This is a genomic window from Allobosea sp. GW821-FHT10B12, from assembly GCF_059415545.1.
This window is the reverse complement of the sequence record NZ_JBWKNL010000004.1, coordinates 1-223,145: the sequence shown is the minus strand read 5'-3', so window position 1 is coordinate 223,145 and position 223,145 is coordinate 1. Positions and strand designations below refer to the sequence as shown.

The 223,145-nt window shown below is 66.8% G+C and carries 223 protein-coding genes (1 of these 223 running past the window's edge); 106 read left to right on the top strand and 117 right to left on the bottom strand.

The genetic code is table 11. The features are described 5' to 3' along the window. From phoB to AC07O0_RS15650, 7 genes are all read right to left on the bottom strand, one after another. On the bottom strand, positions 1-348 hold the start of the coding sequence (gene phoB / locus AC07O0_RS15680; RefSeq protein WP_137883968.1) for a phosphate regulon transcriptional regulator PhoB. 351 nt of this gene lie to the left of the window's left edge; 348 of the gene's 699 nt are visible here — the first part of the coding sequence; it begins with the start codon at positions 346-348; its stop codon lies off the left edge, out of view. 140 nt (positions 349-488) lie between these two features. Further along, the gene (gene phoU / locus AC07O0_RS15675; protein WP_326876601.1) at positions 489-1,211 is read right to left on the bottom strand and encodes a phosphate signaling complex protein PhoU; all 723 of its coding nucleotides are present in this window, start codon (positions 1,209-1,211) and stop codon (positions 489-491) included. A gap of 38 nt (positions 1,212-1,249) precedes the next feature. Further along, positions 1,250-2,056 (bottom strand): phosphate ABC transporter ATP-binding protein PstB, encoded by an 807-nt coding sequence (gene pstB, locus AC07O0_RS15670; RefSeq protein WP_442859385.1) that lies wholly within the window; start codon positions 2,054-2,056, stop codon positions 1,250-1,252. Between the two features lie 22 nt (positions 2,057-2,078). Further along, positions 2,079-2,969: a phosphate ABC transporter permease PstA gene (pstA, locus tag AC07O0_RS15665; protein ID WP_494624618.1), complete on the bottom strand. Its 891-nt coding sequence runs from the start codon at positions 2,967-2,969 to the stop codon at positions 2,079-2,081. Positions 2,970-2,982: 13 nt separating this feature from the next. After that, positions 2,983-3,951: a phosphate ABC transporter permease subunit PstC gene (gene pstC / locus AC07O0_RS15660; protein WP_494624617.1), complete on the bottom strand. Its 969-nt coding sequence runs from the start codon at positions 3,949-3,951 to the stop codon at positions 2,983-2,985. A gap of 112 nt (positions 3,952-4,063) precedes the next feature. After that, the gene (gene pstS / locus AC07O0_RS15655) at positions 4,064-5,089 is read right to left on the bottom strand and encodes a phosphate ABC transporter substrate-binding protein PstS (protein WP_494624616.1); all 1,026 of its coding nucleotides are present in this window, start codon (positions 5,087-5,089) and stop codon (positions 4,064-4,066) included. Between the two features lie 108 nt (positions 5,090-5,197). Further along, positions 5,198-6,250 (bottom strand): ATP-binding protein, encoded by a 1,053-nt coding sequence (locus tag AC07O0_RS15650; RefSeq protein ID WP_494624615.1) that lies wholly within the window; start codon positions 6,248-6,250, stop codon positions 5,198-5,200. Between the two features lie 114 nt (positions 6,251-6,364). On the opposite strand from AC07O0_RS15650, the gene ppk2 reads away from it, so the two are divergent. Continuing rightward, positions 6,365-7,279, top strand: coding sequence for a polyphosphate kinase 2 (gene ppk2, locus AC07O0_RS15645; protein ID WP_494624614.1), 915 nt, complete (start codon positions 6,365-6,367; stop codon positions 7,277-7,279). Positions 7,280-7,287: 8 nt separating this feature from the next. On the opposite strand, the gene AC07O0_RS15640 is transcribed toward ppk2, so the two are convergent. From AC07O0_RS15640 to AC07O0_RS15630, 3 genes are all read right to left on the bottom strand, one after another. Beyond that, positions 7,288-8,235, bottom strand: coding sequence for a lysylphosphatidylglycerol synthase domain-containing protein (locus AC07O0_RS15640; protein ID WP_494624613.1), 948 nt, complete (start codon positions 8,233-8,235; stop codon positions 7,288-7,290). Positions 8,236-8,453: 218 nt separating this feature from the next. Then, positions 8,454-9,977: an ABC-F family ATP-binding cassette domain-containing protein gene (locus AC07O0_RS15635; protein ID WP_494624612.1), complete on the bottom strand. Its 1,524-nt coding sequence runs from the start codon at positions 9,975-9,977 to the stop codon at positions 8,454-8,456. 331 nt (positions 9,978-10,308) lie between these two features. Beyond that, positions 10,309-11,499 carry an MFS transporter gene (locus tag AC07O0_RS15630; RefSeq protein ID WP_494624992.1) on the bottom strand — a complete coding sequence of 397 codons (1,191 nt, stop codon included), beginning with the start codon at positions 11,497-11,499 and terminating at the stop codon, positions 10,309-10,311. 138 nt (positions 11,500-11,637) lie between these two features. Here AC07O0_RS15630 and AC07O0_RS15625 point away from each other — a divergent pair, with 138 nt between their 5' ends. Further along, entirely contained in the window at positions 11,638-12,546 is a 909-nt protein-coding gene (locus AC07O0_RS15625) for a LysR family transcriptional regulator (RefSeq protein WP_494624611.1), read from the top strand. Here AC07O0_RS15625 and AC07O0_RS15620 read toward each other — a convergent pair whose 3' ends face one another. The 6 genes from AC07O0_RS15620 to AC07O0_RS15595 all read right to left on the bottom strand — a co-directional run bounded on the left by AC07O0_RS15620 (position 12,547) and on the right by AC07O0_RS15595 (position 17,194). Continuing rightward, complete coding sequence (locus tag AC07O0_RS15620; protein WP_494624610.1) at positions 12,547-13,110, bottom strand: hypothetical protein; 564 nt, start codon at positions 13,108-13,110, stop codon at positions 12,547-12,549. 78 nt (positions 13,111-13,188) lie between these two features. Continuing rightward, entirely contained in the window at positions 13,189-14,982 is a 1,794-nt protein-coding gene (locus AC07O0_RS15615; protein ID WP_494624609.1) for an ABC transporter ATP-binding protein/permease, read from the bottom strand. Positions 14,983-15,125: 143 nt separating this feature from the next. After that, positions 15,126-15,602: an SRPBCC family protein gene (locus tag AC07O0_RS15610; protein WP_494624608.1), complete on the bottom strand. Its 477-nt coding sequence runs from the start codon at positions 15,600-15,602 to the stop codon at positions 15,126-15,128. 41 nt (positions 15,603-15,643) lie between these two features. Then, entirely contained in the window at positions 15,644-16,312 is a 669-nt protein-coding gene (locus tag AC07O0_RS15605) for a glutathione S-transferase family protein (protein WP_494624607.1), read from the bottom strand. Between the two features lie 61 nt (positions 16,313-16,373). Further along, on the bottom strand, positions 16,374-16,847 hold the full coding sequence (locus AC07O0_RS15600; protein ID WP_494624606.1) for an SRPBCC family protein: 474 nt from the start codon (positions 16,845-16,847) through the stop codon (positions 16,374-16,376). Further along, positions 16,844-17,194 carry an ArsR/SmtB family transcription factor gene (locus AC07O0_RS15595; RefSeq protein ID WP_494624605.1) on the bottom strand — a complete coding sequence of 117 codons (351 nt, stop codon included), beginning with the start codon at positions 17,192-17,194 and terminating at the stop codon, positions 16,844-16,846. Before AC07O0_RS15595 ends, AC07O0_RS15600 begins: the two co-directional genes overlap by 4 nt. 191 nt (positions 17,195-17,385) lie before the next feature. Between AC07O0_RS15595 and AC07O0_RS15590 the strand changes: the two genes are divergently transcribed. Beyond that, entirely contained in the window at positions 17,386-18,429 is a 1,044-nt protein-coding gene (locus tag AC07O0_RS15590; protein ID WP_494624604.1) for a GMP reductase, read from the top strand. Further along, positions 18,426-19,655, top strand: coding sequence for a BaiN/RdsA family NAD(P)/FAD-dependent oxidoreductase (locus AC07O0_RS15585; RefSeq protein WP_494624603.1), 1,230 nt, complete (start codon positions 18,426-18,428; stop codon positions 19,653-19,655). Before AC07O0_RS15590 ends, AC07O0_RS15585 begins: the two co-directional genes overlap by 4 nt. A 95-nt stretch (positions 19,656-19,750) precedes the next feature. Here the strand turns inward: AC07O0_RS15585 and mutS are convergent, their stop codons facing one another. Beyond that, on the bottom strand, positions 19,751-22,477 hold the full coding sequence (gene mutS / locus AC07O0_RS15580; RefSeq protein ID WP_494624602.1) for a DNA mismatch repair protein MutS: 2,727 nt from the start codon (positions 22,475-22,477) through the stop codon (positions 19,751-19,753). A gap of 103 nt (positions 22,478-22,580) precedes the next feature. Here mutS and AC07O0_RS15575 point away from each other — a divergent pair, with 103 nt between their 5' ends. Together AC07O0_RS15575 and AC07O0_RS15570 are read left to right on the top strand one after the other, a co-directional pair. Then, positions 22,581-24,413 (top strand): methyl-accepting chemotaxis protein, encoded by a 1,833-nt coding sequence (locus tag AC07O0_RS15575; protein ID WP_494624601.1) that lies wholly within the window; start codon positions 22,581-22,583, stop codon positions 24,411-24,413. 153 nt (positions 24,414-24,566) lie between these two features. Next, the gene (locus AC07O0_RS15570) at positions 24,567-26,855 is read left to right on the top strand and encodes an NADP-dependent malic enzyme (RefSeq protein ID WP_494624600.1); all 2,289 of its coding nucleotides are present in this window, start codon (positions 24,567-24,569) and stop codon (positions 26,853-26,855) included. 131 nt (positions 26,856-26,986) lie between these two features. Here the strand turns inward: AC07O0_RS15570 and AC07O0_RS15565 are convergent, their stop codons facing one another. After that, positions 26,987-28,195: a penicillin-binding protein activator gene (locus tag AC07O0_RS15565; protein WP_494624599.1), complete on the bottom strand. Its 1,209-nt coding sequence runs from the start codon at positions 28,193-28,195 to the stop codon at positions 26,987-26,989. Between the two features lie 172 nt (positions 28,196-28,367). Here AC07O0_RS15565 and rsmI point away from each other — a divergent pair, with 172 nt between their 5' ends. From rsmI to gshB, 3 genes are all read left to right on the top strand, one after another. Next, positions 28,368-29,288 (top strand): 16S rRNA (cytidine(1402)-2'-O)-methyltransferase, encoded by a 921-nt coding sequence (gene rsmI / locus AC07O0_RS15560; RefSeq protein ID WP_494624598.1) that lies wholly within the window; start codon positions 28,368-28,370, stop codon positions 29,286-29,288. Then, positions 29,285-29,665: a YraN family protein gene (locus AC07O0_RS15555; protein WP_494624597.1), complete on the top strand. Its 381-nt coding sequence runs from the start codon at positions 29,285-29,287 to the stop codon at positions 29,663-29,665. The genes rsmI and AC07O0_RS15555 overlap by 4 nt, the downstream gene beginning before the upstream one ends. A gap of 71 nt (positions 29,666-29,736) precedes the next feature. Further along, positions 29,737-30,687, top strand: a complete 951-nt coding sequence (gshB, locus tag AC07O0_RS15550) for a glutathione synthase (protein ID WP_494624596.1) — start codon at positions 29,737-29,739, stop codon at positions 30,685-30,687. Here the strand turns inward: gshB and AC07O0_RS15545 are convergent. Beyond that, positions 30,684-31,454, bottom strand: a complete 771-nt coding sequence (locus AC07O0_RS15545; RefSeq protein WP_494624595.1) for a hypothetical protein — start codon at positions 31,452-31,454, stop codon at positions 30,684-30,686. The genes gshB and AC07O0_RS15545 overlap by 4 nt on opposite strands. 67 nt (positions 31,455-31,521) lie before the next feature. Next, a complete protein-coding gene (locus AC07O0_RS15540) occupies positions 31,522-32,322 on the bottom strand; it encodes a HesA/MoeB/ThiF family protein (RefSeq protein ID WP_494624991.1) in 801 nt (266 codons plus the stop codon). Between the two features lie 126 nt (positions 32,323-32,448). Between AC07O0_RS15540 and AC07O0_RS15535 the strand changes: the two genes are divergently transcribed. The 10 genes from AC07O0_RS15535 to AC07O0_RS15490 all read left to right on the top strand — a co-directional run bounded on the left by AC07O0_RS15535 (position 32,449) and on the right by AC07O0_RS15490 (position 42,387). Continuing rightward, positions 32,449-33,219 carry an SDR family oxidoreductase gene (locus AC07O0_RS15535; protein ID WP_494624594.1) on the top strand — a complete coding sequence of 257 codons (771 nt, stop codon included), beginning with the start codon at positions 32,449-32,451 and terminating at the stop codon, positions 33,217-33,219. A gap of 131 nt (positions 33,220-33,350) precedes the next feature. Continuing rightward, complete coding sequence (locus tag AC07O0_RS15530) at positions 33,351-34,352, top strand: BMP family lipoprotein (protein ID WP_494624592.1); 1,002 nt, start codon at positions 33,351-33,353, stop codon at positions 34,350-34,352. A gap of 13 nt (positions 34,353-34,365) precedes the next feature. Then, positions 34,366-35,898 carry an ABC transporter ATP-binding protein gene (locus AC07O0_RS15525; protein WP_494624591.1) on the top strand — a complete coding sequence of 511 codons (1,533 nt, stop codon included), beginning with the start codon at positions 34,366-34,368 and terminating at the stop codon, positions 35,896-35,898. Continuing rightward, positions 35,895-36,995: an ABC transporter permease gene (locus AC07O0_RS15520; protein WP_494624590.1), complete on the top strand. Its 1,101-nt coding sequence runs from the start codon at positions 35,895-35,897 to the stop codon at positions 36,993-36,995. Before AC07O0_RS15525 ends, AC07O0_RS15520 begins: the two co-directional genes overlap by 4 nt. A 3-nt stretch (positions 36,996-36,998) precedes the next feature. Next, positions 36,999-37,970 (top strand): ABC transporter permease, encoded by a 972-nt coding sequence (locus tag AC07O0_RS15515; RefSeq protein ID WP_494624589.1) that lies wholly within the window; start codon positions 36,999-37,001, stop codon positions 37,968-37,970. Further along, on the top strand, positions 37,971-38,381 hold the full coding sequence (locus tag AC07O0_RS15510) for a cytidine deaminase (RefSeq protein WP_494624588.1): 411 nt from the start codon (positions 37,971-37,973) through the stop codon (positions 38,379-38,381). It abuts the gene before it with no gap. A gap of 61 nt (positions 38,382-38,442) precedes the next feature. After that, on the top strand, positions 38,443-39,255 hold the full coding sequence (locus AC07O0_RS15505; protein WP_494624586.1) for a purine-nucleoside phosphorylase: 813 nt from the start codon (positions 38,443-38,445) through the stop codon (positions 39,253-39,255). A gap of 2 nt (positions 39,256-39,257) precedes the next feature. Then, entirely contained in the window at positions 39,258-40,019 is a 762-nt protein-coding gene (gene deoC, locus AC07O0_RS15500; RefSeq protein ID WP_494624584.1) for a deoxyribose-phosphate aldolase, read from the top strand. Beyond that, a complete protein-coding gene (gene deoA, locus AC07O0_RS15495; protein WP_494624582.1) occupies positions 40,019-41,326 on the top strand; it encodes a thymidine phosphorylase in 1,308 nt (435 codons plus the stop codon). Before deoC ends, deoA begins: the two co-directional genes overlap by 1 nt. A 116-nt stretch (positions 41,327-41,442) precedes the next feature. After that, complete coding sequence (locus AC07O0_RS15490) at positions 41,443-42,387, top strand: 2-hydroxyacid dehydrogenase (protein WP_494624580.1); 945 nt, start codon at positions 41,443-41,445, stop codon at positions 42,385-42,387. Between the two features lie 2 nt (positions 42,388-42,389). Here AC07O0_RS15490 and AC07O0_RS15485 read toward each other — a convergent pair whose 3' ends face one another. From AC07O0_RS15485 to AC07O0_RS15475, 3 genes are all read right to left on the bottom strand, one after another. Next, positions 42,390-43,244 (bottom strand): C40 family peptidase, encoded by an 855-nt coding sequence (locus AC07O0_RS15485; protein ID WP_494624578.1) that lies wholly within the window; start codon positions 43,242-43,244, stop codon positions 42,390-42,392. Between the two features lie 174 nt (positions 43,245-43,418). Beyond that, positions 43,419-43,772, bottom strand: a complete 354-nt coding sequence (locus AC07O0_RS15480; protein WP_126114561.1) for a MarR family winged helix-turn-helix transcriptional regulator — start codon at positions 43,770-43,772, stop codon at positions 43,419-43,421. A 74-nt stretch (positions 43,773-43,846) separates the two neighbouring features. Then, on the bottom strand, positions 43,847-45,232 hold the full coding sequence (locus AC07O0_RS15475) for a leucyl aminopeptidase family protein (RefSeq protein WP_494624575.1): 1,386 nt from the start codon (positions 45,230-45,232) through the stop codon (positions 43,847-43,849). A 138-nt stretch (positions 45,233-45,370) separates the two neighbouring features. Between AC07O0_RS15475 and AC07O0_RS15470 the strand changes: the two genes are divergently transcribed. Then, positions 45,371-46,228: a tetratricopeptide repeat protein gene (locus AC07O0_RS15470; RefSeq protein WP_494624573.1), complete on the top strand. Its 858-nt coding sequence runs from the start codon at positions 45,371-45,373 to the stop codon at positions 46,226-46,228. A 136-nt stretch (positions 46,229-46,364) separates the two neighbouring features. Here AC07O0_RS15470 and AC07O0_RS15465 read toward each other — a convergent pair whose 3' ends face one another. The 3 genes from AC07O0_RS15465 to AC07O0_RS15455 are packed head-to-tail and all read right to left on the bottom strand — an operon-like array spanning position 46,365 to position 51,383. Next, a complete protein-coding gene (locus tag AC07O0_RS15465; RefSeq protein ID WP_494624571.1) occupies positions 46,365-48,566 on the bottom strand; it encodes a S8/S53 family peptidase in 2,202 nt (733 codons plus the stop codon). A 53-nt stretch (positions 48,567-48,619) separates the two neighbouring features. Continuing rightward, positions 48,620-49,729, bottom strand: coding sequence for a phosphatase PAP2 family protein (locus AC07O0_RS15460; RefSeq protein WP_494624569.1), 1,110 nt, complete (start codon positions 49,727-49,729; stop codon positions 48,620-48,622). Further along, positions 49,716-51,383: a hypothetical protein gene (locus tag AC07O0_RS15455; protein ID WP_494624567.1), complete on the bottom strand. Its 1,668-nt coding sequence runs from the start codon at positions 51,381-51,383 to the stop codon at positions 49,716-49,718. Before AC07O0_RS15455 ends, AC07O0_RS15460 begins: the two co-directional genes overlap by 14 nt. A gap of 144 nt (positions 51,384-51,527) precedes the next feature. On the opposite strand from AC07O0_RS15455, the gene AC07O0_RS15450 reads away from it, so the two are divergent. The 5 genes from AC07O0_RS15450 to AC07O0_RS15430 all read left to right on the top strand — a co-directional run bounded on the left by AC07O0_RS15450 (position 51,528) and on the right by AC07O0_RS15430 (position 55,392). Then, positions 51,528-51,770 (top strand): hypothetical protein, encoded by a 243-nt coding sequence (locus tag AC07O0_RS15450; protein ID WP_494624565.1) that lies wholly within the window; start codon positions 51,528-51,530, stop codon positions 51,768-51,770. Positions 51,771-51,869: 99 nt separating this feature from the next. After that, a complete protein-coding gene (locus AC07O0_RS15445) occupies positions 51,870-52,442 on the top strand; it encodes a DUF2272 domain-containing protein (protein ID WP_494624563.1) in 573 nt (190 codons plus the stop codon). A gap of 77 nt (positions 52,443-52,519) precedes the next feature. After that, a complete protein-coding gene (locus AC07O0_RS15440) occupies positions 52,520-53,467 on the top strand; it encodes a hypothetical protein (protein ID WP_494624561.1) in 948 nt (315 codons plus the stop codon). 29 nt (positions 53,468-53,496) lie between these two features. Further along, positions 53,497-54,393, top strand: a complete 897-nt coding sequence (locus AC07O0_RS15435; protein WP_494624559.1) for a hypothetical protein — start codon at positions 53,497-53,499, stop codon at positions 54,391-54,393. Between the two features lie 99 nt (positions 54,394-54,492). Next, positions 54,493-55,392 carry a hypothetical protein gene (locus tag AC07O0_RS15430; protein ID WP_494624557.1) on the top strand — a complete coding sequence of 300 codons (900 nt, stop codon included), beginning with the start codon at positions 54,493-54,495 and terminating at the stop codon, positions 55,390-55,392. A 186-nt stretch (positions 55,393-55,578) separates the two neighbouring features. Here AC07O0_RS15430 and AC07O0_RS15425 read toward each other — a convergent pair whose 3' ends face one another. From AC07O0_RS15425 to AC07O0_RS15410, 4 genes are all read right to left on the bottom strand, one after another. Next, positions 55,579-57,288, bottom strand: coding sequence for an MFS transporter (locus AC07O0_RS15425; RefSeq protein WP_494624555.1), 1,710 nt, complete (start codon positions 57,286-57,288; stop codon positions 55,579-55,581). A 328-nt stretch (positions 57,289-57,616) separates the two neighbouring features. Continuing rightward, on the bottom strand, positions 57,617-58,462 hold the full coding sequence (locus tag AC07O0_RS15420) for an amidohydrolase family protein (protein WP_494624553.1): 846 nt from the start codon (positions 58,460-58,462) through the stop codon (positions 57,617-57,619). Next, the gene (locus AC07O0_RS15415) at positions 58,459-59,907 is read right to left on the bottom strand and encodes an amidase (protein ID WP_494624551.1); all 1,449 of its coding nucleotides are present in this window, start codon (positions 59,905-59,907) and stop codon (positions 58,459-58,461) included. Before AC07O0_RS15415 ends, AC07O0_RS15420 begins: the two co-directional genes overlap by 4 nt. Further along, positions 59,904-61,610, bottom strand: a complete 1,707-nt coding sequence (locus tag AC07O0_RS15410) for a class I adenylate-forming enzyme family protein (protein ID WP_494624549.1) — start codon at positions 61,608-61,610, stop codon at positions 59,904-59,906. The genes AC07O0_RS15415 and AC07O0_RS15410 overlap by 4 nt, the downstream gene beginning before the upstream one ends. A 243-nt stretch (positions 61,611-61,853) precedes the next feature. On the opposite strand from AC07O0_RS15410, the gene AC07O0_RS15405 reads away from it, so the two are divergent. Further along, the gene (locus AC07O0_RS15405) at positions 61,854-62,909 is read left to right on the top strand and encodes a LysR substrate-binding domain-containing protein (protein WP_494624547.1); all 1,056 of its coding nucleotides are present in this window, start codon (positions 61,854-61,856) and stop codon (positions 62,907-62,909) included. Here AC07O0_RS15405 and AC07O0_RS15400 read toward each other — a convergent pair. The 14 genes from AC07O0_RS15400 to AC07O0_RS15335 all read right to left on the bottom strand — a co-directional run bounded on the left by AC07O0_RS15400 (position 62,817) and on the right by AC07O0_RS15335 (position 76,042). Next, positions 62,817-63,614, bottom strand: coding sequence for an ABC transporter permease (locus AC07O0_RS15400; protein WP_494624545.1), 798 nt, complete (start codon positions 63,612-63,614; stop codon positions 62,817-62,819). The genes AC07O0_RS15405 and AC07O0_RS15400 overlap by 93 nt on opposite strands. Positions 63,615-63,619: 5 nt before the next feature. After that, positions 63,620-64,456: an ABC transporter permease gene (locus tag AC07O0_RS15395; RefSeq protein WP_494624543.1), complete on the bottom strand. Its 837-nt coding sequence runs from the start codon at positions 64,454-64,456 to the stop codon at positions 63,620-63,622. After that, positions 64,453-65,631: an ABC transporter ATP-binding protein gene (locus AC07O0_RS15390; RefSeq protein WP_494624541.1), complete on the bottom strand. Its 1,179-nt coding sequence runs from the start codon at positions 65,629-65,631 to the stop codon at positions 64,453-64,455. Before AC07O0_RS15390 ends, AC07O0_RS15395 begins: the two co-directional genes overlap by 4 nt. 64 nt (positions 65,632-65,695) lie before the next feature. Beyond that, on the bottom strand, positions 65,696-66,730 hold the full coding sequence (locus AC07O0_RS15385; protein ID WP_494624539.1) for an ABC transporter substrate-binding protein: 1,035 nt from the start codon (positions 66,728-66,730) through the stop codon (positions 65,696-65,698). Between the two features lie 332 nt (positions 66,731-67,062). Then, positions 67,063-68,040: a type II secretion system F family protein gene (locus AC07O0_RS15380; RefSeq protein ID WP_494624537.1), complete on the bottom strand. Its 978-nt coding sequence runs from the start codon at positions 68,038-68,040 to the stop codon at positions 67,063-67,065. A gap of 9 nt (positions 68,041-68,049) precedes the next feature. After that, positions 68,050-69,030 (bottom strand): type II secretion system F family protein, encoded by a 981-nt coding sequence (locus AC07O0_RS15375; protein ID WP_494624535.1) that lies wholly within the window; start codon positions 69,028-69,030, stop codon positions 68,050-68,052. A gap of 20 nt (positions 69,031-69,050) precedes the next feature. Further along, on the bottom strand, positions 69,051-70,493 hold the full coding sequence (locus tag AC07O0_RS15370; protein WP_494624533.1) for a TadA family conjugal transfer-associated ATPase: 1,443 nt from the start codon (positions 70,491-70,493) through the stop codon (positions 69,051-69,053). Positions 70,494-70,495: 2 nt separating this feature from the next. Further along, entirely contained in the window at positions 70,496-71,752 is a 1,257-nt protein-coding gene (locus AC07O0_RS15365) for a CpaE/TadZ family protein (RefSeq protein ID WP_494624531.1), read from the bottom strand. Next, the gene (locus tag AC07O0_RS15360; RefSeq protein ID WP_494624529.1) at positions 71,752-72,492 is read right to left on the bottom strand and encodes a CpaD family pilus assembly protein; all 741 of its coding nucleotides are present in this window, start codon (positions 72,490-72,492) and stop codon (positions 71,752-71,754) included. The genes AC07O0_RS15365 and AC07O0_RS15360 overlap by 1 nt, the downstream gene beginning before the upstream one ends. Positions 72,493-72,520: 28 nt before the next feature. Further along, on the bottom strand, positions 72,521-73,975 hold the full coding sequence (locus tag AC07O0_RS15355) for a type II and III secretion system protein family protein (RefSeq protein ID WP_494624527.1): 1,455 nt from the start codon (positions 73,973-73,975) through the stop codon (positions 72,521-72,523). Between the two features lie 35 nt (positions 73,976-74,010). Further along, the gene (cpaB, locus tag AC07O0_RS15350) at positions 74,011-74,787 is read right to left on the bottom strand and encodes a Flp pilus assembly protein CpaB (protein ID WP_494624525.1); all 777 of its coding nucleotides are present in this window, start codon (positions 74,785-74,787) and stop codon (positions 74,011-74,013) included. A 126-nt stretch (positions 74,788-74,913) separates the two neighbouring features. Beyond that, complete coding sequence (locus tag AC07O0_RS15345; protein ID WP_494624523.1) at positions 74,914-75,426, bottom strand: A24 family peptidase; 513 nt, start codon at positions 75,424-75,426, stop codon at positions 74,914-74,916. Positions 75,427-75,587: 161 nt separating this feature from the next. Further along, complete coding sequence (locus tag AC07O0_RS15340) at positions 75,588-75,752, bottom strand: Flp family type IVb pilin (protein WP_494624521.1); 165 nt, start codon at positions 75,750-75,752, stop codon at positions 75,588-75,590. Positions 75,753-75,877: 125 nt separating this feature from the next. Beyond that, positions 75,878-76,042, bottom strand: a complete 165-nt coding sequence (locus AC07O0_RS15335; RefSeq protein ID WP_454028967.1) for a Flp family type IVb pilin — start codon at positions 76,040-76,042, stop codon at positions 75,878-75,880. A 413-nt stretch (positions 76,043-76,455) separates the two neighbouring features. Here AC07O0_RS15335 and AC07O0_RS15330 point away from each other — a divergent pair, with 413 nt between their 5' ends. Beyond that, a complete protein-coding gene (locus AC07O0_RS15330; RefSeq protein WP_494624519.1) occupies positions 76,456-77,013 on the top strand; it encodes a pilus assembly protein N-terminal domain-containing protein in 558 nt (185 codons plus the stop codon). A 172-nt stretch (positions 77,014-77,185) separates the two neighbouring features. On the opposite strand, the gene AC07O0_RS15325 is transcribed toward AC07O0_RS15330, so the two are convergent. The 6 genes from AC07O0_RS15325 to pcaH form a co-directional block, all read right to left on the bottom strand. Next, on the bottom strand, positions 77,186-78,685 hold the full coding sequence (locus tag AC07O0_RS15325; protein ID WP_494624517.1) for a phosphomannomutase/phosphoglucomutase: 1,500 nt from the start codon (positions 78,683-78,685) through the stop codon (positions 77,186-77,188). Positions 78,686-78,860: 175 nt separating this feature from the next. Then, positions 78,861-79,391 (bottom strand): retropepsin-like aspartic protease family protein, encoded by a 531-nt coding sequence (locus AC07O0_RS15320; RefSeq protein ID WP_494624515.1) that lies wholly within the window; start codon positions 79,389-79,391, stop codon positions 78,861-78,863. Between the two features lie 152 nt (positions 79,392-79,543). After that, complete coding sequence (locus AC07O0_RS15315; RefSeq protein ID WP_494624513.1) at positions 79,544-80,452, bottom strand: ribokinase; 909 nt, start codon at positions 80,450-80,452, stop codon at positions 79,544-79,546. Then, positions 80,449-81,345: a 2-dehydro-3-deoxygalactonokinase gene (locus tag AC07O0_RS15310; protein WP_494624511.1), complete on the bottom strand. Its 897-nt coding sequence runs from the start codon at positions 81,343-81,345 to the stop codon at positions 80,449-80,451. The genes AC07O0_RS15315 and AC07O0_RS15310 overlap by 4 nt, the downstream gene beginning before the upstream one ends. Positions 81,346-81,454: 109 nt before the next feature. Beyond that, complete coding sequence (gene pcaG / locus AC07O0_RS15305; RefSeq protein ID WP_494624509.1) at positions 81,455-82,030, bottom strand: protocatechuate 3,4-dioxygenase subunit alpha; 576 nt, start codon at positions 82,028-82,030, stop codon at positions 81,455-81,457. Continuing rightward, the gene (pcaH, locus tag AC07O0_RS15300; protein ID WP_494624507.1) at positions 82,020-82,730 is read right to left on the bottom strand and encodes a protocatechuate 3,4-dioxygenase subunit beta; all 711 of its coding nucleotides are present in this window, start codon (positions 82,728-82,730) and stop codon (positions 82,020-82,022) included. Before pcaH ends, pcaG begins: the two co-directional genes overlap by 11 nt. Before the next feature lie 291 nt (positions 82,731-83,021). Between pcaH and AC07O0_RS15295 the strand changes: the two genes are divergently transcribed. Both AC07O0_RS15295 and AC07O0_RS15290 read left to right on the top strand, forming a co-directional pair. Continuing rightward, positions 83,022-83,759 carry an IclR family transcriptional regulator domain-containing protein gene (locus AC07O0_RS15295; RefSeq protein ID WP_494624990.1) on the top strand — a complete coding sequence of 246 codons (738 nt, stop codon included), beginning with the start codon at positions 83,022-83,024 and terminating at the stop codon, positions 83,757-83,759. An 11-nt stretch (positions 83,760-83,770) separates the two neighbouring features. Then, positions 83,771-84,655 carry an aldose epimerase family protein gene (locus tag AC07O0_RS15290; RefSeq protein WP_494624505.1) on the top strand — a complete coding sequence of 295 codons (885 nt, stop codon included), beginning with the start codon at positions 83,771-83,773 and terminating at the stop codon, positions 84,653-84,655. Here AC07O0_RS15290 and AC07O0_RS15285 read toward each other — a convergent pair whose 3' ends face one another. From AC07O0_RS15285 to ubiE, 3 genes are all read right to left on the bottom strand, one after another. Then, positions 84,656-85,297: a L,D-transpeptidase gene (locus AC07O0_RS15285; RefSeq protein ID WP_494624503.1), complete on the bottom strand. Its 642-nt coding sequence runs from the start codon at positions 85,295-85,297 to the stop codon at positions 84,656-84,658. A 187-nt stretch (positions 85,298-85,484) separates the two neighbouring features. After that, positions 85,485-87,044, bottom strand: coding sequence for a 2-polyprenylphenol 6-hydroxylase (ubiB, locus tag AC07O0_RS15280; RefSeq protein WP_494624501.1), 1,560 nt, complete (start codon positions 87,042-87,044; stop codon positions 85,485-85,487). A gap of 112 nt (positions 87,045-87,156) precedes the next feature. After that, complete coding sequence (gene ubiE, locus AC07O0_RS15275; protein ID WP_494624499.1) at positions 87,157-87,918, bottom strand: bifunctional demethylmenaquinone methyltransferase/2-methoxy-6-polyprenyl-1,4-benzoquinol methylase UbiE; 762 nt, start codon at positions 87,916-87,918, stop codon at positions 87,157-87,159. 95 nt (positions 87,919-88,013) lie between these two features. Here ubiE and mutM point away from each other — a divergent pair, with 95 nt between their 5' ends. Both mutM and AC07O0_RS15265 read left to right on the top strand, forming a co-directional pair. Next, positions 88,014-88,904 (top strand): bifunctional DNA-formamidopyrimidine glycosylase/DNA-(apurinic or apyrimidinic site) lyase, encoded by an 891-nt coding sequence (mutM, locus tag AC07O0_RS15270; RefSeq protein WP_494624497.1) that lies wholly within the window; start codon positions 88,014-88,016, stop codon positions 88,902-88,904. Between the two features lie 8 nt (positions 88,905-88,912). Further along, positions 88,913-89,494: a chloramphenicol phosphotransferase CPT family protein gene (locus AC07O0_RS15265; RefSeq protein WP_494624495.1), complete on the top strand. Its 582-nt coding sequence runs from the start codon at positions 88,913-88,915 to the stop codon at positions 89,492-89,494. Here the strand turns inward: AC07O0_RS15265 and AC07O0_RS15260 are convergent, their stop codons facing one another. Beyond that, on the bottom strand, positions 89,495-89,968 hold the full coding sequence (locus AC07O0_RS15260) for an SRPBCC family protein (protein WP_494624493.1): 474 nt from the start codon (positions 89,966-89,968) through the stop codon (positions 89,495-89,497). 69 nt (positions 89,969-90,037) lie between these two features. Continuing rightward, entirely contained in the window at positions 90,038-90,895 is an 858-nt protein-coding gene (locus AC07O0_RS15255) for a LysR family transcriptional regulator (protein ID WP_494624491.1), read from the bottom strand. A gap of 94 nt (positions 90,896-90,989) precedes the next feature. Here AC07O0_RS15255 and AC07O0_RS15250 point away from each other — a divergent pair, with 94 nt between their 5' ends. The 11 genes from AC07O0_RS15250 (at position 90,990) to AC07O0_RS15200 (ending at position 101,333) form a co-directional block, all read left to right on the top strand. After that, on the top strand, positions 90,990-91,367 hold the full coding sequence (locus AC07O0_RS15250) for a tautomerase family protein (RefSeq protein WP_494624489.1): 378 nt from the start codon (positions 90,990-90,992) through the stop codon (positions 91,365-91,367). 110 nt (positions 91,368-91,477) lie between these two features. Next, positions 91,478-92,251, top strand: a complete 774-nt coding sequence (locus AC07O0_RS15245) for an enoyl-CoA hydratase (RefSeq protein WP_494624487.1) — start codon at positions 91,478-91,480, stop codon at positions 92,249-92,251. A gap of 119 nt (positions 92,252-92,370) precedes the next feature. After that, complete coding sequence (locus tag AC07O0_RS15240; protein ID WP_494624485.1) at positions 92,371-93,369, top strand: threo-3-hydroxy-L-aspartate ammonia-lyase; 999 nt, start codon at positions 92,371-92,373, stop codon at positions 93,367-93,369. Next, on the top strand, positions 93,366-93,761 hold the full coding sequence (locus AC07O0_RS15235) for a RidA family protein (RefSeq protein WP_494624483.1): 396 nt from the start codon (positions 93,366-93,368) through the stop codon (positions 93,759-93,761). Before AC07O0_RS15240 ends, AC07O0_RS15235 begins: the two co-directional genes overlap by 4 nt. Positions 93,762-93,931: 170 nt before the next feature. Further along, positions 93,932-94,198, top strand: a complete 267-nt coding sequence (gene rpsT, locus AC07O0_RS15230; protein WP_454028945.1) for a 30S ribosomal protein S20 — start codon at positions 93,932-93,934, stop codon at positions 94,196-94,198. Between the two features lie 787 nt (positions 94,199-94,985). Beyond that, complete coding sequence (gene dnaA / locus AC07O0_RS15225; protein WP_494624481.1) at positions 94,986-96,497, top strand: chromosomal replication initiator protein DnaA; 1,512 nt, start codon at positions 94,986-94,988, stop codon at positions 96,495-96,497. 137 nt (positions 96,498-96,634) lie between these two features. Next, complete coding sequence (dnaN, locus tag AC07O0_RS15220; RefSeq protein ID WP_137883112.1) at positions 96,635-97,753, top strand: DNA polymerase III subunit beta; 1,119 nt, start codon at positions 96,635-96,637, stop codon at positions 97,751-97,753. Positions 97,754-97,766: 13 nt separating this feature from the next. Further along, the gene (recF, locus tag AC07O0_RS15215) at positions 97,767-98,894 is read left to right on the top strand and encodes a DNA replication/repair protein RecF (protein WP_494624478.1); all 1,128 of its coding nucleotides are present in this window, start codon (positions 97,767-97,769) and stop codon (positions 98,892-98,894) included. A gap of 64 nt (positions 98,895-98,958) precedes the next feature. Further along, positions 98,959-100,275, top strand: coding sequence for a methyl-accepting chemotaxis protein (locus AC07O0_RS15210; protein ID WP_494624476.1), 1,317 nt, complete (start codon positions 98,959-98,961; stop codon positions 100,273-100,275). 88 nt (positions 100,276-100,363) lie between these two features. After that, entirely contained in the window at positions 100,364-100,978 is a 615-nt protein-coding gene (locus AC07O0_RS15205; RefSeq protein WP_494624474.1) for a LysE family translocator, read from the top strand. A gap of 1 nt (position 100,979) precedes the next feature. Then, a complete protein-coding gene (locus tag AC07O0_RS15200; RefSeq protein ID WP_494624989.1) occupies positions 100,980-101,333 on the top strand; it encodes a cupin domain-containing protein in 354 nt (117 codons plus the stop codon). Positions 101,334-101,336: 3 nt separating this feature from the next. On the opposite strand, the gene AC07O0_RS15195 is transcribed toward AC07O0_RS15200, so the two are convergent. Further along, entirely contained in the window at positions 101,337-101,993 is a 657-nt protein-coding gene (locus tag AC07O0_RS15195; protein WP_494624472.1) for an ankyrin repeat domain-containing protein, read from the bottom strand. Next, entirely contained in the window at positions 101,990-103,072 is a 1,083-nt protein-coding gene (gene hrcA / locus AC07O0_RS15190) for a heat-inducible transcriptional repressor HrcA (protein WP_494624470.1), read from the bottom strand. The genes AC07O0_RS15195 and hrcA overlap by 4 nt, the downstream gene beginning before the upstream one ends. Positions 103,073-103,209: 137 nt before the next feature. On the opposite strand from hrcA, the gene rph reads away from it, so the two are divergent. The 4 genes from rph (at position 103,210) to AC07O0_RS15170 (ending at position 107,170) form a co-directional block, all read left to right on the top strand. Beyond that, positions 103,210-103,926 (top strand): ribonuclease PH, encoded by a 717-nt coding sequence (rph, locus tag AC07O0_RS15185; RefSeq protein WP_494624468.1) that lies wholly within the window; start codon positions 103,210-103,212, stop codon positions 103,924-103,926. Between the two features lie 4 nt (positions 103,927-103,930). Further along, positions 103,931-104,566: an RdgB/HAM1 family non-canonical purine NTP pyrophosphatase gene (rdgB, locus tag AC07O0_RS15180; RefSeq protein WP_494624466.1), complete on the top strand. Its 636-nt coding sequence runs from the start codon at positions 103,931-103,933 to the stop codon at positions 104,564-104,566. 32 nt (positions 104,567-104,598) lie between these two features. Continuing rightward, complete coding sequence (hemW, locus tag AC07O0_RS15175) at positions 104,599-105,765, top strand: radical SAM family heme chaperone HemW (protein ID WP_494624988.1); 1,167 nt, start codon at positions 104,599-104,601, stop codon at positions 105,763-105,765. Positions 105,766-105,946: 181 nt separating this feature from the next. Further along, the gene (locus tag AC07O0_RS15170) at positions 105,947-107,170 is read left to right on the top strand and encodes an SMP-30/gluconolactonase/LRE family protein (RefSeq protein ID WP_494624464.1); all 1,224 of its coding nucleotides are present in this window, start codon (positions 105,947-105,949) and stop codon (positions 107,168-107,170) included. Positions 107,171-107,182: 12 nt separating this feature from the next. Here the strand turns inward: AC07O0_RS15170 and tsaE are convergent, their stop codons facing one another. From tsaE to AC07O0_RS15125, 9 genes are all read right to left on the bottom strand, one after another. After that, the gene (gene tsaE / locus AC07O0_RS15165) at positions 107,183-108,799 is read right to left on the bottom strand and encodes a tRNA (adenosine(37)-N6)-threonylcarbamoyltransferase complex ATPase subunit type 1 TsaE (RefSeq protein WP_494624462.1); all 1,617 of its coding nucleotides are present in this window, start codon (positions 108,797-108,799) and stop codon (positions 107,183-107,185) included. After that, positions 108,796-111,240, bottom strand: a complete 2,445-nt coding sequence (locus AC07O0_RS15160; RefSeq protein ID WP_494624460.1) for a sensor histidine kinase — start codon at positions 111,238-111,240, stop codon at positions 108,796-108,798. The genes tsaE and AC07O0_RS15160 overlap by 4 nt, the downstream gene beginning before the upstream one ends. Before the next feature lie 478 nt (positions 111,241-111,718). After that, complete coding sequence (gene ahcY / locus AC07O0_RS15155) at positions 111,719-113,119, bottom strand: adenosylhomocysteinase (RefSeq protein WP_494624458.1); 1,401 nt, start codon at positions 113,117-113,119, stop codon at positions 111,719-111,721. Between the two features lie 110 nt (positions 113,120-113,229). Next, positions 113,230-113,367: a hypothetical protein gene (locus AC07O0_RS15150; protein ID WP_494624456.1), complete on the bottom strand. Its 138-nt coding sequence runs from the start codon at positions 113,365-113,367 to the stop codon at positions 113,230-113,232. Positions 113,368-113,376: 9 nt separating this feature from the next. Beyond that, the gene (locus AC07O0_RS15145) at positions 113,377-113,709 is read right to left on the bottom strand and encodes an HPr family phosphocarrier protein (RefSeq protein ID WP_494624454.1); all 333 of its coding nucleotides are present in this window, start codon (positions 113,707-113,709) and stop codon (positions 113,377-113,379) included. Positions 113,710-113,726: 17 nt separating this feature from the next. Continuing rightward, on the bottom strand, positions 113,727-114,128 hold the full coding sequence (locus AC07O0_RS15140; RefSeq protein WP_454028929.1) for a PTS sugar transporter subunit IIA: 402 nt from the start codon (positions 114,126-114,128) through the stop codon (positions 113,727-113,729). Between the two features lie 103 nt (positions 114,129-114,231). Beyond that, on the bottom strand, positions 114,232-114,684 hold the full coding sequence (locus tag AC07O0_RS15135; RefSeq protein WP_494624452.1) for an HPr kinase/phosphorylase: 453 nt from the start codon (positions 114,682-114,684) through the stop codon (positions 114,232-114,234). Further along, positions 114,681-116,474, bottom strand: a complete 1,794-nt coding sequence (locus AC07O0_RS15130) for a sensor histidine kinase (protein ID WP_494624450.1) — start codon at positions 116,472-116,474, stop codon at positions 114,681-114,683. Before AC07O0_RS15130 ends, AC07O0_RS15135 begins: the two co-directional genes overlap by 4 nt. A 65-nt stretch (positions 116,475-116,539) precedes the next feature. Then, positions 116,540-117,241 (bottom strand): response regulator transcription factor, encoded by a 702-nt coding sequence (locus tag AC07O0_RS15125; RefSeq protein ID WP_454028926.1) that lies wholly within the window; start codon positions 117,239-117,241, stop codon positions 116,540-116,542. A 149-nt stretch (positions 117,242-117,390) separates the two neighbouring features. Between AC07O0_RS15125 and AC07O0_RS15120 the strand changes: the two genes are divergently transcribed. From AC07O0_RS15120 to AC07O0_RS15110, 3 genes are all read left to right on the top strand, one after another. Continuing rightward, the gene (locus tag AC07O0_RS15120) at positions 117,391-118,140 is read left to right on the top strand and encodes a HugZ family pyridoxamine 5'-phosphate oxidase (protein WP_494624448.1); all 750 of its coding nucleotides are present in this window, start codon (positions 117,391-117,393) and stop codon (positions 118,138-118,140) included. A 208-nt stretch (positions 118,141-118,348) separates the two neighbouring features. Next, positions 118,349-119,959 (top strand): phosphoenolpyruvate carboxykinase, encoded by a 1,611-nt coding sequence (locus AC07O0_RS15115; RefSeq protein ID WP_494624446.1) that lies wholly within the window; start codon positions 118,349-118,351, stop codon positions 119,957-119,959. Between the two features lie 35 nt (positions 119,960-119,994). Then, positions 119,995-121,005 (top strand): Lnb N-terminal periplasmic domain-containing protein, encoded by a 1,011-nt coding sequence (locus tag AC07O0_RS15110; RefSeq protein WP_494624444.1) that lies wholly within the window; start codon positions 119,995-119,997, stop codon positions 121,003-121,005. 4 nt (positions 121,006-121,009) lie between these two features. Here the strand turns inward: AC07O0_RS15110 and AC07O0_RS15105 are convergent, their stop codons facing one another. Further along, a complete protein-coding gene (locus AC07O0_RS15105) occupies positions 121,010-121,870 on the bottom strand; it encodes a LysR family transcriptional regulator (protein WP_494624442.1) in 861 nt (286 codons plus the stop codon). 134 nt (positions 121,871-122,004) lie between these two features. Here AC07O0_RS15105 and AC07O0_RS15100 point away from each other — a divergent pair, with 134 nt between their 5' ends. Further along, a complete protein-coding gene (locus tag AC07O0_RS15100) occupies positions 122,005-123,546 on the top strand; it encodes an MFS transporter (RefSeq protein ID WP_494624440.1) in 1,542 nt (513 codons plus the stop codon). A gap of 10 nt (positions 123,547-123,556) precedes the next feature. Here the strand turns inward: AC07O0_RS15100 and AC07O0_RS15095 are convergent, their stop codons facing one another. Next, positions 123,557-124,297: a M48 family metallopeptidase gene (locus tag AC07O0_RS15095; protein WP_494624438.1), complete on the bottom strand. Its 741-nt coding sequence runs from the start codon at positions 124,295-124,297 to the stop codon at positions 123,557-123,559. Between the two features lie 50 nt (positions 124,298-124,347). Then, positions 124,348-125,649, bottom strand: coding sequence for a polyhydroxyalkanoate depolymerase (locus AC07O0_RS15090; RefSeq protein WP_494624436.1), 1,302 nt, complete (start codon positions 125,647-125,649; stop codon positions 124,348-124,350). Positions 125,650-125,866: 217 nt separating this feature from the next. On the opposite strand from AC07O0_RS15090, the gene AC07O0_RS15085 reads away from it, so the two are divergent. The 3 genes from AC07O0_RS15085 (at position 125,867) to AC07O0_RS15075 (ending at position 128,241) form a co-directional block, all read left to right on the top strand. Next, on the top strand, positions 125,867-127,183 hold the full coding sequence (locus AC07O0_RS15085) for an ActS/PrrB/RegB family redox-sensitive histidine kinase (RefSeq protein ID WP_494624434.1): 1,317 nt from the start codon (positions 125,867-125,869) through the stop codon (positions 127,181-127,183). 81 nt (positions 127,184-127,264) lie between these two features. Further along, positions 127,265-127,834 carry an ActR/PrrA/RegA family redox response regulator transcription factor gene (locus tag AC07O0_RS15080; RefSeq protein WP_494624987.1) on the top strand — a complete coding sequence of 190 codons (570 nt, stop codon included), beginning with the start codon at positions 127,265-127,267 and terminating at the stop codon, positions 127,832-127,834. Next, positions 127,831-128,241, top strand: a complete 411-nt coding sequence (locus AC07O0_RS15075; RefSeq protein WP_494624432.1) for a group III truncated hemoglobin — start codon at positions 127,831-127,833, stop codon at positions 128,239-128,241. Before AC07O0_RS15080 ends, AC07O0_RS15075 begins: the two co-directional genes overlap by 4 nt. Here AC07O0_RS15075 and mmcB read toward each other — a convergent pair. Further along, positions 128,238-128,708 (bottom strand): DNA repair putative endonuclease MmcB, encoded by a 471-nt coding sequence (mmcB, locus tag AC07O0_RS15070; RefSeq protein WP_494624430.1) that lies wholly within the window; start codon positions 128,706-128,708, stop codon positions 128,238-128,240. The genes AC07O0_RS15075 and mmcB overlap by 4 nt on opposite strands. 71 nt (positions 128,709-128,779) lie before the next feature. Between mmcB and AC07O0_RS15065 the strand changes: the two genes are divergently transcribed. Continuing rightward, positions 128,780-129,799, top strand: a complete 1,020-nt coding sequence (locus AC07O0_RS15065) for an MraY family glycosyltransferase (protein ID WP_494624428.1) — start codon at positions 128,780-128,782, stop codon at positions 129,797-129,799. After that, the gene (locus AC07O0_RS15060) at positions 129,796-130,728 is read left to right on the top strand and encodes an NAD-dependent epimerase/dehydratase family protein (protein ID WP_494624426.1); all 933 of its coding nucleotides are present in this window, start codon (positions 129,796-129,798) and stop codon (positions 130,726-130,728) included. The genes AC07O0_RS15065 and AC07O0_RS15060 overlap by 4 nt, the downstream gene beginning before the upstream one ends. On the opposite strand, the gene AC07O0_RS15055 is transcribed toward AC07O0_RS15060, so the two are convergent. From AC07O0_RS15055 to AC07O0_RS15045, 3 genes are all read right to left on the bottom strand, one after another. Further along, positions 130,649-132,616, bottom strand: a complete 1,968-nt coding sequence (locus AC07O0_RS15055) for an SDR family NAD(P)-dependent oxidoreductase (RefSeq protein WP_494624424.1) — start codon at positions 132,614-132,616, stop codon at positions 130,649-130,651. The two genes, AC07O0_RS15060 and AC07O0_RS15055, sit on opposite strands and share 80 nt — an antisense overlap. Before the next feature lie 57 nt (positions 132,617-132,673). Next, a complete protein-coding gene (locus AC07O0_RS15050; protein ID WP_494624422.1) occupies positions 132,674-133,270 on the bottom strand; it encodes a TetR/AcrR family transcriptional regulator in 597 nt (198 codons plus the stop codon). A 154-nt stretch (positions 133,271-133,424) separates the two neighbouring features. Continuing rightward, positions 133,425-134,903 carry a cobyric acid synthase gene (locus AC07O0_RS15045; protein ID WP_494624420.1) on the bottom strand — a complete coding sequence of 493 codons (1,479 nt, stop codon included), beginning with the start codon at positions 134,901-134,903 and terminating at the stop codon, positions 133,425-133,427. Positions 134,904-135,163: 260 nt separating this feature from the next. On the opposite strand from AC07O0_RS15045, the gene AC07O0_RS15040 reads away from it, so the two are divergent. Next, on the top strand, positions 135,164-136,315 hold the full coding sequence (locus tag AC07O0_RS15040) for an aminotransferase (RefSeq protein ID WP_494624418.1): 1,152 nt from the start codon (positions 135,164-135,166) through the stop codon (positions 136,313-136,315). Here AC07O0_RS15040 and AC07O0_RS15035 read toward each other — a convergent pair whose 3' ends face one another. The 7 genes from AC07O0_RS15035 to hisF all read right to left on the bottom strand — a co-directional run bounded on the left by AC07O0_RS15035 (position 136,316) and on the right by hisF (position 141,381). Then, the gene (locus tag AC07O0_RS15035; RefSeq protein ID WP_494624416.1) at positions 136,316-137,704 is read right to left on the bottom strand and encodes a hypothetical protein; all 1,389 of its coding nucleotides are present in this window, start codon (positions 137,702-137,704) and stop codon (positions 136,316-136,318) included. A 143-nt stretch (positions 137,705-137,847) separates the two neighbouring features. Then, entirely contained in the window at positions 137,848-138,198 is a 351-nt protein-coding gene (locus AC07O0_RS15030) for a RidA family protein (RefSeq protein WP_494624414.1), read from the bottom strand. A gap of 61 nt (positions 138,199-138,259) precedes the next feature. After that, positions 138,260-138,709, bottom strand: a complete 450-nt coding sequence (locus AC07O0_RS15025; protein ID WP_494624412.1) for a YqaA family protein — start codon at positions 138,707-138,709, stop codon at positions 138,260-138,262. Further along, complete coding sequence (locus AC07O0_RS15020; RefSeq protein ID WP_494624410.1) at positions 138,709-139,236, bottom strand: DUF1697 domain-containing protein; 528 nt, start codon at positions 139,234-139,236, stop codon at positions 138,709-138,711. Before AC07O0_RS15020 ends, AC07O0_RS15025 begins: the two co-directional genes overlap by 1 nt. 31 nt (positions 139,237-139,267) lie before the next feature. Further along, a complete protein-coding gene (gene coaA / locus AC07O0_RS15015) occupies positions 139,268-140,242 on the bottom strand; it encodes a type I pantothenate kinase (protein WP_494624408.1) in 975 nt (324 codons plus the stop codon). Positions 140,243-140,292: 50 nt separating this feature from the next. After that, positions 140,293-140,613, bottom strand: coding sequence for a phosphoribosyl-ATP diphosphatase (locus AC07O0_RS15010; protein WP_494624406.1), 321 nt, complete (start codon positions 140,611-140,613; stop codon positions 140,293-140,295). Positions 140,614-140,616: 3 nt separating this feature from the next. Further along, positions 140,617-141,381: an imidazole glycerol phosphate synthase subunit HisF gene (hisF, locus tag AC07O0_RS15005; protein WP_057189329.1), complete on the bottom strand. Its 765-nt coding sequence runs from the start codon at positions 141,379-141,381 to the stop codon at positions 140,617-140,619. A 153-nt stretch (positions 141,382-141,534) separates the two neighbouring features. Here hisF and AC07O0_RS15000 point away from each other — a divergent pair, with 153 nt between their 5' ends. After that, on the top strand, positions 141,535-142,332 hold the full coding sequence (locus AC07O0_RS15000) for a transporter substrate-binding domain-containing protein (protein WP_494624403.1): 798 nt from the start codon (positions 141,535-141,537) through the stop codon (positions 142,330-142,332). Positions 142,333-142,336: 4 nt separating this feature from the next. On the opposite strand, the gene hisA is transcribed toward AC07O0_RS15000, so the two are convergent. Genes hisA through hisB form a run of 4 tightly spaced genes read right to left on the bottom strand, consistent with a single transcriptional unit; the run spans position 142,337 to position 144,809 of the window. Further along, positions 142,337-143,083 (bottom strand): 1-(5-phosphoribosyl)-5-[(5-phosphoribosylamino)methylideneamino]imidazole-4-carboxamide isomerase, encoded by a 747-nt coding sequence (gene hisA / locus AC07O0_RS14995; RefSeq protein WP_494624401.1) that lies wholly within the window; start codon positions 143,081-143,083, stop codon positions 142,337-142,339. After that, positions 143,071-143,727 (bottom strand): imidazole glycerol phosphate synthase subunit HisH, encoded by a 657-nt coding sequence (gene hisH / locus AC07O0_RS14990; protein WP_494624399.1) that lies wholly within the window; start codon positions 143,725-143,727, stop codon positions 143,071-143,073. The genes hisA and hisH overlap by 13 nt, the downstream gene beginning before the upstream one ends. Next, positions 143,724-144,209 (bottom strand): DUF2628 domain-containing protein, encoded by a 486-nt coding sequence (locus AC07O0_RS14985; protein ID WP_494624397.1) that lies wholly within the window; start codon positions 144,207-144,209, stop codon positions 143,724-143,726. Before AC07O0_RS14985 ends, hisH begins: the two co-directional genes overlap by 4 nt. 12 nt (positions 144,210-144,221) lie before the next feature. Further along, complete coding sequence (gene hisB, locus AC07O0_RS14980) at positions 144,222-144,809, bottom strand: imidazoleglycerol-phosphate dehydratase HisB (protein WP_494624395.1); 588 nt, start codon at positions 144,807-144,809, stop codon at positions 144,222-144,224. Between the two features lie 183 nt (positions 144,810-144,992). Between hisB and AC07O0_RS14975 the strand changes: the two genes are divergently transcribed. After that, entirely contained in the window at positions 144,993-145,763 is a 771-nt protein-coding gene (locus AC07O0_RS14975; RefSeq protein ID WP_494624393.1) for an isocitrate lyase/PEP mutase family protein, read from the top strand. On the opposite strand, the gene AC07O0_RS14970 is transcribed toward AC07O0_RS14975, so the two are convergent. After that, complete coding sequence (locus AC07O0_RS14970; protein WP_494624391.1) at positions 145,677-146,204, bottom strand: hypothetical protein; 528 nt, start codon at positions 146,202-146,204, stop codon at positions 145,677-145,679. The genes AC07O0_RS14975 and AC07O0_RS14970 overlap by 87 nt on opposite strands. 42 nt (positions 146,205-146,246) lie before the next feature. Here AC07O0_RS14970 and hslV point away from each other — a divergent pair, with 42 nt between their 5' ends. From hslV to AC07O0_RS14880, 18 genes are all read left to right on the top strand, one after another. Further along, complete coding sequence (hslV, locus tag AC07O0_RS14965; protein WP_494624389.1) at positions 146,247-146,816, top strand: ATP-dependent protease subunit HslV; 570 nt, start codon at positions 146,247-146,249, stop codon at positions 146,814-146,816. Beyond that, positions 146,813-147,313 carry a GNAT family N-acetyltransferase gene (locus AC07O0_RS14960; protein ID WP_494624387.1) on the top strand — a complete coding sequence of 167 codons (501 nt, stop codon included), beginning with the start codon at positions 146,813-146,815 and terminating at the stop codon, positions 147,311-147,313. Before hslV ends, AC07O0_RS14960 begins: the two co-directional genes overlap by 4 nt. Next, entirely contained in the window at positions 147,313-148,620 is a 1,308-nt protein-coding gene (hslU, locus tag AC07O0_RS14955) for an ATP-dependent protease ATPase subunit HslU (RefSeq protein WP_494624385.1), read from the top strand. Before AC07O0_RS14960 ends, hslU begins: the two co-directional genes overlap by 1 nt. Positions 148,621-148,686: 66 nt before the next feature. Further along, positions 148,687-148,941 (top strand): ribbon-helix-helix domain-containing protein, encoded by a 255-nt coding sequence (locus AC07O0_RS14950; RefSeq protein ID WP_494624383.1) that lies wholly within the window; start codon positions 148,687-148,689, stop codon positions 148,939-148,941. A gap of 6 nt (positions 148,942-148,947) precedes the next feature. Continuing rightward, positions 148,948-149,262, top strand: a complete 315-nt coding sequence (locus AC07O0_RS14945; protein WP_494624381.1) for a type II toxin-antitoxin system RelE/ParE family toxin — start codon at positions 148,948-148,950, stop codon at positions 149,260-149,262. Next, on the top strand, positions 149,259-150,875 hold the full coding sequence (gene murJ, locus AC07O0_RS14940; protein ID WP_494624379.1) for a murein biosynthesis integral membrane protein MurJ: 1,617 nt from the start codon (positions 149,259-149,261) through the stop codon (positions 150,873-150,875). Before AC07O0_RS14945 ends, murJ begins: the two co-directional genes overlap by 4 nt. Before the next feature lie 52 nt (positions 150,876-150,927). Then, positions 150,928-151,989, top strand: coding sequence for a tryptophan--tRNA ligase (trpS, locus tag AC07O0_RS14935; protein ID WP_494624377.1), 1,062 nt, complete (start codon positions 150,928-150,930; stop codon positions 151,987-151,989). An 84-nt stretch (positions 151,990-152,073) separates the two neighbouring features. Further along, positions 152,074-152,568, top strand: a complete 495-nt coding sequence (locus tag AC07O0_RS14930; protein WP_454028890.1) for a universal stress protein — start codon at positions 152,074-152,076, stop codon at positions 152,566-152,568. A gap of 92 nt (positions 152,569-152,660) precedes the next feature. Continuing rightward, positions 152,661-153,227 (top strand): NifU family protein, encoded by a 567-nt coding sequence (locus tag AC07O0_RS14925; RefSeq protein WP_494624375.1) that lies wholly within the window; start codon positions 152,661-152,663, stop codon positions 153,225-153,227. 35 nt (positions 153,228-153,262) lie between these two features. After that, the gene (gene tsaB / locus AC07O0_RS14920) at positions 153,263-153,946 is read left to right on the top strand and encodes a tRNA (adenosine(37)-N6)-threonylcarbamoyltransferase complex dimerization subunit type 1 TsaB (protein ID WP_494624373.1); all 684 of its coding nucleotides are present in this window, start codon (positions 153,263-153,265) and stop codon (positions 153,944-153,946) included. Positions 153,947-153,952: 6 nt separating this feature from the next. After that, positions 153,953-154,450 (top strand): GNAT family N-acetyltransferase, encoded by a 498-nt coding sequence (locus AC07O0_RS14915; protein ID WP_494624371.1) that lies wholly within the window; start codon positions 153,953-153,955, stop codon positions 154,448-154,450. Positions 154,451-154,537: 87 nt separating this feature from the next. Then, positions 154,538-155,335, top strand: a complete 798-nt coding sequence (locus AC07O0_RS14910; RefSeq protein WP_494624369.1) for a lysophospholipid acyltransferase family protein — start codon at positions 154,538-154,540, stop codon at positions 155,333-155,335. A 126-nt stretch (positions 155,336-155,461) separates the two neighbouring features. Next, positions 155,462-156,817, top strand: coding sequence for a tRNA (N6-isopentenyl adenosine(37)-C2)-methylthiotransferase MiaB (gene miaB, locus AC07O0_RS14905; RefSeq protein WP_494624367.1), 1,356 nt, complete (start codon positions 155,462-155,464; stop codon positions 156,815-156,817). Between the two features lie 88 nt (positions 156,818-156,905). Continuing rightward, complete coding sequence (locus AC07O0_RS14900; RefSeq protein ID WP_454028884.1) at positions 156,906-158,063, top strand: PhoH family protein; 1,158 nt, start codon at positions 156,906-156,908, stop codon at positions 158,061-158,063. Positions 158,064-158,140: 77 nt separating this feature from the next. Then, the gene (gene ybeY, locus AC07O0_RS14895; RefSeq protein WP_494624986.1) at positions 158,141-158,659 is read left to right on the top strand and encodes an rRNA maturation RNase YbeY; all 519 of its coding nucleotides are present in this window, start codon (positions 158,141-158,143) and stop codon (positions 158,657-158,659) included. Then, positions 158,656-159,648 carry a hemolysin family protein gene (locus tag AC07O0_RS14890; protein WP_494624364.1) on the top strand — a complete coding sequence of 331 codons (993 nt, stop codon included), beginning with the start codon at positions 158,656-158,658 and terminating at the stop codon, positions 159,646-159,648. Before ybeY ends, AC07O0_RS14890 begins: the two co-directional genes overlap by 4 nt. Further along, the gene (lnt, locus tag AC07O0_RS14885; protein WP_494624362.1) at positions 159,645-161,243 is read left to right on the top strand and encodes an apolipoprotein N-acyltransferase; all 1,599 of its coding nucleotides are present in this window, start codon (positions 159,645-159,647) and stop codon (positions 161,241-161,243) included. The genes AC07O0_RS14890 and lnt overlap by 4 nt, the downstream gene beginning before the upstream one ends. Positions 161,244-161,352: 109 nt before the next feature. Then, positions 161,353-161,772, top strand: coding sequence for a helix-turn-helix domain-containing protein (locus AC07O0_RS14880; protein WP_494624360.1), 420 nt, complete (start codon positions 161,353-161,355; stop codon positions 161,770-161,772). Between the two features lie 110 nt (positions 161,773-161,882). Here the strand turns inward: AC07O0_RS14880 and AC07O0_RS14875 are convergent, their stop codons facing one another. The 3 genes from AC07O0_RS14875 to AC07O0_RS14865 all read right to left on the bottom strand — a co-directional run bounded on the left by AC07O0_RS14875 (position 161,883) and on the right by AC07O0_RS14865 (position 163,689). Further along, positions 161,883-162,173 carry a hypothetical protein gene (locus AC07O0_RS14875; protein WP_494624358.1) on the bottom strand — a complete coding sequence of 97 codons (291 nt, stop codon included), beginning with the start codon at positions 162,171-162,173 and terminating at the stop codon, positions 161,883-161,885. After that, positions 162,166-162,810, bottom strand: a complete 645-nt coding sequence (locus tag AC07O0_RS14870; RefSeq protein ID WP_494624356.1) for an acyl-homoserine-lactone synthase — start codon at positions 162,808-162,810, stop codon at positions 162,166-162,168. Before AC07O0_RS14870 ends, AC07O0_RS14875 begins: the two co-directional genes overlap by 8 nt. 147 nt (positions 162,811-162,957) lie before the next feature. After that, the gene (locus AC07O0_RS14865) at positions 162,958-163,689 is read right to left on the bottom strand and encodes an autoinducer binding domain-containing protein (RefSeq protein WP_494624354.1); all 732 of its coding nucleotides are present in this window, start codon (positions 163,687-163,689) and stop codon (positions 162,958-162,960) included. 136 nt (positions 163,690-163,825) lie between these two features. On the opposite strand from AC07O0_RS14865, the gene AC07O0_RS14860 reads away from it, so the two are divergent. The 3 genes from AC07O0_RS14860 (at position 163,826) to trmB (ending at position 166,380) form a co-directional block, all read left to right on the top strand. Then, positions 163,826-164,239 carry a helix-turn-helix domain-containing protein gene (locus AC07O0_RS14860; protein WP_494624352.1) on the top strand — a complete coding sequence of 138 codons (414 nt, stop codon included), beginning with the start codon at positions 163,826-163,828 and terminating at the stop codon, positions 164,237-164,239. A 161-nt stretch (positions 164,240-164,400) separates the two neighbouring features. Beyond that, complete coding sequence (gene metK / locus AC07O0_RS14855) at positions 164,401-165,606, top strand: methionine adenosyltransferase (RefSeq protein ID WP_494624350.1); 1,206 nt, start codon at positions 164,401-164,403, stop codon at positions 165,604-165,606. Positions 165,607-165,687: 81 nt separating this feature from the next. Then, the gene (gene trmB / locus AC07O0_RS14850) at positions 165,688-166,380 is read left to right on the top strand and encodes a tRNA (guanine(46)-N(7))-methyltransferase TrmB (RefSeq protein WP_494624348.1); all 693 of its coding nucleotides are present in this window, start codon (positions 165,688-165,690) and stop codon (positions 166,378-166,380) included. Here trmB and AC07O0_RS14845 read toward each other — a convergent pair. Then, complete coding sequence (locus tag AC07O0_RS14845) at positions 166,328-167,443, bottom strand: DUF2336 domain-containing protein (protein WP_494624346.1); 1,116 nt, start codon at positions 167,441-167,443, stop codon at positions 166,328-166,330. The two genes, trmB and AC07O0_RS14845, sit on opposite strands and share 53 nt — an antisense overlap. 244 nt (positions 167,444-167,687) lie before the next feature. On the opposite strand from AC07O0_RS14845, the gene rimP reads away from it, so the two are divergent. The 7 genes from rimP (at position 167,688) to AC07O0_RS14810 (ending at position 177,218) form a co-directional block, all read left to right on the top strand. Further along, the gene (rimP, locus tag AC07O0_RS14840) at positions 167,688-168,386 is read left to right on the top strand and encodes a ribosome maturation factor RimP (RefSeq protein ID WP_494624344.1); all 699 of its coding nucleotides are present in this window, start codon (positions 167,688-167,690) and stop codon (positions 168,384-168,386) included. Positions 168,387-168,391: 5 nt separating this feature from the next. Then, the gene (gene nusA, locus AC07O0_RS14835; RefSeq protein ID WP_454028871.1) at positions 168,392-169,987 is read left to right on the top strand and encodes a transcription termination factor NusA; all 1,596 of its coding nucleotides are present in this window, start codon (positions 168,392-168,394) and stop codon (positions 169,985-169,987) included. Further along, complete coding sequence (locus AC07O0_RS14830) at positions 169,984-170,673, top strand: RNA-binding protein (RefSeq protein WP_494624985.1); 690 nt, start codon at positions 169,984-169,986, stop codon at positions 170,671-170,673. Before nusA ends, AC07O0_RS14830 begins: the two co-directional genes overlap by 4 nt. Continuing rightward, entirely contained in the window at positions 170,670-173,507 is a 2,838-nt protein-coding gene (gene infB / locus AC07O0_RS14825; RefSeq protein WP_494624341.1) for a translation initiation factor IF-2, read from the top strand. Before AC07O0_RS14830 ends, infB begins: the two co-directional genes overlap by 4 nt. A gap of 101 nt (positions 173,508-173,608) precedes the next feature. Continuing rightward, positions 173,609-174,061, top strand: a complete 453-nt coding sequence (rbfA, locus tag AC07O0_RS14820) for a 30S ribosome-binding factor RbfA (protein ID WP_494624339.1) — start codon at positions 173,609-173,611, stop codon at positions 174,059-174,061. Continuing rightward, positions 174,048-174,989: a tRNA pseudouridine(55) synthase TruB gene (gene truB, locus AC07O0_RS14815; RefSeq protein WP_494624337.1), complete on the top strand. Its 942-nt coding sequence runs from the start codon at positions 174,048-174,050 to the stop codon at positions 174,987-174,989. Before rbfA ends, truB begins: the two co-directional genes overlap by 14 nt. A 162-nt stretch (positions 174,990-175,151) precedes the next feature. Beyond that, a complete protein-coding gene (locus AC07O0_RS14810; RefSeq protein WP_494624335.1) occupies positions 175,152-177,218 on the top strand; it encodes a methyl-accepting chemotaxis protein in 2,067 nt (688 codons plus the stop codon). A 6-nt stretch (positions 177,219-177,224) separates the two neighbouring features. Here the strand turns inward: AC07O0_RS14810 and AC07O0_RS14805 are convergent, their stop codons facing one another. Then, entirely contained in the window at positions 177,225-178,124 is a 900-nt protein-coding gene (locus tag AC07O0_RS14805) for an AraC family transcriptional regulator (RefSeq protein ID WP_494624333.1), read from the bottom strand. Positions 178,125-178,423: 299 nt separating this feature from the next. Between AC07O0_RS14805 and AC07O0_RS14800 the strand changes: the two genes are divergently transcribed. Further along, the gene (locus AC07O0_RS14800) at positions 178,424-178,810 is read left to right on the top strand and encodes an Atu4866 domain-containing protein (protein ID WP_494624331.1); all 387 of its coding nucleotides are present in this window, start codon (positions 178,424-178,426) and stop codon (positions 178,808-178,810) included. Between the two features lie 37 nt (positions 178,811-178,847). Here the strand turns inward: AC07O0_RS14800 and AC07O0_RS14795 are convergent, their stop codons facing one another. Further along, positions 178,848-179,459: an NAD(P)-dependent oxidoreductase gene (locus tag AC07O0_RS14795; RefSeq protein WP_494624329.1), complete on the bottom strand. Its 612-nt coding sequence runs from the start codon at positions 179,457-179,459 to the stop codon at positions 178,848-178,850. Positions 179,460-179,577: 118 nt separating this feature from the next. Between AC07O0_RS14795 and AC07O0_RS14790 the strand changes: the two genes are divergently transcribed. After that, positions 179,578-179,949 (top strand): winged helix-turn-helix transcriptional regulator, encoded by a 372-nt coding sequence (locus AC07O0_RS14790; protein ID WP_454028863.1) that lies wholly within the window; start codon positions 179,578-179,580, stop codon positions 179,947-179,949. On the opposite strand, the gene ligD is transcribed toward AC07O0_RS14790, so the two are convergent. The 4 genes from ligD to AC07O0_RS14770 form a co-directional block, all read right to left on the bottom strand. Beyond that, on the bottom strand, positions 179,950-182,466 hold the full coding sequence (gene ligD / locus AC07O0_RS14785) for a DNA ligase D (protein ID WP_494624327.1): 2,517 nt from the start codon (positions 182,464-182,466) through the stop codon (positions 179,950-179,952). 18 nt (positions 182,467-182,484) lie between these two features. Beyond that, positions 182,485-183,363, bottom strand: a complete 879-nt coding sequence (ku, locus tag AC07O0_RS14780) for a non-homologous end joining protein Ku (RefSeq protein WP_494624325.1) — start codon at positions 183,361-183,363, stop codon at positions 182,485-182,487. Next, positions 183,363-183,596: a hypothetical protein gene (locus AC07O0_RS14775; protein ID WP_494624323.1), complete on the bottom strand. Its 234-nt coding sequence runs from the start codon at positions 183,594-183,596 to the stop codon at positions 183,363-183,365. The genes ku and AC07O0_RS14775 overlap by 1 nt, the downstream gene beginning before the upstream one ends. Positions 183,597-183,672: 76 nt before the next feature. Further along, the gene (locus tag AC07O0_RS14770; protein ID WP_494624321.1) at positions 183,673-184,170 is read right to left on the bottom strand and encodes an NUDIX hydrolase; all 498 of its coding nucleotides are present in this window, start codon (positions 184,168-184,170) and stop codon (positions 183,673-183,675) included. Positions 184,171-184,355: 185 nt separating this feature from the next. Between AC07O0_RS14770 and rpsO the strand changes: the two genes are divergently transcribed. Together rpsO and pnp are read left to right on the top strand one after the other, a co-directional pair. Then, positions 184,356-184,625 carry a 30S ribosomal protein S15 gene (gene rpsO / locus AC07O0_RS14765; protein WP_454028858.1) on the top strand — a complete coding sequence of 90 codons (270 nt, stop codon included), beginning with the start codon at positions 184,356-184,358 and terminating at the stop codon, positions 184,623-184,625. Positions 184,626-184,908: 283 nt separating this feature from the next. Continuing rightward, positions 184,909-187,080, top strand: a complete 2,172-nt coding sequence (gene pnp, locus AC07O0_RS14760; protein ID WP_494624318.1) for a polyribonucleotide nucleotidyltransferase — start codon at positions 184,909-184,911, stop codon at positions 187,078-187,080. A gap of 220 nt (positions 187,081-187,300) precedes the next feature. Here pnp and AC07O0_RS14755 read toward each other — a convergent pair whose 3' ends face one another. Next, the gene (locus AC07O0_RS14755) at positions 187,301-187,708 is read right to left on the bottom strand and encodes a DUF3800 domain-containing protein (RefSeq protein WP_494624316.1); all 408 of its coding nucleotides are present in this window, start codon (positions 187,706-187,708) and stop codon (positions 187,301-187,303) included. A gap of 89 nt (positions 187,709-187,797) precedes the next feature. Then, complete coding sequence (locus AC07O0_RS14750; RefSeq protein ID WP_494624314.1) at positions 187,798-188,070, bottom strand: DUF3800 domain-containing protein; 273 nt, start codon at positions 188,068-188,070, stop codon at positions 187,798-187,800. Between the two features lie 166 nt (positions 188,071-188,236). Here AC07O0_RS14750 and AC07O0_RS14745 point away from each other — a divergent pair, with 166 nt between their 5' ends. Continuing rightward, positions 188,237-188,869 carry a pyridoxamine 5'-phosphate oxidase family protein gene (locus AC07O0_RS14745; RefSeq protein ID WP_494624312.1) on the top strand — a complete coding sequence of 211 codons (633 nt, stop codon included), beginning with the start codon at positions 188,237-188,239 and terminating at the stop codon, positions 188,867-188,869. Positions 188,870-188,988: 119 nt separating this feature from the next. Here the strand turns inward: AC07O0_RS14745 and AC07O0_RS14740 are convergent, their stop codons facing one another. Then, the gene (locus tag AC07O0_RS14740) at positions 188,989-190,620 is read right to left on the bottom strand and encodes an HAL/PAL/TAL family ammonia-lyase (protein WP_494624310.1); all 1,632 of its coding nucleotides are present in this window, start codon (positions 190,618-190,620) and stop codon (positions 188,989-188,991) included. A 208-nt stretch (positions 190,621-190,828) separates the two neighbouring features. Between AC07O0_RS14740 and hemA the strand changes: the two genes are divergently transcribed. After that, complete coding sequence (gene hemA, locus AC07O0_RS14735; protein WP_494624308.1) at positions 190,829-192,040, top strand: 5-aminolevulinate synthase; 1,212 nt, start codon at positions 190,829-190,831, stop codon at positions 192,038-192,040. Between the two features lie 171 nt (positions 192,041-192,211). Here the strand turns inward: hemA and AC07O0_RS14730 are convergent, their stop codons facing one another. The 5 genes from AC07O0_RS14730 to AC07O0_RS14710 form a co-directional block, all read right to left on the bottom strand. Continuing rightward, entirely contained in the window at positions 192,212-193,210 is a 999-nt protein-coding gene (locus AC07O0_RS14730; protein WP_494624306.1) for an adenosine kinase, read from the bottom strand. 56 nt (positions 193,211-193,266) lie between these two features. Then, positions 193,267-193,641 carry a helix-turn-helix domain-containing protein gene (locus tag AC07O0_RS14725; protein ID WP_427365164.1) on the bottom strand — a complete coding sequence of 125 codons (375 nt, stop codon included), beginning with the start codon at positions 193,639-193,641 and terminating at the stop codon, positions 193,267-193,269. After that, positions 193,638-194,201, bottom strand: coding sequence for a Smr/MutS family protein (locus AC07O0_RS14720; RefSeq protein WP_494624303.1), 564 nt, complete (start codon positions 194,199-194,201; stop codon positions 193,638-193,640). The genes AC07O0_RS14725 and AC07O0_RS14720 overlap by 4 nt, the downstream gene beginning before the upstream one ends. Before the next feature lie 3 nt (positions 194,202-194,204). Next, a complete protein-coding gene (gene mltA / locus AC07O0_RS14715) occupies positions 194,205-195,092 on the bottom strand; it encodes a murein transglycosylase A (protein ID WP_494624301.1) in 888 nt (295 codons plus the stop codon). Positions 195,093-195,364: 272 nt separating this feature from the next. Further along, the gene (locus AC07O0_RS14710) at positions 195,365-196,090 is read right to left on the bottom strand and encodes a Tim44/TimA family putative adaptor protein (RefSeq protein ID WP_494624299.1); all 726 of its coding nucleotides are present in this window, start codon (positions 196,088-196,090) and stop codon (positions 195,365-195,367) included. Between the two features lie 243 nt (positions 196,091-196,333). Between AC07O0_RS14710 and secB the strand changes: the two genes are divergently transcribed. Together secB and AC07O0_RS14700 are read left to right on the top strand one after the other, a co-directional pair. Continuing rightward, a complete protein-coding gene (gene secB / locus AC07O0_RS14705; RefSeq protein ID WP_454028848.1) occupies positions 196,334-196,840 on the top strand; it encodes a protein-export chaperone SecB in 507 nt (168 codons plus the stop codon). A 153-nt stretch (positions 196,841-196,993) separates the two neighbouring features. After that, positions 196,994-197,737, top strand: coding sequence for a TerC family protein (locus tag AC07O0_RS14700; protein WP_494624297.1), 744 nt, complete (start codon positions 196,994-196,996; stop codon positions 197,735-197,737). Between the two features lie 49 nt (positions 197,738-197,786). Here the strand turns inward: AC07O0_RS14700 and dnaQ are convergent, their stop codons facing one another. Genes dnaQ through AC07O0_RS14675 form a run of 5 tightly spaced genes read right to left on the bottom strand, consistent with a single transcriptional unit; the run spans position 197,787 to position 201,433 of the window. Continuing rightward, positions 197,787-198,494, bottom strand: a complete 708-nt coding sequence (dnaQ, locus tag AC07O0_RS14695) for a DNA polymerase III subunit epsilon (protein WP_494624295.1) — start codon at positions 198,492-198,494, stop codon at positions 197,787-197,789. 1 nt (position 198,495) lies between these two features. Further along, positions 198,496-199,107, bottom strand: coding sequence for a dephospho-CoA kinase (coaE, locus tag AC07O0_RS14690; protein WP_494624293.1), 612 nt, complete (start codon positions 199,105-199,107; stop codon positions 198,496-198,498). Between the two features lie 22 nt (positions 199,108-199,129). Further along, a complete protein-coding gene (locus tag AC07O0_RS14685) occupies positions 199,130-199,963 on the bottom strand; it encodes a shikimate dehydrogenase (protein ID WP_494624291.1) in 834 nt (277 codons plus the stop codon). Between the two features lie 19 nt (positions 199,964-199,982). After that, positions 199,983-200,606, bottom strand: coding sequence for a Maf family protein (locus AC07O0_RS14680; protein ID WP_494624289.1), 624 nt, complete (start codon positions 200,604-200,606; stop codon positions 199,983-199,985). Further along, on the bottom strand, positions 200,603-201,433 hold the full coding sequence (locus tag AC07O0_RS14675; protein WP_454028842.1) for a pyruvate, water dikinase regulatory protein: 831 nt from the start codon (positions 201,431-201,433) through the stop codon (positions 200,603-200,605). The genes AC07O0_RS14680 and AC07O0_RS14675 overlap by 4 nt, the downstream gene beginning before the upstream one ends. Before the next feature lie 461 nt (positions 201,434-201,894). On the opposite strand from AC07O0_RS14675, the gene hemE reads away from it, so the two are divergent. The 3 genes from hemE (at position 201,895) to rho (ending at position 204,848) form a co-directional block, all read left to right on the top strand. Further along, on the top strand, positions 201,895-202,920 hold the full coding sequence (gene hemE / locus AC07O0_RS14670) for a uroporphyrinogen decarboxylase (RefSeq protein WP_494624286.1): 1,026 nt from the start codon (positions 201,895-201,897) through the stop codon (positions 202,918-202,920). Between the two features lie 19 nt (positions 202,921-202,939). Further along, positions 202,940-203,365 (top strand): protoporphyrinogen oxidase HemJ, encoded by a 426-nt coding sequence (gene hemJ, locus AC07O0_RS14665; RefSeq protein WP_494624284.1) that lies wholly within the window; start codon positions 202,940-202,942, stop codon positions 203,363-203,365. A 217-nt stretch (positions 203,366-203,582) separates the two neighbouring features. After that, complete coding sequence (gene rho / locus AC07O0_RS14660) at positions 203,583-204,848, top strand: transcription termination factor Rho (RefSeq protein WP_494624282.1); 1,266 nt, start codon at positions 203,583-203,585, stop codon at positions 204,846-204,848. Between the two features lie 82 nt (positions 204,849-204,930). On the opposite strand, the gene AC07O0_RS14655 is transcribed toward rho, so the two are convergent. After that, positions 204,931-206,928 carry a thioredoxin domain-containing protein gene (locus AC07O0_RS14655; RefSeq protein WP_494624280.1) on the bottom strand — a complete coding sequence of 666 codons (1,998 nt, stop codon included), beginning with the start codon at positions 206,926-206,928 and terminating at the stop codon, positions 204,931-204,933. 32 nt (positions 206,929-206,960) lie between these two features. On the opposite strand from AC07O0_RS14655, the gene mnmE reads away from it, so the two are divergent. Genes mnmE through AC07O0_RS14630 form a run of 5 tightly spaced genes read left to right on the top strand, consistent with a single transcriptional unit; the run spans position 206,961 to position 212,604 of the window. Beyond that, a complete protein-coding gene (gene mnmE, locus AC07O0_RS14650) occupies positions 206,961-208,265 on the top strand; it encodes a tRNA uridine-5-carboxymethylaminomethyl(34) synthesis GTPase MnmE (protein ID WP_494624278.1) in 1,305 nt (434 codons plus the stop codon). Positions 208,266-208,311: 46 nt separating this feature from the next. After that, positions 208,312-210,204, top strand: a complete 1,893-nt coding sequence (gene mnmG / locus AC07O0_RS14645; protein WP_494624276.1) for a tRNA uridine-5-carboxymethylaminomethyl(34) synthesis enzyme MnmG — start codon at positions 208,312-208,314, stop codon at positions 210,202-210,204. 55 nt (positions 210,205-210,259) lie between these two features. After that, on the top strand, positions 210,260-210,862 hold the full coding sequence (rsmG, locus tag AC07O0_RS14640; protein ID WP_494624274.1) for a 16S rRNA (guanine(527)-N(7))-methyltransferase RsmG: 603 nt from the start codon (positions 210,260-210,262) through the stop codon (positions 210,860-210,862). After that, positions 210,862-211,692, top strand: a complete 831-nt coding sequence (locus tag AC07O0_RS14635) for a ParA family protein (protein ID WP_494624272.1) — start codon at positions 210,862-210,864, stop codon at positions 211,690-211,692. The genes rsmG and AC07O0_RS14635 overlap by 1 nt, the downstream gene beginning before the upstream one ends. A 30-nt stretch (positions 211,693-211,722) precedes the next feature. Next, positions 211,723-212,604, top strand: a complete 882-nt coding sequence (locus AC07O0_RS14630; protein WP_494624270.1) for a ParB/RepB/Spo0J family partition protein — start codon at positions 211,723-211,725, stop codon at positions 212,602-212,604. On the opposite strand, the gene holA is transcribed toward AC07O0_RS14630, so the two are convergent. The 3 genes from holA to leuS are packed head-to-tail and all read right to left on the bottom strand — an operon-like array spanning position 212,605 to position 216,788. Beyond that, positions 212,605-213,627 carry a DNA polymerase III subunit delta gene (holA, locus tag AC07O0_RS14625; RefSeq protein WP_494624268.1) on the bottom strand — a complete coding sequence of 341 codons (1,023 nt, stop codon included), beginning with the start codon at positions 213,625-213,627 and terminating at the stop codon, positions 212,605-212,607. A gap of 4 nt (positions 213,628-213,631) precedes the next feature. Beyond that, positions 213,632-214,153: an LPS assembly lipoprotein LptE gene (lptE, locus tag AC07O0_RS14620; RefSeq protein ID WP_494624266.1), complete on the bottom strand. Its 522-nt coding sequence runs from the start codon at positions 214,151-214,153 to the stop codon at positions 213,632-213,634. 10 nt (positions 214,154-214,163) lie between these two features. Beyond that, entirely contained in the window at positions 214,164-216,788 is a 2,625-nt protein-coding gene (leuS, locus tag AC07O0_RS14615) for a leucine--tRNA ligase (RefSeq protein ID WP_494624264.1), read from the bottom strand. 114 nt (positions 216,789-216,902) lie between these two features. Between leuS and AC07O0_RS14610 the strand changes: the two genes are divergently transcribed. Next, positions 216,903-217,568 (top strand): YggS family pyridoxal phosphate-dependent enzyme, encoded by a 666-nt coding sequence (locus AC07O0_RS14610; RefSeq protein WP_494624262.1) that lies wholly within the window; start codon positions 216,903-216,905, stop codon positions 217,566-217,568. A gap of 21 nt (positions 217,569-217,589) precedes the next feature. Here the strand turns inward: AC07O0_RS14610 and AC07O0_RS14605 are convergent, their stop codons facing one another. Together AC07O0_RS14605 and AC07O0_RS14600 are read right to left on the bottom strand one after the other, a co-directional pair. Continuing rightward, positions 217,590-217,967, bottom strand: a complete 378-nt coding sequence (locus AC07O0_RS14605) for a VOC family protein (RefSeq protein ID WP_494624260.1) — start codon at positions 217,965-217,967, stop codon at positions 217,590-217,592. 131 nt (positions 217,968-218,098) lie between these two features. Further along, the gene (locus AC07O0_RS14600) at positions 218,099-218,653 is read right to left on the bottom strand and encodes a L,D-transpeptidase family protein (protein WP_494624258.1); all 555 of its coding nucleotides are present in this window, start codon (positions 218,651-218,653) and stop codon (positions 218,099-218,101) included. A 195-nt stretch (positions 218,654-218,848) separates the two neighbouring features. On the opposite strand from AC07O0_RS14600, the gene AC07O0_RS14595 reads away from it, so the two are divergent. Then, positions 218,849-219,535, top strand: a complete 687-nt coding sequence (locus AC07O0_RS14595) for a response regulator transcription factor (protein WP_110493338.1) — start codon at positions 218,849-218,851, stop codon at positions 219,533-219,535. Positions 219,536-219,541: 6 nt separating this feature from the next. Next, positions 219,542-220,006, top strand: a complete 465-nt coding sequence (locus tag AC07O0_RS14590) for a cyclic nucleotide-binding domain-containing protein (protein ID WP_494624255.1) — start codon at positions 219,542-219,544, stop codon at positions 220,004-220,006. A 2-nt stretch (positions 220,007-220,008) separates the two neighbouring features. Here the strand turns inward: AC07O0_RS14590 and xth are convergent, their stop codons facing one another. Next, positions 220,009-220,824 carry an exodeoxyribonuclease III gene (gene xth / locus AC07O0_RS14585; protein ID WP_494624253.1) on the bottom strand — a complete coding sequence of 272 codons (816 nt, stop codon included), beginning with the start codon at positions 220,822-220,824 and terminating at the stop codon, positions 220,009-220,011. A gap of 481 nt (positions 220,825-221,305) precedes the next feature. Between xth and AC07O0_RS14580 the strand changes: the two genes are divergently transcribed. After that, positions 221,306-221,941, top strand: coding sequence for a DUF1062 domain-containing protein (locus AC07O0_RS14580; protein ID WP_494624251.1), 636 nt, complete (start codon positions 221,306-221,308; stop codon positions 221,939-221,941). Positions 221,942-222,002: 61 nt separating this feature from the next. Here AC07O0_RS14580 and AC07O0_RS14575 read toward each other — a convergent pair whose 3' ends face one another. Continuing rightward, positions 222,003-222,845, bottom strand: a complete 843-nt coding sequence (locus AC07O0_RS14575; RefSeq protein WP_494624249.1) for an outer-membrane lipoprotein carrier protein LolA — start codon at positions 222,843-222,845, stop codon at positions 222,003-222,005. A 153-nt stretch (positions 222,846-222,998) separates the two neighbouring features. Continuing rightward, the coding region (locus tag AC07O0_RS14570; RefSeq protein ID WP_485848457.1) for a DNA translocase FtsK at positions 222,999-223,145 on the bottom strand (147 nt) is incomplete at its 5' end.

Here is a 223,145-nt window from a genome sequence, read left to right as displayed (position 1 = left end):
GATGCGGGCGATCAGTTCGGGCAGCGAGAACGGCTTGACGACATAGTCGTCGGCACCGGTGGCGAGGCCGCGCACGCGCTCGGTCTCCTCGCCGCGGGCGGTCAGCATGATGATCGGCACCCGCTCGGTGTCGCGGCGCGTGCGCAGGCGCCGGCAGAGCTCGATGCCGGAGAGGCCGGGCAGCATCCAGTCGAGCAGGACGAGATCCGGCGTATGGTCGCGCAGATGCAATTCGGCGTCGTCGCCCCGCGCCACGCTGTCGACCTCGAAGCCCTCGGCCTCGAGATTGTAGCGCAGGAGCAGGGTGAGCGGCTCCTCGTCCTCGACGATCAGGATGCGTGCAGGCATTGCGTCTCGCTTTCGCTCGGAGCCTGTTCCGCAAAAGTGGAAACCACTTTTGCGATCAGAACATGCTCCAACTCTTTAGTTGCGCAAATTCTGATCGTTCAGCCGGTTCCGGCTGCACGGAAAGCGCGCCGCCCGCCGGTTCAGCCATTGGCCGCCGGCAGGTCGACGAGGATGTTGGTGGTGTCGAGCTTCGGCCGGCTCTCGTCCATGGACTGGCCGGTGACGAGGTAATGGATGGTCTCGGCGATGTTGGTGGTGTGGTCGCCGATGCGCTCGACATTCTTGGCGCAGAACAGGAGGTGCGTGCAGAAGGTGATGTTGCGCGGATCCTCCATCATGTAGGTCAGGAGTTCGCGGAACAGCGAGGTGTAGAGCGCATCGATCTCGTCGTCGCGGCGCCAGACTTCCATCGCCTTCTGCTCGTTGCTGGCGGCATAGGCGTCGAGCACGTCCTTGAGCTGCGCCTGGACCAGGCGGCTCATATGCTCGAGCCCGACGACAGCACGATGCGGCGGCGAGAACTGGCCGGAGATCGCGACGGCGCGCTTGGCGATGTTCTTGGCGAGGTCGCCGACGCGCTCGATGTCGGCAGCGATGCGGATCGCCGAGATCAGCTCGCGCAGGTCGTTGGCGAGCGGCTGGCGTCGGGCGATGGTGAGCACCGCCTTCTCCTCGACCTCACGCTGGAGATTGTCGAGGCGCTGGTCGGCGCTGATGATCTTCTGGGCGAGCGCGGTGTCGCGGCGCACCAGCGCGACGGTGGAGTCGCCGAGCATGCGCTCGGACATGCCGCCCATCTCGGCGAGGCTGCGGCGCAGGCCCTCGAGATCGGCGTCGTAGGAGCGGACGATATGGTCGGACATGGGCGTATCCTTCAGAGCTGGCCGACGATTTCAGGACGTCAGCCGAACCGGCCGGTGACGTAGTCCTGCGTCTGCTTCTTGTGCGGGTTCATGAAGATCGTGTTGGTGGCGTCGAACTCGATCACCTCGCCGAGATACATGAAGGCGGTGTACTGCGAGATGCGCGCCGCCTGCTGCATGTTGTGGGTGACGATGACGATGGTGAAATCGGTCTTCAGCTGCTCGAGCAGGTCCTCGATCTTGCCGGTTGAGATCGGGTCGAGCGCCGAGGTCGGCTCGTCGAACAGGATCACCTCGGGCTTCTGCGCGATGGTGCGGGCGATGCACAGGCGCTGCTGCTGGCCGCCGGAGAGACCCATGCCGGAGCTCTTGAGCTTGTCCTTGACCTCATCCCAGAGCGCGGCGCGGCGCAGCGCGCCCTCCACGCGGTCGTCGAGCTCAGACTTCGGCGGCTTCTCGTAGAGGCGGATACCGAAGGCGACATTGTCGTAGATCGACATCGGGAAGGGCGTCGGCTTCTGGAAGACCATGCCGATGCGCGAGCGCAGCTCGTTCACGTCGATATCGTTCGAGATGACGTTGCGGCCGTCGAGGATGATCTCGCCGGTGGCCCGCTGCTCGGGATAGAGCGAATAGATGCGGTTGAAGATGCGCAGCAGAGTCGACTTGCCGCAGCCCGAGGGGCCGATCAGCGCCGTGACGTGGCGGTCGCGGAAGTCGAGGTTGATGTTCTTCAGCGCCTTGTGCTCGCCGTAGTAGAAATCGAGGTTCTTGACGGCGATGCGGACGGGAGCGTCGGCGTCCAGCGTTTGCGGGCTCAGTTCCAGGGTCGAGAGCATCTGCATGGTCCTTCCGATCGGACGCTGATTACTTGCCGCCGCGCACGATGCGCCGGGCGATGATGGAAAGCACGAGGATTGAGATCGTGATGATCAGCGACCCCGCCCAGGCGAGCTGCTGCCAGTTCTCGTAAGGGGCGGAGGCGAACTGGTAGATCGTCACCGGCAGGTTGGAGACGCCGCCGAGCAGGTTCGGCGAGAACCAGAAATTGTTGTTCAGCGCGGTGAAGATCAGCGGCGCGGTCTCGCCGGCGATGCGCGCCAGCGCCAGCAGGATGCCGGTGACCATGCCGGACTTCGCCGCCCGCCAGGTGATCGAGGTGATGACCACGGAAGGCGGAGCGCCAAGCGCCGAGCCGGCCTCGCGGAGCGGACCGGGTACGAGGCGCAACATGTCCTCGGTGGTGCGCACGATCACCGGGATCGCGATGATGCCGAGCGCGACGCCGCCGGCCCAGCCGGAATAGCCGCGGAACGGCTCGACCATGATCACGTAGACGAAGAGGCCGATCAGGATCGAGGGCGCCGAGAGCAGGATGTCGTTGATGAAGCGGATCAGGTCGGCGAGCTTCGAGCCTTTGCCGTACTCGGCGAGATAGGTCCCAGCCAGCACGCCGATCGGCGTCGCCACGACGATGCCGAGGAAAGTCAGCACGACCGAGCCGACGATGGCGTTGGCGAGGCCACCACCCTCGGAGCCGGGCCCGGGCGTAATCTGGGTGAAGGTCGCGGCGGAGAGCCCGCCAAGGCCCTTCACGACCAGCATGCCGAGGATCCAGAACAGCACGAAGATGGCGAGCAGGGTGAAGGTCGTAGCCGTGACCTTCATCAGCCGGTCGGCGGTGCGGCGCGACTGGCGAACGCGGCCCCAGGTGACCTCAGGCAACGGGCGGGCGGTGGAGGGGGTCGTCAGGCTCATGATCGGCTCCCGCTCAGAACGACTTGACGCGCGAGACGAGGATGCGCGCGATCACGAGGACGACGAAGGTGACGAAGAACAGGATGCAGCCGAGCGCGATCAGCGAATTGAGCTGCAGGCCGAGCGCCTCGTTGAACTCGTTGGCGATGCGCGAGGCGATGGTCGAGCCGGGATCCATGATCGAGCCGGAAAGCCGGTTGGCGTTGCCGACGACGAAGGTGACCGCCATGGTCTCGCCGAGCGCGCGGCCGAGGCCGAGCATGATCGCTCCGATGATCGAGACGCCAGCCTGCGGCACCAGGACGTGGCGCACGACCTCCCAGGTCGTCGCACCGATGCCATAGGCGCTCTCGCGCAGCACCGACGGGATCTGGTCGAGCATGTCGCGGGTGATCGAGGCGATGAAGGGGATGATCATGAAGGCCAGGATGATCCCGGCGGTCAGGATGCCCAGGCCCGAGGGCGAGCGCGAATACAGGATGGTGCCGACGATCGGCATGCCCTCGACGATGTTCGAGAGCGGGATCTGGACATAGGCCGCAAAGAGCGGCGCGAAGACGAACAGCCCCCACATGCCATAGATGATCGAGGGCACGGCGGCGAGGAGCTCGATCGCGGTCGAGACCGGCTGCTTGAACCAGGGTGGCGCCAGCTGGGTCAGGAAGACGGCAATGCCGAGCGAGAGCGGGACGCCGACGACGAGCGCGATCAGCGCGGTCGAGAGCGTACCGACGATCGCCGGCCAGGCACCATACTGCTCGTTCTGGGTGTCCCAGACGCTGGAGGTGAGGAAGCCGAGGCCGAACTCGCGGAAGGCCGGCCAGCCGCCGATGACCATCGAGAGCATGATGCCGGCGAGCAGCACCAGCACGAACAGGGCCGCCAGGAAGCTGGCATTGCGGAAGATGAGATCGAAGGTCCCCATCGGGGTCTTGCGCACCGGCGCGCTCGGCGCGGCGAACTGATCGGTCACGGCAGACATCCGTGGTTACTCCGGTCTCGTAAGGCGACTATCGGGGCGAAACGATACTCTGGTCGTCATGAAGCGGGGGCCGGTAGCCGGCCCCCGCTCCGTTGTCGTCGTGCGGGAGCGATCAGAAGATCGGCTTGCCCGCCGGATCGGTGACGCCCTTCCAGGCGTTGCGGACCTGATCCTTGACGTTGGCCGGCAGCGGCACGTAGTCGAGGTCGAGGGCGAGCTGGTCGCCGCTCTTATAGGCCCAGTCGACGAACTTCAGCGCGGCCTGCACCTCTTCCGGCTTCTCCGGCTTGGCGTGCACGAGCAGGAAGGTGGCGGAGGTGATCGGCCAGGCCTGGGCGCCCTTCTGGTTGTTCAGCGAGATGCCGAAGCCGGGAGCCTCGTTCCAGTTGGCGTTGGCGGCAGCGGCCTGGAAGGCCTTGTCGTCCGGCGCCGGGAAGTTGCCGTCGGCGTTCTTGACGAGGGCGTGGGCCAGCTTGTTCTGCTTGGCGTAGGCGTATTCGACGTAGCCGATCGAATTGGCGACCTGCTTGACCGAGGCGGAGACGCCCTCATTGCCCTTGCCGCCGATGCCGACCGGCCACTGCACGGCCGTGTTGGTGCCGATCTTCGACTTCCAGTCGGCCGAGACCTTGGAGAGGTAGTCGGTGAACACGAAGGTCGTGCCCGAGCCGTCCGAACGGTAGACCGGGTTGATGTTGGCGTCGGGCAGCTTGAGGTCGCCGTTCAGCGCAACGATCTTCGGATCGTTCCACTTCTTGATGTTGCCGAGATAGATCTCGGCGATCAGCTCGCCCGAGAGCTTGAGCTTGCCTGGCTCGACGCCGGCAATGTTGACCGCCGGAACGACGCCGCCCATCACGGTCGGGAACTGGATCAGGCCGTCCTTGGTCAGCTCCTCGCCCTTGAGCGGCGCGTCGGTGGCGCCGAAGGCGACGGTCTTGGCCTTGATCTGGCGGATGCCGCCACCCGAGCCGATCGACTGGTAGTTCAGGCCGACGCCGCTCTCCTTCTTGTAGGCCTCGGCCCACTTCGAATAGATCGGGAAGGGGAAGGTCGCGCCGGCGCCGGTGATGTCGGCGGCCTGGGCAGCGCCCGTCAGACCGATGGCAGCGGCCGTGAGAATGAGAAGTTTGCGCATCAGATGTCCTCTCTGGATCGCAAGTGCAGCGGCCCTGCTAGAACACCGGCTATATGACAGCTGGATGACACATAGTCATGAAAGCGCACCCGCCGTCGTCACAAATCGTTAACGGCTCGACTCGGGCAGGCGCGGTAGGACCGCCCGGAAGGTCGCGCCCCGGCCGACCACGCTCTCGATCGTCAGCCGGCCGCGATGGCGCAAGACGATGTGCTTGACGATGGCGAGCCCAAGTCCCGTGCCGCCGGCCTCGCGGCTGGCGGCGGTGTCGACGCGATAGAAGCGCTCGGTCAGGCGCGGCAGGTGCTCGGGCGCGATCCCTGGTCCGTCATCCCGTACGCTGAGGCTCACCTCGTCGCCGGAAACCCCGACGGTGATGTCGACCTCGCCACCGCGCTGGCCGTATTTGATCGCGTTCTCGACCAGGTTCTCCATCAGCCGCAGCAATTCGTCGCGGTCGCCGGCGACGGTGACGGGCTGCTGCGGTACGTCGAGCTTCAGCGTCACCTCGCGCTCGCGCGCCATCAGCACGAGCGAGTCCAGGATCTCGCGGGCGATGCTGGAGAGATCGACGGGCGTCTCCGGCGCGAGATGCGCGCGCAATTCGATGCGCGAGAGCGAGAGCAGATCGTCGACGAGGCGCGCCATGCGCAGGCCCTGCTCGCGCATGATCGCCAGAAAGCGGTCGCGCGCGGCAGCGTCATTGCGGGCCGGCCCCTGCAGCGTCTCGATGAAGCCGAGCACGGAGGCGAGCGGGGTGCGCAATTCGTGGCTGGCATTGGCGACGAAATCGACGCGCATGCGCTCGGTCATGCGCTGCTCGCTGAGATCCTCGAAGGTCAGCAGCACTGCCCGGCGCCAGCCACTGCCGGCCAGCGCCGCGATGTGGATGCGGAAGGTGCGCTCGACCGGCACGCGCTCGATCAATTCGACGGCGCGGCGGCCGCCATGGCGCGAGACCTGCTCGATCGCGTCGATCAGATCAGGATCGCGCATCACCAGAGCAAGCGGCTTGCCCTTGGCGAGCGCCGCGACCAGGGCCGGCGCCGTCGGGCTCAGCGCCTGGATCACGCCCTGCGGGTCGAGCAGCACGGCGGGAACGCCGATGGCCTCGATCAGCGCCGCCGTGACCGGCGCCTTTGGGTCGACCAAAGCGTGCATGCGGCTCCTGCCTTCCGATACGTGATCTGCGGCGAGGCCTCTTAGGCCGGAGCGATGCCGCAACGCAATTCCCTTCCTGCATCGCAGGCTTTAGCCTCGGGCTCGATGAAGGAGATGAATGCGATGGCGAAGAAGGCTTCTGATGGCATCAAGGCGGGCAAAAACGGCAAGGCGAGCCATAGCAAGCTCGCCTTCGACATCGAGGCCGAGGCGCTTCCCAAGGAGATTGATGACAAGGCCTTTGCCAGCGGCGGCTTCCCCTATCACCGCAAATACAAGCGCAAGCTCTACGAGAAGGAGCTCGAGCCGCTGCAGATCGAATTGCTGAAGCTGCTCGCCTGGGCACGCGACAAGGGCGAGCGCATCGTCATCGTCTTCGAGGGACGGGACGGGGCCGGCAAGGGCGGCGCGATCGCCCGCTTCACCCAGCATCTCAATCCGCGCCAGGCCCGGATCGTCGCCCTGTCGAAGCCCTCCGACACCGAAAAGGGGCAATGGTATTTCCAGCGCTATGCGGCGCAGATGCCGACGGCCGGCGAAATCGTGTTCTTCGATCGCTCCTGGTACAATCGCGCCGGCGTCGAGCGCGTCATGGGCTTCTCCACGTCCCATCAGGCCAAGGAGTTCCTGCGCGAGGCGCCGGTCTTCGAGAGCATGCTGACCCATGACGGGGTCAGGATGGTCAAGCTGTTCCTGACCATCGGCCAGGAGATGCAGATGAGCCGGCTGCATGCGCGCTGGCACGATCCGCTCAAGCGCTGGAAGCTGTCGCCGATCGACTTCGAGGCACTCCCGCGTTTCGACGACTATTCGGACGCCTTCGAGGAGATGCTGGCGCAGAGCTCGACCGAGCATGCGCCCTGGACCATCATCCGCGCCAACGACAAGTTCCGCGCAAGGCTGAACGCGATCCGCCATGTGCTCCACGCCGTGCCCTACAAGGGCAAGGACGAGGAGGCGATCGGTGAGACCGACCGCAAGATCGTGCTGACGGCGAAGGAATATCTCGCCAATGGCGGCGAGAGCTGACGGCTGGTCTAGCGTTCGTGCCGCCGGATGCGCCGGATCATCTCGTTCAGCGCCAGCAGCACCAGCGCCAGGATGAAGGGCAGGATGTAGTAGATGATCCTAAAGAGCAGGAGCGCGCCCAGCACCTGCTCGAAGGGCAGGCGGCTGAGCGCGATCAGCATGGTCGCCTCGAAGACGCCGAGCCCGCCCGGCGCATGGCTGGCGATGCCGATCAAGCAGGCGAAGATGTAAGCCGCCAGGAAGCTCTCATAGGGCAGGTTGTGCCCGCCCGGCAGCAGCACATAGAGCACGGCGGCGGCGGCGCAGACCTCGGCGGCGCCGAGCAGCATCTGAGTCAGCGTGACGCCAAGGCCGGGCAGCGGCAGGTTCCAGCCGCTGACCCGCAAGGTGCGCTCGCCGGTCGCGACCCAGAAGAGATAGCCGGCCGTGCCGAGCGCCACGGCCGCGCCGACGGCCTGCACCACCAGCGGCGAGGTGCGCGCCAGCTGCGCGACCGACTCCGTTGCGTAGAACAGGCTGGCGCAGAGGATCATGCCGAGGCCGAGCCAGAAGGTCAGGCCGGCGATCACCGTGAGGCTCGCCACTTCCGAGGCGCGCACGCCCTTGGCCGAGTAGATCCAGTAGCGCACGGTGCCGCCGGTCACGATCGGGAAGCCGAGGGTGAAGGCGACGGAATAGCTGGTGAAGGAGGCGAGCGCCGTCGTGCGATAAGGGATCGACAGGCCCAGCCGTCGCAGCGCCACCGCGTCATAGCCGGTGAGCAGGAGATAGCTCAGCGCGGTGAAGCCGAGTGCCAGCAGGAGCTGGCGCTGGCTGGCATTGGCGAAGGCGCGGGCGAGCTCGCCCGGCTCGATCTCGCGGACGATGTAATAGAGCACCACCAGCGAGGCGACGAAGATCACCGAAGAGGCGAGCGGGCCGAGCCACCACCAGCGGCTGCGCCTGCGCAGCGGCATTCCTGGCTCGTGCGGGCCAAACGACATCAGCACTCTTGTCGGGTTGCGCCCGCGCACGGCTGCGGCGGGCAAGGCGGGTTGCTGGCGGCTGGCCTAGCGGCCGGACCCGACAGATAGCGCCTCCACCGCGATGCACAAGACGGGACAGCGCGGCGAATGCGCGCCATGAGGCCGGCGCAAGACGCGCCGGCCGCTTCATGACCGTCAAGACAGGGCGATCAGTCTTCCGCCTCCATCGCCTCACGAAAGAAGGCCTCGGGGTCGTCGACCTCGACCAGCCGCCGCCGGTCGATCCGCCAAAAGCGATTGCCGACGGCCCGGACGAAGCTGCGATCATGCGAGACGAGGAGGCAGCTGGTCTCGCCAGCGGTGAGCTCGGCCTCCAGCGCCTCCTGCCCCTCGATGTCGAGGTGGTTGGTCGGCTCGTCCAGCAGGTAGAAATTCGGCCGGGCGAGGCGCAGCACCAGCATGGCGAGCCGTGCCCGCTGCCCGCCCGAAAGCGCGCCGATCGGACCGGTCTGGCGATCGATCGCGATGCCGGCGCCGGCGAGCAGGCCGCGGGCCGGCTGGTCGCCGACATCGAAGCACCGGCTGATCAGCCCATGCGGCGTGTCGCGATCGGGCAGTTCGGCCAGGCTCTGGCTGGCGTAGCCCAATACCAGCGATGGCGTCGCCCGGATGCCTGCCTGCTCCTGGCCGAGAATGGCGGCGTGGAGCATCGCGATGAAGCGCGATTTGCCGGCGCCGTTCAGGCCGAGCAGCACGATACGATCGCCCGGGCTGATCCAGCGCTTGCCCGTTCGGAACAGCAACCGCCCATCCGGCGTCTCGACCGCGACGTCGTCGAGCTCGACCAGCGCCCGCACATGCGTCGCGCTGCTGGCGAGCCTGATCGCGCCGGCGGAGCGTTCGCGATGGGCCGGACGCGCCGAAGCTTCGAGCTCGTCGGCCCGGCGCTTGAGCTGCTTGGTCTTGCTCAGCAGGAGATCGCTGCCCGAATTGATCCCGATATTGTTCAGCTTGGCCGCCTGCCGCCGCATCTGCTGGACGGTTTTCAGGTCGCGCTCGTGCTGGCGCGCTGTCGCCGCGTCGGTCTCGTCCAGCGCGATGCGGGCCGGCGAATAGGGCAGCGCGAACAGTTGCGAACGCTCCTGGCGCAGGAACAGCGTCCGGTTGGTGGCCGCATCGAGGAAGGCGCGGTCATGGCTCGACAAGATCACCGCCATGTCGCGCGGCAGGGCGGCGAGCCAGCTTTCCAGCAGGCCGATGCGGGCGAGATCGAGATGGTTCGTAGGCTCGTCGAGCAGCAGCAGATCCGGCTCAGCGATGCCGGCGCGGGCGAGCAGGACAAGCCTTTGCCAGCCGCCGCTCAATTGCCCCAGCAGGCGCCGGCGCAGCTCCGTCGGCACGGACAGCGTGTCGAGGGCGACCTCGACACGCCAATGCTCGCTCTCGCGCTGGTCGGCCGGCAACTGGTCGAGCAGCAATTGATCGACGGGCTGCTCCAGCAATTGCGCCGGGGCATCCTGCTCGACATGGCCGATGCGCAAGCCGCGCGAGCGGGTGATCTCGCCGGCGGACGGCTCAAGAGAGCCGACGAGGCAGCGCAGCAACGTCGACTTGCCGCGGCCATTGGCGGCGACGAGGCCGAGGCGATCGCCGGCAACGAGAGAGAGGGAAAGGTCAGAAAAGAGCGGAGCGCCCAGCGTGACGCCGAGATTGCGCAGGGTGATCAAAGTCATGGTCGGTCTCGAAACTGCCCGAGCCGCGCGCCGTCATTCGGCCGAGGTCCTTGCCCCGAGCATCACGAATGCGGAACGCCTGGCTCGATGAGGGGATGGACGCAGCTGACCGAGCTCCGGGCTCGAAGACGCTACGCCCTCACGAAGGGCAGACCTGGACGAGAACCTAAGGGATCGCCTGGGCGGTCAGCCCTGCAAGCCGGCTTGCAGGGCCTGAACGGGGCCGCGCTGACGATGGTGACGAAAGAACGTGATCACGCAGCCCTCCTTGGTTCGTGGGGATCGACGGCCGAGAGCTAGCGCCAATCGCCACAATGCACAAGCCGGCGCGCTAGCTACGCCGGCCGACGAGCAGCGCCAGCAGCCCGAAGACAGCCGCAACGCCACAGCTACCGAGCCAGCCGCCCCAGGCCCAGCTCAGCCCGGCCAGAGCCGAGCCGAGGGCCCCGCCGAGGAAGAAAATGCCGACGAACAGCCCGTTCAGCCGGGCGCGCGCCTCCGGCTGCAGCAGGTTGACCGCGCGGCGGCCGAGCGTCTGGTCGCCGGTGACGCCGATATCGAGCAGGAAGACGCCGAGGCCGAGCCCGGCAAGGGCGACCGGCATTGCGATATGCTCGCTCGTCCCGGCCCAGCCGAGCAGCGCCAGCGCTCCGAGCAGCAGCAGATGGCTCGTCAGGGTTGCAGGCCGGGTCCAGCCACGGTCGCCAAAGCGCCCGAACAGTGGCGTCGCCAATGCTCCGCCGGCTCCGACCAGGGCGAACAGGGCGATGCCGCGCTGGCCGAGCAGGAAGGGCGGCTGGACGAGGCGCAGGGCCACGACCGTCCAGATCAGGCTGAAGCTCGCCATGACCAGCGCCGCCGAGAACGCCCGCCGGCGCAGCACCGGCTCCTGCCGCAAGAGATGCCAGAGCGAGGCGATGAGAGAGGGATAGCTCACCCGTGCTTCCGGCCGGCGGCGGGGCAGGTTGCCGGCAAGGACGAAGGCCAGCAGCGCCATGGCCCCGGCGCTGACGACATAGAAGCCACGCCAGCCCCAGGCATCGGTGATGAGGCTGGCAAGCGGCCGCGCCAGCAGGATGCCGGCCATCAGACCGCTCATCACATCGCCGATCACAGCGCCGCGCCGGGCGGGAGCCGCCATCGCCGCCGCAATCGGCACCAGAATCTGGATGGCGGAACAGGCGGAGCCGAGGGCGACCATCAGGATAAGCAGCGCCGGTAGACCTGGCGAGACAGCGGCCAGCGCGGCGGCGAGGATCGCGCAAACCAGCATGCGCAAAACCAGCGCGCGGTTCTCGACGAGATCGGCGAGCGGCACCAGGAGGATGAGGCCCGCCGCATAGCCCAGCAGTGGCGCCATCGCGACGAGGCCGCTAGCCGCTTCCGACAGGCCGAAGCTCGCGCCGATCGCCCCGACCAATGTCTGCGGCGCGAACAGGTTGGCGACGATCACGCCGACTGCGACGGCGAACAGCAAGATGAGCGCTGCTGATAGCCCGTGCTCCTCGGGCGCCTTCGGCAGGGATTGGCAGAGAGCCTGATCTTGGGCGGACACGGTGACAGCTCCGACATATGGACTCGCATATCGCCGGAAAACTTTATTCTCCTTGAGCATTATGCTACAAATCGATTGTCACTATAATGATTATGCGGGACTGCTATGAACCTGCGCGACCTGGAAGCCTATCTCGCTGTCGTCGAGACCGGCTCGATCATCGGCGCCTCGGCGAGGCTCAACCTGACGCAGCCCGGCGTCACCCGGCGCATCCAGAACCTGGAAGATAGCCTCGGCGCGGCCCTGCTCGACCGGCAATCGAAGCCGCTGCGGCCGACCAATGCCGGGCGCGAGGCCTATGAGCAGGGCCTGCGCGTGCTGCGCTCGGTCGCCGATCTGAAGGCGGGCGTCGCGCCCGAAGGCCAGCTTCGCGGCGAATTCCGGCTCGGGATCATGCCCTATCTATCAGAGGCCGCGCTGGCGGTGCCGCTCGACCGGTTGCGTGCCGCCTTTCCGGAGCTGACGCTGCGCATCACCATGGGCTGGTCGCCGCAGCTGCTCGAACAGACCCTGCGCAACGAGCTCGACGCGACCGCGCTCTGCCTCGCCGACGGGCTTGCCCCGCCGGATGGCCTCTCCTGCGACGATCTCGGCCCGCAGGAGGTGCTGCTCGTCGCGGCGCCGGCGCTGAAGGTCCCGCGGCCGGCCGATCTTGCCATGCTGTCGAGCTACCCTTGGGTGATGAACGCCAATGGCTGCGGCTTCCGCGCCTCCATCCGCCAGCAATTCGAGGCCGCGCATCTCAACTTCCAGGTCGGCGTAGAGGCACTCAGCGCCGATCTGCGCCTGTCGTTGGTCGCGCGCGGCCACGGCATCGGCGTCGTCACGCCCGCCGCGCTCCAGGACAGCCCATGGCGCGACGCAGTCGAGATCATCGACGCACCCGATTTCCGGCCGCGCGTAAGGTCATGGCTGCTGCACCGGCCGCCGGCCGGGCGGCTGGCGCGGCCAATCGCCCTGTTCCGGCAGGCACTGCTCGAGGGCTTACGCCCCGGGCTCGGCCTGCTCGCCTGATCAGCGGCTCTTGCGGAAGACCCGCAGCGTCTTGAACTCGCCGACCTCCTCGACAGGGCGCGACTTGGCCCAATCCGCGATGATCGGCTTCGCCGCCTCATAGGCGAAGGAGCCGGTATAGAACAGGATGTAGCCGCCGGCATCGGTCTGGTCGGTGAAGAGCTGCATCACTTCGAGGTCGGTCAGCGCGCCATAGGCATCGTTCTTCTCGCTGCGGAACTCGCAGGAGTGGAACAGCGTGACGATGTCGAAGCGCGGCAAAAACCGGGCATTGCTGGTGTAGATGTCGCCGAAATAGGCCGAATAGGTCTTGGTGATCGTCGGATTCTCGATCGCGAGCTTGACGAAGGCCTCGTATTCCTTGGGCGAGGCGGTGATCCCGAGCACCGTGCTGTTCAGCTCCGGCTCGGCGCAGCGGATGCCGACATAGTGATGGCCGCCAGTGCCGAAATGATAGATGCGCTTCTCGGTCAGGCCCTGCTCTTCCAGCCATTCGACGAAATGCACGTCGCAGGGGCATTGCTCGACGCGCAGGCCCCAATAGACGTCCCAGATGTTCAACATGCCGTTGGCTCCGTGTCGGAAAGGGCCGGGAAGGTTGCCCGGCATTGGATGGAAAACGTCCTGAACTGCGCCTGAACGTCAGCCTGCACCGGTTTCGGCGAGCGCAGCGGCACGCGCGATGTCGGACGAGGCGATGCGGGCGACGCCACCGGCCCGGCGCATGGTGATGTGATGGTCGGCGGCCTCAGCGAAGCCAGGGCTCTGGCCGATCAGCAGCATCACCGCCTGCGGCCGCGCCGCCCGCAGCCGCGACAGCAGGTCGAGCGCCGCTTCGGTTTCGAGACCGCTGGTGGCCTCGTCGAGCACGAGGATGTCGGGCGCCGCCAGTTCGGTCCGGGCCAGAGCGAGGCGCTGGCGATCGCCGGTGGTCAGCGCCTTGTCCCAGTCGCGCGCCAGATCCAGCTGCGGCACAAGGCCGGAGAGGCCATAATGCCGCAACGCCCCGGACGCCTCTTCGTCGCTATGGCCGCCGATCGGGTCTAGCGCGGCGCGCAGGCTGCCCTCCGAGAGATGCAGATGCTGCGGCAGCACGGCGATGCGCGCCTCGTCCGGCAGCGCCACCGCGCCACGGCCCCAGGGCCACAAGCCCGCGACAGCCTGGATCAGGGCGGCCTTGCCATGGCCGAGTTCGCCGGCGACATGCAGCGTCGCGCCGGCGGGCAGAACCGTCGAAAAATCGGCGAGCAAGGTGCGACCGTCACGATCGGTCAGGGTGAGCTCGTCAAGCCGCAGGCCGCCATCCTCGCTGGCCAGGACGGCGATGTCGCTCTCGGCCGCACCGTCCTCGATCGCATGAAGCGCCACGGCGAGCTCGTTGACGCGCCGGGCCGAGGCCAGCCATTCGGCGATGCGCATGAAGTTGTCGAGCACCCAGTTGAAGGCGTTCTGCACGGCGACGAAGGCGGCGGCGACCTGGACGACGTCGCCGAGCGACATCTCGCCCGAGAGATATTTCGGCGCCGCCAGCAAAAGCGGCACCACCGGCACCAGGGCGCCGCTGCCATTGGTGATCCAGGTCAGACGGCCACGCTGGCGGATCATGGCGAGCCAGCGCGTCACCAGCGTGTCATAGGTCGCGGCGACGGCGCGGCGCTCGCCGGTCTCGGCCCGTGAGAGCGCGATCGTCTCGCCATGGTCGCGGATGCGCATCAGCGAAAAGCGCAGGCGCGCCTCGCCCTCGTTGCGGGCGGCGATCAGGCGCGGCAGCGGCCGGCCGACCCAGGTGATCAGGCTGGAGACGAGAACGGCATAGACGATCGCGGCCAGCACCATATAGGCGGGAATTTCGAAGGCGACGCCACGGATCTCGACGCTGAGCGAGCCGCCGATCGACCAGAGGATGCCGATGAAGGTGATCGCGGTGATGACGGCCGAGAGCAGGCCGATGGCGAAATCGACCACCGGCTCGGTCGCCCAGCGGACATCGTCGGCGATGCGGTATTCCGGATTGGCGGGCTCGTAGCCGGAGAGGCCGAGCCTGTAGAAGCGGCGCTCGCCGATCCAGCCATCGGCGAGCTTGCCGGTGACATAGGCGCGCCAATGGACCTGGAAGGTCTCGCGCGAAACCAGGATGACGACGCCGAGGCCGGCAGCGATCAGCACCAGCACGGGGAAGACCGCCATGGCGATCAGCGCGCTCTCGCCGTCCTTCTTCTCGAGCGCGTCGAAGAACCAGCCGTTCCAGCGGTTGACGGTGACGTTGGCGAAGACGGAGAGGATGATCGCGCTCGCCAGCGCAACCGACCAGAACCAGGCCCGGCCGGCCGTGCCGCCGCGCCAGAAGCCGCCCGTGAGACGAGCGAAGCTCTTGGTGACCTGCCAATCGGATGGCGGGCCGGCAGGCACGGTGTTCGGATCGACGGCCTTCAGCACAGTCGAGAGATCCCCCCGGATCGCGACATCGGAAGCGGCACCCGCCGGGTTTTCCCGGTTCGGATGCCGCCAGAATGCCGGTTAGCCGGCCGGGGATGAACTGCGGCTGAATGAATTGGTGTCCATTCAGCCGGAACGGGGCATCACGCTGCCGTGTTGGCGGGCTCACCGAGCATCTTCGCCAGCGCTTCCAGCAATTCGCGCGAGCCCTCCTCGCGATGGATCGGGCCGTCCTTGCCGTCGAGATAGGCGCCCTGCTCGGTGAAGACGAGCCTGGTACCGCTGCCCTCGGGGACGAACTCCATCGTCAGCAGCGAGCCCGAAAGCGGCGCGCCGTCGATCGCCATGGCGTAGGCGAGGATGATGCGCTCGTTCGGCTGGATCACCTGGTAGACGGTGTCGTTGGTGATCGGCGGGCCGCCCTGGAAGCGGAAGCGGCTGCGCTCATGGCCGCCGACACGGAAATCGGCATCGAACTGCTCGACCTCCCAGCCCTCGCCCTCGACGAACCAGCGCCGCTTCTGGGCGGGATCGGAAAACGCGGCGAAGACGCGGGCGGGCGAGGCGGCATAGCTGCGCTCGATGGTGAAGCTGGCATGGACGACGGGATTGGCGGTCATGGTTTTTCCTTTCGATGATGATGAGAGGGGACGAACCCGGGCTAGCGGGAGAGCTCGGCATCGCCGGGATTGCGCGGGAAGAACTGGAAAAAGGGCTCCGCCTCGGCCAGCACCCGGGCGAAGGAGGGCCTTGTCCGCAAGCGCTCGAAATAGGCGGCGAGGTTCGGAAAGCCGCCCTGGAAGGAGACGCAGCGCTCGGCATAGAACAGTGCCGGCCCAGCCGAGCAATCGGCCATGCTGAAGCTCTCGCCGGCGGCCCAGGTCCGGCCGTCGAGCTCGGCTTCGAGCACACCATAGGCGCGCTTCAGCATCTCTCTGGCTTCATCGACGCCGAGAGGATCCTTGCCGTCAGCCGGCCGGATGCGATCGAGCACGATCTTCTGCATCGGATGCGTCACATAGCTGTCGAAGAGCCGGTCGAGCCGGCGGACTTCGAGCGCCTCGACCGGATCGGCCGGAATCATCCGCTGCGAACCGGGATGATGCTGGGCGAGATACTCGATGATCACGCTGCTTTCGGGCACCAGCTTGGCGCCGTCTTCCAGCAGCGGGAATTTGCCGATCGGCCAGAGCTTGGAGAAATCGGCGCGCTCGCCCGGATCGCCGAAATTCACCAGCCTGGGCGTGAACGGCGTGTCGTTCTCGTAAAGCGCGATCAGCGCTTTCTGGCAGAAGCAGGAGAGCGGGTGGAAATGAAGCGTCAAAGACATGACTGGTCCTTCCTGCGGCCGGGTCGGCGCGGGTTGAAGTGATCGAAACCGATGAGATGGATCAGGCGGGAGCGGCTTCCCGCGCCAACTCCTCGGCGAGCCGGTCGAAGCCGATGCCGGTGCCCTGCTCGCGCGCCTTGGGATCATCATGGCCGTCGAGGAAGACGGCCTGTTCGGTGAAGACGAGGCGGGTGCCGGCGCTCTCGCCGCGGAACTCCAGCGTCACCAGCGAAATCGAGAGACGCAATTCGTCCCGGAACATCTCGTAGGAATAGACGATGCGCTCGCGCGGCACGATCTCGAGATAGATCGCCCGCATCGCATAGATGCTGCCCGGCCCGGGCGCACCGCGCATCGTCTCGAAGCCGCCTTCGCGGAAATCGAGGCTGTGCTCGCCCTGGCCGTCCTCGTCATGGCAGGCCGACCAGCGCCTTTTCGCGACGGGATCGGCAAAGGCGGCGAAGACGCGGGCCGGGCTCGCCTCGTAGCGGCGCTCGATGGTGAAATCGGCGTGGACGGCGCTCCGTTCGGTCATGCTCCGTCCTCCTTCAAATTTTGGTCCTGCTCGGCGAGGAAAGCGCCGAGCCGGTCGAAGCGCCTCTCCCAGAGGGCGCGGCGCTCGCTGATCCAGCGCTCCGCCGCGCGCAGCGCCTGCGTGTCGAGCTGGCAGGTGCGGACCCGCCCGATCTTCTGCGTACGCACCAGCCCAGCTCCTTCCAGAACCGACAGATGCTGCACCACCGCCGACAGCGTCATCTCGAGCGGCGCCGCGAGCTCGCTGACGCTCGCCGGCCCCTCGCAGAGCCGCTGCACCATCTGCCGCCGGTTCGGATCCGCCAGCGCCTGGAACATGAGATCGAGTTGATCAGATTGGTGAAGCATACGCTTAAGTATCGCGAGGCGAGCACCCTGTCCAGAGAAAACTTTAGAGACTGCTAAAGTTTCTTTCGCCGGGAACTCCCACCGCATCCCGCGCATTGCTCCCAAGGGTTCGAGCGGCTATGAATCCCGGCACGCTCCCTCACGCCGCGTGCGCTTTTCAACCGTCTGCGCCAGCTGCCGGAGCTTTTGTCATGCGCATCGAGAACGATCCGAAACTCGACTTCCGCGACGTGCTGATCCGCCCGAAGCGCTCGACGCTCGGCAGCCGCGCCGAAGTCGACGTCAACCGGAGCTTCCGCTTCGCACATACCGGCCGCGAATGGACCGGCTTTCCGCTGATCGCCGCGAACATGGACGTGGTCGGCACCATGGCGATGGCGCGCGCCCTCTTGAAGCACGGCGCCATGGTCGCCTTGCATAAGCATTACGATGCCGACGAGCTGATTGCCTTCTTCAAGGAGCCCGGCTCGGCCAACGCTTTCTATTCGCTGGGCACGACCGATTCCGACCATGACAAGCTGAAAGCGGTGCATGCCAAGGCGCCGATCGACAAGATCTGCCTCGACGTCGCCAATGGCTACACCGAGAAATTCGTCGACACGGTCAAGGCGACGCGCGAGGCCTTCCCGAATGCGGCGATCATGGCCGGCAACGTCGTCACCGGCGACATGACGGAGGCGCTGATCCTGGCCGGCGCCGATATCGTCAAGGTCGGCATCGGCCCGGGCTCGGTCTGCACCACACGCAAGATGACCGGCGTCGGCTATCCGCAGCTCTCGGCGATCATCGAATGCGCCGACGCGGCCCATGGCCTGAAGGGCCTGGTCTGCGGCGATGGCGGACTGACCGTGCCGGGCGATGTCGCCAAGGCCTATGGCGGCGGCTCCGACTTCGTGATGATGGGCGGCATGCTCGCCGGCCATGACGAATGCGAGGGCGAGATCCGCTACGAAACCCAGGACGGCGAGAAAGTGCCGGTCACGATGGTCTTCTACGGCATGTCCTCGGACACGGCGATGAAGCGGTATTCCGGCGGCGTCGCCAAATACCGGGCTTCCGAGGGCAAGACCGTCGAGGTGCCCTATCGCGGCCCGGTCGAGGGCACGATGCAGGAGATCATGGGCGGGGTGCGCTCGGCGATGACCTATATCGGCGCAGTCCGGCTCAAGGAGATGCCGAAGCGCACCACCTTCATCATGGTCGGCAGCCAGCTCAACACCGTGTTCGGCAATTGAACGAACCCGACGTCGCCATCATCGGCGCCGGCCCGGCCGGGCTGATCGCGGCCGAACGGTTGGCGAAAGCTGGCCACAAGGTCGCGATCTACGAGCGCATGGCCTCGCCGGCGCGCAAGTTCCTGCTCGCCGGCCGTGGCGGACTCAACCTGACGCATTCCGAACCGCTCGACGCCCTTCTCGCCCGTTATAGCGACGCGCGCGCCTGGCTGGAGCCGGCGATCCGTGCCTTCCCCCCGCAGGCCCTGCGCGACTGGGCCGATGAGCTGGGAGCGGAGAGCTTCATCGGGTCGAGCGGGCGCGTCTTCCCCAAGGCGATGAAGGCCTCGCCGCTGCTGCGTGCCTGGCTGGCACGGCTCGACGGGCTCGGCGTCCAGTTGCATGCAGGGCGGCTCTGGACGGGATGGGACGAGAACGACGCGCTGCGTTTCACGGTTCGTGATGGCAGCGAGGAGATCGTGAAGCCGCGCGCGACCCTGCTGGCGCTCGGCGGGGCGAGCTGGCCGCGGCTCGGCGCTGATGGCTCCTGGGTCGACCTGCTGGAACGGAAGGGAATCGCTATCACGCCCTTACGTCCGGCCAATGCAGGCTTCACTGCTGCGTGGTCGGCGCTGATGCAGGATAAATTTGCCGGCTTACCATTGAAGCGGATCGCACTGAGCTTCGCCGGACAGCGCGTTCTCGGCGAGGCGATGATCGATGCTGCTGGCATCGAGGGTGGTGCGGTCTACGCCTTGTCAGGTCCGCTGCGCGAGGCGATCGCCCGTGACGGCGAAGCGATTCTCACGATCGATCTGCGGCCGGACCTGAGCGAGCCGGAACTGGCGAACCGGCTGACCAAGCGCCGCCCCGGCGAGACGCTGAGCAATCACTTACGCAAGGCGGCCGGGCTTTCGCCGGTCGCGACGGCTGTGCTGCGTGAGGCTGCGAGCGGACCGCTGCCAACCGAGCCTGACGCGCTCGCACAGCTGATCAAAACCGCGCCGCTGCGACTGACCGGAATGGCCTCCCTCGCCCGCGCCATCTCGACCGCAGGCGGCGTCCTAGCTGGCGAGGTCGACGAGGACTTCATGCTGAAGCGCCTACCCGGCATATTCATCGCCGGCGAGATGCTCGACTGGGAGGCACCGACCGGCGGCTATCTGCTGCAGGCCTGCTTCGCCACCGGCGTCGCGTCGGCGGAAGGGATCGGGCGCTTTCTCACTCCGCGTCATGCTCGGGCTTGACCCGAGCATCTCAGGCCGGACGAGGCTCTGACCGGAGCCTTCTTGTCAGGAGATTCTCGGATCTCCGCTTCGCTACGTCCGAGAATGACAGCTGATCAGTTCAGCCGCTTGAGCCTGTAGAGCGCCTCCAGCGCCTCGCGCGGCGTCATCTCGTCGGGATCGAGCCCGGCAAGCGTCTCGCGCAATTCATCGGGACCGGCGGCAGGTTCCACCACCGGCGCGGGCTTGCGCATCTGCACCGCGAACAGCGGAAGATCGTCAACCAGGGCCGCGACCGGCTTCTCGCGCTCGCTCTTCTCCAATTCGGAGAGGATGGCACGGGCTCTTTCGACCACCGCTGGCGGCAGGCCGGCGAGCTTGGCGACCTGGATGCCGTAGGAGCGGTCGGCAGCGCCTGGCACGACCTCGTGCAGAAAGACGACTTCGCCATCCCATTCGGTAACGCGGACGGTGGCGTTGGCAACGCGGTCGAGCCGCTCGGCCAGCGCGGTGAGCTCGTGATAATGCGTCGCGAATAGTGCCCGGCAGCGATTGGCCTCATGCAGATGCTCGATCGCGGCCCAGGCGATCGAGAGACCGTCGAAGGTCGCGGTGCCCCGGCCGATCTCGTCGAGGATGACCAGCGCCTGCGGCCCGGCCTGGTTGAGGATCGCCGCGGTCTCGACCATCTCGACCATGAAGGTCGAGCGGCCGCGGGCGAGATCGTCGGCGGCGCCGACGCGCGAGAACAGCCGGTCGACCACGCCGATATGGGCGCTCGAGGCCGGCACGAAGGAGCCCATCTGCGCCAGCACCGCGATCAGCGCGTTCTGGCGCAGGAAGGTCGACTTACCCGCCATGTTTGGGCCGGTGATCAGGCAGATGCGGCCATCGCGGCCTTTGCCTGCAGCGGACAGCTCGCTGTCATTGGCGACGAAGGGCTGGCCCTGGCGCTTCAGCGCCGCCTCGACCACGGGATGGCGACCGGCCTTGATGGTAAAGGCGGCGCCGTCGTCGACCTGCGGGCGGGTCCAGCCGCCATCGATCGCAAGTTCCGCCAGGGCGGCCGCAACGTCGATCACGGCAAGCGCCTGCGCCGCCGCCTTGATCGGCTCGGCCTGCGCGAGAACGGCCTCGGTCAGGGCGGCGAAGATTGAGAGCTCCAGTTTCAGCGCCCGGTCGGCGGCGGAGGCGATCTTAGCCTCGAGCTCGCCAAGCTCGACCGAGGAGAAGCGCATCGCGTCCGACATGGTCTGGCGATGCACGAAAATGGCGCGCCAGGGCTCCCTCAGGAAAGTCTCGCCGACCGCCTGTGGCACCTCGACGAAATAGCCCAGCATGGAATTGTGCTTGATGCGCAGCGTCCGGCAATCGGTCTCGGCAGCGTAGCGCGCCTGCAATTGCGCGATCACCTTGCGCGAGTCGACCTGGAGCAGGCGCAATTCATCGAGCGCCGGATCGAAGCCCTCGCGCACGAAACGGCCGTCGCGCTTGAGCAGCGGCAATTCGTCGGCGAGCGTAGCGGAGAGGCGCGTGGCGAGGTCGGGATCGGTGCGGCCGAGCGCCAGCGCCGCCTCACGCAATTCGTCGGGCAGATCGCCCTGGCGCAGCAGTGCCGCAGCGACGCCGCGGGCGGCCTCCAGCCCGGCGCCGAGCGCGGCGAGGTCGCGCGGGCCGCCGCGGTCGAGCGAGAGCCGGGCCAGCGCCCGGGCGATATCGGGCACGCGCGACAAATCGCGTCGCAGCGCTTCGCGCAGCGACGGCACCTCGACCAGCAGAGCGACGGCGTCGTGCCGCCTGCCGATCGCCTCGGGATCGGTGAGCGGTCCCGCCAGACGCTCGGCGAGCAGGCGGCTGCCGCCGGGGGTTTCGGTCCGGTCGATGGTGGCGAGCAGGCTGCCGGTGCGCTCGCCGGCGAGGGTCCGGGTCAGTTCGAGATTGGCGCGCGTGGCCGCGTCGATCAGCATGGTCGCGCTCATGCCCTCGCGGACGGGCGGCGACAGAGGCGGGCGCGCGCCGAGCTGGGTGCGCTCGACATAGGCGAGGGCAGCGGCTGCGGCGGCGATCTCGGCGCGGCTGAAGGCGCCGAAGGCGTCGAGCGTGGCGACGCCGAAGAACTCCTTCAGCCGTCGCTCGCCGGAGGCGGGATCGAGCCCCTCGCGCGCCAGCGGCGTCACGGGCGCGGCAACGTCCCGCCAGAATTCCTTGAGCTCGGGATCATCATGGATGGCGTCCGGGCAGACGATCTCGCGCGGTTCCAGGCGGGCGAGCTCGACGGCAAGACCGCGCTGGTCGGTTTCGAGCACGGCGAAGCGGCCAGTCGAGATGTCGAGCGCAGCGATGCCATAGGCGTAGACTTCGTCGGAGAGCCGGCGCCGCGCCACGGCGACGAGCAGGCTCGCCCGGCCGGGATCGAGCAGGCGCTCCTCGGTGATGGTGCCGGGGGTGACGAGGCGGACGACGTCGCGCTTCACTACCGACTTGGCGCCGCGCTTCTTGGCCTCGGCCGGATCCTCGGTCTGCTCGCAGACGGCGACGCGATGGCCGGCGGCGATCAGCTTCTGCAGATAGTCGTCGGCGCGCTCGACCGGGACGCCGCACATGGCGATGTCCTCGCCGAGATGCTTGCCGCGCTTGGTCAGCACGATGCCGAGGGTGCGCGAGGCGATCTCGGCGTCCTGGAAGAACAATTCGTAGAAATCGCCCATCCGGTAGAACAGCAGGCAGTCCGGATTATTGGCCTTGATCTCGACGTACTGCGCCATCATCGGCGTGACGCGGCCGGCCTCGGCCGAACCGGCAGGCTTCGCTTCCGCAACGTCTAATGGCGTGGTGTGGCGCATGGGGCGCGCACGCTAGCAAATCGCGCCGACAAGGCCATCCGTTAGGACTGCTTTCAACAAATTTAAGCAGGCTCGATAGGCCGCTCCCGGCCAAAGGCCCGCCATGTCGCTGTTCATCAACCTGATCGAGAGCCTGTCTTTCCTGTTGCTGGCGGCCCTGATCCTGACGGCGGCCGCCAGCTGGATCGACCAGCGCCCGCTGCTGCGCCAACTCACGGTCGGCCTCCTGTTCGCGGCCGGCGCCCTGTGCAGCATGGCGAACCCCTTCGTCATCCAGCCGGGGCTCGTCGTCGATTCGCGCAATACCTTCGCCATTCTGGCCGGGCCGATCGGCGGACCTCTTGCCGCGCTCCTAACGGCCGCCCCCCTGATCGTAGCGCGCTACAATCTGGGCGGCGTCGGCATGCCGACCGGGATCGCCGGGATCGTCCTGCACGCTGTCGCCGGCGTGGTCTATGCCGCCTGGCTCAGCCGACAGAAGCGCTCGCTGGGCTTACGCGACCTTGCCTGGCTCAGCCTGATCAGCGCCGCCTGCCTCATCGCTTCGAACATCTTCATGCCGAACTGGGCCGCAGCCGCGCGCTTTCTCACCGAGGCTGTGCCGATCATGATCGTGGTCAGCACGATCGGCACCATCCTGGTCGGGCTCGTCCTCAGCAATGACCGTGAGCGGCGCGAGACCGCTTATCGCCTGCGCACGCTGATCAGGCGCGCGCCCGGCACGCTCTATCAGCGCGTGGTCTCCCCGGACGGTACGCTGCGTTACCAGTTCGCCTCCTTCGCCATCGGTCACCTGCTCGGCATCAGCAAGGAAGAGGTCGAGCGCGACCCGGAAGCCTGGCTCGGCAAGATGCTGCCGGAGGACCGCCAGCGCTTCGAGAGCACTCGCAAGGCCCAGCAGGAATCGGGCGATACCTGGCGCTTCGAGGCGCGCTATCGCGGCGCCGAAGGCGGCATCGTCTGGCTACGCAGCGAGGCGACCATGCGTCGGCTCGGGGATGGCACACTGATCTGGGACGGCATCCTGCTCGACATCACGAGTGAAAAAACACTGGAGGGCCGGCGCGACGAGAGCGAGGCGCTGCGCAAGGCGGCCCTGGGAGAACTCGCAGCCGATCTCGAGATCACAGTCGGAAAGGCATTGCATCAGGTCGGCGAATCGGCCCGCGGCATGCTCGAGGCCGCGCGCGGCATGGCCGACAACGCCGACCGCACCACGATGCGCGCCAGCGAGGCGACGCAGCAAGCCGAACTCGCCTCGCAACGCGTCGGCAGTGTCGCCCAGGCCGCCGAGGAGATCGACGCCTCGATCCGGGAACTGAACCGACAGACCCGCCTGGCTGCCGATACCGCCCTGGAGGCGGCGAGCCATGTCCGTTCGACGCGACGCGATGTCAACGGCCTGGCCGGTGCAGCCGACAAGGTCGGCCAGGTGCTTGGTTTCATCGAAGAGATCGCGGCCCGCACCAACCTGCTCGCGCTCAACGCGACCATCGAAGCCGCGCGCGCCGGACCCGCCGGGCGTGGCTTCGCCGTCGTCGCCGGCGAGGTCAAAAACCTCGCCGAACAGACCCAGCAGGCGACGCGCGACATCGCAGCGACCCTGCAGGATATCCGCGTCGCCGCGGACGCGGCTGCAGACGCGGTCGGCCAGATCGAAGGCACGATGAACACGATCGAGACGACCTCGGGCGCGATCGCCCAGGTCGTCAGCGGCCAGGGCGCGATCGCGTCGGGCATTGCGATCGACGCGCAGGCGGTCGCCTCTTCGGCAGCGACCGTCACCGGCAATGTCGCAGCCGTCGGCAGCGAGGCGCGCGCGACCGGCGACACGGCCGCGCATGTGGTGAAAGCGGCTGCACGCGTCACGGAACAGGCCGCCGAGCTCGATCGCTATGTCGGCGATTTCGTTGCGCGGGTACGCGGCCGCCTCTGACGGAACCGGCCAGAGCACCAGCTGGCTCGGTATGGCCGACACGTCCACGACCCGAGACGGGCGCCGGCCCCGCAATCGCGCCTTGTCGAGGAAAGTGGCGCTGCCCTATGGTCGTTTCCCCTTGAGGAAACGCCTGTGAAAAAGAGCAGACGCATGAACGACCGCTCCCCGCCGATCAAGCGCACCCGTCCGACCTTCACCGACCAGGAGGCGCTGCTCTTCCACTCGCAGGGGCGGCCCGGCAAGCTCGAGATCATTCCAACCGTGCCGATGGCGACGCAGCGCGACCTGTCGCTGGCCTATTCGCCGGGCGTCGCAGTACCGGTCCTCGCCATCGCCGAGGACCACAGCCGCGCCTATGACTATACCGCCCGCGCCAATCTCGTCGCGGTGATCTCGAACGGCACTGCCATTCTCGGGCTTGGCAATCTCGGGGCGCTCGCCTCCAAGCCGGTGATGGAAGGCAAGTCGATCCTGTTCAAGCGCTTCGCCGATGTCGATTCGATCGATCTCGAGGTCGACACCGAGGATTCCGACGCCTTCATCAACGCGGTACGCTATCTCGGCCCGTCCTTCGGCGGTATCAACCTCGAGGACATCAAGGCGCCGGAATGCTTCATCATCGAGCAGCGCCTGCGCGAATTGATGGATATCCCGGTCTTCCATGACGACCAGCACGGCACCGCGATCATCGCCGCCGCCGGCCTAGTCAACGCGCTCGACCTGACCGGTCGCGACGTCAAGTCGACCAAGCTCGTCATCAACGGCGCCGGCGCCGCCGCCATCGCCTGCATCGAGCTGCTGAAGGCGATGGGCTTCAAGCCCGACAACGTCATCCTCTGCGACACCAAGGGCGTGATCTACCAGGGCCGCACCGAGGGCATGAACCAGTGGAAATCGGCGCATGCGGCGGTCACCGACCGGCGCACGTTGGCGCAGGCGATGGAAGGGGCGGACGCCTTCTTCGGCCTGTCGCAGAAGGGCGCGGTGACGCCGGAGATGGTCGCCTCGATGGCAGAGAACCCGATCATCTTCGCCATGGCCAACCCCGATCCGGAGATCACGCCGGAGGAGGTCGCGGCGATTCGCGACGACGCCATCATGGCGACCGGGCGTTCGGATTATCCGAACCAGGTCAACAATGTGCTCGGCTTCCCCTTCATCTTCCGCGGTGCGCTCGACGTGCGCGCCACCACGATCAACATGGAGATGAAGATCGCCGCGGCCGAGGCGCTGGCCATGCTGGCGCGCGAGGACGTGCCGGACGAGGTCGCGGCCGCCTATCAGGGAGCGCGCCCGCGCTATGGCAAGGACTACATCATCCCGGTGCCGTTCGATCCGCGATTGATCCATGTCGTGCCGATGGCGGTCGCCAAAGCGGCAATGGATACAGGCGTCGCCGGCAAGCCGATCGTCGACACCAACGCCTACAAGGCGCAGCTCTCGGCAAGGCGCGACCCGGTCACTGGCACGCTCAACCGCATCTTCGAGCGCGTGCGGCGCTATCCCAAGCGCGTCGTCTTCGCCGAGGGCGAGGAGGAGCAGGTCATCCGCGCCGCCGCCTCCTTCGTCAACCAGGAGCTCGGCAAGGCGATCCTGGTCGGCCGCGAGGAGCGCATCAACGAGACCGCCGAGCACCTCGGCGTCGATCTCGCCGCCAAGGGCATCGAGATCCAGAACGCCAGGCTCTCGCATCGCAACGCGGCCTATGCGCAGTATCTCTACGAGCGGCTGCAGCGGCACGGCTATCTCTTCCGCGACTGCCAGCGCCTGATCAATCAGGACCGCAACCATTTCGCCGCCGCCATGGTCGCGCTCGGCGATGCCGACGCGATGGTCACGGGCGTCACCCGCAACTATTCGATCGCGCTGGAGGAGGTCCGCCGCGTCATCGACGACCGGCCGGGCCATCGGCTGATCGGCGTCTCGATCGCGATCACCCGTGGGCGCACCGTGCTCGTCGCCGACACCGCGATCACCGAGATGCCGACGGCCCAGGAGCTTTCGGAGATCGCAATGGAAGCGGCCGGCGTCGCGCGTCGCCTTGGCTATGAACCGAAGGTCGCGATGCTCGCCTTCTCGACCTTCGGCCATCCGGCCGGCGAGCGCTCGGAGAAGGTGCGCGATGCCGTGACCATCCTCGACGGCCAGCGTGTCGACTTCGAATACGATGGCGAGATGGCGGCCGATGTCGCGCTCAACCGCGACCTGATGGCGCAATACCCGTTCTGCCGCCTGACCGGGACTGCGAACGTCCTGGTGATGCCGGCGTTCCACTCGGCCTCGATCTCGACCAAGATGCTGCAGGAGCTCGGCGGTGCCACCGTGATCGGACCGCTGCTGGTCGGCCTCGACAAGCCGGTGCAGATCGTCCCGCTCGGCGCCAAGGATTCCGACATCGTCAACATGGCGGCGCTGGCGGCGTTCAATATCGGCGGGTGATCCTACCGTCATGCTCAGGCTCGACCCGAGCATCTCAGGACAAAAAAGGCACCCTCGAAGGGCACCTCATCCTGCAGGAGATTCTCGGGTCGGCGCTCTGCGCCACCCGAGAATGACGCCATCTAGGGCCCTCAGTTGGTCCGCGGGCCGAGATCGCGCGGGGCACCGTTGACGGTGACGATCTGACCGTTGCGCAGTTCGAGCACGGCAAGGCCCCGCTCGTTCAGCCCGTCCGGACGGAAGCGGAAGACACCGTCGGCGCCTGCGAAGCCGGACGGATTGGTCAGCACGCTCTCCGAAAAACGCTGGCTGCCCTGGGTGCGGGCAAGCGCCGCCGCCAGCGAAACCGCATCATAGGACAAGGTCGCAGTGCGGGTCGGGGCGCTGTTGAAGCGCTTCTGGTAGCGACCGGAGAAGGCGTTGAAGCCGGCGGTGTCGGGCGAGGCGAACCAGCCGCCCTGGATCGCCGGGACGCGCGCGACATTGGCGTCGTTCCAGACGCCGGTGCCCAGCGGCTTGACCTTGGCGGGATCGTAGCCGGCCTGCTGCAGGACGAGGCCGAGCGTCGGCATCGCCGCGGCGTCGGCCGGCACGAACAGCGCATCCGCCTGCTGCAGCGCCGGCACCAGCCGGGTGGCGGCGGCCCGCATGCTGTTCTGGTCGCCGCCGAAGCGCTCGATCACCACGACACGGGCGCCCTGATTGGCGACGGCCTGCTGGAAGGCGCCCTCGACGACCTTGCCATAGGCGGTCTCGGGCACGAGCGCGGCGAAGGATTTGCGCCCTTGCGCAGAGGCGTAGGCGATGACGCGGTTGACGTCGTTCTCTGGCGGAAAGGAGAGCAGATAAATGCCTCGAGAGGCGACGTTGCTGTCGCTGGAGAAGGCCATGACCGGCTTGCCGGCACCGCGGGCGACCTGTCCGACGGCCTGCACCGAGGGCGCAAAGAGCGGGCCTATGATCAATTCGGCGCCTTCGCGCAGCGCCTCCTGCGCCGCGGCCTGGGCGCCGTCAGGCGTGCCGCGATCATCCTTGACCAGCAGCGTGAGGTCAGCGCCGGGGAACTCGGCGAGCGCCATCTCGGCAGCGTTCTTGAGCGAATTGCCGACGGTCGCACCCGAGCCCTCGGCGGTCAGCGGCAGGATCAGACCGACCTTGACCGAGCCAGTGCCGATGGTCGGGCCGCTGGGTTGGGCACCGCCGCCCTGTGACGCTGTCTGGCTGTCGAAGCCGGGCAGGCCGCCGGTGCCGCCGCTGCAGGCAGCGAGCGCGGCGCCAACGCCGGATAGCAGGATCAGTCGGCGGCTCGGCGGGACAAGGAGCTTCAAGTGACGCGACACGGTTTTCGTCTCCAGTCCCCGGCAAGGCGCAAGGCAAGCTCACACCAGCTGAATGTCTTGTCCCGAACCGTGAACAAGTCCTGCCAGTCAGCGAAGCTATTTTCAAGTTGTTAACTCTAGGTTGCTGGGCCGGCGGTGGCATCTTGCCGACTGCTGTGGCAGTTTCGCCGCCATGTCCGGCATGTCTTCCGCCCCGCCCGCCCCTGGTCGCGCCCCGAGCTATGCGGCCTTCGGGCTCCGGGCCGAGGCCGAACCGCTCGCGCCGGGCCTCCACATCGTCGCGACCCCGATCGGCAACCTCAAGGACATCTCCTTCCGGGCGCTGTCGACGCTCGCTGCCGCCGACGTCGTGCTGGCCGAGGACACCAGGACCTCGAAGACGCTGCTGGCGCATTACGGCATCGCGACACCGCTGCTGCCCTATCACGAGCACAACGCCGCGCAGATGCGCCCGAAGATCCTGGACAAGCTGCGCCAGGGCGGCAAGCTGGCGCTGATCTCGGATGCCGGCACGCCATTGGTCTCCGACCCCGGCTACAAGCTCGTCGCCGAGGTTGTCGCGGAAGGTCTGCCGGTCACCGGCATTCCCGGACCTTCGGCCGTGCTGGCGGCGCTGGTGCTGGCGGGACTTCCGACCGACCGCTTCTTCTTCGAGGGCTTCCTGCCGCCGAAAAGCGCGGCGCGAAAGGCCCGCCTCACCGAGCTTTCCGCCATTCCCGGCACACTTGTCTTCTTCGAATCGCCGCGCCGGCTCGCCGAGATGCTGGCGGACGCCGCCGCCGTGCTGGGCGCACGCTCCGGCGCGGTCGCCCGTGAACTGACCAAATATTACGAGAATGTCCGCCGCGGCGCCCTGCCGGAACTCGCCGCCCACTATGCTGAGGCCGAGGAGGCCCGCGGCGAGATCGTCGTGGTGATCGGCCCGCCCGATGCCTCGGCGGCGGCAGCGCAGGGCGACACGCTCGACGAAGCGCTGCGCATCGCGCTCGCAAAAGTCTCGTTAAAGGAGGCGGTGGCGCAGGTCGCGGCCGCCAGCGGCCAGCCGCGCCGCGTCGTCTATGCCCGCGCCCTCGAATTGACGCGGGCACCATGAGCGAGGCGCTGCGCAGCCGCCGCGCCCGTCATTCCGGCCTGTCCGGCCGCCGCGGCGAATGGCTCGCCGTCGCCTTCCTCACCCTCAAGGGCTATCGCCTGCTGCAGCGCCGCTTCGGCGGCAAGGGCGGCGAAATCGACCTGATCATGGCGCGCGGCGACGACATCGTCTTCGTCGAGGTCAAGGCACGCGCTTCGCTCGACGATGCGGCGACCGCGATCACCACCGACAAGCGCCGGCTGATGGAAGCCCGCATACGGCAGTGGCTGGCGCGCAATCCCTGGGCGATGCAACGCAATCTGCGAGCGGATGCCGTCTTCCTCGCGCCCTGGCGGCTGCCCCGCCATGTCCCTTGCGTGTTCGAGCTGGTGCTCTGACGCAAGGCCAGCCCTCTTGCGCTGCCGCTGTGGCGCAGCCGATATAACGGCCGCAACCGGAGCTTTCGCCCATGCCGCTGAACGTCGCCATCCAGATGGACCCGATCGAGAAGGTCCGCATCGCCGGCGACACCGGCTTCGCATTGATGCTCGAGGCGCAGGCCCGCGGGCACAAACTCTTCACCTATACGCCCGAGAAGCTGACCCTGCGCGACGGCAAGGTCACCGCCGTGATCAGCCCGGTCGAGGTGCGGGACGTGGAAGGCGACCATTACACGCTCGGTCAGCCCGAACGCACCGATCTTTCGACGCTCGACGTGGTGCTGCTGCGCCAGGATCCGCCCTTCGATATGGCCTATGTCTCCTCGACGCATATGCTCGAGCGTATCCATCCGAAGACGTTGGTGGTCAACGATCCCACCGAGGTCCGCAACGCGCCCGAAAAACTCTTCGTCACGCATTTCCCCGATCTGATGCCGCCGACGTTGATCACGCGCGATCGCGCCGAGATCGAGGCCTTCCGCGAGGAGTTCGGCGACATCGTGATGAAGCCGCTCTACGGCCATGGCGGCGCGACCGTGTTCAAGACCGGCAAGGGCGACCCAAATTTCGGCTCGCTCTACGACCTTTTCTCCAACCTCTTCCGCGAGCCCTGGGTGGTCCAGGCCTTCCTCAAGGAGGTCTCGGAGGGCGACAAGCGCATCATCCTGATCGACGGCAAGGCGGCAGGCGCTGTCAATCGCGTGCCGGCGGTCGGCGATCTGCGCGCCAACATGGTGCGCGGCGGCGCGGCCAGGCCGACGGACCTGTCGAAGCGCGAGCTCGAGATCTGCGAGCGCATCGGCCCGGCGCTCAGGGAGCGCGGCCTGCTGCTCGTCGGCATCGACGTGATCGGCGGCCGCCTGACCGAGATCAACGTCACCGCCCCGACCGGCGTGCGCGCCATCAAGAAGCTCGGCGGGCCGGATCTGGCGGCGCAGCTCTTCGATTTGATCGAGGCGAAGCGATCAGCTTCGGCCTAATTTTGCAGGCCTTTTCGTAGAGCTGGCTCGCTTGTCGAGGCATCGTTGCTCGCGCTCTTTCGAGCGCTGTGCTCGACCTTGTAACTGCGCCATCTCCGGGCATCCTGGTGAAAGGTCACGGTGTTCGCCTCCGTTTCCCCGTCACAAACGATCTCCCAACGCTCGTTGTAGGTGCGGAGCATGCCAACGAATGGAGGCGCATCAGGGGGAGTGCGGTCGACCTCGCTCAATAGGGTCACGCGCAAGGAGCTCAGGTCGCAGCTCTTCTTCTGGGTGATGTTCAGGGTGATGATTTTCTGAAGCTGATAGGCTGCCTTCGTGCCGATCCGGTCGACAGCGGGTATGGCATCGCTGCGTTCGGAACTCTGCAGCGGTGTCGAGCGAACCATCTCGGTTATCTGCTCCTTGGTCATAGGCTTGGGAAGGTTGAGGCCAAGCTTCTGAATGACCCGGGGACACCCCATCGTTTTCAGCCCACCCTCGAGTTGGGACACCATCACCAGGTGGTAATCATCGAGCTCCTTCTGCGCCCTGGCGGCGTCATCGGCTGTCTTGACCTTCGATGTAAATACCACTTCCCGCTGACGGGCGATCTCGATCGCTTCTTCCAGATCGGAGGTCGACAAGCCCTTCAGGGCCGCCTGAATCTCGGAACGGCAGCTCGGCTCGAGGATGCGATAGCTCGCGAGCCAGACCCAGGTGCTCTCGAACGCCTGCGCCGATGTCGACAGAATGCAAACGACAACACAAATGACCAGCCGGCGCATCGGTAATCCCTCTGCCAAGATCATAACCATGGCAAAGGACGCAAAAATTCAGATGAAACTCGTTAGATCAAATTGAAGCATTCGCTGTTGGGCTGCTGACCGCCCCGTTCAGCGGATTGTCCGGGTCCCAGCCGTATTTCATCGTCTCGAAGCGCATCGCCATCGCGTCGACGAGCAGGAGCTTGCCGACCAGCGGCTCGCCGAAGCCGGTGATCGCGCGGATCACCTCCAGCGCCATCATCGACCCCATCACGCCGGCGAGGGCGCCGAGCACGCCGGCCTCGGCGCAGGGCGCGACCGTGCCGGGCGGCGGCTCCTGCGGGAACAGGCAGCGATAGGTCGGATTGGGCCGCCCGTCGGCGCCGGTCTCATGCGCGCGGATCGTCGTCAGCGAGCCGTCGAAGCGGCCGAGCGCTGCCGTCACCAGGGGCTTTTTCTCGTGGAAGCAGGCATCCGAGACAGCATAGCGCGTCGCAAAATTGTCGGAGCCATCGGCGACGACGTCGTAGAAGGCGACGAGCGCGCGGGCATTGTGCGGGTCGATCCGCGTGACATATTCCTCGATCTCGACCCGCGGGTTGAGCCGCGTGACGAAATTGGCCGCCGCCACCACCTTGCGCGCCCCGATATCCTCCGCCCCGAAGATGATCTGCCGCTGCAGGTTCGAGAGCGAGACGTGGTCGTCGTCGACGATCCCGATCGTGCCGACGCCGGCGGCCGCGAGATAGGGGATCAGCGGTGCGCCCAGACCGCCCGCGCCGATCACCAGCACGCGGGCGCGCTTCAGCTTCGCCTGGCCGGGCCCGCCGATCTCCGGCAGCACCAGATGGCGGGCATAGCGCTCGATCTCGGCATCGTTCAGCGTCATGACCGGCAAGCTAGGCCGATCCGGCTTCGCCAGCAATCGGGCGCCATGCCGTGACAGGAAGCGGGTGTCCGCATCGGCCGCCCGCTGCGATCAGCCGTGCCGCATTCCCTGAATAAGGAGCAGGACATGACGGCACTGAAGGACAAGGTCGCGATCATCACCGGCGCGAGCTCCGGCATCGGCCGGGCAGCGGCGAAACTCTTCGCGGCCGAGGGCGCCAGGCTCGTGGTCACCGCGCGGCGGCAGAGCGAGCTCGATGCGCTTGTCGGCGAGATCAAGGCGCAAGGCGGTGAAGCGATCGCCGTTTCCGGCGACATCCGCGAGGAGGCATTGGCGAAGCGCCTGGTCGAGACCGCGACCGGGCGCTTCGGCGGACTCGATATCGGCTTCAACAATGCCGGCATCATCGGCGAGCTCGGCCCGATCGGCCAGATGACGAGCGCGAACTGGCAGGAGGTGATCGCGGTCAACCTGACCAGCGCTTTCCTCGGCGCCAAATATCAGACACCGGCGCTGGAAGCGCGCGGCGGCGGCTCGCTGATCTTCACCGCAAGCTTCGTCGGCCATACCGCCGGACTTGCCGGCATGTCAGTCTACGCCGCCAGCAAGGCCGGGCAGATCGGCCTGGTGAAGGCGCTCGCAGCCGAGCTCGGCGGCAAGCGCATCCGCGTCAATGCCCTGCTGCCGGGGGGTACCGACACGCCGGCCAGCATCACCAACGATCCGACCGCCGGTCCTGAGGTCACCGCCTTCGTCGAGGGCATCCATGCCCTCAAGCGCATGGCACAGCCCGAGGAGATCGCCCGGGCCGCGCTGTTCCTGGCATCGGACGCGTCGAGCTTCGTCACCGGCACGGCCTTCCTCGCCGATGGCGGCGTCTCGATCCAGCGCGGCTGAGCGACTGTTCATATGTGACATATATCGCCAGGCGGGCCCGCAAGCCCGCTTGGCCCCGCCGGCAAGCCGTGCCATCGTGACCCCAGGCAGGAATGGCGCAACCATTCCGCGTGTGACAGGGGAACGGCTCGATGCGTTTGAAATCTCTCGCGCTCGCTCTGGCGGGCGTCGCCCTCTCGGCCATGACGGCCATGGCCCAGACCGCGATCAAGCCGGCGATCGTCTATGACAAGGGCGGCAAGTTCGACAAATCCTTCAATGAGGGCGTCTTCGCCGGCGCCGAGAAGTTCAAGGCCGAGACCGGCGTCGAGTTCCGCGATTTCGAGCCGACCAACGATGCCCAGATCGAGCAGGCGCTGCGCCGCTTCGCCCGCGACGGCCATTCCCCCATCATCGCCGTCGGCTTCTCGCAGGCGACCGCGCTGCAGAAGGTCGCGGCCGAGTTCCCCAATCTCAAATTCACCATCATCGACATGGTGGTCGAGCTGCCGAACGTGCAGTCGGTGGTGTTCAAGGAGCATGAGGCCTCCTATCTCGTCGGCCTCATCGCCAGCCTCGCCTCGAAGACCGGCAAGGTCGGCTTCGTCGGCGGCATGGACATCCCGCTGATCCGCAAATTCGCCTGTGGCTATGTCCAGGGCGTCAAGGCCGGCAAGAAGGACGCCGAGATCTTCCAGAACATGACCGGCTCGACCCCGGCCGCCTGGAACGACCCGGTCAAGGGCGGCGAGCTCGCCAAGTCGCAGATCGATCGCGGCGCCGACGTGATCTACCACGCCGCCGGCGGCACCGGCATCGGCGTGCTGCGCGCCGCGGCCGACGCCGGCAAGCTCGGCATCGGCGTCGATTCCAACCAGAACATGCTGCATCCCGGCAAGGTGCTGACCTCGATGCTGAAGCGCGTCGACGTCGCCGCCTACAGCTCCTTCAAGGCCGCGCGCGACGGCAACTGGGTGGCCGGCGTCTCCGCGCTCGGGCTGAAAGAGGACGGCGTCGGCTGGGCGCTCGACGACAACAACAAGGCGCTGATCACGCCCGAGATGAAGGCCGCCGCCGACAAGGCCCGCGCCGACATCATCGCCGGCACCGTCAAGGTCCACGACTACATGTCGGATTCCAAATGCACGATGTGAGCGCGGCCCGCCGGTGACGAGCCCGCACCCCGCCATCGAGCTCAGCGGCATCAGCAAGGCCTTCGGCCCGGTCAAGGCCAATAAGGCCGTCTCGCTCACCGTCGCCGCCAGCTCGATCCACGGCATCGTCGGCGAGAATGGTGCCGGCAAGTCGACGCTGATGTCGATCCTCTACGGCTTCTACGAGGCCGATGCCGGCGAGATCCGGATCAGTGGAGAACCGTGCCGGATCCGCTCCTCCTCGGACGCGATCGCTGCCGGGATCGGCATGGTGCACCAGCACTTCATGCTGGTCGAGCCGCTCTCGGTGGTCGAGAACATCGTGCTCGGCGCCGAGGGCGGGGCGCTTCTCAAGGGCGGCATCGGCAAGGCGCGAGCCGAGCTGGCGCGGCTGTCCCAGGAGTACGGCCTCGCCATCGACCCCGACGCGATCGTCGGTACGCTCTCGGTCGGCCTGCAGCAGCGCGTCGAGATCCTGAAGGCGCTCTATCGCGGCGCCGAAGTCCTGATCCTCGACGAACCAACGGCGGTGCTGACCCCGGCAGAAGCCGACCAGCTCTTCGAACTGCTGCGGGCGCTGAAGGCGCAGGGCAAGACGGTGATCCTGATCACCCACAAGCTGCGCGAGATCATGGCGGTGACCGACCGGGTCTCGGTGATGCGGCGCGGCGAGATGGTCGCCCATGTCGAGACGGACAGGACCTCGCCGGCCGAGCTCGCCGAGGCGATGGTCGGCCGGCGCGTGCTGCTGCGCGTCGAAAAAAGCCCGCGCCAGCGCGGCGCGCCGGTGCTGGAGGCGGCCGGCCTGACCGTGATCGACGAGCGCGGCTGCGAGACGCTGCGCGACGCCAGCCTGACATTGCACGAGGGTGAGATCGTCGGCATCGCCGGCGTCGCCGGGAACGGCCAGAGCGAATTGCTCGACGTGCTCGCCGGCCTGACCCAACCGGCGCGCGGCGTGGTCCGGCTCGGCGGCAAGATCCTCAATGCCACCGACCGCAATCCGGCCAATCTGCGCCGGCTCGGCCTGATGCACATCCCGGAGGACCGTTTGCGGACCGGCCTCGTCACCGCCTTCGCCGCGGCCGAGAACGCGATCCTCGGCTATCATGACGATCCGGCTTTCGGGCGAGGCCCCTTCCTGTCGCCGACCCTCGTCGAACAGCATGCCCGCGCCGGCATGCAGGATTACGATGTCCGCCCGGTCGATCCGGCCTTGAAGACGGCGAAGTTCTCCGGTGGCAACCAGCAGAAGATCGTGCTCGCCCGCGAGATCGAGCGGGCGCCAAAGGTGCTACTGGTCGGCCAGCCGACCCGCGGCGTCGATATCGGCGCGATCGAGTTCATCCATCGCCGCCTGATCGCCCTGCGCGATCAGGGTGTCGCGATCCTGCTCGTCTCGGTCGAGCTGGAAGAGGTGATGGCGCTGTCCGACCGCATTCTCGCGCTCTGCGGCGGCCAGGTCACTGGGGAGCGCGAGGCGGTGGCGACCGACGAGCGCGATCTCGGCCTGCTGATGGCCGGCGTCAGCGAGCGCGCGGCATGAGCGCGGCCCCGATCGAACTTCCCCGCTGGGCCGATACCGCGCTGGTGCCGCTGGTCTCGGTCGCGGCGGCGCTCGTCGTCGCCGGACTGGTCGTGCTCTCGATCGGCGAAAGCCCGCTGGAGGCGACGGCGCTCTTGCTGAAGGGCTCGCTCGGCAGCCTCGAAGGGCTCGGCTTCACGCTCTACTACACCACCAATTTCATCTTCACCGGCCTTGCCGTCGCGGTCGCCTTCCATGCCGGCCTGTTCAATATCGGCGGCGAGGGCCAGGCAACCATCGCCGGCATCTTCGCCGCGCTCGCCTGCCTCTGGCTCGCGCCTTTGCCGGGCATCCTCTTGGTGCCGCTCGCCATTCTCGCCGCCGCGGCAGGCGGGGCGCTCTGGGCCTTCATCCCAGGCTATCTCCAGGCGACGCGCGGCAGCCATGTCGTGATCACCACGATCATGTTTAACTTCATCGCCGCGACGCTGATCGTCTACCTCCTGGTCGAGGTGATGGGGAAAGCCGGCTCGATGCAGCCGGAGACCCCGGATTTTCCCAAGCAGGCGGTGCTGGCGCCGATCCACGAACTGCTCGGCGCCTTCGGTCTGAAGCTGCCCTCGACGCCGCTCAACACCTCGTTCCTGCTGGCATTGGCATCGCTTGTCGCGGTCTGGGCACTGATCTACCGCTCGCGGCTCGGCTATGCGATCCGCACCGTCGGCGCCAATCCGCGCGCCGCCGCCTATGCCGGCATCTCGCCGGCGCGGATCATCATGGTGGCGATGGCGATCTCGGGTGCGCTTGCCGGCGGGCTCGCGGTCAACGAAGCCATGGGCGTACAGCACCGGCTGGTGCTCGATTTCACCGCCGGCTACGGCTTCGTCGGCATCGCGGTCGCGCTGATGGGACGCGGGCATCCGGCCGGCGTCGGCCTCGCCGCCCTGCTCTTCGGCGTGCTCTATCAGGGCGGGGCGGAGCTCTCCTTCGACAAGCCGACCATCACCCGCGACATGGTCGTGGTGATCGGCGGCATCGTCATCCTCTTCGCCGGGGCGCTCGACGGCCTGTTCCGGCGGCTGGTGGCGAGCGTGCTCAATCTCGGGCGCGGAGGCTAGGCGATGGAAATCGTCCAGACCCTCGCCGTCATCCTGGATTCGACGATCCGGCTGTCGATCCCACTGCTCTGCGCGGCGCTTGCCGGGCTCTGGTCGGAACGCTCCGGCGTCGTCGACATCGGCCTTGAAGGCAAGATGCTGATCGCCGCCTTCGCCTCGGCCGTCGTCGCCTATCATAGCGGCTCGGCCTGGGCAGGCCTCGGCGCCGGCATGCTCGCCGCAATCGCCTTGTCGCTGGTGCACGGCTTTGCCGCGATCACCTGGCGCGGCAACCAGATCGTCTCCGGTGTCGCGATCAACATGCTGGCGGTCGGGCTCACCGCCATCCTCGGCAATGCCTGGTACGGCCAGGGCGGACGCACGCCGAACCTCGAAGGCGCCGCCCGATTTCCCGAGCTCGATTTGCCACTGGTCGGGCCGATCAAGGAGATCCCGGTCCTCGGCCCGATCTACGACATCGCCATCTCCGGCCATACCGCGCCGGTCTATCTCGCGGTGCTCGCCCTCATCCTGACGGCGCTGACCTTGAAGCACACGCGGTTCGGCCTGCGCCTGCGCGCCGTCGGCGAGAACCCGGCTGCGGTCGATACCGCCGGCGTCTCGGTCGCCGGTCTGCGCTATGCCGCGGTGATCATCTGCGGCGCGCTTTGCGGTTTGGGAGGCACCTATCTCGCCGTTTCGCAATCGGCGGGTTTCCTGCCTCAGATGACCGCCGGCAAGGGCTTCATCGCGCTCGCCGCCGTAATCTTCGCCAATTGGCGGCCCTGGCCGGCGCTGTTCGCCTGCCTGCTCTTCGGCCTGCTCGACGCGATCGCGATCCGGCTTCAGGGCGTCGTCCTGGCCGGCATCGGCCAGGTCCCGGTGCAGGCGATCCAGGCGCTGCCCTATGTGATGACGGTGGTGCTGCTCGCCGGCTTCATCGGCAAGGCGACGCCGCCCAAGGCCTCCGGCCTGCCCTATGTGAAAGAACGCTGAGTGTCCGCCGAACCCGACCTCGACGCCCTCTTTGCCGCTGCCCGGACAGCGCAAAAGCGAGCCTATGCCCCCTATTCGCGCTTCAAGGTCGGCGCCGCCATCCTCGCCGATGACGGCTCTGTCTATCCCGGCTGCAATGTCGAGAACGCCGCCTATCCCGTCGGCGCTTGCGCCGAGGCCGGCGCGATCTCGGCGATGATCGCCGGCGGCGCGCACGCCATCCGGGCGATCGTCGTCATCGGTGACGGCGCCGAGCTGGTGACGCCCTGCGGCGCCTGCCGCCAGCGCATCCGCGAATTCGCCGCGCCGGAGACGCCAATTCTCATCGCCGGGCCGGACGGCATCCGCGCCCGTTTTTCGCTGGCCGAGCTGTTGCCAGCCTCGTTCGGACCGGCCAATTTGCCGAAGTGATTTGCGGGCACGTTCAAGGTGACCCGACGAGCGCGGGCAACGCGCCGATGGAGCAGACAACATGGCAGCGGATGCGCTTTTCGACCAAGCGGCATCGACACTGATCGATCGTGGCATCGATGGCGGCATCGACTGCGCCATCGTGCTCGGCACCGGGCTCGGCAGGATCATCGACGACATGGTCGAGCCGATCTCGATCCCCTTCGAGGAGATTCCCGGCTTTCCGAAGGGCTCGGTCTCCGGCCATGCCAAGCGGCTGAGTTATGGCGTGCTGCATGGCAAGCGCGTGCTGGTCTTCGAGGGCCGCGCGCATTTCTACGAGACCGGCGACCCCGCCATCATGCGCGTGCCGCTCGGCATGCTCACCGCCTTCGGCTCGCCGCCACTGGTGCTGACCAATGCCGCAGGCTCGCTGCGGCCGGATCTGCGGCCCGGCAGCCTGGCGCTGATCACCGACCACATCAACTACAACGGTCCCAACCCGCTGGTCGGCGATACCGGCGACGGCCGTTTCGTGCCGATGATCGACGCCTATGACCCGCATCTGCGCGCCCGACTGAAGAAGGCGGCCTCCGCCAGCGGCGCCAATATGGGCGAGGGCGTCTATATGTGGTTCTCGGGACCGAGCTTCGAGACACCAGCCGAGATCAAGATGGCCAAGATGCTGGGTGCCGATCTCGTGGGGATGTCGACCGTGCCGGAGGTGATCCTGGCGCGTCGCTACGGCCTGCGTGTCGCCGGCATCTCGATCGTCACCAATATGGGGGCGGGCATTTTGGGCGGCGCGCCCAGCCATGGCGAGACGCGCGACGTCGCCGCGACCGCGACCACGGCGCTGCGGCGCGTGCTGCGCGCCTTCCTGAGCGAGCTCTGACCATGTCCGACGCCGATCTCGCTTTGCGCGCTTTGCGCCTGCTCGACCTGACCGATCTCTCCGACCAGGCGAGCGAGACCGGCACGCTGCAGCTCTGCGCCCGCGCCGTCGCGGCGCCCGGCCCGGTCGCGGCGATCTGCATCTGGCCGCAATTCGTCAAGCTGGCGCGCCAAACGCTGAAGAACTCGCCGGTCCGAATCGCGACTGTGATCAACTTCCCGGCCGGCGGCAGCAATTGCAGCCCGATCGGCAGCGACATCTCCGAGGCGATCGCCGATGGCGCCGACGAGATCGACCTCGTGCTGCCCTGGCGCGCCTTCCTCGTCGGCGATGTCGACATCGCCCGCGATATGCTGGCCGAGGCCCGGGCCGGTTGCGGCGACAAGACACTGAAAGTCATCCTCGAAACCGGCGAATACCCGGATCAGATCTCGGTGCGGGCCGCATCCGAGCTCGCCATCGCTGCCGGCGCGGATTTCATCAAGACCTCGACCGGCAAGACCAAGACATCCGCCACAACGGCGGCCGCCCGCACCATGCTGGAAGCGATCAAGGCCTTGGGCAAGCCGGTCGGCCTGAAGCCCTCCGGCGGCCTCCGCACGCTCGCCGACGCCAGGATCTATCTCGACCTCGCCGACGAGATCATGGGACCGGGTTGGGCGACGGCGAAGACCTTCCGCTTCGGCGCCAGCGGCCTCTACGGCGTGCTCGCCGATATCATCGCCGGCACCGCCCCGGCCGAACGGACCGACGGAGCCTATTGATGCGCCTGCCGCAGGAGATCATCGCCGCCAAGCGCGACGGCGAGCGCCTGAGCGCCCAGGACATCCGCCAGATGATCGCGGGCCTGACCGATAGCTCGGTCAGCGAGGGCCAGGCGGCCGCCTTCGCCATGGCGATCTTCTTCCGCGACATGGATGCCGAGGAGCGCGTCGCGCTGACGCTGGCCATGCGCGATTCCGGCACGGTGCTGGACTGGCGCGACCTGCCAGGCCCGGCGCTCGACAAGCACTCGACCGGCGGTGTCGGTGACACGGTCTCGCTGCCGCTGGCAGCGGCGGTCGCGGCCTGCGGCGGCTATGTCCCGATGATCTCGGGCCGCGGCCTCGGCCATACCGGCGGCACGCTCGACAAGCTCGATGCGGTGCCGGGTTATGTCACCCAGCCGGGCATCGACCTGTTCCGCCATGTCGTGCGCGAAGTGGGCTGCGCCATCATCGGCCAGACTGCCGATCTCGCCCCGGCCGACAAGCGGCTCTATGCGATCCGCGACGTCACCGGCACGGTCGAATCGATCCCGCTGATCACCGCCTCGATCCTGTCGAAGAAGCTCGCCGCCGGCCTGCACGGCCTCGCCATGGACGTGAAGTTCGGCTCCGGCGCCTTCATGCGCGATTTCGACAAGGCCGAGGCGCTGGCGCAGAGCCTCAGCGATGTCGGCAATGGCGCCGGCCTTCCGACACGGGCGCTGCTCACCGACATGAGCGAACCGCTGGCCTCGGCCGCCGGCAATGCGCTCGAAGTTGCCTATGCGCTCGACCATCTCACCGGGCGGCGGCGCGAGCCGCGCTTCCACCAGGTCACGGTGGCGCTGTCAGCGGAGATGCTGCTGCTCGGCCGGCTTGCTGCGACCCGCGAGGAAGCGGTCGCCAGGATCGAGGACGCCTTCGCCAGCGGCGCTGCGGCGGAACGCTTCATCCACATGATCGCGGCGCTCGGCGGCCCGGCCGACCTGCTGGAGCATCCCGAGCGGCACTTTCCGCGGGCTCCGATCGTCCGTCCGGTCTTCTCCGACCGGCCCGGCCTGGTCGAGGCGATCGACACGCGCGGCGTCGGCCTCGCCGTCGTCGCGCTCGGCGGCGGGCGCACCCGGCCGCAGGACGAGATCGACCATGCCGTCGGGATCACCGAGCTCGCCGGGCTCGGCGAGCGGGTCGGGCCCGACCGCCCACTCGGTATCATCCATGCTCGCAGCGAGGCCGGCTTCGACGCCGCCCGCATCCGCCTGAAGAGCGCCTATCGCCGTGGCGAAACCGCTGTTACGCGTGGGCCGCTGATCATCCCAGCCTAGAGCATTTTCGCGTTTCTTCGAATCGCAGAAATGCTCTAGACCTTTGTTTTGTCGCATTTTCTTCACGCGAACCGGTGTCCACTTCGCTTGAAAATGCTCTAGGAAAGTTTCCGCTTATGAGTCTGCTTCTGGCGATCACCGGCTGGCATGTCGAGAGCTGGCGGGCGCGCTTCGCGGCGCTGCTGCCGGACTTGCCGATCGTCACGCTCGGCGAACCATTCGACCGGCGCGCCGTCCATTATGTCGCGAGCTGGAAGCATCCCGAGGGCAGCCTTGCCGGACTGCCCAATCTCGCCGCGATCTTCTCGCTCGGCGCCGGCGTCGACCATCTCTTCGCCGACAGCCGCCTGCCCGAGGTGCCGATCGCGCGGGTGATCGACCCCGATCTGACGACGCGGATGAGCGAATATGTCGTCATGCACTGCCTGATGCAGCTGCGCCAGCAGCGCCGCTACGACCGGCAACAGCAAGAGAAGTCCTGGGATGACGATCGCCACCAGCCGGCGGCGCGCGAAGTGCGCGTCGGCATCATGGGGCTCGGCGAACTCGGGCAAGATGCGGCGCGCAAGCTCCAGATCATCGGCTTCGACGTCGCCGGCTGGAGCCGCTCGCCAAAGACGATCGAGGGGCTTGCCACCTTCTCAGGCGAGGACGGCCTGGCGGCCTTCCTCGCCCGCAGCGACATTCTGGTCAGCTTGCTGCCGCACACCCCGGAGACGCATGGCATCCTGAACCGCCCGCTGCTTGCAAGCCTCGCCCGCAATGGACGGCTCGGCGGGCCGGCGCTGATCAATGCCGGGCGCGGAAAACTGCAGGTCGAGACCGACATCCTGGCAGCACTGGACGCCGACGAACTGCGCGAAGCGGTGCTCGACGTCTTCCAGACCGAGCCGCTGCCGCAGGACTCGCGCCTCTGGACCCATCCGGCCGTGACGGTGACACCGCACAACTCCGCCATGTCGGCGCCCGAGACGGTCGCCGACCAGATCGCGGCGCAGATCCGGCGGCTGGAGGCCGGCGGCGAGCTGCAGAACGTCGTCGATCCCAGCCGGGGCTACTGAGCCTATAACCGCCGGATTGCGGTGATCGGCCCGCCGTTGCGGGCGAGGATGCGGTCACGCGCCGGGCGCAGGGGCTCGCTGATCACGCTCATCGTGAAGGCGGTGGCGTGCAGCAGCGTCTCCGGGTCGGTCATGATGCCGACATGGCCCTTCCAGAAGACGAGGTCGCCGCGGCGCAGGCCATCCAGACCGTCATCGAAGGCGACGGCCTCGCCGAGGCCCCGCTCCTGCATGTCGGAATCGCGCGGGGCGGCCACACCCGCAGCCGCAAGCGAGAGCTGGACGAGGGCCGAGCAGTCGAGGCCGAGGCTGGTCTTGCCGCCCCAGAAATAGGGCGCATTGAGGAAGCGCTCGGCGACGGCGACGAAATCCGGCTCGTGCCGATCGCGTGGGACAAGATGCTGCTTGAAGATGTGGCCGCCACGCGCGGTGGTGAAGAAATCGCCGCTCTCGCCGGTGACCGCCAGCCCGGCATTGATCGACAGCGCCTCCAGCGGTGGCAGTTTGATCGAGGGTCCGGGGTAAACGAAGGTCCGCAGCGCGCAGACGCGATGCGTCGGCACAGCTGCGTCGCCCGCCAGGCAGTCCTCGGGCAGGTAGCCGACATAGGAATCGCCGACGAGTTGCCCCCAGGCCCAGCCCTCGTGTTGCTCGTAGACTCGGACGGCCTCGCCGGCGAGCGCCTCGGTATCGAGCGGCGCATCCGGCCGCGGCTCGCGCCGCAGCGCCGCCGAGGGTGTGACCACCCGCATCGGGATCGGATCGGCGAAGACCAGCGCCTCGACCTTGCCGTCGAGATGACGGGCGGCGAGGTCCGGGCGGGCGGGAGTGAGGCGGCGGTCGAGATTCGTGCTCATAGCGGCAGTGTATTCGCTGTCGCCCCTTGAAGAAATGCGCGAGTCGTCCCGGGCGAAGCGAAGCGCAGACCCGGGACCCATGCCGGAACGGTTCAGGCATGGGTCCCGGATCGGCGCGGCTTCGCCGCTTGTCCGGGACGACTTGCACCCCTTTAAGAACGCCAGAGGCTCTATTCAGGCCGGGCCGAGCTCGCGGGCCCGCGCCGTGACGAGATCGGCGAGATGCTCGACCGCCAGGGCGCCCGCGACGGTCCGCTGAATGACCACATTGCGCTTGTCGAACTCGTCGCGCTTGCGGCTGACGAGGCCGAGCTTGCCCATGCTGTCGAGGGCGCGGGTGATCACCGGCTTGGTGACGCCGAGGCGCGCCGCGAGCCCGCGCACGGTGTGCGGCGGCAGCTCCAGATAGATGGTCAGCAGGATCGCGGTCTGGCGAACCGAAAGGTCGGACTGGGTATCGCGCACCAGGTCGAGATGAACCTCGCGCCAGAGCTTGAGCGCCTGCGTCGGCTTGATCTCCAGCGCCATGCCGCCCCCGATCGTTACGGGGCCGTATCATTATCGCACCGCCGCGCCCGTGCAACCGAAGTCGCAGGGCAGGCTTAACGGGCGCCGTAGAACTGCTTCGCCAGCGCATATGTCAGTCGCGCCGCCTGGCACTCGCCGCCCTCGGGACGCCCCGGCTTGGTCGAGGGATTCCAGCCATAGATGTCGAAATGGGCATAGGAGCGGCTCTTCTCGACGAAACGATTGAGGAAGAGCGCGGCCGTCACCGAGCCGGCGAAGGCACCGCCGGAGACGTTGTTGAGGTCGGCGATCTTGGAATCGAGCATTCCGTCATAGGGCGGCCAGAGCGGCATGCGCCAGACCGGGTCGTTCACGAGCGTGCCCAAGCGGGTGATCTCGGCGGCGAGCCCATCATCATGGGTGTAGAAGGGCGGCAGATCGGGCCCGAGCGCGACGCGCGCGGCGCCGGTCAGCGTCGCGAAATCGACCAGCAATTCGGGCGACTCCTCGTCGGCGAGCGCCAGCGCATCAGCGAGGATGAGCCTGCCCTCGGCGTCGGTGTTGCCGATCTCGACGGTCAGGCCTTTCCGGCTCTGCAACACGTCGCCAGGGCGGAAGGAGGAACCGGAAACGACGTTCTCCACCGCCGGCACCAGCAGGCGCAGGCGGACCTTCAGCTTGGCCTGCATGATCATCCGCGCCGCCGCGATCGCCGCCGCCGCGCCGCCCATGTCCTTCTTCATCAGCAACATGCCGGCATCGGTCTTGAGATTGAGCCCGCCGGTGTCGAAGGCGACGCCTTTGCCGACCAGGGTCAACTTGGGATCGCCTTCCTTGCCCCAGCGCAGATCGATCAGCCGCGGCGCGCGGGTCGAGGCCCGGCCGACGGCATGGATCATCGGAAAATTGGCCGCAAGCAGATCGTCACCGACGGTACTGCTGACCTCGGCTCCATAGGTCTCGCCAAGGGCGCGCACGGCCGACTCGATCTCGGCCGGGCCGAGATCGGCGGCGGAGGTGTTGACGAGGTCGCGCGCCAGCGTGCTCGCCTCAGCAAGATTGGTCAGCTCGTCGCCATCGACGCCTTCGGGCAGGACGAGCCGCGCAGTGACCGGCTTCGGCTTGCGATAGCGCTCGAAGCGATAGGCGGTGAGGAGCCAGCCGAGCGCCGCGAGAACGGGCTCGCCGATATCGCCCGCCAGAGCGTAGTCGCCAGCTGGCAAGGTCGTGGCAAGGCGCCCGGGCGCGAACGGATCACGGCGGCGCGACCCGGTCGGATCGACCCCGAGCAGCACGGCCGAGAGCGCGCCGGCAGCGTCAGGCAGCAGGACGTGCTGGCCCGGCCGGGCCTCGAAAGCTTGCGCCTGCGCGAAGCTGCGCGCCACCGGCGCCAGACCGTCGCGCAGAGCCGGCCAATCGGCCTTGGCGACACAATGGACGGGGATGGCTGAGGTTCCGGCAGGCAGCAGCAACGGATGCACGATCGACGACCTCGAATGACGGAATTGCAGGCGACAGCATGCAAGGCCAGCGCCGACCCGCATGATTAACAGTCCGTTAGGGTTAACGTTTTATCACCGCGGATGACAGTTTTCCCGTACCGGCGAGGCTATCCGGCCGTGTCCATCCGCATCCGCGCATCCCGTTTCGGCCATCTCGTTGCGATCTCGGCTCTCTGTCTGGCGCTCGGCGCCTGTCAGATGCGCGGCGGCCCCGGCGACGTCACCGGCTCGATCGGCACCCGGCAGACCCAGCCGCGCACCGAAGCGCAGTGGCGCGGCGAGGAAGCGGAGTGGGGCCCCCGCTATGAGGCGAATCCCAAGGACCGCAACGCCGCCTTCTTCTACGCCCGTGCCCTGCGCGCGCTCGACAAGAATGCCCAGGCGCTCGCGGTTCTGCAGGGGGCCGTGCTGGTCCATACCGAAGATCGCGAGCTTCTCGGCGCCTATGGCCGCTCGCTCGCCGACAACGGTCGGCTCAAGCAGGCCGACGAGGTGTTGAGCAGCGCCCATCTGCCGGAAAAACCCGATTGGCGGATCCTGTCCGCGCAAGGCACCGTCGCGGACCAGCTCGGCGAGCACGACCGCGCCCAGCAGATCTATGCGACCGCGCTGAAGCTGGCGCCGAACGAACCGACCGTGATGTCCAATCTCGGCCTGTCGCTGGCGTTGTCCAAGCAATTGCCGCAGGCCGAACGTGTCCTGCGCGAAGCCGCCGCCATTCCCGGCAGCGATGCCAGGGTGCGTCAGAACCTCGTTCTGGTGCTGGGCCTGCAAGGTCGTTTCCAGGAAGCCGAGCAGCTTGCCCGTCAGGACATGAGCCCGGCCGAGGCTTCGGCGACTATTGCCTATCTGCGCCGGTCGGTCAGCCAGCCGAACAGCTGGGACATGCTGCGCGGCGGCAAGGCCAAGCCGGCAGCGCGCACTGCGGCCCCAACCAAGACGCCGGAAGACGACACGGAGTCGGTGAAGGGCTGAAGGTGGTCAACGGCCTCCGGGGTTTCCTGGCTGCCGATCAGCTTCTGTGTCCTCGGCCGGCCGATGCGGCGCTTTTCCCGGAGGCGACGTCGCGCTGAGATGTCCCGGTCGTCGTCCCGCAGCAGCAGGCGCCTGATCAGTCGGGTATCCTGGCGTCGAGGACCCCCGCGCCGATCCGCCCATGTAGCGGATCCTCGCCGGATTGCCGCATCTGATCGGAAGAGGCAGGCCGGGGTTTCAGGTCGAGCTTGGCGGTGATGTCCTGTTGCTGCAGGCTATTGCCGGTCTTGGATGTGTTGCCTCCCCCCCGCAGCAGGCGAAGCGCGCGCGCACGGGCGACTTGCGGCGCCGCCGCGCTGGTTCCCGACAGCCGGCCTATCGATCCGCTGCGGGTTCCGGCCGCGCGGATGCCGGGCATAACCGGGGAGTGGTCGGAGGCGGCGGCGCAAGTCACCTTCTTGCCGGATGACGATCTGAGGGTGCCCGCGGCGCTATAGGGCGCCGGCAGATCCGGACCGGCGGCCGAGTGGGCAACGACGCCCCCCACCACGATGACCTCGTCACGGGTCGCCAGGCCGTTCAGACTGCCAAAGCGACGCGTGAACTTGGCGTTCTGGTCATCCTGCTGCCGGCGGCCATCCTGCGCGAACACCGGGTCTTTCGGATGGTCGAAATAACTTTGGCGACCGTGATGCAACGGGTGGGCGATGTTGCGGTCGCGCTGGATGCGGCATGAGATGATCCTGCCCTCTCCTCGCGCATGGCTGGCATCGATATCGACGCGCCACAGCCCCGCGGGCGCGCCGCCCGGCGTTGTTCCGGCGGTTTCTGTCGGCGCGAGGATGACCATGACGCGCCAGCGGGCCTCGCGGAACTTGTCGATGCTCACCTGGCCATAGGTCCGCCCGTCGATCGCAAGCGGCCACAACGTCTGCGGTGGCGTCTGGGTCGTACTCGCTTCGACCATGTCGGCGCGCCAGCGGATGCCCCCCGGTCCGGTGATGCGCGGCGGCTCGGGTATCGCGCCGGAGTTGCCCTCCACTTCGGCCGGATACCAGATTTCGAGGTAGTTGGCCGTCCGATCATTGGGCTGGATGCGCCATGGGATGCTGAAGCGATCGTCTTCCTGCCGATTTTCGGCCGAGATTTCCGCATGCAACGCGCCGAGAAACTGATTGCCGGAGGGCATCACCAGCTCTGTCGACGCATTCGTCTCCTGTCTGCGGGCTCGAATGAGGGCGCCGATCGCGTCCTCGAGCCGGTCATTGCCGTCATGCGGGCCGCCGGTGAAGCCGAAGCTGAAGTTGATCACCAGCGGCAGCGGTCCGGTGCCGTAAGCTTCCGCGATCTTGTCGGCGCGGTCGAAGATGTAGTGGAAGGCACTGAGGATGTAGGCGTCCTTGCCGAAGCCGACGGAGTCCATCACGATCGGCGCCGGCAGTTCGACGCCGATCAGACGGATACGATCCAGTTCGGCGGATGTGGTGTCCTCGCCCCAGGAGCCGGCGGCCAGATGCAGCACGTGAGCGCCGTGCGCGTTCAGGCCGAGGACGGGTTGTGCCATACCATTGCGTCGAATCGAGCCGGCCGCGCGATAGAAGGCATCCTCGTCGTCGCCTTCCCGCTTCAGCAAGTCCGCCAGCGTCTCGCGGGTATGCTCGCGGCCGAAGAGGACGGTGCGATTGTCCGCCTGGCCGGCGATCTCGGCCGATTGCAGCCAGCAGAACTCCATGCGCGGCTCGTTCCCGGCGTCGCGCAGCGCCGGATGGGCATAGGCAAGACCGTCGTCGATGACGGCCATGATCACCAGCGGCGCGCCCGCGTGGCCGCCGCGCGCGAGCTCCGTCTTGAGGCGGGCATTCGGCCGCAATGTCGGCTCGCGCCTTATCTCCGCCTCGGCGAAGGACCGGTCGAAGGTTTCCGGTGGCAGGGGTGCGTTGAGCCGGAAGCCATGGTGAGGCTTGGGTGCGACCTCGACGAAGGGCGGGATCGGAAAATTGGCGACTCCGAGCATGAACAGACGAAGGTCGGCGAGAGCAAGCGATCGCTCGGTACTGGCGATCGGTTCGAAGATGAGCGGCAGGAAGGCGGTACCACCTGCCGCCTCGAGCGTGGCGCCGTCACGCCAGATGGTCGGGCGATGGGCCGTGCCCAACTTGTTGATCACCAGCGGCTTCGCCGTTTTGAAGAGCTGATGCGTCGCTGGCAGCTCGGCGAGAGCGCTGACGAACGAGGCGCCGGCCAGCTTTCCATGAGGGCTGGCATAGGACTGCCCTTCATCGCCGAAAACCCAGGACTCGTAGGGCCCGTCCAGCCGGGCGAGCGTGTCGGTCGCCATCATGGCCTCCTGATGCACTTCGTCGTTTTAGGATTGCGCCTGGAGTCCGTGGCCTAGGCCGTCGCGAACTCGGCCTTGACCTCGCTCCAGAGCCACTGGAAGACCGGGCTGACGTCCACCGAGAACGCCTCTCGGGTTGCGGTCAGCCCCTGGTTGGCGGCCAGGGTATCATCGAGAAAATCGCGCAGCAGAAAATTGCTGCCGGGCTTGGCATCGTAGGCATAGCGCACCGGCCTGGCCGACGGCTCGCCGCATTTCGCCAGGATGATCTGGCCGACAGCAACGCCAAGCGCCGCGCCGGCCCAGCTGTCGATCGGATAATGGACGCCGGCGACGGTGCGATTGACGGCGATACGTTCCGCCTGCTTGTGCAGCAGGGCGACGAGCTTCTCGCCCGCCGGGAAATGCTTGCTGCCGACCTCGGACTTGACCAGCCCCGACAGGACAGTCGCGACGGCGAAGGCTTCGGTGGCATGCCCGCTCGGGAAGGAACCATGATCCGGCGTCGGCAGCATCGGCAGGACGCGCGCGCCGATATCGCCCGGCCGGCGGCAGGCGAGATGATGCTTCGCGACCATTACGACGTGGCTCGCCAACACCACGGCGATACTCTTCAGCTCCAGCGTCCGCCGGTTGCGTGCCGTCAGGCCGAGGATCGAGCCGAAATAGTCCGGTGGCAGCGCGACCTGATTGAGGATCTCGACCGCGCGTTCGGCGCGCTGGTCCATATAGTTGCGCATTTGCTCGAGCTGGGCGGCGAACACCGCCATGGTGGGGCGCTTCACGATATAGAACGGGCTCGCCCCTGCGGTTCCCTCGCGCTTGCGATAGGACAATGCGATCTCACCTTGGGAAGCGGCCGGCTCATAGCTCGCGGTCCAGTCGAGGTCGCGCAGGAAGTCACTGAGGTAGAGCGAGGCGCGAACACGGGGATACCAGCGCGCCAGATTGCGTTGCGGCCCGGCCACCAGGTGATGCGACAGCTGCACTTTGCCGAGATCGAGAGGATCGTCGGTATCGGCGGCGTGCCCGAACAGGGTCTGGGCGCTGAGCATCAGGCCGGTCGCCAACATCGAGTCCGAACCGCTGCCGCCGGCAAAGCTGCCGAGGCCGCCGAGGTTGCTCATGTTGTCCATATTGTCCATGTTGTCAAAGATCGACATGTCGCCCCCCTCGCGGTATTTTCGCAGCAATCAAAGCTTTTTCCATCCTCTTTCCCATTTCGGAATCGGCGGATGGGTGAGTATTCATGTATTCGAGTACAGTAAAATTTGGCTGTCGACGCATCAGATCTTGCGCTGCGACCTTGAATTTCTCCATCTTGTTGGCGTAGTAGGCCGCAAAAAGAAGAATCCTTAGTGTCGAGAGATGGCGATTGTTCTTGCGAAGCGAACCCTCCGCGAGCTCCAGGGCGCGTTCGTAGTCGCCGATCGAGAGATAGGCCCCCGCCGTATGAGCGTCGTAATAATAGCCAAACGGATCGATCGGCGAGAGCGAACGGGCCGTTTCGGAGGCTCGTACCGCCTGGTCTCCTTCGTTGCGGAATGTGTGCAGGGCTCCTTTCAAGAGCCAGCACAGCGCTTCGTTCGGATTGGCGGACAGCGCCTGGTCGTAGCGCTGCTCGGCAATATCGAGACGGCGTAGAAGGTTGCTATGGGCGATGCCATCGATCGTCAGGCAGAAGGCGTTGTCGGGGCTGAGATCAAGCGCACGCGCCGAATGGTCGAGGGCGAGTTGCTTTTCGCGGTCGGTGTTGCTGCTCCAACCATTGAAGATGCCATAGATATACCACCGGCTGAGCCAGGCATGGATTTCCGGAACCTGCGGCGCGCGGCGCAACGCCTCCTCGATCAGCTCGCGGGCGCGGGCGAAATCCCGCAATGTCGTGCGGTGCATCAGGCCGACGCCGGCGACGAGCAGGCGATGATCGGCGATCTGCGATGGGACATGCCCGACGCTGTGGCCGATCGCCTCGTCGGCGATCGCGGCTCCGACGGCTTTGACCACGACGCCGATCCCGGCTGCCGACAGGCCGAGGAAATCCTCGGCCGCGTAGGCGATCTGCCGTGTGAACAGAATACGGCTCGAGCTGACGTCGACGAAATCGAGGTCCAGGACCAGCTTTCCATCGATTCGGCGCAGGCTCCCCGCCAGGCAGAAATGCGCCTGCAGCACGGATTCGACGCCGGCGAGGTCGAAGCCGGTCTTGACGAACTGTCGGCTCGACAGATGCGAGATGACCGCCAGCAGCTTCGAACGGCTGAGAGAGCGGCAGACCTCCTCGGCCAGCCAATCGCCGAGAATCGCGTCATGCGGATCGGGGCCGATAGCCCGGAACGGCAGGACCGCCACAACCGGCAGCGGGGCGGGCAGGATGCTGTGCCGGCGGTGACCGAACAGGCCTTCGAGCTGCGCCGCATTCTGGCGGATGCCGGCCAGCCATTGCACGAAACCGGTCTCGCGGATGTCCAGCCCTTCGAGAAATTCGCCGATCCCCGGGGCGCCGACGAAGGAAACCACGCTGAGGTCAAGTGTTACGTCTGAGTTCGTGCTCGACAAAACCTTGCCGTAGCTGTCTCCCATCACCTGCTTGATGTCAGCGAGCGCCCTGCGCAAGCTTTGCCGCCCGGTGTCGTAGCAGGCGACACCCCAGAGCGTTTCCTGCAGGAAGCTGCGTGTTCGCCGCCCGAAAGGCGCGGTCGCCAGCAGGGCCAGCAGGGCGCGATGTTTGCTGCCGGTGATCTCGAATGCGTCGGCACCCAGCCCCCGAATGGAGCACGCGCCAAACAGACTGATTTCGATGACCTTGCCGGACATTGTCAAACGCCGCCCATATTCCCCGGCGAAAACCTAGCATCAAACAGATTTCGGCAGAAAGTGACTTCACACTTTCTTCACGCGCCAGCGAATGCACCGCTGGTTACATTGCGTCATGAGCAAACCGAGACGCAAGGTGGCGACATGGCGAGAACTCCGACCCGTGCAGCCGAGGTGCGCGATGTCGCTGATTTCCACCTGCGTTGGCAGGAGTTCAGGGCCACTGCCGCCCGCGTGGCCGGCAAGGCTGTTCTCACGCCAGACGAGCGCTGGGTGATCGGCTGGCTTGTCGCTCTCGCTGACCGTGTCGGCGAGAGCGATGTGCGACCGCGCACGGCAGCGGCCACCGCACCGGACATCCCGCCGAAGAAGTCGGACGACGCCTGACCAAATCCGGCCATGGCGTCGTCGCCCACCGGGCAAAGCCCAGGCCGGTCCGGCCTGGTCCTGCCTGCCTCACGCCTCAACCATCGAGGAGTTCCAGCGATGCCCACACCATTTCAGAACAAGCTCGCGGCAATCGCGACCGACCAGCATGTGAGGTTTCGGGATCATCACGAAACCGACCTGCCCCTACGTAATCAGATCAAGAAATACTGGGAGGGGATCGGCCTCGATTTTCCCGGGGTCGGTACGGCCTGGTCGGCGGTCTTCGTGTCCTGGTGCGTCAAGAGCGCCGGCGCCAGCGCCACCGAATTCCGCTTTTCGGCGCAGCATTCGGTCTTCGTGCATCGCGCCATCGCCCAGGCCGACGATTCCGCCGCCTTGTTCAAGGGCCGCCGCATCGAGGACTATGCCCCGAAGATCGGCGACATCCTGCAGAACAATCGCGGCGGCAACGACTTCGACTTCGCGCATGCGAGCAGCCATGCGAGCTATCCGTCTCATTCGGCAGTGGTCATCGAGACAGGCACCGACGCCCAGGGACGCTATCTCCTGACGATCGGCGGCAACGAGAACGACACGGTCGGTCGCCGCATCGTCCGCCTGGCGTCGACCGGCAAGGTTCGCCAGCCGGTGCCCAACCACTTCATCAGCATCATCGAGACCCTGAAATAGCGGGCTCGCACCATCACGCCGGCCGACCGCGAGCGATCGCGGCCGGCGCTCCGGAGAGTTTGCAGAAGGGGGCGGCCATGCCCGATTTCTCGATCGTCAACGACGGCAATCCGCAGACCAGGGGCACGCGCTGGCGGGCGAGCCATGACGGGCCGGAACCCACGACCTTCCTGGTCGGCCAGACTGTATCGTTCAGCGACGGCGACGGCAGCCATCGCGGCCTCTACCAGACCCGGGTCCTCGATGAGATTCCGGCGCTGCACTACGACAGGTTCGAGGCCGAGGCCGAGAACGGCCTGTGGGCCCATTTCATCTGGCCGACCGTGGTGGCCGAAAGCGCCGGCGGACATCACCTGCTGATCAACACCTATGATCGGGCCCGCTTCACCTTCGGCTTCTATCAGCTCGCGGCGCATACGCCGGGTGACAACCTGATCCTGCTGTTCCGCGAGCTGCTGACGCTGCCGGCGGCCGCCAGCTACTTCCCGGACCTGACCTTGAAAAGCGGCAAGGTGCACCGCCGGGAAGGCGGAGCGCTCAGGTCGCTCGAGGTCGTCACCAATGTGCTCAGGCCCAATGGCAGGTTCGAGGACCAGATCGTCGGCTTCATGAGTTATCTCAACCCGGACACGCTCAATGCCGGTGAGATCGAGGCGCTGAACGGCGCCAGGCTCATGCACTGGCTATTGAACGATCCCGAGGCGGTGGCGGCCTCCGTCCGGGTGGCTCTCGCCATTCTGCGACGTAAGGTCAAGGCACAGGCCAGCACGTTCAATCTGGCCGGAAAGGACCCGCGGCTGGCGATCTGGGTGTCGGATATCCGCCATCAGGGCCGCGGCACGACGGACCAGATCAAGGCGGCGCTCGCTTTGGGCACGCTGGCCGATCGGCTTGCCGCCCTCGCCGCCATTGGCGCGTCGGGCAACGGGACGCGCATTGCCAGCGTGAAGCGGAGCATCCGAACCCTGCAGGACGAAGAGCGCTTCGCTGGCGTGGTCCTCGGAGATGACCGCCTGCCCTTGTGAAGCAATCCAGACTGCCCGGAGCCGCAGCCATGACGATCTCGAACCCACTTCTCGATTTCGCGATCGGCATGATCGCCTTCTTCCTCGTCGCGTCTCTGATCGTGACCGCCTTGCAGGAAGCCATCGCCCAGCGGCTCGACCTGCGCGCCAAGGATCTGCGCAAGAAGATCGACGAGATGCTGAAGGCTGGGGGCGGCGAAACCGAAGGCAGCGGCGCGGCAAAGGCATTCTTCGATCATCCGCTGGTCGCGGCGCTGAACACCCGCGGCGACAAGGGCGGTCCGTCCTATATCCCCCGCGACGTCTTCACCAAGGCGGCGAAGGATCTCTATCTCACCGGGCGTGCAGGCGAGGCGGCCATCGCAGCGGCTCGGGAACTGGGCAATGACGGCTCGCAGGTCAAGCGCGCACTGCGTCTGCTCGCGGAGCAGGCGAGCGACGATCTCGAAGCCTTCGACAAGGCTATCGGCGACTGGTTCGACGGTGTCATGGATCGACTCTCGGGCCTCTACAAGCGCCGCGCTCAGTGGATGCTCTTTCTCCTCGGGTTCGGCATCGCTGCCCTCGGCAACCTCGACGCGCTGAAGGTGGGCGCTTTTCTGGCCGGTGAGCCGGAGGCTCGTGCCGCGCTCGCCGAAAGCCTTCAAGGGCATCAGGAGAGGCTCAAGCAGACGAGCCTCGAAGACCGTGAAAAGCGCGAGGCTTTGCGTGGCGAGATGGTCCAGGAGCTCGAGCGCGCGCGCGTGCCGATCGGCTGGAGCACCGCGGTGGCGCCCAAACCGGAGCTGACGGCGCTCGCCCTCGCCGTGATGGGCTGGCTGCTGACCGCGCTCGCCGCGATCATCGGCGCGCCCTTCTGGTTCGACACGCTGAAGCGCTTCGTCAACATCCGCGCTGCCGGGCCGGTCGGGAAGGGCAGCAGCTGAACCGGACGATCCGTGACCAGGCCGGCAAATCAGTCCGGCGGAGGAAGGGAACCCGTCATGTCCTGACATGACGGCGCATTTCGCAAAATGGGGGGTGGCATGAACAAATCTTCTTTGCCGGCGAGCGTCTCTGCGCTGGCCTTCCTATGTGGCTGCACGGTCAGCGCCAGTCAGCAGAATTTCGGTACCGCGGCGACCACGGCCGCCGCGGCTGGGGGAGCGACTGCTTCATTCACGGCGCAGGTCTATTCGGAGCAGAGATTTACCAGCCTGTCCCACGATTTCCTGTCTCACAGGCCCACCGAACCGGTATCAGCCAAAAGCTGCCCGACGACGGCGGAAAAGGAGGTCAAAAAGAGCCAGGACAGGAAGGAGGCCTACGACAAGATCGTCGTCGCCTATGTGGAGACGCTGAATGGGTATTTGAGTGACAACATCAACTATCTCAAATACGCCGAAGAGCTGAACGGAGCTCTTGATCAGGCAAAATCCATACCGCTAGGGGCTCAATATTCGGGCCTGATCGACGTAATCAAACCATTCGTGACCGTCTTCTCAAAAGCCCTCAACCAGTATCAGCTCGTGGAGGACATGAGGAGGATCACCCAACAAGCAGAAAGAACGCATCCGAAGCTTATTGTGGTCGTCGAGGATCTCAAGCGGCGGCTCCTGTCGAGCAATGAGCAGATCAACGCGGAGATCGTTACCTGGGAAGAGTGCGAGCGGAACCGGTTGCGGCTGATCTACTCGGATCACTCGGTCACCGCGGCCGAGATGAACACTTTGTTCGAAGCGTTCTTCCTCAAGCTCGAGACGCTGAAGGGCAAGCGGGGTGTCTTCGCTGCCGAACGCAAGAGCCTGGACGACCTGCTGAAGGCTCACGAGAAACTCGCCAGAGCGAAACTCAACTGGAACGATTTTCAAGCGGTGGCCAAGGAGGCTGCCGCGTTGGCCAAGGAGTTCAAGGCTGCATTGGACGCGGCGCAGAAGGCGCTCTGACCCGCTGGAATTCCAAGGGGACGCCACTCAACCGAGCCTGACAACGGCTGACCGACGTACGCTCGGGGAGTTTGACGCGCGACAAGGCTCCAAAATGTCCCGTACCGGCCCACGCCGAGCGCGCAGCAACCACATAAGAGGTCTCCTTCGCGCGTGGTCGGGATATTGAGCAGATTTGGCGCCGCCTCAGGGCGACGCCTGCGCCTGCTGGGTCGCGCGCAGCACCTCGCGCGGCAGCGCGCCGGTCTGGCGCTCGACCATGCGATGCACCACCGGCGGCTCGGGCCCGATGTGCAGGCCCCTGACCCGGTCGCCGATTTCGGCGTCCGCCTGGGTGACGCGCTGGGCCTGGCGGACATATTCGACCCAGGTCGGGCTGTCATAGCGCTCGATCCAGAGCTCGGCATCGGTCAGGTCGCGCAGCAGCGACCAGTGGCGCGCGCCGTCGCGGCGGCGGATGCGCCGGCGTTCCTCCATCGCCTTCAGGAACTCGACCACATCCTCCTGCCTGATCCGCCACTCGATGGTGACGAAGACCGGGCCGCTGCGCGGCTCGATATCGACCGCGACCTCGGGCTTTCGCCAGCGGCCGAGCGGATCGAGATTGAGCGCCTCGAGCGGCGGCAGCTGATAGTGCAGCCCGACGGCCGCGCCGAAGACGAGTGCGACCGCCGCTGCGACGAGGCCGCCGGCCGGGCCGGAATGCAGGGTGACCCAGCCCCAGGCCCAGCTGCCCGCGGCCATGCCGCCGAAGGCCGCCATCTGGTAGAGCGCCAGCGCGCGTCCCACCACCCAGCGCGGCGCCGATAGCTGCACCGTCGAATTGAAGGTCGAGAGCGCCAGCACCCAGCAGGCGCCGCCGACGGCAAGCGCCGGCATGGTGAGCCATAGGGTCGGGCTCAGTCCCACCACCAGGGCCGCGGCCGCATAGGCCAGGAAGGTCAGGCGCACCAGGGTCTCGGTGCTGAAGCGCCGGCGCAGCCGGGCGCTGACGAAGGCTCCTGCGACCGCGCCGGCGCCGAAGGCCCCCAGCAGGATGCCGTATGTCAGCGGGCCGCCGCGCACGAGATCGCGCGCGACCAGCGGCATCAAAGCGAGACCGACGACGCCGCCGAAGCCGAAGAGGAAGGCGCGCAGGATGACGGCGCGGATATTGGGCGACATCGCGACGTAGCGGAGACCGGCGCTCATCGCGATCAAGAACGTCTCGCGCGGCAGCACGCGCTCGACGCGCGGCGGCTGCCAGCGGGCCAGCACGACGAGCAGGCCGATATAGCTGAAGGCGTTGACGACGAAGGCTGCGACCGCACCGAAGGCGGCGACGATGGCGCCGCCGATCGCCGGGCCGACGCTGCGAGCGATGTTGAAGGCGACGCTGTTCAGCGTCACCGCTGCCGGCACTTCGGGGCGCGGCACCATGTCGCCGACCGAGGACTGCCAGGCCGGGTTGTTGAGCGCGTTGCCGCAACCGAGCAGGAAGGTGAAGGTCAGGAGCAGCCAGGGCGAGAGCAGCCCGTACCAGGCGAAGACCGCCAGCATGATCGAAACGGCGAGCATGAAGCCCTGCGCCGTCAGCAGGATGCGGCGGCGGTCGTAGTTGTCCGCGATCGCGCCGGCAGCAAGCGAGAACAGCATCACCGGCAGCGCGGTCGAGGCCTGGACGAGCGCGACCATGTCCGGCGAATTGGAAAGCGAGGTCATCAGCCAGGCGGCGCCGACCATCTGGACGAGGCCGCCGAAGTTCGAGGCAAGGCTTGCGATCCAGACCGCACGGAAGATCGGCTGGCGCAACGGCGCAAAAGCCGAATAGCGCCCGTCATCAGGCTTCAGGCCCTCGGCGGCCAGGTCGGCTTCGGCGGTCTCGGCGGTGGTCTGCGTGGCGGGCTCATGCGGCATGCCACAGTTAGAACATGCCGGCGGGCGATGGGAAGCCGCGCTGCGCCATTGTCCGCCATCAGATGATTTGAGACTGTTTTCGGGCTTCAGGACGGAAAGGCTGGGCCTCGTCTGGGTTTCAGGGGTGGCTTCGGGCCGATGATGCGCCCTGTAGTCCAGGCTGGGCGCTGATGGACCGGTTGAGCATCGACAAGCATGACGCTTCGTCCATCGGGATGCCGCATCCGAAGCCATGATACTTCCTTCGACGTATCGTGGGATGCACCAATTGGCGAGCCTGCACTCCAAAAGCGCGCAGGCATTTTACGGATGGCAGGAGAGACCTCTGCTACAGGCGCAGAAAGCGCTTGGCATTATCGTGGAGCCAGAGCTTTTCCACCTCCTCGCCGATTGGGAGCGCCCTGATCTCGGCGATCGTGCGCGCGACGGGCCCGAGCGGGTAGGCGCTGCCGAAGATGATCCGCTCCTTGAGCACGGTCCGACCATATTGCAGGAGCGGCTCATAGCCCGAGCCCGCCACCTGCAGATATTTCGGCCGAACGGCGACGAGGCCGATGCTGACATTCGGGTGGCGCCAGGCGACGCCGATCAGCTCATGGACCCAGGGAAAGCCCGGCGGCGAGGCGCAGACCCGCAGCTCGGGAAAATCGACCATGACCTCGTCGAGCAGGGACGGGTGGCCGTAGCGCATCAGCGTCGATGTCGCGAAATTGATCGAGCAATGGATGTTCACGGGAATGTCGAGCTCGATGCACTTGGCATAGAGCGGGTACATCCGCCGGTCGTTGATCGCGAGCTCGTGCTCAAAGCATTGCAGGTTGAGCCCACGCAAGCCGAGATTGCTGATGGCATGATCGAGCTCGCGCACCGCCGTCATGCCCTTGTTCGGATCGACCCCGGCGAAGCCGACGAAACGGGGCCCCTGCTCGCGACAGAAGTCGGCGACATCCTCGTTGCGGATGCGCCAGCCATGGGTCGTCTCCAGGTCGCGCGCCTTGACGCAGACATGGCTGATGCCGGCTTTGTCGTATTCCGCGAGATAGCCGGCGAGATCGTGCTGCGGCTCCGCTGCAGTTTCGCTGGCAGCATAGACTTGCCGATAGCGCTTGAGATGCTCAGCACCCTTCGGGCCGAAGGCTGGGAGCGGCGGGCGGCTGCCGTAGTCGATGATCACGAATGCTGCTCCTTGCCGGAGAGGGGAGGCCAGTTCGCGGCCCAGGGCTGCAACGCCTCGATCGCAGCGGCAACCGTCAAAAGCTGAGCTTCCGAATGCCAGCGACCGACGATCTGGAGGCCGATGGGCAGGCCGTCCGGGCTCATGCCACAGGGCACGGAAAGCGCAGGATGTCCGCTGGCGTTGTAGGGGATGGTGTAAGGATACCAGGCATCGCGCAGCGGACCATGGTCGATGCCATCAACAATGAGCGGGCCATCCGATTGCTGACCTATCGGCAGCGCGGGCGTCGCGACGGTGGGCGTGATGAACACATCTGCGCCGTCGAAGAGACGTTCTACCTGCCGGTAGATTCCGGAGCGGGCGCGCTGGGCGTGGGCGAGGCGCGAATAGGTCTGGGTTTCCGACTGCGTCGTCAGACCGAGGCGGGCGGTGCGGTCCATGCGCGCGCCATGCTCCTCCAGCAGCGAACCGAACCGCGCATGCTGATAGGCGCGCATCAGCACGAGGGCTGACGGCGCATCGAAAACGACATCCTCCAGCATCGGCGCGCATTCGGCGCCAGCGGCCAGCAGGCGCTCGACCGTCTCGCCGACGGCGGCCTCGACTGCGGGGGCGACCCAGCGATTAAGCGTGCGCGGTGCATAGCGCAGCCGCAAACCCTTCAGCGCCCCGACAGGTTCGGCCGGAAGCCGGACGGGCTCGGCCGAGCCGCCGAAGGAGAGCGGGTCGCGCCGGTCGGGGCCTTTCATCGCGTTGAACATCAGCGCGACATCCGTGACCGTGCGCCCCATCAGGCCGAGGCAGGTCAGCGAGCCGAACAGGTCGGTGGTGGTTTCGTGCGGCACGGCCCCCCAACTCGGCTTCAGGCCGACGACGCCGCAGCAGGAGGCCGGAATGCGGCCGGAGCCGGCGCCGTCCGAGGTGAGATGGAGCGGGCCGAAGCCCATCGCCGCCGCGATCGCCGCGCCGCCGCTGGAGCCGCCGCAGCTATAGTCGGTGTTCCAGGGATTGCGGCTGATGCCCTGGCGCGGGGAATCGGTCAGGACCTTGTGGCCGAATTCCGGGGTGGTCGATTTCGCAAAGGGAACGGCGCCGGCGCGGCGCAGGCGGGCGACCGCCTCGGCATCGGTGTCGGCGATCTGTCCAGCAAAGGCATGCGAGGCGTATTCGAGCGGCATGCCGGCGACCGCGACGAGATCCTTGACGCTGAAGGGCAGGCCGTGGAGCGGGCCAGGCGCGACGCCGGCAGAGAGCTCGCGGTCGGCCGCGCGGGCGGCGGCCAGGGCGCTTTCGGCTGCGATATGGGAGAAGGCGTTGACCGGTTCGTTGCAGGCCTCGATCTGGCCGAGCACGGACTGCATCAATGCCTCTGCCTTGAGCGCGCCGGAGCGCAGCTCGGGCAGGAGTTCGGCCGCGCTGCGGCTCCAGAGGGGCGTGCTCATCGCCAGATTCCTTCTACCCTATCGAAGGCACCGAGGCGCAGGTCGGCGACCCCAGCGGTCAAGGCCGTCTTGGCGACTTTCTGCGAGGCAGTGCGCGGGATGTCGTCGACGAAAGCGATGTAGCGGGGGATCTTGAAGGCGGCGAGGTTGGCCTCGCAGTGCCGCGTTATCAGGCTGATCAATTCGTCGCTGCCGCTGATGCCGACCGCAGGCAGGACATAGGCCTTGACCTCCTCGCCGCGCAGGTCGTCCGGCACGGGGACGACCGCGACCTCCTCGATCTCGTCCATGTTGCGCAGGACGGTCTCGACCTCGCGCGCCGCGATGTTCTCGCCGGCGCGCCGCACCATGTCCTTGAGCCGGCCGACGATGTAGAAATAGCCCTCCGCATCCTGGCGGAAGAGATCGCCGGTGCGGAACCAGTCGCCGAAGAAGCTGTCGCGATTGGCCTGCGGGCGGTTGTAGTAGCCGAGCATCAGGCCAGTGCCCTTCAGCACGAGCTCGCCGATCTCGCCGCGGGGGACGTCCTTGCCCGTCTCGTCGACCACCCGCGCCTGCCGGAATGGGGCGGGGATGCCGCAGGAGCCGGAGCCGACCATGTGGAGCGCATCGAGTGGCATATAGAGGCCAGGGCCGACCTCGGTCATGCCGAAGGCTTCCATCGCCGGCGCGTTGAAGCGCTGGCGCAGGGCCGCGTTGATCTCCTTGCGGTGGCCATAGATGTTGGCGCGCATCAATTCGGTCTTGCCGTCCTCGGGGGTCTCCGGCTGCTTGAAGACGATCTCCGGGAACAGGCAGAAATGGATCCGGTGCTCGCGCAGCCAGGCGGCAAAGCGGCTGGCGCTCTGGCGCCTCGCGACGAAGAGCGTGCCACGCTGGTAGAAGCACAGCAGCAGCAGCCATTGCGGGTCCATGTAGAAAAACGGCGTCGAGGCGAGCACGCGCCGGAAGCGCCGGGCATCGCGGAAGCCGTTCACGAAGCCGGCGCCCAGCCAGTAGCGATGCGTCAGCATGCAGCCCTTGGGGAAGCCGGTCGTGCCCGAGGTGTACTGGATGTTCATGAGGTCGTCATGGGCGGGTTCCGGACCGTCATGTCGCGCGCCTTCCGGCACCGAGGCGACGAGCACCTTCAGCGTCATCGCGCCCGGCGGCAGCAGGCTCTCCTGCGCCTCCTCGGCAGCCATGCGCAGGACGCGGTCAGGGCGCGGAAACCTCCCTGCCTCGGCCACCTCCACCGCCTCGCGATATTGCGGGCCGCATTCGTCGTGGATGACGAGCGCCTCGGCGCCGGCATCGCCGAGCACATAGGCGAGCTCGCGGCCGGTATAGCGCAGGTTGACCGGCACCATCACCGCGCCGATGCGGGCCAGAGCGAGCCAGACGATCGGCATCTGCGGGCAGTTCGGCAGCATCACGCCGACCCGCATGCCGCGCGTAACGCCGAATGAAGCGAGCGCCACGGCCATGCGGTCGACGGCCTGGTCGAGCGCGGCATAGGTGATCGTCTCGCCGGTCTCGAAGAAGTTCCAGGCGAGCGTGTCCGGCGTCTCGGCGGCGGCCTCGCGCAGCAGGGTGCCGATATTGCGGGGGAAGGTGAAGCGCTCCATTTCGCGATGCCGTGCCTCGACATCCAGCGCGGCAAGGCGCGCCACATAGGCATCGGCCCAGACGGGCGTCTCGATTTCGGCGGGCAGGGGCGGCATTGGCATCTCGAAAGGCATGTTCGCGTCGAACAGGTCAGGAAGTTATGTTTTCCGCCGGTGATCGAACGCTGGTGGGAAGGTGGCGGGAATAGGAGGCAGCGCCGGTCTCTGGTGTGTTTTCCAGTTTTCCGCCCTGCTCGGCTCGCACTATTCCGCCGCCGGCAGGGAGCCGCAAATTTCTTTTTGACTAGAAAACATGCCTGTTGGTTATAATCGATCCGAGGCGAGCGGCGGAGGCCTTGCGTGCGGATCACCCATCGACAGCTCGAAGCTTATATCCAGTTCATGGAGACCGGCAGCGTCACGGCCGCGGCCGAGCGGATGCGGCTGTCGCAGCCGGCGATGAGCAAGATCCTGGCGGGGCTTGAAATCGATCTCGCGCTCACCCTGTTCGAGCGCAAGCGCAAGCGCCTGATCCCGACCCATCAGGCTCAGCTGCTGTATAAGGAGGTGCGCCGCCTCTTCGCCTCGCTCAGCGATGTCGAGCGTTTCGCGCGCGACCTGCGCGACCTGCGTTCAGGCGAGCTCCGGATCGTCTCGGCCGCCTCGATCGGCCATACGTTGGTCGCGGACGCGCTGGTCGCCTTCGCCGAAGCCAATCCAGCCATCTCGGTGACGCTCGACGTTTCCAGCGTCGTCGGCAGCGACGTGCTCGGGCAGAATGTCGATATCGGCTTCTCGGTCAGCCATTTCCATCACCCGGACCTGCTGACCGATCCGCTTTTCCATGCCGACGCGGTCTGCGTGATGCGGCAGGACCATCCGCTCGCGGGGCGCGAGATCATCGTGCCGCGCGATCTCGAAGGAGCGGAGTTCATCTCCTTCACCCGCAACAGCCGGATGCGGCACTTGACCGATGCGGTGTTCGAGCAGCAGCGGATTTCGCGCAAGATGCGGACGGAAGTGTTCTCCTCGGTCGAGGCGAACGCACTTGTCTCGCGCGGCTTCGGCATCGCCATCGTCGAGCCGATGACGGTGCATCAGGGCTTCTGGCCGGGGCTGGTGGCGCGCCGCTTCGAGCCGACGATCACCTTCACCTTCAACGCAATCATCTCGCGCAACCGGCAGGTATCACCCCTCACCAGGGCCTTCCTCGCCGAACTCAGGGGCCGGATCGCCGCGCTTGCTCGCGGCGACGATCCGCGCGCCGCCGCCGGGAGCCTCAACGTGCGCCTGCCGCAGCGGCGCACGCGCGACGGCGCCGCTTCAGGCGCCGTCGTGACGGACGAAGAAGGTGAGCCCGGCGACGCGATCGAGCACGATGACGGCCAGGAAGGTGATCAGCACGCTGATCGTTGAGATCGCGGCCAGCACCGGCGTCGCCGAATCCTGAACGAAGGAGAAGATCTGGACCGGCAGCGTCGAGATGTTCGGCCCAATCAGGAACATCGTCACCGTGACCTCGTCGAAGGAGATGATGCCGGCGAAGAGCAGGGAGGTCAGAATCCCTGAGCGGCACATCGGGATGACGATGTCCCTGAGCGCGCGCCACTCGCTCGCGCCCATCACATTGGCGGCACGCACGAGATCAGGGTCGAGGCTGCGCAGCGCGATGTGGATCGGCCGGTAGGAGAAGGGCAGCGTCACGATGAGATGGGCCAGCACGATGCCCGGCGCCGTGCCGATCAACCCGAACTGGGCGACGAGCGCGACCATGGCAACGCCCATTGCAGCATGCGGGAAGAACAGCGGCGAGAAGATCGCGAGTTCGAGCCAAGTGGCGAGCTTCGGCGCATGGCGCTGCGTGTAATAGGCCGCCATGAAGTTGACGATGGTGACGATCACCGCTGTCACCGCCGCGATGCCGACGCTGATCGCGAAGGCACGGGGCCAGCGCGGATCGAACAGCGCATCGCGATACCAGCGCAGGCTCAGGCCCTCGGGCGGGAACTGGATATAGCTGGTGTCGCTGAAGGAGGCGCCGATGATGATCAGGATCGGCGCCGGCAGCGAGATCAGCAGCAGGACACCGGCCCAGGTCGAGAATTTGGAGTTGGTCGACATGGCCGTCACTCCATGGTCCCGATCAGCCGGCGCTCGACGAACTTCAGCAGGAGCAGCGACAGGAAGCTGATGGCGAGCAGGCAGATCGACCAGGCCGCAGCCTTGTTCAGATTGAAGGTGTACATGACCTCCTGGTAGATTTGCGAGCCGACGAACTGATGCGACATGCCGCCGAGCACGATCGGCGTGACGATCGCGCCGATGCTCGCCAGGAAGATCACGATCAGCGCCGTGAAGGCACCCGGCAGCGACAGCGGCAACACGATGCGCCGAAAGGTCTGGAAGCGGCTGGCCCCCAGCACGCCGGACGCCTCCTCCAGATTGCTCTCGATCGTCAAGAGGGAGGACAGGATCGAGATCACCGCGAACGGGATCAGGACATGGGTCAGGCCGATGATGATGCCGAGATCGTTGAACATCAGCGCCAGCGGCTGCTCGACGATCCCCGTCCAGGCCAGCATGCCATTGATGACGCCCTTGGGACCGAGCAGGACGAGCCAGCCATAGGTGCGCACGACGAGGCTGACGAGCCAGGGCACGAGGACCACGATGAGGAGCGTATTGCGCCAGCGCTCGAGCCGCCAGAGCAGCAGCGCGATCGGATAGGACAGCACGACAGAGAGGAGCGCGACCGTCAGCGAGGACAGGATCGTCCTCGCGAAGATCACCTGATAGTCGCTGCGATTGAGAATCTGGCGGAAATAGCGCAGCGACCAGCCATCGGCATCGGCGAAGCCGTTGGAAAAGAGCTGGAAGACCGAGACGAAGAACAAAGCGAGCAGGGCAAGGACCGGCAGGAGCAGCAGCGCCTTCGCCGGCGAGGCAGGCTGTGTCTCCGTCATGGCTGCTCTCCGAAGCTCGCCGCGGCCGGGGCGGCGAGCGGTTCGAAGATCTGCGCATCGGCGGGATCGAAGGCGATCCGGCAGGCCGATCCGGCTTCCGGCAGGGCTGCGCCGTCGCCGGCCAGCCGCACAGCGACGATCCGCTGCTCGCCGCAGCGCAGGACGAAGCGCAGGACCGGCCCCAACGCGATGCGCTCGACGACGGTTCCTGGCAGCGCGATTCGCCCGTCCGCATCGGCGTCCGGCGGCAGAAGTGCGATCCGCTCGGGCCGCAGGCCGATCACGCAAGGTGTGCCGGTTGCAGGCGAGAAACCGCGCAGCCCGCTTGTCGGCAACGCGTAGTAGCCGCCAGGCCCATCGATCTCGACGGTGCCGGCTGTCGCCGCGGCGATGCGGCCGGGCACCTCGTTGAGCTCGCCGACGAACTTGGCGACGAAGAGATTGGCCGGGCGCGAATAGATCGCCGACGGCGTGTCATATTGCTGGATCGCACCGGCGCTCATCACCACGATGCGATCAGACATCAGGGTGGCTTCCTCCTGGTCGTGGGTGACGAAGACGAAGGTCGTGCCGAGCTCGCGTTGGATCTCCTTGAGAGCGACCTGCAATTGCTTGCGCAATTGCAGGTCGAGAGCTGAGAGCGGCTCGTCGAGCAGCAGGATCGAAGGTTCGAGCACCAGCGAGCGTGCCAGCGCAACGCGCTGCTTCTGGCCGCCGGACAATTGCGAGATGCGGCGGCTGCCGAGATGGCCAAGCCCGACGAGGTCGAGGAAAGCTCCGACCTTCCGGCGCAATTCCGCCTCAGGCACGCCGCGCAGACGCAGGCCGTAGGCGACGTTCTCCTCCACCGAGAAATGCGGGAACAGGGCAAGGTTCTGGAAAACCATGCCGATCGGCCGGCGCTGCGGCGGCAGGCCCGCCATGTCGCGCCCGTCGATCGCGATCGACCCGGTGCTGGGCTGGATGAAACCGGCGATCAGCCGCAGCAAAGTGGTCTTGCCGCAGCCGGAGGGGCCGAGCAGCGTGACGAAGGTTCCGGCTTCGACCGCGAGATCGAGGCCGGAGAGCACCGTCGTCGCACCATAGGCCTTGGCGACGCCGGTGACGTGGATGGAGCCGCGGGCCGCACGGGAGGGCGCAGCCTGCGCAAGGGCTTCAGGCTTGGTAGGGGACATCGATCGAATCCGCCGAGGTAGCGAGTGGGATGAGGAGTGTTCGGCGGACCGCGACTAAGAGTACCTAGCGCTTGCCGGCGGCGATCTGTTCGACCCGATTGAGCCGATCCTCATAGTCGCTGACGATGACATTCCAGTCGGGAATGTACATCTTCTTCATCAGTGCTTCGCGGGTCATGCCGAGATCGCGCTCGTATTCGGGTGGCAGAACGGCCTTGTTGTTGGTCGGGATCGAGCCATTCTGCCCGGAAATCCGGGTCTGCGCTTCGGCGTCGAGCAGCGCGTTGAGATAGGTGATGGTCTGCGCCCGTTCGGTCGAGCTCTTCGGCACCACCACGACATAGGGCAGCATCAGCGCGCCCTCCCTGGGGATCGCCATTTCGATGGTCTTCTGGCCGTCCCGGCGCAGGCTCCAGACGCGCGTCGAGTAGAACGGCACTGCGGCAACCTCCGCCCGCGTCAGCAGCGTGTTCATATGGGCGAGCGAGGTATAGGTGGTCAGCGAATTGGCGAAGATCGCCTTCAGCGGCTCGATCCCTGGCTCGATCTTGGCGGCGCTGCCGCCATTGGCATGCGCCAGGATGGTGAGATCGTAGGAGGTGGCATAGACCGGCCGCGTCACCGCCAGCTTGCCCTTCCAGCGGGGATCGGCGAGGTCGTTCCAGGACTGGAAGTCCGAGGCCTTGGCCAGCGTGTTGTTGAAGGCGATGCCATAATAGCCGAAATGGGTAGCGAGGCCGACGATCTTGCCTTGCCGGTTCCGCACGATCAGTTCCTTCGGCAGATCGGCGATGGCCGGAAGCTCGCTGTCTTCGAAGGCTTCGAGCAGGTTCGATTTCGCCAGGCCGATCGCCTCGAAATAGGTGACCTCGACGATGTTGTATTGCGAGGCGGACGGCGAGCGGACGGCGCCCGCCGTGTTCGGTACTTCCGCCATGCGGGCGGCGATGCCGGTCTTCTGGGTGAACGGAACCTGGAAGTATTCCCGCAGCACGGCCGCACCGCCGCCGCCCCAGGTTGCATGAATGACCTCGGCGGCGCCCGGGCTTACGCTGGCTGCCAGCATCGACAGGGCGAGGATCCACCGTTTCGTCTTCATATCGCTTCTCCCGGCTGTCTCGTGGGCCATTCTTCGCGGCCTTCGACAACCGGAGACTCATTTGCGTTGGCCGTCATTGCAAATTCAAAGGACGCCCAACTTCATTCCAGAAAGTTATGAATGAGGCCGCAGCTGGAAAATGCACGTTGTTGAGCCCAAGCGACCCGCTGCGCGCGCGATCATCCGCAGCAGTCCACCTAGAGTTAACACCCTGAAATCACTCGATTCTCTGATGTACGCCGAATGCAGATCGGTCTCATCCAAGTGAGATTCGAGCACACTCCGGTCACACCGTGAGACGGCCTCGCCTTGAATGAGATCCGACACGCGCCTCACATGGTGGCGAAGACCCTGATGATCGCCGGCGTCAGGATCACCACGAACAGGACTGGCAGGAAGAACAGGATCATCGGCACGGTCAGCTTCGGCGGCAGCGCCGCGGCCTTCTTCTCGGCCTCGTTCATGCGCTGGTCGCGGCTTTCCTGAGCAAGCGTGCGCAAGGCGGTGCCGAGCGGGGTACCGTAGCGCTCCGCCTGGATCAGCGCCGTACAGACCGACTTCACCGATTCCAGCCCGGTGCGGGCTGCGAGATTCTCATAAGCCTGGCGGCGCTCGGAAAGGTAGGAGAGCTCCGCGGTGCAGAGCGCGAACTCTTCGGCCAGCGGCACCGACTGGCTGCCGATCTCCGTCGAGACCTTACGGAAGGCCAGCTCGATCGACATGCCCGATTCGACGCAGATCAGCATCAGGTCGAGCGCATCCGGGAAGGCGCGCCGCATCGAGAGCTGGCGCTTGCCCGTCACGTTGGAGAGATAGATTTCCGGCGCCTTGATCCCGAGATAGGCCGCGCCGAGGGCGATGCCGACCTGCATGATGAAGGGCTGGCCGAAATCGTTGATCAGGGTGAGATAGAACAGCGCGAACAGGAACATGCCGATCGGCGTGACCAGCCTGAAGAACAGGAAGCCGACCTCGGCCTGCTGGCCGCGGAAACCGGCAGTCGCCAGCTGCTTCTTGGCGTTCTCGGTGCCGAGCCAATCGCCGAGCTTGAACTGCTCGACGATGTTGCGCATGAACGCTTTCGGCTCCTGACGCAGCGAGATCTTTTCCTTCTGCCGGGACATGCGCTCGCGCTCACGCGCGCGGATCGCGTCGCGCTCGGTCGCGACGCTCTTCATGCGCTTGTTCAGCACGTTGCCTTCCAGCAGCGGCGCGGCCACCGTCATGATCGTAACGGCCACGGCAAGACCGCCAACCAGAGCAAGGAGGACCCTTATATCGGCGAGACTCTCGAACAGGAGCACAAGCATGGCAGCTCCTCAGATGTCGAAATTGATCATCTTGCGCATAATCAGCACGCCGATGGTCATCCAGATGCCGCTACCAACCAGCGCCGCCCGGCCGGCATTCGTCGTCCAGAGCGCATCCATGTAGCCGGGGCTCGTGAGGTAGACGAGAAGGGCGACCGCAATCGGAAGCGAGCCGATGATCGCGGCGGACGCCTTCGCCTCCATCGAAACCGCCTTGACCTTGTCGCGCATCTTGCGGCGCTCGCGGATCACGCGAGACAGATTGGCGAGGGTCTCGGCCAGGTTACCGCCAGTCTTCTGCTGAATCGCCAGGACGATGCCGAAGAAGTTGGCCTCGGCGCACGGCATGCGCTCGAACAGCTTGCCGGCAGCGTCCGTCAGCGACATGCCGAGGGTCTGCGCCTCGACGATCAGCCGGAACTCGGTCTTCACCGGCTCTTGGGCCTCGCTGGCGATGATGCGCAGGCAGTCGTTCAGCGGCAGGCCCGACTTGACGCCGCGAACGATGACGTCGAGCGCGTTCGGAAACTCGTTCGAGAAGCGCAGCAGCCGCCTTTTGCCGAGATAGGTCAGATACCAGCGCGGCAGTCCGAAGAGGCCGACGAGAAAACCGATCAGCACCACGCCTTGATTGCCCGATACGATGAGCAGCAAGATGGCCAGAACCACCGCCAGCACCACACCGAGCAGCCAGTACTGCTTGCGCGACCAGGACAGGCCGGCCTGCTGGATCCGCGCCTCGATGGTGACCTTGTGACGCGCCTTCTCGCGGTTCTCGATGTCCTTGAGGCTCTGGGCGACCTGGCCGCGCCTAGCCTGGCTCTGCGCTTCGCGGTCGGTGACGGTGCGCATCGCGGCCGGGCCCGCGAAGTCCCGGCGCCGCCTCTCGGCCCGGGCCTGACCGCTGAGCGCGGGATAGAACAAGGCATAGGCGACGCCGCCCGCCGAGATGGCGGCGAGGATAGCGGCTGCGATCTGGCCGAGGTCCATGATCTGTCCCGTATCTGCGCCTATGCGTCGTCGCGGCTCTCGGCCTCGAGCTGGTCGAGCGCCGCAGCGAGCCGCTGGTCGTCGCCGAAATAACGCGCGCGCTCCCAGAAGCGCGGCCGGCCGATCCCCGTCGAACGATGGCGGCCGATCAGCCTGCCATTCGGATCTTCGCCAAGCACGTCGAAGAGCATCAGATCCTGCGTGATGATCACATCGCCCTCCATGCCCATCACCTCGGTGATGTGCGTGATCCGGCGCGAACCGTCACGCATGCGCTGTGCCTGGATGATCACGTCGATCGAGGAGCAGATCATCTCGCGCAGGGTCTTAGAGGGCAGGCTGAAGCCGCCCATCGTGATCATCGATTCGATACGGCTGAGGCATTCGCGCGGTGTGTTGGCGTGCAGCGTACCCATCGAGCCGTCATGGCCGGTGTTCATCGCCTGGAGCAGGTCGAAGGCTTCCGGGCCGCGCACCTCGCCGACGATGATGCGCTCGGGCCGCATGCGCAAGCAGTTCTTGACCAGATCGCGCATCGTCACCGCGCCTGACCCTTCGAGATTGGGCGGTCGGGTTTCGAGGCGCACCACATGCGGCTGCTGCAGCTGCAGCTCGGCCGCGTCCTCGCAGGTGATCACGCGCTCATCATGCTCGATGTAGTTGGTCAGGCAGTTGAGCAGCGTGGTCTTGCCGGAGCCGGTACCGCCGGAGATCACGATATTGCAGCGGACCCTGCCGATGATCTTCAGAATCTCGGCGCCAGGCGGCGAGATCGCGCCGAAGCGCACGATCTGATCGAGCGTCAGCTTGTCCTTCTTGAATTTGCGGATGGTGAGGGCCGGCCCGTCGATGGCGAGCGGGGGCGCAATGACGTTGACGCGCGAGCCGTCGGCAAGGCGCGCGTCGCAGATCGGCGAGGCTTCGTCGACGCGGCGCCCGACCTGGCTGACGATGCGCTGGCAGATGTTCATCAGCTGCGCATTGTCGCGGAAGCGGATGCTGGTGAGCTGGATCTTGCCGCCGGTCTCGATAAAGGTCCGGCCGGCGCCGTTGACCATGATGTCGGCGATGTCGTCGCGCGCCAGCAGCGGTTCCAGCGGGCCGTAGCCGAGGACGTCGTTGCAGATGTCGTCGAGCAGCTCCTCCTGCTCCGAGATCGAGAGCACGACGTTCTTCAGCGAGATGATCTCGTTGATGATGTCGCGGATCTCCTCACGGGCGGATTCGCCGTCGAGCTTGGCCAGCTGGGAGAGATCGATCGCTTCGATGAGAGCACCGAAGATCATGCTCTTCATCTGGTAGTATTCGTCGGATTTCGGCGCCTCGGCCGGAGCCGCCGGCGGCGGCGGACGGCGTGCCTCCACGGCCGCGGGACGCAGCTCCGCCGGGCGCGGCACCGGAGACGGCGCTGCGCTCGGCGCGCTCGCCGGGGCCGGGGCGGTCGCCTGTCGCTTGCCGAACATGATCAGGCCTTCCGACGCATCAGCTTGGCGACCAGCGGCTCGAACAGGCTGCGCTTGCCGCGCTTTTGCTCGCCGCGCCCGGTCAGGGCCGTCGCGATCTGGGCGAAAGCCTCGGCCGCTTTGCCGCCAGACTGGATTTCGGCGATCATCTGGCCGTTGTTTGCTGCGGTCCCGAAGAGCTGAGCATCGAAGGGGATGGAGCTCAGGACCTCGATGCCGAGAGCCTTGGCGAACTCGGCGGCCTCGATCTCCGGCCGCTTGGGCAGGCCGACCTGGTTCAGGATCAGACGTGGGATCGAATCGTTCGGGCGCGCCGCCCGCAACAGATCGACCAGGTTCTTGGCGTTGCGCAACGAGGCGAGCTCGGGCGCGGCGACGATCGCCACCTCGTCGGCCCCGATCAGCGCACGCTTCGCCCAGCCAGTCCACAGATGCGGCACGTCGAGCACGATGCAGGGCACGCTGCCGCGCAGAAGGTCGAGCAGAAGGTCGAACGCGTCCTCGCCGAGATCGACGGTCCGGTCCAGCATCGCCGGAGCCGCGAGCAAAGCGAGGTTCTCGCTGCAGCGCGACAGGAGCCGATCGAGCATGTTGGCGTCGAGCCGCTCCGGGGCGAACACGGCGTCGGCGATGCCCTGCGGCGGGTCCTGGTTGAAATCCAGCCCGGCCGTGCCGAAAGCAATGTCGAGATCGGCGATCACCGTCGAGGCGCCGAGATTGCGCGCGATCGCCCAGGCGACATTGTGCGCGACGGTTGAAGCGCCGACACCGCCCTTTGCGCCGACGATCGCCATCGTGCGCCCGAGCGCGCCGGACCCTACCCCGGCGTAGAGCTCGGACAGGGTGCGCAACAGGTCGAGGACACCGAACGGAGCGACCAGATAATCGCTGACGCCGCGCCGGATCAGCTCGCGATAGAGCTGGATGTCGTTGACGTGGCCGATGACCACGACCTTGGTGCCGGGGTCACAACTCTCGGCGAGCGCATCGAGATTGGCGATCAGCGCCGGCGGCTCGCTGACCGTCTCCAACACAATCACGTTCGGCGTAGGCGCTCCCCGGAAGACCTCGACCGCCGCGGCCGGGCCACCCATCTGGATGCGGGCCTGAACCTTGTCCATGCGCCGATCGGCGGCGACCGCCTGCATGGCGCCAGCCACGTCCTGCGTTTCGCAGAAGGCTTGCAAGGTGATGCGCGGCAGCGGCGCGATGATCTCCTCGCCGCCAGCCTCCGCGTCTAATCCGGGTGCGCCCGCCATCACTTGCCTCCGACCGCCGAGCTGATCGAGGACTGCTCCTGGCGATACTGCGTCGACGGATCCTTGCCCTCGCGCAGCTTCTTGATCGCCTCCATGCGCTTCTGGGTATCGAGCCGGCCTTCGCTGCGTGCGCGCACCAGGTCGAGCGGGTCGGCGATCTGCGCGGCGAGATTGGCCTGGGTGGCGCAGCCGAAGTTCCAGTAGGGCTCGTTCGACGCGTCCGTCCTATAGCTGGAGACGCCAAGATCGGTCGGCCATTGGCCGCAGGAATGCGGCAGCCCGGCCTGGAGCGAGGCATAGGTGAGGCGGATCGGCGAAGCGAGGCCGGGATCGGCGACGCGATAGGTCGAGACCGAGAGTGCCCCCGACGAAATGCCGGCCCGGGCGAGCGACCGGCGGATTCCATCGAGCGTGTCGCGGGCGGCGAGGTCTCGTCCGGTTCCGGTCGGCACCTCGGCGACGAGGCCGCCTTTGCCGCTGCGACGATAATCCTCGCCGAAGCGGGCGACATCGTCGGCCTGGCGCGGATCGAGACCACCGCCGATCCGGTTGACGAAGACGTCGAGCGAGCGCGGCGCATCGCGCAGCACGATCGGATGGCGCTCACGGGTATCGGTGGGGACGCCGGAAGTCGAGATGTCGCCCTTGGCGCAAGCGCCCAGCAGAAGGGAGCCGGACAATGCGAGCAGCAACGCCGCGCGGCGCGCATGGGGCAGGTGCGGCTTCCTGGTCACGATCACGATCGTCATCCTTTTCGCAGCCCTGTCTTCAATCGGCGATGAAGCCGACCCGGCCCTTGTAGGCCTGCGGAATCGGCCCACCGCTCGTCGACCCGTACATCTTGTTCAAACGCCCCATCAGGATGGTCTGGGCGTCGTGCGCCTCGACGAAACCGTCGTCCGGCCGCTGCAGCCCGTTCGGGCCGACCGGCTTCACGATATAGGGGGTGACCGAGATCATCAGCTCGGTCTCCTCGCGCTGGTAGTCGCGCGAGCGGAACAGCGTGCCGATGATCGGAATGTTCATCAGCGCCGGCAAGCCGTTGATTGCCTGGCGTGAGACGCGCTGGATCAGCCCGGCCGTGGCCAGCGTGCCGCCCGACGGCAATTCGACAGTGGTGTCCGACTTGCGGACACGGAAGCCGGGGGCGTTGACGGCCGTGGCCTCGGTGGGGTTGAGGCGCAGCTGGTTCTCGAAATCGAGCTCGGTGACCTCGGTCGCGATGCGCATGGAGATCTTACCCTCGGACATCACGATCGGCGTGAAGTTCAGGGAGACACCGACCGGCTTGTACTCGATGTTGAGAACGCAGCGGTTCGAGGTGTCGCAGGAATAGCCTTTCGGAATTGGAATCTCGCCGCCGGCGGTGAACTTGGCGCTTTCGCCGGAGATCGCGGTCACTGTCGGCTCGGCCAGCACGCGAGACAGCCCGGCCCGCTCGAGGGCGCGCATGGTCACATTGGTCGAGTTGCCGATGCCCGCGCCGATCGCCGTGGCGGCCAGCTGCTGCGGCTGCAGCGAGAACGGCGTGTCGATCGTCGGCGTGATGCTGAACTTGCCGAGCTTCCACTCGCCGGTCGAGTTGATACCGAGCTGCTTGATCGCTTTGCGAGCAACCTCGGAGACCGTGACCTTGACCATGACCTGGTCGCGGCCGCGGATGGTCAGGGAGTTGATGACCGCGCCCTTGGTGGTCGTCTGGATGAGGCCCTGCGTGCTGGACGAGCCCACAAAGGCATTGGCGATGTCGACGGCCTGCGTCGCTTCGGACGCGTTGGCGACCGTCCCGACCAGCAGGATCGAATCACCAGCCGGCTTAACCTGGATGTCGACGCCCGGCATCGCCGCGCGCAGCGTCTGACGCAGCACGTTGAGGTCGCGGCCGACCTCGATCTCCAGCGCAGTGATCTGCCTGCCTTCGGCGTCCATCACGAACATCGACGTCGCGCCATCGGCCATGCCGATGACGAACAGCTTGCGGGCCGAACGCACCACAGCATTCGCCACCTTTGGATTGGCGACGAAGACCTCCTTGGCGTCGCGCGGCAGCTCGACGATCAGCGAGCGGCCGATCGACAGGTCGAGTCGGCGGGAGACCGCGTGCTCGCTGGCACCGACGTTCAAGACCGGCGCAGCACCTTTGCTTTGCGCCTGTGCCGGCGCTGCGGCGAGCGTAGCGACGAAGGGCAGGGCCGCCAGGGACAGAGCCAGGGCACGGTTCATGCGGGGCAGCGGCAAGCAGGATTTCGGCATCGGGATCATGGCTTCACCGCCTTGGAGACGACGCCGAAGCGCACGAGGGTGAGGCCACCCTCCGCACTTGGCGGGCTCTTGTCGCCGGCATCCTGGAGGCTGCGCAGCGCCAGCGAGAGGCTGCCGGTCTTCTGGGCCAGCGTCACGGCTTCGGCCTGTCTCGGGTCGAGCTCGAGCGTCGCGGTCTCACCGACGACGACCTTCTCGCCATTCTTCTCCTGGATGCTCTGGCCGATCGCCAGCACCCGGACATTGGCGATCAGGGTTTCGCTGACAGGCGGAGAGCCGTCCTTGGAGTTGCTGTCGTCGCGGGTCGTGCGGATCACGTCGACACGATCGTTCGGCAGGATGAAGCCGCCGGCAGTGTTCGCGCCGCGATTGTCGGTGGTGATGGCGATGGCACGCTTGCCGGGCGGCAGGACCGCGGAGAGGAAGCCCGAATCGGCCTTGAGCAGTTTTTCGGGGCGGATCGGCTCGGATCCGAACAATGGCGCGCGGGCGATCTGCCCGACGAACTCGCCCTCGCCTCCGGGAAGGTCCTGGCGCCGGATGACGCCGCTGGGCAGGCTCGCCAGCGGCCAGGCCAGCCATTTCAGGTCGCCAGCCGCCAGCTTGTTGCCGAGCGGGATATCGGTTGCCGCCACGAGCACTTCGACCGTCGGCGCCGGCTCGTAGGTCGTCACCGAGGGCGCCGTGACCTTCGGCGGCCGGCCGATCAGCAAGGCGGCACCGAGACCGGCGACAACCGCTACGGCGAGAATGATGATGCGGGCGGGACTCATGGCGCACGATCCTTGGCCGGCATGCGCCGACCCTCAGCCGGATCGTGGCCCGGGATTCGTCAACTTATGGTTAATCGGAGGTATCTTTTTGTGCGGATCGACCGTTCCCACTCAGGATCGGAGCGCTCAGACACCGACCGCGGCCCGCCAGATCGCGGTGTCCGGCAAGATCACCAGAGCGCCCGCGGCGAGCGCGATGCCGTAGGGGATCCCCTTTTCCACGCCATGCAGGCGCTGCGCCCAGGGCCATGCCTTGGCGAGCGCCGGCAATGGCGCCGACCGCAGTTTCATGATCACGACCGTCAGAACACCGCCCGCAAGCGAGGCGACGAACAGATAGGGCAACAGCTGATCGAAACCGAGCCAGAGGGCGGTTGCCGCCGCCAGTTTCGCATCGCCGCCACCGATCCAGCCGGCGGCGAACAGCCCAAAGCAGAGAACGAGCACCGCCAGCCCAGCGGCAATATGCCAACCCGACGCCGCCCAGCCGAAACCCGTCGCGGCGGCACACAGCCCGAATGCCGCGACCAGCACCAGGCAGAGCCAGTTCGGGATCGTCATGGTGACGAGATCGCTGGCAGCGGCATAGGCCATGGCAGCGGGGAAGACGACGAGGACGGCGATCATCGGCAGCGACATGGCGTTCATCCGGAACGGCGGGCCGGCGAATCATCGGACAAAGCTCTCACCAGAGCCTTACCGCCCGCGACAACAAGTGACGTACGCGACAAGAAAAGAGCGCCCCGGAGCGATCCGGAGCGCTCGCCGCAGCATGTTGGCTGTGCTGCGATCCGCAGATCTTACTGCAGGCCGGCGAGGACCGATGCGAACTTGGCATCGAGCGCCGGGCCGATGGCCCGCCAGGTGCCGATGCAGACCACGGCGATCAGAGCGGCGATCAGGCCATACTCGATAGCGGTAGCGCCCGACTCGTCCTTGGCGAAACGCGCAAACAGATTCTTCATGGCAGCCTCCTCTATTCCACGTTGGACTGCTGCCTCAGCTCTATACGGCTGCGGTCAGCGACGGGCCCGACACTACGGAGCCCGTCTCATCGATGCGTGGAGTGCCCCAACAACCGAAAGCGATCTTACTGCAGGCCGGCGAGGACCGACGCGAACTTGGCGTTCAGCGCCGGGCCGATAGCGCGCCAGGTGCCGATGCAGACCACGGCGATGAGGGCGGCGATCAGGCCGTATTCGATGGCGGTCGCGCCGGACTCGTCCTTGGCGAAGCGCGCAAACAGGTTCTTCATGGTAGTCTCCTTTGCACCACGTTTGACTGCTGCCTTCGCTCTAGGTGGCTTCGGTCAGCGACAGGACGGACACTACAAAGCCGGCCTTGCCGATCGGTTAAAGAGACCGAATAATTCGCCGAATTTTATAGGTCTTACTTCGATGGTTAACATGCTTTTAGCGGGAAACCTCAGTTAACGACTGGTATAAGACTTCCCAACTTGTAAATCTACTCCAGCCTTAAAAGCCGCAACGTCAAATATTACGCTGCGTCATTCCGAGCGTGATATGTAGCCACATCCACTTTTCACGCCACGCGACAGGGCTTCCGTGACCAGCGGGCAAGCCCTGCGCCACTCGAACATCGTCACATTAGGAATTGGTTCATCATTTTCGGCTTTGCTCGCCCTGTTCGAAACCTTGAGGCGCGGCCATGTCCATTGCGATGCCGGGATGGCGGCTCTCCCAATGCTTCCCGGCCCTCATCGCCGCCGCATTGGCGGGAGCGGGCGGGCTCGGCATGACGACTGGCTCTGCACAAGCGCAGGCAAGGCTCATCCCCGCGCCGCCCCCGGAGCACAGCGATATCGGTGGCGAAGCGAAGGCCGACGCCGTGACGGTGACGGTCGACCACGCCAAGGTGCTGCGCCTGCCCGAGAAAGCGCAAACGGTGATCGTCGGCAATCCGGCCATCGCCGACGTGACGGTCCAGCGCAACGGCGTGATGATCGTCACCGGCAAGAGCTACGGCGTCACCAACCTGATCGCGCTCGACGCGACCGGTGCTCTGCTGGCGGAATCCTCGGTGCGTGTCGGCGCGGCGAGCGATTCGATCCTGACCGTCCAGCGCGGTCTCGAGCGCGAGAGCTATTCCTGCACGCCGGCCTGCCAGCCGAGTGCCCAGCTCGGCGATTCCAAGAACTTCTTCGACAGCACCACCGGCCAGAGCGGCGCCCGCAATGCGGCAGCAACCGCAGGCGAGAGACGGTAACTCCGCCCGAGCGCAACCGCAGCGCCATTGCGTCGCCCCGGGGCCCCGGACGACCGCAGGGAGACCCGGAACCCTGCCTGACTCTGTCCTCTGACAGGCTCAGGTGCAGGTCCCGGTTTACCGTTTCACTGCCTCTGGCGCGTTCCGTCCAAGGCGGCCCGCGCCCTGCGGCTCAGATCGTCTGGTTGTAGGCGCCGACTTCCGGGTTCTCGCGCAGCACGCCGTCGATCGCCTTGAACATCTCGCGCATCCGCGCTTCCGAGACCGGGCTCTCGCAGACCACGACCAGCTCGGGCTTGTTCGAAGAGGCGCGGATCAGCCCCCAGGTGCCGTCCTCGTTGACGACGCGCACCCCGTTGACGGTGATGACGTCGCGGATGGCCTGGCCGGCGATCTTGTCGCCCGCCGCCTGCATCGCCTCGATGCGCTTGGTGATCTTGTCGCTGACCCCATACTTGATCTCGTCGGCGCATTTGGCCGCCATGGTCGGCGTGCCCCAGGTCTTCGGCACGGCGGCGTAGAGCTCGGCCATCGACTTATCCGGGTTGCGGTCGAGCATGTCGATCACGGCGATGGCGGTGACGATGCCGTCGTCATAGCCGCGGCCGACCGGCGCGTTGAAGAAGAAGTGGCCGGACTTCTCGAAGCCGGCGAGGGCGTTGAGGTCGCGGACGCGGCGCTTGATGTAGGAGTGGCCGGTCTTCCAGTAGTCGGTCTTGACGCCGAGCTTCTGCAGCTCCGGATCGGTCGAGAACAGGCCGGTCGACTTGACGTCGACGACAAACTGCGCGCCCGGATTGAGCTTGCCGAGGTCGCGGGCCAGCATCACGCCGATCTTGTCGGCGAAGATCTCCTCGCCATGGTTGTCGACGACGCCACAACGGTCGCCGTCGCCGTCGAAGCCGAGCGCGACATCGGCGCCGTGCTGCTTCACGGCATCGGCCATGGCGTGCAGCATCTTCATGTCTTCGGGATTGGGGTTGTAGCGCGGGAAGGTGTGGTCGAGCTCGGCATCCATCGGGATGACCTCGCAGCCGAGCGCTTCCAGGATCTGCGGTGCGAACGCCCCGGCGGTGCCGTTGCCGCAGGCGGCGATGACCTTGAGCTTGCGGGTGATCTTCGGGCGATTGGTCAGGTCAGCGATGTAGCGGGCGGGGAAATCGGGGACGAACTTATAGGAGCCGCCGCCCGGCAGGTCGAAATCGCCGGCGAGGACGATGTCGCGCAATTGCCCCATCTCGTCCGGGCCGAAAGTGACCGGGCGCTGCGCGCCCATCTTGATGCCGGTCCAGCCATTGTCGTTATGCGAGGCGGTGACCATGGCGACGCAGGGCACGTCGAGCTCGAACTGCGCGAAATAGGCCATCGGCGACATGGCGAGGCCGATGTCATGGACCTTGCAGCCGGCCGCCATCAGGCCGGTGACCAGCGCCATCTTGATCGAGGAGGAGTAGCTGCGGAAATCATGGGCGGTGACGATCTCGGGCTTGACGCCCATGCGCCTGATCAGCGTGCCCAGGCCCATGCCGACGGCCTGGACGCCCATCAGGTTGAGCTCTTTCCCGAAGAACCAGCGCGCATCGTATTCGCGGAAGCCGGTCGGCTTCACCATCGGCAGCGATTCGTAGTCGAAGGTGTTCGGGAAGAGCTCGGGCAGGGGCTTCGGAAACATCGGGCCATCCATCTTCGAGGAGCGCCGGCCATGAGGCCGGCGCGGAAACCATGCAGCTGACGCGTGCGGTACGGACAGGCCACAGGCTACATGAATGCAGCCTGAGCATGACAGAGCAAGGACGCAAGGCGGGCATAGCTCATCGGTATGAGCTTGGAAATAAAAGGCCCGCTCGTCAGCCGCGCAGGACCATGCGGCCACCCTGGACCTCGTAGCCGCGCAGCCGGCGCAGGAAGGAGGTGCCGAGCAGGCTGACCGATAGGGCACCCGCCGGCAGCACGACCGCCTCGACATCCTGCACGAGAATGTCCCCGAGACGCACCTCGCGCAGAATCGTCCTGGCGCCTTTCACCACACCGTTGGCAGTGCTGAGCCCGATCGAATAGGCCGCGCGGTCCGGCTTCACGCCAAGTGCCCGTGCATCGCGATCGGTCAGAACGACCAGGCTCGCGCCGGTGTCGACCATCATCTTCACGCGGTAGTTGTCGATCGACGGATGGACGACATATTGGCCGCGATAGTCGGCATGCACCGCCAGCACGCGGTCGGAGGTCGCGGACGGGCGCGTGCCCGCGCCGGCGCTCGTGCTGGCACTCGCGACAGCCGGCGGCTTGCTCGCCATCCGATCGAGGGTGCCGGCGGAGCCGAGCGCGAACAGCGCGGCAAGTCCGCCAAAACCCAAGAACAAGACCGCTGGCCGTGCCATGATCGGCTTCCCTTTCGCGCGCTGCCGGGAAGGCTGCAGGCGAAGATACTGACCAAGCGTAAATCGGCAGGCAGAAACGGCTGCCGCGGGCGAGGTTCCGGGCTCCGGAGCGAACCCAGGCTTAACCGCCGGTCAACCGGATCGATCGTGTTCTACAGGAAGCTCTTGCCGACCAGCGCCTCGATCGCCTCGCGCCGCGGCACGCTCGGCTGGGCGCCGGCGAGCGTGCAGGCGAGAGAGCCGGCGGCGAGCCCGCGCTGGAGCGCACCGGAGAAGCCGAAACCGGCCTGCAGCGCGGCGGCGAAGGCGCCGACGAAACTGTCGCCGGCCGCGACCGTATCGACCGCCTCGACCACCGGCGCCTCGAGCCGACGCCTGACGCCGCCATGCCAGCCGATCGCGCCGGCGCCGCCCAGCGTGACGATGCAGGCAATGCCGCGCTCGCCGTCGACCCGCTGTGCGATCGCATCGGGCTCGGTCTCGGCCCAGCCGAGCGAACCGGCGAGGATCAGCGCCTCGTGCTCGTTCACGATCAGGATGTCGGTGAGCGCCAGCAGCTCCGGAGCCGGCTCCCCGGCCGGGGCGAGATTGAGGATCACCCGGCCGCCGCCGGCACGCATCGCCCGTGCGGCCCGCAGGCACTCGCCCTCGGGCACCTCGCGCTGGAGCAGCAGCAGATCGTCCTCGCCCGGCTTCAGCGCCTCGACAGCCTCGGCATCAGCCAGCGCATTGGCGCCGGCCGCGACCACGATCTGGTTGGAGCCGGCCATATCGACAGCGATGAAGGCCGCACCGGTCGGCGCCTCGACACGTGCGACATGGGCGAGATCGACGCCATCCTCGGCCAGGAGCCGCAACGCGATCTCGGCGAAGCCGTCGCGGCCCACGGCACCGACCATGATTACCTTGGCGCCGGCACGACGGGCCGCCAGCGCCTGGTTGGCGCCCTTGCCGCCGGGATGCAGCGCATAGCCCGGGCCGAGCACGGTTTCTCCCGCCCCGGGAAGGCGTTCGACCTGCGTGACCAGATCGACATTGAGCGAGCCGAAGACGGTGATCATGCCTGATTGCCCCGGGCGAGCCGCGTTACGCCGGCGACGAAGGCATCCTCAGGCGTGGTCAGGCCATGATCGAGCCCGGCGGCGGCGAGTGCCCGGCCATAGCTGCCAGCCAGCACGCCGTCGGCGACGAGATGCAGATTGTCGAGACCGCCGAACAGGGCACGGGCGCCTTCGATCTCCTGCGCCACCAGCAGAGCGGAGAGATAGGGGCCGACTGCGCCGCCCTCCATGCGCCCACCCAGAATCTCGCTGCGCGCGTGGAAGGCGGCATTGAGCAGGCCGCCTGGCCGCTGCGCCGCGGCAAGCCCGCGCCGCATGCCGTCGGCCGCATCGCCATCCTTCGGCTCGCTCGCCAGGCGCGACAGGATCGAATGCTCGCGCAACAGGCCGTAGATCTCGCCGGTCATGAAGCTGGCGAAGCGGGTGATGCGGCCGCCCTCCACCTGCGCCCATTTGGAATGGGTGCCGGGCAGGCAGGCGACGCCGTCAGTGAGCCCAAGGCCGACGATCAGCGTCTCCTCGCCACGCATGACGTCGAAGGCGCCCTCGTCACAGGACAGGCCGGGCAGGATGGTGGCACGCGTGCCGTCGTCGAGCGTCACGGCAAGGCCGGCGGCCGCGATCTCCTCAGGCGCCGCAGGGCAGGCGACATAGGGCGCCTCGACCCAACCATTGCGGCTGCCGACCATGCCGGCCAGCAGCACGGCGGCATCGGGATGCGCCTGTCGGAATGCGCCGGCGATCTCGGCGAAGGCGGCCGGGAAGCCGCCTGATGGCACCGACTGGATGCCGCGATCAGCGCTGTGCCTGGCCAGCACCGTGCCGTCCTCGCCGATGAGGAAGGCGCGGGCGCGCGTCGTGCCCCAGTCGAGCGCGATCAGGGGGTTGGGCATGGCAGGCTCCGGCAGGGTGCTGGCCTCGACCATCATCTAAGTCAAGGCGTCGCGAAAGGGCCGGGAATCTCCCTAGCCGGCGCGGTCCGGTCAAGCCCGAAGCAAGGGCTCAGATGTCGAAAAAGACGGTCTCGCCCTCACCCTGCAGGCGGATGTCGAAACGGAAGACGCCGTCCGCGCCGCGCCTGGCGATCAATGTGCCGCGGCGCTCCGCCGGCACCAGCGCCAAAACCGGGTCCTGCGCATTGGCGGCCTCATCGTCGAAATAGATCCGCGTCGCCAGCCGGATCAGCAGGCCGCGAGCGAAGACCGAGACGGTCAGGTGCGGCGCCTGCTTCGTCCCGTTCGGCTCTTGCAAGGCGCCCGGCCGGATCGTCTCGATGAAGAAGGCCCCGTCTGCGGTCGTCTCGATCCGGCCGAAGCCGGTGAAGCCGGCATTGCCGGCCGCGTGGAAACGCCCTTCGGCATCGGCCTGCCAGGTCTCGATCATCGCATCGCCGACCAGGGCGCCGTCGCCGTCGAAGACCGTACCCTCGATGCGGATACGTTCGCCGGTGACGCCCTCGCCAGCCACCTGTTCGGTGGCGAGTTCTGGCCCGCCATAGGCGCGCGGCGTCAGCGCATAGGCGAAGAACGGTCCGATGGTCTGGGACGGGGTGAGACCATCGGGCTTGTCAGTGCTCATGCGGTTCCTCCGTCGGCGTCGCCTCGCGGCCGCGCAACACGATGTCGAACTGGTAGCCGAGCGCCCATTCCGGCTCGGTGGTGTCGATGTCGAAGCGCGAGATCAGCCGGTTTCGGGCCCGCTCATCGGTGATCGACTGGAAGATCGGGTCGAAACGGAAGAGCGGATCGCCGGGAAAATACATCTGGGTGATCACGCGCGAGAGGAAGCTCGGCCCGAACAGCGAGAAATGGATATGCGCCGGCCGCCAGGCATTGTGGTGGTTGCGCCAGGGATAGGCGCCGGGCTTGATGGTGACGAAGCGATAGCGCCCATCGGCATCGGTGACGGCGCGCCCCGCCCCGGTGAAGTTGGGATCGAGCGGGGCCGGATGCTGGTCGCGGACATGGACATAGCGGCCGGCGGCATTTGCCTGCCAGATCTCGATCAGCGTGTTCGGCACCGGCCGGCCATCCTCATCGAGGACGCGGCCGGTGACGATGATGCGCTCGCCGAGCGGCTCGCCGGCATGGCGCCGCGTCAGGTCGCTGTCGATGTCCGAGACCGCGACATGGCCGAAGACCGGACCGGTGGTCTCGGACAAGGTATGCGGCAAGAGGATCAGCGGCTGCGACGGCGCCCGCTTCAAGGTGCTGCGATAATCCGGCGAGTTGTTGAGCGGATGGGCTTGCAGCCCGTTGCGCGGGTAGACCAGACTCATGCCGCCACTCCTAGGGTGTTGCAGGTGCAGGCGCGGAGGACGGCGAGCCCCTCCACGGATGGCCCGGGAGTTTCCGCCAGGGCCGCGACGAAGCGCAAGGGTCGCCTGCGCATGGTGCGCGGCGCGCCGAGCGATCGGAAGCTTCCACCATCCGGAAAGACAGAGTTCGTCACCTTGACGCATTTCCTCTGATTGTGCGATTATCGCACATAGTTCTGTTTTTCGAACTTTTTATAGAAGCGAACCGTGCAGGGTGCAAGCATCCCAGCCACTCCCGCCTCGCCCGACCATATGGCCGCGCTCGAGAAGGGTCTGGCCGTGATCGAGTGCTTCGATGCTGGCCATGACAGGCTCACCATCGCCGATGTCGCCCGCGCCACCGACCTTTCGCGCGCGGCGGCACGCCGCTGCCTGCTGACACTGACGCGGACCGGCTATGCCGAATTCGACGGGAAGTTCTTCCGGCTGACACCGCGCGTCCTGCGTCTCGGCTACGCCTGGCTGTCTTCGACCGCTTTGCCGCAGCTGGTGCAGCCTTTCCTGGAGCGGCTGTCGGAGGAGACGCACGAATCCTCCTCCGCCTCGCTGCTCGACGGGCATGAGATCGTCTACATCGCCCGCTCGGCACAGAAGCGGATCATGTCGGTCGGCCTCTCGGTCGGCTCGCGCCTGCCGGCCTTCTGCACCTCCATGGGGCGCATCCTGCTGGCGGCCCGCGACCCCGATGATGCGCGGGCGCGCATCATCGCCGGCAACCCCAAGGCGCTGACTCCGCAGACGGTGACCGATCCCGAGGCGCTGATGGGCCTCCTCGCCGAGGTCCGTAGCCAAGGCTATGCCATCGTCGACCGGGAGCTCGAACTCGGGCTGATCTCGGTCGCGATGCCGCTGCGCAACAGCCGCGGCGAGACCGTCGCTGCCTTCAACCTCTCGGCCCAGGTCCAGCATGCCGGTCGAGACGAGATCGAGACGAACTTCCTGCCGCGGATGCGCGCCATGCAGAGCCTGCTGCAGCCCCTGATCGCCTGAGGACCACCGGAATGCTCACGCTCTCATCTGGCCGCTACACGGCCCGCATCGCGCCCGAGGCCGGCGGGATGATCGCTGCGCTGGACTGGCAGGGGCCGGACGGCAAGACGCATCCGCTGCTGCACGCGCCGGCCGGGCTCACGCCGCAGACCCAAGCGCCCAACAAGTTCGGCGCCTGGGCGATGCTGCCTTTCGCCAACCGAGCCTTTGACAGCCTGGTCGACGACGGCCTCACCCGTTTCACCGTGCCGGCCAACGACCCCTCCGGCACGATCCACGGCTTCGGCTGGCAGTCCGCCTGGCAGGTGGAGCGGCAGGATAGCGGTCATACCGTGCTGGCGCACAGGCGTACGACTGGTCCCGATCCCTATCGCTACCTGGCGAAACAGGAGATCCGCCTCGACGAGACTGGTATGACCGTCATGCTCTCGCTGACCAACGAGGCCAACAAGGCCCTACCGTTCGGCATGGGCCTGCATCCCTGGTTTCCCTGCGCCGCCGATACCCATCTCTCCATGATCGCGACCGGCGCGCTGATCTTCGGCGGCAAATTCCGCGCTACCGGCACGCAAGCCTTTGCCGATGGCGGCCCCTATGCCGATAGCCCGGTCTTCGCCACCGGCGCCGAGAGCGCCTGGAGCTTTTTGGGCTGGGACGGCACGGCCCGGATCGAGACGCCCTCGACCGGCCTCGCCATCACGCTGAGCGCGAGCGAGAGCCTGCGCTGCCCGGTGGCCTGGGCTCCGGCCGGCGCCGATTTCCTCTGCGTCGAGCCGCAGAGCCATGCCGCCGGCGCGCCAAGCGAGCGGATCGTGCGCGAAGCCTCGCCGCTCACCCGGCTTCAGCCCGGCGAGACGCTGGAAGGCTGGGTGCGGATCGCCGCCGAGACGGTCTAGCTAGCGCCAACCCGGCCCCGACAACGGCTGGAAGCCAATCGCGCCGGCAGGCATGGCCGGCCTGAGCAGGATCTGCCCGCGCGCTTCACCCCAGGCCGGAGCATCACGGTATTGCTGCTTGGCCGTCTCCACAGCCTTCTGCGTCCTGATCTTGGCCTTGGCGACCTTGTGCTTCGAGCCCGACGACGCCTTGGCGAAGCGCGAGAGGTTGTCGGTCGTGGCGCCGTTCAGCGCGATGCGGGTGCTGCCGGAACCATGCTTCTTGACCAGCGCGAAGAGCTTGGCGGCGTTGGCCGGGTGCAGGCGGATGCAACCATGCGAGGCTGGGCGGCCGAGCGCGCCGACGGCTGTCGTGCCATGGATGGCGTAGCCGCCGCGGAAGAACACGGCATAAGGCATCGCGCCGCCATATTTGCGCGAGTACCAGCTACGCTCGAGCCGGGTCGGGCGATAGACGCCGTTGGGCGAGCGGAAGCCCTTGCGGCCGGAGGAGATCGCCCAGTTGTGGACCTCGCCGTCGCTGGTGGTGACGCTCATGCGCTGGTTGGCAATGTCGACGCGGACATCGACTTTGGCCTGCGCCGAGGCGAGGCCGGCAAATGACGCGCATAGGAAAGCGAGAATGCCGAGAAGGCGATACATGACGCGACTCCTGAACGACGCAACCTGAAGAAACCGGCTCTTTGGTCGCTGTCGCTCAGGCGCGTGCACCCATCATGCGAAGTCAGCCCCGGCCTTGCCGTAAAGGAATCCCGAGGGGCCGATGCTTGTAAAGCGCAAACCGCTCAAATGGTTTCCAATCGCGCCCTGTTGAAGCGTCTGTCTCGCGCTAGTCGAAGAACACGATCCAGGCGAGCAGCGCCGCGATCAGCCAGAGCGCCCAGTTGCCCCAGCGATTGCGGGCCGCTTCCGCCCGGCCGATCGCCTGCACGCTGGCTTCGTCGAGCGCGAAACCGTGACGCGAGGAGTCTTCGAATTGGCCGAGCACACGCTCGGCCCGGCCAACCGTCTCCGGCAAATTGGCGAGACTGCCGACCAGCGTCCTGACGCTGCGGCCAGCATCCTCGATGCGGCCGATCGGGCCGAGATTGCGGGTCAGCCAGTCACGCACCACCGGTTCGGCCGTGGTCCACATGTCGAGATGCGGATCGAGCGAGCGGGCGACGCCCTCGACGACGACCATGGTCTTCTGCAGCATGACGAGCTCGGTGCGCGTCGCCATATCGAACAGGCCGGTGATCTCGAACAGCAGCGTCAGCACCTTCGCCATCGAGATCTCGTCGGCACGCCGGTCGTGGATCGGCTCGCCGACGGCCCGGATCGCCTGGGCGAAATCATCGACCGAGTGATGCGGCGGGACATAGCCGGCCTCGAAATGTACCTCGGCAACGCGCCGGTAATCACGGGTGATGAAGCCGAACAGGATCTCGGCGAGGAAGCGCCGCTCCTTGTGACCGAGCCGGCCCATGATGCCGCCATCGACCGCGACCAAGCGGCCTTGCGCATCGACGAACAGATTTCCCGGATGCATGTCGGCATGGAAGAAGCCGTCGCGGATCGCATGCTTCAGGAAGGACTGGATGACGTTGCGGCCGAGCGCCGGCAGGTCGTGACCGGCGGCGCGCAATGCCTCGACATCGGAGAGACGGATGCCGTCGATCCATTCGTCGATCAGGATCTCGCGCGCGGTGAGCTGCCAATCCGGCACCGGCACACGGAAATCCGTGTCCTCCTTGGTATTTTCGGCAAATTCCGAGAGGGCCGCGGCTTCCAGCCTAAGATCCATCTCCATCGCGACCGAGCGCGCCAGGGTCTCGACGATGGCGACGAAGCGCAGGCGCCGCGCCTCGGGCGAGCGGCTCTCGGCGAGTTGAGCACCGAAGCGCATGGAAGCGAGGTCGCGGTGGAAGCGGTCGCGGATACCGGGCCTGAGGATCTTCACCGCGACCTCGGTGCCGTCCTTGCGCCGGGCGCGATGGACCTGGGCGATGGAGGCCGCCGCGACCGGTTCGCCGAACTCGGCGAAGATCGCCTCGACCGGCTCGCCATGGGCGGCCTCGATCGCAGCGCGTGCCTGCGCCATCGGGAAGGGCGCCATCCGGTCCTGCAGGGCCGAAAGGTCCTCGGCGATCTTCATGCCGACGACATCGGGCCGGGTCGCCAGGAACTGGCCGAACTTGACATAGGACGGGCCGAGCCGGGTCAGCGCCGCCGCGAGGCGGGTGGCGGAGGAGCCGGCGCCACGCCGCTCGATCAGGCGGCCGAGCGCGATCAGCGCCCGCGCCGCCGGCGGCAGCACGGAGGGGTCGACGAGTGCGAGCGCACCCTCGCGCGCCAGCACGAAGCCGACCCGCGCCGAGCGGGCGAGATGGGCAAGCGCGGAGATCATGCGTGGGCGGCCCCAGCCGTCATGGCCGGGCTCGCCCCGGCCATCTCAGGCCGAAAGGGGCTCCCTTCCAGAGATGCTCGGGTCAAGCCCGAGCATGACGGGGAAAGGCCCATCACAGCTTCCAGCCGGAATGCAGCGCCACCACCCCGCCGGTCATCGGCGTGAAGCTGGCGCGGCGGAAGCCCGCCTCGGCGATCATGTTGGCGAAGACCTGCGGACGCGGGAACTTGCGGATCGACTCGACCAGATACTGGTAGGGCTCGGCCTCGCCTGTCACCATCCTGCCCATCGGCGGGATGACGTTGAAGGAATAGGCCTCGTAGATCTTGTCGAGCAGCGGCACGTCGACATGGCTGAATTCGAGGCAGAGGAAGCGGCCGCCACGCTTCAGCACGCGATAGGCCTCGGCCAGCGCCTTCTCGATGCGCGGCACGTTCCGGATGCCGAAGGCGATCGTATAGGCGTCGAAGGTATTGTCCGGCAGCGCCAGCTCCTCGGCATTGCCCTGGACGAAGCGGATGCGCTCATCATCGGGAAAGCGCTTCTGGGCGCGCTCGCGGCCGACGGCGAGCATCTCGGCGTTGATGTCGAGCACGGTGACGTCGGTCTGCGGCCCGCCCTCCTCCAACACCTTGAAGGCGACGTCGCCGGTGCCGCCGGCAACATCGAGATGGTGGAAGGCCCGGTCGCGCGGCGGCTTCAACGCGGTGAGCAGCGCCTCTTTCCAGGCGCGGTGCAGCCCGGCCGACATCAGGTCGTTCATCAGGTCGTAGCGACCGGCGACCTTGTGGAAGACGTCGTCAACCTTGGCCTGCTTCTCGCCGAGCGGCACGTTCTCGAAGCCGAAATGGGTGGTGTCGGAGGCTGCTGTCACGGTTGGGCCGCTCTTGTGTTCGGGTGAGGCGATGAATAGCGAAAGGCTGGGCCGTTGTCGCGGGCCCTCTCGACGCATGCTGAAGAGCCGATGCCATGCCTGAACTTCCCGAGGTCGAAACCGTCCGGCGCGGACTGGAGCCCGCCATGCTCGGCGAGCGCTTCGCGCGCGTCGAGCAGAACCGGCCCGATCTGCGCTTTCCCCTGCCCGAGCGCTTCGCCGAGCGCCTGACCGGGCGACGGGTCGATGCGCTGTCGCGAAGGGCGAAATACCTGATCGCCGATCTCGACGATGGGCAGGCGCTGGTGATGCATCTGGGCATGAGCGGACGCTTCATCGTCGAGGCGCCCGGCACGCCGCCGACCGAGCCCGGCGCCTATTACAACGAGATCGGCCGGCACCTCGTCCACGACCATGTCGTCTTCCATCTCGGCTCGGGCGCCCGCGTCACCTACAACGACGTCCGCCGCTTCGGCTTCATGGATCTGCTGCCCCGCGCCGGACTGGAGACGTCGAAACACTTCGCCGGGATGGGCATCGAGCCGCTCGGCAATGAACTCTCCGGCGAATTGCTGGCCAGGCTGTTCTCCGGGAAGATCGCGCCGCTCAAGGCGGCCTTGCTCGACCAGCGCCTGATCGCTGGGCTCGGCAATATCTATGTCTGTGAGGCGCTGTTCCGCGCCGGCCTGCACCCGGAGGCCGAGGCCGGCTCGCTGGCGACGCCGACCGGGATGCCGCGCGAGAAGGCGCATCTGCTGGCTGGGATCATCCGCGAGGTGCTGGAGGAGGCGGTCGCGGCCGGCGGCTCGACCCTGCGCGACTTCGCCCATGCCGACGGCTCGCTCGGCTATTTCCAGCACCGCTTCAAGGTCTATGACCGCGAGGACGAGCCTTGCGTCACGCCGGGCTGCGGCCATCTGGTCAAGCGGCTGGTGCAGTCCGGCCGCTCGACCTTCTATTGCGAGAGCTGCCAGAAGCGGGCGTGAGGACGACCATGCCCGACGCTCCGCGCCCGCCCGGCAAGATCATCCTGCTCAACGGCGCCTCCAGCAGCGGCAAATCCTCGCTGGCGCGTGCCGTGCAGGCCCGGATCCAGGAACCGTTCTGGCACATCTCGATCGACCATCTGCGCGATTCCGGCGTGCTGCCGACGGCGCGCATCCGCAGCGGCGAGTTCCAGTGGGCGACTATGCGCGACGCCTTCTTCGACGGCTTCGAGCAGTCGCTGCTGGCCTATGCCCGCTGCGGCAACAACCTGATCGTCGAGCACATCATGGAAAGCCGCGAATGGTTGCTGCGACTGATCAGGCTGCTTGCCGGGCAGGATGTCTTCTTCGTCGGCCTGCATTGCGAGCTCGTCGAGATGGAGCGTCGCGAAATCGCACGCGGCGACCGGCGGATCGGCGATGCCCGCCGCGACTTCCATCAGATCCATAGCTATTGCCGCTACGATGCCGAGCTGGATTCAGCGATGCCACCCGAGCTCAATGCCGACAGGCTGATCGCCGCCTGGCGTTCGCGCACGACGCCATCTGCCTTCGAGCGGCTGCTCGCCGAGGCCGGGCCGGTCGCTTGATCAGGCGTTTTCAATGAAGCGGGCGAGGTTCTCCAGCGTCGAGCGCAAACCGGCATCGTGATCCGCCTTGCCGATGCCGGCCGGGACGTTCTCGCAGAGGATCGTCACCTCGGTGCCATCGCGCACTGCCTTGAAGCGCCAGGTCATCGTCATCGTACCGGCGAAGGCCGGATCGTCCGAGACGAAGCCGACCTCCCAGACGATGCGCTCGCCGGGGTCGAGCGCGATGAAGCGACCCTCGACAATATCGCTGTCTGCACTGGCCTTGCCCGGGGTACCGGCCGGATCGTCATAGGTCAGGACCATGCGATAGCTGCCGCCGGGATGCGGCTCGAAGCGCTCGATCCTGGCCCGCATTCCCTGCGGCGGCAGCCATCGGCTAAGCGCCGCGGGGTCGGCGAAGGCGTTGTAGACCGCGCCGGGCGAGGCCTTGACGAGGCGCGAGGCCGTATCGATTCGAGTTTTGCCGGTCATGCGCACCTCCCGTTCGGCCGCCATGCCTGATCAACGCGCGAAGTGGCGCCAAGGGACCAATTGCGGCCGCTAGCTTCGCGCCACACTCCTGAACGCCGCCGAAAGCGCGGCGAGCGCATCGCGCGGGCGGCCGTCCCTGACCCGCGTGTGAAGCAGGATCGGCAGGCGCGGCAAGTCGGGCAGCCCGAGCCTTTGCCCGATATCGACCGCGCCGAAGGGCAGCATGCGCGGCGCCAGGGCCGCGACCCCGAGCCCGGCGGTGACGGCAGCCACAACCGCGGTAACCCCGCCTCCGACGAAGATTTCCGTCCAGGGCACGCCAGCCTCGTCGAGGAGCTGCCCGGCCATCACCCGCACGCCGCAGGGTTCGGCCATGGTGGCGACCGGCAGCGGCTCGCCCGGACGATGCTGCCAGCCCGGCGCCGCGAACCAGCCGAATTTCTCGTCCGCAAGATGCTCGCCATCGCTGCGCCCGACATGCAGGCGCACGATCACCGTGTCGAGCTCGCGCCGATCGAAGCTCTGGAGCAACTCGCTGGATGTGCCGATCCGGATCTCGATCACCAGCTGCGGGTCCTGCGCATTCATCCGCGCGATCAGCGCCGGCAGCTCAGGCCCCGCGACATGATCGCTGATGCCGATGGCCAGGCGCTCCCGGGCCGGGACGAAGGCCGAGAGTGCACGATCGTGCGCCGTCAGGAGTTCGCGGGCGTGATCCAGGAAGGCCGCGCCACGCCCCGAAAGCTCGACACGCCGCGGCGTGCGCTCAACGAGCCGGCACCCGAGCCTCCCCTCGAGCCGCTTCAGCTTCAAGCTGACCGCGGCCTGCGTCGTCCGCATGGCTTCGGCGGCGCGCGTGAAGCTCCCCAATTCGACAATACGGACGAAGGCCCGGACAGCATCAAGGTCGAGAGGATGATCAGCCATTTCCATCCGTTATTACTGATATCGGCACCAATAGCCTAGAAATATATCTGCCTGCGTTCAAGCTTGGGTCCGTTCAGTATGGAGAGGACCCGCGATGCCGTTGCTTCATATCTCGCTGCGCGCCGGAAAGCCCGAAGCCTATCGGCAGGCGATTTTCGACAGCCTCTATCGCGCACTGCGCGAGGCGCTGAGCGTGCCCGAGGGCGACCAGTTCATGACGATCAGCGAGCATGATGCCGCGAATTTCCGCTACGGCTCCGCCTTCGGCGTCAGCCGCAGCGATGGTCTCGTCTACATCCGGATCATCCTGTTCGCTTCGCGGACCGCGGAGCAGAAGAAGGCGCTGTTCCGGCGTATCGCGGAACTGCTCGGGGAAAGCCCTGGCATCCGCCCCGAAGACGTCTTCGTGGTCGCGCTCGACGCGGCGAAGGAGAACTGGTCGGTCGGCCACGGCCTGGCCCAGTTCGCCTGAGGTCGAGTTGCCTGCGCCGAGGCTCGCATCGCGCCGTGCGTCCGCGCGCATGGACCACGGCCCGGGTGGCCGCTATTCGTGGCCAGGACACAGCGCATTGGGAGGCCGCCATGGCTTATGAGACCATTCTCGTCGAGGTGAAGGGCAAGGTCGGCGTCATCACGCTGAACCGGCCGCAGGCCCTGAATGCGCTGAACGTCCAGCTCATCGCCGACATCAATGCGGCGCTCGACGTGTTCGAGCGCGACGACAACATCGGCTGCATCGTCATGACCGGCTCGGAGAAGGCCTTCGCCGCCGGCGCCGACATCAAGCAGATGCAGGAGCGCAGCTATCCCGGTACCTATCTCGACGACAAGTTCGCCGACTGGGACCGGATCGGCCAGCGCCGCAAGCCGATCATCGCCGCGGTCGCCGGCTTTGCGCTCGGCGGCGGCTGCGAGCTCGCCATGATGGCGGACTTCATCATCGCCGCCGACAACGCCAAGTTCGGTCAGCCCGAGATCAACCTCGCCGTGATCCCCGGCGCCGGCGGCACCCAGCGCCTGACCCATGCGATCGGCAAGGCCAAGGCGATGGACCTTTGCCTCACCGGCCGGTTCATGGATGTGAACGAAGCCGAGCGCGCCGGGCTCGTCGCCCGCATCGTCCCGCTCGCCGAGCTGATGACCGAGGCGCTCAAGGCGGCCGAGCAGATCGCCTCGAAGTCGCTGCCCTCGCTGCTCTCGGCCAAGGAATCGGTCAATCGCGCCTTCGAGACGACGCTGGCCGAGGGCCTGCGCTTCGAGCGCCGCGTCTTCTCGGCGCTGTTCGGCACGCACGACCAGAAGGAAGGCATGGCCGCCTTCATCGAGAAGCGGAAGCCCGAATTCAAGAACTACTGAGATAGGCGAGCCCCGGCCGATCAGCGCCACGCATGGCCGGGGCCAATTTCTTTCACTTGAAAGGCCGGCGGCGCTGCTGACACCATGGCTGCTCACTTCAAGAGCACGCAGGAATCGCCATGACCGCCGCAGCCCGCTCCACTTCCGACCGCATCGCGCTGCCGTCCTACGCCGATGTCGAAGTCGCAGCGCAGCGCATCGCTGGCGTCACCCACCGTACGCCGGCCTTGACCTCGCGCACCGCCAATGAGCGCACCGGCGCCAGTCTCGTCTTCAAGGCCGAGAACCTGCAGCGCATGGGCGCCTTCAAGTTCCGCGGCGGCTACAACGCGATCGCGGCGCTCAGCCCCGAGCAGCGCAAGGCCGGCGTGCTGACCTATTCCTCCGGCAACCATGCCCAGGCGATCGCCTATGCCAGCAAGCTGCTCGGCGCGCCGGCGACGATCATCATGCCGCTGGATGCACCCGCCGCGAAGGTCGCGGCGACCAAAGGCTACGGCGCCGAGGTCGTGACCTATGACCGCTATACTCAGGACCGGCTCGAGCTCGGCAACCGGCTGGCGGCCGAGCGCGGGCTGACGCTGATCCCGCCTTATGATCATCCGGAGGTCATCGCCGGCCAGGGCACCGCGACGAAGGAACTGATCGAGGAAGCCGGCGAGCTCGACGTGCTGCTGGTTTGCCTCGGCGGCGGAGGGCTTCTCGCCGGCGCGCTGCTCGCGGCAAAGGCGCTCAACCCCGGCTGCAAGGTCTATGGCGTCGAGCCCGAGGCCGGCAATGACGGCCAGCAGTCCCTGCGCAAGGGCGAGATCGTCAAGATCGACGTGCCCAAGACCATCGCAGACGGCGCCCAGACGCCCTTCCTCGGCAACCACACCTTCCCGATCATCCGCGACCTCGTCGAGGACATCGTCACCGTGCCGGATGCGGCGCTGGTCGCGGCGATGCGCTTCTTCGCCGAGCGGATGAAGCTCGTGGTCGAGCCCACAGGTTGCCTTGCCGCGGCCGCAGCCTTCACCGGGGCGGTGCCGGTCGAAGGCAAGCGCGTCGGCGTCATCATCAGCGGCGGCAATGTCGACCTCGCCAGCTTCGCGCGCTTCGTCGGCGAAGGCGCATGAGCGACATCGAGACGATCCTCTCGCCTGATGTGCCGGCGCCGGCCGGACATTACTCGCAGGCGGTCGCCTACAAGGATCTGGTCTTCGTCTCCGGCCAGCTCGCCCCGCGCCCCGATGGCAGCCACACCGCCGGCGAGCCCTTCGCGGTGCAGGCGCGGCAGGCGCTCGACAATCTCCTGGCCGTGCTGGCCGCCGCCGATTGCGGACCGGCCGATGTGCTAAAGGTCACCGCCTATCTGGTCGGCGCCGCGCACTGGCCGCAGTTCAACGCGATCTATGCCGAGGCCTTCGGGCCGCACAAACCGGCGCGCGCGGTCGTTCCGGTACCGGAACTGCACCATGGCTACCTGATCGAGATCGAGGCCGTGGCGGTCCGCCGCAAGGCAGATTGAAGGCGGCTATGATTCCGGCGTTGACGCCGGGCGCGGCAGGAACTATAGGGTCGGGCCTCGCGGCGGTCTTGCTCCGGCAGGACCGTCGCTCGCATTTTCAACCGAAGGTTCGTGGTCGTGCCAGCCGGCAGATTGCCAGGCGCCTGCCACGATGAGGACGAGGACAGACCATGGCCAACACGACTTCGGCCAAGAAGGCCGCGCGCAAGATCGTGCGGCGCACCGAGGTTAACAAGGCGCGCCGCAGCCGCGTGCGCACCTTCCTGCGCAAGGTCGAGGAGGCGATTGCCTCCGGCGACAAGGCCGCTGCCGCTGCAGCGCTGCAGGCCGCCCAGCCGGAGATCATGCGGGCCGCGCAGAAGGGCGTGGTTCACAAGAACACCGCCTCTCGCAAGGTCTCGCGTCTCGCTCACCGCGTCGGCGCGCTGGCTTCCTGATCGCCGTTCACCAGAGCGGACTTCTGCGCAGTTTTCGACCCGGCCGAAAGGCCGGGTTTTTGTTTGTTCTACCTGCCCGACGAAGGGGCGCCCGATGCCGCGGCGCAACACACCCTGTCAACGCCGATTCCGCAATCTTTCCACTGCTTTACCGACTTGACTTCGAGGTGAATTTCGGGGTCGAAAACCGTCCCGTTCGGGACTTTTGACCGCACAAAATTCCTCCATATTTTTCATGATCTTAGTGGGCAAAGCAATTCACCTGGAGGAATCGCCCTCCCCCGGAAGGGGTAGGCCGCGGCCTTCGAAAAAAAAGATTCGGAGCCGGCACGAGACTCCTCCGGTAAAGAAAAGCTTAACTTCCCCAACTGATTGCGAGGCGCTTTCCGGTAGGTCAGACACCGGCCGGCATACCCCTGAGCCACGAAGCCGGCTGAGGGGGATATTGCCCCCGTTCGAGGCCGCCCTGTAAGGTCTTTTTCGTCGCCGGGCGGACAGCAATGTCCGACCGGCTCTCCAGAGAATTGTTGATCGTTTAGGCTTACAACCAGGCGGGGTTGGAAGAATGCGCTTCTATGTCTTGAAGATTTAAATGTTTTGAAATGAGACGCGGCCGCGACTGATCTTTTAAGTGCGCGCGGCACTACCCTGAAAAGCGTTGGGATGACCTCGCTTCGCGGCGTTTCGCCGACGAGGAGAGCAACGTTTTTCCTAAAACGGAAAATATGGCACAGCCAACCCCGAAACGGGGTGGTCAAGTGCGTGGCACTGAAACGGGGCAACTGGAATGTTCGAGCGGATGGAGACTGGCACCTTGACCGAGGCAACCACCACCACGGTGCTGACGGGACTTGTCCTGAGCGAACCGACGGGTGCTGCCGGGATCAAGGATCGCTGGGATAGGGTCCGTCGCCGTCTGCGTGCCGAGCTCGGCGAGGACGTCTTCTCGAGCTGGTTCGCGCGCGTCGAGATCGGTGCGGTCGTCGAGGGCGTCGCCCATCTCACTGTTCCGACCCGCTTCCTGAAGAGCTGGCTCGAAGCTCACTATGCCGAGCGCCTGCGGGCGCATTGCGTGGCGGAGCTCGATACGCCCAACGGGATTGCCCTGTCGGTGCGCCAGGTGGCGCGCGAAAGCGCCGAGCCTTGCCAGGACATGTCGGCACAGCGGTCGCGCCCAGCCCAGGCCCGCGCCTCCGCTCCGGCGGCCGAAGTCACTACCGCATCGGCCGCCCAGCCCAGCGAACGCGATCCCATGGACGCCTGCGGCACGCTGCTCGACCGGCGCATGACCTTCCAGAGCTTCGTCGTCGGCAAATCGAACGCGCTCGCCTTCGCAGCAGCCGAGCGGATCTCGGCTGCTCCGGCCGGCTCGACGCCCTATAACCCGCTCTACCTCCACGCCGGCGTCGGCCTCGGCAAGACGCACCTGATCCAGGCGATCGCCCAGGATGCGCGTCAGCATGGCAAGCGCGTCGCCTATTTTACCGCCGACCGCTTCATGTACGGCTTCGTCGCCGCGCTGAAGTCGCAAACGGCGCTCGCCTTCAAGGAGAAGCTGCGCGGCATCGACCTTTTGATCGTCGACGACGTCCAGTTCATCCAGGGCCGCTCGATCCAGCAGGAGTTCGGCCACACGATCAATGCGCTGATCGACGCCGGCAAGCAGATCGTCGTCGCCGCCGATCGGCTGCCCGCCGATCTGGAGGCGCTCGACGAGCGCATCCGCTCGCGCCTCGCCGGTGGTCTCGTCGTCGAGATCGGCGAGCTCGACGAGGCGCTGCGCGTCAAGATCCTCACCACCCGGTTGGACGGGCTGAAGGCCGCCCACCCCAGCTTCCACGTCAACCCGGACGTGATCGCCTATGTCGCCAAGGTCGTCGCCACCAATGGCCGCGATCTCGACGGCGCCGCCAACCGCATCCTGGCGCATGCGACGCTGACCGGGGCGAGCGTGACGATGGAGACTGCCGAGGCGGCGATCCGCGACCTCGTCCGGACTCGCGAGCCGCGCCGGGTCAAGATCGAGGACATCCAGAAGCTGGTGGCGACCCGCTACAATGTCAGTCGCGCCGACATCCTGTCGGAACGCCGCACCGCGGCGGTGGTCAAGCCGCGCCAGATCGCGATGTACCTCGCCAAGGCGCTGACGCCGCGCTCGCTGCCCGAGATCGGCCGCCGCTTCGGCGGGCGCGACCACACCACCGTGCTGCACGCCGTGCGCAAGATCGAGAAGGCGATCGTCGAGGACCGCCTCCTCCATGACGAAGTCGATCTGCTGAAGCGCATGCTGCAGGAGTGAGCCGCAGGCGTCCCAGCCAGCGTTAACTGTGCAGGCCGGTTCGCGCGCCCTTGCGCGCGGGCCGGCCGTCCGGCAATGTCGCGGGCCACCTTTCTGCCTGCCGGCTCGCCGCGGGCGCCAGCATGCCAGAAGACGCCATGAAGGTTACGGTCGAACGCTCCACGCTCCTGAAGTCGCTCGGGCATGTCCATCGTGTCGTCGAGCGGCGCAACACGATCCCGATCCTGTCGAACCTGCTGCTGCGCGGCAGCGAGGACGGGCTGAAGCTGAAGGCAACCGATCTCGACATCGAGGTGGTCGAGACCGTGCCGGCCGATATCGTCGAGCCTGGCGCGACCACCGTGCCCGCCCATACCCTCTACGACATCGTCCGCAAGCTGCCCGACGGCTCGCAAGTCTCGTTGGAGACCACCGGCGAGACCGGCCAGATGCTGCTGCGCTCGGGCCGCTCGCGCTTCACCCTGCAGACCCTGCCGGAAAGCGACTTCCCCGACATCACCGCCGGCGAGATGGCGCATCGCTTCGTGCTGCCGGCCGGCGAGTTCAAGCGCCTGATCGACAAGACGCAGTTCGCGATCTCGACCGAGGAGACGCGCTACTATCTCAACGGCATCTATCTGCACGCGATCGACGTCGACGGGCGCCCGGTGCTGCGCGCGGTCGCGACCGACGGCCACCGCCTCGCCCGCGTCGACACTGCCGCTCCGCAAGGTTCGCTCGGCATGCCCGGCGTGATCGTGCCGCGCAAGGCCGTGGCCGAGATCCAGAAGCTGCTGGAGGATGGCGAGAGCGAAGTCCAGATCGAGCTTTCGGCGACCAAGATCCGTGTCGCCACGGCGGAGGTCGTGCTGACCTCGAAGCTGATCGACGGCACCTTCCCCGACTATCAGCGCGTCATTCCCTCCGGAAACGACAAGCTGCTCACCGTCGACAGGGGCGATTTCGCCGCTTCCGTCGACCGCGTCTCGACGATCTCGTCCGAGCGTGGCCGCGCCGTTAAGCTCTCCATGGCCGATGGCCGGATGACGCTCTCGGTGACCAACCCGGATTCCGGCTCGGCGACCGAGGAGATCGAGGTCGACTACGACGCTGGTCCGCTCGATATCGGCTTCAATGCGCGCTATCTGATGGACATCGCCGCCCAGCTCGACGGCGACACGGCGCTGCTCAAGCTCGCCGACCCGGGCTCGCCGACGGTGATCCAGGACCGCGAAGGTGCATCCGCGCTCTATGTGCTGATGCCGATGCGGGTCTGACCCGCTTGCCGTCTTGACCGCGGTCGCCCGTCTCACGCTGCAGAATTTCCGCTCCTATCCGGCCCTCGATCTTGCGATCGAGGGCCGGCTCGTTGCGCTATGCGGCGAGAACGGCGCCGGCAAGACCAATCTGCTCGAAGCGCTCTCGCTGTTCGCCCCCGGCCGCGGCCTCAGGCGCGCCGACCTCTCCGACATGGTGCGCCAAACCGGCGATGGCGGCTTTGCCGTCTCGATCGAGCTCGCCGATGACGGGGCGAGGCTCGGCATCGGCCTGGAAGCGCCGGACACCGAGGGACGCCGGGCGCGGCTCGCCCGGATCGACGGCGCCCCGGCCGGTTCGGCCCTGGCCTTCAGCGACTATGTCAGGCTGGTCTGGCTGACGCCCGATCTCGACGGGCTGTTCCGCGGCTCGGCCGGCGAACGCCGCCGCTTCCTCGACCGGCTGGTGCTAGCGGTCGATCCCGGCCATGGCACGCGCTCGAACGCACTGGAAAAAGCGCTGCGCTCGCGCAACCGCATCCTCGATGAGAGCCCGCACCAGCAGCGCTGGCTCGACGCGGTCGAACGCGAGATCGCCGAGCTGGGCGTCGCCGTCGCGGCCGCCCGCGCCGAGACGGTAGCGCGGCTTTCCGCCATCATCGCGCAGACCGCGGACGAGGCCTCGCCCTTCCCTCAGGCCGATATCGCGCTGGAGGGCGAGATCGACGCGCTGGTCGCCACCCTGCCGGCGCTCGACGCCGAGGACCGCTATCGCAAGCTGCTGCGGGAGATGCGCCCGCGCGACAAGGCGGCCGGGCGCACCCTCACCGGCCCGCAGGCCTCCGATCTCGCCGTGCGCCATGCCGCCAAGGACATCCCGGCGGGCCAGGGCTCGACCGGCGAGCAGAAGGCCCTGCTGATCGGGCTCGTGCTCGCCCATGCGCGGCTGGTGGCGACGATGAGCGATCTGCCGCCGCTCGTCCTGCTCGACGAGGTCGCCGCCCATCTCGATCCGCGCCGGCGGGCGGCGCTCTATGGGACGCTGGCCGAGCTCGGCTGCCAGGTCTGGATGACCGGCGCCGACCCCGCCTTGTTCGGCGATCTTCCTGATGGGGCGCAACGCTTCCTGGTCACGCCGGGCGAGGTCCGGCAGACTCTTTAAGCGCTTAGCGTCCCTGCCACAGCACGCGAAAGCTGCTTAACCATTTGGTGCGACGCTGATCGCGATGCATCCGTCGCAGCCGTCCTTCACGCAGGCTGAAGCCGCGATCGCCAGCCGCCTGCTGACGATCCTGGAGCCGCATTTCGACGTCTCCACGCGCAAGCTCTACGCCAAGACGTTCAACCGCGATCTCGACCGGCTCGACGTCGCCTCCGACGAGCAGGTCAAGTACCGCAAGCTGTTCAAGCTCGAACTCGACGAGCGCTATCGGCTGGCAAAGCTGCGCATCGTCGGCCGCGCCAACAACCGCGACATCCTGCTCGCCGACTACCCGCAGTTCTTCCTCGAGGACTTCTCGAACTTCCTCGCCGTCCTAGTCGCGCGCTGGAAGCGGCGCTGGGGCCCGGTCGACGAGGCATTGCGCGTCTTCTGCAAGCTCATGCTCACCGACATCTCCTTTTCGCTCGCCTGCTTCGACGACGCGCTGGAAAGGGACGTCGACGATCGGCTCGGCGCGCTCGAACAGGCCTTTCGCAACGGCATTGGCGAACGCATCTCGGCGATCGAGGCGAGCATGGGCGATGTCGCCGGCTTCTCGGGCCAGCTTTCGACCAAGGCCGGCGCAACTTTGTCAGCCCTGTCAGGCACGCAGGAGCGGCCCGAGCAGGTCGCCGCCTCCGTCGCCGAGATCGTCGCGGCGACACGGCAGTTCGAACTCGCCAGCGCCCGCATCTCCCAGGAAACGGCGGGTTCGAGCCGCGCCACCCAGGCGGCGAATGCCGAATGCCACGCGATCAGCGACAGCGTCGCCTTGCTGCAGCAGGCCAGCGACCGTATCGGCAGCCTGGTCGAATTGATCCGCAGCCTGGCCGCGCAGACCAATCTGCTGGCGCTCAACGCCACCATCGAGGCCGCCCGCGCCGGCGAGGCGGGCAAGGGCTTCGCCGTGGTCGCGGCCGAGGTCAAATCGCTCGCCACAGCCACCAACAACGCGACGCAAACCATCCGCCAGGGCGTCGGCGAGGTCGTCGATGCCGGGCGCGCCATTGGGGAAGCCGTGCGCGGGCTCGGCCAGACCATGCAGACGTTGCAGGATAGTGCCGGCGTCGTCGCCGAATCGGTCGCCGGGCAGGCCAGCCATATCCGCTCGATCGCCGAGCGTGCCGAAAGCTCGTCCTCGGGCGTCGACGCCATCGCGCATCATGCCGCACTGGTCGAGGGCCTTGCCCGTGAAGCGGCTGCGCTGGCCCAGCAGGTCGACGGCCGCGTCCGGGCGACCTCGTCGCAATCGCTGGCGCTGGAGCAGTCGATCGGTGATTTCCTCGGCGCGATGGGCAAGGCGCGCGCCGAAAAACGCGGGCGGATCCGCCAGACCGGCTGATCCCTCCCATCACGCAAGGCGATGGGACAGCTCCGGCGCAGGCTGCTAGTCTTGACCGCAACAAGCCGACATGAGGGAGCAGCGCCCTATGGATCTCGCCGGGCTTCTGGTTTTCGCCGGTGTCTATTTTCTCGCCGTCGCCTCGCCGGGGCCGGGCATCGCCGCGATCGTGGCGCGCTCGCTCTCGACCGGGTTCCGGCGCGCCGTGCCCTTCGTGCTCGGCATCGCCGCGGCCGACCTGATCTGGCTGACCTTCTCGGCGCTCGGCTTGACGCTGCTGATGCAGAGCTTCCACGGGCTCTTCCTGGCGATCAAATATGCCGGCTGCGCCTATCTCATCTATCTCGCCTGGAAGCTCTGGACCGCACCGGTGAAGAGCCTGGAGGATCAGCCGGCAATGGGCGGCGAGGGCATCCGCCTCTTCCTCGGCGGCCTGGCGCTGACGCTCGGCAACCCCAAGGTGATGGTGTTCTTCATCTCGATCCTGCCGCTGGTCGTCGACCTCAAGGCGCTGACGCCGCTCGCCTTCGTCGAAGTCACCGTGCTGACCATGTTGATCATCAACACCACCCTGCTCGGCTACGCTTTCCTGGCCGACAGGGCGCGGCGACTAGTGTCGAGCCCCAAGACGATGCGCCGGATCAACCGCATCACCGGCGGCGTGATGGCGGGCGCTGCAGCGGCGATCGCGGCGCGTGGCTGAGATGGCGGGCAAGGCCGGGGCGCCGCACGCCATCGCACTAGAGGACTGGACCGAAACGCCCGGCGCCTGGCATGGCGAGGTGCAGGACTTCGGTGGCGAGGTCTCGCTGATCTTCGTCCGGGCCGAGCCGGGCAAAGGGCCGCGGCTGCACAGCCACCCCTATCCCGAGACCTTCATCGTGCGAGCCGGGCGGGCGCTCTACACGATCGGCGAGCGAGAAATCGAGGCCGGGCCGGGAGAGATCCTGGTGGTTCCGGCCGGCGTGCCGCATAAATTCCGCAGCCTCGGGCCGGAGACGCTGGAGTCGATCGACATCCACGCCAGCGAGCGCTTCATCACCGACTGGCTGGAATAGCGGTCAGCGCCCGCCGGCTGCCGCGATCAATTTGGCGACCTCGCTCTGGCCGCGCTTGCGGGCATGCTGGAGCGGGCTGATGCCGTCCTTGTCGGCGAGATTGGGATTGGCGCCGGCATCGAGCACGAGCTTCGCCACCTGCTGATGGCGCGGGCCGCCATCGCCGAGGATCACGATCTCCAGAAGGCAGGTCCAGCCGAGATTATTGACGTGATTCACGTCGATGCCTGATGTCAGGAGCAACTTGGCCGTCTCGACATGAGCGCGCTCGCAGGCCGGGATCAGCGCATTGCCGCCATAGCGATTGCGGATCGTGAGGTCTGGCTTGAGCGGTAGCATCGCCGCGATGATCTCGGTGCGGCCGCTGGCGCCGGCGAGCAGCCAGGGCGTGTCCTGGTTTGCCGCCTGGGCATTCGGGCTGGCGCCCGCCGCGAGCAGCGCCTTGGCGACAGCGGCGTGGTTGCCGGCGACGGCGAGCAGGAGCGGCGTCTGGCGCTGGCCGTCGCGCTGTTCGAGATCGGCCTTGGCGGCGATCAGGCGGTTCACCGCGGCGAGATCGCCACGGCTCGCAGCTTCGAGCAAGCCATCTCTCGCCTCGCTTGCTCCGGTCATCAGCAGCACTCCCGCCAGGATCGCGGCGGCCCGCGGCAACCGCTTCATCGCCCGCTGTCGAGCAGGCGCCCGACCACCTTGGCGGTGTAATCCACCATCGGCACGATCCGGGCATAGTTCAGCCGGGTCGGGCCGATGATGCCGACGACGCCGACGATGCGCTGGCCGCCATCGCGGAAGGGCGCGGCGATGATCGAGGAACCCGACATCGAGAACAGCTTGTTCTCCGAGCCGATGAAGATGCGCACGCCGTCGCCGGCTTCGGCCCGCGAGAGCAGGTCGATCAGCTCGGTCTGCGTCTCCAGATCGGCGAAGAGCAGGCGGATGCGCTCGAGATCCTCCTGCGCCTTCAGATCCTCGAGCAGATTGGCCTGGCCGCGCACGATCAGGTGGCGGTCGCCCGAGGGGCCGGAGGTCGTGGCGATGCCCGTCTCGACCAGCCTTGCGGTCAGCTCGTCGAGTTCGCGCTCCATCTCTATGCGGCTGTCGGCGATCTCGCGGCGAAGCTCGTCCAGCGTCTTGCCGACGATGCGGGCATTGAGGAAGTTCCCGGCCTCGACCAGCGCCGATGCCGGCAGGCCCGCCGGCAGCGCCAGGATGCGGTTCTCGACCGTGCCGTCATCGGCGACGAGCACGGCGAGCGCGCGGCCGGCATCGAGCCGGACGAACTCGATATGGCGCAGGCGGGCATTGGCCTTGGTGGTGACGACGACGCCGGCGCCGCGCGACAGGCCCGACAGCAGAGCGGAAGCCTCGGTCAGCGTCTGGTCGAGCGAGCGGTTGCTGGCGGCGGCCCTGATCTGCGCCTCGATGCGACCGCGCTCGTCCGAGGTGAGGTTGCCGACCTCCATCATGCCGTCGACGAAGAAGCGCAGCCCGCGCTCGGTCGGCAGCCGCCCGGCCGAGGTATGCGGGGCGTAGATCAGCCCGGCCATCTCCAGATCGGTCATGACATTGCGCACCGTCGCCGGCGACAGCGCGATCGGCAGCAGGCGGGCGATGTTGCGCGAGCCGACCGGCTCGCCGGTCGTGAGATAACCGTCGACGATCTGGCGAAAGATCTCGCGCGAGCGCTGGTCGATCTCGACCAGGCCGCCGGGCGAATCCGGGCGGATATGGGCGCTCATCGCCTGGTGAACAGCCTCGTGACCATGCCCCATTGTCCCCGGCGCGGGCGGCCGGATCAAGCCCTTGCGCGCCCTCGCCTTGCCGCTGTCGTGCTAAGCGCCTACAAGCCGCGGACTTCAGAAGACAGGATGACATGATGAGACCCTCGAAGCGCGCAGCCGACGAGATGCGCAAGGTCACGCTGGAACGCGGCGTGGTGCGCTATGCCGAAGGCTCATGCATGGTCACCTTCGGCGAGACCAAGGTGCTCTGCGCCGCGACCGTCGAGGAAAAGGGGCCGCCCTGGCTGCGCGGCACCGGCAAGGGTTGGGTCACCGCCGAATATTCGATGCTGCCGCGCGCCACGCATGAGCGCACCCGCCGCGAGGTCACCTCGGGCAAGCCGTCCGGTCGGACGCAGGAGATCCAGCGCCTGGTCGGACGCTCGCTTCGCGCGGTGGTCGACCTGACCGCGATCGGCGAGCGCCAGATCGTCGTCGACTGCGACGTGCTCCAGGCCGATGGCGGGACCCGCACCGCCTCGATCACCGGCGCCTGGGTCGCGCTGCACGACGCGCTGAAGTGGATGGAGGGGCGCGGCATGCTGAAGGGCGCCAATCCGCTGAAGGACCATGTCGCCGCCGTCTCCTGCGGCATCGTCGCCGGCAATCCGGTGATCGATCTCGACTATGTCGAGGATTCCGGCGCGCAGACCGACGCCAACTTCGTCATCACCGGCGCCGGCGGCCTCGTCGAGGTGCAGGGCACGGCCGAGGGTGCGCCTTTCAGTGAGGACGAGCTGATGGCCCTGCTGAAGCTCGCCAAGGGCGGCATCGGCAAGCTGGTCGCCCTGCAGAAGGCTACGGTGGCCTGACGCCATGAGCGAACCCCGCCTCCTCGCCGGCAAGGTCGTGATCGCGACCCACAACCAGGGCAAATTGCGCGAGATGCGCGAATTGATGGCGCCCTATGGGATCGAGCTGGTCTCGGCCGGCGAGCTCGGCCTGCCCGAGCCCGAGGAGGACGGCTACATGTTCGCCGAGAACGCCGCGATCAAGGCGGTCGCAGCCGCCAAGGCCTCCGGCCTGCCGGCGCTCGCCGACGATTCCGGCATCTGCATCGACGCGCTCGACGGCGCGCCCGGCCTGTTCTCGGCCAACTGGGCCGGACCGGGCAAGGACTTCAAGCCGGCCATGGCGCGCGTGCTCGCCGAGCTGGCAAAACGCGGCGCGACCATGCCGGAGCAGCGCAAGGCGCATTTCGTCTCGGCTTTGGTGATTGCCTGGCCGGACGGGCATCAGGAATTGTTCGAGGGCCGTGTCTTCGGTGAGATCGTCAGCGAGCCGCGCGGCGACAAGGGCTTCGGCTATACGCCGATTTTCAAGCCGGCCGGCCATGACAGGACGTTCGGCGAGATGAGCAATATCGAGAAGAGCGGCGATGGCACCGCTCTGTCTCATCGTGCCCGCGCTTTTGCGCTGCTCGCCGCCGCCTGCCTGAGGAAGCCCGCTTGACGTCCGCAGCCGCCTTGGCGCGGCGGCCCGGCATGCCGGCACACCCGACCGTGGGTGCCGGCTTTGCCGTTTATGTGCACTGGCCGTTCTGCCTGGCCAAATGCCCGTATTGCGACTTCAACTCCCATGTCCGGCACCAGCCGCCGGACCAAGCACGCTACATCGCCGCCTTCCGCCGAGAGATCGCCCAGCGCGCCGCACTCGCGCCCGGACGCACGGTCTCCTCGATTTTCTTTGGTGGCGGCACGCCCTCGCTGATGGAAGGCGCGACCGTCGGCGCGATCCTCGATGCGATCGGCGAACACTGGACCGTCGCGCCCGACTGCGAGATCTCGCTGGAGGCCAATCCGACCAGCGTCGAGGCCGGCCGCTTCCGCGATTTCCGCGCAGCCGGCGTCAACCGCGTCTCGCTCGGCGTGCAGGCGTTGAACGATGCCGATCTCAAGGCGCTCGGCCGGATGCATTCGGCCCAGGAAGCGCTCGATGCTGTCGCGATCGCCCGGCGCTATTTCGAGCGCTATTCCTTCGACCTGATCTATGCCCGCTCGCCGGAGCAGACGCCGGCGCTGTGGCAGGCCGAGCTCGAGCTGGCGATCAGCCATGCCGCCGAGCATCTCTCGCTCTACCAGCTCACCATCGAGCCCGGCACGGCCTTCGACCAGCTCTTCCGCGCCGGCAAGCTCGCCATTCCCGATCCCGATGCGGGCGCGGCGCTCTACGAGCTGACGCAGGAGATCACGGCCAAGCACGGCCTGCCGGTCTACGAGATCTCGAACCATGCCCGGCCGGGCTCGGAATGCCGGCACAACCTAGTCTACTGGCACTATGGCGAATATGCCGGTGTCGGGCCGGGCGCCCATGGCCGGCTGGTGACGGCAGACGGCCGCTATGCCCAATCGACCGAGAAGCGACCGGAAGCCTGGCTGGAGCGAATCGAGGCCGGCGGTGACGCGCTGATCGAGAACGAGAAGCTCTCTGCCGAAGCGCAGGGCGACGAATACCTGCTGATGGGTCTGAGACTCGTCGAAGGCATCGATCTCGACGTCTTCGAGGGGCTGGCCGGCCGCAAGCTCAACGGCAACCGGATCGGCAGCCTGATCGCCGAGGGCTTCCTCGCCCGCAAACCGAATGGCCGCCTCGCCGCGACGCCGGAAGGTGCGCTCTTGCTCGACGCACTGGTCGCCGATCTCGCGGCCTGAGGATTGATCGCGGCCGTGCTCTCCGGACTCGGTATCATTAAACCGATTTAGGTGAATGAGAAGCCCTGCTGGGACAGGGCTCGCTATGACCGGGCGGTCGCCTTCCGCCACGTCACCGCCGCAATCGGCGCCCCCGATGCCCGGGTAAAGAACGGCACAGTTCAACCTAGGGAGGTCACCGATGCAAAAAAGCACGATCGATGAATCACGTCCCGCATTGTCACGACGCCGCCTGTTGCAGGCCGCGGGAGCCGGAGCGCTCGTAGCCGCCGCCGATACGGCCTTGGCACAAGCCCCAGCCGCCCGGCCCGGCCCACCCAGCACGATCACCACGCCGCCGCGCGATTTCAGCCGCAGCGGCGCGCCAACCACCTATTTCTGGGATCCCGACGTCATCGCCGTCGATCCCGCCTTCGAGGGGCTGGCCCAGCCCAATGCACCGATCCAGCGGCTCTGGACCGGGGCACTCTGGGCGGAAGGCCCGGCTTGGAATGCGCAGGGGCGCTATCTCGTCTGGAGCGACATCCCGAACAACCGGCAGATGCGCTGGCTCGAGGATGATGGCCGCGTCAGCGTCTTCCGGACGCCGTCGGGCAACAGCAACGGCAACAGCTTCGACTTCCAGGGCCGGCAGCTCTCCTGCGAGCACCTGAACCGCCGTGTCGTGCGCTACGAGCTCGACGGCTCGGTGACGATCCTCGCCGACAAGTTCGACGGCAAGCGGCTGAATTCACCGAACGACGTCGTGCAGCATCCCGACGGCAGCTACTGGTTCACCGATCCGCCCTATGGCGGCCAGCTCTATGAGGGCGCGCCCGATGCGGCCGGTGGGCCGAGCAACACCAGCGGCAAGATCAATCCACGCCTCGGCCAGCCGCCGGAGATCGGCTTCTACAAGCGGGAATTGCCGACGAACTGCTACCGGATCGATCCGAGCGGCCGGGTCGACCTCGTCGTCACCGAGCAACAGGTGCCCGATCCGAACGGCCTGTGCTTCTCGCCGGACTTCAAGAAGCTCTACGTCGCCTCGACCGGCAAGGGCCCGGGCGACACCGGCCCCGGCGGCAAGGGCGACATCCACGTCTTCGATGTTGGCGCCGACAACAAGCTCTCCAACGGCAAGCTGTTCTCCGACTGCATGGTCGACGGGGTGAAATGCGGGCCGGACGGTTTGCGCTGCGACGTGCAGGGCAATCTCTGGGCCTCCAGCAATGCCGGGCGCGCGGTCGGCTACAATGGCGTGCTCTGCTTCAACCCGGAGGGCAAGCTGATCGGTCGCATCCGGCTGCCGGAGGTCTGCGGCAATGTCTGCTTCGGTGGACCCAAGCGCAACCGGCTGTTCATGGCGGCGAGCCAGTCGCTCTATGCGGTCTATTTGGGCACGCAGGGGGCGGCGCCGGGCTGAGGATAGCCCGGCTCAGGCCTCGCCTTGCTCCGGCTCGGGCCGGTCCTGCTCCGCAGGATCGGCCTCGGCTTTTACGTCCCGCGTCTCCTGCCCGGCATAGAGCTTCGGCAGATGGGTCTCGTACCAGGCCTTCAGCTCGGCAAGTGCCGGCTGTTCAAGATTGCGGCGCAGATAGGCCTCGATGCGTGGCAGGTGCTTGAGATAGCCGGGCTTGCCGTCGCGGCGGTCGAGGCGGGCGAAGATGCCGGCGATCTTGGTGTTGCGCTGGGCGCCGAGGATCGCATAGGCGCGGGCGAAACCCGGTACGTCGAAGCTCGGATCGGTGCCGCGGCGCGCCCCCGCATAGGCGGCGAGCAGGCGCAATTCCAGCGCTGCGGGTACGTCGACCCGGGCATCCTGCCCGAGCGCTACTAGATCATAGCCGGGATGGCCGAGCACCGCGTCCTGGAAATCGATCAGGCCGAGCCTGGCATGGCCGACACGGTCGGCCAGCCAGAGCAGGTTCGGCGAGTGATAATCGCGCAAGGTCCAGGTCGCCGGCGTCTCGAAGAGCTCGTCGAAGAGCTTGTCCCAGATCCGGCTGAACTCGGCCCGCGTCACAGCCGGCAAGGTCACCCCGGCAATGTGCGGGGCATACCAGTCGAGCACCAGCTCGGTCTCGATCGCGAGCGCCTCGCGGTCATAGTCCGGCAGGACATGGTCGCGCCCTTCCGCCACCGGCAGGATCGTCGGCAAGGCGTGCCGATGCAGTTCGGCAAGCAGGCGGGCCGCGGCCTCGTAGCGCTCCGGAATCGGGCCGTCCGCATCCACGACCGGCTCGGCGCCGAGATCCTCGGTGATCAGGAGACCGGTGACGAGGTCCTGCGCCAGGATCTCTGGCGCGGAGAGGCCGAGCGAGCGCAGGCCCTTGTCCATGGCGACGAAGGCGTCGACGGTTTCCGCGAGATGGGCGATGGCGCTGTAGGGCTTGCCCTGGCGGATCGCCGGCCCGTCCGCGCGCGGCGGCGAGATCATCAGGATCGCGGTTTCGCCCGACGGCCTGATCAGGCGCTCATAGGCGCGGCTCGAAGCGTCGCCGAGCATGAATTCGCGCTTGGCCTCGCTCCAGCCGGCCTCGTCGATCAGCCGGCGCGCGCCGATCGCGAGCGCCAGCCGCTGGCGCCAGAGCACGCCGCCGGAGAGCGTCGCGATCCGGCCCTGCTCGGGATTGTCGGGATCGACCTCGAGCACGATATCGAGCCGACGGCCCGCCGGCAGGCGCGTTCCGGCCCGATCCGGCCATTCGACGATGGTGACGGCGAGGTCGAGGTCCTCGATCAGGCCGATATCGTCGAGCTCGTCGGGCGAGCGGACGCGATAGAGATCAGCGTGGAGCAGGAGGCCGCGTGGGCTGTCATAGCTCTGCACCAGGGTAAAGGTCGGGCTCGGCGCCTCCAGCGCCGGATCATCGGCAAGGCGGCGCAGCATCGCCCGCGCCAGCAGCGACTTGCCGGCGCCGAGATGGCCGGAGAGCGCGACGATGTCGCCGGTCTTCAGGATGTCGGCAATGTCCTCGGCCAGCCGCACCGTTGCGGTCTCGCTCGGCAGGATGACGACATGGGTGCCCGCCCGCGCAGCCTCGTCACTCATTCAGCAGCGTCCGAGATGCGCATGCCCTCGGGCGGAAAGACGGCGGTGACGCGCGTGCCCTGGCCCAGCGCCGAATCGAGCTCGACGCGGCCGCCATGCAGTTCGACGATCGAGCGCACCATCGACAGGCCGAGCCCGACGCCGCGATGGCGCGACCCGAGCGAATGGCTCTCGAAGCGGTCGAATACCTTCTCCTTGACCTCGTCCGGGATGCCGCGGCCCTCGTCGGCGACGGTGATGCGGATCTCGCCGCCATAGCGGCCGGCGCTGACACGGATGGTCTGGCCCGGCTGCGAGAAGCCGATCGCGTTGGAGAGCAGGTTGAACAGGATCTGGCGCAGGCGCTTGGGATCGGCGCGCAGCGGCCCGGTCTGAGGGGCGATGTCGACCTGCAGCTTGAGCTTGCTGTCGGCGAGGCGGTCCTGCAGCCCGGTCGCGGCCTGGGCAATGGTCTTGGCGACATCGACCTCCTCGAGATCGAGGGCGAGCGCGCCATTGTCGATCGAGGCGAGATCGAGAATGTCATTGATGATGGCGAGCAGCGCCCCGGAGGAGCGCACGATATGGCCGGCATAGTCGCGCTGCTTGTCGTTCAGCGCGCCCACCGTCTCCTCGCCGAGCAATTGCGCGAAGCCGATGATGTTGGTCAGCGGCGAGCGCAGTTCGTAGGAGACGTGGTGGACGAATTCCTCGCGCAGCCGCGAGACGCGCTCCAGGGCGTCGTTGCGCTCGGTCAGCGCCCGCTCGACGTTCACGCCGGCGGTGACGTCGGCGAAGGTGATCAGCGTCGCGCCGTCGGGCAGCGGTGCGGCGGTGCAATCGAGCACCATGCCGTCGCGGCGCTCCATATGGCAGCGATAGTCCTCGCGCGCATCGCGCACGCCGGCGACGGCGCTGCGGATCTCGGTCCAGACGGCATCATCCGGGAAGAGCGGCCGGCTCAGGGCCACGACCTCGTCGATATGCGGCGACGCAGCGGCGCGCTCGGGCGAGAGCTTCCAGAGCTGGGCGAAGGCCGGGTTGGAGAGCTTGAGGCGGCCATCCGAGCCGAACACGGCGACGCCTTCGCGCAGTGAGTCGAGCGTCTCGCGCTGGGTGCGCGAGAGCGCGTTGAAGCGCGATTCGAGGGTGAAACGCTCGGTCTCGTCATCGAAAAGATAAGTGACGCCGCCCTGCGGGTTCGGGCTGGCGACGACATGGACGGTACGCCCGTCAGGCAGGTACCACCAGTCCTCGCTGGCGCGCGTCGCGGTATAGGCGGCGTGGACCTGGGCTTTCCAGGTGCGGTAGTCGCCGAGCTCGGGCAGGCGGCGTTCGGTCCGCAGGCGATCGAGGATCTCGCCATCGCCCGGGCTCGAATCGAGGAAGCCGGGGTCGAGCGACCAGAGCACCTCGTAGCCGCTGTTGCGATAGACCAGACGCTGCGAAGCGTCGAAGACGGCGACGCCGGTCTTCAGCCGGTCGAGGGTGCGCACATGCGCATCCATCTGGCGCTGCAGGTCGGCGCGGACCGCCTCCAGCTCGCTCATATCGGTGGCGATGCCGGCATAGCCCGAGGGCGTCGGCGTCTCCATGACATCGACGATGCGGCGCTGACCAGCCATCACCACCGGCGCGCGCAGCTGGAAGACGCGGCCGTCCTTGCGAGCCTTGGCAGCCGCCTCGCGCTCGCTGCGGTCGAACAGGTCGAGCCCGGCCGTGACCGCCTGCTGGCTGTCCGAAGCCTCGACGGCGCGGGCATAGGCGGCGTTGACCCAGGTCAGGCGGCCATCAGTGGCGCGCATCCAGACAGGTTGCGGCACACCGGCGAGCAATGTCGTGAGCGCGGCATGGTCGCTGGCGAGCTTGCTCAGCTCGCCTTCCAGCGCCAGCGCCCGGGCGCGCTCGCCGTCGACCTCGCGCAGGCGGATCACGGCGCGGCCGGCAACCGGCCGCCCTTCTGCATCGACATAGCGGCCAGCCTTGGCCTTGAAGGTGAAGGCGAAGGCCTCGCCGTGCTCCTTGAGGGCCTCGGTCGCGAGTTCGAGCCGTTTCGCTTCGGCTGGCGGCGCCCAGCTGCCATAGGCCAGCGCCGGGGCGGAGCCGCCGATGCCGAGGAAGCCGCTGTCGCCCTCGACCATCGGGCTCGCCTTCGGCCCGTCCCAGCTCAACACAACCTGCCGGTCGGCCGCCAGAAGAGCGCCCAGCCGGTCCTGGTGGCCGCGCGTCGCCTCGAGCCCGGCGGCGAGCTCGCCTTCCCGCCTTGTCCAGCGCGAGCGCTCGCGGACATAGAGGATCGACGTGGTGGTGGCGAAGACGACGAGCCCGACGAAGATCAACGAAAGGCCGCCGGTGCTGAGCCAGTCGGCCCGCATGGGAAGCAACGCCTCGGCCTGGGCGAGAGCGGGAGCCGGCGCGGCGCCGGCAAGCCCGGGCAGGAGGAAGCGGACCGCTCCGTTCATCTCCCATCCGGCCTGCTTTGCCCGTCTCATTCTCGCGTCCATCCTGTCCCAAGCCAGCCTATGGCCGTGATCGGCAGGGTGTCGCCAACACGACAGCCGGCCATGGTTCCCCTGAAGGACCCACACCCGCAACCCCCGCAAAGCCACCGCTGCACGAAACCGGGCGCCGCATGCGAAGCCTGCCGGCAGCCCGAATCAGTGCCACTGTAATCACCGCAGGACTCCGGCAGGAAGTGCTTAATCGACAGTAAAGGCCGAATGGCGACGGCAGAGCTCGGCGCCAAACGGAACGGGTCCACAAGTTGATGCCAACCGGGCGCGAGCATCTATTAGTAGTACCCAAAGCGGCGAACACCCCCAGAATGCAAAAGAGCCCGGCACGAGGCCGGGCTCCTTGAGAGCAGGTGTGACATCCGGAAGGACAGGATCCGGATGACGCGATGCGCCGCCGCCCGGATCCAGCCGGGCAGAACCCGGATCAGTAGCGGTAGAGCTCCGGCTTGAACGGGCCGGTCTGCGCCACGCCGATATACTTCGCCTGGGCGTCGTTGAGCTTGGTCAGCTTGGCGCCGACCTTGGCGAGGTGAAGCGCCGCGACCTTCTCGTCGAGATGCTTGGGCAGGGTATAGACCTTGTTCTCGTACTTGCTGTGGTGGTTCCAGAGCTCGACCTGGGCCAGCGTCTGGTTCGAGAACGAGCAGGACATCACGAAGGAGGGGTGGCCGGTCGCATTGCCGAGGTTCACCAGGCGGCCTTCCGAGAGCAGGATGATGCGCTTGCCGTCGGGGAACTCGATCTCGTCGACCTGCGGCTTGACGTTGTCCCACTTGAAGTTCTTGAGGCCGGCGACCTGGATCTCCGAGTCGAAGTGGCCGATGTTGCAGACGATGGCGCGGTGCTTCATCGCGCGCATGTGGTCGACGGTGATGACGTCGAGATTGCCGGTCGCGGTCACGAAGATGTCGGCGCGCGGCGCGGCGTCCTCCATGGTGACGACCTCGTAGCCCTCCATCGCCGCCTGCAGGGCGCAGATCGGATCGATCTCGGTGACGAGCACGCGGCAGCCGGCCTGGCGCAGCGAGGCGGCCGAGCCCTTGCCGACGTCGCCATAGCCGGCGACGACCGCGACCTTGCCCGACATCATCACGTCGGTGCCGCGGCGGATGGCGTCGACCAGCGACTCGCGGCAGCCATAGAGGTTGTCGAACTTCGACTTGGTGACGCTGTCGTTGACGTTGATCGCCGGGAACGGCAGGCGGCTGGCCTTGGCGAGCTCGTAGAGGCGGTGCACGCCCGTGGTGGTCTCCTCGGAGACGCCCTTGATCGCGGCGCGGGTCTTGGTGAACCAGCCCGGATTGGCCTTCAGCTCGCGCTTGATCAGCGCGAAGAAGATCGTCTCTTCCTCATTGCCCGGCTTGTCGAGGAAGGCGGCGTTGCCGGCCTCGGCCTCGGCGCCGAGGATGATCAGCATGGTCAGGTCGCCGCCATCGTCGAGGATCATGTTCGGGGTGCCGCCGTCGCCCCAGGTCGCGGTGCGCAGCACGTACTCCCAGTACTCTTCCAGCGTCTCGCCCTTGATGGCGAAGACCGGGGTGCCGGTGGCGGCGATCGCGGCGGCGGCGTGGTCCTGGGTCGAGAAGATGTTGCAGGACGACCAGCGGACGTCGGCGCCGAGTTCCTTCAGGGTCTCGATCAGCACAGCGGTCTGGATGGTCATGTGCAGGCAGCCGGCGATGCGGGCGCCCTTGAGCGGGGCCTTGCCCTTGTGCTCAGCGCGGATCGCCATCAGGCCCGGCATCTCGTCCTGGGCCATGTTGATTTCCTTGCGGCCGTAATCCGCAAGCGCGATGTCCTTGACGACGTAATCCTGCTTCGACACGGGAGCGCTCCAATCGATCGTGCTTTGAATGACGGCGCGCTCTCTAGCAGGGCCTCGGGGAGAAGGCAATCAAAGATATAAAGATGTCTTTATGTGCCACCGTATGTGACCTATTGCCGCCAGCGCCGCTCGCGCATGGCGCGCAAGGAAATCCGCCCTCTGAACAGCAGCACGAAAAAGCAGACCAGCATGGCCACGGAACCGATGGCTTTGACGAACGCCATCGATGCGACGACAGAAGCCCACACGTTGAGCGCCTATTCGCCCTCGCCGAACCGATCGGCGACGAGCGCGCCCAGCGCCTGCAGCGCTTCCTTCGCCTCCGTGCCCTTGGCGACGACGGTGATGGTCGAGCCGATACCGGCGCCCAGCGTCAGGATGCCCATGATCGAGGTCGCGCCGACCGTCTCGCCGCAGCGCGACACGGTGATATCGGCATCGAACTGGCTGGCACATTGCACGAATTTCGCCGTGGCGCGGGCGTGCAGGCCCTTCTTGTTGATGATCGGGAACTCGCCATAGACGGCGCCGGCCGGAATCTCGACCTCTGTGCAGTCGCAATCCTCGTCGCGAATCTCGTCTTCGCGCATGCCTTGCACGCCGAACCTCATTTGCCCGCAAGCACGCGGCTGGCCACCGTGATGTATTTCCGGCCCGCATCCTGCGCGCTGCTGACGGCTTCGTCGAGGGTCTTCTCCTCGCGCACGCTGGCGAGCTTGATCAGCATCGGCAGGTTGACGCCGGCGACGACGTCGATCCGGCCCGGTTCCATCACCGAGATGGCGAGATTGGAGGGCGTGCCGCCGAACATGTCGGTCAGGACGATGACGCCGCTGCCGTTCTCGACCTGCTCCACCGCCGCGATGATGTCGCGTCGGCGGCCCTCCATATCGTCATCGGGTGCGATGGCGATGGTGGCGAGGTTGGCTTGCGGGCCGACGACATGTTCGAGCGCGGCGCGGAATTCCGTCGCCAGGTGCCCATGCGTGACAAGCACGAGTCCGATCATTCAGTACCACCGGAGAGCGCCCATCGGCGCCCGGACAAGGTCGCGGTTTATGCGGCAGGTGCGAAAGATAGGCAAGGCTTGTCTCGAACTCCTCGAAACCAATTCACCCCGGACCGGCGAATAGCGCAAGCGCCGCAAGCACTAGACGTTCGTCGCCGGCCCTCGGAAACACGGATAATCGCGGCAGCGCGATCCCGGCGATGGTCTCGACCAGCGCCTCCGGCTCCGGCATGCGTTTGGGTTCGGCACCACAATCGACGACAAGTCGGACCACCGCGGCTGCGAGATGCGGTTCCGGCGTCAATCCGAGCCCGCGCCGCTCGACCAGCCCCTCGATCGGCGGTACCGGCGAAGCGAGGAGGCGGCCGGCCCGGACCGCGACTTCGGTCCGGTCATCGGCGATCAACCTGGCGAAGCGGCCCTGGAGCTGTGCCAGGCCGACCAATGCCAGCGCCAGGCTCGACTTGCCGGCGCCCGATGGACCGCGGATCAGGATTCCGGCCTCGCCGATCACGACGGCACTGGCATGCAGGCGCAGCGGGGACGGAGTGCTCATGCCGGCTGCACCGCTGCCGGCAGGCGCACGATGAAGCGGGCGCCGAGCCGCTTGTCCTCACCCTCAGACTGCTCGGATGCGTAGCGGTTCTCGGCCCGGATCGTGCCGCGATGGGCTTCGACGATCTGGCGCGAGATCGACAGGCCGAGCCCGGAATTCTGGCCGAAGCCGCTCTCCGGCCGGTCGGTGTAGAAGCGCTCGAAAATCCGCTCCAGCGCATGCGGCGGAATGCCCGGGCCGTCATCCTCGATGGTGATCAGCACGTCGCCGGCGACGCGCGAGAGCTTGACCCTGACCGGCTTGTCGGCTGGCGAGAAGGAGCGGGCATTCTCGATCAGGTTGACGAAGACCTGGCCGAGGCGGGAATCGTGGCCGAGCACCCGGAAGGGATCGGCGCCCGGGCGCTGGCCGCGCCGGTCGACCGAGAGCTCGACGATAGGCTGACCCTCGCGACCGATCTGGTTCTGGACCGAAACGACCGCCTCGACGAGCTGAGCGACGTCGAGCGGAGCAGCATCGTCACGGGCGAGTTCGGCATCGAGGCGCGAGGCGTCAGAGATATCGGTGATCAGCCGATCCAGCCGTTTCACATCATGGCGGATGACCGCGAGCAGGCGACCGCGCGACTCCTCGCTCTTGGCCAGCGGCAAGGTCTCGACCGCGCTGCGCAGCGAGGTCAGCGGGTTCTTCAATTCATGGGCGACGTCGGCGGCGAAGCGCTCGATCGCCTCCATGCGATTGTAGAGCGCCTGGGTCATCTCGCGGAACGAGCCGGAAAGGTGGCCGATCTCGTCATGGCGGCTGGAGAAATCCGGAATCTCCTCGCGCGCCTTGACGCCGCGGCGCACGCGCTGGGCCGCGTCGGCGAGCTTGCGGATCGGCTCGGCGATGGTGCCGGCGAGCAATACCGACAGGATGATCATCACGCCGGCGGCGACGGCGAAGACCTGGAAGATGGCGTAGCGTTCGGAGGCGATGACGGCGTCGATATCGCCGCCTTGCGTCGAGAGCAGCAGCGCCCCGCGTACGGCCCGGAAGCGCTGCACCGGCACCGCCACCGAGACGATGGTCTCGCCGCGGGTGTTGACCCGCACCACGCTCGCCGGCGAACCGGCCAGCGCCCGGGCGACCTCGGTATAGGACTTGCCGTTGGCGTTGGCGAAATCGTCATAGGCCGGCACGTCGGCGCGGCCGAGCCGGTTGCGGAACATGTTCCAGGTGCGCTCGAGCAATGGCGGCTCGTCGCTCTCGCCGATGCGCGGCAGATCGAGCCGCAGGATGTCGCCGCGCGAATAGAGATTGCGCGAATCGAGCGTCAGCATCCCGTCCCTGTCGTAGATGCGGGCGCGCGTCTTGGTCGGCGTCACCAGCCGGCGCAGCAGCGGGGCGACCTTCTCCGGGTTGATCGAGAAATCGAGCGGATCCTCGGCGATCGCGCCGCTCTCGCCCGCCTGCATCTGCAGGAGCTTGTCCGGATCGATCGCGATCGTGTCGGTTTCGACCGTGGCCGAGGCGGCGATGGCACCGGCGATGATCTCGCCCTGGGTCAGCAGGCTCTGCACCCGCGCCTCGATCAGGCCCTCGCGGAACTGGTTGAGGTAGAGGAAGCCGACGAGGAGCGCGACGAGGCCGGCGAGATTGAGAACGACGATGCGCCGGGTCAGGCTGGAGGCGGCCCGCCCGGAGACGGCGCGCAGCATGCGGCGGCCGAACAGGGCGGCGCGACGCCGCAGCGTCAGCCCCGGCCGCGGCCCGCTCGCGCGGGCCCCCTCCTGTTCGATCGTAGCCATGAGCGGCTCATACCCTGTCCCGGCGCTCACGCAAATGCCGTAGCGAGCCGCGCCGGGGACGCTTCTCAGGTCTCCTTGAAGCGGTAGCCGACGCCGTAGAGCGTCTCGATCATGTCGAACTCGACATCGACCTGGTTGAACTTCTTGCGCAGACGCTTGATGTGGCTGTCGATGGTGCGGTCGTCGACATAGACCTCGTCGTCATAGGCCGCATCCATCAGGGCGTTGCGGCTCTTGACCACGCCCGGACGCTGCGCCAGCGACTGCAGGATCAGGAACTCGGTGACGGTCAGCGTCACCGGCTCGCCCTTCCAGGTGCAGGTGTGACGCTCCGGATCCATCCGCAGCAGGCCGCGCTCCAGCGCCTTGGCGTCCTCGGTGCGGACGGTCGCGGTCGCGTCGCGCGCGCCGGCCCGGCGCAGGATCGCCTTGACCCGCTCGACCAGCAGGCGCTGCGAGAAGGGTTTGCGGATGAAGTCGTCGGCGCCCATCTTCAGGCCGAAGAGCTCGTCGATTTCCTCGTCCTTCGAGGTCAGGAAGATCACCGGCAGGTCCGACTTCTGGCGCAGGCGGCGCAGCAGCTCCATCCCGTCCATGCGCGGCATCTTGATGTCGAAGATGGCCAGGTCGGGCGGATTCTGCTTCAGCCCATCCAAAGCCGAGGCGCCATCCGTGTAGGTCTGGATGCGATAGCCCTCGGCCTCCAATGCGATCGAAACCGAGGTCAGGATGTTGCGGTCGTCGTCGACCAGCGCAATGGTTGGCATAAGCTTTTCCGGCTCTTTGTTTCTTGGCGTTGCAATCAACAGGGTCCACTCTCGCGCGAGAACGGCCAAAGCATGGCTGCAATCTAGCCAAGCCAAGGCGCTTTCGCTACGTCTCGCGTCAGAAAACCCTTAAGACGGCGAAAAGTGCCATGGCGAGCAATCCGATCAGGCCGACCGATGCCAGCGCACGCGGGCTCGCGCGCGGGTTGCTGCGCAGCGCGCGCTCCGGCTCCCTGGCGACGCTGACGCCGGAGGGGCACCCCTTCGCCAGCCTGACCAGCCTCGCGACCGACATCGACGGGACCCCGTTGATTCTGGTCTCCTCGCTGTCGGGGCACACCGGCAACCTCGTCGCCGATCCGCGCTGCTCGCTGCTGATCGCGCCCGGCGGCAAGGGCGACCCGCTCGCTCACGCGAGGATCACGCTGCTGGCCACGGCCGAAAAGGTCGAGCGCGAGACGGATTTCGGCCGGCGGGTGCGCCGGCGCTTCCTGGCGCGGCAGCCGAAAGCGTCCCTTTACGTCGATTTCCCCGATTTCTCCTTCTTCGCACTGAAACTGCAGCGCGCCAGCCTCAATGGCGGCTTCGGCCGCGCCTATGAGCTCGAGGCCGGCGACGTGCTCAGCGACTGCTCGCAGGCCGGAGCGCTGGTCGAGGCGGAGGAAGGCGCGGTCGCGCATATGAACGAGGACCATGCCGAGGCGATCAGGCTCTACGCCACCGGGCTGCTCGGCGGCGAGGAGGGTGCCTGGCGCCTCTCCGGCGTCGATCCCGACGGCGCTGACCTGATGCTCGGCGACAAGGCTCTGCGCCTGCCCTTCGACGAGCCGGTGACCACGCCGGACGCGCTGCGCAAGGCGCTGGTTTCGCTCGCCAGCAAGGCCCGCGAAGCGGCCTGAGCGCGGCGATTCACCACAGCTGAAAATTTAAACGATTTAAATCCACTCAGGTCATCCACCAGCTGCCCTCGTGACTTGAGCCGGCGTCATCATCCGCCTAAAGAGCCCTCCACTTCACCGGCCCATCGGGCCCATAGTGGGGTCCGCCCCGCTCCAATCACGACGCCGGCATCGCCTGGCGACGGCTTCTCGGCAGGAGGAATTGCCAGTGGAGACCATCGGTCACGTCAACCCGAACAGCGGCGCCGACAGCTTCGGCTTCCGCGGGCTCAAGGCGGTCTACTGGAACTTCGAGGCGGCGCGCCTCTATGAGGAATCGCTGCGGCGCGGCGAATCGCAGCTCGCCCGCGGGGGCGCGCTCTGCGCCGATACCGGCACCCATACCGGCCGCTCGCCCAAGGACAAGTTCGTCGTCAAGGACGCGCTGACCGAAAAGACTGTCTGGTGGGAGAACAACGGCGCGATCTCCTCGGAGCAGTTCGAGACCCTGCTCGCCGACTTCATCAAGCACGCCGAGGGCAAGGAGCTGTTCGCGCAGGATCTCTATGGCGGCGCCGATCCGGCGCACCGGGTCAAGGCGCGCGTCTTCACCGAATTCGCTTGGCACTCGCTCTTCATCCGCAACCTCTTGATCCGGCCCGAGGCCGGCGAGATCGCAGGTTACGTACCCGAACTGACGATCGTCGACCTGCCGAGCTTCAAGGCCGATCCGAAGCGCCATGGCTGCCGCAGCGAAACGGTGGTCGCGATCGATTTCTCGCGCAAGATCGTGCTGATCGGCGGTTCCGCCTATGCCGGCGAGATGAAGAAATCGGTCTTCACCTACCTGAACTACACGCTGCCGGCCAAGGGCGTGGTGCCGATGCACTGCTCGGCCAATGTCGGCTCCAAGGACGACCCGGCGATCTTCTTCGGCCTCTCCGGTACCGGTAAGACGACGCTCTCGGCCGACCCCGACCGCACCCTGATCGGCGACGATGAGCACGGCTGGTCGAAGGACGGCATCTTCAACTTCGAGGGCGGCTGCTACGCCAAGACGATCCGCCTCTCGGCCGAGGCCGAGCCGCAGATCTATGCGGCCTCGCAGCGCTTCGGCACGGTCCTCGAGAACATCGTGATGGATCCGATCTCGCGCGAGGTCGACTTCGATGACGAGACCAAGACCGAGAATACCCGCTCGGCCTATCCGCTCGACTTCATCCCGAACGCCTCGCGCTCGGGCCGTGCCGGCACGCCGAAGAACATCGTGATGCTGACCGCCGACGCCTTCGGCGTGATGCCGCCGATCGCCAAGCTGACCCCGGCCGAAGCGATGTACCATTTCCTCTCCGGCTACACCGCCAAGGTCGCCGGCACCGAACGCGGGCTCGTCGGTGTGCAGCCGGAGTTCTCGACCTGCTTCGGCTCGCCCTTCCTGCCGCGCCACCCGTCGGAATACGCCAACCTGCTGCGCGACTTCATCGCCAAGCACCATGTCGACTGCTGGCTGGTGAACACCGGCTGGACCGGCGGCGGCTACGGCACCGGCCGGCGCATGCCGATCCGCGTCACCCGGCGTCTGCTGACGGCAGCGCTCGACGGCTCGCTCAATCGCGCCGATTTCCGCCGGGATCCTTATTTCGGTTTCGCCGTTCCCACTTCGGTGCCCGGCGTCGAGCCCCATATCCTCTATCCCGTCAAGACTTGGGCTGACAAAGCCGCTTTCGCCGACACCGCCAAGAAGCTGATCGGCATGTTCGCCGAGAACTTCGCGAAGTTCGAGCCGCATGTCGACGACGCCGTGAAGGCCGCCGCGCCGACGAGTTCGCTGGCAGCTTGAGCGAACAGCACAGCATCATGTTATGAGAGGCGGCGATGAGCCGCCTCTTTTTCGTTCTCCTGCAGATTCTGCTGACGCTTGCGCTTCTTGGCACGGCCGCCTGGGGGGTCGGGCTTCTGATCTTCCGTCTGCCCGGTGCGATCGGAATCGCCGCCGCGATCGGCTTCGGCCTTGCCGGGCTCGCCGGCGCCATCGGCATCTGGACCGGCGCGCCGCGCCTGCCGCTCGCTTTCGCCGTGCTCTTCGTCGGCCTCATCGGCTGGTGGGCCGGCCTCAAGCCGTCGCATGAGCGCAACTGGATCCCTGAATTGGCGCGCCTGCCGCAGATGAATGTGGCCGACGGGCGTCTGACGGTGACCAATCTGCGCCATTTCACCTGGCGGACGGAGAGCGACTACGACCAGCGCTGGGAAACCCGCAGCTACGACCTGTCGCGCATTCAGGGCGCCGATCTCTTCCTGTCCTACTGGTCGGGCGAGGCGATCGCGCATCTGCTGATCAGCTTCCCCTTCGAAGGCAGCGAGCCGCTGACGATCTCGATCGAGATCAGGCGCGAGCAGGGCGAGGAGTGGTCGGCGCTGGCCGGTTTCTTCCGCAATTACGAGATGGCCTATGTCGCCGCCGACGAGCGCGACCTGATCGGCCTGCGGACCCAGGCGCGCGGCGAGGACACCCGCCTGTTCCGGCTCAACGCCTCGCCAGCGCAGGCGCGCGACCTGCTGCTCGCCTACGCCAAGGACATCAACCGGCTGGCGCAGGAGCCGCGCTGGTACAACACGCTGACGACGAACTGCACCACCGTGGTCTACCATCTCGTCGGCCAGGTCGCGCCCGGCTGGAAATTCTCGCTGCCCCTCGACCCGCGCGTGCTGCTCTCAGGCTATCTGCCCGGCTATCTCCGCGACATCGGCTCGGTACGGCAGGACATGCCGCTCGACGAGCTGGTGAGGCTGAGTCACATCGGCGAGAAGGCGCGCAGCCTCAAGCCCGACAGCCCGGAGTTCTCGCGCGTCATCCGCGAGGGCGTGCCGACCGCGCGGAAATAAGCGCTCACCTTAAGCAAACGATCGGCCGATGCTCCCGAAATGCTGCCGCGAGGGTGCGTAGGGCCGCGCGCGACCGGGCGTCGGTCAAGGTCGAGACCATGACGATCTCCGAGGTCGGCAGATTCGGCAGGCCGAAGCGGCGGCTGACCTCGACGGTGCCGGCGGGCGCAAGCCGGCAGGAGAAGGCCGAGACGGCAAGGCCGGCGGCAACCGCCGCATCGACCGCGATCGAACCGCCGCCGATGAAGACCTCGACCCAGGGGATGCCGGCGGCATCGAGCGCCTTGGTCGCGATGTCGCGTACGCCACAGGTCGACGAGAGCGTCGCGAGCCGTAGCGGCTCGCCCTGGCGGTATTCAAAGCCTGGCGCTGCGAACCAGCCGAACAGCTCCGGCGCCAGCACCTCGGCCGGACGGCGATCATCGTCGCGGCGGACGATCGCCGCATCGAGCTCGCCCTTGTCGAACGCCTCGAGCAAGACGCGGGAATGACCGAGCTGCACCTCGATCATCAGGCCGGGGTCGTGCGCATTGAGCCGCGCCAGCAGCGTCGGCACCTCCGGCCCGAAGACATGCGCGGCGATGCCGAGACAGAAGCGGCGGTGCGCATTGCTGAGCGCCGACAACGCGCGATCATGCGCGGCGAGGAAGGCGCGGGCTTCGTCGAGGAACACCGCCCCCTGTGCGGATAGGCGCACGAGCCGCGGCGTCCGTTCGATCAGGCGGTGACCGAGCCGCTCCTCCAGCCGCTTCAGCCGGAGACTGACAGCCGCCTGATGGCTGCCCAGCGCCGTGGCGGCGCGGGTGAAACTGCGCTGCTCCGCAATCGCGACAAAGGCTCTGACGGCATCGACATCGAGTGACATGGCGACAGCCATATCAAATCATCATCGCTGAAATAGCAATGCATTCGGTTCTGTTGTTGCTGAGCGCCCGCTAGCTTGCCCGCGACTCGCCGCGGGGCCGCTTGCGCGCTCGCCGACAGGAAAGACCCGACATTATGGACATCACCCAAACGCTACCAGCGCCGCGCTCGCGCGGCATGCCGGCCCTCATTGCCGCCTGCCTGACGGCGCTGATGTTCGGCCTCGAGATCTCCAGCGTGCCGGCGATCCTGCCGACGCTCGAAAAGGCGCTGCCGGCCAGTTTCAAGGAGATGCAGTGGATCATGAACGCCTACACCATCGCGGTGACGGGCGTGCTGATGGCGGCGGGCACATTGGCGGATCGCTACGGCCGCAAGCGGGTCTTCCTGATCGCAATCATGGCCTTTGCTGTCGCTTCGCTGGCCTGCGGCCTGGCGCCCAACGCAACGGTGCTCGTCGTCGCCCGCATATTTCAAGGCCTGAGTGGCGGGGCAGGTCTTATCTGCAGTGTCGCCATCCTGTCACAGCAGTTTCGCGAGCCGGCCGAACGGGCGATGGCCTTCAGCGTCTGGGGGGTCGTCTTCGGCATCGGCCTCGGCTTCGGGCCGATCATCGGCAGCGCCATCGTTGCGGTCTCGGGCTGGCAGTGGGTCTTCCTCGTCCATACGCCAATCGCTGTCGGAACGGCGCTTCTGGCGCTGGCTTCGATCCGGGAATCACGTGACCCTGACGCGGAGCGCCTCGATATCGGCGGCATCGCGACCTTGTCGCTGTCGGTGTTCTGCCTGGCTTACTTCATCACGCAGGGCCCGGAGCTCGGCCTCACCAGTCCGCAGGCCCTGGCCGTCCTCGGCTTCGCGGCGGCGAGCTTCGTCGCCTTCCTGTTCATCGAGCGAGCTGTCAGCCGCCCGATGATCGACGTCTCGGTCTTCAAGATCCGCGCCTTCTCCGGCGCCATCATCGGCGCGGCCGCGATGAATGTCAGCTATTGGCCGTTCATGATCTACTTGCCGATCTGGTTCGAGGCCGGGCTCGGCTATGACGGCCTCACTGCGGGGCTGGTGTTGCTCGCCTATACGCTGCCCACTTTGGTCGTGCCGCCGCTGGCCGAGCAGCTGGCCCGGCGCTACCGGGCCGGCATCGTCATCCCGGCCGGGCTCTTCACCATCGGCCTCGGCTTCATCGCGATGAAGCTCGGTACCTCCGTCACCTCTCCGAGCTGGCTGACCATGCTGCCGGGCTGCCTGCTCTCCGGCATCGGCATCGGCCTCGCCAACACACCGGTCACCAACACCTCGACCGCTGCCGTGCCGGCCGAACGCGCCGGTATGGCCTCGGGCATCGATCTCAGCGCACGGATGATCTCGCTCGCCATCAATATCGCGCTGATGGGCTTCATCCTCGTCGAAAGCGTGCGCGCTTCGCTCGCGACCAGGCTCGCAGCCAGCATCGATGCGGCGACATTGCGCGGTCTGGCGGAGAAGGTAGCAGCCGGAGCGCCGGTCTCTCCCGAGACGGGGCTCACGGCAGCGCTGGCGCGTCAGGCGCTCGCTGACGGCTTCGGGGCGGTCATGCTCTATGGCGGGATCGGCGTCTGGCTGCTCGCGGCGGCGAGCTTCGTGGTCTTCGCGCGGGCCTCAGCGTCAAAGGGCGCGGTGCCCTGCCAGGCGCAATGACGGCAGGCGATCAGCCATAGCCGTGCAGGCTCGCACCATGGCGCTTGAGCCAGGCCTCCGCCTCGTCGGTGCGCGGGCAGAGCTTGTGAGTCAGCGCCCAGAAGCGGTGCGAATGGTTCATCTCCTTGAGGTGCGCGACCTCATGAGCGGCGAGATAGTCGAGCACCAGCGCCGGCGCGAGGATCAGGCGCCAGGAGAAGCTGAGATGGCCCTTCGAGGAGCATGAGCCCCAGCGGCTGGTCGTGTCGCGCAGCGTGATCTTGCGGGCGGGGATGCCGAGTACGGCAGTATGCGTGCGCACCGATTTCTCGAGATCGGCCAGGGCTTCGCGGCGCAGGAAGTCCTTGACCCGGCGCGCGACATGGGCCGCCTCGCCGCAGACCGCGATGATCGGCTCGCCCTCGGTCGAGACCGTTGCCCGGGTCAGCCCGCGCACCTTGGTCCAGTGCACGATGCGGTGCGGCACGCCGCGCAACGGCACGACGGCTCCGGCCTCGAAAGCCACGCCTTGCGGGCGCTTGGCGAGGCGCGCCGCGATCCAGCCGCCATGATTCTCGGCGAAGATGCGGCCGGTCGCGAAGTCGACGCGTTCAGGCAGCGTCAGCGTGATCTCGCCGGTCGCCTGCGAGACGCGCAGCGTCAGTCGGCGCGCCGTCGAGCGCCGCCTGACGGTGACCGGATAGAGCGTGCCGGCATGTGCCACCTCGATCCGGTCGGGATCGGGCTTGCGCCTGAACAGGGAGAACCGCATCCCGGCGATTGTGCGGGATTCGCGGCGGAAGCGGAAGGGGCGGCCCTAGCTCAGCCCGCGACCTTCAGCGCCTTGCGCGCCGTCTCGGCGGTCTCGTTGCGGCGATCCTTGGCCGCCTTCATGTCGAGGGTGAGCATGAAATCGGCGATGCGCGGCGCGATCTCCGAGCGGAAACGCGAGCCGTTGAAGACGCCGTAATGGCCGACACCCTTCTGCAGGTACTCGACCCGCATGTCGGCAGGGATGTTGACGCACAGATCATGCGCCGCCTTGGTCTGGCCGACGCCGGAGATGTCGTCGTTTTCGCCCTCGACCGTCATCAGCGCGACGCCGCGGATCGCCTTGAGATCGACCGGCTTGCCGCGATGCATCATCTCGCCCTTGGGCAGGGCGTGCTTGACGAAGACGGTGTCGACCGTCTGCAGGTAGAACTCGGCGGTCAGGTCCATGACGGCGAGATATTCGTCATAGAAGTCGCGGTGCTTCTCGGCCGAATCGCCGTCGCCTTCGATGAGATGCTTGTACATGTCGTAATGGGCAGTGAGATGGCGATCGAAATTCATCGCCATGAAGCCGGAGAGCTGCATGAAGCCCGGATAGACCTCGCGGAAGGCGCCGAGATGCGGGAACGGCACGCGGGTGATGCAGTTGCGGCGGAACCAGTCGGTGCCACGCTCCATGGCGAGCTGGTTGACCGCGGTCGGCGAGCGGCGCGTGTCGATCGGCCCGCCCATCAGCGTCATCGAGCGCGGTGAAGCCGGATCGCCCTCGGCCTCCATGCGCGCGATCGCGGCGAGTACCGGCACGGAAGGCTGGCAGACGGCCATGACATGCGTGTCGGGGCCGAGCTTCTGCAGCATGGCGATGACGTAGTCGATATAGTCGTCGAGATCGAAGCTGCCAGCGGCGAGCGGCACCAGACGGGCGTCGATCCAGTCGGTGATGTAGACCTCATGATCGGGCAGGAAAGCTTCGACCGTGCCGCGCAGCAGCGTGGCGTAGTGGCCCGACATCGGCGCGACCAGCAGCACCTTGGGCTGCGGCTTGCGGCGCCCTTCGATCTTACGGTCGAAATAGATCAAATTGCAGAAGGGGCGCTGCCAGACGATTCGCTCCTCGACTGCGACGGTGACGCCGTTCATCGTGGTGGTATCGAGGCCGAAGGCCGGCTTGCCGTAACGGCGCGTGGTGCGCTCGAACAATTCGCAGGAGGCGGCGATCGAGCGCCCGAACGGGGTATAGGTCAGCGGATTCGCCGGGTTCTTGAAGGCGAGCTGCATCGCGTCGGACATGGCCCGCGCCGGGCTGACCATCATATGAACCGCCTCATAGGCGTGGTAGGCGAACGACATGGCGGCCCTTTCGCTCTTTCGCAGCGCCGCATCCCACGATGCAGCGCAACAAGGGAACGCAGCCTAAGTATAATTTGTTCTCATTCAATCGTTCAAAGGGCTAAGATTTCCTTGTGATGCCGATTAGCCACAGCTTCTTACTCCCCATTCGCCAGGCGCTTTGCGAAGATTGCGCGCCGTGACGATCACCGACCTCCTCCCATCCGCTCCCGGAGGCATGCCGCGGCATTTGCGGCTCGACACGCTGGTGCGTTTGCGCTGGCTGGCAATCGCCGGCCAGAGCGTCGCCGTCGCCGGCGTCCATTTCGGCCTCGGCTTCTCGCTGCCCTTCGGCTGGTGCTTCCTCGCTATCGCGGTCTCGGCTTGGCTCAACATCGCCCTACGCATCCGCTTTCCGCTCAGCCACCGCCTACGCGAAGGCGCAGCGACCGCGCTGCTCGGCTTCGACATCCTCCAGCTCGCGGCGCTGCTCTATCTTACCGGCGGCCTGCAGAACCCGTTCGCGATCCTGTTCCTGGCGCCGGTGATGATCTCGGCGACGGCACTGCCGCCGCGGCATACGCTGGCGCTGGGCCTCCTCGCTGCGGGACTGGCAACGCTGCTGGTGTTCGTGCACTGGCCCCTGCCCTGGGCCGGGAGCGAGCGGCCGGTTCTCCCGCCGCAATATCAGGTCGGCAACTGGATCGCGCTGCTGCTCGGGCTCGGCTTCACCGGCATCTATGCCTGGCGCGTCGCCAAGGAGGCGCGCGATCTCTCGGAGGCGCTGGCCGCGACCGAGCTGGTGCTGGCGCGCGAGCAGCATCTCTCGCAGCTCGATGGCCTCGCAGCCGCGGCCGCACACGAGCTCGGCACGCCGCTCGCAACGATCGCGCTGGTCGCCCGCGAGCTCTCGCGGCTCGCGCCGGCCGAGGGCGAGATGGCGGAGGACATCACGCTGCTGCGCGAGCAGGTCGAGCGCTGCCGCGGCATCCTCGGCAAGCTCGCCTCGCTGCAGGACGACGATGCCGGCCCACTCGACCAGCTTTCGCTCAGCCTGCTGATCGAGGAAGCAGCCGGTCCGCAGCGGCCCTTCGGCGTGCCCTTCGAGATCGCGCTCACCGGCGAGAAGCCCGAACCGGTCTGCCGGCGCAATCCCGGCATGATCTACGGGCTGGGCAACATCGTCGACAACGCCGTCGATTTCGCCGGCTCCAAGGTGACGATCACGGCGCAATGGACCGAAGGCGCCGTTGTCCTGACCATCGCCGATGACGGACCTGGCTTCCCGCCGGAGGTGCTGTTGCGGGCGGGGGATCCCTATCTTTCGCGCTCGCATGCCAAGGAATCGCGCGCCGGTGGCGGTCTCGGCCTCGGCCTGTTCATCGCCAAGACATTGCTGGAGCGCAGCGGCGCGACGCTGGAATTCTCCAACTTGCCGCTGCCGGCGACCGGCGCCAGCATCCGCATCACCTGGCTGCGCGCCGTCTTCGAGCGCGACGATCGCCCTGCCGGACCTTCAAACCCGGAGCTTTTGGCCCCATATGCGACAGAATGAGGCGTTGCGGCGTTTCAGCGCGTCGCGCAATCGATAGAACGGATGTTGAGCCGGGCCACCGCCCGGCAGGAGATGATGGCGATGGACACGGCGCCGAATACAGGCGAGCTCACCGACACTGCCGGCAGGGACATGTCGCTCCTGCTCGTCGACGACGATAAGCCGTTCCTGACCCGCCTCGCCCGCGCCATGGAAGGACGGGGATATTCGGTGCGGATCGCCGAGTCGGTGCAGGCCGGCCTTGCCGCAGTCGAGGAGGCAGCCCCGGCCTTCGCCGTGATCGACCTGCGTCTTGGCGACGGCAACGGGCTCGACGTGATCGCCCGCCTCAAGGAGAAGCGGCCGGATGCACGAGGCGTCGTCCTCACCGGCTATGGCAATATCGCGACCGCGGTGAGCGCCGTGAAGCTCGGCGCCTTCGACTTCCTGGCCAAGCCGGCCGATGCCGACGAGATCCATTCGGCCTTGGCCGCCGGGCCCAATGCCCGCCCAGTGCCGCCGGAGAACCCGATGTCGGCCGATCGCGTCCGCTGGGAGCACATCCAGCGCGTCTACGAACTGTGCAGCCGCAATGTCTCGGAGACGGCGCGTCGGCTCGGCATGCATCGCCGCACCTTGCAGCGCATCCTCGCCAAGCGCGCCCCACGATGAGCGGAGAGCCGCTCCCCGAGCGGATCACCGAAGAGCTGATCGCGGAGCTGGTCGACACCTTCTACGGCCGCGTTCGCCGGGACCCGCTGATTGGCCCGATCTTTCTCGCCAAGCTCGGCGACGATTGGGACGTGCATCTGGTCAAGCTGCGCGATTTCTGGTCGTCGGTGACGCTGACGAGCGGGCGCTATCGCGGCAAGCCGCAGCAGGTCCACATGCCGCTCCCGCTCGAGATGCAGCATTTCGAGCGCTGGCTGTCGCTGTTCGAGGCGACGGTGTCCGAGCTCTGCACCGGCCCGGCCGAATTCCTGTTCATCGACCGCGCCCGTCGCATTGCCGACAGCCTGCAGATCAGCCTGAACATCGGCCAGAAGGCGCTCGACCTGCCGCAGCGGGCGGTGGGTTAGGTTCTGGGATCCTCCAGCAGCGCGAGGCGCCCGGCCGCCAGCCTGGCGAAGGCGATGGTCAGCATTTTTCGGCGCGCCGGTGCCAATTGATGGCGCGGCGGCTCGCGCAGCATCTCGCCGCCGAAGGCATCGGCGACGATCAAGCCGACATCCTCGGGCAGGATCTCCAGCGGGAATTCGGGCGCGACCGCAAAGAGGAAGCCGTCACAGTAGTCGCGGTAGTCAGGCCATTTGCCGTCGACCCGGTAGTCCTCGATCCCCGACTTGACCTCGACGACCAGCAATTCGCCCGAGGGCGAGAGCGCGACGATGTCGCCGCGCCTGCCATTGGCGAAGGTCATCTCCTTGACGATGGCATAGCCGCGCTCGCGCAGATGGCGCGAGGCGCCGCGACAGACGGCACGGGTGATCTCCGGACGCGCGGGGGGCGGATTGAGGACGGAATCGGCAACGGCCATGCCCGTCATGTTCTGCTTTTGTGCTTGGCGATGCAAGTGCCACTTGCGGTGAGGGCCGGTATGGCTATGGTCCGCCCGCCTTGGAACGCTTCGCCCCTATCCTGCTGATCGCGCTCGCTGCCGGCCTCGCCTTCGGGCTGTGCCTGGCCTTGCGCCCCCTGATGATGCGCTATGCGCTGGCGCGGCCGAATGCCCGTTCCAGCCATCGCACGCCGACGCCGCAGGGTGGCGGCATCGCGGTGTTCGCCGGCGCCTTCCTGGCGCTGGGGCTCGCACTGGTCTTCATCCCTATGGATGCGGACGCCAGACAGGGCCTCATCCTGGTGATGGCGGCGTCCGCCTTGCTCGCCCTGGTCGGCGCCTGGGACGATATCAGGCCGCTCTCGCCGGCCTTGCGCCTGCCGCTGCAATTCCTCTGCGTTGGCATCGTCATCTTCTACGCCGCGCCGGAGATGCGCCTGCTGCCGGAGACGCTGCCGCTCTGGGCCGAGCGTGGCCTCGCGCTGATCGCCGGCGCCTGGTTCGTCAACCTCGTCAACTTCATGGACGGGATCGACTGGATCACGCTCGCCGGGCTGGTGCCGCTGACCGGCGCGATCGTGCTGGCCGGCGCCAACAGCATCGTCGATCCCGCCACCGGCTTTCTCGCCGCGGCACTGCTCGGCGGGCTTCTCGGCTTCGCACCGTTCAACAAGCCGGTCGCACGCATCTTCCTTGGCGATGTCGGCTCGCTGCCGCTCGGCCTGCTCGGAGCCTATCTGCTGTATCGCCTCGCCGGCAGTGGTGCGCTGACCGCGGCGCTGATCCTGCCGCTCTACCACGTCATGGACTCGACGATCACGCTGCTGCGCCGCCTGGCGCGCGGCGAGAAGGTCTGGCAGGCGCATCGCTCGCATTTCTACCAGCAGGCGACCGATAACGGCCTCAAGGTCATCGACATCGTCACGCAGATCGCCTTGCTCAACCTTGGCCTGGTCGGGCTCGCGGCGGTCAGCATCGCCGTGCCGGGGCTCTGGGCGCAATTTGCCTGCCTGCTGGCGGCGCTGGCGCTGACCTGCGCCCTGCTGCGCCGCTTCTCGCGCCAGCGGGCGCAGCCGTGAGCGGTGAGCGGGTCCTGCTCACCGGCGCGACCGGTTTCGTCGGTGGGCATCTGCTGCACGATCTCGCCGCTCGCGGCTATCAGTTGCGGACTGCGGGCCGCAGCGCGGTGCCTCCCGTTCCCGGCGTCGAGCATGCCACCATCGGCGATCTCGGCGCCCCGATCGACTGGCAGCCCATACTCGACGGCATCGATCTCATCGTCCACAGCGCCGGGCTCGCCCATGCCGACGGCGACATCCCCGAAGAGCGCTACCGGGCCGTCAACACCAATGCGACGCTGGCGCTGGCACGGGCTGCGCAGGCGGCGGGCGTCCGGCGCTTCCTCTTCCTGTCCTCGATCCGGGCACAGAGCGGTCCAATCAGCGGCCGACCTCTCAGCGAGACCGATCCGCCGGCCCCGACCGACGCCTATGGCCGCTCCAAATTGGCAGCAGAGCAAGGACTCGCCGGACTCGATCTCGACTGGGTCGCCCTGCGGCCGGTGCTGGTCTACGGGCCGGGCGTAAAAGCCAATATGGCGGCGCTGCTGAAGCTTGCGCGGCTGCCCCTGCCACTACCGCTCGGCGAACTCTCCGCGAAGCGCTCGCTGCTCGCGATCGAGAACCTCGCGGAGGCGGTCGCCTTCGCGTTGACGCAAGCCTGCCCGGCACGGCGCAGCTACATCGTCGCCGATCCGGAGCCCCTCTCGGTCGCGCAGATGCTCGCCGCGATGCGCGCCGGCCTCGGGCGCGGGCCGGGCCTGATCCCGGTCCCGTCGTCCCTGCTCGCGCTTGTGGCGCGGATCGCGGGACGCCAGGGCGCCTATGAGCGTCTGGCGAGTGGACTGGTCGCCTCGCCGGCCGCCCTGATCAGCGCGGGCTGGCGACCACCTGCGGAGACGCAGGCTGCGCTGGCGCGGCTGGCGGCGAACCCGCCTGACGACGGCTGAAATCGGGGATCGCCGCCTCGAGCACCGCCTCGGCGCCGAGGCGGTCCTGCGCCGCCAGCGCCCGCTCGAGCTCGTCGAGCCAACCCCGCATGCGGGCGCGGCCGGCGAAGATGGGCTTGGCCGCCATCACGCCGTCGAGCCCGGTCTCGGCCATCGGCTCGTCCTTGGCGAAGAGGATCTCGTTCAGGCGCTCGCCCGGCCTGACGCCGGTCACGGCGATCTCGATGTCGACGCCTGGCTCATAGCCAGCGAGGCGAATCATGCGCTCAGCGAGGTCGATGATCTTGAGCGGCTGGCCCATCTTCAGCACGTAGACGGCGGCACGCTCGTCCTGGGCCTCGTGCTCTGGTGCATGCGAGGCCGAGGTCAGCACGAGGTCGCAGGCCTCGCGGATGGTCATGAAGTAGCGGATCATGTCGGGGCTGGTCACGGTGACCGGGCCGCCACGCTCGATCTGCGCCTTGAACTTCGGCACCACCGAGCCGACCGAGCCGAGCACATTGCCGAAGCGGACCGCGACGAGCCGCATGCCACGATTGCCGGCGGCGAATTCGGCGTCGCGGGCCTGGGCATACATCTCGGCGAAGCGCTTGGTCGCGCCCAGCATCGAGACCGGCTCGATCGCCTTGTCGGTCGAGATCATCACGAAGATGCCGGCGCCGGCGGCGACCGCCGCCTCGACGGCCACGACAGAGCCGAAGATGTTGGTCTTGATGCCCTCGCCCCAATCGGCTTCGAGATAGGGCACGTGCTTCAGCGCGGCGGCATGGATGACGATGTCGGGCGCGAAGGCCTTGAACAGCGGGCCGAGGCGCGCCTCGTCGCGGACATCGGCGAGCGCGCCGGTGATCCGCATCGGCAGGTCCTGGGCCGCCAGCGCTTCGGTGACGTGGAACAGCGCCGGTTCGGAGTTCTCGACGACGAGCAGTTCGGCAGCACCGAAGGCGGCACAGCGCAGGCAGATCTCGGAGCCGATCGAGCCACCGCCGCCGGTGACGATCACGCGTTTGCCCTTGAGGAAGCCCTCGAGCCGCGCACGGTCGATCTTGACCGAGGGGCGCACCAGGAGGTCCTCGATCTCGAGCGGCGCCAACTCGCTGCCACGCATGCCCTCGCCGAGCGTATCGAGGCGCGAGATCGGGATGGCGAGCTTGCGGGTCTGGGCGAGCCATTTGTCCGGCTCGGCCTCTGGTGCCAGCGCGCTCGGGGTCGCGACGATGCGGCGGAACGATTCGCCACGCCCATCGGCATCGCTCGCGATCGTCTCGATCTGCGAGAGCAGGCCGAGCACCGGGACGCCCCGGATGGACTGGCCGAGATCGTCCGGGCGCGGCGTCAGGATGCCGGCGGGGCGCATCTTGCCCATCGCGCCCGATTCCATGGCGCGGATCACCATCTCGATGTCGGTGCCGCGGCCGAGCAGCAGGGCCGGCAGCGTCGCCTCGCGCGAGGCCTGATGCTTGGAACGGGAGTACTTGAAATAGCGATAGGCCAGGCGCGGACCGCCGAGCAGCGCGATCTGCACCAGCCAATAAAGAACCAGCGTGATCTTGCCGAAGAAGAAGTAGCCGTAGAGGTTCGGCGAGACCAGCACGTAGTCGACGACCAGCAAGGTCAGCGTCAGGACCGTCACCGCCCGGACGATGTTCGACAGGTCCGGCAGCGAGGCGAAGCGCCATTTCGAGCGATAGAGCTGGAAGAACCAGTAGACCGCGCCGGCATAGGCGACGAGAAAGGGCAGGATCGACGGCAATTGCCGCATCCGCTCGTCGAACAGCCAGCCATCGAAGCGCACGGCGAAGACGAAAATGATCGCGAGTGCGGTCATCGCCAGGTCATGGACGACGACGGCGAGCTTCTTGGCGCTCTGTTTGGAGAGATTCAGCATGCGCGGCGGGGTATCCCGCTCCGCCAGCGCCTTGTCAACGCGGCTGAAAGCGCATGCTCAGGCCGCGGGGCGGCTTGCACCCAATCCTGAGAGGATGAAATCGATCATCTCATCGATGCTCGGACCCGGCAATTCGGCACACTGGCCGAGCAGGAGCGGGTGACAGAAGCGCAGCATGGCCATGCGCACGCAATGGGTCGCCGTGATCGGATCGCGAGCAGTGAATTCGCCCTTGGCGATGCCGTCGGCGACGACGGCGCGCAGGATCGCATCATAGCGCTCGATATGGCCGCGGATGACGTCCCAGCTTTCCTCCATGGCGCAGGCGACCATCTCGTGCAGGCGGTGATTGTCGAGATAGCGGGCCGCATTGATGCGGCAGGTCGCGGCGAGAATGTCGCGAAGACGCTCGGCAGCCGGGCGCTTCTCGGCGGCGATGGCGGCGACCGTCGCCTCGAGCTCGGTCATCGATCGCTCGGCGACGGCCTCGTTGATCGCCTTCTTGGAGTCGAAGAAACGATAGACATTCGCCGGGCTCATGCGCAGCGACTTGGCGATATCGGCGACAGTGGTCTTCTGGTAGCCGATCTGGCGGAAGAACCGCTCGGCGACGTCGACGATCTCGTGCCGTGTATCGCGCTCTATTGTGCTCATGCCAGGGCAACTTCCCGGTCTGACAACTTGTTCCCATAGGCCGTCTGCGGACGCAATCGTTGAGTATGACGAATTTCGTCAGTCGTCAACAAATTGATCGGCAAAGCTTTATTTGTATCCTCCTGACAGTTTTTCGCCAAAAGGCTCTCCAATGTCAGGGCCGCGAGCGCGCCAGTTCGAGCAGCGCCGCGGTATCGAGATGGCGCTCCAGATGCTCAGCCAGCCGGTCAAGGGTTGCCTCGATCGCCGGCTCGTAAGCCTCTCCAGCCGCCATCGCGCCCCCGGCGAGGTCTTCGAGCCAGGCGCGGCGCAACGGGTCAGAGGTGAGCACGCCGTGGAGATAGGTCCCGACGACGCGGCCATCAGCGCTACGCGCGCCTTCGAGCTGGCCGTCGACGCGGAACGGCGCGCGCGCCCGGTCAGGTCCTTCACTGACGCCGAGATGGATCTCATAGGCGCGGCCGGCCGTGCCGCTACCGGGATGTTCGACCGCCACCTCCCGCACCGTCTTGTCCGGTGTGAGCTCGGTCTCGATGTCGAGCAGGCCAAGGCCGGGAGCCGCGCCGGCAGGCCCCTCCAGGCCGAGCGGATCACGCACGCTCCTGCCGAGCATCTGGTAGCCGCCGCAGAGGCCGAGCACATGGCCGCCACGACGATGATGGGCGAGGATGTCGATGTCCCAGCCTTCCTCCCGCAGCTTCGCGAGATCGCGCAGCGTCGTCTTCGAGCCCGGCAGGATCACCATCGCGGCATCGCCCGGCAGGGGCGTGCCGGGGCCGACGAAGGCGAGCTCGACACCGGGCTCGAGCTTCAACGGGTCGAGATCGTCGAAATTGGCGATGCCGGGCAGGACCGGGACGACGATCTTCAGCGCGCCCTCGCGCACCGGCAGGCCTCGCATCAGATCGAGCCCATCCTCGGCCGGCAGGCGCGCGGCCTCGGCGAACCAGGGCACGACGCCGAGGCTCGGCCAGCCCGTCGCCCGGGTGATCGTGTCGAGCGCCGGCGTGAACAGGCCGACATCGCCGCGGAAGCGATTGATGGCGAAGCCTCGGATCATCGCCCGGTCGTCGGCGTCGAGCACTGCGTGCGTACCGACGAGGCTGGCGATGACGCCGCCGCGGTCGATATCGCCGACCAGCACGGCCGGGACGCCTGCCGCACGCGCGAAGCCGAGATTGGCGATGTCGCGGGCACGCAGATTGGTCTCGGCCGGCGAGCCCGCTCCCTCGACCAGGATGAGATCGGCCCCCTCACTCAGCCGTTCGAAGCTCTCCAGCACCTTGGGCAGGAAATCGCCGCGACGGCTGAAATCGCCGGAGGAGAGATGACCGGCGACGCGGCCCTGCAGGATGATCTGGCTGCCGCGCTCGCTTTCGGGCTTGAGCAGGACCGGGTTCATATCGACTTGCGGAGCGACCCGCGCGGCACGCGCCTGTAGCGCCTGAGCCCGGCCGATCTCGCCTTGTGCGGTGGCGGCGGCGTTGTTCGACATGTTCTGCGGCTTGAACGGGCGAACCTTCAGCCCGCGATCGGCGAAGAGGCGACAGAGGCCGGCGACGAGCAGCGACTTGCCGACATTGGAGCCGGTGCCGAGCACCATCAAGGCGGGGGTTTGGCGGTAGGAGCGCATGGGCCCTGCCTAGCTCGCTTCCAGCCCCAGAAAAAGCTCACCGATCCACGCCAGCGTCCCACGGCTCCAAAGGGGCGAAGAAACCGTGGAAGTGCTGTCGTGAACCGGCTGAGGGATAGAGAATACTGACTGCTGACGAATGTCAATATTCATCACTCCGCATAATCTGCCGCTTTTTCGGGGCGATGCACACCGGCGTTGCGCGTGCTATGGCGACCTCCAAGCCTTCCCGCCCGCCTTTCCGAGCGAAGCCAGCCGCGATGAATCCGATCTTCTCCGCCCTTCCGACGACCATCTTCGAAACCATGTCGCGGCTCGCGCGCGAGCACCAGGCCGTCAATCTCGGCCAGGGCTTTCCCGACGATCCCGGCCCGGAGGATGTGCGCCGCAAGGCGGCCGAGGCCGTGGTCGACGGCTGGAACCAGTATCCGCCGATGATGGGCCTGCCGGAGCTGCGCCAGGCGACGGCGACGCATTTCCGCCATTGGCAGGGCCTCGCGCTCGATCCGGAGGCCGAGGTGATGGTGACCTCGGGCGCGACCGAGGCGATCGCCGGGGCGCTGATGGCGATCGTCTCGCCCGGCGACGAGGTCGTGCTGTTCGAGCCGATGTATGACGCCTACCTGCCGCTGGTGCGCCGCGCCGGGGGCATTCCCAGATTCGTGACGCTGACCCCGCCCGAATTCGGGCTCAGCGAGGAAGCGCTGGCGAAAGCCTTCTCGCCGAAGACCAAGGCGGTGCTGTTCAACAACCCGCTCAACCCGACCGCGACCAATTTCAGCGAGGCCGATCTCGATCTGCTGGCTTCGTTCTGCGTCCGGCACGACGCAATCGCGATCTGCGACGACGTCTGGGAGCATGTCGTCTTCGACGGGCACCGCCACAAGCCACTGATGAGCCGTCCCGGCATGCGCGAGCGCACGGTCAAGATCTCCTCGGCCGGCAAGATCTTCTCGCTGACCGGCTGGAAGGTGGGTCTGGTGATGGCGGCGCCGGAGCTGATGCGCGTGCTGGCCAAGGCGCACCAGTACATCACCTTCACCACGCCGCCGAACCTGCAGGCGGCGGTCGCCTACGGCCTCGGCAAGGACGACGCCTATTTCGAGGGGATGCGGGCCGATTTCCAGCGCTCGCGCGACCGCTTTGCCAACGGCCTCAGCGGTCTCGGCTTCAGCGTGCTGCCGAGCGCCGGGACGTATTTCCTCAATGTCGACATCGGCCCGCTCGGCGAGGCGGACGACGTCGCCTTCTGCCAGCGGCTGGTCGCCGAGCACGGCGTCGCCGCCATTCCCGTCAGCGCCTTCTATGCCGAGGGCGCGGTGCGCAATGTCGTGCGCTTCTGCTTCGCCAAGCACGATGCGACACTGGATAAGGCACTGGTGCGGCTCGCCGCGCTGCGCGCCAGGGCCTGATCAGCCCTTCCGCAACGTCTCGACCAGCGCGGCCGCCTGGAGCAGCTTCGGCTCGCGTCGCTTGGCCTCGGCCGGCAGGCCCAGGCCGCGCAGCGTCTCGATCGCCATGACGAGTTCGGTGGTCGCCTTCTCGGCCTCGGCGCGTTCGCGGGTACGGTCAGCCAGCTCCAGCCGCGCCTCCGCCCGGTTTGCGGCGCTCTCGGCCCAGAGCGAGGGCACGATCTCGCGGCGCCGGACCTCGAGCGCCGCATCGAAGGCGGCGATCGCCTCTTCGAGCACGACCGGCTCGCGATAATAGGTGGCGAGGCCGACGAGCGCGGCGCCGATACGGTCCTGGACCTCGGCCCATTCGAGCGGAACGCTGTCGCGCGGCCGGTCGTCGAGCACCAGCTTGAAGCAGTTCACGGCCGCTTCGAAGGCGGACACCCCGCTGGCGCGCAGGCCGAGCGCGACATGCGCCTTGCCGAGCTCCCATTGCAGCCGCGCCCATTCGCGCGGCATGTCGGCCCGCGTCAGACCCGAGAGCCCGGCGCGGAAGGCTGCGACGCCGTCGTCGAGCAGGCCGGCATCGTCCTCGATCTCGCCGAGACGGGCCAGCGCCTCGCCGAGACGGGTCTGGAGCGCGGCCCAGAGGCGCGGCGCCTTGGCACGGGTCAGATCCTCCAGGGTCGTGCGGTAGATCTCGACGACCTGGCGGAGCAGGGCGCCGCCGCCCTCGTAATGCGACAGGCCGGTGAGCGAACGCGCCAGCCTGAGCTGCGTCTCGGCCCAGGGCACGGTCTGGTCGAAATTGTCGAGCTTGCCGAGCATGCCGCGCAGCTGGCCGATCGAAGCGACGAAAGCCGCCTTGTCGGAAAAATCGGCGCCGCGCCGGGCCAGCGCATCGGCCTGCATCCACGAATAGGTAAGCCCGCTGCCGGGCTCGGCCGAGTCGGCGATCAATGCGGCCTCGGCATAGCGCTCGGAGGCGTCGTGATAGGCTTGCGGATTGAGATGGAGCATCGCCACCGCGCCACGATCGGCGCGGCCGGCGGCAGCGGCGAGCAAACGATCGCGTGACAGCGCATCGGACGCGGCCGCGCCATCGAGATTGCGCTGCTCGGCTTGTGCGAGCAGCCGGTCGGCCTCGGCTAGCCGGCCATCAGCCAGCGCCTGGACCGCCTGAACCTGCAGCCGGTCCCGCTCCGGATCGGCTCCAGACGGCTTGGCCAGCCGGGCCTGCAGGCTGCGGAAATCACCGGCCCTGCGCGCCAGATTGTGCTCGATGCGAGTAAAATCTGGCCTGCCGGAAGCCTCGCCCATCGAAGCGAGCACGCCCAGCAGCAGCGCGCGGGGAACGCCCTCGCGCTGCGAGACCCTGGCCAGGATGGTGGCGAGTTCCGGATTCACGTTTCCCGCCACCCTAGATCACGATGAACTTGGATCGATGCGATCCAAGTTCACAAAACGTGATCGATTCTAAGAGTTTAAAGCAGGATTCCAGCGAAAAACCGGTTCCCACTTTTTCGCATCCTGCTCTAGTGCGACAGCGGTCAGACCGCAGCGATGACCGCGATCTCGACGGTGTATTGCGGGCCGGCGAGCCTGGCTTCGACGGTGGCGCGGCCCGGGGTGTTGCCAGCCGAGACCCAACCGTCCCAGACAGCGTTCATCTCGGCAAAGGTCGACATGTCCGAGAGCCAGATGTTGACCATCAGCAGCTTCGACTTGTCGGTGCCCGCCTCGGCGAGGAGGCCGTCGATGATCGAGAGGATGTCCTTGGTCTGCTCGCCGACGCTCTTGCCAGCCGCCTTATCGGCGACCTGACCGGCGAGATAGACCGTGTTGCCATGCACGACGGCCTTGGACATGCGCGGGCCGGGGGCGATGCGCTTGATGCTCATGATCTGGTCTCCATCAGAATGGGCCTCGCTGGTAGCCCGAGACCGGAATCCGCGCAAATGCTTATGCAGCGACCGCCCAACCCGCCCAGAGCAAGGCATAGCGTGCCGCCTTGCCGATGAATACGAGCACAACGAAGCGCAACAGCGGATAGTTCAGCGATCCCGCGACGAAGGTCAGCGGATCGCCGCCGATCGGCAGCCAGGCGAAAAGCAGCGAAGGCCAGCCGAACCGGGCGAACCAGCCCTGCGCCTTGGCGAACCGAACAGGGTCGGGCCGCAGCCGCGCCGGCAGCCGCTCGACGCCTCCGGTCGCGATCAGCCGGCCGAGCCACCAGTTGACGACTGAGCCGGCGGTGTTCGCGAGCGAGGCGACGACGAAGAGGAGCGTCGGATCGACTGATTTCGCCACCAGCAGGCCGACGAAGACGGCCTCCGACTGGGCCGGCAGCAGCGTCGCGGCGACGAAGGCCGCGCCCGCCATCAGGCCGAGGGCGGAAAGATCGGGGGGCATCAGTCCAGCATCGCGGCGAGCGCCTTGACGGTATTGGCGTTGCGCAGCGTGCCAATGCCGAGTTTTTTGGTCGTCAGATGCGAGAGCAGCTTCGTCTCCTCGGGCTTGCCGCCGAAATCGATCCACAGATCGCCGTCGGCAAGAGCGAGCACGATGCCGGGCGCGGCGATCCCGCGCAGCATGGACAGAGCGTCCGGGCCGAGTGGCTTTCGCATGACGCGGATGCCGATATCGGCGCCTTTCCCGTCCGGGAAGGGATTTTGGGCGGCAAGCCGCCGCCAAGCCTCCCCCGTACGCAGGATGATGTCGACATGCTTGCCGAAACGGGCGCGGAAGGCTGCCTCCAGCCGGTCCTCGATCGCCGCAAGCGGCCCTTCGTCCGCCTCGAAGACCAGATTGCCGGTGGCGACCCAGGTGCGCGGATCGCCAAAGCCGAGCTCCGCCGCCATCGCCTTCAGATCCGCCATCACGACGCGTTTGCCGAGGCCGAGCACGATCGAGTGCAGGAGAGCGACATAGGTCGTCATCGCGGTTTCAGTCGGCGGCTTAAGGCCCGCGCTATAGCCGCCTCAGCGCGACCTGCTGGATGCGGTGGCTGGCGCCCTTGGTCAGGATCAGGCTGGCGCGCTGGCGGGTCGGCACGATGTTCTCGCGCAGATTGGGCAGGTTGATGCCAGTCCAGAGCCTCTCGGCGATCGAGAGCGCCTCTTCTTCGCCGATCTCGGCATATTTGCGGAAGAAGGAGCGCGGATCGCGGAAGGCGGTCTGGCGCAGCGTCATGAAGCGGTTGACATACCAGCGATGCAGGTCGTTCTCATCGGCGTCGAGATAGACCGAAAAGTCGAAGAAATCCGAGACGAAGGGGATGATCGTGCCGTCCCGGGGCAAGCGGCTCGCCTGCAGCACGTTCAAGCCTTCGAGGATCAGTATGTCCGGCCGCTCGACCGTGACCTGCTCGCCAGGGACGACGTCGTAGACCAGGTGCGAATAGACGGGGGCGCTGACGGCGCGCTTGCCAGCCTTCACATCGGAGAGGAAGCGCAGGATCGCGGCGCTGTCATAGCTCTCCGGGAAGCCCTTGCGCTGCATCAGGCCGCGCCGCTCGAGTTCGGCGTTCGGCAGGAGGAAGCCGTCGGTGGTGACGAGCTCGACCTTGGGCGTGTTCGGCCAGCGCGAGAGCAGGGCCTGGAGCACGCGCGCCGTCGTCGACTTCCCGACCGCGACCGAGCCGGCAACACCGATGACATAGGGGACCTTGACCTCGGCCTCGGCGATCAGGAAGCGCTGTGTCGCCTTGAACAGCCCCTGCGTCGCCGCGACGTAGAGCGAGAGCAGACGCGAGAGTGGCAGGTAGATCGCGACGATCTCGTCGAGCGAGATCGGGTCGTTGATCGATTGCAGCCTGGTGAGGTCGTCGACCGAGAGCGTCAGTGGCGTATCGGCGCGCAGATGCGCCCACTCGTCGCGCGAGAAGGTGCGATAGGGCGAGACCAGGTCGGGGGCGGATTGCGCCGCGATCGGACGCTGGTCCATGATGCCCCCCGTCTTCCAGGCTTCGAGGTTCAACGCGACTGCCTCGACTTCTAGCGGGGCCGCGCCGCCTTCTCGGCCAGGCCGGAGCGCGCGGTACGGGCCTCAAGCTGGCTCAAGACGTCCCGCAATGCAACATCGCGGGCCTTGAGCACGACCAAAAGATGATAAAGCAGATCGGCGCTCTCGGCGATCAGCTCGTCGCGATCGCCCTTCACGGCAGCGATCACGGCCTCGACCGCCTCCTCGCCGAGCTTCTTGGCGGCGCGCTCGGGACCGGCGGCGAGGAGCTTGGCCGTCCAGGATTCCTCCGGCGGGGCGGACGCGCGCTCGGCGACGATCCGTTCGAGATCGGCGAGGGTGAAGGCGGTCATCGCTCAATCCAGCCGCATCGCCAGCCCGGCGGCGGCCATGTGCGCCTTGGCCTGCGGGATGCTGTAGGTGCCGAAATGGAAGATCGAGGCGGCGAGCACGGCCGAGGCATGGCCGTCGCGCACGCCGGCGACGAGATCGTCGAGATCGCCGACGCCGCCCGAGGCGATCACCGGCACCGAAACCGCATCGGCGATACGCTGGGTCAGGCCGATATCGTAACCCGACTTGGTGCCATCGCGGTCCATCGAGGTCACCAGCAATTCGCCGGCGCCGAGCGAGACGACCTCGCGGGCGAAGGCGATGGCGTCGAGCCCGGTGGCGTTGCGCCCGCCATGGGTGAAGATCTCCCAGCGGCCGGGCGTGACCTGCTTGGCGTCGATGGCGACGACGATGCACTGGTCGCCGAACTTTTCCGCCGCTTCCTTGACGAAGGGGCGATTGGTCACGGCCGCAGTGTTGATCGCGACCTTGTCGGCTCCGGCCAGCAGCAAAGCGCGGATATCCTCGACCTTGCGCACGCCGCCGCCGACGGTCAGCGGCATGAAGCAGGCCTCGGCCGTACGGGTGACGACGTCGAGCAGGGTGCCCCGCGCCTCATGGCTCGCGGTGATGTCGAGGAAGCAGAGCTCGTCGGCCCCAGCGGCATCATAGGCCTTGGCGGCCTCGACGGGATCGCCGGCATCGACGAGATCGACGAACTTCACGCCCTTGACGACGCGGCCGTCCTTGACGTCGAGGCACGGGATGATGCGGGTCTTCAGGGTCATCGGCGGGCCTGCCCGGAGCGGAACGACAAAGCGATCGGCGCATATAGCGCCGCTGCTGCACTGCACGCAAACGCGGCACGCATCGGCCAGATTGATCGCCGGAACGATCCCTGCTCTCTTGCGCGCCACAAGCAAAAAGCGAGGGGGATTCCCATGACGGTCACAGCATCCTTCAAGGGCCTGAAGCTGGCGGTTCTGAGCGCCGCTGCGGGCTTCAGCCTCACCACCGCCACGCTGGCGCAGGCCCCGGCCAGCCAGCTCGAGACGATCCAGAGCCGCGGCGCGCTGCAGGTCTGCACCACCGGCGACTACAAGCCGTTCACGCTGGCCAAGGACGGCAGCTTCGAGGGCATCGACATCGAGCTGGCGAAATCGCTGGCGAAGGCCATCGGCGTCGAGGCCAAGTTCGTGCAGACGAAATGGTCCGAGCTGATGAACGATTTCACCGGCGGCAAATGCGACATCGCCATGGGCGGCATCTCGGTGACGCTCGACCGGCAGAAGCGCGCCTTCTTCTCCGCGCCCTATCTGATCAACGGCAAGGCGCCGATCGCGCGCTGCGCCGACAAGGCGAAGTTCCAGACCGTCGCCGATATCGACAAGCCGGAGACCCGCGTCATCGTCAATCCGGGCGGCACCAATGAGCGCTTCGTGCGCGCCAACTTCAAGCAGGCCAAGGTCGAGGTCTATCCCGACAACGTCACGATCTTCGACCAGATCCTGGCGGGCAAGGCCGACATCATGATCGCCGAATCGATCGAGACCAAGGTTCAGGAGAAGAGCAAGCCGGGTCTGTGCGCAATCAACCCGGACGAGCCGCTGCAATATGGCGAGATGGGCTATCTGCTGCCGCGCGGCGACGTCGTCTTCAAGGCCTTCGTCGACCAGTGGCTGCATCTCGCCAAGGCGACCGGCGAGTTCGCCACGGTCTACAATCAGTTCGTGCGCTGATCCGTCAGGCCGGCGGCGCGGCCGCGAGCCGCGTCAGCGCGGCCGCCGGGTCGATCCGGCCGTCATAGAGGGCGCGGCCGGTGATCGCGCCTTCGAGGATCGCGGCGTCGGTTGCGCAGAGGCGCTCGATGTCGGCCATGGAGGCAAGCCCGCCCGAGGCGATCACCGGAATCGTCAGCGCGTGCGCCAGCGCGATCGTGCCGTCCCAGTTGATGCCCTGAAGCATGCCGTCGCGGGCGATGTCGGTGTAGACGATCGCGGCGACGCCGGCGTCCTCGAAGCGGCGGCCGAGATCGTCAGCCGCCAGCGCCGAGGTCTCGGCCCAGCCTTCCACCGCCACGAAGCCGTCGCGCGCGTCGATGCCGACCGCGACCTTGCCCGGAAAGGCTTTTGCCGCCTCGCGCACGAAGCCGGGATCGCGCACCGCGGCGGTGCCGATGATGACGCGGGCGACGCCCTTTTCGAGCCAACCCTCGACCGTCTTCATGTCCCGGATGCCGCCGCCAAGCTGCACCGGGAAGTGGACACGCTGCAGGATCGCCTCGACGGCGGCCGCATTCATCGGCTTGCCGGCGAAGGCGCCGTCGAGATCGACCACGTGCAGCCACTGGAAGCCCTGCGCCTCGAAAGTCGCGGCCTGGGCGGCGGGATCGTCGTTGAAGATCGTCGCCTGGTCCATGTCGCCCTGTTTCAGGCGAACGCAGCGGCCTTCCTTGAGGTCGATGGCGGGGAAGAGGATCACGGCGCCCACCTCAGGAAATTGCCGATCAGCTTGAGGCCGAGCTTCTGGCTCTTCTCGGGGTGGAACTGCGTGCCGGCGATGTTGCCCTGCGCGACGATCGCGGTGACCGGGCCGCCATAATCGGTCAGCGCCAGCACCTCCTCAGGCTTTGCGGCCGTCAGCGCGTAGGAGTGGACGAAATAGGCGTGCCAGCCGGAGGGACCGGTCTCGATGCCGGCGAGCAGCGGGTGCTCGTCCTGCGGGTGCAGCGTGTTCCAGCCCATATGCGGGATCTTCAGCGCATCGTCCTGCGGACGGATCAGCGCGACATCGCCGGCGATCCAGCCGAGGCCCGGGGTAGTCACGTATTCGAGACCGCGGCTCGCCATCAGCTGCATGCCGACGCAGATGCCGAGGAAGGGCCGGCCCTTGCCGCGGACGGTCTCCTCCAGCGCCTCGACCATGCCGGGGACGGCGTCGAGCCCCCGCCGGCAATCGGCGAAGGCGCCGACGCCGGGCAGCACGATGCGGTCGGCGGCACGGACCTCAGCTGGGTCGCTGGTGACACGGACGGAAGCAAGGATGCCGGCCTCAGTGGCGGCGCGCTCGAAGGCCTTGGCGGCCGAGTGCAGATTGCCAGAGCCGTAATCGACGATGGTGACGGTCTGAGTCATCGTCCGTTCGCCTCGGGGAAGAGGCCGATCACCGGCGCAGAGCTCGGCGCGAAGCGGGCGGGAACCGGCGCCGTCTCGATCACCCGCGGCGGCGCGCCGGCCGGCAGGGCCCGCTCGAAGAAGCGGCGCTCGGCGCTGGAGAGGTCCGGCGCCTCGACCACGTCGACCAGTCGCCAGCCCTTCCGCAGCAGCTTGCGCGCGATCAAGTTCTGGCCTTCGAAGCCGAGGAAGATCGCAAGGGCAGTATGCGACAGCATCACCGCGAAAAAGGAGAAACCGATCTGGCGCTGCAGATAGATCAGCCCGCCCCAGACCAGCGCATAGAGGATGAAGGCGAGCCAGAGCCGCTGGAAGAGCAACCAGAGGCCGCCGAAGATCAGGGCCGAAAAGGTGAAGCTCTCGGGCAGGAGCCGGGCCTGCTCGACCTCCTCGCGCAGGCCGCCGGGACCCGGCGGCGGGATCAGAGCCTGATAGAACGCCATGGCAGCGATCCCTTACAAAGCGCCCTTGGTCGAAGGCACGCGGCCGCCCTCGCGCGGATCGACCTCGATCGCCCCGCGCAGCGCCCGCGCCAAGCCCTTGAAGCAGCTCTCGGCGATATGGTGGGCATTGTCGCCATAGAGCGTCTCGACATGCAGGGTCAGCCCGGCATTGATGGCGAAGGCCTGGAAGAACTCGCGCACCAGCTCGGTGTCGAAGGTCCCGATCTTCTCGGCCTTGAACTGCGTCCGGAAGACCAGGAACGGCCGGCCGGAGACGTCGACCGCAACGCGGGTCAACGTCTCGTCCATCGGCAGGTGGACGTCGGCATAGCGGCGGATGCCCTTCTTGTCGCCAAGCGCCTGCTTCAGGGCCTCGCCGAGCGCGATGCCGGCATCCTCGACCGAGTGATGGTCGTCGATATGGGTGTCGCCCTTCACCTTGACCGTGGTGTCGATCAGCGAATGGCGGGCGAAGAGATCGAGCATATGGTCGAAGAAGCCGACTCCGGTCGAAATCTCGGCCTTGCCCGTGCCGTCGAGCATGAGCTTGACCGCGATGTCGGTCTCGTTGGTGCGGCGCTTCACTTCGCCCGAACGCATGCTGACCTCTGTAACGCCTGAAAACCGAGCCCGCTTTAGCAGGCGACCGGCCGGAAGGCCATGGCGATCGAGGCGGCCGAGCTCGGCTGGTCTGCCGCGTCGTCCCAGCACCGGGCGCGTCTGCTGACAGGAGGCGACAGGCAGGTCCGCTACCAGCGGCGCGGCTAGGTGAGGAGAGGGTCGATGACACAGGCTGACAAGGCAGGCCAGTTCGCCGCACTTCACGTCAAAGGCCGACCGCTCGTCCTCTACAATATCTGGGATGCCGGTAGCGCCCGCTCCGCCGCCAAGGCCGGCAGCAAGGCGATCGCCACCGGAAGCTGGTCGGTGGCTGCGGCCCATGGCTTCGACGACGGCGAGGCGATCCCGCTCGACTTCATCGAGACAATCGTCGGCCGTATCGCGTCCGCCGTCGCGTTGCCGCTGACCGTCGATTTCGAAGGCGGCTATGCGAAAGAGCCGGATGGCGTCGCGAAGAATGCCGCGCGGATCATTGCGGCAGGCGCAGTCGGCCTGAACTTCGAAGACCAGATCGTCGGGACAGGCGCGCTCTATCCGATCGCGGACCAGATGCAGCGGATCAAGGCGATCCGGAACGCAGCCGACAGCCTCGGCATCCCCGTGTTCATCAACGCCAGGACGGATCTTTTCCTGCTGGAGGCCGACAAGACGCGCCACCCCGGCCTCGTCGACGCGGCGATCGAGCGGGCGCAGGCCTATCAGCAGGCGGGCTGCAGCGGCTTCTTCATTCCCGGATTGCTCGACGAGAGCGGCATCGCGGCGGTCTGTGATGCGCTGACGCTTCCGGTGAACGTGATGATGATGGGCGGCGCGCCCGATCGCGAGACCCTGATCCGGCTTGGCGTCTCACGGATCAGCTACGGCCCCGGCCCCTATCTGGCCGCACAGGCCCGTTTCGTCGAGCAGTGTGCCGTCAGCCTGGCCGGCGCCTGACGACGGCGGCCCGAAGCGCGCCAAAAAAGCCCGCGCCCGCGGCAAGGCATCATGCAGGAACTGGCCGGGCTCGCGCAGCCAGAGGCCATCATAAGTCTTGGATTTCGCCTCGCTGACCAAGACATCCTGCGGCAAGGGCACCAGCGTTCCGTCCCAGCCCGGCCACCAGAGCCGGCCCTTGGCCCAGTGATGGGCGATGAGCGCCTCCTCGCAGCGATAACCGTGAAAATCGAAGGCCGTCTCGCCATTGGTGACGAAGACGTGGTTGCCGGTGAAGCCCGCGTTCGGCCGGATCCAGACGGCGTGGAAACCCTGCTCCGGATAGGCTTCCAGAAAGGCGTAGGCGAGGATGTGGCAGGCGCCGCAGGCGAAGAAGACCCGTTCGGACAGATTCCAGCGTTTCACCGGGTCGCTCTTGATACCGGGCTTCAGCCTGAACATGTTGGCGGTTCCCGTTGACCGTTTGCCCGAGACCGAATCGCAATGTCAGAGACTAGCAATGCCCCGGTGATGCACGCGACCACCATCCTGATGGTGCGCAAAGGCGGCCGGGTCGTGATCGGCGGCGACGGCCAGGTCTCGCTCGGCCCGACGATCATGAAGGGCAATGCCAAGAAGGTGCGCCGCCTCGCCAAGGGCGCGGTGATCGCGGGCTTCGCCGGCGCGACCGCCGACGCCTTCACCTTGTTCGAGCGGCTGGAGGCCAAGCTGGAGCAGTTCCCGACGCAATTGCTGCGCGCCTGCGTCGAGCTCGCCAAGGACTGGCGCACCGATCGCTATCTGCGCCGGCTCGAAGCGATGCTGCTGGTCGCCGACAAGGAGGTCTCGCTGCTGATCTCCGGCACCGGCGACGTGCTCGAGCCGGAGCCCTCCGAGCACGGCTCGGTGATGGCGATCGGCTCCGGCGGCAACTACGCACTCGCGGCGGCCCGCGCCCTGGTCGATGGCGAGGCCGATGCCGAGACGATCGTGCGCAAGGCGATGAAGATCGCCGGCGACATCTGCGTCTACACCAATCACTCGCTCATAATCGAAAGCCTGGAGACCGCATGAATTTCGTCGCCGACGGCTATGCCTTCGCCCCCGCGACGCCCGACGATTTCCCGATGCTGGCGCGCTGGCTCGAGCAGGACCATGTCCGGCGCTGGTGGGGCGATCCCGACGAGGAGCTCGCCGAGATCGCGCGCATCTTCGGCGACCCCAGCATGGAAGCGCTGATCGTCAGCCATGACGGGCGGCCCTTCGCCCATCAGCAGAGCTGGGATCCCGCGCTCTGGCCGGACTATCCGCTACAGGACCAGCCGGCCGGCACGCGTGGCATCGACCAGTTCATCGGCGAGGCCGACATGCTCGGCCAGGGCCATGGCACGCGCTTCATCGGCGCCTTCACCCGGCACCTGCTCGCCCAGGGCGCGCCGCGGGTGGTGATTGATCCCGATCCGGAGAATCTCGCCGCGATCCGCGCCTATGAGAAGGCCGGCTTCACGGCCCTAGACGTTCGCGAGACCGGCGACGGCCCCGCGCTGATCATGATCCAGGAACTTGTTTGATGACGTCGTTTTCCCCCCGCGAGATCGTCTCCGAGCTCGACCGTTTCATCGTCGGCCAGAAGGATGCCAAGCGCGCCGTCGCGATCGCGCTGCGCAACCGCTGGCGCCGGCAGCAGCTGGAAGGGCCGCTGCGCGAGGAGGTCGCGCCCAAGAACATCCTGATGATCGGGCCGACCGGCTGCGGCAAGACCGAGATCGCCCGCCGCCTCGCCAAGCTGGCCAACGCGCCCTTCCTCAAGGTCGAAGCGACCAAGTTCACCGAGGTCGGCTATGTCGGCCGCGACGTCGAATCGATCGTGCGCGACCTGGTCGAGGTCGCGATCGGCCTGGTGCGCGAGAGCCGGCGCAAGGATGTCGAGGCCAAGGCGCATGTCGCGGCGGAGGAGCGCGTGCTCGACGCCCTTGTCGGGCCGACGGCCAGCCCGACCACGCGCGACTCCTTCCGCCGCAAGCTGCGCAACAACGAGCTCGACGACAAGGAGATCGAGGTCGAAATCGCCTCGGCGGCCTCTGGCGCACCGATGTTCGAGGTGCCCGGCATGCCCGGCGCCTCGATCGGCGCGATCAACCTCTCCGACATGCTCGGCAAGGCCTTCGGCCAGCGCGGCAAGCCCAAGCGCGTGCTGGTCAAGGACGCCTACGCGCCGCTGCTCGCCGAGGAGAGCGACAAGCTGATCGACCAGGACGCGATCGTCCAGGCGGCGATCCGCGAGGTCGAGAACAACGGCATCGTCTTCCTCGACGAAATCGACAAGATCTGCGCCCGCGAGGGCCGTGGCGGCGCCGATGTCTCGCGCGAGGGCGTGCAGCGCGACCTGCTGCCGCTGATCGAGGGCACTACGGTCGCGACCAAGCACGGGCCGGTGAAGAGCGACCACATCCTGTTCATCGCGTCCGGCGCCTTCCATGTCTCGAAGCCGTCTGATCTGCTGCCGGAATTGCAAGGACGCCTGCCGATCCGGGTCGAGCTCTCGCCGCTCGACGTCGAGGACTTCAAGCGCATCCTGACCGAAACCGAAGCCAGCCTGATCAAGCAGTCGGTGGCGATGCTGGCGACCGAAGAGGTGGCGATCGAGTTCACACCGGACGCGGTCGCGGCGATCGCGCGCATCGCGGTCGAGGTCAATTCGAGCGTCGAGAACATTGGCGCGCGCCGGCTGCAGACCGTGATCGAACGCATCCTCGACGAGATCTCGTTCACCGCGACCGATCGCGGCGGCGAGAGCGTGACGATCGACGCCGCTTATGTCGAAGCGCGCATCGGCGATCTCGCGCGGAACACCGACCTCAGCCGGTTCATTCTGTAGGGCGCAAGACAGCGCGGCTGGCACCAGTCTTCATTCTTGTGCATATTGAAGACAAGGAGCGAGCCAATGCCGCGCACGACTACCATGACCGTCCGGATCAGCGGCCCGTTGAGCGACTTCGTCGCGGAGAACGTCGGCCCGGACGGCGACTATGAGAATGTCAGCGAATATGTCCGCAACCTGATCCGTCGTGATAAGGAACGCACGGAGCAGGCCGCTTTCGAGCGGCTGAAGGCCGAACTGCAGCAGGCCTTCGCCGCGCCCGATTCCGCCTATCGACCGCTCACAGCCGCCGAGGTGATCGCGCGCAACCAGGGCTAACGGCCCATGGCCGCCTTTCGCATCCAGGAAGCGACCTCACACCGCCTAGACGAAATCTACCGCCACACGCGCGATCGCTGGGGCGAAGACCAGGCGCGGCGCTATATCGAGGGGCTGTTCGAGACATTCGACCGCATCGATACGCATGCCGCGATGTCGCGTCCGGTTCCGGCCGAGTTCGGCGTCGACGGCTTCATGGTGCGTTATGAGAGTCACGTCATCTATTGGCGTCGGCTGGCGAATGGCGACATCGGCATCGTCACGGTCCTGCATCAGCGGATGCACCAGATCGATCGGCTGCGCGAGGATCTCGGGCTGTGACCGAGAAACCGGTCATAGACGGCAAATCACCGCAGCCGTCCTCCCGCCTCGCCCGCGATTCCCTCGTCGTCGGCGCGGCAACGGTCCTGTCGCGCCTGCTCGGCTTCGCCCGCGACGTGCTGATCGCCCGCCTGCTCGGCGCAGGGCCGGTGGCTGACGCCTTCCTCGCCGCGCTGAGGCTGCCAAATCTGGTCAGGCGCGTGCTCGGCGAGGGCGGACTGAACGCGCCTTTCGTGCCGCTCTATCTCGCGATCAAGACCGAGCGCGGCGAGGCCGACGCAAAACGCTTCGCCGGGGCGGCGGCGAGCCAGCTCGGCTTGCTGCTAATCGGCTTCGTCGTCCTGGCAGAGATTTTTGCGCCCTGGGTCGTGCTCGGACTGGCCGGCGGCTTCGCCGAGGAACCGCAGACCTTGGCACTCGCCGCCTTCTACACGCGTCTGATGCTGCCCTTCGTGCTGCTGACCACGCTCGCCGCCTTGCTCGCGGCGCTGCTCAACGCCGAGAGGCGCTTCACCGTGGCGGCGCTGGCGCCTGCCCTGATGAACGCGATCCTGCTCGCAGCCCTGCTGGTCGCGCTGTTCCATGGCGGCGAAAGCCATGCCAGCGCGACGTTGCTGGCTGCTTGCCTCAGCCTGACCGGCCTCGCCCATCTCGCGATGATCCTTTGGCGCCTGCATGGCATTGGCCTGCCGCGCCCGAGCCTGCGCTGGTCGCCCGACATGACGCGGCTGGTCCGGACAGGCGGGGCGACCTTGCTCGCCGCCTCGGCCGCGCAGCTCGTCCTGCTGATCTCGACGCAGATCGCCTCGACCGAGCCAGGCTCGGTCTCGGCGCTGTACTATGCCGACCGCGTCTTCCAGCTGCCGCTCTCCTTTTTCGGCGTCGCCATGGGCACGGTGGTGCTCTCGGCCATGGCGGGCGAGATATCGCAGGCGGATCACGACGCCTTGCTCGGCCGGGCACTGGCGCTCGGCCTGGCGCTGGCGATCCCGGCCACTGCGGCACTGTTCGTACTGGCGGAGCCGATCGTCTCGGTGCTGTTCGAGAACGGGCAGTTCAACGCGGCCGATCGCGTGCGTACCGCTGGCGCGTTGGCGGCCTTCGCCTGCGGCCTGCCCTTCGCCCTCGCCGCCAAGGTCTTCGGGCAGGTCTATTTCGTGCGCCGGCTGCCGCGTCTGCCGCTGATAGCCGGCCTCGCCGCGGTCGCCGTCGCGGCACTCGCCGGCTATGCCCTGCTCGGCTGGCGCGACGCGGCGATGATCGGCGCTCTGGCGGCGAGTCTCGCCTTCATCGTCCAGGCGGGGCTCCTCGCGACCAATCTCCTGCGAACCGGGCTGTGGCGGCCGCGCTGGGCGGATGTCAAACTCGTCCTCGCCATCCTCTCCGCCGCCGCGCTCATGGTGCTGGCGCTGAATGCCTTGATCGGACTGTTCCTTCCTGCGCTGGACCCCGGCGAGCCGGCCTTGCGGCGCGCCTGCGCGCTGATGCTCCTGTGCTGCGCTGGCGCTGCGATTTACGCTCTCGCCGGCTTCCTGCTCGGCGCCTTCGACGTGGTCCTGCCGCCGCGGCTCTTGCGCCTTCGCGGCGCTTCCGTCAGAACGCCGCGTTCCTGAGCGGATCGACCCCCGACTCAAGACTTTTTTCGCCCTGACGACGGAGCGCCCCATGGCCGCTTTCTCTCCCCGCGTCTTCTCCGGCATGCAGCCGACCTCGACGCTCCATCTCGGCAATTATCTCGGCGCGCTGGTGAACTGGGTCGCGATGCAGAAGACCCATGACTGCATCTATTGCGTCGTCGACATGCACGCGATCACGCAGGGGCTCGAGGTCTGGGGCGGCCCGGCCGAGCTGACCCGCGCGACGCGCGAGGTCGCGGCTGCCTATATCGCCGCCGGCGTCGACCCCAAGAAGAGCATCATCTTCAACCAGAGCCAGGTTTCCGGCCATGCCGAGCTCGCCTGGGTGTTCAACACGATCGCGCGCCTCGGCTGGCTCAACCGCATGACCCAGTTCAAGGAGAAGGCCGGGAAGGACCGCGAGAACGCCTCGGTCGGGCTCTATGACTACCCCGTGCTGATGGCCGCCGACATCCTGCTCTACAAGGCGACGCATGTCCCGGTCGGCGAGGACCAGAAGCAGCATCTCGAGCTGACCCGCGACATCGCCCAGAAGTTCAACAACGACTTCGCCGAGCGTATCGCCGAGCTTAACCTCGGCACCGGCGATCTCGGCTACTTCCCGCTGCCCGAGCCGATGATCCAGGGCCCGGCGCCGCGGGTGATGAGCCTGCGCGACGGCACCAAGAAGATGTCGAAATCGGACCCATCCGATTATTCGCGCATCAACCTGACCGATGATGCCGACATGATCGCGCAGAAGATCCGCAAAGCGAAGACCGACCCGGAGGCGCTGCCCTCCGAGGAGAAGGGGCTGGAGGGCCGGCCTGAAGCGGAGAACCTGGTCGGGATCTATGCCGGCCTCTCCGGCGAGAGCAAGGCGCAGGTGCTCGGCCAGTTCGGCGGCAGCCAGTTCTCCGGCTTCAAGGCGGCGCTGGTCGAGCTCGCGGTCGGCAAGCTCGCGCCGATCGCCGGCGAGATGCGCCGTCTCCTGGCCGATCCCAGCCATATCGACGGCATCCTCAGCGACGGCGCCGACCGCGCCGCCGCCATCGCCGCGCCGATCATGCTCGACGTCAAGGACATCACCGGCTTCGTGCGCCGGCGCTGATCCGGCAAGTACCGCGAGGGAGGCTTGCGCTGACCTTGCGGCGCCTGTCACCATGACACGTCCTCGAAGCGGCGAGAGGCAGCAATGGTCAAGAGACGGCGGTCCTACGAGACGGGCCATCGCCCGAAATTCCTCGCTGTCGTCGACGACAGCCCGGAATGCGCCAAGGCGGTGCGCTTCGCGGCGCGCCGCTGTGCCCGTCTGGGCGCATCGATCGTTCTGCTCGGTGTGATCACGCCGCCGCCGGACGAGACCTGGCTCGGTGTCGGCGACATGGTGCAGGCCGACGCCGAGGCGGAAGCCGAGGAGCTGATCGACGCGGCCGCGGCCGCCGTGCGCTCGCTCGCCGGGCTCGAACCCGAAAAGGTCGTGCGCACCGGCATCAAGGCCGACGAGATGGTCAAGCTGATCGAGGCCGACGAGGACATCTCGCTGCTGGTGCTCGCCGCCGGCACCGGCCGTGACGGGCCCGGGCCGCTGGTCAGCGCCCTCGCCGGCAAGGGGGCCGGCAGCTTCCCGATCCCGGTTGCGATCGTGCCCGGCCATCTCGCCGACGAGGAAATCGACGCATTGGCCTGAGCTGAGGTCGCAACTGCTGGAATCATTCCAGCGTCCGGCCTATATCGGGAACAGGAACGGCGGCCTTGACCCGCCGGCGCCGGAGACAAGACATGTTCATCCAGACCGAAGCCACGCCCAACCCCGCCACGTTGAAGTTCCTGCCCGGCCGCAGCGTCTCGCCGGAAGGGCCGATTGAACTGCGCGACCCGGCACTTGCCGAACGCTCGCCGCTCGCCACGCGCCTGTTCGGCGTCAAGGGCGTCTCCGCCGTGTTCTTCGGCTCGGACTTCATCACCGTGACCAAGGCCGAGGGCGAATGGCCGCATCTCAAGCCCGCCATCCTCGGCGCGATCATGGAACATTACATGTCGGGCGCGCCGCTGATGAGCGCCGGCGCCCCGATCGACGCGCTCGCCGAGAGCGAGGATGAGTTCTTCGCCGACGAAGACGCCGAGACCGTCGAGACGATCAAGGAACTGCTCGAGACCCGCATCCGCCCGGCGGTCGCCGGCGATGGCGGCGACATCACCTTCCGCGGTTACAGGGACGGCACCGTCTACCTCGTCATGAAGGGTTCCTGCTCGGGCTGCCCGTCCTCGACCGCGACGCTGAAGCACGGCATCCAGAATCTGCTGCGCCATTTCCTGCCGCAAGTGCGCGAGGTCGAGGCGGTTTGATCGCCGTCCGTATCGCAGACCGGACCTAAGCCCTGATGCGCATCCTCGCGATAGATACCGCGCTCGGAGCCTGCTCGGCCTGTGTGCTCGACACCAGTGATCCCGTTCCGGTCGCGATCGAGCAGACCGCGATGGAGCGCGGCCATGCCGAAGCGCTGATGCCGATGATCGAGCGCGTGATGGCCAAGACCGAAGGTGGCTTTTCCTCGCTCGACCGCGTCGCCGTGACCATCGGCCCCGGCAGCTATACCGGCCTGCGCGTCGGCATCAGCGCGGCGCGGGCGATCGCGTTCGCCGCCGGCATTCCCGCAATCGGCGTCTCGACGCTGGCCGCCAGCGCCGCGCCCTTCATCGGCCGCGAGGGTGGACGCGTCGTCGCAGCCGCGGTCGACGCCAAGCACGGTCAGGTCTGGTTCCAGGCCTTGAACGCGCAGGGCAAGCAGCTCGTCTCGGTCCGCCAGGTCAACCATCGTGACGCCGCCCGCGCCATCGGCGCCGGCCCGGTCTCGCTGGTCGGCTCGGCCGCGCTTGCCGTCGCCAACGAGGCCTGGGCCATCGGCCTCGACGCGCTCGTCGTCGACGACGCGAAGGCGCCCGACGTGACCTGGGTGGCGCGGCTCGGCCTGATCGCCGACCCCGAGAGCGCACCGCCGCGCCCGCTCTATCTCAAGGCGCCGGAAACGACGCCGCAGGATCGCGCCCGGCTGCCGCGGCGCTAGCAGGCAATGAACTGGTTCCAATCCCTGTTCAGGCGCCGGCCAGCGACAGGCCGCACCGGTCTGCTCGATGTCCGCCATGCCAGGCAGGTCGCGGCCCTGCATCACCAGGGCGGCTTCGCGCGGCTCTGGGAGCCCGGCGAATGCGCCGCGCTGCTCGCCGACCCGTCGATCGTTGCGGACGGCGTGTTCATCGGCAGCGCTGGCGAGCCCTGCGGCTTCGTGATGTCGCGCATAGCCGTCGACGAGGCGGAGATTCTCAGCATCGTCGTTGCTGGCGGCAAGCGCCGGTCCGGGCTCGGACAGACACTGCTCACAACCCATCTGGCGCAGCTGGCCGCTCGCGGCGTAGCGCGGCTCTTCCTCGAGGTCGAGGAGGGCAATGCGCCGGCGATCGGCCTCTACCATCGGCTCGGCTTCGAGACCGTCGGGCGGCGCGAGGGCTATTATCCGAAGCCGGACGGCAGCCGCGTCGCGGCGCTGGTGATGCGGCGCGATCTCGGTTGAGCCAGGCGAAGTAGACGCCCGCGGAAAGCCCCACTATAGCCGGGGCCGCAGAAGCGGGGCGCCAGCGCAGAGAATGAACGGCTCAGCATGAAAGGCCTCCGTCCCGGCGCCATGGCGCGGCTCGCGCTGCTCGTCCTCGGCACACTCATCCTGATCCCGCCGCAGCTCGTGGCGATGCGCTTCGGTCGGCCTTTCTACTTCACTCGCCTGTTCCAGAAGCTGGGCTGCCGCTGCTTTGGCGTGCGCATCACCACGCGCGGCGCGGCTCCGCCGGTCGGACAGGGCGGGCTGATCATCGCCAATCACACCTCCTGGCTCGACATCCCCGTCATCGGCACGACCGGGCCGCTCTCCTTCGTCGCCAAGGCGGAGGTCGCGACCTGGCCGGTGATCGGCTGGCTCTCGACGCTGCAGCGCACCGTCTTCATCGACCGGATGCGCCGCGGCGCCACCGCGGGTGTCGCCAGCGAGATGGGCAAGCGGCTGCAGGACGGGCAATCGGTGGTGCTGTTCGCCGAAGGCACGACAGGCGACGGCACGCGCGTCCTGCCGCTCCGTTCCTCGCTGCTCGGAGCCGCTCACGAAGCCGTGCGCGGGGCGGACGAGGCCGAGACAACTGTCTACCCGCTCTGCATCACCTATACCGGCTTCCACGGCCTGCGCGGCGGCCGCGTCGAACGCTCGGCGCTATCCTGGTATGGCGACACCGAACTCGCGCCGCATTTGCAGGCGATGATCAATGCCGGTGCGATCGATGTCGAGCTCGCCTGGGGCGAGCCGATCCGGATGGGCCGCAAGCTCTCGCGCAAGGAAGCGACACGCCTCGCCGAGATCGCGATCCGGCGGGCGCGGCAGGAGGCCGTCACGGGTCGGTCACGCGCCTGAGTCAGATTCGCATCGGCTGCGGACTGTTGCGGCCCGGATATTGCGTGGCGAGTGTCGGCGGCGATATGATTCCCATGCTCGGGGCGATTGGGATAAGGAGACGCGGTTGAGGCCGGATCAGCGTTGATGAAGAAAGTCCACATCAAGTCCTATGGCTGCCAGATGAACGTCTATGACGGCCAGCGCATGGCCGACGTCCTTGGCCAGCAGGGCTATGTCGAGACTGCGACGCCCGATGACGCCGACCTCGTTCTGCTGAATACCTGCCATATCCGCGAGCGGGCGGCGCACAAGGTCTATACCGAGCTCGGCAAGCTGCGTGATCTGAAGCGCGAGCGCAAAGCGCAGGGTCGCGAGACCACGCTCGTCGTCGCCGGCTGCGTCGCGCAGGCGGAAGGCGCCGAGATCCAGCGGCGCCAGCCAGCCGTCGACCTCGTCATCGGCCCGCAGACCTATCACCGCCTGCCGGAATTGCTGGCGCAGGCGAAGAGCCGCCGTGTCGTCGACACGGAACTCCCGCCCGAGGACAAGTTCGGCCACCTGCCGGCGCCGAAGCCGGCGGCGATCCTCGCCCGCGGCGTCTCGGCCTTCGTCACCGTGCAGGAAGGCTGCGACAAGTTCTGCGCCTTCTGCGTCGTGCCCTATACCCGCGGCGCTGAGTTCTCGCGGCCGGTCGCACAGGTAATCGCCGAGGTCGAACGGCTGGCGGAAGCGGGCGTGCAGGACGTCTCGCTGCTCGGCCAGAACGTCAACGCCTATCATGGCGAGGGGCCGGGTGGCGGCATCTGGACCCTGGCGCGATTGATGCACCGGATCGCGCAGGTGCCGGGCATCGCCCGCATCCGCTATACGACCAGCCATCCGCGCGACATGGACGACGAACTGATCGCCGCCCATCGCGACCTGCCGCAGGTGATGCCGTTCCTGCACCTGCCGGTCCAGGCTGGCTCGGACCGGATCCTTGCTGCGATGAACCGCAAGCACACTGGCGACGACTATCGCCGGGTGATCGACAGGATTCGCGAAGCGCGGCCCGACATCGCCCTCTCATCGGACTTTATCGTCGGCTTCCCCGGCGAGAGTGACGCCGATTTCGAGGAGACGCTGCGGCTGATCACCGATGTGCGCTTCGCCTCGGCCTATTCGTTCAAATACTCGCCGCGCCCGGGTACGCCGGCGGCGGAGCTTTCCGAGCAGATCCCGCTCGCCGTGATGGACGAGCGTCTCCACCGGTTGCAGGCCCTTGTCGAGGGCCACAGGCAGGAGTTCAACCACGCCATGGTCGGGCGCACGGTCGAGGTGCTGCTCGAGCGCAGCGGCCGCCATCCTGGCCAGCTCGCCGGCAAGACGCCCTATATGCAGGCGGTCCAGATCGAGAGCGCGACGCACCGGATCGGCGACCGCGTCATGGTCCTGATCGAGCGCGCCGGATCGAATTCGCTGTTCGGCCGTGCGGTGGAGCGGCCGGGTCTGGCTGCCTGAGAAGGTTCGAGTGCGTAGCGTGCGATGGCGTCGGCGTTGCGGTGAAGGTTTCTGACTGCGCCTGTCCGACTCATTCCCAATGGAGACAATGGCATTGGCCCAGGCCGATCAATTCAATCCGAGAGCCGAGCGCGGCGCACGCCGCGACGAGCCGCTGACGCGCGAGGGCCTGCCCGGCGCCGAAGTCGAGCTCACCTTCGACAACAACCAGACCGCCGGCCTGGTCTTCGGTCATTACGATCAGAACCTGGCGCATCTGGAGCGCCGCCTCGGCGTCGTCGTCGCCCCGAACGGCAATCACGTCACCATCAAGGGGCCACGCGAGACCGCCGAGCAGGCGAGCCGCGTGCTGCGCACGCTCTACGCCCGCGCCAAGACCGGCGCCGCCGTCAATCTCGGCGAGGTCGACGGCGCGATCGAGGAGAGCAATGTGCAGCGCTCGCTCTTTCCTGCCGACAATGCCGGCAAGGCCGCCTTCGATGCGGTGGTGACACGCAAGCGCGGCCCGGTCAGGGCGCGCAATGCGGCGCAGGACGCCTATCTCCGCCAGCTCAAGCGTCATGAGCTCGTCCTCGCCGAGGGCCCGGCCGGCACCGGCAAGACCTGGCTCGCGGTCGGCCACGCCGTCTCGCTGATCGAGCAGGGTGTGGTCGAGCGCATGGTGCTGTCGCGCCCGGCCGTCGAGGCCGGCGAGCGCCTCGGCTTCCTGCCCGGCGACATGCGCGAAAAGGTCGATCCCTATCTGCGGCCGATCTACGACGCGCTCAACGACTTCATGGAGGCGCGCCATGTCGAGCGCGCGCTCCAAACCGGCATGATCGAGATCGCGCCGCTCGCCTTCATGCGCGGGCGCACGCTGAGCAATGCCGTGGTCCTGCTCGACGAGGCGCAGAACGCCACCTCGGTGCAGATGAAGATGTTCCTCACCCGCCTGGGCGAGGGCTCGCGCATGATCATCACCGGCGATCCCTCGCAGGTCGACCTGCCACCAGGCCAGCGCTCCGGTCTGGTCGAGGCGGTCAGGCTGCTCTCGGGTGTCGAGGGCGTCGGCCATGCCCGCTTCGAGGAGGGCGACGTCGTCCGCCACGCGCTCGTGCGCCGCATCGTCATGGCCTATGAGGATGCCTCCCGGAAGGAACGCGACGAGCGCGAGGCGCGGCTCGCCGCCCTGCCGGCGCCGGATGCGCCCGTCGAGGGCGATGCCGACGGGCTGAAGCGCATGCTGTCGCGGGAGCGGCCGCGATGACCGACCGACCTCGTTCGCGGCGCACAGCGCCGCGAACCGAAGCTCCGGAGCCTGACCCAAGCGGGCCCACGCTCGATATCCGCATACAGTCGCGGAAGTGGCGCGAGATCGACGACCTGCGCCCGCGGATTCTGGCTGCAATCGAGGCGGCCTTGGCACTGGCCCCGGTCAAACCGCAGGCCGAGGCGGAACTCAGCCTGCTCCTGACCGACGACAAGCGCATCCGCATCGTCAATCGCGACTGGCGCGGCTTCGACAAGGCGACCAATGTCCTCTCCTTCCCGGCCGCGCCGCCTGAGCGGATCGCGTCGAGCCCGGTGATCGGCGACATCGTGCTCGCCTTCGAGACGATCGCCCGGGAGGCCGAGAGCGAGGAGAAATCCTTCGGCGATCATCTCAGCCACCTCGTGATCCACGGCCTGCTACACCTCGTCGGCGAGGATCACGAGACCGAGGAGCAGGCTGAGCGCATGGAGGCGCTCGAGACCGCGGCGCTGGCCCGTCTCGGCATCTCCGATCCCTATGCCGGCTCCGATCCAGAGCCCATCCAGCCCCGCCCAGCGGCCAAGACCCAAAAGCCCCAGCCAGCGTCATGAGCGACGACACCCGATCTTCTTCATCCTCGGAGCCGAGCGGCCGCGGCCTCTCGCATTGGCTCGGACAATTCCTCGACAAGCTCGGCCTGCGCCAGGGCGGCTCGATCCGCGAGGACATCACCGAGGCGTTGGCGCAGGACAGCGGCGGGGTGACCGACCTCTCGCCGCAAGAGCGGGCGATGCTCTCGAACGTGCTGAGCCTGCGCGAGCGCCGCGTCGCCGACGTGATGGTGCCGCGCGCCGACGTCATCGCAGTCTCCTCGGAAGCGACGCTCGGCGACCTGCTCGCCCTGTTCCGCACCGCCGGTCATTCGCGCCTGCCGGTTTATGGCGAGTCGCTCGACGACCCTCGCGGGATGATCCATATCCGCGACTTCCTCGACTTCATCGCCGCCCGTGCCAAGCCCGGCCGGAAAGTGCGCGGTGAAGCGGAAGCCGGCACCGGACCCAGCCTGGGCGCCATCGACCTGTCGATGACGCTGGCTCAGGCCAAGATCCTGCGGCCCGTGCTCTATGTGCCGCCCTCGATGCCGGCGGTCGACCTGTTGGTCCGGATGCAGGCGACACGCACCCATATCGCTTTGGTGATCGACGAGTATGGCGGCACGGACGGGCTGATCTCGATCGAGGACCTCGTCGAGATCGTCGTCGGCGATATCGAAGACGAGCACGATCTCGATGAGGCGCCAGCGATCGCGCCTGCCGGCGAGAACCGTTTCATCGCCGACGCCCGTGCCACGCTCGACGAATTGAAGCAGGCGACCGGGATCGACCTGTCGAGCGCGGAGGTCGCCGAGGAAGTGGACACGCTCGGCGGCCTGATCGTGACTCTGGCCGGGCGCGTCCCCGTCCGCGGCGAATTGATCAAGGGGCCGGAGGAGCTCGAATTCGAGGTGCTCGACGCCGATCCGCGCCGGGTCAAGCGCCTGCGCATCCATCGCCGCGATCCGGTCGCGGCGGAGCCGCCAGCCGCACCGGACGCTGCATGACCAAGTTCTCGGCGCTGGCCGACCGCGTCATCCTCGCCTGGGGCTGGCCGCGCCGGCTGATCGCGCTCATCTGCGGAGCGAGCGGCGCGCTGGCGCTGGCCCCGCTCGACCTCTGGCCGCTGATGGTCGTGCCGATGACCGCCGCGGTCTGGCTGATCGACGGCTCCGTCGCCGAAAGCCGGCGCGGGCGCCTCTGGGCGGCAGCGACCATCGGCTGGTGGTGGGGCTTCGGCTATCATCTCGCCGGGCTGTGGTGGCTCGGCGCCGCCTTCCTGGTCGAGGCCGACAAGTTCGCCTGGGCGATGCCGCTCGGCGTCGTCGCCCTGCCCGCCTTCCTCGCGATCTTCCCGGCCGCCGGATTCGCCCTGGCGCGGGCGATCTGGCCGACCGGCGCCGGCCGCATCCTGGTCCTGGCCGCAGCGCTGGCGCTGAGCGAGTGGCTGCGCGGCCATGTCCTCACCGGCTTCCCCTGGAACGTCTACGGCATGATGCTGGCAGGGCCGGCTTGGCTTGCCCAGAGCGCCAGCCTGATCGGGCTCTATGGCCTTACGATCCTCGCGGTCGCGATCGGCGCAGCCCCGGCGGTACTCTGCACGGGCGAGACCGATGCGGACCGTTGGCGCGTGCCAGCGCTCGCAGCTGCCATGCTGGTTGTCATGGCGGGCTTCGGCGCCTGGCGGATTCCGGCGGAGCCGGTCCCGGCGGTCAGCGGCGTCAAGCTGCGGTTGATGCAGCCGAACCTGCCGCAAGACGCCAAGTTCAGCCCGCGTAACAGCGAGATGATCCTGTCGCACTATCTTGCGCTCAGCGACCGGGCGACCAGCCCGGCGACGACGGGCGTGCAGGATGTGACCCATCTGATCTGGCCCGAATCGGCCTTTCCCTTCCTGCTCGGACGCACGCCGCAGGCGCTGGCGCGGATCGCCGCCCTGCTGCCGCCGAACACGACGCTGATCACCGGCGCAGCCCGAGCCGGCGAGACCCTGCCGGGCGAGAGCCGGCCGCCGATCTACAATTCGATCCAGGTCGTCAACGACGAGGGCACGATCACCGGCAGCTACGACAAGGTCCATCTCGTGCCATTCGGCGAATATCTGCCGCCCTTCCTCGATCGGCTGATTCGCGCCGTCGGGCTGTCGGAGTTCGTCTCGATCCCCGGCGGCTTCGCTTCGGGGAGCCGACGCACGCCGCTGCCGATTCGCGGGCTGCCGCCGGCCGCGGCGTTGATCTGCTACGAGGTGATCTTCCCGGGCGCGGCGATGCCAAGCGGCCCGCGGCCCGGGTTCATGCTCAACCTGACCAATGATGGCTGGTTCGGACAGACCAGCGGGCCTTATCAGCATCTTGCACAGGCGCGCTTACGTGCGATCGAGGAGGGCCTGCCGCTGGTACGCGTGGCCAACACCGGCATCTCGGCTGTGGTCGATCACTATGGGCGCATCCGCGCGGCACTGCCACTCGGCGAGACTGGCGTCCTTGACACCTCACTGCCGCGGACAGGACCGGCTACGCCCTATTCACGCTTCGGCGACCTTTTCTTTGCAGGTGTAGTTGCCAGCTTAATGCTCGCTGGAGTATTAATGCGGAGACGGTGATCCCATTTGGAACTTTCTTACGGGAAGACCGCCGAATGGTCGGTGGCGCCTGGCCTTCAATAGGCCGCCGACAGGTCTGGACGGAGAAAATTAAGGGGACCGGCGAGACATGTTGAAGAAAGTACCCAACCCAATCGACCGCCATGTCGGCAGCCGCGTCCGGATGCGGCGCATGCTCGCCGGCGTCAGCCAGGAACGGCTCGGCGAGGCGCTCGGCCTGACCTTCCAGCAGGTCCAGAAATACGAGAAGGGCACGAACCGGATCAGTGCGAGCCGGCTGCAGCAGATCTCCAAGATGCTGGGCGTGCCAGTCGCCTTCTTCTTCGACGGCGCACCGACCGACGAGACGATGGAGAACGGCTTCGCCGATGCATCGGCCACGACCTATGTCGCCGACTTCCTTGCGACCAGCGAGGGCGTCCAGCTGACCAAGGCCTTCGTGCGCATCAAGAACCCGCGCGTGCGCCGCCGCATCGTCGATCTCGTCGAATCACTCGGCGACACGCCGATCGAGACCATCGAGCAATAAGGCTCTGCCCTCGCGCCAAGCATGGGCTTGTCCCGACCCGGCCAGGTCAGTCGACCTGGCCGCCGGGCGCGTTTCGATACGCCGATCGACGCCGTTCTTGCCGGCAGGCCCTAGTGCAGGGCCGGCGCGGCTTCCTGTGTCAGCACGAGCGTGCTCCGGTTAACCCGCTGCAGCTGCGGGCTGGGGTTCATCAGCAGGAAATCCCTGAGCTTCGACTGATCCGGCTCCGACATGGAAAGGATCTGGACGGCGAGCCAGAGCTCGTCCGGCAGGTCCATGCGGTAGGCGACGTCCACCAGTTCCTGATGCACAGGCTGGTTACGCAGCAGATTGGTCAGCAATCCCAGCGCGTATTCGATCTTGTCGCGGCTGCTGCTGCCGGTGTCATGTTGATTAGACATGCGAGATCCTCCTCTCGCCCGGAGTCCGCTTGGCCTGACGGCGCGGCAGGATGACCGGCCCCTCGATGTTCTTGAAAGCGAGCGTGCGACGGTAGGCCTCTTCGCTCACCGTGATGATCGTGCCGACGCAGTTCATGCCGTCGATCATCGTCGGCAGGCCGAGCGGCCGAACCTCCCAGCCCAGCTGCAGGAAACGCGGCATCCACCAGGTCTCCATCACCACCGTGATCGCCGCGATGTCATTGGCCAGGCAATGCTCGAACATGCCGGCGAGAACGGTGTGCAGCACCTTGCTGTCGCTGCCGCGCCGTTCCGGCACGACAAAGATGCGCGTCCATTCGACGATGTCGCTGCCGCGCTGAAGCCCGCGCACATCGGCCAGGAACGGAAAGACATCCGCCATCAGATGCGGGCACGTCGTGGGAACGAGCCGCGTGCCGCCGATCACGCGTCCGGTCTCGATCGCCAGCAGATAGGTCGCGTCCGCGGTGTCGAACTGGTCGACCTCCCGGCCATCGGGCCGTTCAAGCGCCATCCATTTGCGCTCGCCGACATAGATCTGATGCCGAATCTTGAAATGCTGCTCGAGTTCGGCCCCATAGAGATGCCGATTGCCGGCATCGACAACATGGATCATCGCCGCGTTCCCCTTCCTTGAGGGACGCAGGCTGGCTCCATTCAGGTTTCATGGGTATTCCGGAATTCCGGAAGAAGCGGTCGAATTCGACCGGATTCGAGCGGTTGTTCCTATCGCAAAAGTGGTCCCGCGGCTACGAAACACGCCTTAGATGCTGATCTCGCCCCGGCGATAGGCTTCGATCACGGTCCGCGTGCGACCCCTCACGCCGAGCTTCCTGGCGGCGTTCTCGAAATGCGCCTCCGCCGTCCCGGCCGAGACGCCGAGTCGTTCGGCGACGCCCTCGGTCGTCTTGCCGATCGCGAACCAGGTCAGGACCTCGCGCTCGCGGACTGTCAGGACATGTTCGAGACGGGCCGGCCGCAAACAATCCGCCGCCTTGCCATGGGCGTAGATCGACATCAGGTGAATGGCCGAGCGGGCCTGCCGCGACAGATCGGGCCGGTCTCCCGCCATGGTGACGACGGCCTGAAAGCCGGACTCGCCGTGGATTGGTACGCAGAAGCCCTCGACCATGTTGAAGTCGCGCGCCCGGTGCATCACCTCGCGCTGGCGTGCGGACGCGCCGCCGTCCTGATAGACATCGGCCCAGGCGAAGGGGTCGATCGTCGTCTTGCAATGGGCCGCGATCGGGTCCCAATCCGAGAAAGACTTCTCCAGATAGAGCTCGAACCAGCCCGGCGGCCAGCCGTTGAGGAGCACGAGCGGATCAATCCGGTCGCCGATCTCCGGCAGGCCGGTAATCAGGAAGGCGTGGAAACCATAGCTCGCAAGCTTGTCGCGCAAGGCAGCGATCACCGCACCCGGATCGTCGAGCGTACCCAGCCGATCGATGAAATCGAGTGCGTCGCGTCCCGCGTTGAAATGCCGTCCCGACATGCCCCGCCTTCCTTGGCCCCATCATTTTCTGCGCAGTCGGGCCAAGAATCAACGCATATTGATACGTTTCCGTCCGGAGCCGGCGGTAGACGCGCGACCAGAAGTGCGGTTGAGTAAGGCAAGAGGTGAACGGCACATGCTGAAGAAGCTCCCAAATCCGGTCGACCGCCATGTCGGCAGCCGCGTGCGCATGCAACGTATGCTGGTGGGCGTCAGCCAGGAGAAGCTCGGCGAGGCGCTCGGCCTGACCTTCCAGCAGGTACAGAAATACGAGAAGGGCACGAACCGGATCAGCGCGAGTCGATTGCAGCAGATCGCCAAGATGCTGGGTGTGACTGTCGCTTTCTTCTTTGAGGGTGCCCCGAGCGGCGAGACAACCGCCGGCGGCTTTGCCGATGCATCCGCCACGACCTATGTCGCCGACTTCCTCACGACCAGCGAGGGCGTCCAGCTGTCCAAGGCGTTCGTGCGCATCAAGAACCCGCGCGTGCGCCGGCGGGTGATCGATCTCGTCGAGGCTCTGGCAGGCGACTCCAGCGAAATGCCTTGATTCTGCATTTTTTTGTTCGCCTTAACGAACGAAGCGTCTTCCAAAAAAATTTCTTCCCTTGACGGCGAACCTTTCCGCTGCAAAAGACGCTGCGCCTTTTTTATCCGGGCGCAGGTCTCCGCCGGCGCCGATTTCGCAGCCCTGAAAAGGATCCTCCGACCGTGTCGCGCCAGAACTATCTCTTCACCAGCGAGTCCGTTTCCGAAGGCCACCCGGACAAAGTCTGCGACCGGATCTCCGACGAGATCGTGGATCTGTTCTTCAAGGAGGCGATCAAGGCGGGCCATGACCCGGCGCAGGTGCGCGTCGCCGCCGAGACGCTCGCAACCACCAATCGCATCGTCGTCGCCGGCGAGGTCCGCACCCATCTCGACGAGAAGCAGATCAAGTCGAAGGTGAAGTCCGCCGCGCGCAAGGCGGTCCGTGCGATCGGTTACGAGCAGGACGGCTTCCACTGGAAGAAGGCCAAGATCGACGTGCTGCTGCATCCGCAGTCGGCCGACATCGCCCAGGGCGTCGACGAAGGCAGCAACAAGGATGTCGGCGCCGGCGACCAGGGCATCATGTTCGGCTATGCCTGCCGCGAGACGCCCGAGCTGATGGCGGCTCCGATCTACTACGCCCACAAGATCCTCGAAGTCCTCGCCAAGGCCCGCCATGCCGGCGAAGGCGCGGCCGCCAAGCTCGGCCCCGACGCCAAGAGCCAGGTCACGGTCAAGTACGAGAACGGCAAGCCGGTCGGCGTCACCCAGATCGTGCTCTCGACCCAGCATCTCGACGAGAAGCTGTCCTCGGGCGATGTCCGCAAGATCGTCGAGCCCTACATCCGTCAGACCCTGCCCGATGGCTGGATCTCGAAGGACACCGTCTGGCACGTCAACCCGACCGGCAAGTTCGTGATCGGCGGCCCCGACGGCGACGCCGGCCTGACCGGCCGCAAGATCATCGTCGACACCTATGGCGGCGCGGCTCCCCATGGCGGCGGCGCCTTCTCCGGCAAGGACCCGACCAAGGTCGACCGTTCGGCCGCCTATGCTGCACGCTATCTCGCCAAGAACGTCGTCGCCGCCAAGCTCGCCGAGCGCTGCACGATCCAGCTCTCCTACGCGATCGGCGTCGCCAAGCCGCTGTCGATCTATGTCGATCTGCACGGCACCGGCAAGGTCGACGAGGCCAAGCTCGAGGGCGTGCTCGGCGATGTCATGGACCTGACGCCGCGCGGCATCCGCACGCATCTGGGCCTCAACAAACCGATCTACGCCAAGTCGGCGGCCTATGGCCATTTCGGCCGCAAGGCTGGCCGGGACGGCAGCTTCTCCTGGGAGAAGACCGATCTGGTCGACGCGCTGAAGAAGGCCGTGGCCTGATCCACCCGTCCGCGCGAACATCAAGGCCGGGGCGACGCCCCGGCCTTTTTCTTTCCGGCCGCTCGCCGTAAAGGCATCCTCATGACAGAGCAGCACGATCCAGACCGGGCCTTCTTCGGCCGACGCAAGGGCAAGGGCCTGCGCCAGGGCCAGGCCGAGCGCATCGCCGAAACCCTGCCGGCGCTTCGCCTGCCGGACGGGCCGATCCCCGATCTGAAGGCGCTTTTCCCGATTCCCGTCGAAGCGGTCAGGCTCGAGATCGGCTTCGGCGGTGGCGAGCACCTGCTGGCGCGCATGCGCGAGAGCCCGCAGATCGGTTTCATCGGCGTCGAGCCCTTCATCAACGGCATGGCCAAGTTCCTGGCCGTGATCGAACAGGAGGGCCTGCGCAACATCCGGCTCTGGGATGGCGACGCAGCGCTGCTCCTGCCGCAATTTCCGGCCGGCAGCATCGACGCGGCCGACCTGCTCTACCCGGACCCATGGCCGAAGCGCCGCCAGCGCAAGCGCCGCTTCGTCTCGGAGCGGACACTTTCGCTGCTCGCCAGGGCGCTGCGGCCGGACGGGCGCTTCCGCTTCGCCAGCGACATCGACGACTATGTCGGCTGGACGCTGGCGCGTCTCATCGCCTCGCCCGATTTCGACTGGGTCGATGAAAATGCCGCCGACTGGCGCCAGCCCTATCCGGGCTGGGTCCGCACTCGCTACGAGGCCAAGGCGATCAAGGCCGGGCGAGTGCCGAGCTATCTGACTGCGCGCCGTCGCGCATCCTGAGGAAGCCGAGCACGCGCTGCGCCGTCGTCGGCGTCAGGTTGCGGAAGCTCTGCCGCGCCCGCTCCAGCACCGGGGCGGACTTGCCGTCGCCCTTGCGCAGGCTGATCAGCGCCCTCGTCGTTTCCCACGACCAGCCCATACCGCGTCCGACCAGCAGGACGGCGTCGCGATCGGGCCCGAACACGATCTGCTCGGTCGCCGGCAAGGTGAGCCGCGCCAGCGTGGCGACGCCGCAGATCGCATGCTCGACCGCGCCGGAGATCGCATATTGCGCGACCACCGATTCGTCGAGCTTTCCGGCCTCATCGAGGATCTTGACGTCCGCCAGCGCCTTTCCGAACCGGCCCAATTCATCGCCGATGGTTGCCTGGACCGATACGGCCTCGGCACCGCGCTCGACCGCACCGGCGACGGCACCAGCCAGGGACGGCTCGAGCGAAGCTTCGAGCCGACGGCGAGCCGACGTCTTGGCGGCCGCCATCAGCTGTTCGGCAAGATCGGCCGGGATGTCGGCGCGCGAGCCCAGCGTCGCCTGCAGGGCGTCGTCCTGGGCAGCGCGCATGACGAGGACGCCCATGCCATGGCGGGAGAAGCGGGCGGTCTGGTTGGCGGCGACCGCATGGCTCACGACGCGTCCGCCACGCAGGATCAGGAAATCGGTGACCGGCTCGCCCAGATCCGGCCGCTCGGTGATGGCGAGCATGTGGTCGCGCCCCTTCGCAGCTGCGATGGCGACGAGATCATGATCGCTGAGGCGCTTCGAGGCGACGAGGACAGGCCGCGCGACGGCGATCTCGTCGAGGGCGAGTTGGCGGACGACGCCGCTGGGAGCATTGGGGACGGGAGCGAGCCGCTCGGCCAGCTCGATGCGCGCCCTCATCTCGATCGCACGGGCGAGGCGGCCGATCACCACGTCGAAAACGCCGACCTGGTCCTCGCCCATGTCCTTGGCCGTGCTGAGGAAGAGATCAGTCAGCCGTGACAGGATGACGGCGCGCTCATCGGTCGAGCCGCGCGACATCGTCGTCTCGAGATCGCGCAACAACGCACCGACAGGACTCATCACGCAACCTCGCGACACACCATCCCGACGTCGTAGCAGTGAAGAATGACCAGCCCGTTAGCAGGATCGTCGAAATCGAGGACAGGCTTGCAAGATCGCGGAAACGGGACTAGATAGCGGCCAACAGCTCTGGTTTCGGTGTAAGCCGGCGATCAAGAGCGGGCCCACCGGCCCGCTCTTTTTTATTGGCCGAACCGCCCATGAGTCTTTTTTGGAGCCGGCGGGAGACGGGCGAGCCATACGGATGGTCGAGCAGAACAGCCAAGATCAGGAAGAGCGGATCGTCGTCGAGAGCGGCGTCGCCGCGCGCGTCGCGGCAATCGTCGAGCCGGCGATCATGGATCTCGGCTACCGGCTGGTGCGCGTGCGCGTCACCGGCCAGAACGGCTGCACCGTCCAGATCATGGCCGAGCTCCCGGACGGCACCATGACCGTCGAGGGTTGCGAGGCGGTGAGCCAGGCAGCGTCGCCGGCACTCGACGTCGACGATCCGATCCAGGCGGCGTATCATCTCGAAGTGTCGTCGCCGGGCATCGACCGGCCGCTGGTCAGGCCGAGCGATTTCGAGCGCTGGGCCGGCCACCTGACCAAGATCGAGACCAGCGAGCCCTTCGCTGGGCGCAAGCGCTTCCGCGGCATCCTGCGAGGCGCCAGCGGAACCGACGCCCTGCTGAGCCGCGACGACGCCAAGGCCGACGAGGAGCGCGATGTCGCGATCCCGATGCGCCTGATCGCCGAGGCGCGGCTGGTGCTGACCGACGCGCTGGTCACAGAATCGCTCCGGCGCGGCAAGTCCGGCCTGGCGCCGCAGATGCCGCCCGCCGACGAGATCGCCGAGCCCGTGCCCGGGCGCGGCAAATCGCTCGGCCCCCGTGACCCCAAGGCCCGCAAGCCGGGCAAGGGCGCCAAGGGGCCGGTGCAGAACACAGAAGAAGAGGAGTGAGCGCCATGGCCGTCAGCGCCAACCGGCTCGAGCTGTTGCAGATCGCCGACGCCGTCGCCCGCGAGAAGTCGATCGACCGGCAGATCGTGATCGACGCGATGCAGGATGCGATCGCCAAGGCGGCGCGCTCGCGCTATGGCGCCGAGACCGACGTCCATGCCGAGATTAACCCGAAGTCGGGCGAACTGCGGCTGGCGCGCCATCTCCAGGTCGTCGACCTCGTCGAGAACGGTGCCGTCGAGATCACCGTCGACGAGGCCAAGCGCCACAATCCGGCCGCCCAGGTCGGCGACGTCATCGCCGATCCGCTGCCGCCCTTCGATTTCGGCCGCATCGCCGCCCAGTCGGCCAAGCAGGTCATCGTGCAGAAGGTGCGCGAGGCCGAGCGCGACCGGCAATATGACGAGTACAAGGATCGCATCGGCGAGATCGTCAACGGCGCCGTCAAGCGCGTCGAATACGGCAATGTCTTCGTCGATCTCGGCCGCGGCGAGGCGATCATCCGCCGCGACGAGATGATCCCGCGCGAGACCTTCAAGGTCGGTGACCGCGCCCGCGCCTATGTCTACGACGTCCGCCGCGAGCCGCGTGGACCCCAGATCTTCCTGTCGCGCACCCATCCGCAGTTCATGGCCAAGCTGTTCGGCCAGGAAGTGCCGGAGATCTATGACGGGATCGTCGAGGTCAAGGCCGTGGCCCGCGATCCGGGCTCGCGCGCCAAGATCGCCGTGATCTCGCGCGATTCCTCGATCGATCCGGTCGGCGCCTGCGTCGGCATGCGCGGCTCGCGTGTGCAGGCCGTGGTCGGCGAGCTCCAGGGCGAGAAGATCGACATCATCCCGTGGTCACCGGATGTCGCGACCTTCGTCGTCAACGCGCTGCAGCCGGCGGAAGTCGCCAAGGTCGTGCTCGACGAGGAAGCCGACAAGATCGAGGTCGTGGTGCCGGACGAGCAGCTCTCGCTCGCCATCGGCCGCCGCGGCCAGAATGTCCGCCTGGCGTCGCAGCTCACCGGCTGGGACATCGACATCCTGACCGAGGCCGAGGAATCGGAGCGCCGCCAGAAGGAGTTCGTGCAGCGCACCGAACTGTTCATGAACGCGCTCAACGTCGACGAGACCGTCGGCCAGCTGCTCGCCTCGGAAGGCTTCCGCTCGGTCGAGGAAGTCGCCTATGTCGAGCCGAGCGAATTGTCCTCGATCGAGGGCTTCGACGAGGATACCGCTGCCGAGATCCAGAACCGCGCCCAGGAGTATCTGGCCGCGGTCGAGGCCGAGCTCGATGACAAGCGCAAGGCGCTGGGAGTCGAGGATGAGCTGCGCGAGGTCGAAGGCATCACCACCGCGATGATGGTCGCGCTCGGCGAGAACGATGTGAAGAACGTCGAGGATCTCGCCGGCTGCGCCACCGACGATCTAGTCGGCTGGACCGAGCGCAAGGATGGCGAGACCACCCGCCATTCCGGCTATCTCGACGGTTTCGACCTGTCGCGGCAGGACGCCGAGGCGATCGTGATGGCGGCCCGTATCAAGGCGGGCTGGGTCGAGGCGCCGGAGCCGGAAGCCGAGGTCGAGGCTGAAGCCGAGGAGTCGCAGGCCTGAGCCGGCGCGCCGAACGAGAAGGTCCGGAGCGGACCTGCGCGGTGACGCGCCAGGCACGGGTGCCGGAGGATCTGATCCGCTTCGTGGTCGGCCCCGGCGAGGTGCTGGTGCCGGACATCAGGCGCAAGCTGCCGGGACGCGGCGTCTGGGTCTCGCTCAGCGAGGCTGCCGTCCGCGAGGCGGTGAAGCGGCGCGCTTTCGAGCGCTCGCTGAAGACGAAGGTCACGGTGTCGCCGGAGCTTTCGGCCGAGGTCGACGCTCTGCTGGCCAAGGATGCGGTCCAGGCGCTGGCGATGGCCAACAAGGCCGGCCTCGTCGTCAGCGGCTTCGCCAAGGTCGAGGCGCTGGCCCAGGCCGGGCGTGCTGCGGCGGTGATCGCCGCCAGCGATGGCGCCGAGGACGGCAAACGCAAGATCGGCCAGGCGCTGCGGCGGGCGCCGATGCCGAAAGAGATACCGGTCGTGGCGAATTTCGCCGCGGCCGAACTGGAACTGGCGCTCGGGCGTGAGCATGTGATACATGCAGCGCTTGCTCCGGGTCCGGCGACTGAGGGTTTCCTCGCGCGCTGGCGTCGGCTCGTCCGCTATAGGACGAACGATGCTGGCGAAACGGCGTTTATCGACCCGGTCGAATCCGATGCGCGAGATCAGACGAAGACCGAACCGGCAGGACCGAAAGCGGAATGAGTGACACCAAGACACCCGGCGACAAGACCTTGAGCGTGACGCCTCCCAAGACGTTGTCGCTGAAGCGCCCTGTCGAACAGAGCACGGTTCGTCAGAGCTTCTCGCATGGGCGTTCGAAGCAGGTCGTCGTCGAGGTCAAGCGCCGCGTCGGCGGCCACGAGCCCGCTCCGGCGCCGGTCGCCCGCGCGCCCCAGCCACCTCAGGCTCCGACGCCGCCGCGGCCGCAGGCGCCCCAGCCGGCACCGCAGGCCAATCGGCCAGCCAGTGGCATGCTGCTGCGCACGCTCTCGGACGACGAGAAAGATGCGCGCCAGCGTGCCCTTTCCGATGCCCGCGCGGTCGAGGCGGAGGCTCGTGCCCGCGCCGAGGACGAGGCACGCCAGCGCGCCGCCCGCGAAGCCCGCGAACGCTCCGAGCGCGAGGCCGCCCAGGCCCGCCAGCGCGAGGAGGAAGATCGCCGCCGTCAGGAAGACGAGCACAAGCGCCGGGCCGAGAGCGCCGCTCGCCAGCGCATGGGCGAAGAGGCTGCGCCGCCCCGTCCTGCGCCACCGCGCGAAGCCGCTCCGCCGGCCGCGCCGCAGCAGCCCTATGCCCAACAGCAGCGCCCGGCACCGTCCGGCCCGCGCGAGCCGCGTGAATCGCGCGAGTATGGCTCGCCGCGCCCGCCATCCCGCGATGTCGGCGCCCGCCCGCCGCGGCTCGATTTCCGTCCGCCGCGCTCGGATGCGCCGCGCGGCCCTCGTCCCGATCCGAATGCGACCGCCGAGCCGGTCGTCGCCCGGCCGACCCGCCAGGCGCCGTCCTCCGGCGCGCCGCGCAGCCGTCCCGATGATGGTGAGGCGCGTCCCGCTTTCCGGCGTCCCGGCGGAGCGCCCGGCGCCCCCCGTGGCGCCCCGGCACCGGCTCCGAAGACTCCGAAAGTCGGCGAGAAGCCGCGCGGCCGCCTGACGCTGTCGACCGCCACGGGCGGGGACGACGAGCGGACCCGCTCGCTCGCCTCGTTCCGCCGCCGTGTGCAGCGCATGACCGGCCATCGCGCCTCGGACGTCGCCAAGGAGCGCGTGATGCGCGAGGTGATCATCCCGGAGACGATCACCATCCAGGAACTCGCGAACCGCATGACCGAGCGGGGCGTCGACGTCATCCGCCTGCTGATGAAGCAGGGCGCGATGCACAAGATCACCGATGTGATCGACGCCGACACCGCCCAGCTCGTGGCCGAGGAAATGGGCCACACCGTCAAGCGCGTCGCCGAATCCGACGTCGAGGAAGGCCTGTTCGACACGCCGGACACCGACGAGACCTTGGTCTCGCGTCCGCCTGTCGTGACCATCATGGGCCATGTCGACCACGGCAAGACCTCGCTGCTCGACGCGATCCGCAAGACCCATGTCGTGTCGGGCGAAGCCGGCGGCATCACCCAGCATATCGGCGCCTATCAGGTGACGACGCCGGCTGGTGCCAAGGTGACCTTCATCGACACGCCCGGTCACGCCGCCTTCACGGCGATGCGCGCCCGCGGCGCCAAGGTGACCGACATCGTCGTGCTGGTGGTCGCGGCCGATGACGGCGTGATGCCGCAGACGGTCGAGGCCATCAACCACGCCAAGGCGGCCAAGGTGCCGCTGATCGTGGCGATCAACAAGATCGACAAGTCCGACGCCAACCCGGATCGGGTCCGTTCCGAGCTGCTGCAATACGAGATCCAGGTCGAGTCGCTCGGCGGCGAGACGCTGGAAATCGAGGTCTCGGCCAAGACCGGCCAGGGGCTCGACACGCTGCTCGACGCGATCGCGCTGCAGGCCGAGGTGCTCGATCTCAAGGCCAACCCCGAGCGCGCCGCCGAAGGCACGGTGATCGAGGCCAAGCTCGACCGCGGCCGCGGCCCGGTTGCGACCGTGCTGGTCCAGCGCGGCACGCTACGCACCGGCGACATCATCGTTGCCGGCGCCGAATGGGGCCGCGTCCGCGCGCTGATCTCCGATACAGGTGCCCAGATCAAGGAAGCGGCACCGTCGCTGCCGGTCGAAGTGCTCGGCTTCAATGGCACGCCGGAAGCCGGCGATCGCGTCGCGGTCGTCGAGTCCGAAGCGCGGGCCCGCGAGATCACCGACTATCGTGAGCGCCAGAAGCGCGACCGTCTCGCCGCCCGCGGCGCCGGCTCGGGCGCCGGCCGCTCGCTGGCCGAGATGATGCGCGAGCTCAAGGAAGGCGCTGGCCGCAAGGAGTTCCCGCTCGTCGTCAAGGGCGACGTGCAGGGCTCCGTGGAAGCCATCGTCGGCTCGCTCGAGAAGGTCGGAAACGACGAGGTCCGCGCCCGCGTGCTCTCGTCCGGCGTCGGCGCGATCACCGAATCCGACGTCACGCTGGCCCAGGCTTCGGGCGCGGTGGTGATCGGCTTCAACGTGCGCGCTCACAAGGAAGCGCGCGAGGCGGCCGAACGGGCCGGCGTCGAGATCCGCTACTACAGCATCATCTACAACCTGATGGATGATGTGAAGGATGCGATGTCGGGCCTGCTCGCGCCGACCCTGCGCGAGACCATGCTCGGCAATGCGCAGATCCTCGAGATCTTCAACGTCTCGAAGGTCGGCAAGATCGCCGGCTGCCGCGTCACCGACGGCACGATCGAGCGCGGCGCCAATGTCCGCCTGATCCGCGACGGCGTCGTGGTTCACGAGGGCAAGCTCGCGCAGCTCAAGCGCTTCAAGGACGACGCCAAGGAAGTGGTCGCCGGCCAGGAGTGCGGCATGTCCTTCGAGAGCTACCAGGACATGCGCGCTGGCGATGTGATCGAGTGCTTCCGCGTCGAGGAGATCAAGCGCAGCCTTTGACCGGCGCGCTTCCTCCCCGGATACCTACAAATGGCCGGGCTCTTGCCCGGCCATGACGTTTCAAACCCGTCCGTCCGGTCCGATCCCGGAGAACGAGAACCATGGCAAAGAAACCCAACACACAGGGCTCTGGGCCCTCGCAGCGGCAATTGCGCGTCGGCGAGCTGATCCGGCATGCGCTCGCCGAGATGCTGGCGCGCGGCGATATCCATGACGACGTGCTGGCCAAGCACGTCATCACCGTGCCGGAGGTCCGGCTCTCGCCCGATCTCAAGCTCGCGACCTGCTACATCATGCCGCTCGGCGGTCAGGACATCGCGCCGGTGCTGAAGGCACTGGCCTCTCATACGCGCTATATCCGCGGCGAGATCGCCCATCGCGTGAACCTCAAATACGCGCCGAATGTCCGCTTCCTGCAGGATGAGAGCTTCGCCGAGGCCGAGCGCATCGATGCTCTGCTCTATTCGGACAAGGTGCGTCAGGACATCCTGAAGCAGCCACTGCGCATCGACCAGAAACCCGACCAGCAAGACAAGCACGATGACGACGACTGACGAGAACCGCCCGGCAGAGGCGGGTGGCGGCCGGCCGCCGCGCCCCAAGAAGCGCGACGTGCATGGCTGGGTCGTGCTCGACAAGCCGGTCGGCATGACCTCGACCCATGCGGTCAGCGTGGTCAAGCGCGCCTATGCGGCAAAGAAGGCCGGCCATGCCGGCACGCTCGACCCGCTCGCGTCGGGCCTCCTGCCGATCGCGCTCGGCGAGGCGACCAAGACCGTCCCCTTCGTGATGGATGGCCGCAAGGCCTATGAGTTCACCGTCGCCTGGGGCTCGCAGACCGATACCGACGATACCGAAGGCAAGGTCGTCGCGACCTCCGAGCTGCGGCCCGACGAGACGGCGATCGCAGCCCTGCTGCCGCGCTTCACCGGCACGATCCAGCAGGTGCCGCCGAAGTTCTCGGCGATCAAGATCGCCGGCGAGCGCGCTTACGACCTCGCCCGCGATGGCGAGGAGGTGACGCTGGAGGCGCGCCCGGTCGAGATCACCGCGCTGCGCATCGTCCGCCATGACGGTCCGACCACGACCTTCGAGGCCGAATGCGGCAAGGGCACCTATGTCCGCGCCATTGCCCGCGACCTCGGTCTGGCGCTCGGCTGCCTCGGCCATGTCGCGCATCTGCGCCGCACCCGTGTCGGCCCGTTCGCGGTGGCCGAGGCGGCAACGGTGGAGACTCTGCGCGACAGCGAAAGCGCTACGGAAGCGCTGTTGCCCGTGTCCGCGGCGCTGGCGCTGATCCCGGAGATCGTGATCCATCGCGACGCCGCGCTTCGGCTGAAACGTGGCCAGAGCGTGCTCCTGCGCGGCCGCGACGCGCCCTTGGAAGCGGCTGCCGTCTACGCGGTGAGCGGCGGCGTCCTGATCGCCACGGGCTCAATCACACAGGGCGAGTTCGTGCCGCATCGCGTCTTCAACCTCTAGGCGAGCAGGATTCCAGGTCACACGCACCCGTTCAGGGTTCGCTCGAAAAATGCGCTAAAAACAGTGGTTTTCAAGCCAAAACCACCCGCTTTAAAACGAAATTTACCAGTTTCCCGACCTCCTTGAGTGCCAGCCTGCCCCGGCAAACCCAAGGAGCCGCTCGTGAAGAAGCTCGCCTCGCTCTGGCTACCCATCTCGAACCGGCTCGCAATCCTCGGGGTCGTCATCGTCGCCGCCGCGGTGGCTGCGTCTGTCATCCTGTCGATCCGGGCGGCCGACAACGCGATGCGCGAACGGGCGCAGGTCAGCCTGATCGTCAACAGCAACCTGCTGCGCGACGTCCTGACGTCGAAGGGCGAACCGCGGCTCGACGGCGACAAACTCTATTTCGGCTCCGAGCTGGTGAACGGCAACTTCGCTGCGGTCGACAAGGTCAAGACGCTCTCCGGCGGCACCGCCACCGTGTTCATGGGCGACACCCGCGTCTCGACCAATGTCCAGAAGCCGGATGGCTCACGCGCGGTCGGCACCAAGCTGGCGCAAGGCCCCGCCTACGATGCCGTCTTCAAGGAGCGTAGGACCTATTCCGGCGCCGCCGATATCCTCGGCGTGCCCTATTTCACCATCTACGAGCCGATCATCCAGAAGTCGAACAATGCGGTGATCGGCATCCTCTATGTCGGCATCAAGCAGGCGGATTTCCTCACCGTCATCGACGAGATGATCCGCAACAACATCATCGCCGGCCTGGTGATTGCCCTGATCGGCGGCGTGCTGCTGTTCTGGCTGACGCGCCGGATGCTGAAGCCGCTCGGTCAGCTCAAGGAAACCATGCTGAAGCTCGCTGCCGGCGATCTTGCGAGCGAGCCGCCAAGGATGCGCAGCGGGGACGAGGTCGCGGCAATGGCCGATGCCGTCGCTGTCTTGCGCGAGGCCGCCATCGAGAAGGCACGGCTGGAGACCGAAGCCGCAGCGCAGTCGGAGCGCAGCGACGCCGAGCGCCGCAGCAACCAGGCCGAGCGGGAGCGTGCGGCCGAGCAGCAGCGCGACCATGCCCAGCAGCAGGAGGCGATCGTCCGTGCGCTTGCCTCCGGGCTGGAGCGCCTCGCCCAGGCGGACCTGACCTGCCGGATCGAGGACGCTTTCCCGGAGCACTACGAGCAGCTCCGCGCCGATTTCAACGAAGCCGTCGACCGCCTCTCGGCGACGGTCTCGACGATCCAGGCGACGGCTTCGGAGGTCGGGATCGCGGCGCGCGAGATCAACATGGGCGCCGATGACCTGTCGAAACGAACCGAGGAACAGGCCTCTTCGCTCGAGGAGACGGCGGCGACGACCGAGGAGCTGGCGGCCTCTGTGAAGGCCTCCGCCCAGGGCGCCCGCCAGGCGGCTGCGATCGCCGAGGAGGCGATGAAGGTGGCGCAGGATGGCGGTGCCATCGCCGGCGAGGCGGTCAGCGCCATGGCAAGGATCGAGGAGGCCTCGCGCAAGATCTCCGACATCATCCGGGTGATCGACGACATCGCCTTCCAGACCAACCTGCTGGCGCTCAATGCGGCGGTGGAAGCGGCCCGGGCCGGCGATGCCGGCAAGGGCTTCGCCGTGGTCGCCAGCGAGGTCCGGACCCTTGCCCAGCGCTCGGGCGAGGCCGCCAAGGACATTTCGGGCCTGATCTCCTCGTCCAACACCGAGGTCGAGCAGGGTGTGCGGCTGGTGCGCCGGGCCGGGGACTCGCTCGAGAAGATCCTCGCCGCCTCGCAGAAGGTCACCGGCACGATCCAGGAGATCTCGGCGGCTTCCGCCGAGCAGGCGCATGGCATCGACGAGATGAGCCAAGCGGTAGCCCATCTCGACGAGATGACGCAGGCCAACGCCGCGCTCGCCGAACAGAGCGCCGCCTCGGCCGGCGCACTCACCGGCCGCATCGGCGAGCTCAACACGCTGGTGGCGAGCTTCCGCACCGGGAACGGCCTCGCCGCAGGAGCGATGACGGCGCAAGGCTCCGCCGGCTCCGTTTCGCGCCCGGCCGCGAGGCCCGCAGCCCGGGCTCCCGCGCGCGCCGGCGCCCCGCTCCATGCGGCAACCCCGGCCGATCGCGCCAGCGGTCACGACCCCGAGCCGGAACGCCTGCGCCAGCTTGCCGAGGCCGCCTTCGCCCAGAGCAAGGCCGCGCCGGCCAAAAAGGCCGCCAACGGCCGCGCCAGCGATGCCGGATGGGAGGAGTTCTGACCCCGGTCAGCCGCTGTAGACCGGCTCTCCGCCGCGGAAACGCGCGACATCGCGCAGCGGCGGGGCGCCGAACAGGCGGCTGTATTCGCGGCTGAACTGCGAGGGGCTCTCATAGCCGACCTCGAAGCCGGCGGACGCCGCGTCGCGTGCGTTGGCCAGGATCAGCCGGCGCGCCTCCTGCAGGCGCAATTGTTTCTGGTACTGCAGCGGGCTCATCGCCGTCACAGCCTTGAAATGCAGATGCAGCGCCGAGGTGCTCATCCGCGCCTCGGCCGCGACGATCTCAACGCTGAACGGCTTGCGGTAATTGCGCTTGATCCAGCCAATGGCGCGGTTGACCTGCTGCAGCTTGCTCTCGGCCACGGCGATCTGGCGCAGACGCGCCGCCTGCTCTCCGGTGAGCAGGCGATAGAGGATCTCGCGCTCGGCCAGGGGCGCTAGCACCGGAATGTCGGCGGGAGTGGCGAGCAGGCCGGTCAGGCGGATCGCGGCATCGAGCAAGGCCGGCGTCATCGGGCTGACCGTCACACCCGGGCCAGGCGGTACCTCCCGCTCGGCGGCAGGCGCCGATTCCAGCATCAAAGCGCCGATGGCGGCCGGATCCAGCTCCAGTTTGACGCAGAGATAGGGGTTGTCGGGCGTCGCCTCGATCACCTGGCCGATGACCGGCAGATCGAGCGAGACGACGAGGCAATGCGCGGCGTCATAGCGATAGATCTGGTCGCCCAGGATCACCTGCTTGGCGCCCTGGGCGATGATGCAGAGCGCCGGCTCGTGCAGGCCGTGCATCGGCTCGCTCGGTTGCGAGAGACGGACGACCTTCAAGCGCGGGATCGCGGTTTCGTGGACGCCGTCGGTCGGCGCGAAGCGCGCGATCAGTGCGGCGAGTTCCTGGACCTGGGGCATGCACCGGTCTCCATAGCGGTTGGCCAAGGCCATCCGACTGCCTGGACTTTCATATAAGGAAGTACGGTGGCTTTGCCATGGGCGGACTGCAACGCTGGAGGATCAGGCAATGATCGTGGCGGATCGGTCTACCGCTCCATGCTCGCTCCGATGCATTGTCCCAGCATACCGGCAGCGTCGTCGACCAACGGACCCAGGGGCGGAACGCCCTGGCGCCCCGCGCCGGTTGCTACTGACATATTCCTGTCATAGGCGGCGCTATCAGCACCGCCCAACAACCTGAACGAAAGGAGATCATCATGCCCTTCAGCCAGGTCTTCCAGTCGCTCGGCGCGATCGCGTCGATCATCGTCCCGGCCAAGCCGTCGGTTCGTCCGCTCGAGATCGATCTCGAGCTGCCCGAGCCGCTCAGCAAGGCCGAGCGCGCCGTGCTCGGCCGCTGGGTCAGCGAGGACGGAGCCGTCCGGCTCGATCTTCGGCCCAATGGCCGCTTCGGCAAGCAGCGCGACCAGACCCCGAGCCATGGCGGGCGCTACGAGGTCGATGCGTCGCAGCTCTATTTCGAGAGCGACGCAGGCCATGTCTGGCGCGGCGAACTGCGCCGCGGCCAGCTCGCCTTCGGCGAGAAGCGCTTCCTCCGGACCCTGCAGCTGGACCCGGCCAGACTGATTCAGTCTGACCGGTAAGCTCACGCAACGCTGAGACGGGACCCAGCGTCCCGTCTCAGTAGCCGACCGTAAAGCGCTGGCGCGAATGCGCCGGCTTTTCCAGTTCGCCGACCAGGGCAATGGCGTAGTCCTCAGCCGAGATCCGGCTCTGGCCATTATTGTCGACCAGGAGCTGATCCTTGCCGAGGCGGAATTTGCCGGTGCGCTCGCCCGGCTCGATCAGGGCGGAGGGCGAGAGGAAGGTCCAGTCGAGGCTGCTCTCGCCCTTGAGCAGGTCGAGATAGGCACCGCCCTTCCTGGCCTCGTCGAGATAGATCGCCGGGAATTCCTTGGTGTCGAACAGCTTCACGCCGGGCGCGACTTCGAGGCTGCCGGCGCCGCCGACGACGAGATAGCGCTTCACGCCGGACTGCTTCACCGCCGCCAGCAGCATCGCCGGATCGCTGGCGGTGTAGTGCACCGCGCTGATCGCCGCATCATGGCCGGCGAGCAGGGCAGCGAGCCCGTCCTTGTCGTAGACATCGCCTTTCCTGGCGGCGACGCCGGCACCCTGCGGCACCTTCTCGGGATTGCGGACGATGGCGGTGACCTGATGGCCCCGGCTGGTCAATTCGGCGAGCAGGCGCGAGCCGATGAAGCCGGTGGCGCCGATGAGAGCAATCTTCATGGTGATCATCCCTGGTATCTGTTGGGAACCTACATCCCAATGGACACCAGATGGCAGTTATGCGATTTTCGCTCAAGAAGGCACTTTCACGCCACAAGGTCACCTGATGGAAACCGCCATGCTGTATCGCCCCGATGCATTCGATGCCCGCTGCCCAACGCGGCAGGTGCTCGACCGGATCGGCGACAAATGGGCGGTGCTGGTCCTGATCCTGCTCGAGCAGGAGACGTTGCGCTTCAACGAACTGCGCCGGCGCATCGATAGCATCTCGCAAAAAATGCTGTCGCAGACGCTGAAGAGCCTGGAGCGCGACGGCTTGATCTCACGCCGCGCCTTCGCGACCGTGCCGGTCACGGTCGAGTATTCGCTGACGCCGCTCGGGCGCACGCTCGCGGGAACGGTCGCAGCGCTGACGCAATGGGCCGAGGCCCATATCGGCGAGGTGGAAGAGGCGCAGCGCCGCTATGACCGCGGCGAGATCGCCGCCTGATCAGCGTTTCAAGGACCGCTTGGGCTTGAAGAATGCGGCCCAGGCATCGTCAGGCGGGCCCTTCTTCGTCACCTCCGGCGCCTTGTAAGCATCGGGCGCCAGACCCTTCTCAAGCAGCTCCCAGGCCACCGGCATGGCGACCGCGGCACCGGGGCGGGCCCGTGTCGAGAACGGCGCAATCGCGGTCGAGCCGCGGCCATTCCTGAGATAATCGATGAAGATGCGGCCCTTGCGCGCCTTCTTCGACAGGGTCGCGGTGTAGAGCTTCGGCTCGGCTTGCTCCATCGCCTTGGCGAAGTCGCGGGCGAAGCTTTTGACCTCGTCCCAATCCGCCTTGGGCTGCAGCGGCAGCACGACGTGGAAACCCTTGCCGCCGGAGGTCTTGAGGAAACTCTCGAAACCAAGCTCCTCCAGCCGCTGGCGGACCGTCAGTGCCGCCTCGCGCACGCGCTCCATCGGCACGCCCTGGTCGGGGTCGAGATCGAAGATGACCTGATCGGGCGTCTCGATCGCGTCGATCCTGGCGCCCCAGACATGGACCTCGACGGTGCCAAGCTGGACGAGCGCGGCGAGCCCGTCGAAGTCGCGGATGAAGAGCAGCTCCTCGCCATCCTTGTCCTTCATCCTAAAGACGGATTTGTGCAGCCCGGCGCCGGCATGCTTCTGGAAGAAGACTTGGCCGCCGACGCCATCGGGCGCACGCAGCAGGCTCAAGGGGCGTTCGATGACGAACGGCGCCATGCGCTCCCAGACGCCGGCGTAGTAGTCGAGCAGGTCCTGCTTGGTGAAGCCGATATCGGGCCAGAGCGGCTTGTCGGGATTGCTGAGGGTCACGGTGGTCTCCGGTCCTGCCTCCTCCTTGCGCCTGCCCTTCGTCGCGGCTGGCGCCTTGTTCGCCCCGGCCCTGACCGGCTTCTCCTCGATCACCTCGCCGGCCGGCTTGTCCTCGCGCAGGCCGAGGAAGGCCGAGTGCCGCAGGGTCTTCGAGGCCGTCCAGGAACCGAAGGCGATTTCGGCAACGAGCGCAGGCTTCACCCAGACGATACCACGCTCGCGGCCGGCGTCGCCCCGGAAGGGCGAGGCTTTCGTAGCGATGGCGTCGAGCTTCTTCTTCAGCGCAGCGGCCGAGTTGCGGGTGAAACCGGTGCCGACGCGGCCGGCCGGCTTCAGTTCGCCATCCTCGTGATAGCCCAGGACGAGTGAACCGAGCTGGTTGCGCGAGGCTTTCGACGGGACATAGCCGGCGATGACGAATTCCTGGCGCTGGGTGCATTTCGACTTGATCCAGTCGCGCCCACGGCCGCTGCGATAGGGTACCTCGGCGCGCTTCGAGATCACGCCCTCCAGCCCCATGCGGCAGGCATGGCGCAGCATCGTCTGGTCCGGCTCGATGAAATGTTCGGAATAGCGCAGCGGCGAATCCGGCCCCGCAGCTTGCAGCAGCTCCTCCAGCCGCTCCTTGCGGGCGAGCAGCGGCTCGCGCTGCAAGTTCTCGCCGTCGAGATGCAGCAGGTCGAAGGCGAAGAAGACGAGGTTCGCAGTCTTCTCCTCCGATAATGCGGCCTGAAGCGCCGAAAAGGAGGAGATGCCGTCCTCGCCCAGCGCCACGACCTCCCCGTCGATCAGGGCGGTGTCGCAAGGCAGCGCCGCGAGTGCAGCGGTGATCCGCTCGCCGAAGCGCTCCGTCCAGTCGAGTCCGGTGCGGGTCAGCAGCTTGACCTTGCCGGCAGAGATTCGGGCCTGCAGCCGATAGCCATCGAACTTGACCTCGTGCAGCCAGGCATCACCTGCCGGCGGCTTGTCCTGCAAGGTCGCAAGGCAAGGCTCGATAAAGCGCGGCAGCGGCTCGCTGTCTGGCTTTGCTGCGGCAGCTTTGGCCTTGGCCGCCTTGGCCTGACGGCCCTTCGCGGGTTTCTCATCGGTCGACCAGACGTCGCCTTTGGGATCCTCGCCGACCTCCTCGACGCTGCGGCCGGACTTCACCGAATCGGGCGCGGCCTCCAGGATGTCCTCGTCATCGCGGGCGAAATCGTCGTCGACCTTGATCAGCAGCCAGTTATCGCGCTTCTCGCCACGGCGGGGCTTCAGCCTGACGAGATGCCAGCGGCCGCCGAGCTTGTGGCCTTCGAGCGCGAAGGCAAGATGGCCCTTCTCCATGCCGCGGACGGGATCTCCCTCGGGAATCCATTTGCCCTCGTCCCAGACGACGACCGAGCCGGCGCCGTATTCGCCTTCAGGAATGGTGCCCTCGAAGGCGCCGTATTCGAGCGGATGATCCTCGACATGGACGGCGAGGCGCTTCTCGCCGGGATCAAGGCTCGGCCCGCGCGTCACCGCCCAGGACCAGAGCACGCCGTCATGCTCGAGCCTGAGATCGTAGTGGAGACGGCGGGCAGCATGCTTGTGGATCACGAAGGCGCCGCCGCCCTGTGCAGCCTTCCGGCGGCTGGCGGCACCTTTCGGTTCGCGAGTCCGGCTGAAGTCACGCTTCGAACGATAGAGGTCGAGATTGGCCATGGCGCCCTCCGACGCGCGTCAGGCGCTCTTTCTGGCTTTGCCGGAAGCGGGCTTTTTTGTCGGCTTGCGCGCGCTCGATGCCTTTTTGCCGCGAGGCGACGACTTGCCCGACGAGCCGCTCTCCTCGCCGAGGCTCTTCTTCAGCGCCTCGAACAGGTTGACGACATTGGAAGGGCGCTCTGCCGGTTTCGCCACCGGCGGCTTCTTGCCCTTCCGCTTGGCCGCGATCAGCTCGAGCAGCGCCTCCTCATAGCGGTCCTCGAAGCCGCTCGGATCGAACTTCGCCTGCTTCTTGTCGATGATATGGGTGGCGAGATCGACCAGCTCCTCGTCGAGCTTGCCCTTCTTCAGGCCATCGAAGATCTCGTCCGGCTGGCGCACGGTCTTGTCGTAGCGCAGCGTGGTCAGCAGCAGCCCCCTGTCGAAGGGCTCGATCATCACTGGCCGCTCGCGGCGATAAAGCACGATCCGGGCGATGCCGGCCTTCTTCTGCTTCGCCATCGCCTCGCGGATGACGGCAAAGGCTTCCTCCGAGACTTCGTCGGAGGGGCTGAGATAATAGGGCTGGTCGAAATAGATCTGCGGAATGGCGGCGCGATCGACGAATTGCTCGATCGAGAGCGTGTGCGAACTCTCGATCTGGACCGCGTCGATCTCGTCCTCCTCGATCAGGAGATATTCGTCGCCGCCGATCTCGTAGCCCTTGACCTCGTCGTCGGGATCGACCGGCTTGCCGCTGACGCTATCGATATATTGCCGCCGGACGGTGTTGCCGGTCTTGCGGTTGATGACGCGGAACGAGACCTTCTCGCTGTGGTCGGTCGCAGAGGTCAGCTCGACGGCGCAGGAGACCAATGAGAGCTTGAGATAGCCCTTCCAGGCCGGCCGGGGCGCCATCAGGCCGCCCTCAACCTGGGCCGGATGGGCAAGGCCGGCGGCAAGCCGCGCAGCCAGGCCTCGGCCCGAACGATCTCGTCGCGGGTCACGACCCGCACGGGATCGGAGAGGATCGCCAGCAGTACCTCCCGGTCGAGCTGGCCATTGGCGATCACCTCGGCAAGCGCGTCGCGGGTCTCGCGCTCGGCCCGGAGCTGGGCGCCGAGCGCGGCGATGAGACGGTCCTTCGACATGGCGGGCATGCTACGCGACCCCCGGATTTGGAAACCTGCGGCGAGTCAACCTGCGGCGCCGGCAGAGGTTCCGCAGTCAGCGGGCCGGCGCGTCGTCGACCAGCACTTCCCCGTGCGGCACCGGATCGGGCGCGCCCTCGGCGAGATATCGCGTCAGGATCGCCGACAGGCTCAATGGCGTCAGTGGCTCAGGGGCGTTGTGCAACTCGGCGATCGGCCACCAGCGATGCTCGACGACGTTCTGCGCTTCGACTTCATCGGTCATAACGGGATCGAAGCGCGCCACCTCGACGATGCGGTATTCCTCGCGTTGCGAAATCCGGCGGCCGCCCCAGTCGAAGGTGTGGTGGCGGCGCCAGACGAGCGCACCGATCCGGAAATCGACCAGCCCGAGCTCTTCACGGAGCTCGCGCCTCAGGCCGTTCTCGATCGTCTCGCCGGGATCGAGCCCGCCGCCCGGCGCGATCCAGAAGCACCGCGTTTCTCCAGGCGGCCGCAAGCGAAAGAGCAGGATCTCCCGGTCCGGTGTGAGGATGAGTGCCCGTACGGCGCGTCTTTCCTCTATCTGCTGCATGCTCTTCTCCGCACCACGACGCTAGAACCCTAGCCTTTCCGCCAGTTTCGTGTATATGCGCGGGCAGCCGGCCCGATGGCCGGCTGCGCATCCCTTCCGCGATGAAGTGGATGCGGGCTTCGGACCTTGCTGGACGACATCCCGGCCTGGCCCGCCAGATCAACACCGAACCAAAGGACATGACGATGTCGATCACTGCCGAGCGCAAGAACGCGCTCATCAAAGAGCACGCCACTAAGCCGAACGACACCGGTTCGCCGGAAGTCCAGGTCGCGATCCTCACCGAGCGCATCAACAACCTGACCGGCCACTTCAAGTCCCACACCAAGGACAACCATTCGCGTCGCGGCCTGCTCAAGCTGGTCTCGCAGCGCCGCTCCCTGCTCGACTACCTCAAGGGCAAGGAAGAAGCGCGCTACAAGAGCCTGATCGAGAAGCTCGGCATCCGCCGCTGATCGAACCGAATTTCCGCCCGGTGCCTCGCTGCTCCGGGCGGTTCTGCTAGGGGCCATATCGACGGCCTCAATCCGGGAGCGCCGCAATGACGCGACGTTCCCCCTTCAATGCGGCAACCGCATGGGGCGGCTTCCCGCATGATCCGCCGGCGTCAGTGACGTCCATGGCAGGATCGCCGAGCGCCCGGGCGCGCTTCCCGCGAGCACATCCCGGACGTTCAGCCGTCTTGCCCATGGGCACGATCGACGCCGGACGGATCGCATCCGACCGAAAGAAAATCCTATGTTCGATGTTCAGACCGAAGAGCTGATCTGGGGCGGGCGCAAGCTCGTGCTCGAAACCGGCAAGATCGCCCGCCAGGCCGACGGCGCCGTGCTCGCCACCTATGGCGAGACCGTCGTGCTCGCCACCATCGTCTCGGCCAAGGAGCCGAAGCCGGGCTTCGACTTCTTCCCGCTCACCGTCAATTACCAGGAAAAGACCTTCGCGGCCGGCCGCATCCCCGGCGGCTACTTCAAGCGCGAGGGACGCCCGACCGAGAAGGAGACGCTGGTCTCGCGCCTGATCGACCGGCCGATCCGCCCACTCTTCGCCGAAGGCTACAAGAACGACACCCAGGTGGTCGTCACCGTCCTGCAGCATGACCTCGAGAACGATCCCGATATCGTCGCGATGGTCGCCGCTTCCGCCGCCCTGACGCTTTCGGGCGTGCCCTTCATGGGCCCGGTCGGCGCTGCCCGCGTCGGCTATGTCGACGGTGCCTACAAGCTCAATCCGCTGATCGAAGAGGTCAAGGAATCGCAGCTCGACCTCGTCGTCGCCGGCACCCAGGACGCCGTCCTGATGGTCGAGTCGGAGGCCAAGGAGCTCTCCGAGGAAATCATGCTCGGCGCCGTGATGTTCGGCCACAAGCATTTCCAGCCAGTGATCGACGCGATCATCCGCCTGGCCGAGAAGGCCGCCAAGGAGCCGCGCGACTACGTGCCGGCCGACAACTCGGTCGTGCTCGACGCGGTCCTCAAGCTGGTCGATGCGGATCTCCGCGCTGCCTACAAGATCACCACCAAGGCCGAGCGCTACAAGGCTCTCGACGCCGCCAAGGCCAAGGTCCAGGCGCTCGTCTCGGCCGAGCCGGACGGCAAGACCACCTTCACCAAGGAGCAGGTCGGCGGCCAGTTCAAGGAAGCCCAGGCCAAGGTCGTGCGCTGGACCATCCTCGACGACGGCGTCCGCATCGACGGCCGCGACGTCAAGACCGTCCGCAAGATCGTCGCCGAGGCCGGCATCCTGCCGCGCACCCATGGCTCCTCGCTGTTCACCCGCGGCGAGACCCAGGCGCTGGTCGTGACCACGCTCGGCACCGGCGATGACGAGCAGTTCATCGACTCGCTGGAAGGCACCTACAAAGAGACCTTCCTGCTGCACTACAACTTCCCGCCCTATTCGGTCGGCGAAACCGGCCGCATGGGTTCGCCCGGCCGCCGCGAGATCGGCCATGGCAAGCTCGCCTGGCGCGCCATCCGCCCGATGCTGCCGGCGAAGTCGGAGTTCCCCTACACGATCCGCGTCGTCTCGGAGATCACCGAGTCGAACGGCTCCTCCTCGATGGCCACCGTCTGCGGCACCTCGCTGGCGCTGATGGATGCGGGCGTGCCGCTGAAGTCGCCGGTCGCCGGCATCGCCATGGGCCTGATCCTCGAAGGTGAGCGCTTCGCGGTGCTCTCCGACATCCTCGGCGACGAGGACCATCTCGGCGACATGGACTTCAAGGTGGCCGGCACGGCAGCTGGCATCACCTCGCTGCAGATGGACATCAAGATCGCCGGCATCACCGAGGAGATCATGAAGGTCGCCCTCGGCCAGGCCAAGGGCGGTCGCGAGCACATCCTCGGCGAGATGAGCAAGGCCCTCTCGGCCTCGCGCAGCCAGCTCGGCGAATATGCGCCGCGCATCGAGACGATGAAGATTCCGGTCGACAAGATCCGCGAAGTCATCGGTTCGGGCGGCAAGGTGATCCGCGAGATCGTCGAGAAGACCGGCGCCAAGGTCAACATCGAGGACGACGGCACCATCAAGATCGCCTCGGCCGACGGCAAGTCGATCGAAGCGGCGATCAAGTGGATCAAGTCGATCGTCTCCGAGGCGGAGCCGGGCATGATCTATGACGGCACCGTCGTGAAGGTCATGGAGTTCGGCGCCTTCGTGAACTTCTTCGGCGCCAAGGACGGCCTCGTCCACATCTCCGAGCTCGCTCCCAAGCGGGTCCAGAAGGTGCAGGACGTCGTCAAGGAAGGCGACAAGGTCAAGGTCAAGTTCCTCGGCATGGACGAGCGCGGCAAGGTGCGCCTGTCGATGAAGGTGGTCGACCAGGCCACCGGCGAGGACATCACCGAGAAGCTGAAGGCCGAGCGCGACGCCGAGAAGGCCCGCGAGCGCCAGAACGCCGACGACTGATACGCGCTCTGCGTTTCACGTGAATCAGGCGCCCCGCATCGAAAGGTGCGGGGCGTTTTGTTTGTTCAGCGATTCGCACACTTGCCAATCGAGAACGAATCGCGATTCTGGAAAAAAGCGAATCGTCAGAGTCACTTACGCATGTGCTTGTCAAGACGTGCTGGGCATATTACATTTTGTCAGCCGGGAGTGCGTCATCTTGCACGTTGAGACTGCGGTCTCACCCGGCGTCTTCTTTTGCATTTTTTGGTAGTCTGACAATTCCGTAGCCTGCGGTTTGTCCCGTTTTTGATTTACGGAATGATCCTTCGATCAAACGGAACCAGCGGTCGTCTTCTTTCTCGAATTTTCGCCAGACGGCTCCAGCTACCAAATCCGCCAACTGAATTCCCACACTCAGATTGGATGGCTGCAGAAACACACTTTCCACTAGGTTTTTATAGCGGGAGGTAAATTCGCTGGAAGAGTACAGAAGCTTGTCATGATGCTGGCGTAGCCGCTTATCGTCAGCAGATCCTCGATGGTCACACACTACAATTCCGTGTTCCTTGAGATGAGCACTTCTTCCAAAATCCTGTAGGAAGTACTGAAAACGCTCAGTTACGGGTTTGTAGGTCGCGTGGTACAAATCATCTGTGCTTTTGATACTTTCGTGGCGATATGCAGCCTCTGCATGGGCTACACAGGCTAGGCAGGTAATTCCCGGATCAGTATTGATCAGATGGAAACCTCCGTCCGAATCGCATCTCGATCAGGCTGCGACACGCCCCGCAATGGATTGCGAATATCGTCATTTCCCGGTGCAAAATAGCGCCATTTAAGCTCGCCGCGGATTTTCCGTCGTGCCTTGAGACCTAGCAAACTGTCGCGCATGCGCTGCCAGGCGCTCTCGTGAACAATCGCGCCGCCAATCACAAAGTACTTTTGGCGCGAAAAATCGGCTGTGGGCTTGGGCGGAGTTCCCGATTCGTCGACAAAGAGGATGTGCATCTATCGCCTCCTCGGACTTAGCAGCCATGAAACTGGCTGCCGTTCAAGGCCTGGCGCTTCAGAGCTATCGGGGACTTTCTTCGTGCCGGGTGTGCTCGTCACACGCGTCCGCTAGATTCTCAATACGGCGTCAGATAGTCTAGACTTATTATCTTCGGAGGCTGGCATGACCGCGCATCGCATCACCTCGCCCGAGCAGCTCGCGGCGCTCTATCCGAACCCGATCGCGCCGGCCTCGGTCCTCAAGGAGATCAACCACATCGACGCCAACTATGGCGCTCTGATCGCGGCCTCGCCGTTTTTCGTGCTCGCAACCAACGGCCCTGACGGCCTGGATTGCTCGCCGCGCGGGGATTTGCCGGGCTTTGTCACGGTCAGCGACGCGAAAACGCTGCTGATTCCGGACCGAAGAGGCAATAACCGACTGGATTCATTGAAGAATCTTCTGTCCGACAATCGAATCGGAATGCTCTTTCTGATCCCTGGTTACGGCGAAACGCTGCGTGTGAACGGCACAGCGGTGCTCTCGACCGACCCGGAGCTGTGCGCGCGCTTCGAAATGGCGGGCAAGCTGCCGGCCTGCGTGATCGTGGTCACCGTCGAAGCCGCGTACTTCCAATGCTCGCGGGCGGTGGTGCGGGCCGATCTCTGGAACCCGGCGGCACAGGTCGACAAGCGCTCGCTACCGAGCGCCGGCACGATCCTGCGCGACATCTCGGCGCGGGCGGCCACGGAAGCGTTCGACGGCGAGGCCTATGACAAGGCGCTGCCGGAGCGGGTCAGGGCGACGTTGTACTAGGAGGCGTCATTCTCGGGCTTGACCCGAGAAGCTCGTGATGAGGAGGCGCCAACCGGAGTCTCCTCCGGCCTGAGATGCTCGGCTCAAGGCCGAGCATGACGTGCCCCTCGCTTGGCGCCCTACTCCAACCCGCCCACAGCCGCCTCGACCGCCTCGACGATCGCGCCGGAGCGGATAAGGGCTGTCGCCTGGTTCATCTCGGCAGCGTACCAGCGGTCGCCGTCGAGTGCCGGCGGGATCGTCTCGCGCAGCGCGTCCAGCGCCGCTTGCGTGCCCTTGCCGAGCGGATGGGCCTTGGCCGTCTCGGCGATCAGCGAGAGCGCCTGGCAGGCCATCAGAATCTCGGCGGCGATGATCATCTCGACATTCTCGACCACGGTTCGCGCCTTGCGGCCGCACCAAGTCGAGTTCGAGACATGGTCCTCGGCATTGGACTTGCCGGGGATCGAATCGACCGAACCGGGCGAGGACAGCGTGCGGTTCTCCATCACCAGGGCCGACATCGAGCACTGCACGGTGGCGAAACCAGTGTTGAGGCCGCGCTTGCCGGCGAGCAGATTGCGCGGCAGGCCATAGCTCAGCGTCGGATCGACCAGGCGGGCGAGCCGGCGCTCGCAGATCGAGCCGAGATCGGTCATGGCGATGGCGAGCAGGTCCATCGCCTGCGCGACATACTGGCCGTGGAAGTGGCCGCCGGAGATGACGCGGTAGCCGTCATCCTCTGGGAAGATCAGCGGGTTGTCGGTCGCCGAATTGGTCTCGGTCGCGATGATCCGGCTGACATAGTCGAGCGCCTCGCGCGCCGGGCCATGCACCTGCGGGGCGCAGCGCAAGGAATAGACGTCCTGCACGCGCGGCGCCGGCGGCTTGCCGGGCGTGCGGCCGATCTCGTCGGGGTAGATCGTCTCGCGGGCCGAGGCCGAGCAGCGCTTCGAGCCTTGCGTGATCTTGAGCAGATTGCGAGCGACCAGCGCCTGGCCGGGATGCGGGCGGGCGGCATGGACGCGAGGATCGAAGGCAGCGAGCTCGCCGCGCATGGCTTCGAGCGAGAGTGCGAGGCCGATATCGGCCGCCTTGATCAGGCGCTTGGCGTCCTCGGTCGCAAGCACGCCGAGCGCCAGCGACACCGTCGAGCCGTTGATCAGGGCCGAGGCATCCTTGGCGCCGAGCTTGAAGTCCGGCTCCAGCCCGGCCTTGGCGAGGGCCTCTCGGGCCTTCATCCGCTTGCCCTTGTAGACGGCCTCGCCCTCCTCGAAACCGCAGACCCCCGCCGACATATGGGCGAGCGGGGCAAGATCGCCGGAAGCGCCGACCGAGCCCTTCTGCGGGATCACCGGGTGGATGCCGGCATTGAGACAGGCGAGCAGGCGTTCAACCAGTGCGACCTGCGGGCCGGAATAGTTCGAAGCGAAGGCGTTGGCGCGCAGCAGCATGGTGGCGCGCGTGACATCCTCCGGGAAGGGCTCGCCGATGCCGGTAGCGTGCGCATAGACACTCTTGCGCTGATATTCGGTCATCTCCGACATCAGCACGCGCTGGTCCTTGAACAGGCCGACACCGGTGTTGAAGGAGTACATGAACGGGGCTTCGTCGTTCATGAAATTGGCATCGATATGGGCGCGCGTCGCGGCGATCGCCTCGCGGGCGGACCTGGCCAGCGTCGCCTTCTCATAGCGGCCAGTGGGGCCCGGCCGAGCCACGCGCAGCACCTGCTTGCCCTTCAGGGTCCGTCCGTCGATCGTTACCGCCATGGCCTGTCCTTCTCAGCTTTGCCGATGATCTAACGGGCCCGTACAGCAAAGGGGAAGGCCCCTTCCTGTCGGAAAACGAAAAGCTCCTTGCATGGAGCCGCGCAGCCTGCGCTAGGATCATGCTGCCGCGGCCTTGTCGCGGCGCGACATCGGCGCGCCTTTACCCTGCGCCTGGAATCCCTCAAAGGTGCCGCCAGGAGCGTCACTCATGGATTTCGAAGCCTTTTTCCGCAGCGAGCTCGACGGCCTCAAGGCCGAGGGCCGCTATCGCATCTTCGCCGATCTCGAGCGCCGGGCCGGCCGTTTTCCGCGCGCCGCTTTCCACGGCCCGAACGGCCCGCGCGAGGTCACCGTCTGGTGCTCGAACGACTATCTCGGCATGGGCCAGCACCCCACCGTGCTCGCCGCGATGCGCGAGGCGCTCGACAGCTGCGGCGCCGGCGCCGGCGGCACCCGCAACATCGCCGGAACCAACCATTACCACGTCCTGCTGGAGCGCGAGCTCGCCGACCTGCATGGCAAGGACGCCGCGCTGCTGTTCAACTCCGGCTACATGTCGAACTGGGCTTCGCTCTCGACGCTCGCCGCGCGCATTCCCGGCTGCGTCGTGCTGACCGATGCGGCCAACCACGCATCGATGATCGAGGGCATCCGGCATTCGCGTGCCGAGAAGCTGATCTTCGCCCATAACGACGTGCAGGACCTGCGCCGCAAGCTCGCGGGTATCGACCGCAACAGGCCGAAGCTGATCGCCTTCGAGTCGGTCTATTCGATGGACGGCGACATCGCGCCGGTCGCCGAATTCTGCGACCTAGCCGACGAGTTCGGGGCGATGACCTATATCGACGAGGTCCATGCCGTCGGGCTCTACGGCCCCCGCGGCGGCGGCGTCAGCGAGCGCGACGGCCTCAGCCACCGGCTCGACCTGATCGAGGGCACGCTGGCCAAATCCTTCGGCGTGATGGGCGGCTACGTCACCGGCTCGGCAGCGCTCTGCGACTTCATCCGCAGCTTCGCCTCCGGCTTCATCTTCTCGAGCTCACTGCCGCCGACGCTCGCTGCCGGGGCGCTCGCCGCGATCCGACACCTGAAAACGAGCTCCGTGGAGCGCGAGGGCCAGCAGGACCGGGTGCGCAAGCTGCGTGGGCAGCTCGATCAGGCCGGCATCCCGCATCTGCCCAATCCCAGCCATATCGTGCCGGTGATGGTCGGCGATGCCGCCCTGTGCAAGCGGATCAGCGACGAGTTGCTGGAGCGCTTCGCGATCTATGTCCAGCCGATCAACTATCCGACGGTGGCGCGCGGCACCGAGCGCTTGCGCATCACGCCGACGCCACTGCATTCGGACGAGGACATCGCCGGCTTGGTCGCCGCGCTCAGCGATATCTGGAGCGCGACGGGGCTGAAGCGGGCGGCCTGACAGTCTCGACAAATCCCCTCTCCCCCTCCGGGAGAGGGTTAGGGTGAGGGGTCTCCCGACGCTGATCGCGAGCAACCCGTCGGGAAGCGCTGAAATCGTCTAGACCTGCGACCCCTCATCCCGCCCTTCGGGCCACCTTCTCCCGCATGGGGAGAAGGGAAAGGCCGTACTTCACAGTAACCCGTTATTACCGGCGAGCGTCTTCAAGCTGACGTCAGGGCGCGCGCCGACATGGCTGATCACCTCGGCGGCGGCGAGCGCACCAAGCCGCAGGCAATCGCGCGCCTCGCGGCCCGAGGTCAGACCATGCAGGAAGCCGGCGGCGAAGAGATCGCCGGCGCCGGTCGCGTCGACGACGCGCTCGATCGGGAAGACCGGCTCGGCCACGACGCCGTCCGGCGTCAGCGCCAGCGCGCCATTCTCGGAACGGGTGATGACAGCGAGGATGTTCTCGGCCCGCATCGCCGCCAGCGCCGTGTCGAAATCAGCGCTCTGGTAGAGGCTCTTCAGCTCGTGCTCGTTGGCGAAGACGAGATCGACCAGGCCATTGCGGATCAGGCCGAGGAACTCGTCGCGATAGCGGTCGACGCAGAAGGAATCCGACAGGGTGATGGCAACGCGGCCGCCGGCCTTGTGGGCGAACTCCGAGGCCTTGCGGAAGGCGTCCTTGGCCGCCGGCGGATCCCAGAGATAGCCTTCGAGATAGACGATGTCGGCATTCTCGACCGTCGCAGCATCGACATCGGCCGGCGACAGGCCCTGGCAGGCGCCGAGATAGGTGTTCATCGTGCGCTCGCCATCCGGCGTCACGATGATGAAGGAACGCGCCGTCGCCGGACCCTCGGTCGCCGCAGCGGTATCGAAGGCGACGCCGAGCGAGGTCAGGTCATGGCGGTAGAGCTTGCCGAGCTCGTCGGCCTTGACCTTGCCGATGAAGGCGCCCTTACCGCCGAAGGAGGCGAGGCCGGCGATCGTGTTGGCGGCCGAGCCACCCGAGACGACCTTGCCCGGACCCATCGCACCATAGAGCAGCTCGGCCCGCGGCTCGTCGATCAGCGCCATCGAGCCTTTGACCAGCTCGTACTTCGCCAGGAAGTCTTCCTCCGCCGAGGCGAAGACGTCGACGATAGCGTTGCCCAAGGCGAGCACGTCGTAGCGCTTGGAGGTCATGAAACGATCCGTGATGGCGGGAGGATGGCGGCGTGTGGCATTGCCGGCAGGCGAGGTCAAGCGCTGCCGCGGCGGCGGGCGGCGCTGTCGAGGATCGAAGTCAGTGCTGCGAGATCGGACGGGCCGAGCCACTCCACCTCATGGGCGAGGCGGTTGGCGAACAAAGTCGCCTCCGGTTCGAGGCCGGCCGTGTCGATCACCACGCGCGGATGGGAGAGCTCAGCGAGGCGGATCAATTCGTCGGCCTCGTCCCAGATCACGCCGAGATGATGGATCGCGCCCTGGATCAGGGTGAAGGTCGGCTGGCCGCGCTTGCCGTGCTCAAGCGCCGAGAGATAGGCCGGGGTGACGCCGAGTGCCTGCGCCATCTGCGCCAGGGTGACGCCGCGGGCGGCGCGCAATTGCCGGACGCGGCGGCCGAAGGGCGTCATCGGTCCAACTCCCGGCTGCGGCGCAGGCGGATGTAGAGCGCGCCGGCACCGCCATGGCGCTGCTCGGCCTCGTCGAAGCCGAGCACCAGCGGCCGCAGATCCGGCAGGCGCAGCCAGTGCGGGACGTTGCGGCGCAGGATGCCGCGCTCCTCGCCATATCCCGCATCGCCGGCGATGCCCTTGCCGGTCACCACCAGCACGAGCTTGGCACCGCGCTGCTGCTGCAGGCGCAGGAAGCCGCGCAAGGCGGCATGCGCCTCGTCCTGGCGCAAGCCGTGCAGGTCGATCACCGCCTCGACGCCCTGCTGGCCTCGGCGCAGTTGCGTACGCATGCGCCGCTCCAGCGGCACCAGCGGCGGCGGTGCAGGCTTTGCGGACGGCCGAGCGGATGTGAGCACGGCGGAAGACGGAGCGCTTTCCGCAGCCGAGACCGGATTCTCCTGCGCCGTTTCCGGCTCGGCCTCGACAGGCGCTCGCCCGGGCAGCGGCTTGACCGTGCGCGCGACCTGGCGCCAGAGCGCGAGTTCCGCCTCGGAGAGGAGCTTACCGCGCCGGCGCATGGCTCAGCGCGGCCAGAGCACGATAAAATCGACGGGATGCCGGATCAGTCCGGCGCGATGGCCGGCCTCGGCGCCCGAACCGACGAAGAGATCGATCCGGGCCGGGCCGACGATCGCCGTTCCCGTATCCTGCGCCAGCATGAGCCGGGCCAGCTTCTCGCTGCCGCCCTTGCCGTCAGGAATATCGGTCTCGATCCAGGCCGGCATGCCATAGGGCCAAAGCGAACGGTCGACCGCGACGCTGCGCAGCGGCGTCAACGGCAGACCGGCCCCGCCGATCGGGCCGGATTCGGGCGGAAGATCGTCATTACGGGCGTAGAAGACAAAGGAACGGTTGAGCCGGATGAGGTCGCGGGCGAAGCCGGCATCGGCCTTCAGCCGGGCGATGAGCTTGTCCATCGTCATCTGCTCGGGCGGGATGTTCTCGCGCCGGCTGAGCTCACGGCCGAGCGAGGTATAGGGGTGGCCGTTGCGCCCGGAATAGACCAGGCGCGTCACCTTGCCGTCCGGCAGGCGGATCCGGCCCGAGCCCTGGACTTGCAGGACGAAGCGGTCGACGGGATCCCGCATCCAGAGGATCTCGAGCCCCTGACCGACGAGCGCGCCCTCCTCGATCGCGGTGCGATCCGGAAAGGGCTCCAGCCCCTTGGCCGTCCGGCGCGCCGATGTCAGGATGGAATCGAGCCCGGGCCAGTTATCGCCCGGCATCCTGGTCACGAGATCGGCCGGGCGCCCATAGAGCGGCGTCGGGAAGGCATCGGACCGGGTCAGCGAGCCCTCGAACTCCGGCTCGAAATAACCGGTCATGAAACCGCGCTCGGAACCGGCCGGGCGGATACGCCAGAAAGCGAAATTGTCCTCGAAGAAGCGGCGGGCCGAGTCCGGGCTCAAGTCACCCCCAGCGAGCAGGGCCGCTGCTTTCGTGCACAAGGTCGGCAGAGCCGGGGGCGGAACAGCGCCTTGCCGCAGCGGCGGATCGGTCTCGCAGCCCTTCGCAAACAGGCTGAGGACGGCGCGCTGATCGTCGGCGCTCCAGCCGCTAAGCGAAGCGGGCGCCACGGGCTCGGCCCGGGCGCCCGACGGAAGAGGCGGAGGTGAAGCTTGCGCGCCGGTCATCGACAGCCCTGCAGCCAAAAGCCCCAGAACGAGACCGGCAGCACGGATCACGCGGCCGATTCGGTAGCGACCAGCAGCCAGTTCGGATCGCGGCTGCCGAGCTGGCGCGCGAAGGTCCAGACATCGTTGACCTCGGAGACCGCGTCGGCGCTGCCGTCGACGACATTGCCCTGCGCGTCGCGGACCGCGCTGATCAGTTGCGAGACGAAGGCGATGGTGACCTGAGCGGTCTTGCCCTTGACATCGGCCGCGACGATCTCGGCCTTGTCGATCGAGACGAAGTTGGATTCGGCCTTCTCGCCGCGCTTCTCGCGTTCGGCTATCGCCTGCTCGAAGCCGTCATAGACTTCCTTGGCGAGCAGGCCCTTCAAGGTCTTGCGGTCGCCGCGGGCGAAGGCAGTGACGATGGTCTCATAGGCCGATTTCGCGCCGACGAGGAAGCCCGGCGCATCGAAGCGCGGCTCCTGGCGGACGATCGCGTCGAGACCGACGGCGATGGGCGAACCCGGCTCGGCGATGTCCTTCCAGCGCTCGGCATCGGCCACCGGGGCAGCTGCGGCATCGTTGGCAGCGCCCGGCAACCGGACGACGTTGTCACGTCGCTCGCCATTGTTCGCCTGGTCAGGTCGCAGCGGCGGCGTCTCGCGGCGCGCAAACGGATCGACCGGCGGCTTCTCGTGCCCGGTCTTCTGGCCCAGAACCGAGCGCAGTTTCCAGGCGACGAAAACGGCCAGGGCCAGGAAGACCAGGGTCGTCATATCGAAATTCTGCATCGCCGGCTGATCCGAACCTCGAAAACTCGTTCCCGCGCAGGCGCGCTTCTGCCGCCCGTCATCGAACGGATATGGTGAGGGAGGCTCGTAACATCCACCCCCGGGGTGCGACAAGGGCGCGAAAGCGCGCTTCGCTTGTGCCAGCCCCGCCGCCATGATAGCCGACGCGAGCCCGGCGCCGCCGCTTTGCCGGGCAATTCCGGCCGCGGCACGGAATTTCCTGAGGATTTTCGTAAAGACAAGATGGGACCGATGGCCAACGAAAACGGCAACGGCGCCGGCGCCGCCGACCAGCAGGGGCCCAGCCTCAACACGCTGGTCCAGTACATCAAGGATTTCTCCTTCGAGAACCCCAATGCTCCCCGCTCGCTGATCCAGCAGCAGCAACAGCAGGGCGGGCCGCAGATCGGCCTGCAGGTCAACGTCCATGCCAATGCGCTCGGCGAGAACGACATCGAGACGATCCTGACGCTCGAGGGCAAGGCGACACTGAACGACGAGACGCTGTTCGCCTTCGAGCTCAGCTATGCCGGCGTCTTCCGCATCCAGGGCGTGCCGCAGGAGCAGGTGCATGCTGTCGTGATGATCGACTGCCCGCGCCTGCTTTTCCCCTTCGCCCGGGCGATCGTCGCCGAAGCCGTGCGCAATGGCGGCTTCCCGCCGCTCTATATCGACCCGATCGATTTCGCTTCGCTCTACCGCCAGCGTCTCGAGGAGATGCAGGCGCAGCAGGGCACGCCGAACGCCTGAACAGCGGCCGGCATCGCGAATTTCGCAGGAAAGGGCCCTTCGGGGCTCTTTTTTGTTGGCCACAGCCGTTGTGGAATCACTGGATCGTTTCCATGTCCCGCGGGCCAGAGGCCACCATTCCGGTGCGCCGTTCCCGCGAGGTTCACGACTTCCATGGATTCCCTTATGACGCTCGCCGCCGACCCAACTGTCTGGGCGGCGCTCGGCGCCCTGATCGCCATGGAGGTCGTCCTCGGTATCGACAACCTCATCTTCATCTCGATCCTGACCAACAAGCTGCCCGAGCATGAGCGGGCGCGCGGCCGGCGGATCGGCATTGGCCTGGCGCTGATCCTGCGGCTCGGCCTGCTCTCGACCGTGGCTTTCATCGTGCAGCTGACCGCGCCGGTGTTCTCGGTCTTCGGCAAGGCCTTCTCCTGGCGCGACCTCATCCTGATCGCCGGCGGCCTGTTCCTGGTCTGGAAGGCGACCAAGGAGATCCATCACAAGGTCGATCCCGACCACGGGCCTGACATGTTCGATGGCGGCGCAGCAGCGGCCGTGACCTTCGGCGGCGTGATCTTCCAGATCCTGCTGCTCGACCTCGTCTTCTCGATCGACAGCATCATCACCGCCGTCGGCATGACCGAGCATATCCCGGTGATGGTGATCGCCGTCATCGTCGCCGTGCTGGTGATGCTGCTCGCGGCCGACCCACTGGCGCGCTTCATCGACAAGAACCCGACCATCGTGATGCTGGCGCTCGGCTTCCTCCTGATGATCGGCGCCACGCTGATCGGCGAGGGCTTCGGCGCCCATATCCCGAAGGGCTACATCTACGCCGCCATGGCCTTCTCGGCCCTCATCGAGGGGCTGAACATGATGTCACGCCGCGCGAGCCGGAAGCGGGGCGAGTAACAGCAAACAGCCATGCTCGGGCTTAGGGCCCGAGCATGGCGCTCTTGCCTCAAACGTCTTCGGGCACGCCGAGATAGCCGCGCCAGAGCGGCCCCTTGAGCTTCATCACGAAGGCTTCATGGGCCGCTCGCTCATCCGGGGTCAGCCGCGGTGCGAGCGGACGCTGGCGGACCGGTCTTTCGATCGCGACCGCAAGCCCAGCGCCTGCCTTGCCGGCAGCGGCGCTACCGAAGCCGAGGCTCGTCTGCTTGCCGCCGATCAGCTCGATGTAGACCTCGGCCAGGATCTCGGAGTCGAGCAGCGCGCCGTGCTTGGTCCGGCGGCTGTTGTCGATGCCATAGCGGGCGCAGAGCGCATCGAGGCTGTTGCTGGCGCCGGGATGCTTGCGCCGGGCCATGGCGAGCGTATCGACCACGAGCGCGGGCACGATCGCCGGCAAGCCGAGCCGGCCGAACTCCATGTTGATGAAGCCGACGTCGAAGGCGGCGTTGTGAATGACGAGTCTGGCGTCCGCGATGAAGGCAGCGAACTCGCTGGCGATCGAGGCGAAGACCGGCTTATCGGAGAGGAAGGCCTCTGACAGCCCGTGCACTCGGAAGGCGCCGTCCGGCATGTCCCGTTCGGGATTGATGTAGACGTGGTAGTTGCGGCCGGTCGGGCAATGGTTGACCAGCTCGACGCAGCCGATCTCGACGATGCGATCCCCCTTCAGCGCCTCGACGCCGGTGGTCTCGGTATCGAGAACGATCTCGCGCATGTCAGCCCGCCCTTTCGGTCCGGCCGAAGCGGCCGGCGACGGCATTGAGGATAGAGCGGACCTGATGCTCGGCCGCCACGAGCCCGCGCGAGGTGTCCACAAGGAAGTGGGCCCGGCGGCGCTTTTCGGCGTCCGGCATCTGACGGGCGAGAATCGCGGCGAATTTCTCCTCGGTCATGCCGGGGCGACCGAGGACGCGCTCGCGCTGGACCTCGGCCGGTGCGGTGATGACAACAACCGCATCGCAGCGGTCCTCCCCGCCTGTCTCCAGCAGAAGCGGCACATCGAGCACGGCGACCGTCGCACCACTGCGGCGGCACCGCTCCAGGAAAGCCCGCTCTTCGGCACGCACCAGCGGATGGACGATCGCCTCGAGCGTCGCCAGCGCCTCCGGCCGGCCCAGTACGGCGGCGGAGAGTTTCGCCCGATCGACCACACCGTTTGTCGTGGCGCCTGGAAACGCTGCCTCGATCTGCACCGCCGCCGCGCCGGCATAGAGGTCATGCACCGCCTGGTCGGCATCGTGGACGGGCACGCCGGCAGCACGAAACATCGCCGACGTCGTCGACTTGCCCATGCCGATCGAACCGGTGAGGCCGAGCAGGAAGGTCATCGCAGCGCCTCCGCCATCGCACTCATGCAGCGGGAATATCGGCTTCGAGTTTGGCTCGCAGCGCCGCCGTGACTTGCGGCCGCACGCCGAACCAGCGCTCGAAACCCGGCACTGCCTGGTGCAGCAGCATGCCGAGCCCATCGACCGGAATGCCGCCGCGGCGGCTGGCTTCGGCCAGCAACGGCGTCTCGAGTGGGACATAGACAATGTCGTCGACGATCGTGCCGGGGCGCAAGGCGGAGAGATCGATCTCTAGGGGCGGCTGACCGCGCATGCCGAGTGAGGTCGTATTCACGATCAGATCGCTCTCACCCACCAGTGCCGCGATGGCCTGCCAGGGCTGCGCCTCGACAGTCCCGGGAAACGACGCCGCCAGCTCGAGCGCGCGCTCGGAACTGCGATTGACCAGAACGATGCGACCTAGCCCGCGCTCAGCGAGGCCATGGATCACGGCGCGCGCCGCGCCGCCGGCACCGAGGATGAGCGCCGTGCCGGTCCGCTCGGCCCAGCCTGGCACGCAGGCATCGAGATGGGCGAGGAAGCCATAGGCATCGGTATTGTCGCCATGGAGCCGGCCGCCTTCCATCCAGAGCGTATTGGCGGCGCCCATGGCCTGGGCTGTTTCGCTCACCTCATCCAGCAGCGGCAGCACGACCTCCTTGTTCGGGACGGTGACATTGCCACCCACGAATTCACCAGCGCGCAGGCGGCTGATGAAGGCCGGCACCTCGGCAGGCGGAACATCGATGCGCTCATAGCTGCCGCCAAGGCCATGCTCGGCGAGCCAGTGGCCGTGGATCAGCGGCGAGCGGGAGTGCGCGACGGGGTGGCCGATAATGAAGCAGCGTCTGGTCATGGGCGAGGCGATTTCAGCATCATGCGATGAGGTCGAGACCCCGGAGCGTGGCGAGCAGGCTCAGCATCGGCAAGCCGAGGATCGTGGAATGATCGCCTTCGATCGCCTCGAACAAATGGATGCCGAGGCCTTCGAGCTGGTAACCGCCGACGCTGCTGGTCGCCGCGCTGCCGGCGAGCGCGACATAGTCCTTGATGAAACCTGACGCCAGCGGGCGCATGACGAGCGTTGCGCTGCTGCTGCCGCGGCCGATGATCCGGTCATCACGGACCAGGGTGAAAGCCGATGAGAGCTCGTGCTTGCGGCCAGCGAGCAGGGCGATCTGTCGCTCGGCGGCGGCGGCGTCCTCGGGCTTGTGGAAGGGCCGGCCTTCGCAAATCAGCATCTGATCCGCCGAGAGGATGATTCGGCCCGGATGCCGAGGTGACACCGACAAGGCTTTCGCTTCGGCCAGGGCAGCAGCGACGCCAGTGGGTGGACCGCCCATGGCGAGGAAATCCGCTTCGATCCCGCGCTCGTCGACGTCCGGCTTGACCACCTCGACAGGAAGCGCTGCGCCCTCAAGCAGCTGCCGCCGGGTCGCACTGCCGGAGGCGAGGATCAGCGGTTTTTCCGCGCGCCAGAATGTCGCCTGGCCGGTCACGTTGCTATGAACTTCATGCGGTGATCACGCAGCAGATCGAGGATGCCGGCAGCCGTCTCCTCGATCGAGCGACGGGTGACGTCGATCACCGGCCAGCCCCTGCGGGCGCAGAGCCGGCGCGACTGGGTGATCTCGTCGGCGACCGCATCAGGATCGACATAGGGCGTCTCGTCATCCGCCTTCAGCGACAAGAGTCGGTTCTGCCGGATCTGGATGATGCGTTCGGCGCTGGCGACGAGGCCGACGATCAGCGGCTTCTTCAGGCCCTCGAGCTCGACCGGCAGCGGCACGTTCGGCACCAGCGGGATGTTTGCAGTCTTGATGCCGCGATTGGCGAGATAGATGCTGGTCGGCGTCTTCGAGGTCCGGCTGATGCCGACGAGGACGACATCGGCGTTTTCGAGATCGCCGCCGAGCTGCCCGTCATCATGCATCAGCGTGTAGTTCATCGCGTCGATACGGCGGAAGTACTCGGCGTTGAGCATGTGCTGCGCGCCGGGACGCGGCGCGGAGGCCTGGCCGAGATAGGACTGGAACAGCGACAGCACCGGCTGCAGCACCGACAGGCAGGGGCAGCCGATGTCACGGCAGAAAGCCTCGAGCCGCTCGGCCCATTCCGGCTCGACCAGGGTATAAAGCACGACGCCCGGCGAGGATTCGATCTCGGCGAGCACGCGCGACAACTGGTTCTCGGACCGGACCAGCGGGTAGACATGCTCGATCGCCGAGACCGCCTCGTACTGTGCCGCAGCGGCGCGGCTGACCGCAATCAGGGTCTCGCCGGTCGCGTCGGAGACCAGATGCAGGTGAAAATAGTTGCGCGCCACGGCTTATATCGCCCCCGCCGGCCTTTTCTCCGGCTCAGCTCTAGAGCTGTTCCGTCAGCCTGGGAATCCCTTTTCGATTCGAGGGTGAGAGACAGGCAGGGGATTCACATGGCTGGGAGAACTGGGGATAACCGGGCTCTCAGAAGGGCCTGTCGCCAGAGGACGGGAAAACCCAGGTCGCAGCTCAACAGGCATCGACCTGTGGGCGGAATCGGGATGTTTCACGTGAATCATTTTTGGACGCGGCGCCAGGCCGCGCCCCAGAACGAAATCCAATTCGTTAAGAAACCCTTAAAGGCTGGCCGGCTCGATCAGGCTCGCTCGGCTCGGGCGAGTGCGACCTGTGGACCGGTTGTGGACAATCTTGGGGCGGGCTATGTGCCCCCATCCAAGAGTCAAAACAGAAGACTCTCTTATAAAAGAATCTTTTAGGACGATGGGCGGATAGCCCGGTGTGCTTCATGACCCAAAGCCTTTTCCTGCGTGCTCTCTCCGGCGAGACCCTCCCCAAGCCTCCGCTCTGGCTGATGCGACAGGCTGGCCGATATCTGCCGGAGTATCGCGAGCTTCGCGCCAAGGCGGGTGGCTTCCTCGATCTCTGTTACAATCCGGAATGGGCTGCCGAGGTCACTCTGCAGCCGATCAGGCGCTTCGGCTTCGATGCGGCGATCCTGTTCTCCGACATCCTGGTGATCCCGCATGCGCTTGGCCAGAAGCTCTGGTTCGCGCAGGGCGAAGGGCCTAGGCTGGAGCCGGTCGCCGATGCTGCCCGCTTCGGTGAGATCCGCGAGGAGATCGATCAGGATGTTCTGGCGCCGGTCTACGAGACCGTTCGGCGAGTGAGGGCAGCGCTTCCCGAGGAGACAGCGCTGATCGGCTTCTGCGGCGCGCCTTGGACCGTCGCGACCTATATGGTCGCCGGGCGCGGTACACCTGACCAAGGCCCGGCCAAGGCACTGTTCCAGCGCGACCCTGCCCTCTTCGCGCGGCTGATCGACCGGCTCGTCGCCAATTCCGCGGCCTATCTCAACGCGCAGATGGAAGCCGGTGTCGATGCCGTGCAGATTTTCGACAGCTGGGCCGGCTCGCTTGGCTCTGAGGATTTCAAGCGCTGGTGCATCGAGCCGACGAGGCGGATCGTCGATCTCGTTCGGGCCCGGCATCCCCACGCGAAGATCATCGGCTTTCCGCGCGGGGCCGGGACTGGCATTCCGACTTACGTCCGTGAGACAGGGATCGACGCGGTCGGGCTCGAGACCGAGATCGACCGGAGCTTCGTGCGCGAGGCGATCCAGCCGCTGGCGCCGGTGCAGGGCCATCTCGATCCGCAGCTGTTGCGAGCGGGTGGGCCCGAACTCGATCGTGAGATCGAAGCGATCCGTGCGGCGTTCGGCGATAGGGCGTTCGTCTTCAATCTGGGGCATGGCATCCTGCCGGACACCCCGATCGCTCATGTCGAGCGACTGGTCGAGTTGGTTCGCGCCTGAAGCCTAGAGGACTGCCGCCATGGCTTACGAATGGATCAAAGCCTTCCATGTGATGGCGGTGATCGCCTGGATGGCCGGGATGCTCTATCTGCCACGATTGATGGTCTACCATGCCGAAGCGCAGATCGGCTCGATCCAGTCCGAGACCTTCAAGATCATGGAGCGCCGGCTGCTGAAGGGGATCATCAACCCCTCGATGATCATCACCTGGGTGCTCGGGCTCTACCTCGCCTGGAGCGCCTTCGGTTTCAAGGGCGGCTGGCTGCATGGCAAGATCGCGCTGGTCCTTGTCCTCTCGGGCATCCATGGCTATCTCGCCGGCAGGGTCAGGGCCTTCGCCGAAGACCGCAACGACAAGCCGGCGCGCTTCTATCGCATCCTCAACGAGGTGCCGGCGTTGCTGATGGCGGGCATCGTCATCCTGGTGATCGTCAAGCCTTTCTGAGCGACTGCGGTTTCGCGCTTGAGCGGCGCAGGGAAAGCGGTTATCAAGCCTCTGCGCTTTTCTGTACGCGTCCTCCCTATCGTCGACGGCTCGTGCCGCGGCTGCTTTCTCGGCCGACACGACATCCTGACAAGTGGGCCTTCAGGCCCTTCGTCCCGTCGATCCCTCCACTGCCGTCTGGCCTGCCTAACCGCGGGCCTGTTACTCCGGGTACCCCATGCGGGAAATCAAACTCCACGAACTCAAGGCGAAGTCGCCGACCGAGCTACTCACCTTTGCCGAAGGCATGGAGGTCGAGAACGCGAGCACCATGCGCAAGCAGGAGCTCATGTTCGCCATCCTGAAGCAGCTCGCCTCTCAGGAAACCGAAATCCTCGGCGAAGGCGTCGTCGAGGTTCTGCAGGACGGCTTCGGCTTCCTGCGCTCCTCCGATTCGAACTATCTGCCGGGCCCTGACGACATCTATGTCTCGCCCTCGCAGATCCGGAAGTTCGGCTTGCGTACCGGCGACACGGTCGAAGGCCCGATTCGAGGCCCGAAGGATGGCGAGCGCTATTTCGCCCTGCTCAAGGTCAACACGATCAACTTCGAGGATCCGGAGAAGATCAAGCACAAGATCCACTTCGACAATCTGACGCCGCTCTATCCTGACGAGCGGCTGAAGCTCGAGGTGCAGGATCCGACCAAGAAGGACTTCTCGCCGCGAGTCATCGATATCGTCGCGCCGATCGGCAAGGGCCAGCGTGCTTTGATCGTGGCGCCGCCGCGCACCGGCAAGACCGTGCTGCTGCAGAACATCGCGCAGTCGATCACGACCAACCACCCTGAATGCTACCTGATCGTGCTGCTGATCGACGAGCGGCCTGAGGAAGTCACCGACATGCAGCGCTCGGTGAAGGGCGAGGTCGTGTCCTCAACCTTCGACGAGCCGGCGACCCGCCACGTCCAGGTCGCGGAGATGGTGATCGAGAAGGCGAAGCGCCTGGTCGAGCATGGCCGCGACGTCGTCATCCTGCTCGATTCTATCACCCGTCTCGGCCGCGCTTACAACACGGTCGTGCCGTCATCCGGCAAGGTCCTGACCGGCGGTGTCGACGCCAACGCCCTGCAGCGGCCGAAGCGCTTCTTCGGCGCGGCCCGCAACATTGAGGAAGGCGGCTCGCTGACCATCGTCGCGACCGCGCTGATCGATACCGGCAGCCGCATGGACGAGGTCATCTTCGAGGAGTTCAAGGGCACCGGTAATTCGGAAATCGTGCTCGACCGCAAGGTGGCGGACAAGCGCATCTTCCCGGCGATCGACATCCTCAAGTCCGGCACCCGCAAGGAAGAGCTCATCACGCCGCGCTCGGACCTGCAGAAGACCTATGTGCTGCGCCGCATCCTCAACCCGATGGGTCCGCAGGACGCGATCGAGTTCCTGATCGACAAGCTGCGCCAGACCAAGCAGAACTCCGAGTTCTTCGACTCGATGAACACCTGATCGGCGTTCGTCGCCTCAGCGAATTGAAAAGGCCCCGGCGCTGCGCTGGGGCCTTTTTCTTTGGGCGTCGTCCGAGTAAGGCTCAGCGGGCTCCAGCAACCGCCTCCGCCAATCGATTCGGCTCCGTGACGGGTGGCAGGCAGAGGCCGTGCAGGCAGACGAAGGCGGCGCCTGTTCCCGCCTGCCGGGTATAGGCGTGGGCTGGATGCTCCGCTGGCAATCCGTCCGGGTCGGGACAGTCGACCAGCATCGTCGTGAGATGCGGCAGTGCCAGGGCGGCCTGCCGAAAGACCTCCCGAGTCGGACCGGCTAGCACGATCTCCACGCCGTTGCGGGCGAGGTCATAGGCGTTGAGGATCGAGCCATGGGCCATCGGGGCGTGGGCCGCCGCGGCCAGTGTGATCGCCAGGAACTGGTCAGCCCGCTCGCGATCTTCAGGCTTGCCGGTCTGTGCTGCGATCCGCAATAGGTTGGCAGCGTGCAGCCCGTTGGCGTTGGGCACCGCGTCGTCGTGAGTCGGCCTGGGTACGACCGGCAGAGCCGCCGAGTCGGCCCGAGTCATCCGCAGAAGCCCCGAGCCAGCCTCGCGGTAGTGCCGATCGAGATGCGTGCTCCAGCGTTTCGCGAGTTCGAGGTAGTGCCGCTCGCCGGTGGCGTCGTGCAGGGCGAGGGCCGCTTCCGCCATGGCAGCGTGATCGAGCGCGAAACCCGGCGCGATCAGCCGGCCGGCCCGATAGGAATGAGCGAGGCCGTCACCATCTGACATCGATTCGGCAACGAAACGAAAAGCGCCGGCGGCGAGGCTGATCCAGTCCTTGCGGTCGAGGATGCCGCTGGCCCGGACGAGGCCCGAGATCATCAGCCCGTTCCAATCGGCCAGGATCTTGTCGTCACGGCCGGGCGGAACGCGCTTAGTGCGCACGGCCAGAAGACGGGTACGAAGCCCGGCAAGCTTGACCGCGATCTCCGGCGGGGGATCGGGGGTATCCAGCCGGTTGAGGATGGCATGGCCTTCCCAATTGCCGCCGACGGTCACGTCGTAATGGCGGGCGACGAGGGCAGCGTCTTCCGGGCCGAGAACCTCCGTCAGCTCGGCCAGCGTCCAGACATAGAACTTGCCCTCTACGCCTTCCGAATCGGCATCGAGGCTGGCGGCGAAGGCGCCTTCCGGCAAGAGCATGTCGCGTTTCAGCCAGGCGACGATCCCGTCTGCGGCCTCCAGCAGAAGCGGGTCGCCGGTCCGCGCCGCCTCGAGGGCGTAGAGCGGCAGCAATTGGGCGTTGTCGTAGAGCATCTTCTCGAAATGCGGCACCAGCCAGCGCTCATCGACGGCATAGCGGGCAAGGCCGCCGCCGAGATGATCGTGAATCCCGCCGCGCGCCATCTGCACCAGCGTACGATTGACGGCGTCGCGCGAGGCTTCGTCACCGCTGCGCGCGCCATGACGCCAGAGCAACTCGACCAGCCCCGGATTGGGGAACTTCGGCGCGCCGCCGAGCCCGCCATGGTCGCGGTCGAAGCGGCGGGCGATCTGGCCGGCGAGATGGTCGAGATCAGGTTCGCTGGTCGCTGCAAGGCGCTGCAGGCTTTGCTGCAGGGCTTCGGCGATGGCGGAGGTATTGCGATCGATACGTTCTCGATCGCTGCGGTAGATGCCGGAGATTTGCCGGAGCACGTCGATGAAGCCCGGCCGGCCGTAGCGCGAGGTCGGCGGGAAATAGGTTCCGCCCCAGAATGGTGCGCCCGCGCTATCGAGGAACATGGTCAGCGGCCAGCCGCCCTGCTCTCCCAGGGTATGCAGCGCGCTCATATAGACATGGTCGATGTCGGGTCGCTCCTCGCGATCGACCTTGATGTTGACGAAGAGCTCGTTCATCACCGCTGCGATGGCAGGGTTCTCGAAGCTCTCATGCGCCATGACATGGCACCAATGGCAGGCGGCATAGCCGACGGAGAGCAGGACGGGACGATTGCTGGCGCGCGCCTCGGCGAAGGCCTCGTCACTCCACTCCCACCAGTCGACGGGGTTGTCCTGGTGCTGCAGCAGATAGGGACTGGCGGCGTGCTTCAGGCGGTTCATTGGCGGAACTCCAGCCCTGGCGGTATCGAGCAGTGAAAGCCTATCCGACGATTGTGGCGCTGTCCTCCGGTGCTGGACGCGCCGGTGTCGCGGTGGTCCGGGTTTCAGGCGAGCGCGTCCGATTCGCCATCGAAACAATTGCTGGATCGGTACCGGAGGTGCGCAAGGCCGCCTATCGGGCGCTGCGCGATCCCGCTGGCGCGATCATCGATCATGGTCTCGTGCTGTTCTTCCCAGGGCCAGCAAGCTTTACCGGCGAGGATGTTGCCGAGTTTCATATCCATGGCTCGCGGGCGGTGCTGTCGCGCTTGTTGGCGGTGTTGGCCGCCCTGCCCGGTTTGCGCCTGGCGGAAGCCGGCGAGTTCACCCGCCGCGCTTTCGAAGCTGGCAAGCTCGACCTGGCAGCGGTCGAGGGGTTGGCCGATCTGATCGATTCGGAGACGGAATGGCAGCGCAGGCAGGCACTGCGGCAGATGGAAGGCGCGCTCGGCCAGGCGGCGAGTGAATGGCGGAGCGCGCTGATCAAGGCGATGGTGCTGCTCGAGGCCGAGATCGATTTTTCCGATGAGGGCGATGTCGGCGGTCCGCTGATTGCCGAGGCGGTAGCCAGCGTGCAGGGCGTACTCGGTAGTCTACGGGTAGCGCTTGGTAGTTTCGCGGCCGGTGAGAGGGTTCGGGAAGGCTTTGTCGTGGTCCTCGCTGGTCCGCCCAATGCCGGCAAGTCGAGCCTGTTGAATGCGTTGGCACGTCGGGATGTCGCGATCGTCTCGCCGATTGCCGGTACGACCCGGGACGCCATCGAAGTCAGGCTCGATCTGGGCGGCATTCCCGTCGTGCTGGTCGATACGGCGGGCTTGCGCGAGAGCCGCGACGAGATCGAAGCGGAAGGTGTGCGGCGCGCCCGACAGAAAGCGGCCCATGCCGATCTGGTGCTGCGGTTGCGGTCGCCCGATTCGGAGCCGGAACAAAGCGTTGCCGGCACTACCGAGATCGCTGTCGCAACGAAGCTCGATCTTGGCGGTAGTGCTGCCGCCGATGAGGTCGGTGTGTCCACCGTGACCGGGGCAGGACTACCGGAGTTGATCGCGCTCATCGCGTCTCGCCTCGGCAAGCTCGGCCAGGCGGAGCCGGCGCTCGTCACGCGCGAACGGCAGCGTGCCGCGGTGGCGGATGCTGCCGCTGCGATCGAACGCGCTATCCTGCTCCCGCATGAACAGCCTGAGCTGATCGCGGAAGAACTACGCGTCGCAGTCAGGGGGCTGGAGCGGCTGATCGGCAAGGTCGATGTCGAGGATGTGCTCGACAGCCTGTTTTCCGGCTTCTGCATCGGCAAATAGGCGGTTTTCATTGACCTCGCGGTCAGGCTTGGCTAGCGAACTGCTCATGTCGAATGCGCAGGCGAACGGGCACTACGATGTCGTCGTGGTGGGCGGCGGCCATGCCGGGGCGGAAGCCGCGGCTGCGGCGGCGCGCGCCGGTGCCAGGACGGCCCTGATCACCCAGCAGATCGCGACCGTCGGGGCGATGTCGTGCAATCCGGCGATCGGTGGGCTCGGCAAGGGTCATCTCGTCCGCGAGATCGACGCGCTCGACGGGATCATGGCCCGCTGCGCCGATCAGGGCGGCATCCAGTTCCGCATGCTCAACCGGCGCAAGGGTCCGGCGGTGCGCGGGCCCCGCGCCCAGGCCGACCGCAAGCTCTATCGCGAGGCGGTGCAAGCGGCCCTCGCCGCCCAAGCCGATCTGACTCTGATCGAGGGCGAGGCATTCGATCTGGAGATCGTCGCCGGCCAAGTCGCTGGCGTCGTCCTTGCCGATGAGCGTCGATTCGCCTGCGGAACGGTGGTGCTCACCACTGGCACCTTCCTGCGCGGCCTGATCCATATCGGCGAAAAGAAAATTCCAGCCGGGCGCGTCGGCGAGTCGCCGTCGCTCGGCCTCTCCGCCACATTGGAACGCCATGGCTTTCCGATCGGCCGGTTGAAGACCGGGACGCCGCCGCGGCTGGACGGCCGCACGATCGATTGGGCCAGCTTGGAGATGCAGCCGGGCGACGACCCGCCGGAGCCGTTCTCCGCCATGACCGAGGCGATCACCACGCCGCAGATCAGCTGTGGCGTGACCCGGACGACGCTGGCGACGCACGACCTGATCCGGGCCAATCTGCACCGGGCGCCGATGTTCTCCGGCCAGATCGAGGGACGGGGGCCACGCTATTGCCCGTCGATCGAGGACAAGGTCGGCCGTTTCGGCGATCGCGACGGCCATCAGATCTTCCTGGAACCCGAGGGCCTCGACGATCCCACGGTCTATCCGAACGGGATCTCGACTTCGCTGCCGGAGGATGTCCAGCTCGGCCTTCTCGAGACGATTCCCGGCCTGGAACGCGCCGTGATGCTGCGGCCGGGTTATGCGATCGAATACGACTATGTCGATCCGCGTGCGCTCAAGCCGACACTGGAGACGCGGGCGATAGCTGGCCTCTTCCTGGCCGGCCAGATCAACGGCACCACAGGGTATGAAGAGGCAGCGGCGCAGGGCCTGCTCGCCGGGCTCAACGCAGCACGTCGCGCGGGCGGCAGGGAGCCGGTCAGCCTGGACCGGATGCAATCCTATATCGGCGTGATGGTTGACGATCTGGTGACGCGTGGCGTTACGGAACCGTATCGAATGTTCACTTCGCGCGCGGAGTTTCGGCTGTCGCTGCGAGTGGACAATGCCGATGAGCGCTTGACGCGGCTCGGCATCGAGCTCGGCGTCGTCGGTCGCGTCCGGCAGGAGCGCTACGAGCGTCGGCTGTCACAGATCGTTAAGCTTACCGAACTCTTACGTGAGCGAACCTTGTCGCCAAATGAAGCGGCGGTGGCTGGGTTGGGGCTCAATCGCGACGGGATCAGGCGTTCGGCTTTCCAGATCCTGTCCTACCCGGCAGTCGATTTCGATGCCTTGTTTCGGATCTGGCCCGACTTTGCTGATTTCTCCGAGACAGTGCGGGCGCGCGTTGCAGCGGACGCGACCTATGCGGTCTATCTGGACCGGCAGGCGGCAGAGATCGATTCCTACCAGCGCGACCAGGCTTTGGCGCTGCCGGAGGATCTCGACCTCGATGGGATCTCGGGACTGTCGAATGAATTGCGGCTGAAGCTGCGCGCGGCGTGGCCGAGCAATCTGGCGCAGGCGGGCCGGATCGAAGGCATGACGCCAGCGGCCTTGACCTTGTTGGCCGCACATGCGCGCAAGCGTCAGGTCGCGCGCAGCGCTAGCGTCGAGGCATGAGCCTGTGAGTTCTGTTGATAAGGCGGATAACTCCGACCGTCTCCGTGCTTTTCGCTTGACGCCTGTTTCACGTGAAACAGAGGAGCGCCTCGCCATTCTGGTCGGCGAGCTCCAGCGCTGGCAGCAGGCGAAGAACCTGGTGTCGGGCGCGACGCTCGATGAGGTCTGGACCCGACACATCGCCGATTCCCTGCAATTGCTCGCTTATGCGCCACCGGCGCGGCGCTGGCTCGATCTTGGTTCGGGCGGCGGTTTTCCCGGGCTCGTGCTCGGCATCCAGCTCGCCGAGCTGGGCGGCCATATCGACCTGGTCGAGAGCAATGCCCGCAAATGCGCGTTCCTGCGCCATGCCGCCCGAATGACCGGCGCACCGGTGACGGTTCACAACGCCCGGATCGAAGATGTCGTCGACGGCTTCGCCGGCAAGGTCGAGGCAGTGACGGCGCGAGCGCTGGCACCGCTGCCGCTGCTCCTCGACTGGTGCAAAGAGCTGTTGAGAACCGGGGTGACGGGAGTCTTTCCCAAGGGACAACATCTAGAGGCGGAATTGACCGCCGCGGCTAAATATTGGAAGATTCAGGCCACAACGTTTCCATCCGTAACGGATTCGGCGGCCGCCATCCTGGTGATCAGCGGCGCCGAGAAACGGGCCGATTGATGACCGATTCTCGCTCTATCACACTTCCTGCCGCGCGGCCGCGCGTGCTGGCGCTCGCCAATCAAAAGGGCGGGGTCGGCAAGACCACGACCGCGATCAATCTGGGCACCGCCCTCGCCGCTATCGGCGAGAAGGTGCTGATCATCGACCTCGATCCGCAAGGCAATGCCTCAACTGGACTCGGCGTCGATCGAAAGAGCCGGAAAGCGTCGACCTATGACGTGCTCTGCGGCGATATCGGGCTCGGCATGGCGATGCAGGCCACGGCTGTTCCCAATCTGTTCCTGGCGCCGTCGACGCTCGACCTTCTGGGTGTCGAGCTCGAGATTGCCAGCGCCAAGGATCGCGCTGCGCGCCTGAAAAAGGCGATCGACGAACTGGTCGACGATCAGCGCTGCAGCGACCTGACCTATATCCTGATCGATTGCCCGCCCTCGCTCAGCCTGATCACCATCAACGCCATGACGGCGGCGGATGCGGTGCTGGTGCCGCTGCAATGCGAGTTCTTTGCACTGGAGGGTCTCAGCCAGCTGCTCAAGACGGTCGAGCAGGTCCGTGCCGGCCTGAATCCACGTCTGGTCATTCAGGGCGTGGTGCTGACCATGTACGACCCGCGCAATAACCTCTCCGGCCAGGTCATGGCCGATGTCCGCCATTTTCTCGGCGATAAAGTCTACGAGACTGTGATTCCGCGCAATGTGCGGATCTCGGAGGCGCCGTCCTATGGCAAGCCGGCGCTGCTCTACGATCTGCGCTGCGCCGGTTCGCAGGCCTATCTGAAGCTGGCCTCGGAGGTGATCAAGCGCGAGCGCACGCTGCGCGCCGCTTGATCGGTACAGGAAGGTTCAAGAGGAATGGCAATGGTCGAGGAACAGGGGCGTTCGCGTCTTGGCCGGGGTCTGGCTGCGCTGATCGGCGATGTCGGCGAGGAAATCGGCGCGATCGAGCGGGCGCGGGGGCAGCGCAAGGTTCCGGTCGAGTTCTTGCGTCCGAATGCGCGCAACCCCCGCAAGGCATTCGCGGAAGCCGAGCTGGAGGATCTCGCCGCTTCGGTACGCGAGCGCGGCATCCTGCAGCCGATCATCGTGCGTTCGATCCCGGGCATGATCGATGCCTACGAGATCATTGCCGGCGAGCGGCGCTGGCGGGCGGCGCAGCGGGCCGAACTTCATGACGTCCCGGTCATCCTGGTCGAAGCCAATGATCGCGAGGCGCTCGAAATCGCGATCGTCGAGAACGTCCAGCGCGCCGATCTCAACGCGATGGAAGAGGCGGCCGGCTATGAGCGGCTGATCGCCGAGTTCGACTACACGCAGAATGACCTCGCCAAGGTGATCGGCAAGAGCCGTTCACATGTGGCGAACACACTGCGGCTGAGCAAATTGCCGGAGCCGGTCAAGCAGCTGGTCAGCGAAGGCTCAGTCTCGGCCGGCCATGCTCGTGCTCTCCTTGCCGTTTCGGACCCGGAACAGGTCGCAAAGCGTGTTGTTGAGCAAGGACTTACGGTCCGCGACGTCGAACGGCTGGGCCAAGACGAAGCTCGCAGCGAGAACAAGCCCGTGCGGGCCGCCGCTCCGAAGCCGGAAAAGGATCCGGATACGCGTGCGGTCGAAAAGGCACTGGAAGAAGCGCTCGGGCTCGGCGTCACGATCCAGCATCGCGCCAATGGCGGCGGCGAGATGAAGATCAGCTACAAGACGCTGGAGCAGCTTGATGCGCTCTGCCGGCGCTTGAAGGCCTGATCAGCGCCCCCTGCCGCCCATTCGGCTCAGAGTCCAGAGCGCACGGGCGGCGATCGGCTTGGCCATATCGCCATCGCGGCGCACCGCCAACATCGCGGTGCCCAGGATCGTCACCGCATCGCGCAGCTTCGCCGCCGGCCAGGTGTTGAGCGCCGCTTCCGCTGTGGCGATCCGCGGGTAGGGAAGGCGCATGGCACCGACCGCTTCACGCGCTGGCTTGCCGCCCTCGATGGCGAGCTTCGCCTTCAGCAAGGCGAGGGCATGACGCAGGACGGCGCCGAGCAGAACGCCTTGGTCGAGCCCCTCGCCGGCCAGTTTGGCGAGTGCCAGATCGAGGCTGGGCAAGCGGCCGGCGAAGACCGCGTCGACTACGCCCGCCTGCTCGCGCTGGGCGGTATCGCCGACGACTGCTTCGACATGGGCAGCTGTCAGGGCCGCGTCGCTGCCGGCATAGATGATCAGCTTGTCGATCTCCTGCCGAGAGGTCTGGCGGTCGCCGCCAAGCAGGCTGGTGAGGAGATCGCGCGTAGACCGGTCGATGCTCTTGCCGGCCGCCCGCGCCATCTCGTCGACGATCGTGCCGAGATCGCGCGCGGCATCACCATAGCAAGGCACGGCGAGCGCCGATCTTGCCCGTTCGCAGGCCGTCCGCAGCGGGTTGGTCTTCTGCAGGTCGCCGGCCTCGACGATCACGATCGCGTCCTGTGACGGTGTCGCCAGAAGAGGCTCGACCGCAGCGGCCAGCGGGCGTGAGGTCGGGGAAACGCGGATCGCGCGGCGTCCGCCGAACAGGCCGATCGTATTGGCTTCGTCGACAAGTTTCAGCGGGTCCGATGCGACGTCGTCGCCATCCATACGGATCAGCTGGAAGGCGTCCTGCGGGTCGTCGACGCTGCCGCGGGCCAGTGCAGCGGCCCGCTCAGAGATGAGCCCGGCGTCCGGGCCGTAGAACAAGAACAGGCGCCAGGCGGGATCGGGGCGCGCAAGCGCGCGATCCGCCTCATGCGCCTTGATCGTCGCCATCGGCTCAGCCGGCGACGAGCGCAGCGGCGACCCGGGCCTTGATCAGCTGGGCGAGCTCCTTGGCGGCGCGGACCTGGGCGTCGCGCGCAGCGCGCAGCGAGGCGAAACGCTGCTGCGAGCGCTCGTAAGGCGCGCGGACGACACTCTGGCCGGAGGCGACGACCTCGTTCGAGCCGGTGCGGGTGAGCTGCCAATCGGCGGTGGCGACCAGGACGGCCGAATCGGCACGGCCGTTGGCGTAGTCGACCGTGATGACCTCGAGCGTTTCGCTCGTGTTCGCGCTGAGCTTCAAGATCTTCTGGCGATCGGGGGCGCCGCCGCCATCGAACTCGAAGACGAGCTCATTGCGCAGATAATGCCCGACCAGGCCCCTGATCTCCGGCACGTCGATGCCGAGCATGGCATTGCGGACATTGCCGCCGACCTTGCTGACCGTGCCTTCGCCGTAGAGCGGCTGGAAGCAGCCGCCAGCAAGCGCGGCGAAAGCAAGGGCAGCTGCGAGCGCCAATGGACGACGGCGCGTCATGGTGCCGGTCTCAGACGACGACATTCACGATCCTCCCCGGCACCACGATCACCTTGCGGATCGGCCGGTTCTCGAGAGCCCTGGCGACAGCCTCGGAGGCGCGCACGATCGCCTCGACTGCCACCGTATCGGCATCGGCAGGCACCGTCACCTCCGCCCGCTTCTTGCCGTTGACCTGTACTGGCAGGATCTTGCTGTCATCCTGTAACAAATCCGTTTCCGATTCGGGCCAGGCAGCCTCGCCGGCAAGGCCGGGCAGCCTCAGGGCCTGCCAGCACTCCTCGGCCAGATGCGGCATCATCGGCGCGACAAGCTGCGTGGCGATCATGGCGGATTCATGCAGCGCGAAGGCGATGTCCGCGGGGACATCCGCCGATTCGGCGGCCGCGTCGAGCGCTTTGCCGATGGCATTTGTCAGTGTGTAGACGTGCGCGATGCAGCGGTTGAAGGCGAGCCGCTCGATGTCGGCGCCGACGGCGTGCAAAGCGCGGTGGCTCGCCTTACGCAAGGCGAGCGCCGGCTCCGAGAACGAAGCCGGGTGCGCAGGCTGGCCGCCGACGCGCTCGCCGATCTCGGCGACGAGGCGCCACAGCCGCTGCACGAAGCGGGCTGCGCCCTGCACGCCTTCATCGCTCCAGATAACGTCGCGGTCTGGCGGCGAATCGGAGAGCATGAACCAGCGGGCGGTGTCGGCGCCGTAGGAGGCGATGATGTCGTCAGGGTCGACGACATTCTTCTTCGACTTCGACATCTTCTCGATCGAGCCGATCTCGATCGGGGCACCGGTCTCGACGTCGAAGCCGCGGCGCTCATTGCCAACAGTCTCGATCCGGACATTGCCCGGTTCAACCCAGGCGCCGTCCTCGGCCCGGTAGGTCTCGTGCACGACCATGCCTTGCGTGAACATGCCGGCGAAGGGCTCGTCCAGCCCGGTATGGCCAGTCGCCTTCATCGCGCGGGTGAAGAAGCGCGAATAGAGCAGGTGCAGGATCGCGTGCTCGACGCCGCCGATATACTGGTCAACCGGGAGGAAGCGATCGACGGCCTTGCGGTCGGTCGGGCTGTCCGTCCGCCACGGGTCGGTGAAGCGGGCAAAGTACCAGGACGAATCGACGAATGTGTCCATGGTGTCGGTCTCGCGCCGCGCCGCCTGGCCGCATTGCGGGCAGGCGACGTGCTTCCAGCTCGGATGATGGTCGAGCGGGTTGCCGGGCTTGTCGAAGGAGACATCGTCCGGGAGCTTCACCGGCAGGTCCTGCTCCGGCACCGGCACGACGCCGCAGCTGTCGCAATGGATCACCGGGATCGGGCAGCCCCAGTAGCGCTGGCGCGAGATGCCCCAATCGCGCAGGCGGAAATTGACCTTGCGCTGGGCGACCGGGCGATTGCCGAGGGTATCGGCCTCCAGACGCTGGGCGACCTCTTCTTTCGCCTCCGGAATGGTCATGCCGTCGAGGAAGCGCGAATTGATCATCCGCCCCTCGCCGTCATAGGCGGTGTCGGTGATGACGAAGCTCGCCGGGTCGGTGCCCTCGGGGCAGACAACCGGAGTATTGCCGAGGCCATACTTGTTGACGAAGTCGAGGTCGCGCTGGTCATGCGCCGGGCAGCCGAAGATCGCGCCCGTGCCATATTCCATCAGGATGAAGTTCGCGACATAGACCGGCAAAGTCCATGTAGGATCAAAGGGATGGACGGCGCGCAGCCCGGTGTCGAAGCCCTGCTTCTCGGCCTTGTCGATGTTCTCCTGGGCGGTGCCGGTCTTCTTGCATTCGGCGATGAAGTCCTGCAGCGCCGGATTCGTTTCGGCGACGGACTTGGCCAGCGGATGGTCGGGCGCCACCGCCAGGAACTTGGCGCCGAACAGCGTGTCGGGCCGGGTCGTATAGACCTCGACCTCGCTTTGGCTCAGCGCATTCGATTCGAGAGCGAAACGAACGAGCAGGCCTTCCGAACGACCGATCCAGTTCTTCTGCATCAGCCGGACCTTGTCGGGCCAGCGGGTCAGGCCCTCCAGTGCGTCGTTCAGCTCCTCGCCGAAGGCGGTGATCCGGAAGAACCATTGCGTCAGCTCGCGCAGCTCGACCGGTGCGCCCGAGCGCCAGCCACGGCCGTCGATGACCTGCTCATTGGCGAGCACGGTCTCGTCGACCGGGTCCCAGTTGACCTTGGCGGTCTTGCGGTCGACCAGCCCGGCCTTGAGGAAGTCGAGGAAGAGCTTCTGCTGATGCTTGTAGTAGCTGGCGTCGCAGGTGGCGAGCTCGCGGCTCCAGTCGAGCGATAGGCCCATCGACTGCAGCTGGCCGCGCATGGTCGCGATATTGGCATAGGTCCAGTCACGCGGATGGACCTTGTTGGCCTTGGCGGCGTTCTCCGCCGGCAGGCCGAAGGCGTCCCATCCCATCGGATGCAGCACCGAGAAGCCCTTGGCGCGCTTGTAGCGCGCGACCACGTCGCCCATCGCATAGTTGCGGACATGGCCCATATGGATGCGCCCCGACGGATAGGGGAACATCTCGAGCACGTAGTAGGGCGGCCGTGTATCGTCGTTGCGGGTCTCGAAGAGCTTGTGCTCATCCCAGACCTTGCGCCATTTCGGCTCGGCTTCCTTTGGATTGTAGCGTTCGACGGCCATGCTGATCGTGTCGTTCTTGCGTGAGCGGACTGGGCCGGACTAGGACACCATCGCAGCCCCCGGGTCAATGTTCGGAACGGCTTGGCGGGCGCACACCAGGCGAGGACGGTCGAGATGTCGGATGTCGTGGCGAGACTTCAGGAAACGCGGGACGCAATCGCCCGCGCCGCGCGGGATGTCGGCCGCAAGCCGGACGCCGTGACGCTGGTCGCGGTCTCCAAGACCAAGCCAGTCGAGATGATCCTGCCCGTTCTGGAAGCCGGGCAGATCGATTTCGGCGAGAACTATGTCCAGGAAGCCAAGGCCAAATGGCCGGAGCTGCGCGAGCGCTTCCCACAAGCCAGGGTGCACATGATCGGGCCGCTGCAGTCGAACAAGGCGCGCGAGGCGGTGACGCTGTTCGACGTGATCGAATCCCTCGACCGCGAGAGCCTGGCCAAGGAGCTGGCGCGGGAGATCGAGCGCGCCGGCAAGGCGCCGCAGCTGATCGTCCAGGTCAATACCGGCGCCGAGCCGCAGAAGGGTGGTGTCCTGCCCGGCGAGGCTGATGCTTTCCTCGAGTTGTGCCGGGCCCGCTACGGGCTGACGATCGCCGGGCTGATGTGCATTCCCCCAGCCGAGGACCAGCCCTCGCCGCATTTCGGCCTGCTCGCCAAGATCGCCAAGCGTAACGGCCTGGCGATCCTGTCGATGGGCATGAGCGCTGATTACGAAGCAGCGATCCAGCTCGGCGCTACCCATGTCAGGGTCGGCAGCGCGATCTTTGGCGCGCGCGGCTGATTCTGCTATTACGTCGGTCGTCTAGATCGGCTGGCCGACATCGATGCGGTTGCCGTCCGGATCCTCGAAGACGAAGGCGCGCAGCCCATAATCCTGGTCGCGCAGGCCCTTGACGATGCGCAGCCCGTGGCCACGACAAAGCTCGTGGAAGGCATCGACATCATCGACCATGATATGGGCGATATTGAAGGGCGCGGCCTCGTGGTCCTTCTGCAGGGTCAGGTGGATTTCGGCTTTGCCCTTCTTCAGGATCATGAAGCCGACCGGCTGGCCGTTCTCGAAGGTCTTGGTGAAGCGGAGGACGCCGATATAGAAGGCGCAGGCGCGCTCCATGTCCTTGACGGGGAACATCGCAGCGACGCGGCCGAAGCCGATCTCGGTCATAGGCGAATCAGTCATGGCACAGTCTCTTGCTGGGAGCTGGCCTTACCTGAACGGGGCGGTGCCCATTCAAGTCCGGCGCTCCTGATATCGATCGGCGAGACGGTGCTCGGTGTCAGTATCTCTGGTCTGCGCCGAGTTGCAAGAAGTTAGCGCACCACGATCGCGCAGCGCCGCGCAAGCCGCGGCAGGACCTTGCCGAAGATGTCGCCGGTGACCGCGACGCAGCCGGCCGTCGGGGTGAAGCCCAGCCGGGCGAGATGCCAGAAGATCGCGCTGCCACGGCCGCGCCGGACCGGCGCGTCGTTCCAGCCAAGCTCGACGATGACGTCGTAGAGATTGTCGGCGCGGGCGAGCCGTTCCTCGGCCTCGCCAGGCGGGCGGTCGATCAGGCGGTTGTAGCGCCGGTCGTTCTGGTCGTCGCACCAGGCGTCGCGCGGTGTGATGGCACGGACCGGCAGCAGGCTCGATGGCCGCGGCCGCCTGTCGGCGCGATAGAACACCCGGCGCAGCGGCAGCTTGGCTCGCGGCGTGCCGCCATCGCCCTCGCGCTTGGCGACGAGGATTCCGGAGCGGCCAAGCGCGCAGGGAAAGGCGGCGGAGCCGGCGATCAGGAAGCCCTGGCGGCGATCGCGCACCGAGGGCACCACCACGAGCCGGGTCAGCCGCCGGCTGGCCGCGGCGCCATCATCACGTTTTCTCACAGGCCATCCATCTTGCGTGATCTGCCATCCATTTGCGGCCGTCCAGCGTGCTTTCCGTTTGACCGGCTGGCGCCGGACAGTCAGAATCTGCGCTCAACTCAATATGTTGGAGCATGAGCCGTTCGCAAAGGTGGCTCCCACTTCCGCCGAACATGCTCTACTATTGCATCAACGCAAACGGGCTGAATCGCCTTCATGTCTGCTACCCACCATATCCTGCTGGTCGATGACGACCAGACCTTGCGCGATGCGCTTGCCGAGCAGCTCGCGCTCTATGATGAATTCAAGGTGTCGTCGGCGCCGAATGCGACGGCAAGTCTCAAGGCCGTGCAGGCCGAGCGCATCGACCTTGTGGTCATGGATGTCGGCCTGCCCGACATGGATGGCCGCGAAGCCGTGAAGCTGATGCGCAAGAACGGCTTCAAGGGCCCGGTGGTCATGCTGACCGGGCAGGGCTCGGATGCCGACACCGTGCTCGGGCTCGAGGCCGGCGCCAACGACTACGTGGTGAAACCGTTCAAGTTCGCCGTGCTGCTGGCGCGCATCCGTGCGCATCTGAGGCAATACGAGGCGAGTGAGGACGCGATCTTTCAGGTCGGGCCCTATACCTTCCATCCCGGTTCCAAGCTCCTGGTCAGCGCCAAGGGCTCGAAGACCAAGCTCACCGAGAAGGAGACGGCGATCCTGCGCTTCCTCTATCGCGCCGGCCGCAAGCCGATCGCGCGCGAGACGCTGCTGCAGGAGGTCTGGGGCTATAATTCGCAGGTCACGACGCACACGCTCGAGACCCATATCTACCGCCTGCGCCAGAAGATCGAGCCGGACCCCGCCAATGCGCGGCTGCTCGTCACCGATGCCGGTGGCTACCGGCTGAATCCGTAGCGCTGAATGTCGCTCAACGACGACATCGCCCTCCTGGCCCGTCAGCCGCTGCTGGGCCTGATGGATCGCGACGCCTTGCGCCTGCTCGCCTTCGCTGCCGAGACAAGGTCCTTGCGCGCCGGCGACGTGCTGTTCCGGCGCGGCGAGGGCTCGGATGGGGCTTTCCTGGTGATTTCCGGCGCGGTGGCGCTGAAGCGCGAGGATGACGGCCGGCCAGCGGACGAGATCGTCGGGCCGGGCACGCTGATCGGCGAGCTCGCGCTGTTCACGGCCCTGGAGCGGCCGGTGACCGCGATCGCGCGCGAGCCGACTCAGGTGATGCGCCTTGCGCGCAGCGTGATGCGTCGGGTGCTGGGCGAATCACCTGATTCGGCGCAGGCGATCGCGGCGGCGGTGGCGGCACGCCTGCACGAATTCAACAGCGAGCTGGCCGCGGTCGGGACGGCGCTGCGGGCAATCGACCTGCGCTGAGCTTAGAGCTCCAGCTGCACCGTCACCGGGACATGATCCGAAGGGCGCTCCCAGCCGCGGGCCTCGCTCAGGAAGGTGAGGTCGCGTAGCGTCGGCTTCAGGGCGTCTGAGAGCCAGATATGGTCGAGCCGGCGGCCGCGATTCGAGGCCTGCCAGTCGGCGGCGCGGTAGCTCCACCAGCTGTAGAGCTTCTCGGGCTCGGGCCGGAGCGTGCGGGCGGCGTCGGTCCAGCCGAGCTCGCTGCGCAGCCTCTCCAGCGTCATGGTCTCGATCGGCGTGTGGCTGACGACGTCGAGCAGCTGCTTGTGGCTCCAGACATCGTGCTCATAGGGGGCGATGTTGAGATCACCGACGAGGATGCTCGGCCGTCCCGACGGATTGCGGGCGACACCCCAGACGCCGATGGCGTCGAGGAATTGCAGCTTGTGGGCGAATTTCGGGTTGGCCTCGGGGTCGGCGATGTCGCCGCCGGCCGGGATATAGAAATTATGGATGGCGATGCCGGCCGCGGCGCCGGCGCCTTGGTCGAGTACGACGGTCATGTGGCGGGCGTCGTTGCGCTCGCACATCGCCATCGCCTCCTTCTCGGAGAAGGGCAGCTTCGAGACGATGGCGACGCCGTTATAGCCCTTGTTGCCGATGAAAGCCTGGTGGACATAGCCGGCCTCCGAAAAGGCCTTGGCCGGGAACTGCTCGTCCGGTGTCTTGGTCTCCTGCAGGCAGAGGATGTCGGGCTGGTGGTTCTTCAGGAACTCGGTGACCATACCGATGCGCAGGCGCACCGAGTTGATGTTCCAGGTGGTGACGGAGAGCTGCACGCAGGGGGATTCCGGCCGAAAGGGAAGCCGGAAACTGGGTCGTCAGCCCGGGAAAAGCAAGGCTTCGTGCCGATCCTCCCCCGCGCGCTGAGCACCGGGCGGGAGGGATCGTCTCGCGAGCCACATGACGTTGCACAAATATCTCAGACCGGCGCTGTTCTCCTCGCGCCTGAGGCGACGCTCCCTTACGAGCCGACCATCTGCTATTGCTGCTCCCGCAGAGCGTTGGTCCACCGAGGTAACTTTGCCTAAGTAAATCCGGTCTCGATCCAGTTTCACCCGTATAGGCTGACAGCGACGCGCTGCCGGCCTCGACCATGTTCGTCGGGTGGTGGCGAGACCGGTTTGGCATTGTTCAGATCTGCCAGCACAGCTCTCGCTGTTCCCGCTCTGCAATCGGCTAAAGCATCGCCATACCGCGCCCGGCCGGGCTTTCTCGCACACCGCCTTGGTGAACTTCCGAGAGGAAGACCAAGAGATCATGTGCGATGCCCTTCAGGTCAGATGGACCATCACTGCCAAGACAGCCCCCGAGCCCTGGATTGCCTGCAGCGGATGCGGCGGACCACGAGCCTTTCGATCCAGCGGGAAGATCAGGCTCAACGCCAATGGTCGCAGGCTCGACGCCTGGCTCATCTACAACTGCAGGGATTGCGACAGGACCTGGAACCGGCCGCTGTTCGAACGCCGGGCCGTTCGCGAGATCGATCCTGCGGTTCTCGCGGCGCTGCAATCCAACGATCCGCGATGGGCTTCGGCAGAAGCCTTCAACCTCGATGCCTTGAGGCGTGCATCGCCGCGCATCGACGAATTCGCGGATGTCGTCATCGCCAAGGAGATCGTACGCGACAGTCATTCCCCGACGACGATCGCGATCGCGCTGGTGGTCCCGCTGCCAACCAGCCTGCGCCTCGATCGCCTGCTGGCGTCTGAGTTGGTCGTATCGCGTGCACGGCTGCAAGCGCAGCAGGACCGCGGCGTGCTTCGGATCACGCCGGAGCGCGGCGATGCCCTGCGGCGGCGTGTCAGAACGGGCACGATCGTCATGCTAGATCTGCCAGCCGAGGCCGACTGCGCGTTGTTCTGGCGGTTTCAGGCGACTGGGGCTGCAAGCTAGACACGAACGAGGGGGCGAGTTCTCGCCCCCTCCCTGCGACGAGAAACGCAACCCTCTCGCCTCAGAGCACGCGCTGGTAGTCGATCACGAAGTTCTTCTGGTCGGGCCGGCGCTGCGTATCGAGGTTGTAGAGCGAGACCGAGGTCTCGTAGCCCTGCGGGTCGATCACCACCCATTGCCGAAGCTCGTTGGCGGTGAGGTCGAAGTTCAGCGTGATCTTCGAGGTGCCGCCCAGCGTCGAGCGGTCCTCGAGCTTGAGCGACAGGATATCGCCCTTGGTGCTGACGCCGGTGACGATGCTGTCCTTCTCGAGGTTCATCTGCTCCTTGAGCAGGAACTTCAACGGAGTCTGACCAATCGAATAGAGATCCTGGGTCGCGAGCTTGCGGTCGCGGATCGCGACCGAGGTGCCGTCGGCGACGACCTCCATCGTGACGGGCGGACGATATTCGAAGCGCATTTTGCCGGGGCGCTGGATGTAGAGCTTACCCTCGAAGCGGCGTCCGTCCGCGGCGAACTGGATGAAGTCGCCCTGCAAGGTCGAGAAGCCGTTGAAATAGCTGTTCAGCCGCTCGACCGCCTCCGCCTTCGACAGGGGTGCGCTCGGGCGGGACGATTTGGCGGGCGTTGCTGCACGCGGTTCGTTGTTGGCGGTGACGACAGGTGCGGGAGCGGCGGCGGGCGCTGGGACGGCCGCCTGGGCCTGGATGGCGTCGGTGCGGGGCATGCCAAGGCCCGGCGGGCGGATCGGCGGCAGCGGGATCGCGCGCTGTGCCGGGCGGGCGGCAACTGCGGGTTGGCCACTCGGCTTGATGTCGAGCGGCTGGGCGCAGACCTGGCCCGAGGCCAGCGCGAGCGCCAGAGTGGCGGCTGCGAGGGCTGGCATGGGCGAGAGAATGGTCATGGGGCTCCGGTGTCCGGTTGGCGGCCTTCTGGCGGAATATCGTGCCGCCCAAGCGGGCCGGCAAGGGTTCAACGCGTCAGTCGGCGGTGAAGTTGCACCGGGCTGATGGCATTTTCAGGACCGGTTTCGCGCCATTCGGCCGCACCCGGCCTCCTAGTCCTCGTCTTCCCTGGCCCGTCCTGTTTCGACGAGGATCTCGCGCTTGCCGGCGTGGTTTGCCGGTCCGACGATGCCCTCGTTCTCCATCCGCTCCATGATCGAGGCGGCGCGGTTGTAGCCGATCTGCAGCCGGCGCTGGAT

Bases quoted from the DNA above. Each gene is read 5' to 3' on its own strand.
- phoU (WP_326876601.1), bottom strand. From the start codon at position 1,211: ATGTCCGACCATATCGTCCGCTCCTACGACGCCGATCTCGAGGGCCTG.
- pstB (WP_442859385.1), bottom strand. From the start codon at position 2,056: ATGCAGATGCTCTCGACCCTGGAACTGAGCCCGCAAACGCTGGACGCC.
- pstA (WP_494624618.1), bottom strand. From the start codon at position 2,969: ATGAGCCTGACGACCCCCTCCACCGCCCGCCCGTTGCCTGAGGTCACC.
- pstC (WP_494624617.1), bottom strand. From the start codon at position 3,951: ATGTCTGCCGTGACCGATCAGTTCGCCGCGCCGAGCGCGCCGGTGCGC.
- pstS (WP_494624616.1), bottom strand. From the start codon at position 5,089: ATGCGCAAACTTCTCATTCTCACGGCCGCTGCCATCGGTCTGACGGGC.
- AC07O0_RS15650 (WP_494624615.1), bottom strand. From the start codon at position 6,250: ATGCACGCTTTGGTCGACCCAAAGGCGCCGGTCACGGCGGCGCTGATC.
- ppk2 (WP_494624614.1), top strand. From the start codon at position 6,365: ATGAATGCGATGGCGAAGAAGGCTTCTGATGGCATCAAGGCGGGCAAA.
- AC07O0_RS15640 (WP_494624613.1), bottom strand. From the start codon at position 8,235: ATGCCGCTGCGCAGGCGCAGCCGCTGGTGGTGGCTCGGCCCGCTCGCC.
- AC07O0_RS15635 (WP_494624612.1), bottom strand. From the start codon at position 9,977: ATGACTTTGATCACCCTGCGCAATCTCGGCGTCACGCTGGGCGCTCCG.
- AC07O0_RS15625 (WP_494624611.1), top strand. From the start codon at position 11,638: ATGAACCTGCGCGACCTGGAAGCCTATCTCGCTGTCGTCGAGACCGGC.
- AC07O0_RS15620 (WP_494624610.1), bottom strand. From the start codon at position 13,110: ATGTTGAACATCTGGGACGTCTATTGGGGCCTGCGCGTCGAGCAATGC.
- AC07O0_RS15610 (WP_494624608.1), bottom strand. From the start codon at position 15,602: ATGACCGCCAATCCCGTCGTCCATGCCAGCTTCACCATCGAGCGCAGC.
- AC07O0_RS15605 (WP_494624607.1), bottom strand. From the start codon at position 16,312: ATGTCTTTGACGCTTCATTTCCACCCGCTCTCCTGCTTCTGCCAGAAA.
- AC07O0_RS15600 (WP_494624606.1), bottom strand. From the start codon at position 16,847: ATGACCGAACGGAGCGCCGTCCACGCCGATTTCACCATCGAGCGCCGC.
- AC07O0_RS15595 (WP_494624605.1), bottom strand. From the start codon at position 17,194: ATGCTTCACCAATCTGATCAACTCGATCTCATGTTCCAGGCGCTGGCG.
- AC07O0_RS15590 (WP_494624604.1), top strand. From the start codon at position 17,386: ATGCGCATCGAGAACGATCCGAAACTCGACTTCCGCGACGTGCTGATC.
- mutS (WP_494624602.1), bottom strand. From the start codon at position 22,477: ATGCGCCACACCACGCCATTAGACGTTGCGGAAGCGAAGCCTGCCGGT.
- AC07O0_RS15575 (WP_494624601.1), top strand. From the start codon at position 22,581: ATGTCGCTGTTCATCAACCTGATCGAGAGCCTGTCTTTCCTGTTGCTG.
- AC07O0_RS15570 (WP_494624600.1), top strand. From the start codon at position 24,567: ATGAACGACCGCTCCCCGCCGATCAAGCGCACCCGTCCGACCTTCACC.
- rsmI (WP_494624598.1), top strand. From the start codon at position 28,368: ATGTCCGGCATGTCTTCCGCCCCGCCCGCCCCTGGTCGCGCCCCGAGC.
- AC07O0_RS15555 (WP_494624597.1), top strand. From the start codon at position 29,285: ATGAGCGAGGCGCTGCGCAGCCGCCGCGCCCGTCATTCCGGCCTGTCC.
- gshB (WP_494624596.1), top strand. From the start codon at position 29,737: ATGCCGCTGAACGTCGCCATCCAGATGGACCCGATCGAGAAGGTCCGC.
- AC07O0_RS15545 (WP_494624595.1), bottom strand. From the start codon at position 31,454: ATGCGCCGGCTGGTCATTTGTGTTGTCGTTTGCATTCTGTCGACATCG.
- AC07O0_RS15540 (WP_494624991.1), bottom strand. From the start codon at position 32,322: ATGACGCTGAACGATGCCGAGATCGAGCGCTATGCCCGCCATCTGGTG.
- AC07O0_RS15535 (WP_494624594.1), top strand. From the start codon at position 32,449: ATGACGGCACTGAAGGACAAGGTCGCGATCATCACCGGCGCGAGCTCC.
- AC07O0_RS15530 (WP_494624592.1), top strand. From the start codon at position 33,351: ATGCGTTTGAAATCTCTCGCGCTCGCTCTGGCGGGCGTCGCCCTCTCG.
- AC07O0_RS15520 (WP_494624590.1), top strand. From the start codon at position 35,895: ATGAGCGCGGCCCCGATCGAACTTCCCCGCTGGGCCGATACCGCGCTG.
- AC07O0_RS15515 (WP_494624589.1), top strand. From the start codon at position 36,999: ATGGAAATCGTCCAGACCCTCGCCGTCATCCTGGATTCGACGATCCGG.
- AC07O0_RS15505 (WP_494624586.1), top strand. From the start codon at position 38,443: ATGGCAGCGGATGCGCTTTTCGACCAAGCGGCATCGACACTGATCGAT.
- deoC (WP_494624584.1), top strand. From the start codon at position 39,258: ATGTCCGACGCCGATCTCGCTTTGCGCGCTTTGCGCCTGCTCGACCTG.
- deoA (WP_494624582.1), top strand. From the start codon at position 40,019: ATGCGCCTGCCGCAGGAGATCATCGCCGCCAAGCGCGACGGCGAGCGC.
- AC07O0_RS15490 (WP_494624580.1), top strand. From the start codon at position 41,443: ATGAGTCTGCTTCTGGCGATCACCGGCTGGCATGTCGAGAGCTGGCGG.
- AC07O0_RS15485 (WP_494624578.1), bottom strand. From the start codon at position 43,244: ATGAGCACGAATCTCGACCGCCGCCTCACTCCCGCCCGCCCGGACCTC.
- AC07O0_RS15480 (WP_126114561.1), bottom strand. From the start codon at position 43,772: ATGGCGCTGGAGATCAAGCCGACGCAGGCGCTCAAGCTCTGGCGCGAG.
- AC07O0_RS15465 (WP_494624571.1), bottom strand. From the start codon at position 48,566: ATGGCGACCGACACGCTCGCCCGGCTGGACGGGCCCTACGAGTCCTGG.
- AC07O0_RS15460 (WP_494624569.1), bottom strand. From the start codon at position 49,729: ATGTCGATCTTTGACAACATGGACAATATGGACAACATGAGCAACCTC.
- AC07O0_RS15455 (WP_494624567.1), bottom strand. From the start codon at position 51,383: ATGTCCGGCAAGGTCATCGAAATCAGTCTGTTTGGCGCGTGCTCCATT.
- AC07O0_RS15450 (WP_494624565.1), top strand. From the start codon at position 51,528: ATGGCGAGAACTCCGACCCGTGCAGCCGAGGTGCGCGATGTCGCTGAT.
- AC07O0_RS15445 (WP_494624563.1), top strand. From the start codon at position 51,870: ATGCCCACACCATTTCAGAACAAGCTCGCGGCAATCGCGACCGACCAG.
- AC07O0_RS15440 (WP_494624561.1), top strand. From the start codon at position 52,520: ATGCCCGATTTCTCGATCGTCAACGACGGCAATCCGCAGACCAGGGGC.
- AC07O0_RS15435 (WP_494624559.1), top strand. From the start codon at position 53,497: ATGACGATCTCGAACCCACTTCTCGATTTCGCGATCGGCATGATCGCC.
- AC07O0_RS15430 (WP_494624557.1), top strand. From the start codon at position 54,493: ATGAACAAATCTTCTTTGCCGGCGAGCGTCTCTGCGCTGGCCTTCCTA.
- AC07O0_RS15425 (WP_494624555.1), bottom strand. From the start codon at position 57,288: ATGCCGCATGAGCCCGCCACGCAGACCACCGCCGAGACCGCCGAAGCC.
- AC07O0_RS15415 (WP_494624551.1), bottom strand. From the start codon at position 59,907: ATGAGCACGCCCCTCTGGAGCCGCAGCGCGGCCGAACTCCTGCCCGAG.
- AC07O0_RS15410 (WP_494624549.1), bottom strand. From the start codon at position 61,610: ATGCCGCCCCTGCCCGCCGAAATCGAGACGCCCGTCTGGGCCGATGCC.
- AC07O0_RS15400 (WP_494624545.1), bottom strand. From the start codon at position 63,614: ATGTCGACCAACTCCAAATTCTCGACCTGGGCCGGTGTCCTGCTGCTG.
- AC07O0_RS15395 (WP_494624543.1), bottom strand. From the start codon at position 64,456: ATGACGGAGACACAGCCTGCCTCGCCGGCGAAGGCGCTGCTGCTCCTG.
- AC07O0_RS15390 (WP_494624541.1), bottom strand. From the start codon at position 65,631: ATGTCCCCTACCAAGCCTGAAGCCCTTGCGCAGGCTGCGCCCTCCCGT.
- AC07O0_RS15385 (WP_494624539.1), bottom strand. From the start codon at position 66,730: ATGAAGACGAAACGGTGGATCCTCGCCCTGTCGATGCTGGCAGCCAGC.
- AC07O0_RS15380 (WP_494624537.1), bottom strand. From the start codon at position 68,040: ATGCTTGTGCTCCTGTTCGAGAGTCTCGCCGATATAAGGGTCCTCCTT.
- AC07O0_RS15375 (WP_494624535.1), bottom strand. From the start codon at position 69,030: ATGGACCTCGGCCAGATCGCAGCCGCTATCCTCGCCGCCATCTCGGCG.
- AC07O0_RS15370 (WP_494624533.1), bottom strand. From the start codon at position 70,493: ATGTTCGGCAAGCGACAGGCGACCGCCCCGGCCCCGGCGAGCGCGCCG.
- AC07O0_RS15365 (WP_494624531.1), bottom strand. From the start codon at position 71,752: ATGGCGGGCGCACCCGGATTAGACGCGGAGGCTGGCGGCGAGGAGATC.
- AC07O0_RS15355 (WP_494624527.1), bottom strand. From the start codon at position 73,975: ATGAACCGTGCCCTGGCTCTGTCCCTGGCGGCCCTGCCCTTCGTCGCT.
- cpaB (WP_494624525.1), bottom strand. From the start codon at position 74,787: ATGAGTCCCGCCCGCATCATCATTCTCGCCGTAGCGGTTGTCGCCGGT.
- AC07O0_RS15345 (WP_494624523.1), bottom strand. From the start codon at position 75,426: ATGTCGCTGCCGATGATCGCCGTCCTCGTCGTCTTCCCCGCTGCCATG.
- AC07O0_RS15340 (WP_494624521.1), bottom strand. From the start codon at position 75,752: ATGAAGAATCTGTTTGCGCGTTTCGCCAAGGACGAGTCGGGCGCTACC.
- AC07O0_RS15335 (WP_454028967.1), bottom strand. From the start codon at position 76,042: ATGAAGAACCTGTTTGCGCGCTTCGCCAAGGACGAGTCCGGCGCGACC.
- AC07O0_RS15330 (WP_494624519.1), top strand. From the start codon at position 76,456: ATGTCCATTGCGATGCCGGGATGGCGGCTCTCCCAATGCTTCCCGGCC.
- AC07O0_RS15325 (WP_494624517.1), bottom strand. From the start codon at position 78,685: ATGTTTCCGAAGCCCCTGCCCGAGCTCTTCCCGAACACCTTCGACTAC.
- AC07O0_RS15320 (WP_494624515.1), bottom strand. From the start codon at position 79,391: ATGGCACGGCCAGCGGTCTTGTTCTTGGGTTTTGGCGGACTTGCCGCG.
- AC07O0_RS15315 (WP_494624513.1), bottom strand. From the start codon at position 80,452: ATGATCACCGTCTTCGGCTCGCTCAATGTCGATCTGGTCACGCAGGTC.
- AC07O0_RS15310 (WP_494624511.1), bottom strand. From the start codon at position 81,345: ATGCCCAACCCCCTGATCGCGCTCGACTGGGGCACGACGCGCGCCCGC.
- pcaG (WP_494624509.1), bottom strand. From the start codon at position 82,030: ATGAGCACTGACAAGCCCGATGGTCTCACCCCGTCCCAGACCATCGGA.
- pcaH (WP_494624507.1), bottom strand. From the start codon at position 82,730: ATGAGTCTGGTCTACCCGCGCAACGGGCTGCAAGCCCATCCGCTCAAC.
- AC07O0_RS15295 (WP_494624990.1), top strand. From the start codon at position 83,022: ATGGCCGCGCTCGAGAAGGGTCTGGCCGTGATCGAGTGCTTCGATGCT.
- AC07O0_RS15290 (WP_494624505.1), top strand. From the start codon at position 83,771: ATGCTCACGCTCTCATCTGGCCGCTACACGGCCCGCATCGCGCCCGAG.
- AC07O0_RS15285 (WP_494624503.1), bottom strand. From the start codon at position 85,297: ATGTATCGCCTTCTCGGCATTCTCGCTTTCCTATGCGCGTCATTTGCC.
- ubiB (WP_494624501.1), bottom strand. From the start codon at position 87,044: ATGATCTCCGCGCTTGCCCATCTCGCCCGCTCGGCGCGGGTCGGCTTC.
- mutM (WP_494624497.1), top strand. From the start codon at position 88,014: ATGCCTGAACTTCCCGAGGTCGAAACCGTCCGGCGCGGACTGGAGCCC.
- AC07O0_RS15265 (WP_494624495.1), top strand. From the start codon at position 88,913: ATGCCCGACGCTCCGCGCCCGCCCGGCAAGATCATCCTGCTCAACGGC.
- AC07O0_RS15260 (WP_494624493.1), bottom strand. From the start codon at position 89,968: ATGACCGGCAAAACTCGAATCGATACGGCCTCGCGCCTCGTCAAGGCC.
- AC07O0_RS15255 (WP_494624491.1), bottom strand. From the start codon at position 90,895: ATGGCTGATCATCCTCTCGACCTTGATGCTGTCCGGGCCTTCGTCCGT.
- AC07O0_RS15250 (WP_494624489.1), top strand. From the start codon at position 90,990: ATGCCGTTGCTTCATATCTCGCTGCGCGCCGGAAAGCCCGAAGCCTAT.
- AC07O0_RS15245 (WP_494624487.1), top strand. From the start codon at position 91,478: ATGGCTTATGAGACCATTCTCGTCGAGGTGAAGGGCAAGGTCGGCGTC.
- AC07O0_RS15240 (WP_494624485.1), top strand. From the start codon at position 92,371: ATGACCGCCGCAGCCCGCTCCACTTCCGACCGCATCGCGCTGCCGTCC.
- AC07O0_RS15235 (WP_494624483.1), top strand. From the start codon at position 93,366: ATGAGCGACATCGAGACGATCCTCTCGCCTGATGTGCCGGCGCCGGCC.
- rpsT (WP_454028945.1), top strand. From the start codon at position 93,932: ATGGCCAACACGACTTCGGCCAAGAAGGCCGCGCGCAAGATCGTGCGG.
- dnaA (WP_494624481.1), top strand. From the start codon at position 94,986: ATGTTCGAGCGGATGGAGACTGGCACCTTGACCGAGGCAACCACCACC.
- dnaN (WP_137883112.1), top strand. From the start codon at position 96,635: ATGAAGGTTACGGTCGAACGCTCCACGCTCCTGAAGTCGCTCGGGCAT.
- AC07O0_RS15210 (WP_494624476.1), top strand. From the start codon at position 98,959: ATGCATCCGTCGCAGCCGTCCTTCACGCAGGCTGAAGCCGCGATCGCC.
- AC07O0_RS15205 (WP_494624474.1), top strand. From the start codon at position 100,364: ATGGATCTCGCCGGGCTTCTGGTTTTCGCCGGTGTCTATTTTCTCGCC.
- AC07O0_RS15200 (WP_494624989.1), top strand. From the start codon at position 100,980: ATGGCGGGCAAGGCCGGGGCGCCGCACGCCATCGCACTAGAGGACTGG.
- AC07O0_RS15195 (WP_494624472.1), bottom strand. From the start codon at position 101,993: ATGAAGCGGTTGCCGCGGGCCGCCGCGATCCTGGCGGGAGTGCTGCTG.
- hrcA (WP_494624470.1), bottom strand. From the start codon at position 103,072: ATGAGCGCCCATATCCGCCCGGATTCGCCCGGCGGCCTGGTCGAGATC.
- rph (WP_494624468.1), top strand. From the start codon at position 103,210: ATGAGACCCTCGAAGCGCGCAGCCGACGAGATGCGCAAGGTCACGCTG.
- rdgB (WP_494624466.1), top strand. From the start codon at position 103,931: ATGAGCGAACCCCGCCTCCTCGCCGGCAAGGTCGTGATCGCGACCCAC.
- hemW (WP_494624988.1), top strand. From the start codon at position 104,599: ATGCCGGCACACCCGACCGTGGGTGCCGGCTTTGCCGTTTATGTGCAC.
- AC07O0_RS15170 (WP_494624464.1), top strand. From the start codon at position 105,947: ATGCAAAAAAGCACGATCGATGAATCACGTCCCGCATTGTCACGACGC.
- tsaE (WP_494624462.1), bottom strand. From the start codon at position 108,799: ATGAGTGACGAGGCTGCGCGGGCGGGCACCCATGTCGTCATCCTGCCG.
- AC07O0_RS15160 (WP_494624460.1), bottom strand. From the start codon at position 111,240: ATGAACGGAGCGGTCCGCTTCCTCCTGCCCGGGCTTGCCGGCGCCGCG.
- AC07O0_RS15145 (WP_494624454.1), bottom strand. From the start codon at position 113,709: ATGCGCGAAGACGAGATTCGCGACGAGGATTGCGACTGCACAGAGGTC.
- AC07O0_RS15140 (WP_454028929.1), bottom strand. From the start codon at position 114,128: ATGATCGGACTCGTGCTTGTCACGCATGGGCACCTGGCGACGGAATTC.
- AC07O0_RS15135 (WP_494624452.1), bottom strand. From the start codon at position 114,684: ATGAGCACTCCGTCCCCGCTGCGCCTGCATGCCAGTGCCGTCGTGATC.
- AC07O0_RS15130 (WP_494624450.1), bottom strand. From the start codon at position 116,474: ATGGCTACGATCGAACAGGAGGGGGCCCGCGCGAGCGGGCCGCGGCCG.
- AC07O0_RS15125 (WP_454028926.1), bottom strand. From the start codon at position 117,241: ATGCCAACCATTGCGCTGGTCGACGACGACCGCAACATCCTGACCTCG.
- AC07O0_RS15120 (WP_494624448.1), top strand. From the start codon at position 117,391: ATGGCGAGCAATCCGATCAGGCCGACCGATGCCAGCGCACGCGGGCTC.
- AC07O0_RS15110 (WP_494624444.1), top strand. From the start codon at position 119,995: ATGAGCCGCCTCTTTTTCGTTCTCCTGCAGATTCTGCTGACGCTTGCG.
- AC07O0_RS15105 (WP_494624442.1), bottom strand. From the start codon at position 121,870: ATGTCACTCGATGTCGATGCCGTCAGAGCCTTTGTCGCGATTGCGGAG.
- AC07O0_RS15100 (WP_494624440.1), top strand. From the start codon at position 122,005: ATGGACATCACCCAAACGCTACCAGCGCCGCGCTCGCGCGGCATGCCG.
- AC07O0_RS15095 (WP_494624438.1), bottom strand. From the start codon at position 124,297: ATGCGGTTCTCCCTGTTCAGGCGCAAGCCCGATCCCGACCGGATCGAG.
- AC07O0_RS15090 (WP_494624436.1), bottom strand. From the start codon at position 125,649: ATGTCGTTCGCCTACCACGCCTATGAGGCGGTTCATATGATGGTCAGC.
- AC07O0_RS15085 (WP_494624434.1), top strand. From the start codon at position 125,867: ATGCCGCGGCATTTGCGGCTCGACACGCTGGTGCGTTTGCGCTGGCTG.
- AC07O0_RS15080 (WP_494624987.1), top strand. From the start codon at position 127,265: ATGGACACGGCGCCGAATACAGGCGAGCTCACCGACACTGCCGGCAGG.
- AC07O0_RS15075 (WP_494624432.1), top strand. From the start codon at position 127,831: ATGAGCGGAGAGCCGCTCCCCGAGCGGATCACCGAAGAGCTGATCGCG.
- mmcB (WP_494624430.1), bottom strand. From the start codon at position 128,708: ATGACGGGCATGGCCGTTGCCGATTCCGTCCTCAATCCGCCCCCCGCG.
- AC07O0_RS15055 (WP_494624424.1), bottom strand. From the start codon at position 132,616: ATGCTGAATCTCTCCAAACAGAGCGCCAAGAAGCTCGCCGTCGTCGTC.
- AC07O0_RS15050 (WP_494624422.1), bottom strand. From the start codon at position 133,270: ATGAGCACAATAGAGCGCGATACACGGCACGAGATCGTCGACGTCGCC.
- AC07O0_RS15045 (WP_494624420.1), bottom strand. From the start codon at position 134,903: ATGCGCTCCTACCGCCAAACCCCCGCCTTGATGGTGCTCGGCACCGGC.
- AC07O0_RS15040 (WP_494624418.1), top strand. From the start codon at position 135,164: ATGAATCCGATCTTCTCCGCCCTTCCGACGACCATCTTCGAAACCATG.
- AC07O0_RS15030 (WP_494624414.1), bottom strand. From the start codon at position 138,198: ATGAGCATCAAGCGCATCGCCCCCGGCCCGCGCATGTCCAAGGCCGTC.
- AC07O0_RS15025 (WP_494624412.1), bottom strand. From the start codon at position 138,709: ATGCCCCCCGATCTTTCCGCCCTCGGCCTGATGGCGGGCGCGGCCTTC.
- AC07O0_RS15020 (WP_494624410.1), bottom strand. From the start codon at position 139,236: ATGACGACCTATGTCGCTCTCCTGCACTCGATCGTGCTCGGCCTCGGC.
- coaA (WP_494624408.1), bottom strand. From the start codon at position 140,242: ATGGACCAGCGTCCGATCGCGGCGCAATCCGCCCCCGACCTGGTCTCG.
- AC07O0_RS15010 (WP_494624406.1), bottom strand. From the start codon at position 140,613: ATGACCGCCTTCACCCTCGCCGATCTCGAACGGATCGTCGCCGAGCGC.
- hisF (WP_057189329.1), bottom strand. From the start codon at position 141,381: ATGACCCTGAAGACCCGCATCATCCCGTGCCTCGACGTCAAGGACGGC.
- AC07O0_RS15000 (WP_494624403.1), top strand. From the start codon at position 141,535: ATGACGGTCACAGCATCCTTCAAGGGCCTGAAGCTGGCGGTTCTGAGC.
- hisH (WP_494624399.1), bottom strand. From the start codon at position 143,727: ATGACTCAGACCGTCACCATCGTCGATTACGGCTCTGGCAATCTGCAC.
- AC07O0_RS14985 (WP_494624397.1), bottom strand. From the start codon at position 144,209: ATGGCGTTCTATCAGGCTCTGATCCCGCCGCCGGGTCCCGGCGGCCTG.
- hisB (WP_494624395.1), bottom strand. From the start codon at position 144,809: ATGCGTTCGGGCGAAGTGAAGCGCCGCACCAACGAGACCGACATCGCG.
- AC07O0_RS14975 (WP_494624393.1), top strand. From the start codon at position 144,993: ATGACACAGGCTGACAAGGCAGGCCAGTTCGCCGCACTTCACGTCAAA.
- AC07O0_RS14970 (WP_494624391.1), bottom strand. From the start codon at position 146,204: ATGTTCAGGCTGAAGCCCGGTATCAAGAGCGACCCGGTGAAACGCTGG.
- hslV (WP_494624389.1), top strand. From the start codon at position 146,247: ATGTCAGAGACTAGCAATGCCCCGGTGATGCACGCGACCACCATCCTG.
- AC07O0_RS14960 (WP_494624387.1), top strand. From the start codon at position 146,813: ATGAATTTCGTCGCCGACGGCTATGCCTTCGCCCCCGCGACGCCCGAC.
- hslU (WP_494624385.1), top strand. From the start codon at position 147,313: ATGACGTCGTTTTCCCCCCGCGAGATCGTCTCCGAGCTCGACCGTTTC.
- AC07O0_RS14950 (WP_494624383.1), top strand. From the start codon at position 148,687: ATGCCGCGCACGACTACCATGACCGTCCGGATCAGCGGCCCGTTGAGC.
- AC07O0_RS14945 (WP_494624381.1), top strand. From the start codon at position 148,948: ATGGCCGCCTTTCGCATCCAGGAAGCGACCTCACACCGCCTAGACGAA.
- trpS (WP_494624377.1), top strand. From the start codon at position 150,928: ATGGCCGCTTTCTCTCCCCGCGTCTTCTCCGGCATGCAGCCGACCTCG.
- AC07O0_RS14930 (WP_454028890.1), top strand. From the start codon at position 152,074: ATGGTCAAGAGACGGCGGTCCTACGAGACGGGCCATCGCCCGAAATTC.
- AC07O0_RS14925 (WP_494624375.1), top strand. From the start codon at position 152,661: ATGTTCATCCAGACCGAAGCCACGCCCAACCCCGCCACGTTGAAGTTC.
- tsaB (WP_494624373.1), top strand. From the start codon at position 153,263: ATGCGCATCCTCGCGATAGATACCGCGCTCGGAGCCTGCTCGGCCTGT.
- AC07O0_RS14915 (WP_494624371.1), top strand. From the start codon at position 153,953: ATGAACTGGTTCCAATCCCTGTTCAGGCGCCGGCCAGCGACAGGCCGC.
- AC07O0_RS14910 (WP_494624369.1), top strand. From the start codon at position 154,538: ATGAAAGGCCTCCGTCCCGGCGCCATGGCGCGGCTCGCGCTGCTCGTC.
- miaB (WP_494624367.1), top strand. From the start codon at position 155,462: ATGAAGAAAGTCCACATCAAGTCCTATGGCTGCCAGATGAACGTCTAT.
- AC07O0_RS14900 (WP_454028884.1), top strand. From the start codon at position 156,906: ATGGCATTGGCCCAGGCCGATCAATTCAATCCGAGAGCCGAGCGCGGC.
- AC07O0_RS14890 (WP_494624364.1), top strand. From the start codon at position 158,656: ATGAGCGACGACACCCGATCTTCTTCATCCTCGGAGCCGAGCGGCCGC.
- lnt (WP_494624362.1), top strand. From the start codon at position 159,645: ATGACCAAGTTCTCGGCGCTGGCCGACCGCGTCATCCTCGCCTGGGGC.
- AC07O0_RS14880 (WP_494624360.1), top strand. From the start codon at position 161,353: ATGTTGAAGAAAGTACCCAACCCAATCGACCGCCATGTCGGCAGCCGC.
- AC07O0_RS14875 (WP_494624358.1), bottom strand. From the start codon at position 162,173: ATGTCTAATCAACATGACACCGGCAGCAGCAGCCGCGACAAGATCGAA.
- AC07O0_RS14870 (WP_494624356.1), bottom strand. From the start codon at position 162,810: ATGATCCATGTTGTCGATGCCGGCAATCGGCATCTCTATGGGGCCGAA.
- AC07O0_RS14865 (WP_494624354.1), bottom strand. From the start codon at position 163,689: ATGTCGGGACGGCATTTCAACGCGGGACGCGACGCACTCGATTTCATC.
- AC07O0_RS14860 (WP_494624352.1), top strand. From the start codon at position 163,826: ATGCTGAAGAAGCTCCCAAATCCGGTCGACCGCCATGTCGGCAGCCGC.
- trmB (WP_494624348.1), top strand. From the start codon at position 165,688: ATGACAGAGCAGCACGATCCAGACCGGGCCTTCTTCGGCCGACGCAAG.
- AC07O0_RS14845 (WP_494624346.1), bottom strand. From the start codon at position 167,443: ATGAGTCCTGTCGGTGCGTTGTTGCGCGATCTCGAGACGACGATGTCG.
- rimP (WP_494624344.1), top strand. From the start codon at position 167,688: ATGGTCGAGCAGAACAGCCAAGATCAGGAAGAGCGGATCGTCGTCGAG.
- nusA (WP_454028871.1), top strand. From the start codon at position 168,392: ATGGCCGTCAGCGCCAACCGGCTCGAGCTGTTGCAGATCGCCGACGCC.
- infB (WP_494624341.1), top strand. From the start codon at position 170,670: ATGAGTGACACCAAGACACCCGGCGACAAGACCTTGAGCGTGACGCCT.
- rbfA (WP_494624339.1), top strand. From the start codon at position 173,609: ATGGCAAAGAAACCCAACACACAGGGCTCTGGGCCCTCGCAGCGGCAA.
- truB (WP_494624337.1), top strand. From the start codon at position 174,048: ATGACGACGACTGACGAGAACCGCCCGGCAGAGGCGGGTGGCGGCCGG.
- AC07O0_RS14805 (WP_494624333.1), bottom strand. From the start codon at position 178,124: ATGCCCCAGGTCCAGGAACTCGCCGCACTGATCGCGCGCTTCGCGCCG.
- AC07O0_RS14800 (WP_494624331.1), top strand. From the start codon at position 178,424: ATGCCCTTCAGCCAGGTCTTCCAGTCGCTCGGCGCGATCGCGTCGATC.
- AC07O0_RS14795 (WP_494624329.1), bottom strand. From the start codon at position 179,459: ATGAAGATTGCTCTCATCGGCGCCACCGGCTTCATCGGCTCGCGCCTG.
- AC07O0_RS14790 (WP_454028863.1), top strand. From the start codon at position 179,578: ATGCTGTATCGCCCCGATGCATTCGATGCCCGCTGCCCAACGCGGCAG.
- ligD (WP_494624327.1), bottom strand. From the start codon at position 182,466: ATGGCCAATCTCGACCTCTATCGTTCGAAGCGTGACTTCAGCCGGACT.
- ku (WP_494624325.1), bottom strand. From the start codon at position 183,363: ATGGCGCCCCGGCCGGCCTGGAAGGGCTATCTCAAGCTCTCATTGGTC.
- AC07O0_RS14775 (WP_494624323.1), bottom strand. From the start codon at position 183,596: ATGTCGAAGGACCGTCTCATCGCCGCGCTCGGCGCCCAGCTCCGGGCC.
- AC07O0_RS14770 (WP_494624321.1), bottom strand. From the start codon at position 184,170: ATGCAGCAGATAGAGGAAAGACGCGCCGTACGGGCACTCATCCTCACA.
- rpsO (WP_454028858.1), top strand. From the start codon at position 184,356: ATGTCGATCACTGCCGAGCGCAAGAACGCGCTCATCAAAGAGCACGCC.
- pnp (WP_494624318.1), top strand. From the start codon at position 184,909: ATGTTCGATGTTCAGACCGAAGAGCTGATCTGGGGCGGGCGCAAGCTC.
- AC07O0_RS14750 (WP_494624314.1), bottom strand. From the start codon at position 188,070: ATGCACATCCTCTTTGTCGACGAATCGGGAACTCCGCCCAAGCCCACA.
- AC07O0_RS14745 (WP_494624312.1), top strand. From the start codon at position 188,237: ATGACCGCGCATCGCATCACCTCGCCCGAGCAGCTCGCGGCGCTCTAT.
- AC07O0_RS14740 (WP_494624310.1), bottom strand. From the start codon at position 190,620: ATGGCGGTAACGATCGACGGACGGACCCTGAAGGGCAAGCAGGTGCTG.
- hemA (WP_494624308.1), top strand. From the start codon at position 190,829: ATGGATTTCGAAGCCTTTTTCCGCAGCGAGCTCGACGGCCTCAAGGCC.
- AC07O0_RS14730 (WP_494624306.1), bottom strand. From the start codon at position 193,210: ATGACCTCCAAGCGCTACGACGTGCTCGCCTTGGGCAACGCTATCGTC.
- AC07O0_RS14725 (WP_427365164.1), bottom strand. From the start codon at position 193,641: ATGACGCCCTTCGGCCGCCGCGTCCGGCAATTGCGCGCCGCCCGCGGC.
- AC07O0_RS14720 (WP_494624303.1), bottom strand. From the start codon at position 194,201: ATGCGCCGGCGCGGTAAGCTCCTCTCCGAGGCGGAACTCGCGCTCTGG.
- AC07O0_RS14710 (WP_494624299.1), bottom strand. From the start codon at position 196,090: ATGCAGAATTTCGATATGACGACCCTGGTCTTCCTGGCCCTGGCCGTT.
- secB (WP_454028848.1), top strand. From the start codon at position 196,334: ATGGGACCGATGGCCAACGAAAACGGCAACGGCGCCGGCGCCGCCGAC.
- AC07O0_RS14700 (WP_494624297.1), top strand. From the start codon at position 196,994: ATGGATTCCCTTATGACGCTCGCCGCCGACCCAACTGTCTGGGCGGCG.
- dnaQ (WP_494624295.1), bottom strand. From the start codon at position 198,494: ATGCGCGAGATCGTTCTCGATACCGAGACCACCGGCGTCGAGGCGCTG.
- coaE (WP_494624293.1), bottom strand. From the start codon at position 199,107: ATGACCTTCCTGCTCGGCCTCACCGGTTCGATCGGCATGGGCAAGTCG.
- AC07O0_RS14685 (WP_494624291.1), bottom strand. From the start codon at position 199,963: ATGACCAGACGCTGCTTCATTATCGGCCACCCCGTCGCGCACTCCCGC.
- hemE (WP_494624286.1), top strand. From the start codon at position 201,895: ATGACCCAAAGCCTTTTCCTGCGTGCTCTCTCCGGCGAGACCCTCCCC.
- hemJ (WP_494624284.1), top strand. From the start codon at position 202,940: ATGGCTTACGAATGGATCAAAGCCTTCCATGTGATGGCGGTGATCGCC.
- rho (WP_494624282.1), top strand. From the start codon at position 203,583: ATGCGGGAAATCAAACTCCACGAACTCAAGGCGAAGTCGCCGACCGAG.
- AC07O0_RS14655 (WP_494624280.1), bottom strand. From the start codon at position 206,928: ATGAACCGCCTGAAGCACGCCGCCAGTCCCTATCTGCTGCAGCACCAG.
- mnmG (WP_494624276.1), top strand. From the start codon at position 208,312: ATGTCGAATGCGCAGGCGAACGGGCACTACGATGTCGTCGTGGTGGGC.
- AC07O0_RS14635 (WP_494624272.1), top strand. From the start codon at position 210,862: ATGACCGATTCTCGCTCTATCACACTTCCTGCCGCGCGGCCGCGCGTG.
- AC07O0_RS14630 (WP_494624270.1), top strand. From the start codon at position 211,723: ATGGTCGAGGAACAGGGGCGTTCGCGTCTTGGCCGGGGTCTGGCTGCG.
- holA (WP_494624268.1), bottom strand. From the start codon at position 213,627: ATGGCGACGATCAAGGCGCATGAGGCGGATCGCGCGCTTGCGCGCCCC.
- lptE (WP_494624266.1), bottom strand. From the start codon at position 214,153: ATGACGCGCCGTCGTCCATTGGCGCTCGCAGCTGCCCTTGCTTTCGCC.
- leuS (WP_494624264.1), bottom strand. From the start codon at position 216,788: ATGGCCGTCGAACGCTACAATCCAAAGGAAGCCGAGCCGAAATGGCGC.
- AC07O0_RS14610 (WP_494624262.1), top strand. From the start codon at position 216,903: ATGTCGGATGTCGTGGCGAGACTTCAGGAAACGCGGGACGCAATCGCC.
- AC07O0_RS14605 (WP_494624260.1), bottom strand. From the start codon at position 217,967: ATGACTGATTCGCCTATGACCGAGATCGGCTTCGGCCGCGTCGCTGCG.
- AC07O0_RS14595 (WP_110493338.1), top strand. From the start codon at position 218,849: ATGTCTGCTACCCACCATATCCTGCTGGTCGATGACGACCAGACCTTG.
- AC07O0_RS14590 (WP_494624255.1), top strand. From the start codon at position 219,542: ATGTCGCTCAACGACGACATCGCCCTCCTGGCCCGTCAGCCGCTGCTG.
- AC07O0_RS14580 (WP_494624251.1), top strand. From the start codon at position 221,306: ATGTGCGATGCCCTTCAGGTCAGATGGACCATCACTGCCAAGACAGCC.
- AC07O0_RS14575 (WP_494624249.1), bottom strand. From the start codon at position 222,845: ATGACCATTCTCTCGCCCATGCCAGCCCTCGCAGCCGCCACTCTGGCG.